The following is a 225,011-nucleotide window of genomic DNA, read 5'->3' as shown; positions in this document are numbered from 1 at the left end:
GGAGACCTTCCACGCCGTGGCCCAGGCGGCCTGGCGCTCGCTGGAGACGCGCGCCCACCTGTCGCGCAACGTGGGCCTCACCGAGGATGAGTTCCTGGCGCAGATCTTCCGCCACGTGGACCTGTCCGGCACGGCCCTGGAGGGACGCTACGGCCCCCTGCCGGGTGGCCGGGCGAGCGGGAGCCCTGCGTGAGCGGCGCGTCCTCAGGAGGCCCGCGGGACACGGCGGGCCTGACCCGCCGGGAGTCCGCGCTCCAGCGGCGGCTGTCGCTGGGGGACCTCCTGGACCTGCCCTCCTTCGCGGAGGTGGTGAAGGGCTTCAGCGACCTGTACCGCGTGGGCATCAAGGTGCTGGACGCGCGCGGCACCAAGCTGGCGGACGTGAAGGTGGGCCACGGCGACTTCTGCGCCTACGTCTTCTCCTTCCCGGAGGGCCGCCACCAGTGCACCGCGATGGTGGGCCGGGTGAAGGACGGCCCCGTGCTGCCGGAGGGGGGCGGGCGGGTGGCGGACGGCGACACCTCCGAGTCGTCGGGCCTCATCGCGCTCTCCTGCTTCACCGGCCTGCGCTACGTGGTGATGCCGGTGCGCTGGGACGGGGACCTGCTGGGCCGGGTCATCCTGGGCCCCTTCACGCCGGAGGAGCTGGCGGACTTCCCCGACACGCTCACGGGCATCCAGGGCCTGGACCTGGAGCGGGCGCACGAGCTGCTGGCGCGCGTGCGCCGCGTCCCCGAGCGCACCGCCGCGCAGGTGCTGGGGCACTTCGGCCAGGTGCTGGGGGCGCTCGTCGCCAGCGGGCAGAAGGCGTACCTGGCCACGCACCTGCACCTGGAGTCCACGCTGGAGGTGCACCGCGAGCTGGAGGCGCAGAACGCGCGGCTCATCCAGGCGAACGCGCGGCTCAAGGAGCTGGACCGGCTGAAGTCGTCCTTCCTGGGCACGGTGAGCCACGAGCTGCGCACGCCGCTGGCGTCCATCCTCGGCTATTCGGAGATGATGGCGGAGGGGCTGGCGGGGCCGCTCAACCCGGAGCAGCTCCAGTACGTGCGCACCATCGTGGAGAAGGGCGAAACGCTCCTCTCGATGATCTCCTCGCTCCTGGACCTGAGCCAGATTGAAGCGGGGCGGCTGCGCCTGTCCATGTCGCCCGTGGACCCCGGCTACATCATCCAGACGGCGGTCTCCAGCGTGCTGCCTCAGGCGCAGAGGAAGGGCCTGGAGCTGGAGGTGCGGCTGCCGCACACGCCGCAGCCCCGGCTCGCGGGCGACCTGGACAAGCTGCGCCAGGTGGTGGTGAACCTGCTGGCCAACGCGGTGAAGTTCACGCCGCCGGGGGGCCGGGTGAAGGTGACGCTGTCGGACGCGGCGATGCAGCAGGAGCTGGGCGTGCCCGGCTACCGCATCAGCGTGGAGGACACCGGCGTGGGCATCCGCACGGAGGAGTTCGACCGCATCTTCCAGAGCTTCTACCAGGTGGACGGCAGCTCCACGCGCGAGTTCGGCGGCGCGGGCCTGGGGCTGGCCATCGTGAAGAGCCTGGTGGAGGGCCACGGCGGGCGCGTGCGCGTGGAGAGCGAGTTCGGCCACGGCTCGCGCTTCATCGTCCAGCTGCCCCTGCACCCGCCCATGCACGAGCGCGGCCTGTCCGCCGCGCCGCCCCTGCCGGAGCCGGACCGCTTCTGAGCGGGCCGCGCACCCGCGCGGCCCCGCGGGCGGCGCCTCAACTGAGGGCGCGGGGCCCTTCGGGCGTGGGGTTGCTCACGACGTGCAGCCGCTCCCAGCCCCGGCGCGCGAGCAGCTGGAGGATTCGCGGGCGCAGGGCGGCCTGCAGGGCCTTCGCGCCGGTGTCGTCCGTCAGCGACAGCGCGGGCAGCGACCAGCGCTCGCGCACGCGGGCGTCCATGCCCGGCGCCTGGCCCGCGACCTCGATGAGGACGTAGTGCGACGCGGGCACGCCCCGGTCCCTCAGCGGCGCGCGGCGCAGGTGCAGGTCCTTCATCAACGCCTCCACGGCCGGCGGGGCCCCGGCTTCGCTCGCGGACGGCGGCGGCGCCGCCACCGCGCAGGCGCGCTCCGGATGGGCCAGCGTGTTGAAGAGCGCGGCGGCCAGGTGCGCGGGCCCCGGGTCCGCGCACTCGAAGACGACGGTCTCCAGCGCCGCGGGCGCGGGCCGGGGCGCGCCGCCGAGCAGCCAGCGGAAGAGGAGCACCGCCAGCGCCGCGCCCAGCAGCTGCGCCGCGACGAAGGACTCCACCTCCAGCGGGTTCATCACGCCCAGGTGGGCGCTGGCCGCGCGCGCCAGCACCAGCGCCGGGTTGGCCAGCGAGCGCGAGTCCGTGAACCACACCGTGGCGGCCACGTACCCCGCGATGGCCAGGGGCATGGCCGCCGGGCGCGTGCGCACGCAGCCGCGCACCACCACCAGCAGGCCGAACGTCGCCACCATCTCCGTGAGGAACCGGGCCCCGTCGGCCGCGGGCGGACGCGCGGCGAGCAGCAGCGGTTCGTTGCACATGCGGTGCGCGACGAGCCGCCCCACGAGGCTGCCGCAGAGCTGCGCCAGCACGTACAGCGGCACCTCGCGCCAGGGCGTGCGCTCCCCCAGCGCGTCGGCGAAGGTGAGCGCCGGGTTGAGGTGCGCGCCGGACAGCGGCCGCAGGACCCACAAGAGGCACGCCAGCAGCGCGCCGCACGACAGGGACACGAAGAGGCGCCCCTCCGTGGCGCTCGCGCCCAGGTGCTCCGCGACGTGGTGCGAGCCCTCCAGCGCCACCACCAGCAACCCACACCCCAGCGCCTCCGTCGCGAGACGGCGTCGCAGGTCCAGGGGCGCGGGCAGGGAAGACACTCCCATTGCTATGCCTCGCGGGACTGGCACGGTCAACGCCACGCGGGACGCTCTTCGTTGCGCCCGGGGGACGGGGCGTGGTCTGTGGTCACTCCATGCCCGGTGAGTTCGACCTCATCCAACGCTTCCTCGCCTGCTTTCCCAGGGCCCGCGTGCCCGTGGGACCCGGGGACGATTGCGCCGTGCTCGCGCCGTCGAAGGGCGCGCTGTGCGTCACCACCGACGCCGTGGTGGAGGACGTGCACTTCACCCGCGCGACGTTCTCTGCCGGCGACATCGGCCACAAGGCGCTCGCGGTGAACCTGTCGGACCTGGCCTCCATGGGCGCCGTGCCCCGCTGGTTCGTCTGCGCGCTCGCGCTGCCGGGGGACTTCCCCGCGCGTCACCTGTCCGCGCTCGGCCGGGGCATGGCCGCGCTCGCGAAGGCGCACCGCATCGCGCTGGTGGGCGGCAACTTCACCTCCGCGCGCGAGCTCTCCGTCACCATCACCGCCACCGGCGAGCTGTCCCATCCCCCCATCACCCGCGCGGGCGCCCGGCCCGGGGACCTGCTCTACGTCTCCGGCACCCTGGGCGACGCGCGCCTGGGCCTGGAGCAGCTCCAGGCGGGACTGCGCCGGGGTGGCGCCGTGCGCCGCCAGCGCCGCCCGGAGCCCCGCGTCGCCCTGGGCCGGCTCGCCGCCCGCTTCGCCTCCGCGGGCCTGGACGTGTCGGACGGGCTCGCCCAGGACCTGGGTCATCTGTGCGCCGCGTCGCGGGTGGGCGCGACGCTGGAGCTGGCGCGGCTGCCGCTGTCACCCGCCGTGCGCGCGGCGCTGGGGCCCGAGGGGGCCCTGCGGGGCGGCGAGGACTACGAGCTGCTGCTGGCCATCCCCCCTTCAAGGGCGCGGGCGTTCGAGCGGGCGTGCGCTCGCGCGGGGGAGGCCGTCACCCCCGTGGGCGTGCTCACCCGGGAGCGCCGGCTGGCCCTGCGCGACGCGGCGGGCCGCCTGCTGACCCCGCCCCCGGGGTTCGACCACTTCGCCCGTTCAAGCAGGCGGAAGCCGGCCGGATGATTGACCCGTACCGGACAGCAAGGCTAAACCCCTGGGCTGCTTCCTGCCCCTCCCCAGCTGAAAGCACTCCGTGCGCCGCCCCCTTCGCGACGACCCCTCCTCCGGTCTCACCCCCCGACGCGAGCCCGTGCAGCGGATGCTGCGCTTCGTCGATGGTCCCAAGGTCGTCCGCGAGCAGTCGCTGCACCGGAAGATCACCACCGGCTACATCGTCCTGGGCCTGCTGCTGGGCACGTGGCTGCTGGGCAGCGAGAGCATCTTCGACGCGTCCTGGGGCCGCTGGAGCTACGTCATCCGGGTGGGCGTGGGCGTGCTCATCACCTTCGGTGGCGCGGCGTACCTGCCCTCGCTGCTGGCGCGCGTCACCCGCGTGAAGGTGCTCAGCCGCTCCGCGTTCGAAATCTCCCAGGGTGATTTGTCCAAGCCCGTGGCCGCGGAGGTCCACAGCACGCGCGACGAAATCGACGAGCTGACGGGCGCCATCTCCCGCATGCAGGAGAACCTGCGCGAGCTGGTGGGCAAGATTCAGGACACCGCCAAGAGCGTGGCGGACACGGCCATCGACCTGCAGCGCTCGGCGGAGAACGTCAACGGGTCCACCGAGGAGGTGGGCTCGTCGATGGAGAAGATCGCCAGCGGCGCGGAGACCCAGTCGCAGCTCGTCTCCCAGGCCTCCAAGGTCATCACGGAGATGGCCGGCAGCATCCAGCGCACGGCGGCCAGCGCCCTGGACGCGGCCCGCACGTCCGCGGAGACCAGCAGCAGCGCGGAGGACGGCTCCAAGGCGGCGAAGCTCGCGGGCGACAAGGTGAAGAAGGTCTTCAACCGCATCGAGTCCGCCAGCCAGCAGGTGTTCGCCTTCGGCGAGAAGACGCAGGAGATCTCCAAGATCGTCGACGCCATCACCCAGGTGGCCCAGCAGACGAACCTCCTGGCCCTCAACGCCACCATCGAGGCGGCGCGCGCGGGCGAGTACGGCCGCGGCTTCGCGGTGGTCGCCGACGAGGTGCGCAAGCTGGCGGAGAGCGCGGGCCGCTCCGCGGAGCAGATCTCCCGTCTGGCGCGCGACATCTCCGGTCAGTCCACCTCCGTCGTGAGCGCCATGAAGGAAGGCATCGCGGAGCTGGCGGAGGGCCGTGAGGACCTCACCGACATCATGCGCTCCATGGGGGCCATCACCGACACCGCGCGCAAGGGCGCGGAGAAGGTGACGCTCATCTCCGACAGCACCCGCGAGCAGATGAAGGGCAGCGAGGAGATGGTGAAGGCCATCGAGGAAATCAAGCTCGTGGCCCGGAACAACGCCAGCTCCACGGAGGCCATCCAGGCCGTCATCCAGGAGCAGACCGCCGCGGTGTCGCGGATGACGTCGCTGGCCAGTGAGCTGACCAACCTCTCCGTGGAGCTGCAGAGCGTGGTGCGCAGCTTCCGCCTGGGGCCCTGAGGCCCCGGACGCCCCGCCGCCCCCTGCGACAAAGGCCTCCACCGTGCGGCACGTCATCTTCCGGGTAGAGAAGGAGCGCTACGGGCTGCCCTTGTCGGCGGTCCGGGAGGTCGTCGTGCCCCCGGAGCGCTACACCCGTGTGCCCCGGGCCCCTTCCGCCATCACTGGAGTGATGAACCTGCGCGGTCGCGTGGTGACGGTGGTGGAGCTGCGGCAGCTCTTGCACCTTCCAGAAGGCCCCACGCCGCTGTGCCGCGTGGTACTGCTGGACCGGGGGCGGCGCGATTTGGGCCTCCTGGTGACGGACGTGGACGGCATCGAGGCGGTGGAGCGCGTCAGCGCGGCCCCGGGTAAGGTCATGCCCGCGGTTCGCGGCGTTGCCCGCCTGGGCGGTCTGGGAGTGACCGTCCTGGATCCGGAAGGACTTGATGCGGCGGTCGTTGCCTTGTTCACTGCCTCCAAGTGAGTAGCCCCCTGGAAACGGCCGGTGATAGGGTGCGCTCCCTCTAGGCCTGAAACGGAGGCGGAGTTCTTCACATGGCTAAGCGGGTGCTGGTCGTCGACGACGCCATCTTCATGCGCAACATGATCAAGGACATCTTTGCGTCTGGAGGGTTCGAGGTCGTCGGTGAGGCGGCCAACGGCCTGGAAGCCGTGGAGAAGTTCAAGGAGTTGAAACCGGACCTCACGACGATGGACATCGTGATGCCGTTCAAGAGCGGAATCGAAGCGACGCGGGAAATCATCAAGGCCGACAGCAGCGCGGTGGTCATCATGTGCTCCGCGCTCGGCCAGGAGAGCCTGGTGATGGAGGCCATCGAGGCGGGCGCCTCGGACTTCATCGTCAAGCCCTTCCGGGCCGAGGACGTGCTGGCGGTCGTCAAGAAGGTGCTGGGCGAGGCCTGACCGACGCAGGGCCGCGCCCGCCCGGGTCGCGGCCCCGTCCGCCTGTGGGAGGTACCGGGTCATGACGATGGACATGTCCCGGTACCTGGGCCTCTTCATCTCGGAGGCCACCGAGCACCTGGAGGCGCTCGGGCGGGACCTCGTGGAGCTGGAGCGGGAGGCCACCGCCAGCACCGTGGACTCCATGTTCCGCCACGCCCATTCGGTGAAGGGCATGGCGTCCTCCATGGGCTTCGAGCCCATCGCCATGCTGGCGCACCGGGTGGAAGACCTGGTGGACGCCGTGCGCGGGGACCGGAAGCTGCTCGACCGGGACCTGGTGGACCTGCTCCTGAGCGCCGCGGACACGCTGACGGCCCAGGTGCGCGCCGTCGCGTCCAGCCGTGAGCCGGAGCAGGCGGAGTCCCTGCTGCAACAGCTGAGCGCGCGCGTGAGGTCGCTCACCGGCCACGCGCCCGCGGTGACGCGCGTGGCCCAGGTCACCGTGCTCAAGCCGGCGGACGGGCCCTCCGGGGCGGCGGCCGGGGACGGGGCGGCGGGGGCCGCTCGGGCCGGCGCGGAGGGCGGGTCGGACGCCGCCGGAGCGACGGGGGCGGGCGGTGCGGCGGGCTCGGACGCTTCGGCGTCGGGCGCGACGGACGCCGGGACTGCCTCCAGCGCGGGTGGCGCTTCGGCGTCGGACCCGGTGAACCCGGGCGGCGCGGCTGGGGCTTCGGGCTCGGACTCCGGCGTGGACCGGAGCGGTCCGGGCGCATCCGGTGCCACCGGGAGCACGGCCCTCGCGGTCCTTCCTCCCGCCAGCCTGATGCCGCCGCGCGACCTGAGCAGCCCGGAGGCGCTCTATGGCGCGCCTGGGGGGCAGTCCCTGCTGCGCGTGCCGGCGGAGGTGGACTCCGCGTCCTCCGTCTCCGCGCTGACCGCCAGCCTCAAGGCGGTCGCCAGCGTGGGCATGGACGGCCGCCCTGGCTCGCCCCGCTGGTCCGTGCGGCTGCGCATCTCGCCCACCTGCCAGGTGCCGGGCGTGCGCGCGTTCCTCGTGCACAAGCGTCTGTCCACGCTGGGCACGCTCGTGGACCTGCGGCCTCCCCTGGAGGAGCTGAAGGCCGGGCGCATCCCGGACGGCTACATCCAGGTGGAGCTGGAGTCCGCCGTGGGCGAGGCCGGCATCCAGACGGCCCTGCGCAACGTGGCGGAGGTGGAGGTCGTCTCCGTCTCCCTGGCCGTCCCCGAGCCGCCCATCATCGCCGTCGCCCCGCCGACGTCCGACAGCGCGCGCGCCAGCGCGGACGCCGGCTCCCGCACGGTGCGCGTGCGCACGGAGCTGCTCGACTACTTCCTCGACACGGTCGGGGAGCTGATGCTCGCCACCGCCCGCCTCCGGGAGGTGGGCAAGGAGCTGCCGGAGAACACGCGGCCCGCCCTGGAGGAGGGCGTCTACCGGCTGCACACGCTGGTGAAGGACCTGCACGACAAGGTGATGAGCGCGCGCATGACGCCGCTGTCGCTCATCACCGACCGGCTGCCCCGCGCCGCGCGCGACCTGGCCCGCCGCAAGGAGCGCGAGGTCGAGCTGGTCATCACCGGCGCGGAGATCGAGCTGGACCGCGCCATCCTGGACGAGCTGGCGGACCCGCTGCTGCACCTGCTGCGCAACTGCATCGACCACGGCCTGGAGACCCCCGAAGAGCGGCTGGCCGCGAAGAAGTCCGTGCGCGGCCGCGTGCTGGTGACGGTGCGCCGCGCGCGCGACCGGGTCATCATCGATATCGAGGACGACGGCCGGGGCATGGACCCCGCGCGCCTCAAGGCCGCGGCGGTGAAGCGCGGGCTCATCACGGAAGAGGCCGCCCACCGGATGGCGGACCGCGACGCCTTCCTGCTGTCGTGCCTGCCGGGCGTCTCCACCGCCAAGGACATCACGGACATCTCCGGGCGCGGCGTGGGCATGGACGCCGTCAAGCGCGTGGTGGAGAGCGTGGGCGGCACGCTCGAAATCGACAGCGAGCGCGGCCGGGGCACCGTCTTCACCCTGCGGCTGCCGCTCACCGTGGCGGTGGTGCACCTGCTCCTCGTGCAGGTGGGGGAGGAGGTCTTCGGCCTGCCCATCGCCAAGGTGGTGGGCGCCACGGAGGCGGACCCGGACGCGCTGAGCCGCAGCCGGGAGACGGCGCTCCTGCCCCACGGCAACGGCCTGCTGCCGGTGCACCTGCTGGAGGTGCTCCTGGGCGTGCCCGCGTCACCCCGGCCGGGCTTCCGGCCCTTCGTGGTGATGGAGGGGGACGCGGGCACCGGCAAGGTGGCGCTGGCGGTGGATCGCCTCCTGGGGCAGGAGGAAGTCGTCCTCAAGCCCCTGTCCCGGCCGCTGGACTTGCTGCCGGGGCTGTCCGGGGTGACCATCCTGGGCAGTGGCCGGCCCGTGTTCATCCTGGACGTCCCGAGGTTACTGACCGCGTGAGTCCGCCCCTGCCCAGCGACGCGCAGCTCGACGCCCTGCGCGAGGTGGCCAACATCGGCTGTGGCCATGGCGCCAACGCCCTGGCCCGCCTGGTGGGCGGACGCGTGGACCTGTCCGTCCCCTTGGTGCGGCTGACCAGTGCCCAGGACGGGCCGGCCCTGCTGGGCGGGGACGGCCCCGCCGTCGTCGTGCGCCTGGGCATGACGGGCGAGCTGCGCGGCGCGCTGGTGCTGCTGCTGCCCGCGCGCGACGGTGACGCGCTGGAGTCGGCGCTGGTGCGAGGCCAGCCCGCGGCCCCCGAGGAGCGCGAGAGCGCCCTGGCGGAGGCGGCCAACATCATCGCCAGCGCGTGTCTGTCCGCCATTGGACGGCTGACGGGCTGGCGGCTGCTGCCCACGGTGCCCCGGCTGGAGCGCGGCCCGGTCCGGCCGGCGCTGGCGGGCGTGCTGGGCGAGGTGGAGTCCGGCCCCGGGCCGGTGGTGGTGCTGGGCGCGGACTTCACGGCCACGGCCCCCACGGCGCTGGGGGGGCGGATGCTGCTGGTGCTGGAGCGCGGCAGCGCCCAGGCGCTGCTCAGCCGGCTGGGCCTGTAGGGGCCACCCTGCCGGAAGCAGGGCCATCCCGGGCCTTTCCGCCGCGCGCCTGGAGCACCGGGGGCGGGTGGGGTAGACGGTCGCCCATGGACGAGAAGGCACTGCGGCAACTGCTGGGACAGGTGAAGACGGGCAAGGTCACCCTGGACGACGCGGTGGGCAAGCTCAAGGACCTGCCGTTCGCGGAGCTGGGCTACGCGACGCTCGACACGCACCGCAACCTGCGCTTCGGCTTTCCGGAGGTGGTGCTGGGCGAGCCCAAGACGGTGGAGCAACTGCTGGGCATCGTGGGCGCGCTGGTGGAGCGCAAGCAGACGGTGCTGGTGACGCGGCTGCAACCGGACAAGGCGGAGGCGCTGCTCGCGCGCTTCCCCAAGGCGGAATACCACCCGGTGGCGCGCATCTTCCACCTGCGTCAGCGCAAGGTGAAGGCGGGGCGCGTCGCGGTGGTGACGGCCGGCACCAGCGACATCCCGGTGGCGGAGGAGGCGGCGCTCACCGCGGAGGCGCTGGGCGCGGAGGTGCGGCGCGTCTACGACGTGGGCGTGGCGGGCATCCACCGGCTGCTGCGCAGGCGCGAGGAGATCCAGGAGTGCCACGTCGCGGTGGTGGTGGCGGGCATGGAGGGGGCGCTCGCGAGCGCGCTGGGGGGCCTGGTCGGCATCCCGGTGGTGGCGGTGCCCACGTCGGTGGGCTACGGCGCGAACCTGAAGGGCATCTCCGCGCTGCTCGCGATGGTGAACTCGTGCGCCGCGAACGTGGCGACGGTGAACATCGACAACGGCTTTGGCGGCGGCTTCTACGCGGCCCTCATCTCCCGCACGAAGGGACGGAGCTGAAGCCATGCGACGCATCCTCTACCTGGAGCCCGTGGGCGGCATCGCCGGGGACATGTTCCTGGCGGCCGGCATCGACCTGGGCGTGTCCCCGGATGCGCTCACCCAGGCCCTGAGTGGCCTCAACGTGCCCGGCTGGAAGCTGGCGGTGTCGCGCGCGGTGCGCCACGCCATCAGCGGCACGCACCTGGACGTGGTGCTGGACGCGAAGGAAGCGCACCCGCACCGCGCCTACGCGGACATCCGCCAGCTCATCGAAGCGGCCACCACGCTGCCGGAGCGCGCGAAGGCCCGCGCCCTGGCGGTGTTCCGCGCCATCGGGGAGGCCGAGGCCAAGGTGCACGGCGTCTCCATCGACGCCATCCACTTCCATGAAGTGGGCGCGGTGGACTCCATCGTGGACATCTGCGGCGCGGCGGTGGTGCTGGAGCTGCTGGGTGACCCGGAGGTGCACGCCGCGCCGCCGCCGCTGGGCAGCGGCACCATCCGCGTGGCGCACGGGCAGATGCCCATCCCCGTGCCCGCGACGCTGGAGCTGCTGCGCGACGTGCCGGTGCGCTTCGAAGGCGTGGGCGAGCTGACGACGCCCACGGGCGCGGCGCTGCTCAAGGTGCTGACGAAGATTGGCCACCCCCCGGACTTCATCGTGGAGAGGGTGGGCTACGGCGTGGGGACGAAGGACTTCCGCGACCGGCCCAACGTGCTGCGCGCGTCGCTGGGCCGCATGGAGGCCCAGGCCTCCGAAGGGCTGTGGGTGGTGGAGGCGAACCTGGACGACGCCACCCCGCAGCTCCTGGGGCACCTGGTGGAGCGGCTCTTGGAGGTGGGCGCGAAGGACGCGTGGGTGGCCCCGGTGGTGATGAAGAAGGGGCGGCCGGCGCACCTGCTGGGCGCGCTGGTGGAGGGCGGCCTGCGCGACGCGGTGGTGGACACGGTGCTGCGCGAGTCCACGTCGCTGGGCGTGAGATACCACCGGGTGGAGCGCCACGCGCTGGAGCGCGACTGGGTGGACGTGGAGACGCCCTGGGGCAAGGTCCGCGTGAAGCGCGGCCTGCGCGACGGCCGGGTGCTCAACGCGCACCCGGAGTTCGACGACTGCGTCCGCGTGGCCCAGGCCGCCGGCGTGCCCGTGAAGCAGGTGATGGCCGCCGCGCTGGCGGCCCTCACGCCCTGAGGTCCGGACGGCGGCCCGGGCGGCGGCTCAGGCCGCGCCCATCTCCGACAGCGTGATGATGCCGAAGCTCGCGCCGCCGGGGTCGGCCACGACGCTGATGCGGCCGTAGGGCGAGTCGAACGGCGGGATGAGCACCTTGCCGCCCAGCCGGGTGACGGTCGCCGCGGCGGCGTCGGTGTCCGCCACGGAGAAGGTGGTCGTGCCGTGGGGCGGAAGGTCGGCCGGGGTGCTCGCGCCCATCTTCATCAGGCCGCCCACCTCCTTCCCGTCCTTCCTCATGACCCAGTAGTCCATCTCGTCGGTCGGCATCTTCTCCGCCGTGAAGCCGAAGAGGCCCTTGTAGAAGTCGAGCGCCTTCTCTCCCTCCCGCGTGTTCACCTCGTGCCACGCCATGGAGCCGGGCTCGTTGATCACCCCGGCCCCCTGGAACTGGTTCGGCTGCCAGAGCCCGAACGGCACCCCGGTGGAGTCCTGACAGAAGGCCATGCGCCCGGAGTCCATGACGTCCATGGGGGGCAGCAGCTCCCGGCCACCCAGCTCCTTCACGCGGGCCAGCGCGCGGTCCACGCTCTCCACGCTGAAGTAGAAGTTCCACACCGGCGGGAACGGAGCGTCCTTCGCGCGGGGCATCAGCGCCGCCACCTCGCGGCCCTGGGACCGGGCCATCGTGTAGTGGTTCGTCTCCTGCGGGCCCGTCTCGAACGTCCAGCCGAACAGCTCCCCATAGAAGGTCTTGGCCTTCTCCAGGTCCCAGGCCATCAGGTCCACCCAGCACACCGTCCCGGACTCGTGCTTCGTCACCGCGGGCATCGTTCGCTCCCTTCAAGGCGGGCCCGAATCCCTTCGGGCTACCTGAAAGGTAATATCCCGCGCGGAGCGGTGACTGAAAGGATTTTCAGTGCGGCTTCGCGTCAGCGGAGGGGCTGACGTGCGAGCCCCTGCGCGAAGGCGTCCGTGTTGCCGGCCACCACGCACACGGCGAGGCCCTCCACCCTCCCGCACCTCGCGCCCGCGTCCAGGAACGGCCGCAGGTGTTCGGGCAGCACCACGTACGCGGTGCTCGCGTCCAGGCCGTCGCGGGGCAGCCGCGCGTGGCACTCGGCCTCCAGCGCCTGCGGCGTGCGTGACGCGTAGCCGCTGTTGAAGGTGAGCTTCAGCCGGTACGCCTGATACGCCAGCGCGTTCACCAGCGGCTCGTCGTAGCGGCACACCCACTGCGCATGCGGCGGGAAGAGGGCCAGGTGCTGGTAGGGCCCCTGGAGCGCGGCCCACTCAGGGGACCGCAGGCGCTGGAAGCGCACGGGCTTGAAGAGCGCGCTCTTGTCCTCGCGGACGTCGTACGCCTGCACCGCCAGCGCCACCGCCAGCGCGGCCCCGGCCACGCCCGGGACCTGGCGCCACAGGCGCACCACCAGCAGCACCGCGCCCACCACGAACAGGTAGCTCAACGGCCAGATGAAGCGGCCGGAGGCGCGGAACGCGTTCGTCGCCTTCGTCAGCGGCGCGTACAGCGCGCCCAGGTCCGCCACCGGCTGGCCCAGCCACGTCACGCGCGAGGACAGCGCATACACGGCCATCAGCACCACCACGACCACCGCGGGCAGCACCCGGCGCCAGTCCAGCGTGCGCGCTTCGCGCAGGCGCGGAAGGACGCTCACCACCGCCAGCGCGCAGAGCAGCAGCGCGCCCGCGCCCAGGTAGCCGAAGCCTTCAGCCTGCCGGGCGTTCGCGGGCAGGTCCGGCAGCAGGCGCGACCACCCCATCGGGTTCACCAGCGTGGCCAGGTCCGAGGAGAAGTCCCCGAAGCCCTCCGCGCCCAGGCCCTGCCCGCCGAAGTAGCCGAAGACGGCGAACAGCAGCACGTCCAACCCGATGATGCCCGCGACGGCGGCCGCCACGCGCGTGAGGCCCAGCCTCCGGCTCCAGACGATGCGCACGCCCAGCGCCAGCGTCAGCGGCACCAGCATGGCCACCCAGTACGGATGGGTGCCGGAGGCGATGGCGTTGAAGAGGGCCGCGAGGCCCAGGCTGCGCGTCGCGGTGCGCGCGTCCGGCAGGTCGCGCAGGTTGAGCCACAGCAGGGCCACCAGCAGCCAGTGCGCGCACAGCGTGGGGTGGCCGAAGCGCGCCGCCATCACCGGCGACAGCGCCAGCAGCGCGCCGCCCAGCGCCACGGGCACCGCGCGCGGCGACACCGTCTCCACCAGCCTCGCGCCGAAGTACCCCATCAGCGCGTAGCACAGGCCCAGCCACGGCCCGGTGTACTGGAAGTCCGCTGGCAGCAGCGCGCTGAAGGGCCTGAGCAGCACGGCCGCCCAGGGGTTGCCGTCGGTGAGCGCCACCGACGTGCCGTAGGGGAAGAAGTGGTTGGGCGCCGCGCCCAGCGGCAGCTGCCAGTCCGCGTTGCGGAAGAAGAGCCATCCGAAGATGTGCGCGGCCCAGTCCTCGCGCATCATCCAGTCGATGTTCGTGGGCGGCAGCACCGGCCCGCCTCCCAGCCACAGGAACCAGCCCAGTCCCCCCAGCACCGCCAGCGCGCGCGCCACCAGGAGGGCGCGGCGGGACGAGGCGGGGACGGCGGCGGGAGCGCTGGGGTTCGACGACATGGGCGGTGGAGTCTCTTGGGAGGGGCGGCGACTGTAGGCGCCGGCTTCCGCACCCCGCAACCGTCGCCTCCTCGCGCGGGGACTACGGTGGGGCCGTGACCCCCGCGTCCTCCGTGCCCGCGTCCTCCGTGCCCGCGTCTTCTCCACCGTCAGCCGCGAGGCCCGCGTCGTGGCCGTCGGGCGCCTCCACGACGACGACACAGACGCCCGCGTCGTCCGTGTACGCATGGCCCTTGTCCGGCGGGGACAGGCCGGTGACGCAGAGCGGGTCGCAGCCCGCCATCAGGACCGCGGACATGGCGGTGCTCGACAGCACGACGTGCAGGAGGAACGAACGGGGCATGGAACGGGACGACCGTCAGGGGCTCGGGTGTGGGCGCGGCGTGCGCGGGCCGGCGCACGACACACGGACACGGTCGGGCCCGACGGCCCGCGTCCGCTAGCGCCGGAGGGTGACTTCCAGGCCGTACTGCGGATCCGCGCCCGTCCGCCCGTTGGCGGTGACGCGGTCCAGGCCCACCTGGGCCGACAGCCGCAACCTCATGCCCGCGAGCCGTCCGGTGACGCCCGCGGCGAGGCGCGAGGTGAGCATCGTGGGATCCGCCTGGCGGAAGCCCGGCGCCGTCAGGCCCAGCAGCCCCCAGCCCACGCCCACCTCCGCGAACAGCGGCGTGCGCGCGGGGTTCTGCAGGCCCACCAGCCCCTCCAGCGTGAAGCGGTGCAGGCGGATGCCGTCCCGGGCCGCGAGCGGCGTCACGCCGTAGGCCCCGCGCACGCCGTAGTACAGCAGGTGCACGGAGGTCGGGTTGCGCCACGACAGGCTGGGCCCGGTGGCGAAGCTCGCCAGCCCCAGCGGTGAGCGCCCCGCGCCCAGGCCCAGCTCCCACGCCGAGCCCGGGCCGGACGACGGCGCGGCCAGCCGGGGCATCAGGCCCCCCGCGACGGACGGATGGAAGTTCGTGAAGTCCACCGGCACCAGGCCCGCGGCGACCACGTACTCGTCATAGAAGGGCCGGTCCAACGGCACGGCGAACAGCCCGCGCCGGAGCGCCTCCTCCGCGGGCCCGCGCTCCTGCAGCTCCCGGGGGCGCAGCTCCGGCGTCCCGGAGCCCAGCTCCGCCAGCGTGACGCGGGCCTCCGCGTTCGGCGCGCGCACCCAGTACACGTCGCGCGGCGGCAGCAATATCTGCGTCCACTGCTGCGGCGAGCGCCGCACGTCCACCAGCCGCTTGCCGTCCGCGTCCTCCACGGACAGGCGCGCGTACTCGAAGCCCGCGGGGAAGGTGACCTGGGGCCCCTCCGGCGCGGGGCCCACCAGCGGACGGCGGGGCGAGGCCGTGGGCGCGAAGGCGTTCACCGACAGCCGCGCGGGCATGCCCTTCACCCCGTGCAGCGACGCGGCGACGAACGCGGCCAGCTCGCTGTACTCCACCTGCCCGTCGCCGTTGATGTCCGCGCCGCCCAGGAGCCCGGAGCGCGCGACGTGGCTGAAGACGCCGGCGCGGATGCGCGACCACTCGTGCGTCTCCCCGTCGTCGCTCTCCGCGAAGAGGGCGCCCACGTGGGGCCGCGACGCCAGCTGCTCCCGCGCCAGCACCCCGCGCAGCTCCGCCAGCACCGCCGCGTCCGGCGTGCCCCCCCGGCGGCCCACCACGCCCGACGCGCGGCACGCGTCCGCGATGACGTGCACGTAGTCCGCGCCCAGCGGATCCACGACCTCCGAATAGAGGTTGGTCCGGTCCAGACGCGCGTCCGCGAGCGTGAAGTAGGAGCGGCCCGCGTCGTCCGTGTTGCCGTGGCCCACGTAGACGATGAGCACGTCCGTCTGGCGCCCCGCGGCGCGGTCCGCGAGCGACGCCGCCTGGAGCCGCTTCACCGCCTGGTCCACCGCCGCGCGCGTGGGCGCCCGCGCGGACTTCAGCACCAGGCTGCCCGACAGCCGCGTGGCCTCGTCCGGATCCACCAGCAGCGTGGTCTCCACGCCCAGGCGCTTGAGCGTCTCCGCCCACAGCACGCCGTCGTCGTCCGCGTAGCGCAGGGGCGCCAGGGCCGGGTCGTCGCTGCCGTTGTGGGCGATGACGAGCGCCCGCCGCACCGTGTCCGCCAATGCCTCCGGAGCCGCCATCAGCAGGGCCGCCCCAAGGAGCATCTCCAGCTTCTTCATGGACCTTCCTCTACCCGGACCTCCTGCCTGAGCACCACCACCCCCACCGTCGTCCCGCCACGCAGGGCCGCCAGGGCGGCGTCCGGGTCGGCGGAGAACGAGGCGGTGACCTCGGGCATGTCGGACGACGTCTCGGGCAGGGCGACGGTCAGCTCCAGGGGGCGCTCCTCGCCGGCCTTGCCGCTCAGGGGGAAGGGCCCATGGATTTCTCCCCTCGGGCCGGCGCCCACCCGCACCGCGACGTGGGTGAAGGGAGGACGGGCGCTCGCGGCGAAGGCCAGCGTGGCGCCCGGCGCGCACGCCGTCCCGCCCCTCAGCTCACGCAGCGGCTGCCCGGGGATGGCGCAGAAGATGCGCAGCACGGGCTGCGCCAGGGGCGTGGTGGGCGGCGCGGGGTCGTGGACGACGCCCCGGGGGCTCCACTCGGGTTCGGTGGGTTCGGTGGCGGTGGGGCCCACGGAGGCGGGCGTCACCACCACCGCGAGGAACAGGGCCGCGAGCGTGGCGCCCAGCACCGCCAGGGTGGGCCAGCGGGCCTGGGCGGCGTCGGCGGGGACGGCGGCGCCCAGGGCGGCCTCCAGGCCCGCGACCGTGAGCGTCTCCAGCTCCACGGCGGTGGGCGTGGACGGCTGGCCGGACTCGAAGACGCGGTGGGCACTGGCCCACTTGTTGTACCGGCTGCCGCAGCGGGCGCAGGCGTGGGCGTGGCGCAGCAGGCGCGAGGATTCGGGGGCGGACAGCTCCCCCAGGGACCAGCGCGTCAGCCCCGCGTCCACATGGCGTTCGTACCACTTCATGGGAGGCTCCCGAATGGGATGGCGCACAGGGCCATCGTGGCCAGCAGGGCGCCCAGCTCCAGGCGCCCCGGCGCGACGTCACTGTCCAACCAACCCGAGTCCTTCAGGTGTTCGGTGAACTGCACCCGCAACCTGCGCTCGCGCACCCGCACCTCGCCGCGGGTGAGCTTCAACTGGTCGGCGGCGGACTCCTGGGACAGGCCGTCCATGAAACGAAGCTGGGCCAGGGCGCGGCCTTCGTCGGGCAGGGCGTCCAGGAAGCGGCGCACCAGGGTGCGGACCTCGGAGCTCAGGGCCTCCTCCTCCGGGCTGCGGCTGTCGTCGGGGGCGTGCACCAGCTCCGGCGCGTCATCCAGCGGGATGGCCTCCCGGGCGACCCGGCCGGAGGCGCGCATCAGGTCGATGGCGGTGGAGCGGGCCACCGTGAGCAGGAAGCCCAGGTAGGGGCGCACCCCGTCGTAGGCCTGGCGCATGTGGGGCCGGAAGGCCCGCACGAAGGTCTCCTGGTGGGCCGCGTCCAGGTCCAGCGGCGTCAGCGCCACCGACCGCATGCCCATCTCCGAGCGCACGGAGAAGCGGCGCGACAGGTAGCGCAGCACCTCCGGTGAGTAGGCGCGGTAGACCTGGGTGAGGACTGGGGTGTCCCCCCGCCGGAAGGCCTCCAAGACGGACCGCTCGGTTCCTGGCAACACGCGGACGCTCCGGGGTGGTGCGCGGGCCCCGGCCGGGCCCCGCGCCCGGCCACTCCTGGCCCCTCTGAAAAGGAGATACGCAAGGACCCCGGGACCCGGGTCGTCCGGGGCGCATTTTTCCCGGGCGGGCGCGTTCCGCCCCTGGCGTCACCCGGGGAGCACCCGGGCGCGGTCGTACGCCACCAGGGCCTGGACGACCTCCTCCTGGGAGTCGGTGAGCATCAGGTGGCGCGCGTACTCCTGGCCCTGGGCCAGCTGGGCCAGCAGCGGGTACACGGGCCGGGTCCGCGTCCAGAACTCGGTGCCCAGGAAGATCATCGGGCTGATGACACCCACGGAGTTGTAGTGGTTCTGGCAGGCGTCCTGGAAGATCTCCTGGATGGTGCCCGCGCTGCCGGGGGCGTAGACGATGCCGCCCCGGGCGATGGTGAGCAGGCCGTCCTCGCGCACGCTGTTGGCGAAGTACTTGGCGATGTGGGTGGCGAAGGGGTTGGGGGGCTCGTGCCCGTAGTGCCAGGTGGGGATGCCCAGGCTGTCGCACCAGGGCCGGTCCTCGTCGCGCAGGGGGAAGGCGCGGCGCACGTCGAAGGCGCGGGAGAGCCACTCGCGGTCCGTGTAGCTGGGGGCCTGGGCCAGCAGGGCGAGCCCCGCGTCCAGCTCCGCCTCGGTGCGCCGGGCGAACCACGCGCCCACGTGCGTGGCCTCCATGGCGCCGGGGCCGCCGCCGCTGACCATGAAGAAGCCCTGGCGGGACAGCTCCCGGGCCAGCATCGCCACCGAGCGGTAGTCGGGCTGCCCGCGCTTCATGGAGTGGCCGCCCATGATGGCCACCACCTTGCGCTTGCCGCCCTCCGCCAGGAGCAGGTCCTCCATGGCGTCCGTGACGGCGTGGTCGTGCAGCCGCTGCGACAGCGTCTCCAGCAGCGTGGGGGCATTGCCCCGGCCATGCGCGGCCCAGTGCGCGTAGACGCGGGCGTCCGGCGTGTCGGCGTACGTCTCCGGCCGCGAAGGGTCGAAGCCCGCGTACAGCTCCTCCGGCGAATAGAGGCTCCCCCGGTAGGGCTGGTACGGGAGCCCCGAGAGCGGCGGGAACACCAGCGCCCCGTGCGCGAGCGCCGCGCTCAGGGCCTCCTTCTCCAGCTCACAGCCCAGGAAGACGGTGCCCACCAGCTCCAGGGTGGACAGCTCGCGGGTGTAGCGCCGCAGGTCCAGCCCCTGGATGACGACGTGGGAGAGCGGGAGTCCCGCGTGGAGGTGCCGCTCGAACGCGGCGAGGGTCTCAAGTTCAATCACACGCGGAGGATTTCATGCCGTGGGGTGGGTGACGAGCACCAAGGACCTGGGAGCGGGGCGTCAGGGGAAGGCCTCCACGACGGTGACGCCGATGGTGCGCTCCACGACGGTGGCGCCGGGCTTGGAGTGGGGACTCTTCCACCAGCCCCCATCCTCCCGGTTCCCCAAGACGATGCAGACCGGGTAGGTGTGGCCATCGGGTGTCTCCGCCCGGGTGTAGTGGCCGACGACCTTCTCCCCGCCCGTCCACAGCCGCCCATAGAGCAGGGTGCCCTCAGGGAGACGCCCCAGTCGACTCTTCTGGACGCTGACGATGTCGCCGTCCTTCACGGTGAGCTCCTGGGCATCCACCCGCCAGGGGTAGCGGATGTCGAGCGTGATTCCCGCCTTGGCGTCCCTGTGCATCCTCAATTCCTTCATCGCGTCCAGGGCGGCCTGGGGACAGCGCTGGGGTTCAGGGCGCACGGGTGAGCCAGCGCAGGCCGCCAGGGTGGACGCCGCGCCGATGGCCAGCGTGCAGCCCCGGACAAGCGAGCGTGCGCGGGATGCGCGGTCCTGCTTCAAGGGGACGGTCATGGCGTTCTTCTCCGGCGGGCGCGGCGCGAGGGAAGAAGGGGCCGCCCCGGGCGCGGCAGCTTGGTCGGGCGTTGGCGACCGCGCCATCAGGGTTGATGCAGGCCGTGTGCCCGACGCGCCCTGGACGTTGACGGAGACAGGGGGTGGAACCTGCTTCCGGAAGGCACCCAGGCCCCAGGCCAGCGAGACCAGGGCCAGCAGGAAGAGGGCTCCCATCGCACTCCGTCGCCATGCCGCGCGCCATGCCTCGCGGCGCCGCACCTGATTCGCGGCGAGGATGGCGCGTGCCTCCGCCTGGGCCACCTGCGCGGGGATGCGTCGGCGCAGGTCCCGGGCTTCCCGCATCCCTTGGAGTCGGTCCCCGCGCTGGAGTCGCGCATGCTGGAGCGCCACCTCCTGGCCAGGAGCCACCGGGCCCACCGCGCGGGGCTCCTCCTGCGTCGTGCGCGACTGGGGCGAACGAGGAGGAGCCCAGTCGAACAGCGGCACATCCCAGTCCGCATCCGCCTGGACCAGCGCGCTCCGGATCTCGGAAGCCAGGGCCGAAGCGTTTGGAGGCCGTGCGTCGGGCTCGAAGGCCAGCAACCGGTGGATGAGCGAAGCGAGCGCCCGGGGCACGCGCGGATTGATCAACGAGACAGAAGGAGCCGCGCGGCCCTCTTCCAACCGGAAGCCTTCCGCGCCCAGCGCTGACGTTGGATAGGTCTCCGTCAGCAATCGGTGGAAGGCCACGCCCACCGCATACAGCTCGTCCGCCACGGAATAGAGGGGCGCATGGGAAGGGTGCGCGGAAGCCCGCCAGAGGTGCAACTGGGGGCTGTAGTAGTGCGCCGTGCCAGGGGGGAGTTGTCCCGTGCCCGTGAGAGGCATTGCCTCCGGATGCCAACCCGCCCCCCAGTCCAGGAGCTTGAGCCGCCCTCCAGGCTGGATGCGGACATTGTCGCCCTTGAAGTCGCGGTGAAGGACACCGCGTTGGTGCGCGAAGGCCAGCACGTCCGCTGCTTGCGCGAGCAACGCGGCCACTTCGCGCGCCGTGGGATTGCGAGCGCTGGACCACGCATAGAGCGACTCACCCTCGACGTGTTCCATCACCAGGAAGGGGTAGCTCCCGGCGCCGGGCCGCCATGCACCGGAGGTCATCAGGCGGGGCACGCCCGCATGCCGCAAGCGGGACAGGATCTCCGCCTCGCGTGAGAACCAGGGGCTGTCGAAGTGGCGGGCCAGCTTCAGGGCATGTTCCCGGGCGCGCGGTCTGCCTGCCCTGCGCACGGCATAGACGGTGCCATAGCCTCCCGCCGCCAGACGGCGCAGGACCTCCCAGCCACCGACCCGGGTGCCTGGAGGAAGCGCATCCACGGACAGCACGAGCAGGGGGGCCACATCCATGGGCCGCCGTTGCGCTTCTCCGGAAGAGGGCTCACCGCGCATGGGCCGCCTCCGCTGAAAGCCTGTCGTGACGGCTCATGGCGTCACCTGTTCCCAGCGAGCGCCGCGCTCACCCGTCGTGTCCAGCAGCTCCAGGGTGAAGCGCGTGCCGGCAGGCATCCCGGGAGGGATGAACCACTCCACCACCACCGGGGCCCGAGTGCCGGGCTCCAGCCGCTTCTCACGCAGCAGGAGAGGATGCTCGCGGGCCGGCAGCACGCCTCCACTAGGGGCGTGGGGAGTCACGCGTGCGATGCCCGGAACCCAGGGGCGGGCATCGTCGGAGTTGATCAGGGTGGTCGCCAGCGCGAGCGTGTCCCCGGAACGATAGAGCGCATGCGGGCCTTCGGCCTCCAGGCTCGGGCCCATGGCGGGTTTGGACAGATGTGCCACGGCAACGCCATTCGTGCTCACCGCCCCCGACAGCACCGCGCCACCCAGCCCGCTCAGCGCGCACTGCGCACGCAGCGTCGCGATGCCGGCCTCCGTGACGGCGCACCGGGCCCGCAGGTCCGCCAACTCCTTCCCCAGCTCCTGCGCGGTGGGCCCCTGCCGGAAGACCTCCACCTGCGAATCCACCTCCGCGTCCACGGTCGTGAGCACGAACCCCACCCGGGCAGGAGCCCCCTCACCCACGAAGCGCACGGTGATGACGGGCCCCTGTCCCGGGGGCAGGTCCACGGAGGGCTTGAGCACGAGCGCGTCCGCGTAGACCCCGATGCGCGAGAAGAACGGCGCGAGCGCGGCACGGTCCACGGAGTCCGCGATGATGGGCGCGTCGAACGTGACGGTGGTCACCTCCCGGGCGGCGACGCGCAGCGGATGCAGCACCGGAGGCTCCTCCGCGCGCAGCGTGAGCTGCCGTGCCCTGCGCTCGCGGGCGGGTGGAGTCCGCGTCTGTGCCACCGCCACCGAACCGACCAGGGCCACCAGCACCACGGGAATGACCGAAGAGGACAGCGACATCACGGGTCACCTCCATCCTTCAAACCTATCAGATAGGGATGACACCCATGGGCATGCCAGGGAATGGAAGTCGTTGGTTCGGCTCAGGAACTCCCATCCTCCAGCGAGAGCCCATGGCGCTCCAGCAGGCGCCGCAGCTGCGTCCGGTGCATTCCCAGGGCGCGCGCCGTGGCGGCGACGTTCCCTCCATGCTGCCGCAGCGCCTCCACCACCCGGGCCCGCTCGCCCTCTTCCAGGGGACTGACCCTGGACGGCGGGGGACTGGACGTCTTCGGCGCGGGCTCCAGCGGCGCGGAGGGAGATGGCCCGAACGCGGTCCCGGCGCTCGGGCCCAGGTGGCTCACCTCGACGCGGAGCGCACCGCGGAGCAGGGCCTCCTGCGCTGCCGCGCGTGCCTCCACCCTCAGCTCGCGGACGTTGCCCGGCCACGGCCTGAGCAGACAGGCCTCCAGGAGCGTGACGTGCGCCGACAGCTCCGGCGACAGCTCCCGCACGGACATCGCCACCAGCGCGGGAATCTCCTCCGGGCGCTGCCGCAGCGGGGGCAGCGTGACCTCCGGCCTGCCCAGGCGGAAGTACAGGTCCTCGCGCAGCTTCCCGTTCGCCACCATCGCGCGCAGGTCCCGGTTGCCCGCCGAGCACACCTGGAGGTCCACCTTCCGGGGCCGGGACCCTCCCAGGGGCAGGACCTCCCGCGTCTCCAGCGCCCGCAGCAGCTTTGCCTGGACTCCCAGGTCCAGCTCGGCCACCTCGTCCAGGAACAACGTCCCGCCGTCGGCCGCCTGAAGGTAGCCCTCCGCGTCGTCAGCCCCGGAGAAGGCGCCCCGCCGGGCCCCGAACAGCAGCCGCTCGGCGAGCCCCTGCGGAATGGCCGCGCAGTTGACCGCCACGAACGGCCCCCGGGCCCCCGGCCCCTGGGCGTGGAACGTCCGGGCCACCTCCTCCTTGCCGGTGCCGCTCTCCCCGTGGATGTGCAGCGAGAACCCGTGCCCGGCCGTGCGCGCGACCTGCTCCAGCAGCCGCTGGAACGCGGGGCCCCGCACGAAGCCCTCCACCACCCGCACGCCACACCGCATGAGCGGCCCCACGTCCGCGCTGGGAACGAAGAGCGAATCCCCCATCCGGATGACCCGCCGCGCCTCGCGAGGCGTGCCCGCCACGCAAGCCTCGCCGTCCACCCAGGTGCCGTTCTGGCTGCCCAGGTCCGTCACCCAGAACCGGCGCCCGTCATGGTGCACGCGGGCATGGCTGCGCGACATCCTCGGGTCCTGGGCCTCCCCCAGCTCCGGGGACGTGCGCCCCAGGGCCAGCTCGACCCGCAGCGGCAGGGCCTCCGCCATCACCGCACCCGCGCACGCCAGGCGCAGCAGTCCCGGCACCGGGGGCTCCTCGGAGCCGGAGCCCGCCCTGACGGATCCGCTCGGTTGCAGGGTGGAGGGGGCCTGTTCCATGTCGCGCCATCATACGCGGACGCGGGTGGCACACGGCACGGTGCCATGCGCCGTGCCACCGGGCCGCGGGCCGTGCCGCTCCCGGTGCGCGTCCACCCACCGGCACGCCTGAGCACGTCCTTCATCCCGCGCGGGGGGCGTGCTGGCATGGGGCTCGCAATGTTCTCCCGGGTCCGGTGCCCCGGCAGCGGATCCACCTTCGAGGAGACACCTTGGTGAAGCCCCTTCGTGCATGGCTTGGATGTCTGGCATTGGTGCTGGTGACGGGAGGCTGCCGCCTGCCCGCTTCGACGCGTCCCACCGCGGAGGCGAAACCCGACGGAGCCATCAGCGGCGGCTGCCCCACGGGCCAGTGCGACCCGGATCCGAACGGCCTGGGCATCTACATCGCCGAAGGACACAACTACTGTTTCGTCCACGAGAAGTCGGCGCTCTGTCCGGAGACCTTCGTCAACACGCCCGAAGGCGTCGTCATGAAGGTCCGCTCCCAGGCGGAGCCCCGCACGGTGCTCGACATCCCCGTGTGGCTCTCCTCCGAGGAGGGGGAGACGGACCGCACGTTGGCGGGCATCCACGCGTCCCCCACGGACTTCTTCGTCGCGGTCGCCGACAAGGGGCAGACGCGCAAGGTGCGTGGGGGGGGCCTGGAAGCGCTGCGCTTCACCTTCACGCTGCCCGTGGAAGTGAACGGAGACCCCACGAAACGCGACTTCGAGATGAGCTGGCAGCCCCTGCGCGACAACCGCTTTCGGGTCCTCTACCGCCAGGTCGGCACCCGGGAGTGGCGGCGCCAGTGCGACGCCCCGAAGTCCGCGGACGTCGCGTCCCTCTTCCTCCCCGCGCGGCGGGTGGATGGGCTGAACGCCGCCGTCCAGGAGCAGGGCACCGCGACCACCCTGGCCTGCGAGACGGGCGTCATCGGGGCCTGCCTGGATTGGGGCTACTCGCCGTGGGACCCCACCTCGCTCCAGGATGACCCGAACCGGGAATCCGTCTACGGCGCCTGTCTCCAGGCCAAGCGCGCCGCGTACTTCGTCGGACTTGGAGACCCCCGGGGCTACACGGTGGGCGGCACCGACGTCCTGCGGCGTGACGCGCACGGGTTCGGAGCAAACTCCAGCGACCGGCTCGACGAACTCGATTTCGTGGAGGCGCTCTGGAGCCCCCGGGGCGCGGAGTGTCTCAACCCGGCGAACCGCCGCAGCAACGTCCCGTTGCCCAGGGGGCTCCAACTGCCTCTGTGTGGCGCCTCGCCCGGCTGGAGCGCGAAGGCGACGTTCGCGACGGGCGTGGCCCGGCCCCTAAAGTTCTGAGGCGTCCCGCGTGGCGCGCAGCTCCTGCGCGTACTCGCGCGCCAGCCGGGGCTCCCGTTCGACCGCGAGGGAGAGCGCGGCGCGCGCCTGCCGGACGGCCTCCGACGCTCCGGGCCGGGCGCCCGACGCCCGCGTCCCGGCCAGCAGCAGGGCGCCCCGGAGCGCCTGGGCCTCCGCCAGCTCCGGAGCCCCCTGGAGCGCGTGCTCCACCTGCGCGAGGCCTTCCTGCACCTGGGCCTCCACGGAGGAGGAAGGCACCTCGCGCGCCAGACGCCAGCACGCGCGCGCCAGGGCCAGGTGCGTCTCCGGGTAGGGATACGCCGCCACCGCCTGTCGCGCCTGGGCGAGGGCCTCGCGCAGGTGCGGCAGGCTCGCCCGCCCCTGGTGCTTCGCGTGCTCCGCCGCCGTCAGCTCCAGCGTCGCGCCCAGGACGCGGCAGTCCGCGCAGGCCGGAGCGTGGCGGTAGGCCTCCGCCAGCGCCCCGCGTCCCCGCGCGAGCGCCTCCGTCGGGTCCCGCGCCTCCCGCATCGCCTGTCGCGCCTCCAGCAGGTGCGCGCTGGCCCGGTGCAGGTGCGCGCGGTCGGACGTGGCGTTGAGCCGCAGCGAGCGCTCCACGAACTGGAGCACCCGCGCGAGGGACGGGCCCGGGGGGCTGCCGGTCTCGAACAGGAAGCGGGCCCGCGTCAGCTCCGCCTCCGCCAGGTGGTTCAGCGCGGAGTGGAACCGGCCGTCCAGGGCGAGCGCGGCCTCGCCGGACGCCAGCGCCTGCTGGAGCTCCGCCTCCGGGGACTCTCCCCGCGACGCGCGGTAGGAGGCCATCGCGGCGTACAGCTCGGTGAGGTTCGAGTGGGCGAACAGGTACTTCGGATCCGCCCGCACCGCCTCGCGCAGGGAGCGCTCCGCCCGCGCGTAGTCCGGCATCGGGTCCCGGCCATGTTCGCGCTGGTAGTTGCCCCGCCAGCGGTGGACGAGCCCCAGGTCGTTGAGCGCCCACGGGTAGCGCGGCTGGAGTTCAATGGCGCGGGACAGCCACGTCGACGCCTCTTCCCACGAGGCCTCGGGGGCCTCCCGGGCACGGGCCTGTCGCAGCCCCTTCATGAAGAAGGCGTACCCCAGCGAGTCGTAAGCGAGCACGTCGCGAGGATCCAACTCCACGGCCCGCCGGGCGACGAGCAGCCACGCGTCGAGCAGGGCCTGGGCGCCACGGGTGTCGGGCTCCCCTTGGAAGTTCACGCGCCGGTACTGGTTCATCAGCACCTGGGCCTTGCGGGTGTGGCCGGAGGCCCGGTCCGGATCCGCGAGCAGGGCCTGGTCCGCAGCGGCCTCGGCCCGTCCGAGGGACTCGCTCCGGGAGCGCCCCTCGCGCCGGTCCAGCTCCGACACCTGGAGCCAGGCCTCCGCGAGCGCCTCGTAGCCCCTCGCGTCGCTGCGGCCCACCTCCACCGCCCGCTCGTAGCGGTCGACGGCCTCCAGCAGTCCGGCCCGCGCCAGCGCGTAGTCGCCCCGCTCCAGCAGGTCCATGGCCCGCGCGTACGCGACGTCCCCCGCGAGCCTCCGGGCCTCCGGCAGCCAGGGCGCCTGCGCCACGGCCTCCAGCGCGGCCCGCTCCGCCGCGGCGTAATCCCTGCGATAGAAGGCGATGAGCCCCTCCAGGTAGCGCGGGGATTCCAGCGCCAGACCCCGGCTGCGCTCCAGCGATTGCAGCGCGGGCCCCAGCCACGCCTGTTCAAGCTCCCCCTGCCGCTTCGCCACCCACGCCGCGCCGCCGCTGCGCCGCGCATCCTCCAGGGCCAGGTGGTAGCGCTCCCCCAGCACCCGTCCCAGCGCGTAGTGCAGCACCGGCGTGTCGACGCCCGCCTCCTTCGCGCGTGTCAGGGCGTGGTGGGCCTGCTCGAACTCGTGCATCGCCAGCAGGCCGCGCCCCAGCGCCAGCTGGACGAGCCCGTCACCCTGGGCGCCCAGGTCATGCCGCTCGGCCGCCAGGGCCGCCAGACGCTCGCGGACGCGCCGTTGTTCGGGGCGGGTGTCGTGAAGGGGCAGGGCCTGGAAGGCGCGCACGAACCACTCGAACTCCTGCACCTGCTGCCCCAGGTGCTCCGCCAGCCGGACGCGCGCGGCGGTCCGCGTCTGGAGGTCCCGCTCCGACAGCCACGACCGCGCCCCGAAGCCCGCGAGCAGCAGCATGCCCAGCAGCGACACGCTGGAGACGGCCACCAGCGCCCGGTGTCTGCGCGCGGCCCGCTTCAGCCGGTACGCCAGGCCGGGGCGCCGCCCGAGGATGGGCGTCCCCTCCAGGTAGCGTCCCAGGTCCTCCGCCAGCGCCCGCGCGGAGGCGTAGCGCTGCCCGGGCTCCTTCGCCAGGCACTTGAGGCACAGCGTCTCCAGCTCCCCGTCCAGGTGCGGCACCTTCGCGCGCAGGGGCGCCGGCTCCTCGTGGAGCACCTGCGTCAGCGTCTCCAGCGGCGTGGCGCCGGTGAAGGGCGGGGAGCCCGTGAGCAGCTCGTGGAGCGTGGCCCCCAGGCTGTAGACGTCGCTGCGCCGGTCGATGGCGCGCAGGTCGCCCCGGGCCTGCTCCGGTGACATGTACGCGGGCGTGCCCATCACCTCGCCCGTGGCGGTGAGGCCGTGGCCCAGGCCGGCTTCGTACGCCAGCCCGAAGTCCACGAGGATGGGGGTGGGGCGGCCGTCCGGGGCCTGGGTGACCAGGATGTTGGAGGGCTTGAGGTCGCGGTGGATGACGCCCAGCCGGTGGGCTTCGTGCACCGCCTCGGCGGCCTCCTTCATCACGCGGATCTTCTCGGGCAGGGACATGCTCCGGGCGGCGCGGTCCAGGTGCTCGCCGTCCACGAGCTGCATGGCGATGTATGCCTTCGCGCCCACCTCCCCGACCTCGAAGACCTTGCAGACGTTCGGATGGTCGATGCGCGCCTGGGCCCGGGCCTCCTGGAGGAAGCGCATGGCCCGCTCGGGGTCCGCGCCCTGGATGAACTTGAGCGCGACCACGCGCCCCAGCCGCCGGTCCCGCGCCCGGTGGACCTCGCCCATGCCGCCACGGCCCAGCGGCCCCAGCAACTCGTAGCGCTCCCACGCGACGGCGGAGGCCGCCTCCCGCGTGCCGCCAGCGTCGGCGTGGGCCGGTGTCTCATCCGCCAGGGTGGGCCGGTCCACCGGCGCGAGGAGGGGCTCGTCGCTTCCGGGAGGCGCCATGGGCACAGGCTATCAAACGCCCCCGCCTGTCGCCCCGGAGGTGGCACGGTGGCACGGGCCCCGGTGTGCCACGCACGGCCCTCCGGTGTGCCACGAGGCGAGCGCTTCACGGGGGCTGGGGCTCCCTCCCGAGGGAGACGCGCCGCCGCGCCCCGTCCGCCAGGTCCGGCACACGCCTTGCTCAAGCACTCCCACGCCACGGAAGAGATGCACGGTGGTCCCGACCCCGGGCGCTTCCAGGCTTCAAACCCATCTCAACACCAGGAAACCCAATCATGTCCAAGCTCCGTCATCTCGTGTTCGCCCTGTCGATGCCCGCCGTGCTGTGGGGCTGTGGCCCGGAGGACCTTCCGTCCGAGCTGTCCGAGCCGACCACCACGGCCGTCGCGGAGCAGGCGCCCGCGACGCTGGAAGACCAGACGCAGGAACTGGCGGCGACCGCCGAGTACACCTGGTCGCAGGGCAACGGCGCGACGCCGCTGGGCGCCACCGCGAACCGGGCCTGCTTCCTGACCCGCGTGGGCGGCGACTTCGAGGGCGGGGGTGAGCGGGTGGACATCTACGAGAGCGGCAGCTCCTGGTACCTGGGGGGCGGCTCCTCGCAGTCGGGCATCAACGGGGCGTCGCGCTGCGCCTCCGTGTCCAGCTATTCGCAGCAGTACGAATGGACGCAGGCGTCCAACTACCCCACGTACATGGGGACGGCGACCGGCCGCGTGTGCTTCCTGACGGGGCTCGCCGGCAAGCTCCACGGCGGAGGCGAGTGGGTCCACGCCTATGTCGAAGGCGGATCCTGGTACCTGAACGGCAACACCAACCAGACCAGCCTGCGCGCTCGTGCCCGCTGCATCAACGTGGCGTCCTACGAAAGCGAAGTCACCTGGAACCAGGGCAACTCCGCGGCCCTGCTGGGCGCGGTGACGAACCGCTCCTGCGCCCTGACGTACGTGAAGGGCAAGTTCGAGGGCGGCGGAGAGTACGTCCGCACCTTCCAGAGCAACGGCTACTGGTACCTGGGCGGCAACTCGGGCCAGGTCAGCGTGACGGGCCGGGCGCGCTGCTTCTAGGCGACCCGCCAGGGGCGCTCCTCCAGGGCCCCTGGCTGTCGGGGCGCGGGACCTACGCCCGCTGCCCCGTCTTCCGGGCGAAGTACGCGCGGTTGAACGTCCCGTGGCCCCAGACGAGCGGATTGTCCGGACGGTCTTCCTTGGCGAAGACCTCATCGCTGCGGTCCGCGAGCCAGCGGATGAACGCCTCCCGCGAAGCCAGCGTCACCGACGGCTTCGAGTCCCCCTGCGCGTACCGCAGGCCATGGGCATACGTCCCATCCCCGGACTTCCACAGCGCCCGGAGCACGCCCTCCCGGGGGTCGACGGTGATGGACAGCTCACCGCCGGCATCCAGGATTTCGGCCACGCGCTGCGCCAGCGCGCGTCCGTAGGGTCGGGTGTCGAAGGAGGCCTCGGCGCGGGCCTGCGTCTGTTCGCCGCGCTGCCGTTGCAGCTCGTCCGTCAACTGGATGCGAGGCACGGGCGTCGCGTCGCAGACCACGGACAGCTCGACGTTTCCTCGCGCGGGCTGCTCGGCATGGTGCTGACGCAGCAGGGCCTGGACCTGGGCGCGCTGTGGCTCGGGGAGGGTGCCGAAGCTCAGCGCTCCGTCCGGCGCGGTGAGGATCAACGTTTCGTCGTGGATTTCGCCCTGGTACTTCAACGCGGCGGCCAGCTCGATGCGCGCCAGGCCCCGGTTCGCGCGTTCGGCGCTCAGCCAGCGGACGACTTCGGAGGTCTCGTTCAAGGGTTCCATGTCGGCCCGTGTCTCAGAGGTCACCGCAGGCCAGGACCGCGCCGCTGTCGTCGGAGAAGTCGGTGACGCGCAGGTGGATGGCGAAGGCGTGCGAACCCTTGTACGCGTCGATTTGCTCCGCGTGGGAGTCGTGCCCGTCGACGGCGTAGTACGTCTGCCGCGCGGAGCCGTCCGGCTCGAAGCCCTCCGTGTGCTCGGACATGCCGAGCGCCGCGCACCGGCCCTCGTGCAGGAAGCCCACGGTCGGCCGTGGGGCCGCCGACGCGGCGATGGCTGTGTTGTCGATGGCGGTGAAGGAGAAGCGCGTCTCCCCCAGGCCCGACTTGCCCGGGGTCTCCGCGACGAACAGCGTCCCGGTGACGCCGGAGCCATTCACCTCCGCGAGCGCCACCTCCAGGCTCGCGTCCTCGCCACACGCCGTCAGCACCAGCAGCGTCATGCCCAGCCATCCACGTCGCATGTGAATCCTCCCTCGGGGCCTCAATGCCTGGAATTCGCCGGGACCCTCGCACGAAGCGGGCCAGCCCGGGGAATCCGTGTCTGGGCGGGCGTGGGCCTGGGGAAATGCCCTGAAAGGACTGACACGCCTGTCAGGTTCCGGGCGTGCGCGGGACAGGGGGACGCACCCGCCAGCCGTCCGGTCCTGACATGCCTGTCATGACCCAGGGAAGAGGGGGACGGGGCGGCGCATCCCTCGCGTGGGAGGAATCCTCCTCGTGGGGAGAGGCGGATGGACGATGGGAACACGCCCGGGTGCGAGACTCCGGATGCGCGGTGGCCGTGCCCTTGCAATGCGCGACGCCGCCGCACCCATCCGCCGTCGGACGACGGCCTTCTTCTCCGGTGAACGACATGACTGCTCGACCCTTCATCCCCTCGCTGGTGATGTCCCTTTCCTTGTTGGCGGCGCCCGCGCTGGCGCAGGAGGCGTCCTCGGGCTCCGGGCTGGCGCTGGGCGTGCGCGGGGCATACGGCATCCCGGTGGGCGACGCGGCGGAGGGCATGTCGCTGTCGGAGACGTTTGGCAACACGGTGGCGCCGCAGGTGGACCTCTCCTACTTCTTCAACCGGCACCTCTCGCTGGGCGGCTACTTCCAGTACGGCATCGCGAAGCCTGACGGGTGCACGGACACGACCGAGTGCTCCAGCCGGGTGCTGCGGTTTGGCGTGGACCTGGACTACCACTTCGCGCCGGAGGGGTTCGTGAGCCCCTGGCTGGGCGTGGGCGTGGGCTACGAGATGGGTTCCCTGAAGGTGGGGAATGATCCGACGCTCGCGAAGCTGGGCCTGAAGGGGTTCGACCTGGGGCACGCGCACTTCGGCGTGGACCTGCAGCTCACCCGCTCCATCGCGGTGGGGCCGTACATCTCGGCGTCGCTGGGGCAGTACTCGGACCTCACCGCCCAGGTGTTCGAGGAGCCGGAGCGCAGCATCGACATCCCGAGCGACCAGAAGTCGCTCCACGTCTGGATCCAGCCCGGCGTGCGCCTGCAGATCCGTCTGTAGTCACGTCCCGGTCCCTCACGTCTCCGATGCAGGAGGCGTGGGCGGGGGCAGGGGATAGAGGACGCGGTAGTCGATGCGGTGGTGGTAGGCGGCCAGGAACGGGGCGCCAGCAATCATGACGACGACCTGCTGCGGGGGCGTGGGTTGCTGGTGGAGCCACGTCTCCGCTTCCGCCTTGGACTCGAAGGACAGCCCCGAAGGCTTGGGGCCGTCATTCGCCATGTCCGCGAGGTAGTGCTCCGGGAGACCGCGTTGAACCAGATGGGTCCGACCGTTCTTCGGGTTGTACATGGCGGAATAATAGTCATCCGCCACCAACACATAGGCCTGGTCGAGTGGCGGACGGCGTGCGTTCAGGGCCGCCTCCGCTTCCTGTCGTGTCTCGAATCGGGCGATGACGAGGGGGGGCGCGAGGGCCTCTTCGCTCCGGATGTAGGCCTCGAAGTCGAGGGACTGCCCGGTGCTCATGATGAAGTAGAGGGAGTCCATGGCGAAGCGGAGGGCCTCCTTCTCCTTGTCCGATGCGCTGGCTTCCAGATGCCTTCCAAGGACCTCCAGCTTGTCGAAGAAGTGCATCATGGTGTGCTCTCCACGAGGTGTTCCGGAGGCATGCCAGATTCCGCGAGCAGCAGGGCCGGCGCGAGCACGATGACTCCCGCGCCCGCCGAGACCACGACGAAGCTGACTCCCGCGATCACGACCACGACTCCCACGAGGATGGCGCGCTGATTGATCTGGGCCCAGGCAGAAGCGGCCTCCACGGAAGAGATTTTTTGCGATTGGCGCTCTTCAAGTTCGGTGCAGTCCAGATAGGGCTGCTGGCATTGTTTCTCGCAGTACGCATGCTTCCCTCCGGCCCCGCGAGGGAGCCTGACATGGCCATACCCACGAGGCAGTGGGGTGCTCATGCACCGCCGGACGCATTCGATGTTCTCCGCGTCGCAATCGCGCACGGAGCGCGCGGTCCGCACGATGCGCCGTCCCTGCTCCACCTGCACGTAGCGGGCAAGCTCGGACGGCTGCGCCGGACGCCACTCCTGGGTGAAGCTCCCGTCCGGGGACTCCCGCAGCAGCAGCACGAGCTGGGGAAGCTCCTCCGGAACCGGTGCTATCGCCGCACGGGTCGTCCCACAGGCCGACAGCCACACGCACAGCGCCATGGCCGTGAGGCGCATCCCAACGGCGTCAGCTCGCATCAGAACCCTCGTCGCGAGGCGCCTCAAGAACATCCGAAGAAGGAGGCGTGGGCGGGGGCAGGGGATAGAGGACGCGGTGGTCGATGCGGTGGTGGTAGGCGGCCAGGAACGGGGCGCCGGCAATCATGACGACGACCTGCTGCGGGGGCGTGGGTTGCTGGTGGAGCCAGGCCTCCGCTTCGGCCTTGGACTGGAAGGACAGACCCGAAGGCTTGGGGCCGTCATTCGCCATGTCCGCGAGGTAGTGCTCCAGGATGACGGGAAGTGGGACCAGCCGGACCTTCCCGAGCGACGGGATGTACATGGCGGAGTGGTAGACATCCGCGATCAGCACGAAGACCACCGCAGGAGGCCGTCTCCGAGCATTCATCCCAGCCTCTGCCTCTTCCCGGGTCGCGAACCGACCCATGGCAAGAGGTGGCGCGTGGGCTTCGAGACTCTGGACATAGTCCTCGAAGTCGTAGCTCTGGCCGGTGTCCTGGATGAATTGAATGGCGGTCGCGGCTGTGCGAATCGCCTCTTCGCTTCCAGGCGTCGCGGGAACCTTGTCGAGCAGAATCTGCCCAAGCACTTCAATCTGGTCGAGGAGTCGGGTCATGGAAGAGCCTCTGCCAGGTGCAGCGCGGAGTCACCGTCGAAGCTTGCCAGGAGCAGGGCAGGGGCCAGGACGACGAGACCTGCCCCCGCGGACACGATGACGAAGACAACACCCGCGATGACGACCACGCTCCCGATGAGAAGTGACTCGCGATGACGGCTTGCCCAGCCTGAAGCCTCCGTCACGGAGGACAGCTCTTGGGGACGGAGCTTCTCCAACTCTGCGCAGTCCAAGAGGGGCTGAAGGCACTTGCCGTTGCAGTACGACTCCTTCCCTCCCCTTCCGCGCGGGCTGCGGAAATGCCCGTACCCAGCAGGAAGCGGGCGGCTCAAGCATTCCCGCATGCACTCCAGATGCTCCGCATCGCAATCGCGCACGGAGCGCGCAGTCCGCACGATGCGCCGGCCCTGCTCCGCCTGCACGTAGCGGGCAAGCTCGGACGCCAGCGCCGGACGCCACTCCTGCGTGAAGCTCCCGTCCGGCGCCTCCCGCAGCAGCAGCACCAGACGCGGAAGCTCCTCCGGAGCCGGAGCCACCGCCGCACGGGCCGTCCCACAGGCCGACAGCCACACGCACAGCGCCACGGCCGTGAGGCGCATCCACACCGGATCCACGCTCAACGCACGGGGTCGCGAAGTCATGCATCCACCCAAGCAGCTTCCCAGGTGGAAGTCGTGCCTCGCGAAACCGTCAGAACGCGCTGCCGTCCGCCCTGCGTCCTGGGGTCGCGGCGTAGGACGCCAGGTCGTAGCAGAGGCCCCAGGACCCCGTGGCACTCCTGTCAGGCTTCCGGTTGAACGACCAGCCCTGGAACACATCCATGGGCGGACTCGCATACGAATGGCTGTCCTGCACCGTGCCATCCGCGCGCACCAGGTACACCGAGTCGCCCGCGCCTTGCTGGTTGATGCCCCGGTCGAATCTCAGGCCCTGGCCCCCGTTGGACACGGTCGCGTACGTCGCCGCCTGCGGCAGCGCCGTGATGCCCGAGTACACCACGTACCCCTTGCCCGCCGGCAGCACCGTGCCCTGCGCGAACGTGTGTCGCGCCGCATCCGCGCCCGAATACGACTTCGCGTCGTGGAGCTTCCAGCCGCTCAGGTCCACCGACCCCGGCCCCGCGTTGTAGAGCTCCACGAACTGCTGATCGTAGTCCGGCGTTCCAGCCGGCCCGTTGACCGGCTGCGCCAGGTACTCGTTGATGAACACCTGCTGCGTCGGCCGCGTCATCGTGAACGCCCCGTCACTCAGGTCCGCCACGTCCGCGCGCGTCGCGTCCGCCACCCGCACCCGCGCCGTGGTGGAGGACTCGCTCGGCACCGTCCACGTGTAGCGCCCGCTCGCCGCCGCCACGCTCGTCGCCACGTCGCGCCACACCGTGCCGTCCAACGAATACTGCACGTTCACCTGCGACACGTTGCTCGACGTCCAGGTGATGGCGAACGTGCTACCCGCCGACAGCGTCTCGCCGCCGTTGGGCGCCGTGACCTTCACGCTGCGCGCCTGCGCCAGCGTGCCGAAGTCGAAGCGGCTGAAGATGGGGTAGTGGTCGGACGTGGTGTCCCGGTAGCTGGCGATGGTCGGCCTGAGCACCACCGTGGAGTCCGCGACGTGGTACGGCACCAGCTCGTTCGTCACCAGCTGATGGTCGATGAACTGGCTGTTGCTCACCGTGGAGCGCACGCCCGCCTCCGACAGCGGCTGGGTGAGGAACTTGTAGCGCGTCGGGTCGCCCACCAGGTTCTGGAAGGGCGACGTCTGGGACGCGTAGATGGACATGTCCACGTCGTCATTCCAGTCCCCCATCACCATCACCTTCTGCGTGGGCAGGGTCGTGTCCAGGTAGCTCTTGAGGCACTCCGACGCGGACTGGCGCCGCGAATACGCATCCGCGTCCGCGAACGCCTTCATGTGCAGCACCATCACCGTCAGGTCCACCTGCGTGGCACCCCGCGTCACCCGCAGGTCCACGCGCAGCGGCGGCCGCCCGGCGAAGTCACTGGAGCAGGACGCCAGCACCACGTTCGCCCCCAGCACCTGCACCGCGTCCGTCTTGAACAGCACGCCCACCTTCTGCTGCGCGGCGCCGTAGTAGTAGTACTCGCCGCCCACCCGCGCGGAGTCGTTCGCGAGGAAGCCGTCGTAGCCGGGCAGCCCCGCCTTCAGCGCGTTGAACTGGGCCACGTCGATGATCTCCGCCACGCCCATCACGTCCGGCCCCGCGTCCGCGATGACCGCCGTCGCGTTGGCCAGCTGCAGGGGCTCGTTGTCCGGACCATTGCCGGGCGTCGTGTCCCCGAACCACTCGATGTTCCAGTTGCCCACCTTCAGGGGCACGGACACCACCGGGCCACCGTCCGTCGTCGTCCCGCCGTCCGTCCTGGTCCCACCGTCCGTCACCGGCCCGCCGTCCGGCAGCTCCCCGTTCGGGGTGCGCAGGGGCAGCCGCAGCACGGACTCGGCGCGGACGCCGTTGGCGTCCTCCACCCGCAGCGTGAACTCATACAGCGCGGGTCCCTGCGGCGTGCCCGTCAGCGCCCCGTCGCCGGTCAGCGTCAGCCCCGAGGGCAGCGCGCCGCCCGTCTGCGACCAGGTCAGGGGCGGCGCCCCCCCGGTGGCCGTGAACGTGAACGTATAGGCGCTGCCTGCCGTCGCGTCCGGCAGCGGCGACACGGTCGCGATGGCCGGCACCGGCCACGCCTTCAGCGAATAGCTCCGCGTCTGCTGGGCGCCCTTCGCGTCGCGCACGCCCACCGTCAGCGTCCATTCACCCGCTTCGGTGGCGGGCCCCACCAGCCGGCCCGTGTCTCCATAGAAGGAGAAGCCCGGCGGCAGCGCGCCCACCGAATAGGTGAGGGGCGCCTTGCCCCCGGAGGCGGTCAGCACGTGCTCGAAGGGCGCGCCCACCGTCGCCGCGCGCAGCGTGACCGCCGGCAACACCGGCCCCTCCGTCCCCGGTTCCCCCGAACCACAGGCGGACAGCGACACGACGGTGGTGAGCACGACGAGCGACCAGACCGCCTGGATGGACCGCGACATGATGGAAGGCTCCAGCACCGGGCCCCGTACGAATGCGGCTTTCCGGCAGAGGGGGAGCACCTTAACGTGTCTGGCAGTGGACTGTCGTGCGGTCCCCCGCTTGCGGCGGGGGAGGGCGCCTGACGCACCGCCACAAGGCAATCGATGGCGCATCCCGCCGTCTATGTCTGGACAGGGCGGAGGGCTTTGCGCTCCTGTCGGGCGTGCAGTGGGATGGATTCAGGCAGCCAGAGCGGAGGAGACGGGTCATGGCCGAGAAGTGGGACAGGCAGTTGATGGACTTCCTCAAGCGCACCGGCGAGGACCTCAAGCGCACCACGGACGACCTCCGGGGTGAGGCCGAGCGTCTCCTCAAGGAAGTGAAGGACCCGGAGAAGCAGGCCAAGGTGAAGGAAGGCCTGGAGCAACTGCGCACCTGGGCCGCCGCCACCACCAAGACCGCCACGGAGAAGATTGAGACCGCCGTGCGCCGCGTCGAAACCACCGTGGAGGAGGCCTTCAAGCCCGGCGCCGGTGGCGCGGGGACCCCTCCACCCGCCTCCGCCGCCACGCCGGAGCCCGCCCCCGAGCCGGCCGCCGCCGCCCCCGCCCGGGCGAAGAGCGCCGACAAGGCCAAGGCGAAGGCCCCCAAGTCCATTGGCCGCAAGAAGGCCGCCGCCGCCCCGGCTCCGGCCCCCAAGGGCGCCAGGACCGCCAAGAAATCAGCTTCCAAGAAAACGTTGGGCCGCAAGAAACCCGCGCCCGGAGCGTGAAGTTCCGTTGCACGTGAAGAGCGCCTGCCCGCATGCAGGGCACGGCGTGGCCCCCCCCTCGGGTCCTGTTGGATCGCTCCCCGGCGCGTGAGATAGTGCGCGCCGTGTCGGGCACCAATGACAAGGGCAGCATCCAGACGGACATCGGGCAGGACGTGATCGACGACGCGGTTCGTAGCGTCGAGCGTCGGATGGACGAAGAAGCGGACACCGCGGGTTCGGAGACGGAGGTGGAGGTGGAGATCGCCGCCTCAGACGCCGAGGCGGCCGCACCCACCCCCGAGGTCACCCCCCCCACCGAGGACGCGGCCGCGCTCCGCCAGGAGGTGGAGTCGCTGCGCGCGCAGCTGGACTTCAGCCAGGCCAAGGCCCGCGAGACGCTGGAGCGCTTGAAGGAAGCGCACGAGCGCGCCAAGGACTTCCAGGAGCGCGCCCTGCGCGCCGCCGCGGACCTGGAGAACTACAGGAAGCGCGCCCAGAAGGAGAAGGAGGACGTCCAGAAGTTCGGCGCGGAGAAGCTCCTCAAGGACCTGCTCCCCGTCGTGGACAACATGGACCGCGCGCTCGACGCCGCCAGCAAGTCCACCGACTTCGACAGCTTCCAGAAGGGCGTGGCCATGACGCGCAAGTCCTTCGAGGACGCGCTCGGCCGCCACGGCGTGAAGGGCTTCAGCGCGAAGGGGCTGCCCTTCGACCCGCGCGTGCACGAAGCCATCCAGCAGGTGGAGACCACGGAGGTCGCCGCCGGCCACGTCGTCTATGAGGTGACGCGCGGCTTCCACCTCAATGACCGGCTGGTGCGCCCCGCGATGGTCGTCGTCGCCCGCGCGCCGGAGGCCGCCCCGCCGCCCGCGCCCGCCGCCAGCGCCGGGGATGCGCCCGCCAGCACCGAGTCTCAGTCGAGCAGCAGCGAGGCGCCGGGGGCGCCCGCGGATTCCGAGAGTTCCTCCGGGGGGAGTCAGTAGTCATGGCGAAGGTGATTGGTATCGACCTGGGCACCACCAACTCCTGCGTCGCCGTCATGGAAGGCGGCGAGCCGGTGGTCATCCCCAACAGCGAAGGCAGCCGCACCACCCCCTCCATGGTGGGCTTCACCGACTCCGGTGAGCGCCTGGTGGGGCAGATCGCCAAGCGGCAGGCCATCACCAACCCGGAGAACACGGTCTTCGCGGCCAAGCGCCTCATCGGCCGCAAGTACGACTCGCCCGAGGCGCGCAAGGCCATTGGCGTCAGCTCCTTCAAGGTGGCCGCCAGCCCCAACGGCGACGCGTGGGTGGAGATCCGCGGCAAGGGCTACAGTCCGCCGGAAGTCAGCGCCATCGTGCTGATGAAGATGAAGCAGACGGCGGAGGACTACCTGGGTGAGCCCGTCACCGAGGCCGTCATCACCGTCCCCGCCTACTTCAACGACAGCCAGCGCCAGGCCACCAAGGACGCGGGCCGCATCGCGGGCCTGAGCGTGCTGCGCATCATCAACGAGCCCACCGCCGCGGCGCTCGCGTACGGCCTGGACAAGGTGAAGGACAGCCCCACGGAGCGCATCGCCGTCTACGACCTGGGCGGCGGCACCTTCGATATCTCCATCCTGGAGCTCACCTCCGGCGTCTTCGAGGTCAAGAGCACCAACGGCGACACGTTCCTGGGCGGCGAGGACTTCGACCAGCGCCTCATCGACTACCTGGCCAAGCGCTTCGCGGAGGGCAACAACGGCCTGGACCTGCGCAAGGACCGCATGGCGCTCCAGCGCCTGAAGGAAGCGGCCGAGCGCGCCAAGCACGAGCTGTCCAGCGCCCCGGAGACGGAGGTGAACCTCCCGTTCATCACCGCGGACGCGTCCGGCCCCAAGCACCTCACGGAGACCATCGACCGGTCCACCTTCGAGGCCCTGGTCGCGGACCTCATCGACCGCTCCATTGAACCGTGCCGCATCGCGCTCAAGGACGCGGGCGTCACCGCCCAGGCCATCAACCAGGTGCTCCTGGTGGGCGGCATGACGCGCATGCCGCGCGTGCAGCAGAAGGTGAAGGAGTTCTTCGGCAAGGAGCCCCACAAGGGCATCAACCCGGACGAGGTCGTCGCCGTGGGCGCCGCCATCCAGGGCGGCGTGCTCAAGGGCGAGGTGAAGGACGTCCTCCTGCTGGACGTCACGCCGCTGTCGCTGGGCGTGGAGACCGCGGGCGGCGTGTTCACGAAGATCATCGACAAGAACACCACCATCCCCTGCAAGAAGGGCCAGGTGTTCTCCACCGCGGTGGACAACCAGCCGCTCGTGTCCGTGCACGTCCTCCAGGGCGAGCGCGAGATGGCGGCCGACAACAAGACGCTCGCGCGCTTCGAGCTGGTGGGCATCCCCCCGGCGCCCCGCGGCGTGCCGCAGATTGAAGTGTCCTTCGACATCGACGCGAACGGCATCGTGCACGTGAGCGCCCGCGACCTGGGCACCGGCAAGCAGCAGCAGGTGCGCGTGGTGGGCAACTCCGGCCTGTCGGAGGCGGAGATCCAGACGATGATCTCCGACGCCCAGTCGCACTCCGCGGACGACAAGAAGAAGAAGGAGCTGGCGGAGCTGCGCAACAACGCGGACGGGCTCATCTACACCACGGAGAAGAGCCTGGAGGAGTACGCCAGCCTCCTGTCGGAGAAGGACCGCGAGGAGATCAAGGCGGACCTGGAGCGCCTGCGCTCCATCCTCAACACCTCCGACGTCGGCGCCCTGCGCGAAGCCTTCCAGCGTCTGGAGGGCAGCGCCTACCGCATCGCCGACGCCATCTACAGCGACCAGGCCAAGTCCGGCTGAGCCGCGCCGGGGACGAAAGGCGCGCCGGGCCGCAATCGCCCGGCGCCCTCGTCCGTACCGGGGGAGCCCGCCTCCCGTTCCACCCCGGAGCCCCCGCATGTCGACTCAAGAAGCCGTCGTGGCCATCATGTTGACGGTGCTCATCGGCATTCCCTTCCTGGGACTGACGCTGCGCTTCGCCCTCAAGCCGCTGGTGGACACCTGGCTGCGCGTGCGGGAAGCCCAGGCCGGCGGCGGCGCCCGGGGCCCGGAGCTGGAGGCGCTGCGCGCCCGCGTGGCCCACCTGGAGTACATGCTGGACCTGCACGGCATGCTGGAGCGCCCCGTCACGCCGACCCTGGGGAGCCCCGAACCGCTGGAGCGGCTGGCCCCCGTGGCGCGCCTGGGCCGCGAGCGCGTCTGACACCCCACCTCCCGGGCGCTTCTCTGCGCCGGCTTTTCGGGTATTGATGGGTGCGTGGAGTTCCATTCCCCGGAAGAAGAGCTCGCCTTCCTGCGCGGCCTGACGGCCGTGCACCGGATGGCCGACGACATCCTCGAGGACTGCCTGGAGCGCGGCCTGGACCTGGACACCGGGCTGGACGTGTTCCTCACGCAGTGCGCGCGGATGGTGCACGCCCGCGCGGGCTTCGTGTCGCTCCGGGGCACGCGCGGGCCGGTGCTCACGCGGGTGCTGGGGGAGCTGGGCGCGGACGTCTTCGCGGCGGCGCACTGGAGCGGGCCGAAGCAGCTCCCCGATGGCCGCACGCTCTTCTGCCAGCAGCTCACCCTGGGGCGGTTGAACCTGGGCGGGCTGGGGCTGGTGGTGGAGGGCAACTTCGCGGACGGCGGCGGACGGGTGATGGGGCTGGTGGAGGCCATTGGCGAACAGCTGGACTCCGCGGTGCTGTCCTTCCTGGCGCTGACGGACGGCCGGGGGCCGCTGGAGCGGCTGGACGAGCTGGACCGGGAGGGCACGCCGGTGCAGCGCGGGCGCATTGGCCGCTATGAGGTCGTGAAGCCGCTGGGCACGGGCGGCATGGCGCAGGTGCTGGTGGCCCGCACGCGGGGGCCGGAGGGCCTGGGCCGGCTGGTGGCGCTCAAGCGCATCCTGCCGCACCTCACGGCGCAGCCGGAGATGGTGCAGCAGTTCCTGGACGAGGCGCGCATCGGCCTGCGGCTGTCGCACCCCAACCTCGTGCACGTCTACGACTTCGGCGAGGCGCAGGGCGCCTACTACATCGCCATGGAGCTGGTGAACGGCATCGACCTGGACCGGCTGCTGCGCGCGCTCAAGGGGCCGCTGGAGCCGGCGGTGGCGTCCGCCGTGGTGTCGCAGGCCCTGCTGGGGCTGCACGCCGCGCATGGGCTCAAGGGCGAGGACGGCGCGTCGCTGGAGCTGGTGCACCGCGACCTGTCACCGCACAACCTGATGGTCGGCTTCGACGGACAGGTGAAGGTGCTGGACTTCGGCGTGGCGAAGGTGCGCGCGCAGCGCACGGTGACGCTGCCGGGCATCGTGAAGGGCAAGCCGCTCTACATGTCCCCGGAGCAGGCGCTGGGCCAGCGGCTGGACGCGCGAAGCGACCTGTTCGCCATGGGCCTCATCCTCTACCAGGCCCTCACCGGCCGGCGCGCCTTCGACCGCGACGACGAGCTGGCCACCATGAAGGCCATCTGCCAGGACAAGCTCCTCAGGCCCCCGGAGGTGCCGGTGCACCTGTGGAACGTCCTGTCGGTGGCGCTGTCCAAGGCGCCCGAGTCCCGCTTCGACTCCGCCCACGCCATGGCGGACCGGCTGGTGACCGCGTGCCCGCCCGCGCGCGACACGGTGCTGGCGGCCCTCACGGCCCGGCTCTTCCCGGAGCGGCTGCGCGACGCGCAGCGGATGGAGACCTCCGTCAGCCCCATCCGCGAGGCCCCGACGCGCGCGACGCCGGTCGCCCGTCCCCCTCCACGCCCGCCAGGACGCGGACGTTGAGCCGCCCCCCGCGGGCCCCGGGAAGGCGGCATGCGGGGGCGACACACGGCCCGGTGGGACTTCCCTCGGCGCGCGCTAGCGACGCTTGATGGGGTCCACATCGGGCGACGCCTTGTAGCCGGCGCGGCGCTTCTCGTCGTCCAGGTCCTCGTCGGCGGTGCGCACCACGGTCACGCCCTCCACCTCCTCGTGGCGGACGCGGCCCTCCATGCTGCGGGTCTCCTCCATGGAGCGCTTGCGGATGTCGATGTCCTCATCCGCGTAGACCCGCTTCTGGAGTTCCGCGTCCTCCGCGTTCAGCGGGATGCGGATGGTCTCCTCCTGGAAGCTGGCCGTGTCGGGCGTGTTCGGGTTCGCCGCCCGGCGCACCACCTCCACCTCCTCGTGGCGCAGGGGGACCGTCACGGTCCGCATCTCCTCCACGACGACCTTGCGCACCTGGGCCTCGCCCGCGCGGTGCTGGCGCTTCACGGCCTCCAGCTCCTCGTGGTGGGTGCGCAGCGTGACGTCTTCATTCCCGATGCGCTCCTCCTTCAGGTTGGCGCGCAGGTCCCGCTCCTGGACGCCCGTCCTGGGCACGTCGCCAATCTTCTGGGTGCCCGTCTTCAGGCCCGCGCCGATGCCGCTCGCCGTGCCGGTGGCCGCCGCCCCCGTCGCGCCCAGGGCGCCGGGACCCACGCCCGCGCCACCCCCGCGGCCCGCGATGCTGCCCGCGTCGGACAGGCCGCTCAGGGCCTCGCGGCCGTGGTTGAGGTAGATCTCCCCGTTGCGGATGTCGCTCACCTCCGCGTAGCGGACCAGGTAGTCCTTCGGGAAGAACATGCCCTTCTCGATGTGGAACTCGGCGTCGCTGACGGCGAACACCTTGCCCAGCTTCTCCCCGTCGCTGCTGCGGACGGTCATGCCTTCCTTGATGTCGTTGCGCTTGATCATGGACTGGCTCCTTGTGCCTTCACATCGGGTCGTGTGGCCGGGCGGAGCGCCGGAGGTCGTCCGTCGCACTGGGTTGGGGCTCCTGGGGGGAGGGGACGCTCAAGGTGCCCGCCGGGGGTCATCAGCAGGAAGGTGGTGTCAATGACCGACAAGAAAACCCCTGCCCCGGGATGATCCGGGGGCTCGTCACCCAGCCCGCCATGGTCGCGTTGCGCAAGCCCCCTGCTGGCTCCCGTCCGCACAGCGGCCATGCAGGTCGAAGCGACCCGTCCCCCCGCTGGCCGCGCTGCCGGACGCGCCCCACCGTGTTGATGCGGGTCAGGTGTCCTGGCCCGCATTCCGGGAGCCTTCCATGCGCAGCACGAGCCTGGGCCGTGGGTTGAAGCGGTGGAGCGACATGCCGTGGAGCGGGAGTCCCGCCCGAGCCCGTGCCGCGGGCGGTCACGGAGTCCGGGCCCGGGCCGCAGGCCGGGGACTCGGGTGGATGGCGGGGCTCGTGGGGGTGGTGGTGGCCGGCGGGCTCCTGCGCCGCCGCGCCCTGTCCCCTGCCTCCAGGGGGACCTTGCGCGAAGCTCCCGGGCCGCTCGACGCCCCCTTCGGAGCACCCGCCTGGTCCACCCTGTCGCCTGCACGGCCCCTGGACGACGTGGCGTGGCGCCCCTGCGCGGACGACCTGGCGCGCGCGCTGGGGGTCGCGGGGGAGCCCGCGGAGGGAACCCCGGAGCCCTGGCCCCTGCCCCGGCGGGGGCCGTCCGGCCGGGAGCGCTCCTGGGGCGAGCCGTCGTCGTCCGCGGGGGAGTGAGCCCGGGACGACCGGGGGGGCGGGGCGCACGACAGCGCTGTTCCAGGGTGTTCGCGAGAGTCCGGTTGCAAGCTGTGCGCTTGACCCATGGGGAGGGCTCCCCTAGAAAACCGGGGCTTTGCCGTCATCTCCCCCGGAGGGAACTCCCACATGCGACGACTTGCCCCGATGCTCCTCGCCGCGCTCGCCGTCCTGGCGGTCGCCTGCGAGAAGAAGACGCAGCCCACGGGAGAGGGCGGCCAGCCCGCGGCGCAGGTCCCGGCCGTGGCGCAGGGCGGCGGCACCCCGGCGGGGAACGACGTCATCGTCCTGGGTGAAGTGGGCGCGCTGACGGGCGGCCAGGCCACCTTCGGCATCTCCAGCCGCAACGGCATCGCGCTGGCGCTCAAGGAGGCCAACGCGGCGGGCGGCGTGAAGGGCAAGAAGCTGGTGGTGCGCGTCTATGACGACCAGAGCAAGCCCGAGGAGGCGGCGCAGGCCGTCACCCGGCTGATTACCCAGGACAAGGTGGTCCTCATCCTGGGCGAGGTGGCGTCGTCCAGCTCGCTCGCCATGGCGGAGAAGGCGCAGGCGGCGGGCGTGCCGATGATCACGCCCTCGTCCACCAACCCCACCGTGACGGAGAAGGGCGACTACATCTTCCGCGTCTGCTTCATCGACCCGTTCCAGGGCTTCGTGATGGCCAAGTTCGCGCGCGAGCACCTCAAGCTCAACAAGGTCGCGGTGCTCCAGGACAACAAGAGCGCCTACTCCATTGGCCTCACGGAGGTGTTCCGCCAGAAGTTCGCGGAGCTGGGCGGGAAGATCACCGTCACGGAGAGCTACAGCCAGGGCGACACGGACTACCGCGCGCAGCTGACCGCCATCAAGAAGACGCAGCCGGAGGGCATCTACGTGCCGGGCTACTACAGCGAGGTGGGCGTCATCGCCCGGCAGGCGCGGGAGCTGGGCCTGAAGGTGCCGCTGATGGGCGGCGACGGCTGGGACTCCGAGAAGCTCTTCGAGCTGGGCGGCAGCGCCATCGACGGCAGCTACTTCTCCAACCACTACTCGCCGGACAACCCGGACGAGCGCGTGAAGAAGTTCATCGCGGACTACAAGGCGGACTACAACGGCGCGGTGCCGGACGCGCTCGCGGCGCTGGCGTACGACGCCGCGTGGGTCGCCATCGACGCGCTCAAGCGCGCCCCGGACACCAGCGGCCCGGCGCTGCGTGACGCCATCGCGCAGACGAAGAACTTCCCGGGTGTCGCGGGCGCCATCACGCTGGACGCGAAGCGCAACGCGGTGAAGTCCGCCGTGGTGCTGAAGGTCGCGGACGGCAAGTCCACCTACGTCACCACCATCGCTCCGTAGGTCAGGTCCCCCCCGGCATGTCGCAGCTTCTCCAGCACCTCATCAACGGACTGGCCTCCGGCACCATCTACGCCCTGGTCGCACTGGGCTACACGATGGTGTACGGCGTCCTCAAGCTCATCAACTTCGCCCACGGCGACGTGATGATGGTCGGCGTCTACATGGGCTACGCGACCGCCTTCGCCCTCGGGCGCGAGGCGCAGCGTTCCCTCTGGGGCGTGGTCGTCATCTTCGCGGTGGCCATGGGCGGCTGCGCGCTGCTCGGCTTCCTGATTGAGCGCTTCGCCTACCGGCCGCTGCGCGAGAAGCCGCGCCTCACCGCGCTCATCACCGCCATCGGCATCTCGTTCGCGCTGTCGTACGGCTTCCAGCTGGACATCGGCTTCCTGCCGGGCGCCTCCCCCCGGGCCTTCCCGGAGGTCATCGTCCCCACGGAGTGGTTTATCGTGGGCGACCGCGACGTGGTGGTGTGGAACTGGCAGGTCATCAGCTTCCTCATCGCGGTGACGCTGATGGGCGCGCTCCAGTTCCTCGTGTACCGGACGCGCTTCGGCATGGCGATGCGCGCGGTGTCCTGGGACCACCGCACCGCGGCGCTGATGGGCATCCCCACCGACCGCATCATCGCGCTGACGTTCATGCTCTCCAGCGGGCTGGCGGCGGGCGCGGGCCTGCTCTACGCCATCAAGGACACGTCCGTGAGCCCGCTCATGGGCCTGTACGTGGGCCTCAAGGCCTTCGTGGCGGCGGTCATCGGCGGCATCGGCAACGTGCCGGGCGCGGTGGTGGGCGCGCTGCTGCTGGGGCTGGTGGAGGAGTTCGTCGTGGGCTACGCGGCCAGCACCTGGCGTGACGCGGTGGCCTTCGGCTTCCTCATCCTGGTGTTGCTGGTGAAGCCGGGCGGCCTCTTCGGCCGGGTCGCGGCGGAGAAGGTCTGATGGCGACCCCTGGCGCGACGACCCTGCCCGACGACATGGCGGGCCCCATTCCCCCGGCGCTGCGCGGCATCCTGCCCGTGCTCCTCGCCCTGCCGGTGCTGGCGCTGGCCGAGTGGACGCTGGGCGCTTCCCCCTTCGCCACCTATCTGCTGTCCGTCGTGGGGGTGAACATCATCCTCGCGGTGAGCCTCAACATCGTGAACGGCATGACGGGCCAGTTCTCCATTGGCCACGCGGGCTTCATGGCGGTGGGCGCGTACATCGCGGGCGTCACGTCGCTGTCGTTCAAGGAGGTGGCGCTCTCCTTCCTGCCGGTGGCCGCCAGCGACCAGGTGCTCTTCGTCGTGGCGCTGCTCGCGGGCGGCGCCTGCGCGGCGCTGTGCGGCTTCCTGGTGGGGCTGCCGTCCCTGCGCCTGCGCGGGGACTACCTGGCCATCGTCACGCTGGGCTTCGGCGAAATCATCCGCGTCTTCGTGCAGAACACGGAGGCGTTCGGCCGCGCGCTGGGGCTGTCGGGCATCCCGCAGTACTCCAGCGTGGCCATGGTGTACTTCTGGGTCTTCGCGGTGGTGCTGGTGGCCCGGAGAATCGCGGGCTCCAGTCACGGCCGCAGCCTGTGGGCCATCCGCGAGGACGAGGTCGCCGCCGAAGCGATGGGCGTGGACACCACCGGCTACAAGGTCCGCGCGTTCGTCATCTCGTCGTTCTTCGCCGGCATCGCGGGCGGCCTGTTCGCCCACTTCGTGCCCATCATCAACCCGGGCTCGTTCACCTTCGTGAAGTCGATGGAGATCGTCGTCATGGTGGTGCTGGGCGGCCTGGGCTCCACCACGGGCGCCATCGTCGCGGCCATCTTCCTCACGCTGCTGCCGGAGGGCCTGCGCTCGCTGTTCGGCGCGCTGGGCGCGGAGGGCAGCCTGGCGCAGAAGGTGGATCAGATCCGCATGCCCGTGTACGGCGTCCTGCTGGTGGTGCTGATGCTGGCCCGGCCCCAGGGCCTGTTCGGCACGAAGGAGCTCTGGGACGTGCTGCCGCGCTGGCTTCCCCGCAAGAAGAAGGGGCTGACATGAGCGTCGCCGCCACTTCACAGGACGCGATGCTCCAGGCCTCGGGCGTGAGCATCCGCTTCGGGGGGCTCAAGGCCCTCACGGACTTCAACCTCACCGTGCGCCAGGGGGACCTGCTGGGCCTCATCGGGCCCAACGGCGCGGGCAAGTCCACCGCCTTCAACGTGCTCACCGGCGTGTACCAGCCCACCGAGGGTGAGGTGCGCGTGGCCGGGCAGAAGGTGAACGGCTGGGTGCCGCATCAAATCAACCACCTGGGCCTCGCGCGCACGTTCCAGAACATCCGCCTGTTCCGCGCGCTCACCGCGCTGGACAACGTGAAGGTGGCCTGCCGCGCGCAGGGGGCCCTGCACCCGGTGAGGCTGGGCCAGGCCGCCAAGGTGGGCACGGCGCTGCGCAACTACCGCGACTGGTGGCGCGCGCTGCTGCTCACCCCCGGCTTCCAGCGGGAGGAGCGGGAGCTGACGCGCCAGGCGGAGCACCTGCTGGAGGTCATGGGCCTGTCGCACCGCCGCGACGAGGAGGCGAAGAACCTGCCCTATGGCGAGCAGCGCCGGCTGGAGATCGCCCGCGCGCTGGGGACGCGGCCCAAGGTGCTGCTGCTGGACGAGCCCGCGGCCGGCATGAACACGCGGGAGAAGGCGGACCTGATGGTGCTCATCCGCCGGCTGCGCGACGAGTTCTCGCTGGGGGTGCTGGTCATCGAGCACGACATGAAGCTGGTGATGGGCATCTGCGAGACCATCACCGTGCTGGACCACGGAGAAACCATCGCGCGCGGCGCCCCGGCGGCGGTGCGCAGCGACCGCAAGGTCATTGAAGCGTACCTGGGTGACAGCTACCTGGAATCCCACGGAGGCGCGGCGTGAGCGAGCCGATGAAGGTCCTGGGCGAGCGCCGCGAGTTCGCGCCGCTGCTCACGGTGGAGGGGCTCCAGGTCCGCTACGGCGCCATCCAGGCGCTCCGGGGCGTGTCCCTGCGGGTGGGCAAGGGCGAGATGGTGGCCCTCATCGGCGCCAACGGCGCGGGCAAGACGAGCACCCTGCGCGCGGTGAGCGGCATGCTCAAGGCCGCGGCGGGCCGCATCACGCTGGAGGGCAAGGACACCACGTCCCTCAAGGCCCACCAGCTGGTGCCGCGCGGCATGGCGCACGCGCCGGAGGGCCGGGGCATCTTCCCCAACCTCACCGTGCAGGAGAACCTGGAGCTGGGCGCATACCTGCGCAAGGACACCGCCCAGGTGGCCCAGGACATGGAGCAGGGCTTCACGCTCTTCCCGGTGCTCAAGGAGCGCCGCCGCCAGCTGGCGGGCACGCTGTCCGGCGGCGAGCAGCAGATGCTGGCCATCGCCCGGGCCCTCTTGAGCAAGCCCCAGCTGCTGCTGCTGGACGAGCCGTCCCTGGGCCTCGCGCCGCAGGTGACGGAGACCATCTTCCGCACGCTGCGCGACGTGAACGCCACCGGCGTCAGCGTGCTGCTGGTGGAGCAGAACGCGCACCTGGCCCTCAACGCCGCGCACTACGGCTACGTGCTGGAGACGGGCGAGGTGGTGATGGCCGGCGCGGGCAAGGCGCTCCTGGAGAGCGCCGAGGTGCGGCGCGCGTACCTGGGCGAATAGGTGCCTGGGCGGGGCTCCCGGTCCAGGTGCGCTGTCCTCCCCCGGACGCTTGTGGGCCCGCGCCGCGGCCAGTTGCTCGCGACGCATTGAAACTCGGGTAGTCAGCAGCGGAGCACATCGTCTAGCGTCCGACCGGATATGTCGTTCTTTCCCTCTTCTTTCACATCAGGAAGCGTGCCCATGCGTCCGTCGTCCCGCCTCCTTCTTGCGTCACTCACCACCCTCGCCCTCATCGCCGGCGCCTGCGCCAGCCAGCAGAAGACCGATGACAGCTCCGGCACCGCGGGTGGCGGTGATGGCCGGTCGGCTGTCTCCACCATCGAGGACGTGCCCAACGAGGGTGACCCCGCCGCCACGGGCCCGGAGTTCAAGGCCTACGACGCGCCGGAAGGCTTCAGCATCGGCATGCCCGCGGAGCCGCAGGTGGCCCGCAAGCAGGTCCCGCTGGGCTCCGGCACCGTGAACACCGCCGCGTACTCCGCGCGCGCCATGGAGGTCCTCTACTCCGTCAGCATCGCGGACTACCCGGAGAAGCTCGTGGCGAGCCGTCCCCCCGAGGCCCTGCTGAACGAGGGCCGGGACGGTCTGGCCAAGGAGGTCCAGGGCACGCTGAAGGACGAGCAGGACTTCACCCTGGAGGGTGGCTACCCGGGCAAGTCGTACACCGTCAGCTCCCCGACGGTGGGCGAGCTCAAGGCGCGCAACATCCTGGTGGGCTCGCGGATGTACACGCTCCTGGTGCTCTTCAACCCGAACACCGGCGCGCCGGCCGCGGACGCGTTCCTCACCTCGCTGAAGCTCGTCAACCCGCCGCCGCCGGTGGCCACGGCCACGCCGGACGCGGGCATGATGGACGCGGGCACGCTCGACATGGGCGCCGACGCGGGCACGGCCACGCCGGACGCGGGCACGGGCGCGCGCCGCCGCAAGGCGAAGTAGTCGCGGCACCCGCGTGCACGCTTCCGTGAACCCGGAAGCGTCACGCGGTGGAGGGATGTCCACCACTCCCCTTCGGGAGGGGTGGACCCTGCACCCACAGCCTCCGCTGGATTGCTCCCCTGCCTCCCATCCCTACCTTGGGGGTGGATGTGGACGGGGGAGAAATCGCGATGATGGCTTGGGTGGGGGTCCTGCTGACCACGGTGGTGGCGGCGGGAGGGGTGCCCTTGGTGCCGGCGGGTGGGGGCAATGCCCTGACCCTTCCGGCGCATCGGCATGCGGTGCGGATTGAAACGGGGAACGGGCGCGCGCCCACGTGGCTCCTGGCCGTCCAGCAGCAGGGGGCGGGCGGAGAGGGCCTGAACCTGCTCCGCTCGGAGGACGGGTTCCAGGGCTTCCAGAAGCTCGCCGCCGTGCAGCCGGATGCCACGCACCATGACCGGGCGGAGCTGGTGGCCGTGGGGCGGGACGTGGCGCTCGTGTACGCGTTCGAGGCCCCCTCGCTGTCGGCCTCGTCGCGGCACGACGTCTGGTTCCAGTGGTGGCGCTACCAGGAGGGCGCGCACACCTGGACGCCGGAGCCGGCGGTGCGGGTGTTCAACGCGGACGACACGACGGCGTACTCGCGGGCGCTGCTGGCCCGGGACTCGCGCGGAAGGCTCTGGGTGCAGGCCTTCCGTCGGGAGTCGGACGGAGGCTCCACGGCGGTGGTGGCGGTGTCCACCGACGGGGGCGCGAGCTTCCAGCGGCAGCCGGACCTGGGACGGGTGCGCAAGCGCGGCGGGGGACGGATGCTGAGCGTGGGGGAGAAGCTCGTCTTCTTCTACGCCATGCACGACGGCTTCGAGCCCACGCGCCTGCGGGTGCGCGACGCGGCCGACCCGCTGGACACCTGGGGCCCGGTGCGGGAGGCGTTCTCCGACGGCATCTACCATGGCGCGGCGCTGAGCGCGGTGGAGGACGGGCGGGGCGGCATCCACCTGGTCTACAAGGACGAGACGGAGCGTCTGTATTACCGCCGCTTCGACGGGACGTCCTTCGGGCCGCGCACGCTGGTGGAGAACACGCCGGACTGGGCGTTGCAGCCCGCGGTCACCCGCGTGGGGGACGCGCTGTATGTCTTCTACAATCACATGCAGTCCGCCGCGGACTATGAAATCCGGGTCAGGGTGCTGCGCGACGGGACGTTCAGCGACCCGGTGACCCTGGACTCCCGCACGAGCTTCAAGGGCTACCTGAACGCCTTGGACGTGCTGCCGGACAGCGTCACGGAGGTGCCGTGCTTCTACGGGGACGCGCCCGACGCAAGCTCCAGCGCGAAGGTGATGCGCGTGGCGGTGCCTCGCCAGCCGGAAGGGGGCGGCTCCGGTCAGGACGGGGGGACGCCGGGGGGCGGGGGCGCGTCGGATGGCGGCGCGGGGACTCCGGATGGCGGCGCGGGGACTCCGGACGGCGGGGGCATGCCGGACGGCGGCGCGGGCACGCCGGACGGCGGCATGGACGCGGGGACGGATGGCGGAGGCGCGCCGGATGGCGGCGTGGACGCGGGGACGGATGGTGGCGCGGGGCCGGTGACGCTGGAGCCGGTGTTCACGAACACGACGCACGAGGTGCTGGCGGTGGACGGCGCGGGCACGGTGTTCGCGCTGGCGCTGGACGGGGTCCGCTCCCGGTTGTGGGCGAGCACGGACGGCGGACGCACGTTCAGCGCGCGAGGGCAGGGCGCGGGCGGGGCGTCGTTCTGGGTGATGGCGGCGCTGAAGGACGGAACGCTGCTGGCCCAGATGAGCCGCGGCGGCAGCTACCACCTGGAGCGCTCCACGGACGGAGGCCAGACGTGGGCGGACGTCGTGGCGCTGGGCACCTACCGCGCGGCCTCCCCGGCGAGCTTCGCGGAGCTGGGCAGCACGGTGTTCTTCCTCGAATATCAGACGGTGACGTCCGGGAGCACGCCCCTGCGGCTGTGGGCGAGCACGGACGGCGGGGCGACGTGGGCGGTGCGCTTCACGTTCCAGACGTCGCGCCATGGCCTAGCGCTGTTCGCGGATCCGGTGCGAAGCGTGCTGTGGGCCACGTTCGGCAGCAGCGCGGCGCAGTCGGCGGTGATGCGCTCGTCGGACGGGGGGCGCACCTGGTCGACGGTGATGGCGGGCTACGCGGCCAATGCGATGACGGGGAGGGTGCTGTCCGGGGGCGAGCTGCTGCTCGGGCAGTCCACGCTGTATGAGCCGGAGCATCCGAAGCTGCTGCGGGTGTACGCCAGCGCGCGGGTGGACGCGCTGCTGACGTTGCCGGGGCCGGCGTACTCGCTGGAGCCCTTGCCAGGAGGCGGCTGGGTGCTGGGGACGGGGCGGGCGAACGCGGGGGACGTGCAGCCCGACTCGGACGTGTACGCGCGGCTCTTCACCAGCGCGGATGGCACGACGTGGAGGGAGGCGCGGCGCTACACGCGAAGCGCGAGCACCGCCCTGGCCCGCGTGGAGGTGCGAGGCGTGCTGCCCTCCGGCGACCTGGTGGTTCGGGTGGAGAACCTGGAGGGCTTCGGCGCGGGCGGGAAGGGGTTCCAGGTCCTGCGCGTGAAGCGCTGAGCCACGGGGGACACGGTGGGGCGCGGCGCCCCACCGTGGCTCCGCGCCTACGGAGGCGTGGGAAAGGACCAGGCCGGATAATGGAAGACCTTGCCCTGGGCGCCCGCCGCCCAGATGTTGTCGGGACGGTTGCCATTGAGGGCGTGCAGGGGGGCACCCAGTTGATGCGTGTGCCAGACGCCGTCGTAATAGCGATAGAGCGTGCCTGACTCCGACGAGACGTAGATGGCATTGCTGCCAAAGGCCACGACGCCCGTGAGCTGCTCACTGTCCGAGGGCCCCGCCTGCTTGCTCCAGGTCGCTCCATCCCATTTCATGAAGGTGCCCAGGTAACCGACCGCGTAGGCGAGCCTCGGATGGACGACCCAGACGGCATTGAGTGCCTTCGCGTCCGGAGGCTCGACATGCTGTCCCCAGGACGGGAACTCGCCTGGCTGGTAGCGGAGGATGCGTCCCTGGGCGGAGGCACTGGGACTCCTGTAGGAGCCCACGGCGAACATCAGGGCCGGTGAGAGGCCATGGACGCCCCGGAGGGTCGTGTCGGTCGCCGGGAGCACGGGCACCGAGGCGGTCTGACCGTTCCACAGGAAGGTCGCCCCATCGTTTCCATTCCCACTCGTGGCGACGCCGAAGATCTGGACCTCCTCCGGATCCACGCTGTCAGCGAAACCCATCAGCCCGTGAATGACCGTCTGGGGATTGTCCGAGTCGATAGAGGGTTGGGGCCCGCAGGTGATGCTGGTCGCCTCCTGGATCGACAGGTTCTCATCCGCCCCGCCCAGGAAGGCCTTGGCTGTCCTGGGATGGGCCCAGACCGAGTAGAGAGCGGGGGGGGTGCCCGCACAGGTTCCTTCGGGGAACGTGAAGTCCACCTTGTCCGGCAGCTTCGCCCCCCGTCCGCTGTGGGTGCCCGCGAGCCAGACACCCCCATTCTGATACAGGGAGATTCCGTGCCAGATGCGGGCGGTGTTCCCTCCTACCAGCCTGGCCTCCCAGCCGGGAACCGTGGCTCCACAGACCTGGGCTTCATCCTTCTCTCCATCGCAGTCGTTGTCCTGCTCATCGCAAAGCTCGGTGGCCGCGGAATGGATGAACGGATTGCCGTCATCACAGTCTCCGTCAAGGAGGGCGTAGCCCGCGTCCGCCTGGAGGGTGCATGAGGGGGTGCCCATTCCCGAAACTCCCCGTCCATCCAGGTCCTGGTCGGGATACCAGGTGGGAACGGGGCCCGTCGCGACGCACTCCTTCTCTCCGGAGGTTCCCTTGCACTGCTGTGCGCCAGAGCACTGGGAGGTCAGCGTCGTGCAGGCCTCGAACGCGATGTTGTCCTGGGACCCGTCGCAGTTGTCGTCCAGCCCGTTGCAGGCTTCCAGGGCGGCGGGATGGATGTTCCGGTTCGTGTCGTCGCAGTCGTCGTGCCGCGCGGTGAACGGCACATAGCCCGCGTCGGGAACGGTGAGCGGGGCGCAGAAGCGGCTGGGCTCCACGTTGGCCCGTCCGACCTGGTCCCCGTCCTTGTCCACCCACGCGAGCGTCGGTGCGGGGGCCTTGCAGGTGGTCTTGAGGTTGTCGAGGTCGCACTCGAGCCTCCCGCTGCAACCCCCATCCTCGGCGCAGGCGACCCCGAGCCCGAAGAACGTCTGGTCATCATCGCCGTTGCAGTCGTCATCCCGGCCGTTGCACCTCTCCAGGGCGCCCGGATGGATGGCATCGCCGATGCCCGGCGTGTCATTGCAATCCGTGCCCCCCGACGCCTCATGGACGTAGCCGTCCCCATCCTGGTCGGTGGCGGTGAGGGCCAGCGTGAGCTCCGGGGGCCTCCCCTTCGCTGCTTCGCCTCGAACGATGGAGACCGCGCCTTCCTTGGACGTGATGACCTTCCCCGTGCAGCCCTGGTCCGCCACGAAGGGCGCCTCGTGGGCCTCCGCCGTGAGGGTGAGCCGGGTGCCCCAGCTCTCCGGGAGGACCACCCCCACCAGCACGCTGCCGCCCACGGACGGCGTGCCCTTGCCGCCGAGCATCGTGGACCGCGTCTCTCCGCTGGCCTCGTCCCGGGCCGTCACCCGCAGACAGCCCGGCACGAAGCCCGTGGCGGTGACCGTGACCTTCACCCCGTCCTGGGGGGCCTGACAGCCCGCGAGTGCGAACAGGGACAGCAGCAGAAGCAGGTGGCGCATGGGGCGAACCCTAGCGGTCCTGTTCACTCCGTGTGAGGTTTCGTCCCTTCCGGGTAGTCCGAATGCACCAGCTCCAGCCGCGCATCGGCCGCCAGGCTCGCGGGGGTCACCAGCTCCAGGTCCAGGGGAATGGGGCCCCGGTAGCGTTCGGCCATCTCCCGCTTCAGTCCCGCCACCTCCAGCGTCCCCAGCCTCTCCATCTTCCCGTACGTCACCCCCGCGCCCGCCGCGTAGGCCTTGCGCACCAGCTCCGAGCAGTACATCGCCTCATCCCCCCAGCCGAAGAGCGCGTCGTAGGGCTTGCCCAGGTGCCGCTTCGCCTCCGCCACCGCGCGCGCCTTCGCCTCGGCCTCCACCCCCGTGGGCCGCAACACCAGCAGCCGCCCCTTCACCCCGCGCGCCCTCCACCGCGCGAAGGGCGTGCGCTTCACCGGCTGCACCGCCTCCACCACGAAGACGCCCTGTGGCGTCACCTCCACCAGCCCTACGTGTGACAATGGGCTGTGGGTGGCCTCCTGGATGGCCTTGGACTGGCGTGATCCCGAGGTCTGGAACACCACGTCCCCCGTCCGCACCTTCGCCTCCACCCGCGCCCCCTCAGGGGCCCGTGGCGTCGCGGCCACGGCGCGGGCCTCCCACCACACCAGCACCATCATTCCGAGGACGCCCGCCCACGCGCTCCTCCCGCTCAATGCCATTCGCCCTGTCCTTTCAGGCGGTTGTCTTCGCCTGGACGCCTGCTTTGCAGGCACGGTGCCAGCGGTGGCTGACTTTCAGGGACACCGTCTGGAACCCCTGGTCCCTCACGACCCTGGGTCAAGATGTGGTAAAGCTGGGGAAGCTATTTATTTCAGTGATTCAGGAATTATGTGCAATGGCGTAAGGATTCAGGCAAGGTGGCGGAAGTCTTGAGCCGAGACCCGGAACAGGGGTGGTCGGCAGAGGGGGGAAACCGGAGGATTCTGCCGTGACCGCGTCGAGCGCCCCCATCCGTTGCCTGCTCTACCCATCCCTGGGAGAGATAAGGGAACACGTCCGCGTGGAGTTGTTCGCGCGTGCCCTGTCGGAGCGGCTGGGCCGGCCGGTGGTGATGTCCATGTCGCCCACCTACGAGGCGCTGGAGGCGGAGCTCGCCGCCGGCCGCGTGGACATGGCGTGGGCGACCGCCGAGCAGTGCAATGCCTTTGAGCCGCAGGCCCGGGCGGTGCTTCGCGCGGTGCGCTCAGGTAGCTGGCACTACCACTCCGCGCTGGTCTGTCGTTCGGACGCGCCGCTGACGTTGGAGACGCTCCAGGGCAAGCGCGTGGCCTGGGTGGCGCCGCGCTCCACCGGAGGCCACCTGCTGCCGGTGCGCCACCTGGAGTCGCTGGGGTTGCGCCCCGACACGCTCTTCTCCGAGCAGCGCTTCCTGGGCACCTACCGCAAGGCATTGGACGCGGTGCTGCGGGGCGAGTCGGACGTGGCCGCCATCTTCTCCAACCACACCGACGCGCTGGCCATGCGCGCCACGCTGACGTCGTACCTGGGCGCGGACGCGCCGCAGCTCACGCCCTTCCTCTTCACCACCTCCACGCTCGCCGACGGGCTCATCCTCACGAAGCGCCTGTCGGAGGCGGACTCGGAGCAGCTGCTCTCCGTCCTCACCCGGATGAACACCGACGGCGCGGGCCTGGAGATGCTCATGGGCCCCTTCCGGGTGGAGGGCTTCATCCGCTCTCCGGGCCCTGATGCGCCCGTGTCCAGCCCGCGCCCCTCGCAGGGCGCCGAGTACGTCACGGGCGAGCTGGATGCCGAGGGGCGCTGCCTGCGCCTGTGGGCTCCGTCCGGCCGCGTCTTCGGCCGCGACGTGCGGGGCAACGAGGGGCGCCGGCTGGAGGAGGTCCTGGGCGCGGAGGCGAGCGAGCCCCTCATGTCCCTGGTCCGCGCCGTCCTCCGGGGCGGCTCCGACGGACGGCTGGAGTACCGGCTCACGGTGGACGGCGAGGAGCGCGTCTACGCGGCGGAGATAACGCCCTGCGTGCCCGACCCTGGAGACACCGGCGTGCGCCTGGGCCTGCTGGCGCGTGACGTCACCGGGCTGCGCGTGCTGGAGGATCCGCTGTACCGGCTGGCGTCGTTCCCGCTGCTGCACCCGGAGCCCCTGCTGGAGCTGGGCATGGACGGGGCGCTGCGGTACGCGAACCCCGCGACCCACGTGGCCTTCCAGGACCTGGTGGAGCGCGGGCCCACGCACCCGCTGGTGCACGCGGCGCTCACCTGGGCCTGGCGCGGCGCGCCCCCGGGCGAGCCCGCGCCCACGGTGCACCTGGACGGCCGCTACTGGGAGCTCACCGTCGCGCAGCTCTGGGACCCGCCGGGCCTGCGCGTGTTCGTGCGCGACGTGACGCTGCGCAAGCAGCTGGAGGCGAAGCTGTTCCAGGCGGACCGGCTGTCCGCGCTGGGGTCGCTCGCGGCGGCGGTGGGCCATGAGATGAACAACCCGCTGGCCTTCGTGCTGGCGAACCTCTCCTTCATCCGCGAGGAGCTGGAGCGGCTGAAGCAGCCGCTGCTCACCGGCCAGCCCGTCCCGCGCTCCGACCTGGACGACATCCAGGATGCGCTGGGGGAGACGGTGGAGGGCGCCACCCGGCTCAAGCACATCGTGCAGGACCTGCGCACGCTGTCGCGCAAGCCGCCGGAGCACCGCGCCCGCGTGGCCGTGCAGCCGGTGCTGGAGAACGCGCTGAAGCTCCTGCGCGGAGAGCTTCAGCACCGCGCGCGGCTGGAGCGCGACTTCCACGACCTGCCCACGGTGGACGCGGACGAGGCGCGCCTCACCCAGTTGTTCCTGAACCTGCTGCTCAACGCGGTGCAGGCCATGGACCCACAGGAGGCGGAGCGCAACGTGCTGCGCGTCGCGGCCTACACCAGCGAGGACGGCGCGGTGGTGGTGGAGGTGCAGGACTCCGGCAAGGGCCTGTCCCCGGACCTGCTCGCGCGCATCTTCGAGCCGTTCGCCACCGCGCGTCCCAGCAGCACCGGCCTGGGCCTGTCGGTGAGCCACACCATCGTCACCGACCTGGGCGGCACGCTGCGCGCGGAGAGCCGCGAGGGCCGGGGCACGCTGCTCACCGTCACGCTGCCCGCCGCGGTGCCCGTGGCGGATCCTCAGTCATTGCGCGCCTGCTAGGCGAAGGGCGCGGCTTCAGGCCCCGCGTCCCAGGGGGACCTCCCACCGGGACGCGTAGTGGCCGCCCGCGCTTTCGAACAGCACCAGCCGGTCCACGCGGCCCTCGCCCCAGGACGCCTCCGCGAGCGCCCGCGCGCACGCGCCCAGCGCCGGGTCCCCGCGCGGCCTCTTCGCCCGGGCCAGCGTCAGGTGCGCGGTGTACTCCGGGTGCTCGGAGGTGAAGCCCAGCGGCTCCAGCGCCCGGGCCACGTCCGCCTGGAGCGCCTTGAGCGCGGCGATGTCCCCGCGCACGTCGGCCCAGAGCACGCGCGGGTGGGCCGGCGCGCCGAACGTCCCACCGCCCGCGACGGACACGACGAACGGCGCGTGGCGCTTGCCCACCGGGTCCAGCGCCTCCTGGAGCAGCGACAGGCAGGAGGGCTCCACGTCCCCCAGGAACAGCAGCGTCAGGTGCACGCCCTCCGGCCGCACCCACCTGGCCTCCGGCGCGAGGGCGCGCAGGCGCTCGATGCCCCGCTCCGCCTCGGCGGTGAGGGTGTCTCCCAGGGTCACGGCGGTGAACAGGCGCATCGCGGCGGTCCTCCTTCCCGGCTCAATCCTCCGCGCACTCCCGGCTCGGAGCATCGGGCCCGCGTCCAGTTCCAGTTCCAGGTCCAGGCGGGGCGGCTTCGCCGCTCAGGGCGAGCGGGCCCGGCGGGCCGGCCACAGGGCATAGGCCCAGGCGGGCAGGAAGAAGAGCAGCTCCACGAGGCTCACGTACAGTCCCCGCGCGGACAGCATGCCCGCGCCGATGGGCGCCACCGGCAGCGGCCGCACCGGCGCGAAGACGCGGGCGTTGGAGGCGGGCCAGAAGAGCGCCGCGCCCAGGCCGCCGTCGGTGAGCGCGTCCAGGATGCCGTGGCTGCCCACCGCCGCGAGCGCCAGGAACCCCCAGCGCATGCCCGACTCACCCTTCCACCGGGCCAGCCCCGCCACCAGGAGCGCCACCAGCGCCGCGAAGACGAACGAGTGCGACGCGCCCCGGTGCCCCCACGTCGCCGCGTAGGGGATGCGCAGCGCGAACGCCACCACGTCCGCGTCCGGCAGGAGGGCAAGCAGCGACAGGAACCCCATCACCGCCACCCGCCGGCGCCAGGGGGCCGCCCCGGTCTCGAAGCGCCCCAGCGCCATGCCCACCGCCACGTGCCCGATGCTCGCCATGCCCCGGACCCTAACGCAGGCGGTGCCTGGAGGGCGTCCCACGCGTGGAGTAGCGTCCGTGAAACATGCTGTCACTGCTCTACCGCGCCCGCGTCGAAGCCACCCTGAAGAGCCGCCTGGATGAATGGCGCGCGGACGTGGGGGCGTGGTTCAACGTGATGCGCGCGGGCGGGACGAGCGCGTGGCTGCTGCTGGCCATCCTGGACGACTGGCGCGTGTCCCGCCCGGTGCTGGGGTGCTACATCGCGCTGGCGGTGGTGCTGTGGGCCGTGGCCCGGCGGACGCCGGAGCTGCTGAAGCGGCCCGTGCTGGGCGTGGCGCTCATCGACATGCCGCTCATCTACTTCCTGCAGAGCCAGGCCATCCAGGGCTCCACCAACGGCGTGCCCACCGCGCTGCTGACCATGGGGGCCTACATGGTGCTGGTGGTCGTCGTGTCCATGGTGACGCTGTCGCGGCTCGTCGTCGTGGCGGCCACGGTGCTGGGCACGGTGGGGGCGGCGCTGCTGGCGCTGGCCGCGGGCCTGGAGGCCTCCCAGTTCCTGCCCGGCATGGTGCTGGTGATGGCGCTCGCGTCCGCGGTGGCCTTCTTCGTCAGCCGCACGGTGCTGGGGCTGGTGACGGACGTGGTGCGCGAGGAGATGCAGCGCGAACGGCTGGGCCGCTTCTTCTCCCCGGAGGTCGCCCGGCGCATCTCCGAGAAGGGCACCGACGGCGAGGCCGGTGAGCACCGCGAGGTGACGCTGCTGTTCTCCGACATCCGGGGCTTCACCACGCTGTCGGACCGGATGGACAGCCCCCAGGTGGTGGCGCTGCTCAACGAATACCTGTCCCGCATGGTGGAGGTGGTGTTCCGCCACGGCGGCACGCTGGACAAGTTCCTGGGCGACGGCATCCTCGCGTACTTCGGCGCGCCCCTGGAGCAGCCCGGGCACCCGGCCGCCGCCGTGTCGTGCGCGCTGGCCATGCTGGAGGCGCTGGAGAAGCTCAACCAGGAGCGCGCCGCGCGGGGCGAAGGCATCCTCCACATCGGTGTGGGCGTGCACACCGGCCGCGTGGTGGTGGGCGCCGTGGGCAGCGAGCAGCGCCGCGAATACACCGTCATCGGCGACGCGGTGAACCTGGCCAGCCGCATCGAGGGGCTCACGAAGAAGGTGGGCGCCCCGGTGCTCGTCTCCAACGCCACGCGCGAGCGCTGTGCGGAGGCCTTCGACTTCGAGGCCGCCGCCCCGCTGCCCGTGCAGGGCAAGCTGGAGCCGGTGGCCACCTTCCTGCCGAAGAAGCGCCCCCTGCTCGCCGCGAGCTGAAACGACGCAGGGGCCGGGAGCAAGGCCCCCAGCCCCCGTGAAGTCACACCGGACTGACGTCAGTACGCCTTGGCGAACACGATGCGGCCCGGGGACGGCTCACCCGTCATCACGCACTTGCCCGGCTCCTGCTTGAGGTCGAAGGGCCGGCACCGGGTGGTGAGGCCCGTCTCCTCCTTGATGCGCGCCTCCACCTTGGCGTCGCCGTTCCAGTGCGCCAGCAGGAAGCCGTCGTCCGCGCGCGCCTTCAGCTCCTCCAGGGAGTTCACCTCGTGGGTGTTGGCGTCGCGGAAGGACTTCGCCTTCTGGAACAGGTCCTTCTGCATCTGGTCCAGCATCGCCTGGGCCTTGGCCACGGCCTCGTCCAGCGGCACGAACTCCTTCTGCTTCAGGTCGCGGCGCACCATCACGCAGGAGTTCTTCGCCAGGTCCTTGGGCCCCAGCTCGATGCGCACGCACGTGCCGATGAGCTCGTGCTCGTTGTACTTGAAGCCCGGGCCCTTGCTGTCGTCGTCGTCCACCACCACGCCCAGGCCCGCCCTGCGCAGGTCCGCGCCCAGCGCGTGCGCCTTCTCCAGCACCTGCGTCTTCTCCGCGTCCGTCGCCTTGCCGGCGATGGGGATGATGACCACGTGCGTGGCCGCGAGCTTCGGCGGCACGATGAGGCCCGAGTCATCCGAGTGCGTGAGGATGAGCCCGCCGATGAGGCGCGTGGACACGCCCCAGGACGTCTGCCACACGAAGTGCTCACGGCCGTCGCGGCCCTGGAACTTGGTCTCGAAGGCCTTGGCGAAGTTCTGGCCCAGGTTGTGGCTGGTGCCCGCCTGGAGCGCCTTCTTGTCCTGCATCATCGCTTCGATGCTGTACGTGCGCAGCGCGCCGGCGAACCGCTCCGACTCCGTCTTGCGCCCCGTCAACACGGGCATCGCCATGTAGTCCTCGGCGAACTCGCGGTAGGCCTCCAGCATCTGGAGGGTCATCTTCTCCGCGTCGTCCTCCGTCTCATGGCAGGTGTGGCCCTCCTGCCAGAGGAACTCCGTGGTGCGCAGGAACAGGCGCGTGCGCATCTCCCAGCGCATCACGTTGGCCCACTGGTTGATGAGCAGCGGCAGGTCGCGGTAGCTCTGCACCCACTTCGCGAAGCTGCGGTTGATGATGGTCTCCGACGTGGGCCGGATGACGTAGGGCTCCTCCAGCTTCTGGCCGCCCGCGTGCGTGACGACGGCGAGCTGGGGGTTGAAGCCCTCGACGTGCTCCGCTTCCTTCTTGAGGTAGCTCTCCGGGATGAGGAGCGGGAAGTAGGCGTTCTTCACGCCCACCGCCTTGAACTTCGCGTCCAGCGTCCGCTGGATGTTCTCCCACAGCGCATAGCCGTTGGGACGGATGACCATGCAGCCCTTCACGTCCGAGTAGTCAGCGAGCTTCGCCTTCTGGACCAGATCGACGTACCACTCGGAAAAGCCCTTCTCGCGGGGCGTGAGCTTGTCGGCCATGTGCTGGGAACCTTGCTAGGAGATGGAGAGACGGGGTTGCCTACGCTGGGATGTTCCGGAAATCAACGCCGGACCGTGCTTGGATTCGTCCCGCGACGCCCCCCCTTGCTGGAAGCCAGACCCGCCATGACCACGCCCCCTGACGCAGGCCTCCGGAAGCTCGCCGACGACGTCCACGTGCTCGATGCGCCGTTCAACTTCCTGGGCATCGGCGTGGGGGGCCGGATGACGGTCCTCCGCCTGCCGGACGGCGGACTGTGGGTGCACTCGCCCGTCGCCTTCACCCCGGAGCGGCGCGCCGCGCTGGAGTCCCTGGGGCCGGTGCGCTTCCTCGTCGCTCCCAACCTGTACCACCACGTGCACCTGCCGGACTGGTCCGCCGCCTTTCCGGGCGCCAGCGTGGTGGCCCCGCCGGGCCTGCGCGCGAAGCAGCCCGCGCTGCGCATCGACCATGAGCTGGGGGACACGCCGGACGCGGGCTGGGCCTCCGTCGTGGACCAGGTGCACGTGCGCGGCATGCCCAAGCTGGGGGAGTTCCTCTTCTTCCACCGCCCCAGCCGCACGCTGCTCGTCACCGACCTGGTGTTCCACTACCAGCACGCGGACTCCTGGAAGCTGCGCCTGTACGCGCGGGTCGAACGCGTCTGGAAGCGCTTCGCGGCCCCGCTCCTCATCCGCGTGCTGACCAAGGACAGGCAGGCCGCGCGGGCCGCCCTCCAGCGCGCGCTGAAGTGGGACGTGGAGCGCGTGGTGGTGTGCCACGGCGAGGTCCTGGAGCACGGCGGCCAGAAGGCCCTGCACGACGCCTTCGCCTGGCTGTAGGTCCCAGTACACCCAGCCCCGGCGGGGGATGCAATTGTCGCCTGCTGCACTCCTCGCCGCACTGCGCTAGAAGGACACCTCCTCGTCTTCCCTGATTTCCCCCCTCAGGAGGGTTGTCCCATGCGGTCCTTTCTTTCGTCTGTTGGCGCGGTCGCGGTGTGCCTCGTCGCGGGTTCGGCGTCCGCCAACTCCACCGGCCTGGCCGGTCGCAGCGGCAAGCAGAGCGTGTCGTGCACCGCGTCCGGCTGCCACGGTGGCGGCGCCAGCACCCCCACGGTGACGCTGGAGGGGCCCACGGCGCTCTCCGCGGGACAGACGGGCAACTACTCGCTGATCATCACCGGCGGCCCCGGCGTGAAGGCGGGCATGAACGTGGCGACGGGCGGCCTGGACGGCGCGTCGCTGAACGCGGGCTCGGGTTCGAAGACGGTGCCCGGCGGCGAACTGACGCACTCGTTCCCCAAGACCTTCACCGGCGACACCGCGCGCTTCGACTTCTCGCTGGTGGCGCCCATCGTCAACGGCACGCTCAAGGTGTACGCGGCGGGCAACTCCGTGGACGGCGACAACAAGGCGACGGGTGACGCGCACGCCAACGCCACGCTGGACGTGGTCATCACGGGCGGCGCCGACCCCGTGGACCCCGTCAAGCCCGACGAGGACGAGGGCGGGGGCTGCTCCGCCACCGCCGGCGCGCCGCTGTTGGGCGCGGTGCTCGCGGTGCTGGCCGCGCGCCGTCGCCGCGCGAGCTGAGGCGCGTGCCCTGGACGCCCGGCTGCTCTCCGGCCGGGCCCGGTGGGGTGGGACGACAGCGCAAGGGCAGGCGACCTACCATCGCGCCCCTTGATGCGACCGAGCCTCCTCCTGACCCTGTTGCTCGTCGTGGGACCGCTGGCCTGTGCCACCGGTCCCGCGGTGCGTCCCACCCTCTCCTCGGGCGTCACGCCCGTCGCCGCGGCCCCGAAGCCCGCGCGTGACGCGGGGGCCCTGCGGGTGATGACCTTCAACATCCAGTCCGGCCTGCGGGGCCTGGCGCGGGTGGCGGACGTCATCCGCGCCGAAGCGCCGGACGTCGTCGCGTTGCAGGAGGTGGACGTGGGCTCCACCCGCGCGGGCGGGGAGGACCAGGTGGAGCGGCTGTCGGCGCTCACCGGCCTGAAGTACCGCGCGCACTTCGGCACCACGAAGCTGTACGGCGGCAGCTACGGCATCGCGCTCCTGTCGCGCTACCCGCTGGAGTCGCTGGCGCAGTATCCGCTGCCCACGCCCCGGGGCGCGGAGCCGCGCACGTTGGCGCACGCGGTGGTGGACGTGGACGGCCGCGCGGTGAGCGTCTACGCCACGCACCTCATCCGCCGGCCCTTCAACGGCGCCGCGCGCACCCGCCAGAGCGTCTTCATCGCGAACCTGCTGGCGAAGGACTCCCGGCCCCGGCTGCTGCTGGGGGACCTGAACGACGACCCGGATTCGCGGCCGGTGCGCCTGCTGCGCCGCCAGCTCCAGGACGTGGCGAAGGTCACGCACGCGGGCGGCACCGGCACCTACCCCATGCCGCTGTTCCTGCCGTCGCTGCGCATCGACTACGTGATGGCGTGCGGCGCGTTCACCCCGGTGTCCAGCCGCGTGCTGCGCGTGGGCGCGTCCGACCACTACCCGGTGGTGGCGGACCTGCGGCTCGCGCCCTCGGTCACGCCCGCCGTCGCGCTGGAGACCCCGGCCCCGTCGGGCGCGGCGACGACCACCGCCGCGGCCTCCGCGCCCTGAAGGGGGCCCGCGCTCACCCCGGCAGGGTGAAGCGGTAGAGGACCTCCAGGTCCCCCTTGCTGAAGCCCTTGAGGACCTCGTGGTGGATCTCCCTTCCGCCACCCAGGTACGAGAGCCCGCCCGCGGCGAAGCCCATCACGGCCAGCTCGAAGTAGACGTGCGGCCGGGGCACGCCGGTGATGCGCAGCTCGACGACGTTCTGCTGGAGCTGCGCCGTCAGCTCGCCCTCGGTGAAGTAGCCCTTCCAGATGCCGGGCGTGAACAGGGCGAAGCGGCGGAAGTCGTCCTTGCCGAACATCGTCCTGAGCTGGCCCTGGCCCAGGGCGTACTCGGCGGACTTCACGCCGTATTGCCAGTACGCCTTGGTGTCGCCCGCGTAGAAGCGCTGGGTGAACGCCTCGTTGAGGCGCAGGAACGCGTCCGCCGGGATGCGCGTCACCGGCATGATGGGCTGCCCGAAGAGGGGGTCCCGCTTCGCCTGCTCCGCGAGGAACCCCTTCCACGCCGCCTCGCCAAAGGACTGCACCGCCAGGGTCTGCCGAGCCAGGAACGCGACGCCTTTGACATCCATCCGTATGCCTCCACGTGCCCCCCGGCCGCTCCGGGTTCGCCGCGGACCCCGGCCGGGTCATTCCGCATTCTGTCCCCGCGCCCGCCCCCCGGCGATACCCCTGGCGACGATTCACCGGGTCCTCCCCGGGCCCGGACCCACCAGGGCAGGAAGGCGCCGTCGCCGTGTCGCCCGTGATGACAAGGTGGGGCATGGGGCGGGAAGGGGGAACAGGGACTAGGTTCCCCGGAGTGCGGTCCCTTGCCCTCCTTCCCAGACCCGGCCACCTGCGCCGGGGCGTGCTCGTGGTGGCCGGCGTGCTGACGGGCGGCGTCTTCGGCCTGGCGTGGTGGGTGGACCGCTTCGGTCGGCGCGAACACTCCGGCGGCGCGGACGCGCTGGTGGTGCTGGGCGCGCGGGTGCTGCCGGGCGGCGTGCCGTCCGGTGCGCTGGTGGCGCGCGTGGAGCAGGCCGCGGCGCTGTACCACCGGGGCGTGGCGCCCTGGCTGCTCCTGTCCGGTGGCGTGGGCCTGCATTCGCCGTCCGAGGCGCGCGTGATGCTGGCGCTGGCGGTCGCGGCGGGCGTGCCCGCGTCGGCGTGCGTGCTGGAGGAGGAGAGCCGCTCCACCGACGACAACGCGCGCTTCAGCGGGCGCGTGCTGCGGGAGCGGGGCGCGCGCCGGGTGCTCGTGGTCTCCGACCCGTACCACCTGCTGCGCGCGCGGCAGTGCTTCCGGCGCCAGGGGTGGGACGTGGCCACGAGCCCCGCGCCCATCGCGGGGCGGATGGGGGCGTGGGACCGGTGCTACTGGACGGTGCGCGAGGCGTTCGCGCTGCTGCTGAGCCCCGGGCTGCTGCTGGCGCGGGCGCCGGGCGGGCCGCGCGCCTGAAGGACGGGCTCGCTCAGGTGCCCGGCGTGGGGGCGTCCGGCGCGGGCTGGTCCAGCTTGAGCAGCACCTTCTCCATCACGCGGAAGAGGGCCTGACGGTCTTCGGCGTCGAGCATGCCCATCACCACGCCCATGGCGCGGTGCATGGAGCGGTCGAGCTTGGTGAAGGTCTGCCGGCCCTTGTCGGTGAGGCGGCAGCGCACGACGCGCCGGTCGGCTTCACCGCGCTCGCGCTGCAGGTGGCCCTCGCGCTCCAGGCGGTCCACCACGCCGGTGACGGTCTTCTCCGTGACGCCCAGCCGCCGGGCAAGCTCACCCATGGTGAGCGACCCGTCCAGGCCCAGCCACAGGAGCGCGTGCACCTGCGGCGGCGTGAACTGGAACTGCTCGCAGGTGCTGGCGATGGGGTCGCGCAGCGAACGGCGGCGCCCCAGCGAGAACATCAGCTCCTGCATGCGGTCGACGTCTCCCGCGAGCGATTCATCCTCCTCTTTATGGATATTCCGGGACACGGAGTATTCATTAGCGGCGCGGTGCTTGCGGGTCAACCTGTAGTCTCGGGCGTGGGCATCATGGGTGTGATGGGTGTTGTCGCCGGGAAGGCTCCTGGAGGTGCGTGTGATGCGGCTTTCGTGGCTGGGGCTCCTGGTGGCGGTGTGGGCGGGAGCGGCGCGGGCGGAGGACCCGGTGCTGGTGTTCGCGGCGTCGAGCACCACGGAGGCGCTCCAGGCGCTCGCCCCCGCGTTCCAGAGGGAGACCGGGCACCGCGTGCGGTTCGCCTTCGGTGCCTCCAGTGACCTGTCACGTCAGGTGGTGGCGGGTGCCCCAGCGGATGCGTTCCTCTCCGCGGACGAGGCGAAGCTGGAGCCGGTGGAGCGCGCGGGGCTGGCGCGGCCCGGGTCGAGGGTGGACCTGGTGTCCAACCGCCTGGTGGTCATCGTGCCGGTGGCATCCACGCTGGAGGTGAAGGGGGCGGCGGGGTTGAAGGGGCTGCGACGGGTGGTGCTGGCGGAGCCGGCGGCGGTGCCCGCGGGGGTGTACGCGAAGGCGTGGCTGACGCAGGCCGGCGTGTGGAAGGACGTGGCGCCCACCGTCGTGCCGACGGCGGACGTCCGGGCCGCGCTGGCGGCGGTGGCGGCGGGGCGGGTGGACGCGGGCGTGGTGTACGCGACGGACGCGGCGCAGTCGAAGAAGGTGCGCGTGGCGTTCACGGTGCCGGAGGGCGAGGCGCCGCGCATCGTGTACCCGGCGGTGGCGCTGACGCGGGGCAAGGCGCCGGAGGGAGGGCTCGCGTTCGTGCGCTTCCTCCAGACGGAGGGCGCGCGGGCGGAGTTCCGCCAGCGGGGCTTCCTGGACGTGAGCCCCAGGAAGGGACAGCCCTCACCGTGATGGAGGAGGGGCTGACCGGGCTGGTCCTGTTCACGCTGGCGGTGGCGGCGGCGTCCACGGCGCTCATCCTGGTGCCGGGCGTGGCGGCGGCGTACGCGCTGGCGCGCTGGAGGGGGCCGGGGCGGGGCGTGGTGGAGACGGTGCTGGCGCTGCCGCTGGTGCTGCCGCCGACGGCGGTGGGTCTGGTGCTGCTGCAACTGCTGGCGCGGGACTCGGCGCTGGGGCGGCTCCTGGACGCGGTGGGCCTGGAGGTGGCGTTCACGCCGAAGGCGGTGGTGCTGGCGAGCGCGGTGATGGCGTTCCCGCTGCTGGTGCGCTCGGCGCGCGCGGGCTTCGAGGAGGTGGATCCACGGTTGGTGGCGGTGGCGCGCACGCTGGGAGACACGCGCACGCGGGCCTTCTTCCGGGTGACGCTGCCGCTCGCCTGGCGCGGCGTGCTGACGGGCGCGCTGCTCGCGTTCTCGCGGGCGCTGGGCGAGTTCGGTGCGACGGTGCTGGTCGCGGGCAACATCCCGGGGCACACGCAGACGCTGGCGCTGGCCATCTTCCAGCGCACGCAGACGGGGCGGGAGGATGAGGCGCTGAAGCTCGCGGGCGTGGCGGTGGTGCTCGCGTTCGGGGTCATGTACGTGACGGAGGCCGTGACGCGGCGGCGTGGCGCGCGGGGGCTCGCGTGAGGGACGCGCGGGAGCTCCTCGCGGAGGCCGGGCCTGGCAGGGAAGCGCCGCGCACGCGGCTCCGGGTGTCCGGGATGTGGAAGCCCACGGAAGGTCCGCGCCCGTGATGGACCTGTCGCTGCGCCTGCCGCTGGCGCGCTTCCACCTGGCGGTCGACGCGCGGTTCGCGTCCGCGTCCGTGGCGGTGCTGGGGCGCTCGGGCTCCGGGAAGACCTCGCTGCTGGAGGTGCTCGCGGGCCTGCGGCGCGGAGCGACCGGGCGCGTGGTGGTGGGCGGACGCGTGCTGCTCGACAGCGCGGCGCGCGTGGAGGTGCCACCCGAGGCGCGGCGCATGGGCTACGTGCCGCAGGACGCGCTGCTCTTCCCGCACCTCACCGCCGGACAGAACGTACGCTTCGGCGTGCGCGCCGGACGCCCGTCGCGCGTGGACGAAGCGGTGCACCTGCTGGAGCTGGAGCCGCTGCTGCATCGCTACCCGGCCACGCTGTCGGGAGGTGAGAAGCAGCGGGTCGCCCTGGCCCGTGCGCTCGCCACGGACCCCGCGCTGCTGCTGCTGGATGAGCCGCTGGCCGCGCTGGACGTCGCGCTGAAGGAGCGGGTGCTGCCCTACCTGCTGCGGGTGCGCGACGAGGCCCGCGTGCCCTTGCTGTACGTGACGCACCAACTGGGCGAGGCCCGGGCGCTGGCCCACGAAGCCCTGCTCCTGGACGGCGGCGCGGTGCGAGCCGTGGGGCCCGCGGACGCGGTGCTGGGCACGGCCGCGCGGGGACTGCTCACCGGCGAGCCCGAGGAGAACATCCTGGAGGGCACGCTGGAGCACCCTGAAGGCGGAGGCACGCGGCTGCGCATCAACGACGCATTGGCGCTCTGGGTGCCGGAGGTGTCGGAGCCGTCGTCAGGCCTCCGGGTGGCCTACGCGGTGCCGGCCGAAGACATCCTCCTGTCCACCGGGCCGCTGACCGGCGTCTCCGCGCGCAACGTGCTGGAGGGCACGGTGGCGAAGGTGGAGGACGCGGGCGCGGGTGGGTGCGCGACCCAGGTGGACGTGGCGGGCGTGCGCTGGGTGGTGCGCCTCACGCACTCCGCCGTGCGCGAGCTGTCCATCGCGCCGGGCCTGCGCGTGTACCTCGCGGTGAAGTCCGCTGCCTGCCGCAGGCTGAAGGACTCCGGCTGAGTCAACGCTTCTTCTTCGCGCCCCCGCCACGTCCCGCTGGCTTCGCGTGGTAGCCCTCCACGAGCATCCCCATCGCATGGGCCAGGGACATGGCCGTCTCGTTGGGCACGCGGGTGTCCTTCAGCTTGTTGCGCGCGGGGTCGAGCTGGAGGCCTGTCGCGCCGGTGAAGTCGGTCCGGGTCAGCGTGCAGCCCCGGAAGTTGCTGCCGGTGAGATCCGCGCCGGTGAAGTCCGCGTCCGTGAGGTCCGTGTCGAAGAAGTTCGCCTCCCGGGCCACGCAGCGCACGAAGGACGTCTGGCGGAGGCTCAGCCCCACGAACGAGCTGTAGGGCAGGCCGCACTCCTCGAACATCACCTCGGGGTTCGCGGACACGCCCGTCCAATCAATGCCCATCAGCTTCGAGCCCTCGAAGCGCACGTCCCGCAGCCGGATGGCATTGAAGTTCGCGCGCGTGAGGTTGCAACCTTGAAAGACACACGCCTCCAGGAGGCAGTCCTTCCACCGGCCCTCCTGGAACTGGCAGTCCTGGAAGGTGCAGCGGTAGAACTCCTTGCCGCTCAGGTCCAGGCCCTGGAGGTCCAGCTCCCCGAACGTCTCCCGTTCGAACGAGTCCTCTGCCTTGAGCCGCCGCAGCAGCGCGGCCACCTTGTCCTCTTCCACGGTCACGGGGAAAGCACGGTCCTTCCTGGCGGAGATGCCGGATGCGCGGACGCTTTATACCGGGCGCCCGGCGACGTCGCAGCCCGTCTGAAGCCACCGGCGTGAAGCCTCACGGTGCTCGCGTGAGCGCTGTGTCGCTGGACTTGTCCCACGGAATGGTGACCGTCCCGACACTCGCCTGGAACCGCACCGCGAGGACCCGGGCCCGCGACAGGGGCGCCGGGTCCTCACGGCTTCAAGCTACTTCGCCACCAGCACCAGCACGCCCCGGCCGCACAGGCCATAGGTCGCGTTCTCGCCGCCCACGTCGTCCGCGGTGCCCGGGTTGAGCAGCACCTGGTTGGCGCCCCGGCTCTCGATCCACGAACAGGTGTCCGTCACGCGGTACCACTTCCGGTTCGTGCCCGGCCACGGCAGGGTGAAGTTCACGTTGCCGGACCAGCCGTTGTAGGCGACGTAGATGGCGCCCACCGACTCACCGGAGAACTCCGTGGCGTCGATGCGGTAGGCCAGCGCGTGGTTGCCCGCGTCGTTGAAGTACGCCGCGTTGGGCACGGTGCCGTCCGGCTTGAACCAGCGGTGCTGCTCCATCACGTTCCCGTTGGTGTCCGACCCGCTGTAGAAGTTGGCCGGGCGCAGCGCCGGGTGCGCCTTGCGGAACGCGATGAGGTTCTTGGTGAACAGGCGGAAGTTGGACTGCTCCGCGCTCCACGCGTAGTCCAGCCAGTTCTTGTTCGAGTCCAGGTTGTAGACGTTGTTGTTGCAGTACTGCGTGCGCAGGAACTCGTCGCCGCCCGTGAACATGGGCACGCCCGCGCTCAACATCATGAACGCCATGCCGTTGCGCGCGGCCTGCCGCTGGAGCACCGCGTTGCCATCGTGGTTCCAGCTGTGGTTGTTGTCCTCGCCGCCGTCGGACGGGCCGTAGGGCCACGGCTGGTTGTTGTTCTTGCTGTTGCACGAATACAGGTCCTTCAGGGACAGCCCGTCGTGGGCCACCACGAAGTTCACCGAGTGGAACGGCTTGCGGCCGTCATCCCCATACAGGTCCGACGAGCCCGTGAAGCGCGTGGCCAACTGCCCCGGCGTCACCGCGTCCACGCCCATCTGGTTCTGGTCCTTGCGGAAGGTGTCGCGGAAGATGCCGTTCCACTCCCGCCACTTCGCCGGGAAGTTGCCCACCTGGTAGGAGTTGCCGCCAATGGCCCAGGGCTCGGCGATGAAGTCCGTGCCCGCGCCGCCCCCGTCCGGACGCGGGTCCAGCACGGTGACGATCTTGTTGAGCGCCGTGTTCGGGTTGTCGCGGTCGTAGTTGAAGCCGCCGTGCTCCACGGTGTTGCCCAGCACCGACGCCAGGTCGAAGCGGAAGCCGTCCACGCCCAGCGTGTCCTTCCAGTACGACAGCGAATGGAGGATGAGGTTCTGGGCCGTGGGGTTGAACGTGTTGAAGTTGCCGCCCACGCCGGTGTTGTCCCAGCTGAACTGCTTGTCCGCCGTGAGGCTGTAGTACGTGGGGTTGTCCAGGCCGCGGTAGGTCATGACGTTGAACGTGCTGGAATCGCCGTTCACCCACGCGCCGCCCTCGCCGGTGTGGTTGTAGACCACGTCCACCAGCACCTTGATGCCCACGTCGTGGAAGGCCTTCACCATGGCCTTGAACTCGCGCGTGGGGCCGCCCGCGCTCTTGTCGCACGCATAGCGGCGGTCCGGCGCGAAGTAGCTGAGGTTCATGTAACCCCAGTAGTTGTCGCCGGCGGTGGTGGTGGCTGAGTAGTCGTTGTTGTCGTTGTCCGTCTCATGCAGCGGCAGGAACTCCACCGCCGTGACGCCCAGCGCCGCGAGCGCCGCGGCCTTCTGGCCCGCGGTCTTGTAGGTGCCCAGGCAGTTGGCATCCAACCCGGAGCCGGTGTCCTGCTTCGTCAGGCCGCGCACGTGCACTTCGTAGACGATGTCGTCCTTGAAGGCGCGCGTGGGCTTGGTGCCGGTGGAGGTGCTGTCCGGCGGCAGCACGATGCCCTTGGGTGCGCGCGAGCCGCTGTCCTTGTAGCGGTGCGTGGGGCCGGAGGCGAACACCGTGGCGTCCTGCGCGGTGGCGGTGGCGTTGACCGGGTCGTGGCTCAGCTCCAGCGCGTACGGGTCCCACAGCAGCTTGTTCGGGTTGAAGCGGTTGCCCTGCGCATCCACGTCGGCGATGAAGCCCGCGGACGTGTTCGTCTTCGACCAGGACGTGTTGTAGGGCCAGTTGGGGCCCCAGGCGCGGTAGCCGTAGTAGACGGGCCCGGTGATGTTGTTGGTGGCGTTCTTGAGCGTGGCGACGGAGACGGACTTGGACCAGACGTTCGTCGTGGCGTCCTTCACCATCACGTACTTCAGGACCTCCTGCGCGCCCAGCGGCGTCTTGTAGATCCACACCTCGATGCGCGTGGCACGCGAGGAGAACACGCGGAAGTCGATGTTGGCCTGCGTGGCGTCGTACTTCGCGCCCAGGTTCCAGGAGAGCAGCCCCTGCTCCAACTGGGCCATGTCCGCGATGGCGGGCGCTTCAGGGGGAGGCAACTGGTCAGGGGTGTCGGAGGCGGCGCAGGAGACCATCGCCGAGGCGAGGCCCGCGGCGAGGAGGGGCTGCCACCGCGAGAGCCAGGGGCTCCGGCGGTGACGACGAGGAGGGGTCATCATGGATGTGGCTCCAGACGCGGCAAGCGAGGTTCACGAACGCTGCAAGCCCGCCGGGCCCGCGACTGCCCGGGGCCGCTTCCGTTCACCACCGCAGCGACGTCCAAGTCAACCGCCCGCCCCCACGCGGATGTCGTCCGTGCGTCATCCGGACGCGCGCGCCCTGGCCGGGTGCGTCAGGGCGTGTGGGTGTGGCGCGGTGCTGGCCACGCGGTGTGCGTGAACCTCCGGGATTCGCCCCCGACCCTGTGGGGCGTGGAGCCGACGACGACGGGGGCTACCCGCCTTCCGCCGCCCGCTTCAGCGCGGCGATGTCCAGCTTGACCATCTTCAGCATCGCCTGGGTGACCCGGCTCGCCTTCTCCGGTGGCAGGGTCTTCAGCAGCTCCGGGAGCACCGTCGGGACGATCTGCCAGGACAGCCCGAACCGGTCCTGGAGCCAGCCACACTGCACCGGCCTGCCCCCGTTCGCCGTGAGCTTGTTCCACAACTCATCCACCTCCCCCTGCGTCTCGCAGTTCACGGTCAGGGAGATGGCCTCCGTGAACGGGAACTCCGGTCCCCCGTTGAGGGCGATGAAGCGCTGACCCGCGAGCTGGAACTCACACGTCAGCACGGACCCCGCCGGGCCTGGCCCCGCATCCGTGTAGCGCGTGACGGCCAGGACCTTCGAGTCCTTGAACAGCGACGTGTAGAAGCCCACCGCCTCCTCGGCGTTGAAGTTGAACCACAGCGTCGTGACGATCTTGGGTGCCTCGGTCATGGGGGCTCCTCCTGCGGACACCCCTACGGTGAGACCACCGCGGGAGCGGGGCAGGGCCTGACGCCAGCTCGCCCTGGTGCCATCCGGCCCGCCACGGGCTGGCTCCTCCGGACGGAGGGCTTTGTATCGAGAACACTCCGTGTACTCAGGAAAGCCTGTATCGCTTTGTGCTTTCAATATCCCCCGCTGTCATGTCCGACCTCCCGGGGCGTCCCGTGACACCCTTTGAAAGGCCATGTCGGGGTATTGCATTTGATTGGAAATCATTGGAGATTGAAGACAACCTTCTTGCCCTGAAGACCGGGACCACACGGGCGGGAAGTCCCTCCATTCTTTCCAGTGCAAGGCCCGCCATGGCGGGAGCGCGCCGTGCGGCAAGGGGGTCGAGCCGCCTTCGCGTCCCTGCGCCGGAAAGAATCTCTCTCCAGACATGACGCCCCGGTACAGGGGGAAGGCCGGGGTGTATCAGGAGCCTTTCCATTGAGAAGACAGACTGTGAAGTGGGGCCGCGCACCGCTCGGGTGGTGCGTGACGGCATTGCTTGCCCTGGGCTCGGGTTGTGGTGAGTCCCTGCTGGAAGCGGAGCCAGAGGCCCCGCTTGCGATGAAGGTCCAGCAGGACCGGGTGGTGGCGGGCCTGGAGGTCCAGGGGGTGGCCGCGGGTGCGTACCACTCGCTGGCTGTCCGAAGCGATGGCGTGGTCTGGAGCTGGGGGCAGAACACGGATGGGCAGTTGGGGCGGGGGGCCGTGAGCGCGACGCCCCAGGCGACGCCGCTGCCCATCACCCTGCCCAGGCGGATGACCGCCGTGGCGGCGGGAAGCGGGCACTCCCTGGCGCTCGACGAGACGGGCCATGTCTGGGCATGGGGTCGCAACAGCCGGGGACAGGCGGGCGGGCTGAACCCGAACACCCGGGTCCTGGCGCCGACGCAGGTTCCCGTGCTGAGCAACATCATCGCGATCTCCGCGCGCGCGGACCTGTCGCTCGCGGTGGATGCGAATGGCTCCGTGTGGGCCTGGGGTCAGAACACGGACGGAGAGCTGGGGCAGCCGCTGGCGGGGCCTGATTCCAATGCCCACCCCACGCCGGTCCAGGTGGTGATTCCCGCGCTGGCGCCGGGGGATCCGTATCTCCCGCAGGCTCCGGCGGACCTGACCGACCCCGCGGAGGTCACGAAGATCGTCTCGGTCGCGGCGGGTGGACACCACGTCCTGGCGCTGGGGCGCACGGGTCGGGTGTGGGGCTGGGGACGCAACGACTTCGCCCAGGTGGGAACGGGCGCGAGCTCCGCCCCGGTCCTGACGCCGACGTTGATCCGCACCTGGGTGACGGCGGCCATCGCGGCGGGTGAGTTCCACTCCGTCCTCTATGACAATGAGGTTCCCCGGCATGCGGTGAGCTGGGGCCTGAACGGTTCGGGGCAGGGCGGGCGGGACTTCATCGTCAGCGAGCCGCCGCTGCTGGAGCAGTTCCTCCCCAGCCCCGCGGGCGCCGTCCCGAATACCGCCGCCGGCGGTTACATCGCGGCGGGAGACCACTTCAGCCTGTTCGTCCAGGGCTACCCCTTCGGGGACCTGGTGGGCTGGGGCGCCAACGAGTCCGGGCAGCTGGGAGACGGCACGCAGCTGCTCCGGCCCACGCCCGGCTACGCGCTGCGCTGGGACAGCTATTGGGGGACCCACGTCCGGGTGGACTCCGTGGCGCTCGTCGCGGGCGGTGCGCGGCACGGCCTGTCGGCCCACTTCGAGCGGTGGGAGTACCAGGGCTGTCCCATCGTCTGGTCCTGGGGTGACAACAGTCAGGGGCAGCTGGGCACGGGCAGCCTGTCGCCCGCCCTGGTCAAGTACGTCCAGCCGGGCCTGCCCCTGCGACTCTTCTACCGGGACCAGGACGGGGACGGTCACGGCAGTCCCGCCGACTTCCTGAACGCGTGCGCGCTCCCAGACGGCTTCGTCACCACCGCCCTGGACTGCGACGACACGAACGCGGCGTTCAAGCCTGGCGCCACGGAGGTCTGCGACGGCGTGGACAACAACTGCGACGGTCAGGTGGATGAAGGCGTGTGCGCCTTCTGGTACCGCGACGCGGACGGGGATGGTTACGGCAAGGCGAGTGACGCCAAGCGGTCCTTCACCCAGCCCCAGGGCTACGTCGCGGACTCCACCGACTGCGACGACACCCGCGCCAACGTGCGGCCGGGCCAGGCCGAGACCTGCGACACCCTGGACAACGACTGCGACGGACAGGTGGACGAAGGCGTGTGCGCGTTCTGGTACCGCGACGCGGACGGAGATGGCTACGGCAAGGCGAGCGATTCCGTCCAGGCCGGGACTCAGCCCCAGGGCTACGTCGCGAACTCCACCGACTGCGACGACACCCGGGCCAACGTCTCTCCTGGGGCGTCCGAGGTTTGCGATGGCCTGGACAACAACTGCAACGGCCAGCCCGATGAAGGCGTGGGCTCGAACTGGTACCGCGACGCGGACGGGGATGGCTACGGCACGTCCAGCCAGTCGACCCAGGCGTGCTCGCAGCCCTCGGGCTACGTGGCCAACACCACGGACTGCGACGACACCCGGCCCAATGTCTCTCCTGGGGCGTCCGAGGTCTGCGATGGCCTGGACAACAACTGCAACGGCCAGAGCGACGAAGGTGTGGGAGGCCTCTGGTACCGGGATGCGGATGGAGATGGCTACGGCAATCCGGGTCTCTCCGCCGCGGCCTGCGGCCAGCCTTCGGGCTACGTCTCCAACGCCAGCGACTGCAACGACTCCAACGCGGGCATCCGGCCCGGTGCGACGGAAGTGTGCGACGGCGTGGACAACAACTGCAGCGGCGCAGTGGACGAAGGGGTGAAGCCCACCTGGTACCGCGACGCCGACGGTGACAACTACGGCGTCTCCAGCCAGTCGACCCAGGCGTGCTCACGACCGACGGGCTACGCCGCCAGCGCGGGCGACTGCAACGACTCCAACTCGGGCATCCACCCGGGCGCCTATGACTCCTGCGACGGCATTGACAACAACTGCAATGGTTCGTGGGATGAGGATGACAGCGGGTCGACCTGGTACCGCGATGCTGACGGTGACGGCTACGGCAACCCCAACAACTCGACGGATGCGTGTTCGAGGCCCTCGGGCTACGTCTCCAACGCCAGCGACTGCAACGATTCCAACTCAAGCGTCCGGCCGGGTGCGACGGAATACTGCGACGGCGTGGACAACAACTGCAACGGTTCAACGGATGAAGGGGTGAAGCCGACCTGGTACTTCGACAGTGACGGCGACGGTTATGGCGTCGGCGGCCTGTCGATTCAGGCCTGCACGCGGCCCACGCGCTATGCCTCCGTCGCTGGTGACTGCAACGACTCCAACCCGAACATCCGGCCGGGCGCCCCGGAGGTCTGCGACGGCGTGGACAACAACTGCAACTATCTGCCGGACGACGGCGTAGGCTCCATCTGGTACCGCGACGCGGACGGCGACGGCTACGGCTCCAACCCGACGACTCAGGCGTGTTCGAAGCCCTCGGGCTACGTCGCCACCTCCGGCGACTGCAACGACTCCAACGCGGCCACCCGGCCCGGAGCGCCGGAGATCTGTGACTGGCAGGACAACAACTGCAATGGCCAGTCTGACGAAGGGGTGGGCATCTGGTACCGCGATGCCGACAACGACGGCTATGGCAATGGGGGCGTGGTGGGGTACGGCTGCGTCCAGCCGGGCGGCTACGTCGCCAACGCCAGCGACTGCAACGACTCCAACGCGTCCATGAATCCCGGGCACGCGGAGATCTGCGACGGCGTGGACAACAACTGCAACGGCCAGACGAACGAAGGGGGCGTTTGTGTCCCTACCTCCTGCGACCCGGGCTACGCCCTGTGCGGTGGGACGTGCATCAACGTCATGGATGACTTCGACAACTGTGGTGGCTGCGGATTGAGGTGCCCCAACTGGAAGTTCGAATGCATCGAAGGGGACTGCATCTACATGTGAGCCAGGGTCTCCTGGCTCGGGGTTGCTGTTCCTGAGAGCACGGAAGGGGCGGTCAGGCCGAGCGGGCCTGGTCGCCCCTTCTTCCGTGTTGCTGCGAACGCACCCACCGCCTGGAGGCGTGGATTCCGCGCAGCACACCCCTCAAGGCGGGCTGCTGGCTGGCCAGCAGGAGCAGGTAGCTCCAGACCGAGCTTCCGCGACGGTTCAACAGGGCATGGGCGAACTGCAGGGTGCTCTGGTCGATGTGGTCGGGCACGCTCTCGAACCACTCGGAGCTGCTGCGCGCCGCGAGCTGGATCGCGACCAGGGCGGAGCGCCGCTCTTCGTCATACGCCTGGAGCGCGTCGGGGAGGTGGTTGTGTTCGCGCAGCCGCCGGGCCAGGGCGATGGCATCCTGGATGGCCAGCTTCGTCCCGGAGCCGATGGAGAAGTGGGTGGTGTGGGCGGCGTCGCCCATGAGCGCGACCTTGTCGTGGTACCAGCGCTCGTTGGTGATGCGCTTGAAGTGCAGCCACGGCGCCTTGCCCATTCCGCGAAGCTGATGGAACAGCGAGTGGCCCTTCAGGTGGCGCTGGAAGATGTCCTCCAGCTTCCGGAGGGTCTCCTCCGGTCCCATCGTGCCGAAGCCCAACGCCTCCCAGGTCTGTTGCTGGCACTCGACGATGCAGGTGCTGGTTTCGTTGTTGAAGCGGTACGCATGGAACCAGAGCCAGCCGGCGGGGGTCTGCGCGAAGGCGAAGGTGAAGGCGTCGAACACCTTGTTGGTGCCCAGCCAGATGTACTTGTTCTTTCCCTCCTCCACCCGGGGCTGGAAGTGCGGCGCGTGCTGTTGGCGCAGCCGGCTGTTGACGCCATCGCAGGCGACGATCAGCTCCGCGTCAGCGAACGCGGACAGGTCATGGACGTCGCACTGGTAGCGGATGTCCACCTCGAGCTCCCGGGCCCGCCGGGTGAGGATGTCCAGCAGGCGGTCGCGTCCCATGCTGAACCCGTCCGCGCCAACGCGGGTCGCAAGCTGGCCCCGCAGGTGCACTTCCTGCGTGTCCCAGCGGGCCGCGGCCTCTTCAATCTGCCGCGCGCTCACGGGGTCATTGCGGTGGAGGTCGTTGAGGAGGTCGTTCCAGAACACGACGCCCCAGCCATAGGTCACCCCGGCCGGGTTGCGTTCAATGACGGTGATGTCGTGCTGACGGTTGCTCAGCTTCGCCAGGATGGAGAAGTACAGCCCCGCCGGGCCACCGCCCACGCATACGATTCTCATTTCGTTCCCTTGACCCGCCACCGCCTCGGGGCCCGCGCCCCGGGGGCCGTGACGGGCATGGGGGCATGCTAGGGATTCGGCTGTGATTCGGATGCTGGTCGAAAGAGCGAGCAGGGATTCTGGACAGGACAGAAGGGGGAGGGCGCACGCCCCTGGATGAGGCCACGTCCGTTGCCGAATCCACACGCGCCTGCTCCTACGGGCGTTCGGATCGCAGATGCAGCGAGCGGACCTCGTGCGGCCCCTCTTGGAGCGGAAGCTGCGCACGCCAGAGCAGGAAGACGCGGCCTGCGTCGGTGTCGATGATGAGTGTGTCGAGCCTCGGCTCCAACCAGACGTCCTGGTCCGCCGTCCTGACCACCCGCACCCTGAGCGCAAGGGGGCCCGGCAGTCGGAAGCCCAGCCGGCCCGCGGGCGAGGCATTCTCCAGGGAGACAGCCTCATCACCCCTCAGGTAGCCATTCGCCACCAGCCCAGGCGAGGCTGCATTGAAGAACCGCCGGTCGAAGTCGCGGGGCAGCAGCGGGGCCCGCGCCGTCGCCCATGCTTCGTCATAGGTGCCCGCCAATCGTGCGCGGGGATGCCAGTGAGGTGAGACGAAGCCGAACCCCGCCGGTGCCACGACCTGCCCGAAGCTGCGCAGGAGCGTCTTCGGGTCTTCGAGATTGGGCAGCCGGAGTCCCTCCTCGAAATGCCTGGGATGGGCACGGAAGCCGACGCCTACGGGGTTCCGAGCCTCAAAGGCGTGCCGGGAAGCTTCCGGATGGCTGCGGTCCCACCCACCGAAGGCGCGTTCGTAGCACAAGGGTATGCGCTCGAATGGCTGTGGTCGGGTCATGGATGCCTGGCCCAGGCTCTTGAACCAGACGCGCTCTCCAAACACCTGGACCACCTTCCGCAGGGGGCCGACCTGGAGCGCCACCTTCAGCTCGCGCGTGTCCGGGGAAGGCGCCTGCGCATGGCCGACCAGCACCACGTCTGTCGCTGGCTTGAAGAAGGCGACCTCCGGCTCATATCGGTAGCTGGAGTCCTCCTGGCCTCCCTGGAGGATGCCGCCGTGGTGCAACGGCGCCTGCTCCTCGGCCAGCCTCAATCCCGAGCCGTGCAGCTCGTAGGTCGCCTTCACCACCGTCACAAGAAGGGGTTGGAGCGCTTCGTCCGTCACGTAGAGCGTTTCGAAGGTGAAGGGCGTCAGGTTTTCGAGGGCTGCGTGTCCCATGGCGTCGCCTTCCTCCTGCTGGTGGCTACGCGGGCATTCCCTGCTCCGGAATCCGCCAGGACATGGAAGGCAGGAGCGGCCCGGCCACGGGCAGTCGGGCGAAGCGGGGGATGAGCGGATATTCCGCCAGCGTTCGCATTCCCAGGAGTTCCGCCAGCCGCAGCAGGGCCAGCCCCTTCATGAAGACGAAGGCCTCTGACAGATACGGCTCACCCTCTGCTCCCCGCTCCCCGCTCCCTGCGAACGCGCTCGCACTGCCGCACGCGGTCCTCCACCAGTGATTCAAAGGCTTGGGAAAAACCAGGCTCATCCTGGCTGGACAGCGCGCGGCAGACATCGAGATAGGGCCCTTCCTCATTTTGTAGCACCGTGCTCCAGCGCTTCAGGAGTCGCGGGAGGTCAGCGTCTTGCGCTCCGCGGGCCTTGAGCAGCAGCGCGCCCATGATGCGGAACAAGAGGAAGTCGTCCTCGTACTCCACATCTGGGACGTGCCGGTCCAGCATTCCCCGGGCAGTGGCTTCGGCATGCTCAAGACAGCCCACCACCAGCGCGTTCACAGGCACTTCGCTCAGGCTGCAACTGAGGTGTGCGACCTGGATGCCCTGGCGCGTCGAGGCGAGGTGCTGGAGGTGCTGCTGGAGCAGCGCGGACTTGTACAGGAAGCCTGCGAATCGATCCTGCCGTCCCTCCAGCAACAGCTCACAGACCGCCATCCTCCGGTATCGCCACGCGGCATCGAAATAGGCATGCCCGGTCACTTCCGAAGGGGCCTGGTGCTCAATGGCGCCGAGCGCCTCCCGCAGGCAAAAGGCGCTGTTGTCGCGCAGGGCTTCCATCCACGTCGAGCGGGCCAGACTCATGGGTATTCCTCCGGGCTTCGCTGGACTCAGACCAGCATGCAATCTTCGCCCATGGCGATGTAGCTCAGCCCCGTGAGGCCCTGGGCGTCCAGTGCAGCGCGGAGATCCTCCCGGACGATGATGACCTTGGGCATCTGCTTCAAACGGAAGAGCCGCGCCTCGGGTGGGATGCGTGTTCTATCGAGCGCAAGCCGGTAGATGCCCCCAAAAGTACCCGGGGCCATCTGGGATTCATCCACATTCGAGTTGCCCAGGTCGACGCAGTCCACGATGGCGAAGGGGTTGGCGATGAAGAACTCCCCCTCCGCGCGGCGGCCCTTGTGATTGATGACGGGGACGGGCAGGTACTCGATGTCCGTGTGCGCCTCTTTTTCGAGCAGGGCTTTCAATGCCTCGGAAATCACCCAGTAACCAAAAGTATTGATGAGATTGTCGGTCAGCTTGACGCCGGGGTAGTGACCTGTCATCGCGAGGCTCGCGCTGGGGCCGTATCGCTCCCGGGCACGGATTCCCTTGACGAACATCCAACCCATCTCGCACAGCTCGCCGGACTCCCTGTCGAGGATGCAGAGGCTTTCGTCATCGGGAGTGGAGAGGACGTAGTATTCATGCATGGTGCGACCCGTAGGGGGCATCGGGTGGGGGGCAGGCTGAAGCATCCTGTGTCTCAGTGGAATGAGGGAAAGCGGAAGTCGTTGACGCTGGGACCATGTCTGAACTTGCTAAAGCCATCCAGAAGGAACTTGCGCAGTTGCTTGGCGAAGTCCTCAATGTCCGCCGTGATACCGGGCACGTTCTCTTTCGGCAACTCCGGATGGTCGGTCCGCTGGGGGTCTTTCGCCTCCTTGATGTTCTGGTGGATGCTCCTGAGCCTCGTCTCGATCTGTCGGTCATACGCGGGGTGCCCGCCACGGTGGACCGGCAGGCGCATGGCCTGTCCAAAGGCGTGGGAATAGGGCAGCAGGACGATGTTGACGCCCCGGTTGACGTTGTACTTCGCCTGCAAGAGGAGGTTGAGGTCACTCGATTCCGTGAAGACTCTCCCGATGGCGTTGATGGGCACGACGTGATGTCCAACATTGGGCCAGGGCGCCCTGGCGTGACAGAAGTTGGCTTCGTCGCCCATGTGCCACGCCTCCGCGCGGAGGCGTGGATCGCCTCCCACGCACTCCGGTCCTCTTTCACCGAAGATGCGTTCCAGCAGATGCCTGTTCTCCCCTGTCGTGAAGTCCAGGTTGTAGTGGCTGCTCTCGGCCTGCTCCTGATAGATGCGCCCGTTGACGCGGTGGGAGTGGCCTTTCGTCCCCTTGGGGTCATCCTTGCCGTATTTGAAACAGCGCAGAAGGCACCCGTTCGCCTCCCCTTCGACGTGGAGTTCGTGGCTTCGAGTCGCTTCCAGATGATCATCGACGCTCACGCGTGGCCTCTCCTTCTGCTGCTGTCTTCTCGTGAAGGCACGTCACCCAGGAAGAATGCACCCCGGTCGCCTCCGTCCGATTCGAGCCAGACGAGGACATGAGGGGCGTTGGCATAGCCTCTCACGAATGCGCGGACCCCCAGGCAGGTGGCCACGGCGCCCGTCGCGGCCCCCAGTTCGCCGAAGCTCGTCGCAGTGGACCATTGCCTGAAGTCCCTGGGGAGGCCCGCCTGGCCTAGCCTCACGAGCGTGTTGGCGAAGTCGTTGGCGCGATGGCTGCTCCCATTCAGGTTGCCAATGGCCAGGTTGACGGTGGGGGCAGGGGGGCCCAGTCGCCTGTAGGCCGCATGGATGGCTTGAAAGAGCCCTGCGCCCGTAGGGGGCCTTCCGGAGAATCGGGATGCTTCTTCTCGCGCATGGGCGGCGGCACCTACCCATGCCTCGACCCTGGCGCCACGAGCGCGAGCTGTCTCGAATCGCTCGATGCAGAGAAAGGCCGCGCCCTCTCCGGGGAAGAACCCATCCGGGTTGTGCCCATGCTGCAACAGCCCGAGTTCTTGAAGTGTTCTCAGGGTGTCTCCGGCGACGAGACTGTCAATGCCACCGAGCACACAGCACTTCGTGGCGCGCGAGCGCAGGAGACGCTCGGCTTCCAGGAGGCAGGTCGCGAATCCAGCGGGTCCACCGAACGAGCAGTGATGCGCCGCGGCGGAGGTGCGAATGCCGTGAAGGGCAAGGAGTTCGGGGAGCAGTCGCCGCGCCAGTTTGCCCCGAAAGGCAGCACGCTCTTCGCTCCGCAGCCGCCGCGCTTTGTCTCTTTCTCCGGCGCTGTAGAAGGGCTGCTCCATGCGCTCGAAGTGGGCTTCGTCGTAGGTGTCATCCGGCAGGTGCAGGAGGAAGTGGGCGCCGGAGAGGAAGTCAGGGGCGGACGCCCCATAAGCGAGCATGTCCAGGAGCGCCGCGTCTCCCAGGCGCAGGAAACGCGCCATGCCCGCGAACCCATTGGTGAGGCCTTGGATGGCATGTCCCCGGAGCGGGACGGAGCGCAGCTCGTCGTCGTCCATGGCGTCGACGTCAAGCTCCGCCCAACGGGTGAGCCCGCCGCGAGCCGCCGCGCAACCCTGTACGACCCCTGGCCCCAGGGAGGACACCATCCCCATGGCGGTGATGACCAGATCGTCAGGCGAGAGGGCTGGCTCCCGCGCGGCCTGTGGGAACTGGAGCACGCGCTCAATACTCCTTCACGCAGATGCCGCAGACATGGGGGGCGGGTGCCCCTTCTTTTGCGATGACCGGCCCCTGGAGCAGGGGGGCCGGCGGCGTGTTCTTGTCGTTGTGAAGCATCGGGTCCAGGGCGCGCGCGACGCCCTTTCCTTCGAACTTCACGTTGAAGGAGTAGTTGACGAACTCCGCCTTGCCTTTGGTCTTGCTGGACGCCACGCCACCGCCCGCCGTACCTGCCTCGTCACCGGTGCTGGTGCTGAAGTTGGAGTCCTGCAAACAGGCCGGGTTTCCCTCGACGGAAACCTTCTTGCTGCCTTTGGCGGTGTCCGCGGAGCGAGCGATGTTGGGATAGGGGAGGGGGATGGGGCCCCCGGGGCTGGGCGTCTTGCAGACGTCCGGGAAGGCGATGGTAACGCCCTTGCTGTCCTTCGTGACGACGGACATCTTGTTGGCACCCACTGAATTCGCCATGACAAACCCCCGGGCTGTGCTCGGACTGGGAGTGTGGCTTGAAGAGGGCCCGTCGGGAAGATGGTTGGCAGCTCGAATGGGAAGGGTCCTATTCGACTCAATGTGGTGGTGTGTGAGGGCCAACGGAAGCTTGAGCGGGCGCCGACCTGAATGGCAGTGATTGAGGTGGTTCCTTCATCCGCTCGCAGGACTTCACCTGAGCAGGGCGGATGGTGTAGCAATCGGGCTCAAGGGCCATATGCGCTCTTCAGGGGGAACGGCTGCATGCGGCTTGGGGTGATTGTCGTGATGGCGGTGGTGCTGGTGGGCTGTCCCTCCCGCGATGTGGACGATGATGCCGATGACGGCGGCGATGTCATCGTCGATGCAGGTGTCGATGCAGGCCTTGATGCGGGTATCGATGTCATCGTCGATGGAGGCCTCGATGCGGGCATGTGCACACGGGATGTGGACTGTAGCCCCGGGCAGCAGTGCGACAACGCGACCGGACAGTGCATGCCCCCAGAAGCGCGGGACCAGCTGTGCACGACCTCCGCGGACTGCCTTGCCACAGAACTCTGTCACCCCACGGCGAAGGTCTGCGTCCAGACCTGCGTGAGCGGCGCGGACTGTCCGGACTCGGCGAAGAGCTGCGATGAGCTGAGCCCCACCGATTCCCGGCGGGTCTGCAAGTGCTCCACGGACGTGTTGTGCAACGAGGGGCTGAGCACCTTCGAGCGGGTGTGCTCGGTCGCGGATGCCGTGTGCACGCCGAAGTGCACGGCGGATGATGCGTGCGGTGTGGGGCGGCGCTGCGATACCGCGACAGGGCATTGCCAGGTGTGGGGAGGCACCGGTGCTCCCTGCTCGGGAGAGGGACAGTCGACCTGCGACTACGGCACCCACTTCTGCAGTTCGAACGTGTGCACTCCGCTCTGGGAGCCCAGCTGCGCCAACTACACGAACTTCCCGAACAAGGAGCTGCTGGGCACCACCGGCCCCATCCTCCATGGCGCCCGGCAGGTGAGCACATCGACGGATGCTGCCGTCTGCGGAGCGGCGACTCCCAAGCGCGTGGATGTCGCCCTCTTCGCGTACTCCAGCTGGGGCTTTCCGGCGTCCCGGTCGGCTCTGTCTGGCTTCTTCGGGGTGCGGGTCGATGGGGCGGCCAGGAATGGCCTTGATTACATCTTCCCAGGGAACAACTACACCGTGTTGGGCGCGGACCAGAAACGCGCGGAGATCATCGTCAGCTTCTGCGCCCTACCGTCGAGCACCACCATCTCAGGTGGCTTCTACTTCACGGCCGGCAACTTCCTCTGCTTCCAGGCCAACTTCTGACCTTCTGGCCCAGGACGGGCTCGGACCTTGTCGGGTCCGGGCCCGTCTCAAGCCCTGGCGCCCCACGCCGTGGCTAAGGAGGGGGCAGGGGCTGCCAGTTCGGATCAGGCCAGACAAAGGGGTTTCCACCCGGGCCCGGAGCCGGGTTGCTGAAGTAGCGCTGGCAGCCCTCGACGTTCTGGGAACTCCCCAGGATTTCCCAGAAGCCAGGGCAGACATCCCGGGGGATTCGCGTGCGGCAGTCCGCCATTGCCCGCTCGCCCGCGCCGGGCTGCGCGACATAGGCGCTCACGAAGTCCCACGCGATGCGCTGCAGGGCCTGGACGGTCGCCGCGTTCTCCCCAGGAGGCACCAGGGCCCCTTCGGGCGACTCCCGGAACACGGCCGCATGGTGGACCGCGGCCATGTAGTACGCCCCCAGGGATGTGAGGTGGACGTTGTCGCTGAAGAGCACGTTGAGCTTCTGCGAGGTCGAACCGCTGATGCCGGGCACCTCGTTCGCGATGACGCGCTCCACCAGATGGACCAGCGCCGTGCTCCCGGGGAGCGCCAGCACGCGAGCCGCCCGTCCATCGGCCTGCAACGTGAGGTTCACCTTGGAAGACACACACTCCCAGGCGACCCGAGCGTTCTTCTCATAGGCAATCCACCGGGCCGGGTTGGTTTTGTCGATGTCCAGCCACGTATGATAGAAATATGTAACGGCTTGCGGATTTCCAGCAATCAAGCGGTCATGGAAGTGCCGCAGGTAGCCGACGGTGTTCTCCCATTCGATGGTGCCCAGGAGGTCATGCCGCTCGGTGATGAGGAGGGTGTCGTATCGCTCTCCCTGGCCCAGCGTCTGGGGAGACAACAGCTCCTGGACCACGTTCATGTTGCTGCCCACGCGGTTCTTGCCCGAGCGGTAGCCTTCCCATCCGCCATTGCCCCAGGTCCTCACCCGGAGGGGCGAGCCAATCACATTCTGCTGGTTCCAGTTGAAGTCCTTGCCTTGACTCGTCGCGATGTCATCGAAATGGTCGGGCATGGGGTTGTCGAGCAGGCTGTGTCCGGAGAAGAAGACCCGGGCGCTCGTGATGGGGGGCGCCCCCGCGTCCGGGCTGCCAGCATCCGAACTGCCTGCATCCGGGACGCCCGCGTCATCGTCATGAGGCCCGGCGTCTGGTTTCACTCCGCCGTCGTCACCGGGAGGACGCACGCCCGAATCAGGAGTGGCAGGAGGACCTTCCACGGGAACGTCCTGGCCCAGCTGTCCAGTGCAGGCCAGCCAGAGGGAAACCACCAGGAATGCGCACGGCCTCGGTCTTGATGCGTTCACGGTCCAGATCCTCTTCGCGGAGATGACGGCGCCCTTCCTCCACCAGACAGCCTTGCCTGGCAGCGGGTGCGGCCCCAGCTACCTGATTCCAGAATAGGCCGGAGGGCGTCGTTTCAGACATCCCGTGACCTGCTCGATCAGCTCCGCCCTCCGGCTTCTTCGCCTTGACAGGCTGCGGGCTCGCGTTGATATTAAACCCAGAGGTTGAATGATGCGCACCCTGGCGATTCCGAACCACCTGGACCAGACGCTGCTGGCGCTGGCCGACCCGACGCGGCGGGCCATCCTCCAGCGCCTGTCCGCGGGGGAGCTGCGCGTGACGGAGCTGGCGCGGCCCTTCGACATGTCGCTCAACGCGGTGTCCAAGCACATCCGCGTGCTGGAGCGCGCGAACCTGGTGCGCCGCCGCCGCGAGGGTCGCGAACACCTCCTGTCCTTCACCCCGAAGCCCATGGATGAAGCCGCGCGCTGGATGGAGGCGCAGCGCGCGACCTGGACGTCCCGCCTCCAGGCGCTCGACGACCTCCTCCAGGAGGAGGACCGCGTGAAGCCCTCCACGTCTCCCGACCCGAAAGGACGAACCCGATGAGCGACTCGCACCCGGTGAAGCTGACCGTCACCCACCGCTTCAAGGCCTCCGCCGAGCGGGTCTTCGACGCCTGGCTCGACCCCCAGAAGGCCCGCCATTGGTTCTTCGTCACGAATGAGGACACGCCGCTGGTCCGCTCGGAGGTGGATGCGCGCGTAGGCGGCCGGTTCTGCTTCTCGGACCTGCGCGATGGAGCAGAGGTGGAGCACATGGGCGAGTACCTGGAGATCGACCGCCCGCGCCGGCTGGTGTTCCTGCTGACCGTGCCCCAGTACTCGACGGACAGCGACCGGGTGACGGTGGAGATCATTCCCCAGGGGACGGGCTGTGAGCTCACCCTCACCGCGGAGATGATGCCGGCGTGGGCGGAGTACAAGGACCGCACGGCCAAGGGGTGGTCCGGGCTGCTGAAGGGACTGGACGCGCTGCTGGAGCGGACGGCCGAGCGCGGCTGACCTTGCCAGTGCGTGGGATGGACCTCCGACGGACTGGAAGCCGACATCGATTGCGAAGGGCCCTCCGCGCGGGCGCCGTGATTCACCAGGGCAAGATTCTCCAAGTGCGTGGGGCCGGGCGTGACTACGCTCGCGCCGCGTCACGACGGCCCGGGGTGGATGCCCTCCTGGATGCGGCGACGGTCGGAGGGAACGAACGATGGCGGCCACGACGGTCATGCGGTGTGATTCGCTCTCGGTGTTCGACTACCGGTGCCACGCGGGGCCCGGCGACACGCCGTTCACGGAGCTGCACACGGGCTTCTCCATCGCCTATGTCCGCAAGGGGAGCTTCGGCTACCAGACGCGAGGAAACGCGTTCGAGCTGGTGGCGGGCTCGTTGCTGATTGGCCACCCCGGTGACGAATACCGGTGCACGCACGAGCACGTGGTGGGCGGTGACGAGTGTCTGTCCTTCCGACTCTCGGAGACGTTGGTGGACGCCCTCGGCGGGCGGAGGGAGGTCTGGCGGACCGGCGCCATGCCGCCGCTGCCCGAATTGATGGTGTTCGCCGAACTCGCGCAGGCGACAGCGGAAGGCAGGCGCGACCTTGGACTGGATGAGCTGGGGGTCCTGCTGGCGGCCCGCTTCGTGGACCTGGCTTCCGGAAGGAAGCGCAAGCCGCTCGATGCCGGGCCCCGGCATCGCCGTTGCGCGGTGGAGGCGGCGCTGTGGTTGGACGCGCACTCGCACGAACCCGTCGTGCTCGAACGCGTGGCCCGGGAGTTCGGGCTCAGCCCGTTCCATTTCCTGCGGCTCTTCTCGAAGGTCCTGGGCGTGACGCCGCACCAGTACCTGGTCCGCTCGCGGCTGCGCCACGCGGCACGGCTGCTGGCCGGGGACAACCGCTCCATCACGGACATCGCCTTCGACGTCGGCTTCGGTGACCTCTCCAACTTCGTGCGCACGTTCCACCGCGCCGCGGGCATCCCTCCTGGCGGCTTCCGTCAGGCCGCGCGCAAGGAGCGCAAGTTCCTCCAAGTCGGGCGCGGGGTGCCCTCCCTAGGATGACGGTCATCACCCAAGGAGAGCAGCGTGTACGACCACATCGGATTGAAGGTGAAGGACCTGGACGCGAGCGTGCGCTTCTACGAGAAGGCGCTCGCCTCGCTGGGACACGTGCTGTGCACCCGTGACGCGTCGAGCGCGGGCTTCGGCCCGCCGGGCGAGCCGGCCCTGTGGCTCTATCACTCCACGGATGCCGTCGGCCCCGGGGCGCACGTGGCGCTGAGGGCTTCCGAGCGGGCCGCCGTCGACGGCTTCCATGAAGGCGGGCTCGGGGCGGGTGGCCGCGACCACGGCCGTCCTGGCGTGCGCGCCGACTACGGCCCGACGTACTACGCCGCGTTCCTGCTGGACCCGGACGGCAACAACGTCGAAGCGGTCTGCATGCGCTGAGGCCTTCCGGGCCGCGTGCGTCAGCTCAAGTGGAAGGGAACCTGCCGCTCGAACTCGCGACTGGGCACTCCGATGATGGAGTACGCGGGCGACTGGATGGGCGGCATGGTGCGCAGGATGCGGCGGTGGAACGTCTGGTAGCCGTTGCGGAACTTCCCGCCGTTCCACACCCGCAGCAGGTTGGACGTGAAGAGGCCGTTGAAGGCGCCGTCGCTGGAGAGCTGGTTGTCCTGGCAGCCGGAGATGAGCAGCACGGTGGCCTTGAGCGTGAGGCGCGGGTCGTCCTTGGGCAGCCGCTTCATGATGTCGTCGTACATCGCCTTGTTGTCGCGGTAGGTTCGGTGCTCGATGCCCAGGGGCATCTCCTTGAACCGCCGCTCGGACGGCTCGCTGCTCTGTACCGTGTCCGCGAGCAGCTGCAGGCTGCCGCTGGAGCGCAGGGCCGCGTAGGCCACCTTGCTCACCGAGCCGCTGTGGCAGCTGTCGGAGAGCATGAAGACGCGCACCCCCGGCTTCAGCTTCGACATCGCGACGTAGAGCTCATCGTCGATGATCTCTCCGTCGTAGAGGCACCACGTCTCGTCCAGCCCATCGGACTCATCCCCGGTGGCGTCCGGGAGCTGGCCGCCGTGCCCCGAGTAGCTGAGCAGCAACAGGTCCCCGGCCTGGAGCACCTTCACCGCCTCGTCCATCTCTCCCAGCACGCGCGAGCGCGTGGCCTCCTTCGTGAGGAGCGGGGTCACCCGACCGAAGCCCTGCGTCTTCGCGATGCTGACCATGTCCTCCGCGTCCGCCTCGCACGCAATGAGCTGGCCGTCCCAGCCCGCGTAGTGGTGGGGGTCCACCGCGTTCAGACCGATGTTGATGGAATATCCCTGAGCCATGACTGGTACTCCTCCCTGTCCCGCAAGGTGGGCTCCGCCCCCGTGGGATGTCACCGGGGAGGCAGGGCGCGCCGTGCGTCTCCGGCCACCCCACCACCCGACCCTCCGCGCGCTGGTGCGCACCCCGTGCAGCGGCCGGCCTTCGCCGGGCTCCAGCGGCAGGACGGCGCTGTCAGGGGCGGGCAGCGGCGAACCGCGGTTGATCCGCGAGCCGCGCGGCATGGCGACGAAGGCCGCGTCCGCGAAGTGCGGCCGGGTGAGGCCCGGTGTCACGCGGGTCGCTACAGCGTGGGGGCCGGCAGGTCGAGCCCCAGCAGCAGGCCACCGATGAGCTCCAGGGTAGGGGGCGCCACCATGGCGTGTTGGGTGGCGACGTGGACGTCCCGGAAGCATCGCTGGAGGGGGCTTGTGCGGAAGACAGCGCTGCCGCCCGCGGCCTCGTACAGGCCATCCACGGCGCGCGCGGCGCAGCGGGTCGCGTGGGTCATCGCCAATCGCAGCTCGGCGCGGGAGCGCAGGGAGACGGTGCCCCGCGTGGACTCGTCGTAGAGGGCATTGAGGGCCTCCAGGACGAAGGCGCGTGCGGAGCGGACGGTGGCCTCGGCGACGGAGACGGCTTCCTGCGCCGCGGGGCGCGCGGCCAACTGGCGGCGCTCCAGCACCAGCGTCTTCTGGTTCGACAGCGCGATGAACTCGTCGATGGCGCGGCGGGCGATGCCCAGCGCCACCGCCGGGATTCCCATCCCCAGGAGGCCGAAGGGGAAGCCATAGAGGGGCGCGGTGACGCGCCGCGGGCCCAGGAACGAGACGGCATACGCCTCCGGCACGAAGAGGTCCTTCACCTCCATGTCCAGGCTGCCCGTACCGCACAGGCCGGACGCGAACCAGGTGTCGTGCAGCACCACGCTCTGGGCCGGGAAGAAGCACAGGCGCGTCTCGGGGATGCCCTCGGCCACCATGCGGGGCTTGCCCTCCTCCGTCACCACCGCGCCTCCCACCAGCCATTGGCAGTGCTGACCGCCGCTCACCCAGGACCAGCGCCCGGTGACGCGGTAGCCGCCCTCGACACGCTCGGCGCGGCCGATGGGCGCCGCCATGCCGCCAGTGATGGCGTCCGGCGCGCCGTAAACGGTCTGGGCCGAGGGTTCGGGCAGCCACGCGGACGCCAGCGCGGTGGAGGCGCCAATCATCACGCACCAGCCCGTGGCGCCGTCCGCCTTCGCCAGCGCTTCGATGATCTGGAAGAACAGGGCCGGGTGCAGCTCCAGGCCGCCCAGCGACCGCGGAATCATCATCCGGAAGAAGCCTTCCCGGGCCAGCTCCGCGGACAGGTCTGGTGGCAGCCGGCGGGCGCTCTCGATTTCGTTGGAGCGCGCGGACAAGCGGGGGAACAGCGCCTGCGCGGTGGCGAGCAGCGGGTGCATGGAGGGCGTGAGGTCCGTCATGCAGGGAGCTTAGACGGACTTCGCCGCGCGCTTGACAACCAATAAGCCGAGGCTTATTGGTCGTGCATGCAGAGAGCGGTCGCGGCCGAAGACAAGATCTTCCAGGCGCTGGCGGACCCCAGTCGCCGGGCCATCTTCGAGTCGCTCACGCGTGGCGAAGCGGCGGTGAAGGACCTCACGGCGCGCTTCGACATCTCCCAGCCGGCGGTCTCGCAGCACCTCGCCGCATTGAAAGACGCCGGCCTGGTGAACGGCCGGCGCGAAGGGCGCTGTGTCTACTACCGGGTGGAGCCGCGCGGGATGAAGCCGCTCATCGACTGGATCGCGCACTACCGCGCCTTCTGGACGGAGCACGTTGATCGCCTTGAGGAACTGCTGGAGAAAATGGACGAATGAAGCCCCTCGACAAGACCGCCCCATCGCAAACCGAAGCCATTTCATTTGAATTCGATTTGCATCATTCGCCGAAGAAGGTGTGGCGCGCGCTCACCGACCCCGAGCTGCTCACCGAGTGGCTCCTCCCTGTCGTCGGGTTCAAGCTCGAGCCGGGGGCCGCGTTCGCGTTCAAGACGCAGCCGTATCCCGGCTGGGACGGCACCGTGAACTGCCGGATCCTGGAGAGCGAACCGCAGCAGAAGCTCAGCTACACGTGGGTGGTCGGGGACATGGTCCTGGACACCGTCGTGACCTTCACGCTCACGCCCACGGCGTCGGGCACGCGCCTGTCCCTCGTGCAGTCGGGCTTCAAGCCGGACCAGAAGCAGAACTTCGGCGGCGCGCGTTACGGCTGGAACATGATGGGCGGGAAGCTCGTGGACCTGCTCGCGAGGATCCCATGACCACGCGCATTCCCACCGCTTCGGATGCGTCCACAGCACAGGCCCCAAGGACCTGGAACCATTGGATCCGGCTGTTCCATCGCTGGCTGTCCATTGCCTTCACGGTGGCCGTCATCGCCAACGTCGTCGCGATGGCAAGGGGTTCGACTGTCGTCTGGGTGGGATTCCTGGCGCTGATCCCGCTCGCCATGCTCCTGTTCTCCGGTCTGTATTTGTTCGTGCTGCCCTATGCCCACAAGTGGCGCAGCGGGCGACGCACCGACTGAACGGTGGCGCAGGATGTCCAGCTCTGGAGGCCGCATGACGAAGGGCACGTCGCACGCAAGCAAGCCACGCAAGGTGGCCACCAGGTCCCCTGCGAAGGCAGGCACGAAGGCCAGGCCCGGTGCGAGCAAGGACAAGCCGATGGAGCCTGCTTCCCGGCTCATCGACCAGCGCATCCTCGACCTGGGGGGTTGGCGAGGGGAGACCCTGGCCCGCATGCGGGCGTTGATCCTGGAAGCCGATCCCGAGATGACCGAGGAGTGGAAGTGGATGGGCACTCCGGTCTGGTCCCACCACGGGATTGTCTGCACCGGAGAATCCTATAAGGCGGTCGTGAAGCTCACGTTCGCCAAGGGGGCCAGGGTCCTAGACCCCTCGGGCCTCTTCAATTCCAGCCTGGAAGGCAACACGCGGAGGGCCATCGACATCCGCGAAGGGGAGAAGGTCGCCGCGCGCTCGTTCAAGGCGCTCGTGAAGGCCGCGGTGGCCCAGAATGCTCCAGCGGCGAAGGCCAGACCCGTTGCGAACAAGGCCAGGCCGGTGAAGCTCCTCTCAGGCGGCAATCCGCAGATCGCGAAGGGCGACGGCGACGCCCCGGTGCAGGCGTACATCGCCGCGTTGCCGGGCTGGAAGCGCGACGTCGGGAGCTGGCTCGACGCGCTCATCGTGCGGAGCGTGCCCGGCGTGCAGAAGGCCGTGAAGTGGAACTCGCCGTTGTATGGCGTTGAAGGCCAGGGCTGGTTCCTGGGGATCCACGCCTTCACGCACTACCTGAAGGTGAGCTTCTTCCGCGGCACGTCGCTGCGACCGGTCCCTCCCGGTCCGAGCAAGAGCGAGGGCACGCGTTACTTGGACATCCGCGAAGGCGACCCGCTCGACGCGGCGCAGATGGCGAAGTGGGTGAAGCAGGCGGCTGCGTTGCCTGGCTGGGTCCCGTAGCGGCTCGAAGCCCATGGGCGAGAAGCCGCAGGAGCGCGAGCCCGGGCCGTGCTGGCCCTGGTCGCGTCAGCCCTTCGTGGAGGCTTCCAGGAGGGTGTCCTCCACCGAGCGCGACAGCTCACGCCACTTCAGCATCGAGCGGCGGAAGTGTTCCTCCGGTGGCGCTTCGATGCCGAAGGTGTGGAGCAGCATGGGGCCCTCGTAACCGGCGCGGCGCAAGGGGCGCAGGTACCGGGTCCCCACGTCGAGGTCGCCCTGGTCGAGCGGCTGGATGACTTCGGACCAGCCGGGAGCGTGCGGATCAAACTCGCGTGCAGCGCCGTGGATGCTCACGAGCGCGAGCTGGGGCGCGGCGGCCTCGATGACCTCCTCCAGCCGGTCCCGGTTCCCCGCTCGGAGCTCGTGACACAGATGGAGCGAGGTCTTCAACCGGGGACGGTCGACCGCGGCGAGCAGGGCAAGCGACTCCTCGACGTTCTCGATGGCCTCGCCGTCATGTGGGTACAGGACGACGTCCACTCCGCGCGCGGTGGCCAGGTCCACCACGTCGCGGACCGAGGCGACCATGGCCGCCTTCGCATCCGGAGGACCGCTCAGGATGAGCCAGAGCGCCGTCCTCCGTGGGGCGAGCGCCGCCAGCATCCCGTCCAGCGCCTCACGGTCCCAGTCCGTGTCGAAGGGCAGGACGAAGAGGACGGCGGGAAGGCGGACCCGTCCCGCCAGAACCGCGGGCTGGGTGGCGTAGGTGTCGAAGGCTTCACGGCCCGGCCAGAACAGCGTCACCCCGGCGTAGCCGAGCGAGTCGAGCAATTGCACCTGAGCGGCGACCGGCCGCGACTCCAGCGTGAAGTTGAACGCGCCGAGCGGAGCGTCGGGTGGAGCAGGATGCCGTGGCTCGCTGCATCCCACGGCGGCCAGGAGCAGCACGGGCGCGAACCATTTCGGCCACGGGCCCCCAGCACCGCTCGGGCTTTCTTGCAGAGCACCTGGGGATGCTCTTCCGCGCTTCCTCGCGTACCTGTCCACCTACAGCCCCGACTTCACGTGGGAGGACCGCGAAGCCGACGGCGCGTTGATGACGTCGGTGATGCGCAGGTGGCGGGGCTGGGCCTGCACCCGCTCGAACCAGGCGCGGATGGCGGGATGGCGGCCCAGGTCGAAGCGGCCCTCTTCCGCTACGTGCGTGTACGCATACAGCGCGATGTCCGCGAGGCTGTAGTGCTCGCCCGCGAAGAAGGGCCGCTTGCTCAGCTCGCCCTCCATGACGTCGAGCGCGGCGTAGCCTTTCTGGATGCGCTCCTCCAGCTCCTTCTCCTTGCCGGGAGGGACACCGAAGTAGGCGAGCCAGGCCCGAGCCACGGCGATGTAGGGCTCGTGGCTGTACTGTTCGAAGAACATCCACTGGAGCATCCGCGCCCGCTCCAGCCGGTCTGTGGGAATGAAGGGCGTGCCCTCGGCGAAATACCAGAGGATGGCGTTGGACTCGGCGAGGAAGACACCTGGCTCCAGCTCCACGGTGGGGGTCCGGGCAATGGGGTTCATCGCCTTGAACTCCGGCGTGCGCGTCTCTCCCGCGGAGAGATCCACCTCCCGCGTTTCAAACGGAATCGCGAGCTGATGCAGCAGCAGGCGGACCTTGTAGCAATTCCCAGAAGGGTTGAACTGGTGGAGCTTGATCATGGGCGGAAGTTCTACTCCCAGACGCGCCCTCGCGCGGACCGAAGCCCTCATGTCGGTGTGCTGCACGAACGCTTCGACCTGCCGGGTTCCAAGCGCAGCTCAGCGTTCGGCCCCGCTGCGGACACCCGGCGTCGGGCCCGGAGGTCTCGCCCCGCCTGGGCTCAGTCCCGGCCTCAGTTGCAGGAGGTCAGGAGCGGACCGAGGACGATGCAGCTTCGCGAGGCCCGGTCATTGACCGGGTTGGGGTCCGTCGGGGTGCTGGCCGTGCGGCGGGCCGTGACGGTGTAGGGCAGGCCGAAGGTGAACAGGTTCAGGCGGACGGTGAAGGACCGGCTCTGCGTGGCCCCCGGAGCGATGGCGCTGAAGCCGCAGATGGCGCTCCTCGCGCCCGGCGTGCACTGGCCGGACGAGGCGGTCAGCGGGGCGGGCAGCGACGCGGTGACGGTGGCCATGTCGAGCGGCTCGGGGCCGTTGTTCGTCACGGACACGTCATAGCGGATGTACGGATTGAAGAGGTCGAAGACGGGCCGGGCCACGAGGCGCACGGCGACGTCCGCGACGACCCCGGTCGTGTTGAGGAACACGACGGCGGTGTTGGCCTGCTCCTGGGTCACGACGATGTCCGGCCTGCCATCCCCGTTCCAGTCCGCGACGTCGATGTCGGAGGCCGGGCTGTTGGTGGAGAGGACGGTGGGCTGGGCGAAGGTGCCATCGCCCTGGTTGATGAGCACGGTGACGTCCGGTCCGGTAACAGAGGCCACGGCCACGTCGAGCAGGCCGTCCAGGTTGAAGTCCGCGAGGGCGATATCCCTGGCGTTGACGGTGGTGTTGGACCGGATGAACGAGCCGTAGGTGTTGTCGCCCATGCTGGGCGTGACGGACACGTACTGGTTGCCCGCCACGATGAGGTCCCTGAGGCCGTCGCCGGTGGCGTCCCCCAACGCGAGTCGTGCGGCGAAGTTGGGCGCGGTGGAGTTCACGAGCGAGGGAAACTTCCCGGTGCCATTGTTGCTGAGCGAAGTGGTTGATGGAGATCTTGGTCGCGACGAGCGCGCTGGTTGCCGGGAAGGGATGTTGCAGGCCGCGCGGAGTCCAGCAGCGAGCCGGATTCTGGCGTGCCACGCTGCGTGAGGTAGTCCGCGGGGCTCTGAGAGGACGGGGCGCGGCGGTGTTCGCCAGCTCGCGTGCGAGAAAGGTGACCTGGAGCGTGCGCCAACACGCTCACAGGTCGAGCGCCCCGCTTGACGTGTGAGAGAGAAGCGAGGCACCCAAGGAGTCGTACGGACGCGCGTCGGCGTCAAGTCCTGGGCGGCACAGATGCCGTCCGTGTCGGCGGTACGCCCGGCGAGCTGCGCCGCTTGCGGCGCGGCGAGCCGCCCTGTGGGAGGGCCGCTGGGGCTTCATGGGCATGGCAGCCGGAGCCGCCAGGTGCGCGGGCCGCTGGACTCTGGCGCGTCGCCCGTGCTCGTAGAGCTGCGCGTGCGACGCTACCGCTGCCGTGCGTGCGGCGTGTCGCAGACGGTAGTGCCCGCGGAGGTGCTGGCCAGGAAGCTGTATTCGCTCGCGGCCATCGCCTGGGCGCTCGCCCTGTGGGGCCTTGAGTCGCTGACGGCTGCGGCGGTGCGCGGGCGCGTGAGTCCGTGGGACGTGGTGGGGCCAGGGAGCGCCGGGCGCTGGGATGCCCTCTGCCGCTGGGCCAGGGAGGCCAGGCGCGGGACGCTCCTGTGCTGCGTGCGGCCGGCGCCCGCGGACTGGACGGCGCGAGCGGTGGCCGCACGAGCGGCGTCGACAGTCGCCGCCTTTGCGCTCCCGGCGACGGGACCGCCATCTCTGTCCGCCTGTGCCTTCCGGGGAGCCGAGCGCGCTCGCTGAGGGACTCGCTTCGCAGCCAGCGGCTCGCCCCGCTTTAGAAGTCCGTCCCACCCGACAAGCCCCGTCCTCGAAGACCTGCCTCCGGCGGGACGGTAGGCGTCTGCTCTCCCAAGAGGCCCATGCCGGGATGTGGGGGCGGTACGGGAAGTCCGCGCAAAATGAAGAGCCTCACCCCGAAGTCCCACGCCGAGGCGGTGGCGGTGTTTCGCCACGGAGTCATCGGCGTCCTCACCCAGGCTCAGATGGACCGAGGCCAGCTCGCCTCGGCGCTCGAGTCCCTCGCCCAGCAGCGCTTCGTGCCGCCGGGCGCCAAGGCGAGCCACTGCTACTCGGCGGCCACGCTCGAGCGCTGGTACTACGCGTACAAGAAGCGCGGCCTCTCAGGCCTCGCCCCGCGCGGCCGCAGCGACAAGGGCCGCGCCCAGCAACTCTCGGCGGCCCAGCGCGAGTTGCTGCTCGACATCCGGCGGGAGTACCCGTCCGCGTCCGTGACGCTCATCCTGCGCACGCTCGTCACCGATGGCCGGCTCGAGAAGGACGCCGTCTCGGCGACGACGGTGCGCCGCCTCTTCTCGGAAGCAGGACTTGACCGCGTCGGGATGCGCGATGGCAGCGGCACGAAGACGCGCCTGCGCTGGCAGGCCGAGCGCCCCATGGCCTTGTGGCACGCGGACGTGTGTCACGGGCCTGGACTCACCGTCGGGGGCAAGTCGCTGCCCTTGCGCATCCACGCGCTGCTGGACGACGCGAGTCGGTACGTCGTGGCGTTGGAGGCCCACCACACTGAGCGCGAGGTGGACATGCTTGGCCTCATGGTGCGTGCCCTGCGCAAGCACGGTCCGCCGGACGCTCTCTACCTGGACAATGGCGCCACGTACCGGGGCGAGACGCTCGCCACCGCGTGCGCTCGCATCGGCACGTCGCTTTTGCACGCTCGGCCCTACGACGCCCCCGCCCGCGGGAAGATGGAGCGCTTCTGGCGCACGCTGCGCGAGGGCTGTCTCGACTTCCTCGGGCCCGTCGCCTCGCTGCACGACGTCAATGTCCGCCTCTGCGCCTTCCTCGACGCGCACTACCACGTCACGTCGCACGCTGCCCTCATGGGTGCGACACCGAAAACCGTCTTCGAGGCCGCTCCCCGGGCGCCCGATGGCTTCGACGAGGCGAAGCTGCGCGAGGCCCTCACCACCCGCATCCGCCGACGCGTGCGGCGCGACACCACCGTCGCTGTCGATGGTGCCGACTACGAGCTCGACGCAGGCCACCTCGCCGGACGCCTCGTGCACCTGTGCCGCTGCCTTGTCGACCTGGGCGAGACTCCCTGGGCCGAATTCGAGGGCAAGCGCTACACCCTCCACCCAGTCGACGCGGTGAAGAACGCGCGCCGCAAGAGGCCGCTGCGTCGGCCTCCCCTCCACGACGAGACGTACCGGCCACACCCCGCGTTTGACCCGCCCCGCGCGCTCCTCGACCGCGCCGTCGGGCGTCCTCCTCGGCATCGCGATGGAGGTGCTTCATGACGCCCGCCTACGTCACCCACTTCGGCTTCTCCGAGGCGCCCTTCTCCAAGGAGATTGCCGACGCGGACCTCTGGCTGCCGGCCTCCAAGACGGACCTCGTCGAGGAACTCTGCGAGGCCGTACGCGAGCGGCAGAGCGTCATGCTGGTGGGCGAGCCCGGCGTCGGCAAGACGTGCGTCCTGCGCGCGCTCCGCCACCGGCTACCCCTGGCGGGCTTCCGCCTCACCTACTGTCACAACGCCACGCTGGGCCGCCGCGACTTCTACCGCCAGCTGTGTCTTGCCCTCGGGCTCACGCCCTCCGCCACCGCGGCCTCTGTCTTCTACGCCGTGTCCAGCCACGTGGAGGACCTCGGTCGCGAGCGCGTCCACCCCGTCTTCCTCCTCGACGAGGCGCACCTGCTCCACCAGGACGTGCTCGACCACCTCCACATCCTCCTCAACTACCAGTGGGACTCCAAGGCGCTCCTCTCCCTCCTCCTCGTCGGCCTGCCCGAGCTCGACTCGCGGCTCGCGATGCGCCGTAACCGCAGCCTCGCCTCCCGCCTCGCACGCCGGCTCACCATCGACGCGCTTGGGCCCGATGACACCGCGGAGTATCTCCGCCTGCGCCTGAAGAACGCGGGCTGCGAGCGAGAGCTCTTCGCCTCCGACGCGATGGCGATGCTCCACGAGGCAGCCTCCGGCGCTCACCGCGACATCGACCGGCTCGCGACCACTGCGCTTCGCGAGGCCGCGCGTCGCAAGAAAAAGCTCGTCGAGCGCGACGTACTCGCACGCGTCCTCGATACCGACGCCGCCGCTCTGTAGGCCGGTCCCATCACCGAGCGCGCTCGCTGACGCTCGCGCTCGGTGATGCCCATCAACCAAGCGGATCGCTCGTCCATCAACCAGCTCGCCTCGCAACAGCCATCACCGGCCTGGATGGCCATGACGCCAGCGGCATTCACGCCGACGATGTCGACGTGGCCGTCTCCGGTGACGTCCGCCACGGCGATGTCCAGGGTGTTGGGAGACAGGAGCACCGGGCGTTCGGTAGGGAAGGGAGCGCCGGGAGCGGTGACGATGAAGACGAACTGGTTCGTGGGGGAAAAGGTCAGCAGCTCCGGGGACGCCGTGTTCTCGACGAGGTTGGCGACGGCGAGTCCGCGAAAGGCCGCCGGCTCGCTCGGGAGTTGGGCCAGGCCGGGCGGCGTGGACAGGAAGCCGCCCGCGCCGTCGCCGTAGAACGCGGCGACGACGTTGTTGCCCACGACGGCGACGTCCGGATTGCCATCCCCGTTGAAGTCCGAGACACCGGCGACGGAGACGGGCGGGGTGAGACTGGTGGGCAGGGCCACCGTCCGCGGGGTGGCGAGCATCCCCGTCGTGGAGCCGAGCTGGATGGCGAGGGGGCGGTTTGGGATGTTCGCGATGGCGACGTCAGGGACGCCGTCCTTGTTGAAGTCGGCGGCTGCCACGTAGCGCGGGCCCGGGCCCGTGGAGGATTCCACGGGGGCCGCGAAGGTGGCGGGAGTCGCGGCCCACGCGGGCCCGGAGAGACCCAGCAGTCCAAGGGACAGCAGGGCTGGAGTGCTACGACGGGAGGAGCGGGTACGCTTCGGGTTTCGGACCGTCATGGCACGCCCTGGAACGTTGGAGTCACAGCGGGAACCCAACGTGCGTCTCGCGTCTCACGGGGGCGCCTGCCCTGAGCGCGAGCCGCCACGTCCTCGGGTACGAGGACCATGACCGTTATTGCCTGGGACGCTGGTCCAAAAGTCTGGCATCCACGGGAAGCTCAGCGGCAAAGGAGATGAGCCCGTCGATGCGGCGCCGGGCAGGGCAGGCAGACGTTCATCACGGGAGTGGCCCTCTGGGCATCCTCATCCGGGCGCGCCAGTGACACGGCGAATCCGGCCCATGTCGTCTCCGATAGGGACGGGTCTGGTGAGGAGGCGCGTACTTCGTAGGAGTGCGCCTTCAGGTCGAGGGCGAACCAGTCACGGCACATGGACAGGGCCCTGGATGCCACCATGTTCAACCGCGTCAGGAGCAATACCGCCCGGAGGGCTCAGCCCACTCGGACAATGTCAGGCATCAATGGGTATTCCGCCTCCGGGTCGATCGACAAGCCGTGGAGCAGGGCGAGGTGCAGCAAGGCCAGCCCCTCCACGCAAACGGAACGTTCCAACCCGAATGCGGGTTCGCGGGATTGCAGGGTACCCGCCCTGGCTCGGAACCAGGCGCCATGCTGCTCCAGGAGTTCCAACAGGGCGTCGAGAAATGCGCCGGACTCGTGGGTCAACAGGGCCCGGCACACGCGGACCCGAGGCGCGCCCTCATCCCCGATGACGCGGACGAGACCGGACAGCAGGCCATCCGCTGCGGTTTCCCACCCAGGCTCTCGAAGGGCGAACCCGCCCAGCAGCCGCCCATAGTAGAAATCGTCCTCGAACTCCTTGCGTGTCAGCCACCCGGACGCGGACATGCGCGCGATGTCTTGAGCGACCGTGTCCGCACCGGCAGCGAGGGCATCACAGAGTGGAGCGATCTGGGCAGCCCCCGTGAACCGGTTGAAGGGCCTCTCCTGTGTGGCGCGGTCACTCAGGAGGTTCAGTCGCCACGTTCCAGACATCCGGAGGCGCTCGCGGAAGGACACGACATCCGCCCGGGCCAGCAGCGCGCTGAGCGCGGCGATGCGGCAATGCCGCGACAGGTGGAAGAGGATGCGCTCGCGCTCCTCTACGGGGAGCGGCCCGCTTTCGACCTCAAGCGTCAGGACCCGGATGGCTTCGAGCGCGTTGGTTTCGTGATGGATCATGCTCCCGGGTCTCTCACGCTCAGGTCCGTCCCCATTCCCTGCCGTACTCCTCCAAGTCCAGGAACATCATGCCCGTGTAGTCCTCATTGACGAGCACCTGGGCGAGGTCCTCTCGAATCAGGATGAGGTTGGGCTTCTCCTTGAGCCGGAAGAGCTTCGCTTCCGGGGGAATCCGTGCCGGATCCACGACCAGGAGCGAGAACCAGGCAATGAATGAGGGAATTATCGCTGAGCGTTCGTACTGCGACTTCTCAAGATCGACGCACTCCACGACTTCCAGCAGGTTCAGGATGAAGTAGGGCTCCGGAACGAGCCGGTCCTTTTGATCGAGAAGACGGGCAGGGAGGAACTCCATGTGGGCTCCTGCGTTCGCCTCCAGGAACCGTTTCAGTCGCTCCGACACGATGATGAGGCCGAGGGTGTTGGGGATGGAGTCCGTGAGTTCAAGACCTCGGTCCTCCGCCAGCGGGAAGGTCACATTCGCTGGATACCAGTGCTGCACTGTAATGCCCTTGTGCAGTTCGTACTCCTTGGGCTCTTTCCTCAACGCGCTGGGCGCATAGGTGATCCATGCATACGCGTCATTCTCGTCGTCCGAAAGCCAGGGTCGAAAGCTCATGAGGTTGGGCCTGAGGTGTGTCAGGTTGTCTTGCCCAGTCTGGGCCGGGACTTCGTCTTTTTTGTCAGCTCGGCGACCAGCTCCTTGCGGAACGTGTTGATGTGCGAACCCCTCGTGTTTTCGCCGAACGTTACAATCCAATTCCAGTATTTCTTCTCGTATTTCTTGATCTCGGCCGGAATGCTCTCGGGTGGCTTCCAGTCCTCGCAGGGTTCATTGAGGCTCTCCTTGAGGAGCAGGTTGATCTGCTCGACGTCGAATGACACTTCCGCGGTGTAGCCGGGGTGACTGCCAACGTGGCAAGGTAGTTGGTGGACGCCACAATGGCTGTTATTGATGGCGGGTAGGAAGATAAGGTTCTCTCCGTTGTTGATGTCGTACTTCACCCGACGGAGGATCTTGAACTCCTCTTCCTCGAACACGCCCCCCTGTTTGCTCCCCTCGCTTTTGACGGTGAACAGCTCGCAAGGCAGGATGTGATGGCCCGCGTTTGGATAGGGCGTGCCTGCTTTTTCGGTGAAATGATTGAAGTGATAGCCGGCGGCGTGCGAGTCGTCACCCGCGGTTGCGCCTGGAGTCCGGGTCCCGATGGCGTTCTCGATCAAGTACTTCTTGATCTTGCTGTTGTTGTTGTAGACGCGGGCGAGCTTGCCTGGGTCTCCGCGGATACAGTTGATGCCGTTCTTTCGATACTCCTTGGAACGGCAAAGCACCGCCTGCATCGGGTATGTCGAGAGGATGTGGTCCTTCGCGGCAGTGAACGCCATGACAACCTCCTTGTGAGCTACCGCTCAAGAGTTCGCTGGAGCAGGATGACCCCGGAGTCGCCGTGGTCGGAAAGAGAGCAAACGATAGCGCTCTCGTCGTGGGAGGAGCGCAGCTCGGAGATGGCCACTCCAGCCCCCACGACCGCGCTCGACGCTCCGGTTTCACCCAGCGATTCAGCGGGAACCCGAACCCGGCAGTTCTCGAAGTCGACGTGCTCCGTCAGGTGCAACTGGGCATGGGCCCAGGCGGCTGACTTCCACTCCTCGCCATTCAGGTCCAGGACCAGACATCCCTGATACGGCAGGGGCACCCGCGCGTCACGAAGCACGAGGAGGATTGACGCGGCCAGCTCACGGCCCAGCACATGTGGCATTCGCCGCTCACCCGGCCCGGCGGCGAAGGACGCTCCCTGGACGCAGATACCCAGGGGCGCTCCGCGCGCCCTGGCCGCTCCTTCTCCCTCGATCAGGAGGCACGCTCCTGCCTGCCCGGGCATCAGGCCCACCGGCATCCGGGGCTGCTTGAGTCGCCCCTGCCCGTCAATCCACTCCAGACTTGGGACATCGGCATAGGAGTCCGCCGCGACGATGATGACCCGCTCCAGCCTTCGTTCCTCCAGCAGGTGACGGGCTTGCTGGAGGGCCGCCACCAACCCGCAGTGCCCAAGGGCCAGTGGGCGACTGCGCTCAATCGATACGGGAAGGTGTTGGAGCGTGAGCAACGGCTGGACGAAGTCCTCCACGAGGGCATGAGGGCGTTGGCCCAGGGACCAGCCGAACCGGGCCTCGTCGATGAAGGGCGTCAGGGCCAAGAGTCCGGTCCTTCCCCAGAAGGACACGTCGGAGGGCGAAGGCCACTCCATCCCATGACGCAAATCATCCAGGCTGCCCGCCGCCAGTCTGAGCCACGCGCCCACCAGGAAGAACCCCTCCGCATAGCCCGATACAGGAAAGCCGGTGACGGGCTGCGAGCCCCCCTCGCCATCCTCCACGACCAGTCCATCCAGGGCCTGTGGACGTGACAGGCCCGCCCGGATGGCCGCGCAACTTCCCGTCGCGCCGTATCCCAGTGCGGTCACCATGCCAATCCCTGTCACGACGAGCCTCACCGTACGCGCTCCAGCAGACTAGAGGGTCTTCTTGCAGCAGAGACACTTCGAGTCGTCCGGTCCTTTTCCCAGGGCGATGACCGGAGGCTGGATGAGGGGGAAGGGTGGCGTGTTCTTGTCGTTGTGGGTCATCAGGTCCATGGCCCTGGCCACGTTCTTCCCCTCGAATTTCACATCGAAGGAGTAGTTGACGAACTCCGCCTTGCCCTTCGTCTTGTTGGAGGCGACACCGCCTCCCGCTGTCCCGGCCTCGTCGCCGGTGCTGGTGCTGAAGTTCGAGTCCTTGACGCACACGGGCTTGCCCTCGGCCAGCACCGTCTCGCTCCCCTTCGCCGTGTCCGCCGAGCGCGCGATGTTGGGGTAGGGGATGGGGACCGGGCCTGCTGGGCTGGGCGTCTTGCAGACGTCCGGCATGGCCATCGTCACGCCGTTGGAGTCCTTGTGGACGATCGACATCTTGTTCACGCCGACTGTCGTTCCCATGCCGCTCCCTTGGAGTCCAGACCAGGCTTCAGTGACGCGTGACGGAGTTCATCCGTTCATTGCCGTGGCGAATGGCTGGGCCTTCAGACGTCCCGACTCACCCTTCGCAGCATGCAATTGCTCCCATTGTAAGCGAGCCCATGCCCGGACTTCCACCCCGATGCGGCCCTGGCTTCGGATCAACAGCTCAAGTGCCAGGGGAGGCCGACGGCGCATGGGGGCGCCCAGGAGCACCGTGCTCAGGTCCCGTGCGCTCGTGGGCGCGCCATTGCGATACCGCTCGGTTGGATCGAATCCTCTTCGAGCCCTGGCCCACCATGACGTGACGGCTTCGGGAGCGGGTGCGATGAGTGCAGCTGCGCCTCCAGGGCGCGGCTCGCCGTCAAGGTCTTCCTCGAGTGGCCCAGGTTCCTCGTCCTCTGGATCCTGTTCTTTCGCCAGGGGACCCTCCAGCTTCAGGCCAACGATCGAGCAGAACGCCTCCGCCGCGATGTTGGCGAAGGCCTTGTCATGCATCCAGGGCAGACAGGCTTCGGCTGCGGCCGGTCGCCCACTGAAGCCGAGTGCCCAGAGCACATCGGCTCTGAGTTCGGGCACCTGGAGCAGGCTTTTCAGCCGTTCGATGTCCTTGTCCTCTCCTCCGATTGCGAGCAGAAGCCGCGCCATGCTTCCGGCCCCATCTCTGGCGTCCAGCTGTTGCTGGCAGGCTTGCCACGCGATGCGTTGGCCACGCACGAGGCCCAGCACCAGGGCCGCCTCGCGAATCGCTGGATCCAGGGCTTGGAGGGCTGTTCGAAGCTCGGCGGGCCGGACCTCCTGTTGCGGGGCGAAACACGCTCCACGTAGGAGCGCGGACTGAAGGTCGGGTGCCTCCACGCGTGCCAATGACTCCTTCCATGATGCTTCCAGGGGGATCCGACGGAAGCGGAGCACCTCAAGCACGGCAGCCAGTATGCGTGGCTCCGCGTGCGAGAGGAGGAGATGAAGGCAACGTGGAAGCCCTTCGCCGCCTTCCAGTTCCAGTGCGCGCTGTGCTTCCTTGCGCATGTCCGGTTCGCCTTCAAGGAAGGTCTGGAGCACGGAGTCCAACCCCCTGGGTGTGCCTGACCGCAGGAGTGCCATGCACGCGGCTCGGATGTACTCAGGGTCCTCGTGCGAGCGGGCGGGCCGCAGCATGCGTTCCGCTACCTTGGAGCCAGCGACCACGAGTGCATCCAGATGGGAATGCAGGCGTTGCTCGACGCTTTCCTTCACGCGCTGGAGGTTTCGGTTCGAGCATTCCAGGGCCCGGTCCCACTGCGTGGACAGAAAGGCCGCATCGTCCAGATGCACCTCCAGGACATCCCAACGCGGAATCCTATCGGGTTGTTCTAGAAGAGAACGGGCCTGATGACGGCGGCTCGCTGATTCGGTGCGTTCCATGGGGAGTTTGGTTTGACGGTGAGCCAATCCCTCATGAAGGTAGCACGAAGCCAGGTCTTGGATTGGTGGGCGACAAAGGGCCAAGCTGTATGCCCAGCGATCACTCCAAGGGACTCAACACCGAGGCTGCGAAGGACGTCAGGAGGAGGAGGTGCTGATGACCCCCTCGGCTCCGAACGCATTCGTGGACGGAGGGCCGGTTGGAGGGGGGAACAGGTGCCTGTGGACGGAGGGGGGCAGCGCACCGAGGCCAGGGAGAGACCGCAGCGCGTCGCGTGCGCAACAGTGGAAACGCCCTGGGACGTTCAGGCGTATGCACCTCGACGGTAGGCCATCGCATCTGGGCCGTTCGCCGGTTAAGCGTGGGAACTCGACTTCCAGGGTGGGACCCTCCAGGGACTACATGCTCAGCTCGACCCGTCACGACACCGTGCCTTCGCCCTCCTTGAGCGCGGTGGGCCGCGCGCTTCCGCCGCACTACGCCAGCCAGGAACAGCTCATCGCGGCGCTGCGCGACCTGTGGGCGACGAAGCACTTCAACCTGGAGCGTCTGGAGGACCTGCACCGCAACGTCCAGGTCGGCGGCCGGCACCTGGCGCTGCCGCTGGCGGAGTACCCGGCGCTCGCGACCTTCCAGCAGCGCAACGACGCGTGGATCCGCGTGGCCACGGAGCTGTCGGAGACCGTGGCGCGCCAGGCCCTGGAGCGCGCGGGCCTGACCCCGAAGGACGTGGACCATGTCTTCTTCGTCACAGTGACGGGCATCGCCACCCCCAGCGTGGACGCGCGGCTGGTCAACCGGATGGGCTTTCGCGAGGACGTGAAGCGCACGCCCATCTTCGGCCTGGGATGCGTGGCGGGCGCCGCCGGACTGGCCCGGGCGTCGGACTACCTGCGCGCGTTCCCGAAGCAGACGGCGCTGCTCATCGCCGCGGAGCTGTGCTCGCTGACGTTGCAGCGCGAGGACCTGTCCATCCCCAACATCATCGCCTCCGGCCTCTTCGGCGACGGCGCGGCGTGCGTGGTGCTGCGGGGCGCGGAGGCTCCCGGCGCGACGGGGCCTCGCGTGGTGGGCTCGCGGTCCGTGTTCTATCCGGACACCGAACGGGTGATGGGCTGGGACGTGGTGGACACGGGCTTCAAGGTGGTGCTGTCCGCCAAGGTGCCGCAGCTCGTGAAGGACCACATCCGCGGCAACGTGGACGGCTTCCTCGCCGAGCACGGCCTCACCCGCCAGGACGTGCGGCACTGGGTGGCGCACACCGGCGGGCCCAAGGTGCTGGAGGGCTTCGAGTCCGCGCTGGAACTGGAGGCGGGCGCGCTGGAGCGCTCGTGGAGGTCGCTGCGCCAGGTGGGCAACCTGTCCAGCGCGTCGGTGCTCTTCGTGCTGGGCGAGACGCTGGAGGAGGCGGGCGCGAAGCCGGGTGAATGGGGCGTGGTGATGGCGATGGGGCCGGGCTTCTGCGCGGAGATGGTCCTGGTGCGCTGGTGACCGGCACACAGATGCTGTTCGCGGGCTTCATGGTGCTGCTCATCGCGGAGCGGCTGCTGGAGCTGGTGCTCTCCAAGCGCAACGCGGCGCGGGCCTTCGAGCGCGGCGGGGTGGAGACGGGGCAGGGGCACTACCGCTTCATGGTGGTGTTCCACACGCTCTTCCTGGTGGCGTGCGTGGCGGAGGTGTTCGGCCTGCACCGGCCCTTCTGGGGCACGTGGAGCGTGGTGGCGCTGGTGGGCGCGGTGGTGGCGCAGGGCTTGAGGTACTGGGCCATCGGGACGCTGGGCGACCGGTGGAACTCACGCATCATCGTGGTGCCGGGGCTGGCGCCGGTGACGGGCGGCCCGTACCGGTTCCTGCGGCATCCGAACTACGTGGCGGTGGTGCTGGAGCTGTTGTGCGTGCCGCTCATCCACGGGGCGTGGGTGACGGCGGTGGTCTTCACGGTGGGCAACGCGGCCCTGCTCTTCGTGCGCATCCGCGCGGAGGAGGCGGCGCTCGGCGCGATGTATTCCGAGGCGTTCGCCCACCGTCCCCGCTTCATTCCGGAGGTTCGCCGTGGCTGACACCGTGACGGAGGTGATGACGGAGATCCGCCGCATCGCCCGCGAGGAGCTGGAGTTCGAGGGCGTGGTGGAGCCCTCGCACGACCTGTTGCGCGACCTGCAACTGGACAGCCTGGGGCTGACGGTGCTGGCGGTGGGGTTGGAGAACCGCTTCCGGGTGATGCTGTCGGAGGAGGACGCGCAGGGCGTGCGCACGGTGGAGGACCTGTCGCGGCTGGTGGCCATGCGGGTCGCCGAAGCGCACTCGGAAGTGGGGGCCCAGCCATGAAGGGACCGCCCCTGCCCGCGCTGAAGCACGCCACGGTGAACGCGATGTTGAGGGCGACGTCGCACACGTCGCTGGGGCTCGTGTTCGTGGACGCCTCCGAGCGCGAGACGTCCCTGCCGTGGGCCCACGTCTACCGGCGCGCGAAGCGGGCGGCGGCGGGGCTCGCGCGGCTGGGCGTGAAGCCGGGGGAGCGGGTGGCGCTCTTGCTGCCCACGTCGCCCGCGTTCATGGATGCCTACTTCGGCACGCTGCTGGCGGGCGCGGTGCCGGTGCCCCTGTATCCGCCGGTGCGGCTGGGACGGCTGGACGAGTACCACCGGGCGACGTCGCGCATGCTCCAGGTGACGGGCGCGGTCGCGGTGCTGACGGACATGCGCGTGCGGCTGCTGCTGGGCCCCAGCGTGGAGGCCGCGCGGCCCCGGCTGGGCTGCCACACGGTGGACGCGGTGATGCACGGCGACGAGGACCTGGAGGTGGAGGTGGGGCCTGAAGCGCTGGGGCTCATCCAGTTCTCGTCCGGCTCCACGGTGGCGCCGAAGCCGGTGGCGCTGACGCACGGGGCGCTCGTGGCGCAGGTGGCGGCGCTGGAGGCGGCGATGCCGGTGGCGGCCGGCGTGACGCCGGTGGGCGTGAGCTGGCTGCCGCTGTACCACGACATGGGACTCATCGGCTGCGTGCTCTCCGCGCTGTACTACCCGGGCAGCCTGGTGCTGATTCCGCCGGAGACGTTCCTGGTGAAGCCGGCGCTGTGGCTGCGGGCGCTGTCGCGGCACCGGGGCTTCGTGTCCCCGGCGCCGAACTTCGCCTACGGGCTGTGTCTGAAGCGCGTGAAGGACGCGGAGCTCCAGGGCGTGGACCTGTCCGGGTGGCACCACGCGCTCAACGGCGCGGAGCCGGTGTCCGCGGACACGCTGCGCCGGTTCGCGGAGCGGTTCGAGAAGTGGGGCTTCTCCGCGCGGGCGCTGCGGCCGGTGTATGGCTTGTCCGAAGCCTCGCTGGCGGTGACGTTCCCCCCGGCGGGACGAGGGCCGCGCGAGCTGGGCGTGGAGCCCAACGTTCTCGCGCGCGAAGGACTGGCGCGCGAAGGGACGCGGACGCTGGTGAGCGTGGGCGCGCCGATCGCGGGCTTCGAGGTGCAGGTGCGCGGCGAGGACGGCGCGGAGCTGCCGGAGCGCAGGGTGGGGCGCGTGTTCGCGAAGGGACCGTCGGTGATGCGCGGCTACTTCGAGGACGCGGAGGCGACGGAGCGCGCGCTCACGGGCGACGGCTGGTTGGACACGGGGGACCTGGGCTTTGGCGTGGACGGGGAGCTGTACCTGACGGGCCGCGCGAAGGACCTGGTCATCATCCGGGGCGCGAACCACGCGCCGCAGGCCTTCGAGGAGCCGCTGGGCGCGGTGGAGGGCGTGCGCACGGGCTGCGCGGTGGCGCTGGGCTTCACGCCCGAGGACAGTCAGGACGAAGCGCTGTTGATCCTCGCGGAGCGCGCGGCGCCAGGCAATGAGGCGTCGGTGGAGGCGGACATCCGCTCCGCAGTGGTGGCGGCGACGGGCGTGCAGCCGCACACGGTGCGCATCCTGGAGCCGGGCACGCTGCCGCGCACGTCCAGCGGCAAGCTGCGCCGGGGTGAAGCGCTGCGGCGCTATCTGACCGGCGAGCTGACGGCGCCGAAGAAGATGGGCGCGGTGGGGATGGCGGTGGAGATGGCGAAGAGCGCGCTGGCGATGGTGCGCGCCGAGCATGACTCGTGACGGGGCGGGGCGGGTGAAACGCCACGACGTCGTCGTGGTCGGAGGCGGTCCGGCGGGGCTCGCGGTGGCCATCGCCGCGGCCCAGCGCGGGTTGGACACGGTGGTGCTGGAGCGCTCCTCCACGCCCGTGGACAAGGCCTGTGGTGAGGGCCTGATGCCTTCGGGGCTCGCGGCGTTGGAGCGGCTGGGCGTGCTGGCGCACCTGGACCGGCGCGAGAGCTCGCCCTTCGTCGGCATCCGCTACGTGCAGGAGGATGGCACCACGGCGGAAGGCCTGCTGCCGGCCCCCGGTGGGCTGGGGGTGCGCAGGCTGGCGCTGTCCACGGCGCTCGTGACGCGCGCGCGCGAGGTGGGCGTGGACCTGCGGGAGTACTCGCAGGTCGTGGCGCACCAGCGCACGGAGGAGGGGGTGCTGCTGGAGACGCCCACGGGGTCGGTGCAGGCCCGGTTCCTGGTGGCGGCGGACGGACTGGCTTCGCCGCTGCGCCGCGCGGAGGGGCTGGACGTGGTGCAGGAAGGCCCGCGCCGCTTCGGGCTGCGGCGGCACTTCCGCCGCGTGCCGTGGACGCCCTACGTGGAGGTGCACTTCGCCTCCGGCGTCGAGGCGTACGTGACGCCCGCCGGAGCGGAGCGCGTGGGCATCGCCTTCCTGTGGGAGGCGGGCACCGTGGCGGAGCGCGTGGGCTTCGAGGCGTTGCTGGCCCACTTCCCGAGGCTGGCGGAGAGGCTCGCGGGCGTGGAGCCGGACTCGCAGGTGCGCGGCGCGGGCCCGCTGGCGCGCGTGGCCCGGACGCGGGTGGCGGACCGCTTCGCGCTGGTGGGAGACGCGGCGGGCTATGTGGACGCGGTGACGGGCGAAGGCCTCACCCTGGCCTTCGCCTGCGCGGAGTCCCTGGGCGCGCTGCTCCCGGACGCACTGGCGAAGGGCGCGGGCCGCGACACGCTGCTGCCCTACGAGCGCACCTTCCAGCGCGTGTTCCGCAAGTACTCCTGGACGACGCATGGCCTGCTGATGCTCGCGCGGCGTCCGCGCCTGCGCAGGCCCGTGGTGCGCCTGCTGGGTCACTGCCCCTGGCTCTTCGAGCGCATCCTCGCCGCCGTGGTGACGTGACCCGGACCCGTGGTCGCGAATCCCGCCGCGTCCGGAAGGGTCCGCGCCTGCCCGGCGCCCACCCTCGCGGATCCGCACCGCCTGCCCCTTGTCCGCCCGCCGCACGCCGGGGACACTCGGGTCCATGGCATCTGGCCCCGCGGCTTCGCGTCCCTGGTTCGCGTTCTCCCTCGACCTGGCTCCGGCCGCGGCGAGCCGGCACCTGCACGGCCTGCCCCCCGTGCCCGACTTCCCCGAAGGCGAGCTCGCCGAAGCCCTGGACGTGGACGTCGTCTATGACGTCCACGTGCCCAACTGGGGCGGCCGGGTCGCGCGCCTCGTGGACGCCCCCGGACACCACGTCACCGGCCGGCTGCGTGCCGTGGACGCCGAGTCCTGGTCCGTCCTGGCCCGCCTGGAGACCGCCCTCGCCCTGGCCAATGAAGAGCGTCCGGTGCGGGTGCGCACCGCGTCAGGCGACGTGGTGGAGGCCCACGCCTTCACCCCCTCCGCCCGGAACACCTCCACCCAGGGGCCCGTCAGCGAGGCCTTCCTGATCACCCTCGCCGTCGCCGCCGAGCGCGCCCGCCTGCCTGCCGCTGTCGTCGAAAAGCTCCAGGCCGAAGCCCGCATCGTCCATGCCGTCCAGCACGCCCGACCCGACGGCCACCTCCCGCAGGCGCCCCACAAGCCCGGCATAAAGTGACAGCCGGGTTGATCCTGACCGAAAAAAGCCCTGGCACCTGAGAAAAAGGGAGGCGCGACGCAACCGGGTGCCGCGTCGCGCCGACGATGGGTGGAGGGGCCCCTCTCCCGGACTGTTCCCCCACCGGCCCCGAGGACGTTCACCGCATGTCGCTGCGAATCCCGACGCGAGCCGCTCCCCCGCGCCCTGCGCCCGCGAATGCGTCCGACACCGCCGCCGCGCCCGCGAACACCGCGGTGCCTGCCGCGCCCGTGCCGGGCAACGCCGCTCCCGCCGGCGCCCTTCCTTCCAACACGGTGGCGGCCCCTTCGGGGGGAAGCTGGAAGCGCTCCGCGACCAAGGAGGTGGCCATCTCCGACCTCCAGCAGAAGTTCGGCTGGACGGATGAGAGCTGGCAGGGCCGGCTGCTGAAGGCGGCGGACGAGGGCGGCGTGGGCGGCCGGGGTGAGAACGGCCAGGTGTCCGCGGCGGAGCTGGAGGCGTACCTCTCCGCGCCCACGGACGCGCAGTTCCTCACGTCCACAGCCATCCAGCAGCAGCGCGCGGCGCTCGACGCGAAGCTCGCGGGGGGCGCGCAGTCGGTGTCGGTGGACGCGTTCGACAGCCCCTGGCAGGCGTCGGTGGCGAAGCGCGCGGACCTGCTGGGCGGCAACGCGGACGGCCAGCTGTCCGCGGAAGAGCTGACGGCCTACGTGAACGCGTCCAAGGCGAACCAGGCCAAGGGCACGGGCACGGCGGCGGACACGCAGTGGGTGCCCGACCAGCAGATGGCCACCTTCCAGAGCCGCGTGGCGGAGGTCGCGGGCGAGATGGATCCGCTCCGGCCGGTGGGCGGCGAGGGCGCGACGCCCGGGCTGAACCTGGTGAAGGAGTACTCGCGCACGCTGCTGGACACGGACAAGAACGTGCCCACGTTCGTCAGCTACATGCTGTCCGCGGCGGACGTGAAGGAGACGCCCGCGGACGTCAGCCGGCTCAAGAGCACCTTCGTGCGCGACCCGGAAGTGGGCGTCGGGGGCGTGACGGACTCCGACTACAACAACACCGGCTTCGACCGGGGACACATGAAGGCGGCCGAGGATTCGCCCACGCAGGCGGCGATGAACGAAGGCCACTACATGAGCAACATCGCCCCGCAGCACGGCAATCACAACCAGCAGGTGTGGCGCACGCTGGAGCGCGGCGTGTCGGAGCTGGTGAAGGAGACGGGCGGCAAGGCCTACATCGTCACGGGCAACCTGTACCTGGACGACAAGGGCAAGCCGCTGCCGCCCGAGTCCATCGACACGATGGGCGCGAAGGACCGCAAGATGGCGGTGCCCACGCACAACTTCAAGACGGTGCTGCTGGAGCTGCCCAACGGCAACCTGTCGATGTTCGCGTACATGGTGCCGAACGCGAAGGAAGGCCCGTCCAAGAAGGACGACATCGTCCCCATGCTGGAGGCCTCGCGCGTGCCGGTGGACCAGCTGGAGGGGCTGCTGGGCCAGGACCTCTACGCGCAGCTGCCCAAGGGCGTGCAGGAGAAGCTGGAGACGGACGCGTCCGCGGCCGGCATCTTCCAGCAGCAGAGCCTCTACGAGTCCGCGACGCTGCTGCGCGGCTGATGGGGCTCAGCGAGCCTCGTTGCGCACGCGGTACTTGAGCCACACGACGCCCCCGTCCCGCTTCTCCACTGCCCGGCAGCCTGTCGAACCGCTTCAGCGGGACGGGGCCCGCATTACCGCGGGGTGCCGGGTGAAGCGGTGGATGCCGTCCGTTCCGGCACCCGGGTGAACTCCATCACCCAGTTGGTCTCCCACGTCTCTCCGTCGAGCGAGAAGGCCTGCTCCCACCGCGCGCGATCCGTCCCCTGTCGCGTCCACCGGAACTGGACCTGGACCGGACGGCCGTCGTCGGTGTCCTCGCCGTAGAAGATGCCGTGATCTCCCGTGAAGCCTCCGTGCACGGGGGGCAGGAGCACGCCTCCGCGACTGTCGACCCAGTAGATGGACCAGCGCCGCTGCTGGAGGTCGAACAGCCGCAGCGCCATTCCGGAGAAGCCTCGCTCGAACTCGGCCTCTTCGACGTTGGCCACGCCGCCCAGGTGTGTCCGACAGCGCGCTCTCGACGCGAAGGTGTCCCAGTCGTCACTGCCCGCAAGTCGCTTCTTGAGGCGCCGGTTGTGGCAGGTCCATTCGCCCAGGAAGAAGTCGAAGTCGTGCACGTCGCCAGTGGGGAGCGGGGGAAGAGGCTTCATGGTGGGAGTCCTTTTCGGGAAGCGGATCAGCGCAACCGGGAACGGAGGGTGGGCGCCAACGTCAGATGTTCGAGTGGCCCGCTCAGCGCCGGATGCAGACCGTGCAGAAGGCGGTAGGAGCGGACGACATGGGGGCTTCCGGAGTTCGGGTGCGGGAGCCATCCTTGTCAGCAAGCTGGTAGGGTCATGAAGACCACTTTCGAGCGAACCGGCCCTACCAGTTGAAGACCCCTCCCGGCGCCGTCACCTCCCTGCTTCTCCGCCTGGACCCGCGAACGTCCACGCCGCTCCACGAGCAGATCTTCGAGGGTGTCCGCGCGCGCATCCTCTCCGGAGCGCTGGCGCCGGGATGGCGGATCCCTTCATCCCGCCAGCTCGCCGCGGAGCTGGAGGTGGCCCGCAGCACGGTCCTCCAGGCGCTGGATGCACTCGCCGCCGAGGGTTACGTCGTGGCCCGCGCTGGCGCCTCCACCCGCGTCGCTCCCGAACTGCCCATCGCCCCCGAGGACCGGCCCCGGAGCGCCCCTTTCCGTGCGTCCCGGGGCCCCCGGCTCGCCGCCTCGGCCCGGATCCGGAAGTCTTCACCGGTGGGGGCGCCCCGGTTGGGCGCGGCGCCCCGTGCCTTCCGTCCTGGCGTCCCTGCGCTCGACCTGTTTCCGACCGCGCTGTGGGGGCGCACGGTGACGCGCGTCCATGCGCGCGCGAGCACCGGGCTGCTCGATGGGGGTGACCCGCTGGGCCATGCACCCCTTCGCGAAGCCATCGCTGTCCATGTGTCCGCGTCGCGCGGGGTGCGGTGTGTGGCCGAACAGATCTTCGTGACCGCAGGGACGCAGCAGGCGTTCGATGAGGTCCTCCGGCTCGCGCTCGACCCGGGAGACGCGGTCTGGGTGGAAGACCCGGGCTACCCCGGTGTCCGTCGCGCGGTGCTCGCCGCGGGTGGCCGGACGGTTCCCGTGCCCGTGGATCCGGAAGGGCTGGACGTGGGCGCTGGCATGGCTCGGGCGCCCCGGGCCCGCGTCGCGGTGGTGGCGCCCTCGCACCAGTATCCGCTGGGCGCCACGCTGAGCCTGGCGCGACGGATGGCGCTGCTGCGCTGGGCGGCACGCACGCGGGCCGTGATCATCGAGGACGACTACGACAGTGAGTTCCGTCACCGGGGCCGTCCCCTCACCGCGCTCCAGGGGCTGGATGAGACCGGCTGCGTCGTCTACGTGGGCACCTTCAGCAAGTCGATGTTCCCCGGCCTGCGCCTGGGCTTCTTCGTCGCGCCGCCGTCCCTGGTGGACGCCTTCGCCTCGGCCCGTGCCTCCGCCCCCGCGCCCGCCTCATCGCTGGAGCAGGCGGCCCTGGCGGTGTTCCTCGCGGAAGGTCACTTCGCGCGCCACCTGCGCCGGATGCGGGTGGCCTACCGGGAGCGCGGCGAAGCACTGCTGGATGCGCTGCGCGCCGACTGCGCTGGAGCCCTGACGCCCCGGCCCTGTGACACCGGCATGCAGGTGTCCGCGTCGCTCGCGGCGCCCCTGTCCGACCTGCGCGTCCGCGAGGAAGCGGCCCGGCGGGGCGTGGAGGTGGCTGCCCTGTCCGACTATTTCCTCGGGCGGAGTCGTGAGGCCGGCCTCGTCCTCGGTTTCGGCGGCGTACGCCCGGACGCCCTCCGCGCGGGGACACGGACGCTGGCCCGTGCGCTGGAGGCCCTGCGCGGGCGCTGAAGCCGACATCCTCCGGACACATTCACTCCACGGCCCCGCGTGGAGATTCAGCCCAGGGGCCGACCCTTCCCCGGCCCGGGCCGTCTACGATGGCGCCATGTCCTGGCGTCCGTCCCTCCCCCTGCTGGCCCTGCTGTGCGCCGCGTCCGCGTGCGGCCCGCGCAAGAGCGACCCGGCGCGCGTGGCGGAGGACCTGATGCGCCCCGCGCCCGTCGGGGCCTTCGCCGCGGGCACGCCCCCGGTGACCACCGACGCCTGCACGGTGCGCACGGCGAAGGACTGCTTCGACCAGGCCCTCACGCTCCTGGCCACGGACGCGCGGGGCCCGGAGCGCCTGCGCGCGCTGTCCCTGATGGGCAAGGCCTGCGACGGACAGGTGAAGGACGCCTGCTCCTGGCTGTCCCAGCACGTGAAGGAGCCCCGGCGCGTGCGCGGCGGCCCACCGGACGACCCGGTGTTCCAGGAGGCCTTCCAGCGCTGGCGCGAGGGGCGCAAGCACCACGTCCGCGTGACGTGCCGGCTGGTGCGGGGCGGCGTGCCCCAACAGTGTGAAGTGCGCGAAGCGATGCTGCCCCCGGAGCTGCTGGCGCAGGCGCTCGCCAGCATCCAGGCCTCGCGCTACGTGTTGCCATCCCTCGACGGAGAGCCCTTCGAATGCGACTGGACCATCGTCATCAAGTGACCCGGCTGTGGCCCGTGCTGGCCCTGTCGCTGTGGACGGGCTGTTTCGCCGGCACCGTGCACCGGGGCCCGGCGACCGACCACTTCGACGGCGAGACGTTCCGCAACCTGGGCGACGCCCCGAAGCTGCCCGCCCTGAAGCTCATCGGGGCCGCGCTGAAGGAGGAGCGCGGCGCGTGGCGCCCGTACGAGGCGCTGCCCTTCGGGCCGAAGCCCCCCACCCGCGTGGGCCCGGGCCAGCTGCGCGTGACGTTCATCAACCACGCCACGGTGCTGCTCCAGGCGGACGGGGTGAACGTGCTGACGGACCCCATCTATTCGGACCGGGCCAGCCCCGTGTCCTTCGTGGGCCCCCAGCGCGTGCGGCCCCCCGGCATCCGCTTCGAGGACCTGCCGCCCATCGACGTCGTGGTGGTGAGCCACAACCACTACGACCACATGGACCTGCCCACGCTGCGCATGCTGGAGGCCGCGCACCACCCGCTGTTCCTCGTGGGCCTGGGCAACCGGGAGCTCTTGAAGGCCGAGGGCTTCCAGCACGTCGAGGAGCTGGACTGGTGGCAGTCCGCGCAGGGCGGGCCGCCGGGCCTGAAGGTCACGGCGGTGCCCGCGCAGCACCGCTCGAACCGGGGGCTGACAGACCAGGAGGAGACGCTGTGGGCGGGCTACGTGCTGGAGACCTCCGGCGGCCCGGTGCTCTTCGCGGGGGACACCGGCCTGGGGCCGCACTTCCAGCGCATCACGGAGCGCTTCGGGCCCATGCGCCTGTCGGTGCTGCCCATCGGGGCATTCCGTCCGCGCATCATCCACCCGGTGCACATGGGCCCGGAGCAGGCGCTGGAGGCGCACCGCGTGCTGCGCTCGGCCACGTCGGTGGCGATGCACTACGGCACCTTCCCCATGGCCTTCGACGGCCAGGACGAGGCGAAGTACCTGCTCCTGCGGCTGCTGTTGAAGGAGCAGGTGCGGCCGCGCTTCTGGGCGCTCGGCTTCGGCGAGGGCCGGGACGTGCCGCCGCTGGCGCCCGGGGACGCGGGGCGGGCTGATGCCGGACGCTGACGGCGCCACGCCCCCTGTCTCACCGGAGGAGGAGGCGAAGGCGCTGATGGACCGGGCGCGCCTGCTCATCCGCGCGGGGCAGGTCCTGGAGGTGATCCCGCTCTGTGACACGGTGTACCGGCGCCACACGGCGTCGCGGGTGCCCGCGCTCCAGCTCCAGGTGGCGCGAGCGCTGGGGCACCGGGGCGCGGCGCTGTCGGAGCAGGGCCAGGTGGTGGAGGCCCTCATCCACTTCGACGAGGTGGAGCGCCGCTTCTGGAGCCCGCGAAAGCCCGCGCTGTGGGAGGGCGTGGCCTGGGCCATGGTGTACCGGACCAGTCTCCTGATGGAGCAGGACAGGCCCCAGCAGGCCCTCCAGTGCGTGGGGGAGGTGCTGCGCCGCTTCGGTTCGTCGGAGCCTCCGCCCGGGGGCCTGCGCAACGCGGTGGGGGTGGCCCGGTTGCTGCTGCCGAACGTGTACAACCAACTGGAGGAGCACGAGGAAGCGCTGCGCCTGAGCGAAGCCCTGCTGGAGGCGTGCGACGGGGACCCGGAGCCCCTCAAGGTCGACATGGCGTCGGGGGCGCTCCTCCAACGGGCCCATGCCCTCCAGGGGCTGGGACACTGGGAAGAGGCCCTTGAATGCTTCGACACGGTGGACGTGCGCTACTGCGAGGATCCGGATCCCCGGATGCGGTCCGTGGTGTCCGCGGCGCTCCTGGGACGGGCCCTGGTGCTCATCAAGCAGGAGCTGGTTCCGGAGGCGCTCTCCGCGCTGAACGCCGTCCTCGAACACGCCGGCCCCCACCCCTCCCCGAGGCAGCGGCCCATGGTGGACTTCGCGCAGTTCCAGCGGGAGGTCTTTGAGCGGCAGCTCGAGGAGGAGCGCGAGCTGGCCGCCCGTCAGAAGGCGAAGCGGCGGAAGTGAACCCTAGCGGATGGACTTCCAGAGCCAGCCCAGGCGCAGGTCCCGCTCGTCGAACGGTGGCGCCCGGATGAGGTCATCCTCCTCGGCGTAGACGCCCATCTCCACCCAGCGTCCCTCCCGCAGCTCGCTCACGGTGAGCGTGCGCACCTCCAGGTCCACGAACCACAGGTGCCGGATGCCGATGCGCGCGTAGAACGGCCGCTTGATGCGCTGGTCGTAGCCGCGCGTGGAGGGAGAGAGGATTTCACACGCCCAGTCGGGCACGTCGGTCCATTGCCCCTGGGGCAGCGCTGGAACCCGTTCGCGCCGCCAGCCCGCGAGGTCCGGGCTGAACTCCGGGGAGCCGCCCACCCGGATGCCCGGCTCGGCCATGATCCACCAGCCGCCGGGTTGTTCCCCGCCCAGTTGGAAGGACTCGTCCAACTCGCGGAAGAGCCTCAATCCGAAGTAGCCATGCTCGGCCCGGGGCCTCGCATGTGTGTACAACGTTCCGTCGATGATCTCGCCCACCACGCCCTCGGGCAGGGCCTCGATGTCAGCGAGGGTCGCGGGACCCTCGAGCGTCTTCGCGCCATAGGCCATGCCTGGAGTGTGGAGATAGCAGCGCCGTCTGACAAGCGAGCGGCCGGGCCGCTACTCCGGCTGCGCGATGATCAACGTCTGCAAGGGCAGGTGGCGGATGGGCCGGGTGCTCTGCACGCGGAAGCCCGCGTCGTCCAGGAACCCCTCCACCTCCGCGGGCGTGTACGCCGCCGCCCCCGACGTGAGGAAGTAGTGCAGCCCGATGAGCGGCGCGGACGTGCCCTGCGTGTCGCGCTCCTCGCGCAGGTACTCCAGCACCGCGAGCGTCCCCTTGGACGCCATGGCCCCGCGCACGCGCCGCAGGAGCGCCACGTTCTGCGCGGGCGTCAGGTGGTGCATCACCTGGAACAGCAGCACGCCGTCATACGGCCCGCCCAGGTCCGCGTGCAGCACGTCGCCTTCCCGGTGCGTCACCCGGTGCGACAGCCCCGCCTGGGCGATGATCTCCCGCCCCACGCGCACGCTGCCCTCCAGGTCCACCACCGTGGCCTTCAGGCCCCGGTGCACCCGGCACAGCTCCGCCGCGTACCAGCCATGCGCGCCGCCCAGGTCCAGCAGCTGCTTGGCGCCCCGGGGCAGGGGGATGGCCCCCGCCACCTCCGGCGAGGCCAGCCGCGCCAATTGGTACATGGCCTGGATGTAGTCGCGCCAGCGCGGGTCGTCCGGAGCGAACTGGTGGATGTCCACCGACTGCCCGCTCTTCACCGCGTTCTCCAGCTGCCCCCACCAGTCCCACTGCGCGTAGTTGAACTCCAGGAACGCGGTGATGGCCTGCGGCGAGCGCGGGTCCAGCCAGCGCCGGGCCCTGGGGGCCAGCCGGAAGCGGCCGCGCTGCAGCTCCACCACCTCGCAGGCGATGAGCGCCTCCAGCAGCGCGCGCATGCCCTCGGTGCTCGTCTTGAGCCGGGCCGCCAGCGCCTCGGCGGTCGCCGCGCCGTCCGCCAGCGCCGCGTAGACGCCCAGGCGCGCGCCGGCCATCAGCGTGCGCGACGCCATCATCCCGAAGAAGGCGTGCGCCAGGGGCTGGGGCGCCAGGTTGAGGAAGTCCGCCACCCGCTCCAGGAGGTTGTCCGCCTTGAGGCCCAGCCGCATCGCGCGTCGCTCCTTGGGTGAGGGGGCTGCTACCTACCGACGGCGCCGGGAGCCGGCCACCGCGGCCGCGCCCAGCACCAGCAGGGCCGCTTCAGGACCCAGCAGACAGCCCTGGGTCTGGGCCTTGCGGATCCCGGTGTACTTGCACTTGCCGCCCTCGTCACAGCTGAAGCGCGGCGCGCAGTCGCTGCTGCTGCGGCAGTTGGTGGGCACCCGCCCCACGCTGTCCTCGCCCTCCTCGCCGCCCGGGTCTTCTTCGCCGGCATCCGTCTGGGTCTGGGCGACGGTCGCCAGGGGCGACAGCAGCAGGAGGCCGGCCAGGGTCAGGAACCCCGCCGGACGGAGGCGCGAGAAGAAGGAGGACATGAGGCGGGCGCCACCCTAACGCCCCGGCGGCACGCTTGCATCTTTCCGCTGAAGGGGACGGCCTTCCGGGCTTCCCGGAATCGCTGGCCGACAGGGCGTCCGAATCTGCTACGGTCCCCCCGCGATGGCGCCTCGAATCCTCGTCGTGGACGACAACCTGGAGCTCCTCTCCCTCCTCACCCAGCTCTTCGAGGACGCCGGGTATGAGGTGGTGGGCGCCAGCCGTGGCAAGCAGGGCATCGAAGCCGCGCGCGCCTCGCCGCCCGGGTGTGCCGTCCTGGACATCCTTCTGCCCGACATGATGGGCTACCACCTGGCGGACACGCTCCGGAAGGACAACCCCCAGCTCCCGCTGCTCTTCATCACGGGTGTCTTCAAGGGCGGCAAGCACGCCACCGAAGCGCGCCAGAAGTACCAGGCCGCCGGCTACTTCGAGAAACCCTTCGAGGCCCAGAAGCTGCTCGAAGCGGTGGCCAAGGTGCTGCCCGCGGAGAAGAAGGCCCCCGCCGCCTCGATGCAGGACGCCTTCGAGGTGGAGCTGGACATCGACGTGGAGGAGGAGGGCCCGCAGGACGCCATGGAGCTGACCGGCCGCATCAAGGTCACGGGCGGCGGCAACCTCACGGCCGAAATCCGGGGCGCGAACCTCACCGCCACGCCCATGCAGAAGGTGCCCTCCACCCAGGTGCGGGCCCCCACGCCGGGCCGCCCGCCGGATCCGCTGCCGGTGGGCGCGGGCGCGCCGGGCAGCCGCCGGGGCGAGCTGCGCGACAACCTGCCGTCGCTGCTCACCGCCTTCTACCTGTCGCGCGAGACGGGCGAACTGGGCATCCAGCGCGGCAAGGTGAAGAAGGTCGTCTACTTCGAGAACGGCACCCCGGTGTTCGCGCTCTCCAACCTGCTGGCGGACCGCTTCGGGCAGTTCCTGGTGCGCGTGGGGAAGATCAAACCCGAGCAGCTCCAGGACGCGTCCGCCGTCGCCGCGCTGAGCCAGCGCCGCACCGGGGACGTGCTGGTGGAGCGCGCCCTGCTCAAGGACACGGAGCGGCTGTACTACGTGGGCCAGCAGGTGAAGGCCATCATCTACTCGCTCTTCTCCTGGGAGGAGGGCACGTACGTGATGAGCTTCAAGGAGAAGGCCTCCGCGGAGTCCATCAAGCTGGACGTGCACCCGGCCAACCTCATCGTCCGGGGCATCAAGAAGCTCTACAAGCCGGAGCGCCTGCGCCGCCTGCTCCAGCCCGAGGACCGGCTCATCCCCGCGGTCGCCCCCGCCTACGGCCTCAACGAGGTGGAGCTGGAGCGCTGGGAGGCGGAGCTGCTGCCCAAGATCGACGGCAACCGCGTGGTGGCGGAGCTGCTCGCGTTCGCCAACCGCCCGGAGCACGTCGTCTACGGCTTCCTGGTGTCGATGATGGCGCTGGGCATCCTGGACAAGCGGTAGCCGCGGGAAGCGCCTCCCGCGCTGCTACACCAGCCGGGAGCCGATCCAGAACAGGCCCAGCGCGCCGGAGCCCACCGCGACCCCGCGCTGGATCCACAGGTTGATGCGCGCGCTGGCGCGGGACAGCCCCTCGGCGAAGAGCAGGCCCACGGCGCCCATGCCGATGAGGATGCCCAGCGCGAAGCCCGGCAGGTACGTCCACGCGGCCAGGCTCATGCTGCCGCCCACCAGCAGCGGGGGCAGGGCGATGAGCAGCGAGCGCACGCCGCTGACGGCCATGAAGGCGCCCGCGGCGGTGCTCACCGTGTGCACGTGCTCGTGGGGCTTGCGATCATGGCCGGGCAGGTGCGGGTGCCCGTGGTCCAGGCTCTGCGGGAAGAGGAGCGCGGTGACGGCCAGCGCCACCAGCACGGCGCCGCCGAACACCTCCGCCCAGCGCTCGAAGGTCTCCGACAGGCCCACGCCCGCCAGGAGGCAGACGGCGGCGATGCCGCCCAGCATGGCCGCGTGGCCCAGGGCGAAGCGCAGCGCGGTCATCACCGCGACGCGGCGCCGGCCGCCGCCCAGGGTACCGAGGGTGGCCATGGCGGCGCAGTGGTCCGGCCCCAGGGCATGGAGCAGACCTTGGGTCAGGCCGAGCAGGAAGGCGAGCAGGATGGGAGCCACGACGGCGCACCCTAGCCGTGGTTTAACCGGGTGGCCAGCAGGAGGAAGCACCACACCATGCGCATTGCCCACCCACGACACTCCACCGCGCTGCTGTTGATGGGCCTGCTCGTGCTGTCGGGTTGCTCCAAGGATCCCGGTCCGGAGCAACTCGCCAAGGCCGAGGGGCGCTATCAGGCGTTGATCGACCAGAAAGTGGCCCCGCAGGACCCGGCCTGGGCGGAGGTCGTCGCCCAGTTCGAGGCCGTCCCCAAGGACTCCAAGAGCCGCCCTGAAGCGGAGAAGCGGCTGGCCGCGCTGAAGGCCGCCCGCGAGAAGCTCCCGCCGCGCCCCCTGGCCCGCCCCGGCGCGACGGGCCCTGGCGCCAGCGAGGCGGACGCGAAGCGCGCCGCCTGTGAGAGCCTCGCCAAGAAGATGGGCGAGGCGTCGACGGACACGACCCGCGAGATGCTGCGCAAGGTGTTGCAGCGCTGCCAGGCGGACCTGGTCCAACTGGAGGCCAGCAGTCACCCGCCGGGCGAGGGCAGCGCGGACCATCACTGAGGCGCGCGCGGGGTTGAGAAGCCGCCGGGGGCTGGGTAAGGAGCCGTCACATGCCCATGCCCCAAGCAGGTGACAAGGCCCCCGGCTTCTCGCTCCCCGACCAGAGCGGCGCCACCGTCTCCCTCTCGCAGCTCAAGGGGCGGCACGTCGTCCTCTACTTCTACCCGAAGGACGCGACCCCGGGCTGCACCACGGAGGCGTGTGACTTCCGCGACGAACACTCCGCGCTGGTGAAGGCCGGCGCGGTGGTGCTGGGCGTGTCGCCGGACAGCACCGCGAGCCACCAGAAGTTCGCCACGAAACAGGGCCTGCCCTTCTCGCTCCTGGCGGATCCGGACCACGCGGTGGCGGACGCCTACGGGGTGTGGGGGGAGAAGTCCCTCTATGGCCGCAAGTTCATGGGCCTCATCCGCGCGACCTTCCTCATCGGACCGGACGGCAAGGTGCTGCGCGTGTGGCCCAAGGTGAAGGTCGCAGGACACGTGGCGGAGGTCCTGGCCTCGCTCCAGCAACCTGCCGGCGCGGCCCCCCAGGTCTCCTCGGGCAGGGCTCCCTCGCCGGCGGTGTCGGCGCCTGCCGCGAAGAAGGCCCCGGCGGTGAAGGCCCCCGCCGCGAAGAAGGCCCCGGCCGCCGTGGCGAAGCCGGCCACTGTCAAGAAACCGGCGGCGAAGAAGGCCCCGGCGGCGAAGGCTCCGGCCCGGAAGGGTGCCCGCGCCTGACGGGGGAGGGCGGGGGCCTGCCGGTGCACTCCTGGCGGGACAGGGAGGCCGGGACCGTGTATTCCTCCGCCCCGTGGTGGGTCTCCTTCTTCCTGGGAGACTGGCCGTTCATGACCCAGCCCCGCCGTGGCCTCCAGGCCCTGGCAGTGGGCGACCTGCAAGGCGAGCCGTCGGGCGGATGCCCGGTGGCTGGCGCGGGCAGCATGACCATTCCTCGGGGATGGCGGAGACGATGAACATGCGCGAGCGAGGCATTCAGCGGTGGATGGGGACGGCGGCGCTGGTGACGGGCGTGCTGCTGGGCACGGCCTGCGGCGGCCTCCCGGAGACGGGCGGCAAGCAGCCGGATGAGCCCCGGGGCAATGCCTTCGCCCAGCGCGGCAAGCAGGGCGAGGCCCTGTACAACGTGGCCGAGCAGCAGGGGAACGAAGCCCCTGGCGCCGCCCACCAGGGCGACGCGGCCGCGAAGCTGCCGCAGTACATGCTGACGGTGGACCGGGGCTACAACGAATCCATCGGGAAGATTGGCTCCAGCATCGACCCGCGCACGCCGGCGAAGAACGGGAAGGAGAACAACTCCCTCTGGGACAACGCGGGCGGGATGATGGCGCACCGCTATGGCGCGCTGGGTGGGGCGACCTACTCGCCCACCGCGTGGGGCCTGGGCGGCTGGAACATCTCCACGGCGAATGAGAGCGCGCGCGGCTTCGACGCGCCCTACAGCTACGTCAGCCAGCCCATCTACCTGCAGCGCTAGCAGTCCTGAAGTCCCAGGGCGTCCTGCCGGTCAGCGTGCCGGCGGGCGCCCGTGCTCCGCCCCCGCAACCGACTTCCGGCGGGGGGCTGGGATGGCCACTCCTTCCTTGTCGAGGCCGTCATGCCTCCAGGAGGAGCAGGTCATGCATTCCCGAACCCTCTGCCGCTGGACGATGCTGGGGACCTTCGCCGCCGCGGTGGCGCTCATTGGACCGGGCTGCAATCGCGACAGGCCGCTGATGCCCCAGGGTGGGAGCCGCTACGAGGGCATCGCCAACACCCAGCAACGCGGGACGCCGATGACGCCGATGGAGCCCGGCACCGGAGGCGCCGGAAACGCGGGCACCACGGCCGCGGAGGATGGCGCGGGCGCCCAGGGCCACACCAACAAGATTGGCGCGCCGGGCTACACCGCGCCCAATGAGAACACCCAGGACCCCGGCGGGACGCAGCAGTTCATCCAGGGGCACGAACAGAGGCGTTCGCGGGGACACCCGACCGAGGAGTGACGCGCTCGCTCCAGGGCCGGAGCGCGCCGAAGCCTGTGCCGGAAGGGCCGTTCGCGCGGGAGCGCGGCTACCCGCGCTCAGCGCGACGCGAGCATGACCTCCGTCGGGTCCTTGCCGGTGAACGCGCTGGCGAGGCCCTCCGCGAGCGCTCGGTGGTCCGCATCGCCGAGCGTGGCGAGCCGGTCCTCGGCGGGGTGCGCGAAGCGGGCAGCGAGCGCGTCCAGGCGTCGGTGGGCCTCGGTGATGCGCTCGCGCGGTACGCGGCCGGACTCCACCGCCTTCACCAGCGCTTCAATGGCACCGCGCTGCACGTCCGCGCGGTGGCACACGAGGAACAGGTCCACGCCCGCGAGCGTGCCCTGCACCGCGGCCTCCTCCACCGAGTAGTGCCCCGCGATGGCCTTCATCTCCAGGTCGTCGCTGACGAGCACCCCGTCGAAGCCCAGCTCCTGGCGCAGGATGCCGTGCAGCGCGCGGTGGCTCATGGTCGCCGGCACGCCGGGCTCCAGCGCGTCGAACAGGACGTGCGCCGTCATCAACGACGCGAGCCCCGCCTTCGCGAAGGCCTGGAAGGGCACCAGCTCCACGCGGCGCAGTCGCTCCAGGTCGTGCGGCAGCCGGGGCAGGGTGAGGTGGCTGTCCGTCGTCGTGTCGCCGTGTCCCGGGAAGTGCTTCCCGCACGACGCCACGCCGCCGGCCTCCATCCCCCGCGCGAGCGCCACGCCCAGCCGGCCCACCTCCGCCGGGTCGCGGCTGAAGCTGCGGTCCCCAATCACCGGGTTGGCCGGGTTGGTGTCCACGTCCAGCACCGGCGCGAAGTCCCAGTCGAAGCCCACCGCGCGCAGCTCGTGCGCGAGCAGCCGGCCCACGCGTTCGGCCAGCGCTTCATCGCCGCGCTGTCCCAGCTCCCGCATGGGCGGCAGTGCCGTGAACGGCGCGCCGCGAAGCCGCGCCACGCGGCCGCCCTCCTGGTCCACGGAGAGGATGAAGGGCCTGCCCGCGCGCACCTTCAGCTCGTGGCACAGCGCCGCGGTCTCCTTCGCGGTGCCCACGTTTCGCTTGAAGAGGATGGCGCCGTAGATGCCGTCATCCATCAGCGCCGCGAGGTCGGCGTCGATGCGGGTGCCAGGGAAGCCCACCATGAAGAGGCGGGCGCAGTCGCGATAGAGGGCGGAAGCAGGGCTCACGGCCACGCAGTGTGGCAGAGCCCGCCGCCGGTGGGGCAGCGGATGCGCTCCCGAGCGTCGGCTGCCTGTCAGGGCGCGGAGCAGCCGGCTACTTGCGCAGCAGCGTGCCTTCGAAGAAGAACGCCAGGCACGCGGCCAGGATGAGCCACGTCCACAGCGGCACGGCGGGCTTGTCCGCGTCCCCGGTGGACGCCTTCACCGTGTCCTCGCCGAAGTAGGCCGTCAGCGTGTCCTGCGGCACCCGGGACAGGTCGCTCTCCGCCGGGTCCAGGGTCGCGGCGAAGCCCAGCGCGGCCACGGGCTTGCCGTCCGCGCCCAGCACCGTGTGCACGCCCGGCTCCACCGTGGGGCCCGCGACGAACGAGCCGTCCGGCTGGGCCTTCACCGGCACCTCGCCGCCGTCCGGCGCGCGCACCGCGGTCACCTTCTGCGTGCCCTCCGGGCGCAGCGTCACCGTCTCGCCCACGCGCACGCGCACCTCCTCGCGCTCCTCCAGCGAGCCCGTGAGGTACGCCGCGAAGCGCTGCATCAGCGGCAGGAAGCTGGTCCGGATGGCGAAGTCGCTCCAGTCGCGGTCCACCGTGCTGGTGAACAGCGCCACGCGTCCCTTGCCCCGGCGCGCCACCGCCACCGCCGGTGCTCCGTCCTCGTACGTGGCCAGCACCTGGCTGGTCCCCGGCGCGGACGGGCTGTCCGCCTCCAGCAGCATGTACTTGTAGAAGCGCGCGCCGATGAGGCCCTCCTCCGCCCGGCCCGTGAAGGGCGCGAACAGCGGGTGCTCCACCTGCACCTGCGCCAGCTTCGCCGTCTTCGTCTCCGCGTCGGGGTCCTCGCGCTCGGCGCTCGTGCGCACCAGGCGCAGGGGCCGGGGCAGCAGCGCGCCCAGCCGCTGGTTGTACGTGTCCGGGTTCACGTGGTCGCCCACGCTCACGAAGAGGCCGCCGCCGTTCTCCACGAAGGTCCTGAGCTTCGCCGCCTCGTCCTCCGAGGGCGCGGGCGCGTTGAGCAGCAGCACCAGGTCATACGCGCTGAAGTCCTCGCGCAGGCCCACCTCCGCGTCGCGCACCGCCACGTCCACCGGCGAGCCCGGCGACGTGAGCGCCGCGTCCACGAAGAAGGCCTCATCCCGGTAGCGCGTCGCGTGCGGCGAGCCGTTCACCACCAGCGCCTTCAGCCCGCGCGGCACCGGCAGCACGAAAGGCCGCCGGTCGTCCTCCGCCAGCGCGTCCGGCGCCAGCGTCACCGCGCCCACCACCGTGCCGCCCTGGGGGAAGCGCACCGTCAGCGTCTTCTGCGTGGTGCCTCCCGCCGGCACGTCCACGAAGCCCTTGGCCAGCGTGGACTCGCCCACACGCACCGCGGCCTCCAGGTCCTTCACCGGCTTCGCGCCGAAGTTCCGCACCGTGAACGTGAACTGGTACGAGCGCGGCCCCGCCTGGAGCGCGGGCTCCACCCGCAGGTCCACCAGCGCGTGGTTGTCCAGGGTGTCGCGGCCCTCCGCCACGTCGCGCAGCACCACCTCCGGCTTCACCAGCGCGCCCGTGGGGCCCTTCACCGTGGGCGGCGGCGCTTCCAGCCGGAAGCCGGAGGCCGTCATGTCGGAGACCACCACCAGGCGCTTGCCCGGCATCGGGTTCTCCTCCAGCGCGCGCGCGGCCAGGTCCAGGCAGCGCGACAGGTCCGCCGTGCCGTAGGTGGGCTTCGCCTCGTCCACGAGCGCCCGCAGCCGGGCCCGGTCGAAGCCCGGCGGGGGCGGTGCGTCCGGCGCGCCCGTGCACACCAGCACCGTCGCGGGCTCCTCCGGCAGCAGGTCCTTGAGCGCGTCGCGCGCCTCGTCGCGGCCCTCCTCGAACAGCGCCGTGCCGTCCGACCAGCGCATGGACAGCGACGCGTCCAGGATGATGGCCGTGGCCGCCGGTCCGCGCGTCACCGTGGCCGCCTGCGCGTCGCGGCTGAACTCCGGCCGCGCCAGCGCCAGCGGGATGGCCAGCAGGATGAGCGTGCGCAGCGTGTAGAGCAGCAGCCGCTTCAGCTTGAGCCGGCTCGCCGTGCGCTTCTGGCTGCGCAGCACGAAGGCCATGGGCCCGAACGGATGCGCCCGGGGCCGCCTGCGGTCGAACAGGTGCACCAGCACGGGGATGAGCGCACCCAGCGCGCCCAGCAGGAACCACGGGTTGCCGAACGTCACCTGCGCCTCCCGCGACGCCCCAGGAAGCGCAGCAGCACTTCATCCAGCCGCTCGTCCGTGCGCACCAGCTCGTAGTCCACGTCCGCCTCGGCGCACTTCGCCTTCACGTCCGCGAGGAACGCGCCGAACTCCTCCAGGTAGCTCTGCTTGATTTCGCGCGGGTTCACTTCGATGCGGCCCTCGCCCTCCATGTCCAGGAAGAGCGTGGGGTCATCGAACGGGAACGTCAGCTCCGCGGGGTCCACCAGGTGGAACACCGCCACGTCGTTCTTGCGCTGGCGCAGCGAGAGCACCCGCTTGAGCGCCTCCTGCCGTTCATCCAGCAGGTCCGACAGCACGATGACCGTCGAGCGCCGGGGCAGCACCTCCGCCAGGTGGTCCGCCGCGCTGCCCAGGTCCGTGGGGCCCTTGGCCTCCGTGTGCTCCAGCGCGTCCAGCAGCACGTTGAGGTGGCCCGCCGACGCGCGCGGGGGCACGTCCCGGAACGCCCCGCCCACCATCAGCGACAGGCCCGCCGCGTCCTGCTGGCGCACCAGCAGGTAGCTGAGCGCGCCCGCCAGCGTCTTCGCCACCTCCAGCTTGGACAGGGCGCCGCTCTGGTAGCCCATGGACGCGGACGCATCCACGACCATCACCGAGCGCAGGTTCGTCTCATGCTCGTAGCGCTTGACGTAGTACTTGTCGAACTTGCCGTAGGCCTTCCAGTCCAGGTGGCGCAGCTCGTCGCCGGGGGCGTACTCCTTGTGCTCCGCGAACTCCACGCTCTGGCCCTGATGCGGGCTCTTGTGGAGGCCGGACAGCACGCCCTCCATCACCGCGCGGGCGCGCAGCTTCACGCCCTGGAGGCGGGACAGCGTCTGGGCGTCGAGCAGCGCCATGGGGTGTGGGCCGGACTAGCCCTTCACCACCGTGAGGAGCTGATCAATCAACTTCACGGACGTGATGCCTTCGCTCTCCGCGGTGAAGTTCGGCAGCACGCGGTGGCGCAGCACCGGACGCGCCAGCGCGCGCACGTCCTCCACCGTGGCCACGAAGCGGCCGTTGAGGATGGCGCGCGCCTTGGCCGCGAGCACCAGGTACTGGCTCGCGCGGGGGCCCGCGCCCCAGGACACGTTCTTCGCCACGAAGTCCGGCGCTCCCGCTTCCTTGGGGCGCGTGTGGCGCACCAGCTCCACCGCGTAGCGCACGACGTGGTCCGGCACCGGCACGCGGCGCACCAGCTCCTGGAGCGCGAGGATGCGCTCCGGGGAGAGGATCTTCTCCAGCTTCGGCGGCGCGCCGGCGGTGGTGCTCTTGACGATCTGCACCTCCTCTTCGGCGCTGGGGTAGCCCACGTCCACCAGGAACATGAAGCGGTCCAACTGCGCCTCGGGGAGCGGGTAGGTGCCCTCCTGCTCGATGGGGTTCTGCGTGGCGAAGACGAGGAAGGGCAGCTCCAGCGGGTAGGTCCGGCCGCCGGCGGTGATGCGGTACTCCTGCATCGCCTGGAGGAGCGCGGCCTGCGTCTTGGGCGGCGTGCGGTTCACCTCGTCCGCGAGGATGATGTTCGCGAACAGGGGCCCGTGCATGAAGCGGAAGGAGCGCCGGCCCGTCGTCTTGTCCTCTTCCAGGATGTCCGTGCCGGTGATGTCCGACGGCATCAGGTCCGGCGTGAACTGGATGCGGTTGAAGGACAGGTTGAGCACGTCCGCCAGCGTGGAGATGAGCAGCGTCTTCGCGAGGCCCGGGACGCCCACGAACAGGCAGTGGCCGCGGCTGAAGAGCGAAATCAGCAGGTGCTCCACCACGTCGCGCTGGCCGACGACGCGCTTTTCAATCTGCTCGACGATGGCGTTGCGGGCCTGGGCAAGCTCCTCGACGGCGCGCAGGTCCTCGCCAGTGGCGTCGGACGGGGGGAGTGGGGCGGGGGCGGCGCTTTCCATGGAAGGGTTCTCTTAATCGGCGCGCGGGGGGCGGACCAACGGTTTCCGTCGCCCAGGGGCCCCGGCCGTGTGGTGGCAACCGTTCCAGGCCCTCCCTATTCCGCGTGCCTACACACGGGTCCGCCCGGCCTCACGCCCGACCCCCCGGTCGCCCCCCGGCCGGTTTCAAGTCCCTCCTGGGAGGGGGGAATGCCGCTTCGTGGACACACTGCTTACGTTCCCAAGGCGCCTGCATTCGGGCAGGGCAGGCATGGGAGCACGGCATGCGTTCAGCACGACGGGTCATCTGGGGCGGGTGGGCACTTCTGGGCGCGGGGCTGCTGGGGCTGGGTGGGACCGCCTGTGGAGAGGGCTCGGTCGGAGAAGCTGAGGATGTGGGCAACCCCAGGGAAGCCCGGGGCCCCGTTCCCACGCCGGCACCCGAAGCGGCCGCCCCCTCGCCTGGTGCGCAGGCGCCGACGGAGGCTCCCGCAGCGGAAGCCCCTGCTCCGGCGGCCCCGGCGGTGAGCCCCTGGTCGGAGACCCTGGGCGGCCCGCAGGACGACACGGGCTCCGGGCTGGCGGTGGGGCGGGGCGGGGACGTGCTGTGGGTGACGTCGGGCACGCCGCGCTCGGACGAGGACCGTGAGCCGGTGGATGGCGAGCGGCTGGTGCTGACGCTGTCGCGCTACGCGGCGGACGGGACGCGGACGTGGGCGAAGGAGTTCGAGCGCAACCGCCTGTCGGACCTGCGCGTGGCGGGCTCCACGGGCGCGGACGGCGCGGTGTTCCTGTCCGGCAACGCGTTCCTGTATTCGGCGGACTTCGGGCTGGGCGAGGCGCAGGACGGCTTCCTGGTGAAGTTCTCCGACGACGGCGCGCCCGAGTGGCAGCGCCGCGTGGGCCAGAAGGTGTACGCGACGGCGGCGGACGCGGCCGGTGGCGCGGTGGCCCTGGGCGAGGAGTGGACGACGGAGGCCCACACGCCCCAGCTGGTGCGCTACGCGGCGGACGGCGCGGTGCGCTGGACGCGGACGTTCGACGGCGCGGCGGAGGGCACGCTGCTTTCGGCGGTGGCGCTGTCGGCCACGGGCACGTCGGTGGTCGCCGGCAGGCTGGTGGGCCCGGTGACGCTGGATGGGCGCACGTTCGACGCGGAGGGCACGGGCGGCTTCGTGGTGCTCGCGTTCGGCGCGGACGGGGCGCTGACGTGGGGGCGGGAGGTGCCGGGCGTGAACGGGCGCGTCGGCTCCGTGTCGGTGGGCGCGGACGGCACCGTGGCGGTGGCCGGTGAGGCGGTGGGCCTGCTGGTGTGGAACGAGACGACGCTGGATGAGGGTGGGCCGTTCGTGCTTACCGCGAGCGCGGATGGGCAGGAGCAGTGGGCGAAGCGGCCCACGTGCGGTTCGGCGTCGGTGGGCACTGTCGCCGCGGTGGAGTCCACGGGGCCTGTGGCGGTGGCGTGCGGCAACAGGCTGACGCGCTACGCGGCGGACGGGGCGCTGCTGGGCGCGAGCACGCTGGCGCCGGAGACCTGCTCCAGCGGGACGTGCTCGCTGGCGACGACGACGCTGGTCGCGCTGCCGGACGCGGGGCTGGTGGCGTCGGGCTGGCAGCGCGATGGCGCGGGCGCCGCGTGGAACCAGGATGCGTTCCTGCGGCTCGTGACGCCGTGAAGTGATTCGCCGGCGTGGGAGGACACCTGGCATCCGCGGGTGTCCCCTCCCTTCATGAGGGGTTGACTCACAGGAGGCATCGGGACCGCGTCACCACGCGACCTCGATGCCTCCCGTGCTCTGGGCCCAGTCGGTGATGGCGCTGTCGCGCGTGAGCAGGGGCAGCCCGAGTCTGCGGGCCACGGCCACGATGAGTCGGTCGAAGGGGGCCCGGTGCTCCCAGTCGAGCCGGGCCGCCTCCCGGACATCTGCTTCGCTCATGGGCTCGTGGACCAGCTCCGGGCGGGCGATGTCCGCCCACCATGCATCCAGGGTGGTGGGGAAGCGCAGCCTGCCGCCCTGCGCGAGCAGCCATGTCTCCATGACGACGGGCGCGGGCACCATCAGATAGCCGCGGCCCTGCTCGAACGCGGTGAAGGCGCGCTTCGCCTTCGGTCCGAGTTTCTGGAGCTGGTCCCCCGCGTAGAAGAGCAGGGCGTTCGTGTCGAGCACGTAGCCCTCACTCAAGGTCCAACCCCTCCGCCGAGGCCAACGCCGAACGCTGGAGTCGTTCGCCAGGGCCTTCACCCGGCGCCTCCAGGTCGCCCACGATGCGCAGGGAGCCTCGCAGCTTCGGCTTCCGTTTTCCCGAGGGGCGTGACTGCCGCTCCGCCTTCAGCAGGGCCTCCAGCCGCGCGGGCGCGATGAGGTACGCCTTCAGCTCATCGTGCACGGTGATGGCGGTCAGGTGTCGCTGGGAAGCGGCTCGCTGCACGATGGCGCTGAGCTGGCTGCGCGCCTCGCTCAGCGGAATGCGCTGGATGGGCAGCGTTGCATCCAGCCCCGTCACGGGGACGGCCAGCGGAAGGGCCCGCTTGTGAGAGGCGGATTGCCTTGCGCTCGCGGGGCGGGGCGAAGTGCGCCGTCGATGTTTGCTGGCCATGGTGTACAGATAATATGGACAGCTCTGACACGCCATGCGGCCCGGGTGTCAGGTCGTCGCCGTGCCCAGCTTGAGGTCCTGGTTCAGCCCCGCGTCCTTGCGCACGCGCCAGATGTACTGGTCCAGGAAGTAGTGGTGCAGGGCGAAGCCCCAGATGAACCCCTCCATGAAGTCGCGCAGCGTGAGCCCTGACCCGCCGAACGCCACCTTCGTGTCGAACGCGCCGCAGCCCGGATGCACGCCCATGCCGCAGCCCAGCGCCCGGTACGCCACCGTGAACGCGAGCCCGCACAGCGCGTAGAGGATGAACCGCTGGCTCACCCGGGGCGCCCAGCCGAACGCCGCGCGGTCCACGCCGGCCGCGTGGTAGCGGTTGCGGTGAAAGAACCAGACGATGCCGTGGTACTGCACGTTGTGGAACGCCGTCACCGCCACGGTGAACATCAGGAAGTCCATCCGCCGCGACACCGACGGCCAGAACACCAGCGACGTCAGCCCCAGCGCCGCGCCCAGCATCAACAGCTTCGGCCCGTTCACCCCGCGCCCCGTGCGCCAGCGCCACACCTGCCGGGCCGCGAGCACGCCCACCACCGTCAGCACCAGCGCGAAGCACGCGTGCGCCGCCGCGGTCTCCCAGGTCGGTTCGGCGGGCAGGCCCAGCCGCCGCCGCGCTCCCGGATGCGTCAGCGCGAACGCCACGAACGGCGCGAGCAGCCCCACGTACAGCGTCAGGCTGTCCAGCCGCCGGTCCCACGCGTCCTTCTCGCCGGCCTTGCGCTGGTAGAGCACCATGATGCCGTAGTGCTGCCGCACGACGTGCCAGTACGCCCAGAGCGCCGCCAGCGTCACGAACACCGCGAACGGCCAGCGCTGGTCCAGCAGCACGGAAATTCCGAACACCGTCGGCCCCGCCGCGAACCAGCCCAGGCTGCCCCACAGCAGGCGCGAGCGCGCCTTCCGCTCGCGCGCGTCCAGGTACGTGCGCGACACCGTCGCGAACAGGTGCGGCCCATCCAACAGCAGCACCCACGCCCACCACAGGGGCGGCCCGCTCACGCCCCCCAGGACGTGCAACGCCATCAGCGCCAGGCTCGCGCCCAGCCCTCCCACCGTGGAGAGCAGGTCATGCCGTCGGTCCACCAACCACCGCGCCTGCAGGGGAACCGGGGCGAACTGGGGAACCGCATGCATCGGAGGACTCCCGTCCGGCGGAACCGGACTCCCTCGTTCAGGAAACGAAGTCCCAGGATAGCCGGGACATACAGGTAAGTTGCAGGCGCACCTGGGGTCCCGCGGGGATGCCGGACGGGCGACCGAGGAACCAGAAGCCCCTTGAGGGAAAGGCCCCGGGCCGCGACAGTGCCGACCCATGGATCAAGGTCGGCGTACCACGGACCGCAAGTCGGTCGGTCTGTTGGTGAAGCTCAAGCATGAGTCCGTGGGGAGCTTCACCGAGGAGTTCGCCACCAACCTCAGCCCGGGCGGCATGTTCATCCGTTCGCGCACGCCGCAGCCGGTGGGCACGCCCGTGCGCTTCGAGGTGCAGATCGCCAACGGCGTGCGCGTGCTCCAGGGCAGCGCCACCGTGCGCTGGGTGCGCGAGGTGAACGACCCCGCCGGTCCTCCGGGCATGGGGTTGCAGTTCCTGGAACTGGACACGGCGAGCCGCGCGCTCGTGGAGCTGATGCTCCAGCGCAAGCCGGGCGCCGGGGCTCCGGCCCCCGTGGCCCCCGTGTCGGCGCTGCCGTCCATCGCGCCCGTCGTCGCGCCCCTGGCCGCCGCGCCGCAGCGCCCCGTCGCCGCGCCGCCGCAGCGGTCCGCCCCGGTCGCGCCCCCTGTCGCCGCACCGCCGCGTCCCGCGCCGCAGGCTCCGGGAGGTGTCGCGCTCGATTCGCTCTTCGACGACATCGAAGCGCCCGCGAGCCCTCCTCCCGAGGCGGATGAGCCGTTCTCCTTCGGGACCCCGGACGAGCCGTTCTCGCTGGGGTCTCCCGAGGACGAGGACAGCCTGCCGCTGGCGGACACGTCCAACGACGTGGACATCCCGTTGGATGAGCTCATCGCGGGCACGCCTCCGCCCACCGTGCAGGGCGTGCTGGCGGATGGTGACGAGCCGCTGCCCGGACTCGACTTCGAGTTCGAGGTCCCGATGGGGGATGCACCCATCGCGATGGGGGAGCCGCTCGATGAGGCGCCCATCGACATGGGCTTCTCGGTGGAGGATGACGGATCATCCCCGGCCTCCGGTGATGCCGGTGGGTTCGAGCTGGACATGTCGGATGCCTTCGAGCCCGCGCCGCCTCGCGTCGCGCCCGTCGCACCGCCGCCCGCGGTGAAGCCCGCGCCGCCGCCCGTGGCCCCGCTCCAGACGTCCGGTGGCAGCACCGAGTTCGAACTGGACATGTCCATGGACGACGGCCCGCTGGAGCTGGCGCGCGAGCCCGCGTCCTCGCCCGGACGTCACCGGCCCATGCCGCTGGGGCGCGAGCCCGCGTCCTCGCCCGGACGTACGGCTCCCGGGCTGTCGCGTGAGCCGGGGTCCTCGGCGGGACGTCCCGGTGCTCCGGGATTGGGGCGTGAGCCCGTGTCCTCCACGGGACGTCCCGGTGCGCCGGGGCTGGGGCGCGAGCCCGTGTCCTCCACGGGCCGTCCCGGTGCGCCGGGGCTGGGACGCGAGCCCGTGTCCTCGACGGGGCGTCCTGGTGCTCCGGGGCTGGGACGCGAGCCCGTGTCCTCGACGGGACGTCCTGGTGCTCCGGGGCTGGGACGTGAGCCCGGTTCCGCCGCTGGACGCCCGGTGGCTCCGGAGATGCCCCTTGAGCCCGGATCCTTCAGTGGGCGTCCTGCCGCCCCGGGTCTGTCGCGTGAGCCGGTGTCCACCACGTCGCGCTCGGCTGCTCCGGGATTGGGGCGCGAGCCCGGCTCCGCCGCCGGTCGTCCCGGTGCGCCGGAGCTGCCTCGCGAACCCGGCTCCGTCGCGGGACGCGCGGCGCCAGGGCTGTCGCGTGAGCCTGCGTCCTCGGCCAGTCGCACCGCCGCGCCAGGACTGGGGCGTGAGCCCGGCTCCGCTGCCGGTCGTCCGGGTGCACCGGAGCTGTCACGGGAGCCCGCGTCCGCGACGGGGCGCTCCATCGCGCCGCCCATCCAGCCGCTGACGCCGCCAACGCCCACGCAGGGCTCCGGTGGCAGCACCGAGTTCGACTTCGACTTCTCCATGGACGAAGGCCCGCTGGAGCTGGCGCGCGAGCCCACCTCCTCCGTGGGGCGTCCCCCCGCGCGCCCCGTCGCCCCGCCTCCGCAGGCGCGCCCCGAGGTGCTTCCTCCCTCCGTGCGCCAGGCGCCTCCCGCCCCCGTCGCCCCGAGCGCCCCCGCGATGCTGGCGCCCGCCGCCGCGCCGACGGCTCCCGCGCCCCCGCCGGCCCTGGACGCCAATGGCCAGCCGCGCCCCATCTACCTCACGCCGCCGCAGACGCTGGCGGGCACGGGTCCGGTCATCGGCATCGACCTGGGCACCACCAACTCCTGCGTGGCGCTGCTGTCCAACGGTCGGCCCATCGTGCTGCGCTCGCGCGAGGGCTACAACACCATCCCCTCCGTCATCTCGCTGAGCGCGCAGAACAAGCTGCTCGTCAGTCACCGCGCGAAGAACCAGCTGGTCCTGCGGCCCGCTCACACCATCTACGGGGCCAAGCGCCTCGTGGGCCGTCCCTACGACAGCGCCGTGGTGAAGCAGGTGCGCGAGCGCTTCCACTACGAAATCACCCCCGACGCCGCCGGCCGCGCCGCCGTGCGCCTTGGCAACGACGTGCTGTCGCTGGAAGAGGTGCAGGGCATCATCCTGCGCGAGTGCAAGGAGATGGCCGAAACCCACCTCAACCAGAAGGTGGAGCGCGCCGTGGTGACGGTGCCGGCCTACTACTCCGAGCCCCAGCGTGAAGCGGTCCGCAAGTCCGGCACCATGGCGGGCCTCAAGGTGGAGCGCATCCTCAACGAGCCCACGTCCGCGGCGCTCGCGTATGGCCTCAACCGCGAGCTGAACAAGAAGGTCCTCGTCTACGACCTGGGCGGCGGCACCTTCGACGCGACCATCCTGCGCATCGAGAAGAACGTCTTCGAGGTGCTGGGCACCGGCGGCGACATCTTCCTGGGCGGCATCGACTTCGACAACCTCATCGTCGACTTCCTCCTGGAGCGCTTCCAGGAGAAGGAGGGCATCGCGTTCAACGGGGACGGCATCGCCCTGTCGCGCGTGGGCGACGCCGCCGAGCGCGCCAAGATGGGCCTGTCCGAGCGCAGCACCTTCGAGGTCCACATCCCCATGCTGATGATGGACGACGCGGGCAAGCCCCGGGACCTGCGCGTGATGATGACGCGGCAGGACCTGGAGAAGATCTGCGACCCGCTGCTCAACCGCACCATCGACGTGGTGCGCGACGTGCTCCTGGACTCGAAGCTGCGCGCCGCGGACGTGGACGACATCATCCTCGTGGGTGGCATGAGCCGCATGCCGCTGGTGCGAGATAAGCTCAAGGGCCTCTTCGGCAAGAACGCCCAGGCGAGCGTCAACGCGGACGAAGCGGTGGCGCTGGGCGCGGCGCTGTACTCGGGCTCCGTGGACAAGGTGAGCAGCGTGGTGCTCATCGACGTGCTGCCCATGACCATTGGCGTGGCCATGCCCGGTGGCGCCTTCAAGCGCGTCATCGAACGCAACAGCCCGCTGCCCTCGCAGCGCTCGTTCGCCATCAGCACGTCGCAGGACAACGAAGAGCGGATGGAGCTGTCCATCTTCCAGGGCGAGGACAACCACATCTCCGCCAACGAGTACCTGGGCACCGTGCGCGTGGAGGGACTTCCGCGCGGCCCCAAGGGCTCCGTGCGCGTGGCCGTCACGCTCAAGCTGGACTCCGAATGCGTGCTGCACGTGGAGGCGCGCGAGTACTCGTCGCGCAAGGAAGTGAAGGCGACGCTCGCCACGCGCTACTCGCCGGAGGAGCTCCAGAAGCAGCTCCAGGTGAGCAAGGAGGCCGTGAATGCCGCCGAGGAGCGCCGGGGCGCCGACCTCAAGGACCGCGCGGGCCGCTTCTGGGGGTTCGTGAAGAAGGCCCTGGGTCGCAAGTAGACTCCCAGCCATGACCGCCTCCGCCCCCCGCTACATGGCGCGCTTCCGTTGCATCGCGGAGGCGTGCGAGGACACCTGCTGCGCGGGGCTGACGGTGCCCATCAGTGAGTCCCGCTGGAGCCTGCTGCGCCAGAAGGTGGCGGGGAGCCCGGACGAGGCGAGGGTCGCGGCGCTCATCACGCCCAACCCGGACGGCGCCACGGGCCAGCAGGCGGGCCTCCTGGGCAAGCGCGCGGACGGACACTGCGCCTTCCTGGATGAGACGAAGCTGTGCTCGCTCCAGCGCCGGTACGGCGAAGCGGTGCTGCCGGATGGCTGCTCTGTCTTTCCGCGCGTGCTGACGCGCTGGGGCGCGCAGGTGGAGATGGCCGGATCGCTCGCGTGTCCGGAGACGGCGCGCCTGTGCCTGCTGGCGGAAGACGCGCTGGTGCGCGAGCCCGTGTCCGAAGCGCAGGCCCTGCGCCCCCAACTGGCGCGCCAGGTGGCCTCCGGTGACGACGCCTGGACGGCCCACGCGGACGTCATGCGCGAAGCGATGCTGCGGCTGCTCGCGCGCAGGGAGGTGCCCTTCTCCGCGCGCCTGTATGCGCTGGGCCGCATGGCGCTGGACCTGGGTGACTTCTACTTCCCGGGCACGGCGGCGTTCGCTCCCAATGGGGCGGAAGCGCTTCCAGGCGATGGGGATGCGCCCCGGAACGCCGACACATCAGTCGCTACCAGGCACGCGGTGACCGCCGCCTCGGGTGATGCCATCGAGGAGCGCTCGCGCTCCGCCGCCGCACGGCTCGCGGACGTCCTGCGCACCTACGACGCCGAGGACACGCTGCACGCCCTGCGCGCCCAGCTCGAAGCGCTGGAGCTGCCCGGAGGCCCGTGGGCCGGCATCTGCGCCGCCGTGCTCCGCTCGCGCGAGGCCCACGTCGGAAGCCAGCGCTACCTCTCGCTCGTGCGCGCCGTGCGCGCGTCCTACGGAGGCGCGGACTCGACCCCGGACGACGCGTGGCGACTGCACGTCACCCGGCGCGACGCCCTGACGTCCCTGCACGGGGCGCGCGTGGACCAGTACTTCCTGAACCACGCGCTCAACCACGTCCTGCGCCACCCGTTCACCGAGGCTCCCAGCCTCCTGAACGCCGTGTTCCTCCTCGTGCTGCGCGCCTCCGTCGTGCGCTACGTCCTGCTCGGGCACCCGGCGGTGGCCGCGCTGCTCGACACCCCCGGCACCCCGGCCGCGACCCTGGACGCCGCCGCCGTCGAGTCCTTCCAGCTCGTCGCCAAGCACGTCGAACAGGCGCCCCAGTTCCTGGACTTCGCACAGGGACTGGCCGGCGAGGGTCCGGAGACCTTCGCGCGGCTGCTCATCCTGGTGAAGGGCCTGTAGCCGCCGTCAGCCCTGGTCCTTCGGCTTCGCGCCCAGCTGCTCCATGGCCCGCTGGAACGCTGGGTACTCCTGGGCGCCCTGGATGGCCAGCTTCTCCCCCAGGATGAACGTGGGCACCGCGCGGATGCCCATCTCCTGCGCCTCGCGCACCGACGCCTCCACCACCGCCCGGTAGTGGCCCGCATCCACGGCGTGCTGCAGCTCGTCCGGATCCAACCCCGCGTCCACGCCCGCGCCCCGCAGCGTGTCCCACTGCCAGAGGTCCTGGCCCTCGCTCCAGTACCGGCGCAGCACCGCCGCGTGGAACTCGGCCAGTCTGCCCTTCGCCTTCGCGAACTCCGTCGCCTCGTGCGCCCGGCGCGTGGACGGGATGATGTCCCGGTGCACCATCTTCAGCCCGGCCCGGGCCGCGCGCAGCTTGAGCGGGTTGTTGGGGTCCTTCATCCCCTCGCGCACGTACTCCGGCAGCGGCAGCCCCTCCGGCGGCGTCTCCGGCCTCAGGAAGTACGGGTGCCACTCCACCTGGATGTCGTAGTGCTGCTTGAGCTTCTCGACCTCGGCGAGGCCGACGTAGCACCAGGGACAGACGAAGTCGGACCAGACATGGATGACGACGGGCGTGGGCATGGGCCCACCCCTAACATCGCCGCACCGCGCCAGCCACCCGGAGCGACCCGACCGCGCCTCCCACCCTTCGTGGGTGGACAGCGGCCCCTCCCCCGGGCACGGTCCCGTTTCCTTTTTCCCAGGAGGAACCTCCGTGCCCCTGTCGCTCCTCGCGGCCCTGGCCCTCGGCGCCGCTCCGACGCCTGCCCCCCGGCCGCTCAATCCACAGGACCTGGTCACGCTGCGGCGGCTCAGCGCCCCGCGCGTGTCCCCCGACGGCCGTCAGATTGCCTTCGTCCTGCGCTCCACCGACCTGGAGGCGAACCGCGGTCGCACCGACCTGTGGCTCGTCAACCTGGACGGCACGAACCTGCGCCAGCTCACCGCCCACCCGGACAACGACGGGGAGCCGGTGTGGGCCCCCGACGGCAAGAGCCTCTTCTTCCTGTCCTCGCGCGGTGGCTCCTCCCAGGTGTGGCGCCTGCCCGTGGACGGCGGCGAACCCCTGCCCGTGACGAAGCTGCAGCTCGACGTGAACAGCTTCGCGCTGTCCCGCGACGGCCGGCAGCTCGCCGTGGCGCTGGAGGTGTTCCCCGACTGCGGCACGCTCGACTGCAACACCCAGCGAGTCGCGGCGGCGCAGAAGAAGAAGAACACCGGCCGCGTGTATGATCAGCTCTTCTTCCGCCACTGGGACACGTGGAAGGACGGCACCCGCTCCCACCTGTTCGTCGTCCCCGTGGCCGGCGGCACGCCCGTGGACGTGATGAAGGGCATGGACGCGGACGCGCCCAGCAAGCCCTTTGGCGGCGCGGAGGAGTTCACCTTCACGCCGGACGGCAAGTCCGTCGTCTTCGCCGCGCGCGACGTGGGCCGCACCGAGGCGTGGTCCACCGACCTGGACCTCTTCGTGTCCCCCGTCGACGGCAAGTCCAAGCCGCGCAAGCTCACGGAGAAGAACCGCGCCACGGACACCAGCCCGGTGTTCAGCCCGGACGGCAAGACGCTCGCGTACGCGGCCATGTCGCGCCCCGGCTACGAGGCGGACCGCTTCCGCGTCATCCTGCGCGCGTGGCCGGGCGGCCAGGAGCGCGTGCTCGCCCCGGACTGGGACCACTCCGCCAGCTCGCTCGCGTGGAGCGCGGACGGCGCCACGCTCTACACCACCACCAACGACGTGGGGCAGAACCCCGTGTACGCGTTGGACGTGGCCACCGGCAAGGCGCGCCGCCTCACGCAGGCGGGCTACGCGGAGGGCGCCCAGCCCGCGGCGGACGGCCACATCGTCTACGCGATGGATGATCTGGACTCGCCCGCGGACCTGTTCGCGGCGAAGGCGGACGGCACCGGCGCGCGGCAGCTCACGCAGATGAACAAGGACGCGCTCGCGGGCATCAAGTTCGGCGCCTTCGAGCAGTTCGAGTTCAAGGGCTGGAACGACGAGACGGTGCGCGCCTTCGTGGTGAAGCCCGTGGACTTCGACCCCAAGCGCCAGTACCCGCTGGCCTACCTCATCCACGGCGGCCCGCAGGGCAGCTTCGGCAACCACTTCCACTACCGGTGGAACCCCCAGGTGTACGCAGGGAGGGGCTACGTGGCGGTGATGGTCGACTTCCACGGCTCCACCGGCTACGGCCAGGCCTTCACGGACTCCATCCGCGGGGACTGGGGCGGCAAGCCGCTGGTGGACCTGCAGAAGGGCCTGGACGCCGCGCTCCAGCGCTACCCCTTCATCCACAAGCAGAAGCGGTGCGCGCTGGGCGCAAGCTACGGCGGGTACATGATCAACTGGATCGCCGGCAACTGGCCGGACGGCTTCCAGTGCCTCGTGAACCACGACGGCAACCTGGACACGCGCATGGCCTACTTCGACACGGAGGAGATCTGGTTCCCGGAGTGGGAGCACGAAGGCACGCCGTGGCAGAACCCCCAGGCCTACGCGAAGCACAACCCGGTGGACCACGTGGCGAAGTGGAAGACGCCCATGCTCGTCATCCACGGCGGCAAGGACTACCGCGTGGTGGACACGCATGGCATGTCCACCTTCACCGTGCTCCAGCGCCGAGGCATCCCGTCCCGCTTCCTCTACTTCCCGGACGAGAACCACTGGGTGCTCAAGCCGCAGAACAGCATCCAGTGGCACGACGAGGTGCTGGGCTGGCTGGACCGCTGGACGCGCAAGTAGCGCGGACCCAGGCGTCCCCCGGGCTCCACCCGGGGCTCAGGGGATGCCGAAGCAGGAGTCGATGCAGTTGGAGAGCACTTCGGCGCACGTGCGGTCCACGACGCACTCCGCGCAGTTCGCGGTGCGCGCCCGCCGCGTGTCGATTTCGCTCTCCTTCTCCTCTTCCCAGGCCGTGACCTTGTCGGCGCACTTGCTGGTGTCCAGGTCGGCTTCGAAGCACTCCTTGCGACGGTCGCAGAGGGTGTCGGCGTCGTTGGCGCAGCCGACAAGCAGGACAGCGAGGCAGGAGGTCAGGGCAATCAGTCGTGACATGGCGCGCGACTATGCATGGAACAGGCGCCTCCCGGAACGCGCTTCGGGAGGCGCCCGACGTTCGCCAACATTCCCGGTGCCGTGAGCACGGAAAATTGGCGGGACGGCCCACTACTTCGTCTTCGTGCCACCGCCCGTGGCGCCACCCGGCGTGGCGCCGTGGTTCATGGAGCCGTGGTCCATGGAGCCGCCCTGCATGTCGGCGCCGGAGCCGCCCACGCCCATGGCGTTGCCCAGCTTGCCGAGCGCGGTGTAGGCCATCTGGCGGTGCTGCGGCAGCTCCTTGCTGAGCGTGTCGAGCATGGTGGCCATCTCACCCGTGGCGCCCATGCCCTGCTTCGCGGCCATCACCTTGCCGATGGCCATGTCATGCGCGGACACCTGGCCGGCCATGTAACAGGAGTCGAACGGCGGGCCCTTGAGAACTTCGAGCTTCGCCGTGTCGGCCTTGGTCGCCGCCATGGCCTTGCGCTCCATCTCGTCCATGGGCTTGGGCTCCGCCAGCTTCAGCTTCTTGCCCGTGGCGTAGGTCATGAGCTTCTGGTCGGCGTCCGTGTGCATCTTGATCATGTTGTCCGCGTAGCTCTTCACGTCCGGATTCTGCGAGTTCTTCTGGGCCAGCTGCGCCTGGAGGATCTCCGTCTGGTTGATGTGGTGGAGGCGCTCCAGGAGGGCCTTCTCGTCCGCAGGCGCCATGAAGCCCTTGTATTCGACCATGCCGCCCTTGGCGGCCATGGGCTTCGTCGCGGGCATGGTGCTGGGGGACGTGGCGCTCTGGGCCAGTGAGACGCCGCCGGTGAAGAGGACCGCGGCCAGGGTGACGCCGTGCAGGGTGCGCTTCATGGTGCTGCTCCTTGTGTGGGCCTCGGAAGCGAGGCGTGAAGGGTCGGTGGACCTGGGTCAGCCGGGTCGCGCGGCGCACGTTGGGGCAGGGCGCGACCAGGGACCCAGTGGGTGGGAAGACGGACGTGAGGCAACGCACGTTGCGCGCAGGGGCGGGTGCGGCAGTGGACATCGCCACTGTCCCCAGGCTCGGGTGGAGGCGTTCAGTGCTGCACGGAACGCGCTCGACACGCGGGCGGGCCCTGCTCAAAAACGCTGGACTGGAACGCCATCCCGTCCTCCTCGTGCCTGGAAAGCTAGGCATCCCGAAGTGACGGGAAGTGGGAAGGGCACAAACCCTGGCCGGCAGGCTGCCGGGGAGGGGGCCTACTTCCCGACGGGCTTCGGCGCGGGCGCGGGCGCGGGCGTCGCGGCCGGCTTCGGCGTGTCAGGGGAGGACGCGGGGACGTTCGTCTCCGACAGCTCTCCCTCGGCACGCAGGAACGCCTGGGCGGCGCGGTCCACGTCCTCGGGCTTGAGGCCGGTGAGGCTGGCGGCGGCCCCGCGCGTGCGCATGGCGAGCGTCGTCTCTCCCAGCGCCCCGTGGATGCGGGTGAGGGCCAGGTGGATCTCCGGGTCGAACGGGTCGGAGGCCAGCGCCTCCAGGTACGCCGTCTTCGCCTTCGGGTAGTCCTTGCGGAACAGCAGGATGCGGCCCAGGTGCACGTTGGTGGAGGGCGAGCCCGGGTGCATGCGCAGCGAGCCGCGCAGCACGGACTCCGCTTCGTCCAGCCGGCGCAGCTCCAGCAGCGCGAGCGCGAACTTGTTGGACACCGACTCGTACTTGTCGCCCACCAGCTTGTGCGCCCGCGCGTACTCCTCCGCGGCGGCCTTCACGCGGTTGCGCTCGCGCAGGAGCTCCCCCAGGTGCGCGAACTTGCGCGCGGGGACCTCGGAGACCTCCGCGAAGTCGCCGAAGGAGATTTCACGGCCCTTCTTCTCGCCGTCCTTCTGTGTGCCCTTGGCGTCCTCCTTGAGCACCACGCGGTCGTCGCGCGGCACCAGCTCCTGGGGGAAGGGCTGCTTCTTCACGTACGACAGCCAGGTCTTCTCGAAGAGGGGGAAGGGCATGCCCGTGGCCGCCTCCACCGCCTTCTTGTCGGACTGGCCCGCCTTCAGCTCCTGGAGCACCGTACGCAGGCCGCCCGTGCCATGGGTGCCGTGGATGTAGTCGATGGCGTAGAACACCTCCGCGAACGCGGTGGCCGCGTCCTCCGCCGTGGGCAGCATGGCGATGGAGGGGTGCATCTTGTCGAAGGGGATGAGCTTGTCCTCCTTCACGCGCTTGCCCAGCAGGGCCTGCGTGGAGGGCGTCATCGCGAGGCCGCCCTTGCCGCGCCAGCGCGACTCCAGGAACTTGGCCAGGCCTTCGTGCAGCCAGATGGGCACGGTGTTGTGGCTCATCTGGCTGACGACCAGGTGCACGTATTCGTGCGCCAGCGTGTCCTGCCAGTCGTAGCCCCGCGCCACGGCCTTGGGGCTCGTCACCATCAGCTTGTTGAACTTGCAGATGGCGATGGTGCCCGTGGTGCGGATCTGCTTCTCGGTGAGGGTGCTCACCTTGGACAGCTCGCGCGCGTTGTTCACCACCTCCACGCGCACCTTGCCCGGCGGCGTCCAGCCCAGGTCCTCCTTGAGGGCGCGGTGGATGGCCTCCAGCGTCTCCAGCGCGTAGGGGACCAGGACCTCGTCCTTGCCCTTCGGGTAGAAGAAGATGAAGTGGTCGCTCTCCGCGCGCAGGTGGTCCTTGGTGATGGCGCGCGTGTCCTTGGCCAGCCGCAGGTAGCTGCCCGGCTTGTCCTCGATGTTCGCGCCCTCCAGCAGCGTCACCGCGTCGCCGTACTGGCCCTCCTCGAAGGCGACGCGGCCCTGGAAGTACTTCAGGGGCTCCAGCTCCGAAGGCACGCGCTTCTCGACCTCGGACAGCTCGCGCCGGGCGCCGCCCACGTCCCAGTCGTCCAGCGACTGCTCCACCTTGCCCAGCCGCTGCTTCACCTCCTCCTTGAGGGAGGCGTCGGGCGGCTGCGCGAAGGCGGTGGGGATGGCCAGGAGCAGGGCGCAGAGGACGCCCAGGCCCGGGACTGCCGCGTGCGTGCGGTGGCTCACTTCACCAGCTCCTCGTAGTAGCGCTTCACCTGCTCGCGGTACTTCTCCGGCGCGCCCTGCTTCATCGCGTCCAGCAGGTCCTTGCGGAACTCGCGCGGCGCCTGGAACGCGTCCTCGTCCGGCAGCTCCACCTTGTCCTGGGGGTTGCGGCCGTTGCCTTCCTGGCGGCGTCCGGAGCCCATGGGCATGGGCAGGCCCCGGCCTCCCTTGCGGCCCTGCTGGCTCTGCTGCATCTGCTGCTGGAAGCGCTTGAGGCCCTCCATCGCCGCCTGCTGTTCGCCGTAGCCGCGGCCCGGGTCCTTGCCCTGCATGCGCTGCGAGGCTTCGCCCATGCGCTGGCCCACCTCGTCCATCTGCTGGCCGGCCTCTTCTCCAAACAGCGGCGCCGTCTGCTCCATGTCCTCCATCTGCTGGCGCAGGCCCTGCGCGCGCTGCTCCAGCTGCTGCTGGCGCTGGCCCAGTTGCTGGAGCTGCTGCTTCTCGGCCTGCGACAGCTGCGAGCCCGGGGGCGGGAAGAGGGACTGGAGCTGCTGGCTCACGTCCGACACGTCGCGCGCGTCCTTCTTCAGCCGCTCCGCGAGCTGCGCGGACTGCTGCCGCACCTCCGGCGGGTTGCCGAACATCTCATCCAACTGGCGCTGCTGCTCGCCCATGCTGGACAGCTGGCGGGCGGCGTCCTCGGCGCGGGCGGCGGCTTCGGCGGCCAGGTCGTAGTCGTCCACCTTGAGGGCGTTCTCCACGTTGCGCAGCTCCGACTGGGCCTCTTCCAGGGGGCGGGCCGCGCGGCTGTTGAGCCGGGCGGGGTCCAGCTTCTGGTAGTTCTCCTGGACCTGCTTCACCTTGCGCGCCAGCTCGTCCTTGAGGGCCTGGCCCTTCTCCTTGAGCCGGTCGCGGTTCTGGTTGCGGGCCTGGTCGCGCAGGGCGCGCGTCTGTTCGGCGACCTTCTGCTGTTCGTCCATGGTGCCCTGCAGGTCGTCCATGAACTTGCCGAACTTCTCCGCGAGCTCCGGGTACTGCTCCGCGCCGAACTCCTCCTGGGACTTGTCCATGGACTCCAGCATCTCGTCCATCTGCATGCCCAGCTCCTGGAGCTTCGCCAGGGCCTCGTCAGCCTTGCCCTCCTGCATCAGGCGCTCCACTTCATCCATGGCGCCCTGCATGTCCTCCTGCTGCATCATCTCCGCCAGCGCCTCGGCGTTGAGGTGCTCGTCGCGGATGCCCTTGCGCAGCTCGGCCATGCGCTGCATCAGCTCCTGGATGCGCGACTTGAGCTGTTGGATCTGCTGCATCACCTGCTCGCGCGCGGACTCGTCCGGGTTGGCCTTGTACTGTTCGATGAGGCGCGACAGGTCACGGCGGTCGTTGGCCAGCTGCTTCGTCAGCTCCTGGAGCGCCTCCAGCTTCTGCCGGTCCAGGAGCGACTCCAGGTAGAGGATGTCGCGCTCCAGCCCCTCGATTTCGTCGTCCACCACGGCGGTGAGCCGGGTGCCGGTGCCCCAGTCCTCGCCGCGCGCGCGCTGGGTGCGCAGGTACAGGCGGCGGAAGTCGGAGGTGGTGCTCACGCTGCGCTTGAGCTCCCCGCCGATGTTCGACAGCGCGGAGACGATCTCCTTCGGCACGTCCTTCTCGCGCGACAGCTCCGCGCCCTGCATGCGGAAGTCCTCCGCCAACGCCGTGCCGCTGGCGTCCACGGTGCGCGCGGCCTCCACCGCCTGCGCGTCCTTCTGCTTCACGCGGTCGGGGCCCTCCAGCCGGTCCGCCAGGTGGTCCACGAGCCGGCCCCACAGCGCTTCGGCCTTCTCCAGGGCGGCGCGGCGGTGCTCGGCGGCGCTGTAGACGCGCAGGGTCTGCGTGCGGCTGACGCCCTTCTTGGGGCCCTCCACCGCGTCGTTGTCCCTCGCCTCCACGTAGTAGGTGATGCGGTCGCCGGGGGCGGGCTTGAGCGGGCCCAGGTCCCAGGTGTACGTGCCCCGGCTGCGGCGGCTGTCCTCGCGCGGCAGGTTCACGCGCGTCTCCTGCTTCGCGCCGGGCATGCGGAACACCAGCGACAGGCCGGACAGGCCGTAGTCGTCCTGGGCCTCGTACTTGAGCGTCACCCTCTGGCCGGGGTCCACCTCCACCTCGGCGGCGGGCGTGAGCAGCGTCACCTGGGGCGCCTTGTCCGCCTCCACGGTGAGCGGGATGTCCGGGCCCACCGCGAGCGGCTTCGCGCGCGAGCCGTAGAAGACGAAGTGGTAGTGGCCGCCCTGCTTCGCGACGAAGCTGCCGGCGAGCTCGCGTCCGCCCGTCACGGTGAGCGGGAGCACCTGGCCGTTGACGACGACCTCCGCGCGCTCGATGGGGCGGTCCGAGCGCGTCTTCAGCGCGACCTCGGTGCCGGACGGCGCGCTCACCTCGCCGTTGGTGCCCGGCACGGTGCGCGGCGCGAGGCCGGTGTACGCGGGGTAGCGGTACGTCAGCTCGATGTCGCCGGTGATGGGCTCCGCCTGCGCGGCGGTCTCCGGACGCGCGGCCTGCGCGCGCAGGTGCTTCCAGCCCGCGGTCCACCGGTCGCCCACGAAGAACATCAGCACCGCGAGCGCCAGCACCGCGCCCCCGGCCGCCAGGGCCACGCGGCGCAGCGGCTGGCCGTCCACCACGAGCCGCGGGTCCACCGTGCGGGCGCGGGCATCCATCTGCTCCAGGAACGCGTCCGCGAGCTGGGGGGACCAGCCGGCCTCCTCCCGGCGCGCGTGTGACAGCTCCACCGCCGCGAGCACGTCCAGCGACAGCTCCGGCCGGCGCTGGCCCACGAGCCGGGCGGTGCGCAGGTCGTCGCCCACCTGCCGGCGCGCGAGCACGACGCCGAAGAAGCACGCCACCGCGGCGCCCCCCGGCACGGCGAGCCACAGCAGGGCCTGGGCGAGCCCTGGCGCCCCCCGGCCGAGCAGGCCCGTGGCGGCGAGGAGCACGAGGGTGGTGACGGCGCCCAGCAGGGCGCCTTGAATCCACAGGTGCCGGCGCTGACGGGCGCGGACGCTGGCGAGCAGGTCCGCCACGCCGCGCGAGCGCGCTTCGCGCCGGGCCGGGGGAGGCGGGGCCGGGGGAGGCGGCGGGGGCGGCAGCTCGGGGCCTGGGCTCTGCGGTGTCTCGAGGTTCACGCTGTCTCGTCCGCTCGTCGGTCGCCAGCCAACCCCGGGCGGGGCCGGCTATTTCCCATTGTGTCGCAGTCCCGCTGACTTCGCGCGGGCATCCACCGGGGGGCGTCAGACGGGACCGGGCTCTGTCCGCCGCAGGAAGGAGGGTCGGAGGACAGGGTCCGGGAGGCAACGCGGGACACGACCCCGGCCCTCCCCGTCCCGTTGGGACGACAGGAGGGCAGGGGAGCTTCAGCCCTCGGCGGTGGGGTTGCCGTTGGGAATCGTGGGGATTCCGCCCTCGGCCATGGGGATGCCCCCCAATTCCTCGGCGAGCGCGGTGAGCACTTCCTGGGTGAAGACGATGCGGTCGCGCGGCATGCGCGCGAGCACGCGCTGCACCGCGGACTCCACGGTGCCTTCGGAGGGCACGTCCAGGGACCGGCCGGCGTCGGTGAGCGCGAAGAGGGCCTTGCGGCCGTCGAGCGGATCCGACTTGCGCTCCAGCAGACCGCGCTTCTCCAGCCGCTTGAGCACCCCGGTGAGGGTGCTGGGGTGGACGTGGAGGATCTGCGCGAGCGTGCCGGCGGTGATGCCCGGGAAGCGTCCGACCAGCCGGATGACGAGCCGCTGTGGGCCCGTGAGGCCCAGCGTGGACTCCATCCGCTTGGAGGTGGACTGGAGGCCGTGATCCACCGCCCACAGCAGGCGCATGAACTCCAGCACCTCGCCGAGTTGTGGCACCCGGGACCTGCCGCCATCCGGACCTGCTGACTCCGGGGCTTGTGCGTCCTTCATGGATGCGTCCTCCTTCACCTACTGCCTCCCTGTCTTTCCAACATGTCCGCGTGTCCTAGCGCGTCGGCCTGCCAGTTCCACCAAAATCCGGAAGCACTGCCCGGCGCAAGACGGGCCGCTCGCCTGGACAGCAGGGCTGGCGGCGGTGGTGTGGGCAGACCGTCCGGGCCGTCCGGGTGTGTCATCCCGGGGTTTTCCGGGTGATTCCAGGGTGGGCAGGGCCATGAAACAGGGGCCGCCACCCCCAGGCATGCCGGTGCCTGGGAGGGGCGGCCCCTACCGAGCCTGAATCAACCGAGGGTTGTGTTTGTCATGGGTTCGTGGCGGGTCCCTCCCTTCCCGGCGACGGGGGGACGGGGACCTTCTCCACCTTGAGCGTCGTGGGGCCGCTGAGCGCCAGGTGCGCGCGCAGCTTGAGGAACTTCTTCTTGCCGAAGCCCTTGACCCGCACCAGCTCCTCGACGCGCCCGAAGGGCCGCTTCTTGCGGTGCTCGAGGATGCGCTGCGCCGCCTTCTCTCCCACGCCCGGCAGCAGGTCCAACTCCGCCGCCGTGGCCTCGTTCAGGTTCACCACCCCCACGTATTGCGTGCGGGAGCTGGCGGCTTCGGACAGCCCCGGCCCCATCAGCACGCAGCCCAACACCCACGCCCAGGCCCACTTCACGAGTGGCCCCCCACGCCCGCCTCCAGCCCCGACTCGCCCGCGAAGCGCCCCGCCGCCGCCGTGTCGCGCTTCTCCGCCGCCTCGCGCACGTGCAGCTTCCCGTCCAGGGGCAGCACGTCCAACAGCACGTTGAGCGAACCGTCCTTGTTCACGAACGCGCTGCCGGCGCGCACCCAGATGCTCCCGCCCTTGCCCTCGCGGATGGAGAACACCGCCAACCGCTTCCCCGCCGTCAGCATCTTCTTCAACCCTTCCCCTTCACGCCCGCGCCACCACGGCCCGGGTCCCTCGCTGGCTTCGACCGCCTGAGGTCGCGTCGGGGCATGAGCAGTCCGCGTGCCAGCGGCTTGCTCCTCGGAGGGCGCACGCCGCGCACCGTGCGGGACCGCACGCGGCGTCCACGCGGAAGGATGGGCGTGGATGCTCCAGCGGTGCTCTTGTCGGGTGAGAGACCTGCCGGGTCGGATGGCGGGGGCAGCGCGCCTTGACGCGCCAGGGGTGACCTCCTAGAACGGCCGGGCCCTTGGGTGCCCATGTCGGGCTTTCAAGAGGGAAGCCGGTGCGAGTCCGGCGCGGTCCCGCCACTGTGTACGGGTCGCCCTGAGGTCCAGGGCCGGAAGCCTCGGCTGTCACCACTTTCGCGTCACCGGACGCGGAGGGAAGGTGGAGGGTTCCTTCCAGAAGGGCGCGGTGTGCGCCCAGGTCTGGAGTCCGTCAGCCAGGAGACCTGCCCAGGGGTGCGGCCGTGTCCCGAACGGACACTCCGCGAGGCCTTCTCTCTTCGATGGAGGGAGCGGAAGGCGGAGCATGTTGCGCTCGCTTCTCGCCCGGGCCTCGTTGGGTCTGGTGCTCAGCTTCCAGGGACTCGCTCACGCCGGGCAGGAACCTCCTGCGCCCGAGCCCGTGCGCCCGGTCGCTGACCCCGCTCCGACTTCCACCGACGCCGAGCCGGACCTGCCTGAGTTCGTCCTCCCCACCGTGGACGTCATCGGCAAGGCGATCCCCGAAGCGCCCCCGGACTCCGTGCAGCGGCGGGACCCCACCGGCGCCATCACCGTCATCGATGCGCGCGAGCGCGCGGGGCAAGCGCGTGACACCGCGGAGCTGCTGGGCGGATCCGCGAGCCTCGTCGTGCAGGACTCCGGCGGGTATGGGCAGAGCAAGAGCCTCGTGGTGCGCGGCGCGTCCGCCAATGGGGTGCTCGTGTTCCTGGATGGGATTCCGCTCAACGGCGCGGGCGGCATCGCGGACCTGTCGCTCGTCCCCGTCGCGCTGGTGGAGCGGCTGGAGATCCTTCGCGGCGCGGCGGGGGCCCGCTACGGCGCGGGCGGCCTGGGCGGCGCGGTCAACATCGTCACCCGCGCTCCGTCCTCGCGCCTGGTGTCCAGCGGCGAGGTCACCTACGGCAGCTTCGACACCGTGACGGGCCACGTCGCCGCGTCGGGCGCGCTGCTCGACGGACGGGCGCTGGTGCTGGTGCACGGCGGGCGCTCGCAGGGGGACTTCCGCTTCCGCGTCGATGAGCTGCCCGCGCTGGATGACAACCCGCTCATGGAGGAGGTGCGCACCCGCAACGACGCGCGCGGCGGTGGCGCGCTCGTGAAGTATCAGCGCGGCCTGGACGGCGGCGGGCGCGTGGACCTGCTCGCACAGCTGTCCCTGGAGGACCGGGCGCTCGCGGGCACGGTGCAGAACCCGCAGCTCTCCCGCCGTCAGGACCAGACCCGGTTGTCGCTGGGCGGTCGCTGGGGCCGGCCCTTCGGGGACACGGGCGAGGCCAGCGCTCGCGGCTTCTTCCGGTGCGACTGGGTGGACGTCCTCGGCGGGACGACGGGCGTGGATGCGGGCGCGCAGCGCTACACCGTGGGCGGCGTGGAGGTGGAGGGGCGCGCGGTGGTGGGCGGTCGCCACGCGCTCGCTGTCACGCTGGCCACCTCCTCCGAGGCCGTCACGCAGGCGACGGGCGCGCAGTCCGCGTCGTGGTGGCGCGCGAGCGTCATGGTCATGGACGAGCTGTCCCTGCTCTCCGAGCGCGTGACGCTGGTGCCGTCGCTGCGTGTGGAGCGCGTGGGGGACTACTCGCTGCTGTCGCCCAAGCTGGGCGCGAGCGTGGACCTGGGCCGTGGCTTCGGCGTGCGCGCCAACGCGGGCCAGTCCCACCGCGCGCCTTCGTTCCTGGAGCTGTACATCCGGCAGGGGCTGCTGCTTCCCAACCCGGACCTCAAGCCCGAGCGCGCCCTGTCCGTGGATGCCGCGGGCCTGTGGCGCGACGCCGCGTGGAGCGTCACCGCGGGCGGCTTCGCGGCGGTGTACGAGAACCTCATCGCCTACGAGATGTATCCTCCGATGCTCGCGAAGCCCTACAACTTCGCCGCCGCGCGCGTGTGGGGCGCGGAGGTGGAGGTGGAGGCCCGTCCGCGCGCGTGGCTCACCGCCACCACAAGCTACGCGTGGACCCGCACGCAGAACCGCTACGGCGACCCCCGCTACTTCGGCAAGGAGCTGCCCTACCGACCGCGCCACAAGTGGGTGGGGCGCGTGCGCGCGGGGCCGGACTGGCTCAACGCCCGCACCGAGGTCCTGGTCCAATCCGCGCAGCTCATCAACCGCGTGGGCGAAGCGCGCCTGTCCCTGCCGTCGCGCACCTGGGTGAGCGTGGGCGCGTCCAGCACCTTCCTGCGCCGGCCGGACCTCACCGTGTCGTTCGACCTCAAGAACCTGCTGGACGCGCGAACCGCCGACTTCACCGGCATGCCGCTGCCCGGCCGCGCCGCCTACGTGACCTTCTCCGTGGCGCTCGAACCCCTGCGCTCCGCTTCCTCCGAGGACTCCCATGTCGCGTCCCCTCCCTGATGCGCGGTCGCGGTGGCTCACGCTGCTGGTGTCCGCCCTGGTCGCTTCGGTCCTCACCGGCTGTCCGGAGGAGAAGGTCCTGTGCACGTCCGGACTCGACGTCTGCGGCTCCGAGTGCGCGGACCTGCAAGGCGACCCCTTCAACTGCGGCGGCTGTGGCGTCCGGTGCGGGGAAGGGGAGACGTGTCAGGCGGGCGCGTGTGAATGCCGCACCGGCGCACCGGCCTGCGGCGAGGCGTGCCTCGACCTGTCGTCCGATGCGCGCAACTGCGGCGCCTGCGGCAACGCGTGCCCCGCGGATCAGGTGTGCAGCGCGGGCGCCTGCGCGGAGGCCTGTCCCCCGGGTTCCGAGCGGTGCAATGGCGGCTGCGCCGTGCTCGCGAGCGACCCGCTGAACTGCGGCGCCTGCGGCACGGTGTGTCCGGACGTGCAGTCCTGCCACGCGGGCCGGTGCATGTATGACGTGGTGGCGGCCTGCTACACCAACGGGCAGCTCGTCGGCATCCAGGCGGGCACGGACCGGATGGGGCCCCGGCGGCAGTTCGGCTCGGGCGTGCAGTCGCTGGCGGCGTGGGACGGCGTGGTGCTGGCGGCGGACGCGGCGCGCTCGGTGCTGTCGCAGGCGCTGGCGGGCGCGCTGGGGGCCGTGGTGGAGGAGGACTCGCTGGGCGCGGTGGCTTCGTCGCCCAATGACATCCTCGTGGACCCTCCGTATGTGTATGTCCTCGACTCCGTGAACAACACGCTCCAGGTGCTCAAGCGGGATGGGCCCGCGCAGGGCGGTGGACTGGGATTGCGCACGGTGGGGCAGGTGAACCTGGGCGCGAACACCAGCCCGCAGGTCATCGCGAAGCGCGGTGACACGTTCTACATCCCGCTGTTCGGCACCGCCGGCTCCGACTTCCGGCAGGGCAACGCCGTGGCGCGCGTCAACGTGAGCGACCCGGAGCGTCCCCGGCTCGTGGACTCCATTCCGCTCACCGGCCTGGACCTCAAGTCCTTCGACGGCGGCACGACGATGGCGCTGCCGTACGCGGCGGTGTCCACGGACGCGGGCGTCTATGTCGCGCTCACCAACCTGAACCCCGCGAACGACTACCTGCCCAACGGCCCCGGGATGCTCGCGCGCATCGACCCGGCGGATGGGGGCGTGCGCGCCATCGACCTGGGGGCCCAGGACTGTCTCAACGCGGGCGACGTGCAGGCGGTGGGCGAGCACCTGGTGGTGAGCTGCCTGGGCGAGGCGCGGTTCGACACCGCGGGCGGCTATCAAGCGAAGGACGTGCGCGCCACGGGGCTGGTGCTGGTGAAGGACGACCGGCCAGTGGCGTCCTACGCGCTGTCTCCGGGCTGCGCGGGCGGGCCGGAGCAGGGCTGCGACCTCGCGGTGGGCGGACGGCTCGCGGTGGTGGGCAACGCCGTGTACGTGACGGACGTGAACGCGGGCCGCGTGTTCGTGGTGGAGGTGCGCGACGGGAAGTTCGTGGAGCGGCGCGGCAACTCCACACCGGAGGCGAAGGGCGCGGCGCTGGATGCGTGTCCGGTGGACCCACGGCGCGTGGTGTCCAATGCCATCGACATCGTCGCGGTGCCGTGAGGCGTTGCCCGCGCTTGTATTGACAAGCCTTGCCTTCCGCCATACGTCACCGCGCGTCGTCGGTACTCCTCATCACGCAGATGAGGGGTTTAAAGGGAACCCGGTGTGAATCCGGGACTGCCCCGCAGCGGTAAGCAGGAACGAACGCCGTCCCCGCAAGCACTGGCCCCCTGAGGGGGTTGGGAAGCGACGGTCAGTAGAGGGGTGGATCCGATGAGGACCCTCCCGCGCCTGCGAGTCCGAAGACCTGCCACGACCCATGCCTCCGGGCATGGCCACACCGGAGCCTCCGAGGGGAGGTGACGGGGGTCTTCCGCTCGCGCGGCGTGTCGTGTCTGACGTGTCCTCCGTTCGCGGTCCGCCCTCCGTCCGCCCTCCCTTGGAATCACCTCGCCCGTGGGGGCGATGCAAGGGAGCAGTCGCGGATGAAGACAGAGCGGATGATTTCGGGGCGGAAGCTCGCGCTGGTGCTGACGACCTTCGCGATGGCGTTGACTGGCACGGGGTGCGGCGATGAGTGCGCCGATGACTTCGACTGTCGGGACCAGGGCGCCCCTCCCGAGGGCCAGCGCTACGCGTGTGTCGAGCAGCGCTGTGAGCTGACGCCCATCCCGGTCCCTGACGCGGGCACGGGGGGCGACGCGGGCACGCAGACGGACGCGGGCACGACGGTGGATGCGGGAACCGACGCGGGCACCAGCACCGACGCCGGCACGCAGACGGATGCGGGCACCGACGCCGGCACGCAGACGGACGCGGGCACCGACGCTGGCACGCAGACGGACGCGGGCACGACGGTGGACGCGGGAACCGATGCAGGCACGGAGACGGATGCCGGCACGGAGCCCGACGCGGGGACGGATGCCGGCACGGAGCCCGACGCGGGCCCTGTCGACCCCTGCCTGAGCGCCACGTATGACCCGAAGCTGGGCACGCTCCATCTCGCGGCGGAGTTCGTGGCCGGTGAGTCGGCCGCGCTGCCGGCCGCGGCGGGTCCGGTGGGTGTCACGCCGGGGCCTGCGTATTCGCTCTTCACGGTGGTGTCGGGTGGCTCCTCCGGCCCGCACGCGCTGTACTCGCTGGGCACGTGGCCCCAGGTGTCGCTGGGCACGGCCCCGCTCTACGACGTGGCCGCTCCCGGCGACCGCGCCCCCTCCGCCATGCTCTTCCTCAACGGCTTCGTGGAGTCGGATGGTCAGCGCGTGCTCACCGGCTACACGAAGTCCGGCACGGGCTATCCGGGCTCGCTGGCGGTCTACGACAGCGTCACGCCGGCTTCCTCCACCTACGTCCCCGCGCCGAGCAACTTCACGGCGGGCGTCGTGCCGGGTGCGTTCCTCATCAACGGCGGCGGGCTCGACACGGTGTCGGCGGGGCTGGCCATCTACGCGCTGCGGACGGACACCACCCCGTTCACGTCGCTGAAGGTCGGCACGCTCCCCTCGATTACGGGCGGCAGCGGCTTCACCGCCGTGGCCACCAACGGCGTCGCGATGCTCGGCTACTTCTCCGACGACACCTTCACCAACGTGGGCCACGCGGTGGCTCCGGCGAAGATCGACGCGGCCCTCCGGACGGGCTCGCCGTTCATCGTGGCGGATGAGCCCGCGCTCGACGTGGGCTCCAACTTCGTCGCCGCCGCGGGCCAGGGCACGGGCGTGGCGGTGCTTCGCGGCGACTACGTTCCGCCCAACTACAACTTCGCTGGCACCGACGTGTCGCGCTTCGCCTTCACGGTGACGAACGAGGGGGGCGCTGTCACCGTCGGCTCGCGCCAGCCGGTCCTCACCTACGTGAACCAGTGCACGCGCGTGACGGGGATGACCGCCATCGGTGCGGACCTGCTCGTCAGCCTGGACGACAAGAACGGGCCGCGTCTGGTCCGCATCCAGCAGGTGCAGTGATGATGCGCTCCCTGCTTTCGAAGTCGTGCACCCTGGGCTTCGCCGTGCTCCTGTCCGTGGCGTGCGGTGGAGATGAAGCGATGGAGCCCACCCTGGAGCAGACGTTGGTGGGGGATCCCTTCGCCGACCACATCGTCTCCTTCGCACCTGGCGCCGCCGCCGGGTTCGGGCAGGGCCAGCTGCCGAACATCGTGCTGGGCGCTCCACAGGGCTCGGGCGCGGGTTCGGGTTCGCTGGACGTGCTGTCGCTGGGACAGAACGGCGTCATCGTCCTGGAGTTCACCGACATCGCGGTGACGGACGGGCCGGGCGTGGACCTGCTCGTCTTCGAAAACCCGTTCCTGCGGCCCAGTGGCCGGCCGTTCGCGGAGACGGGCGTGGTGGCCGTCAGCGACGACGGCGTCACCTGGTTCGAGTTCCCGTGCGCGTCCGGAAACGCCGCAGGCAACTTCCCCGGCTGCGCGGGCGTCACGCCCGTGTACTCCAGCCCCGGCAACGGCATCTCCCCCACCGACCCGGCCGTGGCGGGCGGGGACGGCTTCGACCTGGCCGCCGTGGGCCTCACCCGCGCGCGCTTCGTGCGCATCCGCGACTCCGGCGCCAACGGGTACGCGGGCACCAGCGGCGGCTTCGACCTGGATGCCGTCGCGGTGGTGAACGGCGTGCAACTGCCGTAGCGCGTGGCTCGCGCGGGCCCCGGGCCGTCCTCCAGCGGACGGTCCGGGGAGCCTCGTGGCCCCGTGGGAGCTCCCGCGCCCCGGTGAGGCTTCCGGCCAGGAGGGCTCGGGACTACATGCCTGGGATCCTCCCCCGGAGTCCGCATCCATGAACCGTCGTCTCGCTTCGCTCCTCGTGTTGGTGGGCGTCCTCCCCGGTGTGTCCGCCGTCTCCCTCTTCCCCACCGTCGCCCGAGCCCAGACGACGCGCGCGCGCACGTCCACGAAGGCCGCGCCCGTCGCCGCGCCCACGCCGCCCGCCGCGCCCACGCCGCCTCCGGCGTACGAGTACACCTTCGTGACCCGCCAGGGCCCGGAGGAGGACCTCGTTGAGCTCCAGCGCCTGGGGGAGGAGGGCTGGCAGGTGGTGTCCACCGTCGTCGTGGACGGCAGCACGCGGCGCTACGTCCTGATGCGCTGCAAGCAGCCCGAACCCACGCCGCATTGACATTGCACCGGGGTCGCCGTAGTCCCGCCCCGTCATCGATGCCTTCCCACCATGGGGTGTGCAGGCTTCCAGGGAACCCGGTGTGAGTCCGGGACTGCCCCGCAGCGGTGAGCAGGAATGGCGCCCGCATCCGAAGCCCCGTTCCCGCGAGTCCGAAGACCTGGCGATGAGCCGGTGTCCCTCTTCACGGAGGGCCCGGAAGACAGACCGGAACCTCCGAGGGGAGCTGACGGCGTAGGCAGGTCCTCCTGGTGCGTTGCACGCGGGAGCTCCGGTTGCCTTTCGCCCGTGCCGCCTCCCGTCAGGAATTCTTCCGCCTCCGGGCGGAGGGGAACGAGGACGCGATGCGGAGCGACATGAAGCGGATGGGAACGAAGGGCCAGCGCGCGGCGCTGATGGGCGGCCTGCTGGCGGTGGTGCTGGGCGGGACGGGCTGCGGTTCGGAGTGCGTGGACGCCTTCGACTGCCGCGAAAAGGGCACGCCCCCCCAGGGACAGAGCTGGGCCTGCGTGGAGGAGAAGTGCACCCAGGTCGACTCCAACACCGGCGGTGACGACGCGGGCACCGACGCGGGCACGCAGACGGACGCGGGCACCGACGCGGGCACGCAGACGGACGCGGGCACCGGCACCGACGGCGGCACGGATGGCGGCACCGGCGGGCTGTGCGACACCGTGCCCCGGGACGAGAAGCTGGGCACGCTCCAGCTCCAGCCGGGCTTCAGCGTCGCGGAAGCGGCGCCCCTGTCCACGGAGGTGGTCGCGGTGGTGTCCACGCCCGGCCCCGCCTATTCGCTCTTCGCGCTGCGCACGACGGCCACGGGCCGTGACTTCTTCGCGCTGGGCACCTGGCCGGACGTGAAGCTGGGCGAGGCGGCGCTCGACACCGTGCTGGCTCCCGAGGACCGCGCCGCCGGTACGAGCACCTTCCCGTCCTACACCCTGGCCTACGACGGCACGCGGCTGCTCGCCGGCTACACGAAGTCGGATGGCTCGGGGAAGGTCGCGGTGCTCGACCCGGTCGCGCGCGACGCGACGACCTACGTCAGCGCGCCGTCCAACTTCACGGCCGCGGGCACCACCGACACGTTCTTCATCAACGGCGGCGGCCTGGACACCGTGTCGGACGGCCTGGGCGTCTACGCGCTGGTGACCTCCACCAAGCCCTTCAGCGCGGTGAAGGCGGTGAGCTTCCCGGCGCAGGTGGGCGGCAGCGGCTTCTCCGCCATCGCGGACAACGGCATCGCGGTGTTCGGCTACTCGGTGCCGCAGACGTACGTGAACGTGGCCCACGCCGTGGCGGCCGCCAAGCTGGCGACGGCGGTGTCCTCGCGCACGCCGGTAGTGCTCACGGACGAGCCCGAAGTCGACGTGGATAGCAACTTCAACAACGTCACGGGCTTTGGCGCTGGCGTGGCGGTGGTGCGTGGCGCCTTCGACGCGAGCTTCACCTTCGTCGTCAGCGACGTGTCGCGCTTCCCGCTCACGCCCGGCCTGGGCGGCGGACAGCCCCCGAGCGTGGGCGCCCGGGAGCCCGTCCTGACGGCCTCCGACGCGTGCACGTCCGTGGACCTGCTGGCGTCGCTGGGCTCCGACCTGCTCGTGGGCGTGACGGACGTCAACGGCCGCCGCCTCGTGCGCATCCGGCAGGGGCCGTGAGCATGCGCTCGCTGCTCGCGCTCAGCGCGCTGCTCGCCCTGTGCGCTTGCGCGGGCGACGGTGAGAACCTGCCCTTGCCCCAGGAGGACGCGGGTGCCTCCGTCGATGCCGGCACCGGCTCCGACGCGGGGCCGGACGATGCCGGCACGCAGGTCGATGCCGGCACGGACGATGCCGGCGTCGACGCGGGTGTGCGTCCGGTGGATCCGTTCGCGGACCGGGTGACGGCGTACGAGTTCGGCGACCAGGCCGGCTTCGGGCAGGACCGCTTCCCGGACGTCGTGCTCGGGCCTCCGGTGGGCGCGGGGCAGAACACGGGTTCGCTCGACGTGCTGTCGCTGGGACGGGGTGGCTTCATCACCCTGGAGTTCACCGACCTGCTCGCGGTGGACGGGCCGGGCGTGGACCTGCTCGTCTTCGAGAACGCGTTCCAGAAGTACGGCGGCGACATCTTCGCGGAGACGGCCCGCGTGTCCGTCAGCGACGACGGCGCCACCTGGTACGACTTCGCCTGCGACCCGTCCGACAAGGATGGGGGCTTTCCGGGCTGCGCCGGCACGCACCCGGTGCACTCCGCCCCGGACAACGGCATCTCCCCCACCGACCCGACGGTGGCGGGCGGGGACGGCTTCGACCTGGCGGACGTGGGCCTCTCCCGCGCGCGCTTCGTGCGGCTCACCGACACGGGGCTCAACAGCTACGGCGGTACTTCCGGGGGCTTCGACCTGGACGCCGTCGCCGTGGTGAACGGCCAGCTCCCCGACGGGGGCCTGCCGTGAGCGCGGGTCCACCCCGCGCACCTCCGGAGGCCCCGGAGGCGGGTGGGGTGGACCACCGTGTGGCACTGGCGATGAAGACTCCGGAGGCGGGTGGGGTGGACCACCACTTGGCTCCGGAGCTGACGGAAGTGGCTGGGGTGGACCGCCGCGCCGCGCTCCGGACGCTGCTGCGTGGCACCTGTGCCCTGGCCGCGCTGGGGTGCGGGACGGACTGGCGCGACGCGGTGGTGCTGCCCGGCCCCGACCCGGAAACGGCTCCCGACGCGGGGGCGTCCCCGGCGGTCTGCGGCGACGCGGGGCCTCCCGGCACGCCCGGCGAGGGCTGGGTGGAAGTCCCCCTCTCCGAGCACCCGGCCCTGCGGGAGCCGGGCGGTCATGGCCACGTCCGGGTCCCTTCCGCGCTCCTGGACGTGGTGGTGGTGCACTCGGCGGACGGCTGCTACCGGGCCGTGTGGCGCACCTGCACGCATGGCGACTGCGCGGTGGACTGGGACGGCGCCCTGGGCGTGGTGGAGTGCCCCTGCCATGGCTCCCGCTTCGGCCTGGACGGTCAGGTCGTGCGGGGCCCGGCCTCCCGACCGCTCGCCGCGTTCCGCACCCTGCGCGTGGGTGATTCGCTCTTCCTCCTCCGGCCCCGGTGAGGCACCTCCCAGGTGAAGCCGGACCCCGGGTCCGGCCGACTCGGGGGCTTTGGGGGCATGACGCGACGCGAGAGGCCCCCGGAACGGCGGCCGGCCGCCCGGCCTGTCACAGGAATGCGTCTCGGACTCTCGGAAGATTGGGAGGTCGTGTAATGTCATGCCCCCGATGTGGCAGATCATCATCAACGGGCCCGGCTACTTCGACACGTCGTACGATCTGCCCGAGGGCGTCACCAGCCTCGGCCGAGCGGACGAGAACGATATCGTGCTGGGCGGTGACCTGGTGTCGCGCCGACACGCGCGCCTCTATGTCGAAGGCGACGCGCTGCGGATCGAGGACCTGGGCAGCCGCAACGGCAGCCGGGTGAACGGCGCGCCCCTCCAGGGCAGCAAGCACCTGAGCGCGGGCGACACGTTGGCGCTGGGGGAGAACACCCTGGCGGTGCGCCAGCCGCACAGGGTGGAGAACGCCGCCACGGAGATGATGGACCTGGGCGCGGGCGGCGTCGTGCGCTTCGGGCACGGCACGGACGTGGGCCCGTCGGTGCTGCTGGCCAAGAACGTGAAGGATGCGGACGTGCTGCGCCTGCTGGACAACGTGGGCCCGCTGCCGTTCGACGACGCGTTCTCCGGCGCCTCGCCCGTGGCCCCCTCCACGCCCGTGGCCAGCCCGCGCGTCTCCTACGAGACGCTGGTGCTGCTGGTGCAGGCCGCGGAGGCGCTGGCCACCGCGCGCACGCTGACGGCGTTCCTGGAGTCCGCGATGGACCGGCTCCTGGAGCGCACCGACGCGACGACCGCGGTGGTGCTGCTCAAGCACGCCGCGGGGCCGCTGGTGCCCGCCGCCGTGCGCCACCGGGGACGGCTCGCCAAGGGCGAGGTGCCCGTGTCGGACGCCATCGTGGAGGAGGCCCTCCGCCAGGGCCGCGCGCTCGCGGTGGGCGACGTTCGCGATGACCGCCGCTTCGCCGGACGCGAGAGCGTCATCATGTACGGCGTGGACCGCGTGCTGTGCATCCCCATTGGCACCGAGCCCCCCTTCGCGGGCGTGCTCTACGTCAACGTGCCCGGCGAGGGGGACACCAGCCTGGAGCTGATGCTGGACACCTGCACCGCGGTGTCCCACCTGGTGGCCAGCGGCGTGCAGCGCTTCGCCGTGCGCGACGGCTCCGGCACGGACCGGCTGCGGCGCAACCTGGAGCGCTTCCACTCGCCGGAGGTGGCCGAGCGCCGCGCCGCCGAGGCCCAGCGCGTGGGCGGCAAGCTGCCGGGGCTGGAGGAGCGCAACGTCACCGTGCTGCACGCGGAGCTGGCGGACTTCGGCGCCGTGGCCGGCCGGCTGGGCGCGGCGCGGGCCACGCAATTGCTCAACGACTTCCACGCGCGCATGAGCGGCATCGTCTTCAGCTTCGAGGCGACCGTGGAGGGCTTCATGGGCGAGTCCATGCGCGCCCTCTTCGGCGTGCCCTATGCCAAGGGCGACGACGCGGTGAGGGCGGTGCGCGCCGCCCTGGCCCTGCGCGCGGACTGGGAGCGGGGCATGGCACGGCGTCCCCAGGACGAGCGCTGTGACCTGCGCATCGCGCTGCACTCCACCAAGGCGCTGGTGGGGATGATCGGCACGGACGCCCGCACGGAGTACACCGCCGTGGGAGAGGGCATGGGCGTGGCTGGCTGGCTGGCGTCCACGGCCGGCCCTGGTCAGGTGCTCATGACGGGCAAGCTGCTGGCGGCGACGGGCGCCCGCTTCGACGTGATGCCGCTCGGGGAGCGGGTGGTGCGGCCCCCCCGGGACAAGGTGGCGGTTTTCGAGGTGATTGAAGAGGACATGGGCATGCTGACCAACCCTGGTATCCGGTGAGGCCGCCCAGGCGTCCGGTTGACGGGTTGAAGATGGAGCCCGGCTCGGGGTTCAATGGGCTTCCCGTGGTGGACCCCCGCACCGCATGAGTTCTTCGACCCAGCCCGCCCGACTGCGTCCCTTCCGGCCGCAGCCCTTCGGCCGGTACACGCTCCTTTCGCACCTGGCCACTGGCGGCATGGGGGAGATCTACCTCGCGCGCCTGGAAGGGGCGCAGGGCTTCGAGAAGCTCTGCGTCATCAAGAAGATCCTCCCGCAGCTCGCGGCGGATCAGGAGTTCGTCGAGCGCTTCGTCGGTGAGGCGCGCACGCTGGTGCGGCTGGGGCACGGCTCCATCGCGCAGGTGCTGGACATGGGCCTGCACGAGGACGAGGCCTACATGGCCTTGGAGTACGTGGACGGCAAGGACCTGCGCAAGGTGGCCGCGCGCGTGCGCGACCGCCAGACGCCGCTGCCGCTCACGTTCGTCCTCTACGTCATGGGCCGCGTGCTGGACGCGCTGGCGTACGCGCACCGCAAGCGGGACGAGGACGAGAAGGAGCTGAAGCTCGTCCACCGGGACATCTCCCCGCAGAACATCCTCATCTCCTACGAAGGGGAGGTGAAGGTCATCGACTTCGGGCTCGCCAAGAGCCGGCTGTCGGCGGCCAAGACGAACCCCAGCATCATCCTGGGCAAGTTCCTCTACATGTCGCCCGAGCAGGCCCGGCACCAGCCGGTGGACCGCCGCAGCGACCTGTACGCGGTGGGCCTGTGCCTCTACGAGCTCATCTCCGGGCAGAACCCCTTCGACGCGATGCCGCCCGGCGAACTGATGTCCGCGGTGGCGAACCCGAAGGTGCCCGCGCTCAATGAAGTGGAGCCGCTGACGCCGCCGTCGGTGTCGCAGTTGGTGGCCAAGGCGCTGGCGGTGGAGCCCGGGCAGCGCTTCCAGACGGCGGAGGAGTTCCGGGGGCGCCTGCAGGCGTGCCTGATGGAGATCGACACCAGCGCGGGCCCGGAGAGCGTCAGCCGCTTCATGCGCGACCTCTTCTCCTCGGACTACCAGTCCGAACGGCGCCTGCTGGCCAGCCTGCGCGAGGTGCCGCGCGAGACCCGGGCCAGCGGCACCTACGAGGCCCAGGGCGCGCCGCTCCGGCCGACGATGCCGTCGCTGCCGCCGAAGACCATCCGCCTGGACGGCCCGTTGGAGCCGCTGTCCTTCCACCCCACGCCGCGCAGCCGCGAGGACGGCGGTGGGGCGCGCGACGACGGAGAGACGCGCCCGGGCGTGGTGATGGACGAGTCCACCCGCCCCGCCTTCCCGGTGGAGGCGCTGGAGGAGGCGGCCCGTGCCCGCGCGCGGCCGAACCCGGCGTCGTCGGAGCCCTCGCCCACGGTGGAGGTCCGCGCGGAAGCGATGGAGCGCCCCACCATCCTGGAGGGCCTCCCCGCCATCCGCCTCCCCTCGGACCGGCCCTCACCGGACGAGCCCCGGGCGCCGGCGTACTTCGAGTCCCTGTCGCCGGAGTCGCCCCCGGGCGAGCCCACCGCGCCCCGCGCGGAGGCGCTGTCGCCCGTGGAGGCCAGCGTCGCGGAGCCCACCGCGCCGCGCGCCGCGTCGCTGCCGCCTTCGGACGTGTCGCTGGAGCCCGCCTCGCGCCCGTTCGCGGACTCCGGGGCGTCGCTGCCCTTCTCGGATGGCCTGTCGCCGCGCGCCGCGCAGCCGGTGGAGGCCCGTCCTCCGCCGCGCCCGTTCGCGCCGCCGCCGCCTCCGCCCGCGACGCCGATTCCGGCCTTCCGCCCGTCCGAGCCCGGTGCTTCGGGCCGGCCGTCCCTGGATGGCCCCGTGCCCATCGTTCCGGCGGATGCCTCGCGCCCGGTGACGCCGCCGCCCCCGCCGTCCGCGGACTTCGGCGCGGCGCAGTTCGACTCCGAATCAGGGGGCTCGCTGCCGTTCATGGAGCCGCCTCCGCCGCCGGACGGGCCGTTCCTCGACGACGAGGAGCTTCCTCCCAGCCCGTATCCCTGGCCGGAGCCCCGCGCGGAGGCCGGTTGGACCCCGGGCTCCGAGCCGCGCGCCACGGATCCGCTGCCGCGCTCCTACGAGCCGATTCGCGTCGCCGAGCCGCGCATCCCGGAAGGCCTGCGTCCCACCGCCGCGGCCATCCCGTCCGTGTCGTCCTCGCGCCCCGGGGTGACGACGCCCTCGAATGGCAGCCGGCCGGCGCCCTCGGGCGCTGCGGCCACTCCGTCCATGTCGTCCTCGCGCCCGGGTGTGACGACGCCCTCGAACGGCAGCCGGCCGGTGCCTTCGCACGCCGCGCCCACCATCCAGGTGCCGTCCATCCAAACCGGAGGGCCGTCGTACGCCCCGCCCTCCCGGCCCATGGCGCCCGTGGAGATGGAGGCGCTGGGCTCCGGCCCGGCCCCCCGTCCCACGATGCAGGACACCCGGCCGTCGGGCGAGTCGGTCTCGGTGGATCCGCACGCCCTGGAGCCCGACGCCGGCCTGCCCTACATCACCGCCGAGCCGGAAGAGGATCCGGCCTCACGCGAGGCCCACGCGGACACGCATCCGCGCATCACCCTGCCGCGCGCTCCTCGCCGCGAGGACGCCCAGCCCCGCGTGGTGCTGGACGAAGCGCTGCTGGGGGAGGCCAGCGTGTCTTCTGGCCGCCGGGAGACCGACACCGGCGCCAGCAAGGGCCGCACGGGTTCGCGCCGGGCGCGGGGTTCGTCGCCGGGCACGCCCGCGCGTTCGAGCACCGCGTCGGGCATGCGCGCCGTCGCCGCCAGCCGCACGACGCCCGCCGTGGAGCCGGACGAGTCCTCCACCTCGCGCACGTCGCGCGACGAGACCCGGCGCAAGGCCATGCCCGTGCGGCCGGAGCCCGCGGAGCCGCTCCGTCCCGCGCGCCGCGAGAAGGCGCCTGCATCCGGCGGCGTCCTGCGCTCCATCCTGGTGCTCATCGCGCTGCTGGCGGTGGTGGCCCTCATCGCGGGCGCGGGGCTCTACTTCGTCCCCGAGCTGCGCGTGGCCGCGGGCCTGGAGAAGTCCAGGACGTTCACGCCGCCGCCGCCCATGCGGGTCCAGGACCCCACGCAGCCCGCGGTCCCCGCGGCGCGGCCCATCGCGCCGCCCGTCAAGGACGGGGCTCCGGCCGAGGTGCCCCCGACGCCCGAACCGGTCGCGCCCGCGAACGACGTCGCCCCCAGGCCCGCCATCGAGGGCGATGACCTGATTGACCCGAACGAGACCGACGCCGTCGCGCCGTCGCCCGCCCCGTCAGCGAAGAAGCCGGCCCCTTCCCGCGCCGCCGCCAAGCGCGCCGCCACGACGCGCGCTCCCGCGAAGGAAGCCGCGGCCAAGAGGGCATCCACCGAGTTGGAGAAGGAGTGGGCCGAGACAAAGGCGCTCTACATCGAACTCAATCAGAAGCACGGCTGCGAAATCATGCAGATGCCCTGCAGCCTCTTCCCGGGCCTGTTGGATGACATCAACAACAACGACGGTAGCAGCGAGGCCAACCTCCTCAAGCGCGTGAAGGCCATGCACGAGGCGCTGAAGAAAGCGCGGCGCAGCCAGAACTAGGCCGCGCCCGCTGCCCCCGTCGCGCCCCTAGCGTCGGCTGCCCGCGTCCATCCGGTCCCCGCTGCCCGCGTCCGGCGCCCCGGGGTTCATGCCGGAGCGCGGGGCCATCCCCGCCGTGCCCGCGTCCGTGCCGGCATCCAGGCCCGCGCCGCCGGTGCCCCGGTAGCTGTCCGCGAGGCCCGTGCCCAGCGCCGCGCCCCCGCCGACCTGACGTCCGGAGCCGCCCGTCCCCGCGCGGTCGCTGTCATAGGGCCTGCCGCCGCGGCTCATCTCCGCCGTGTCGCGGACGTGGTTGTTCACCGTCGTCGAGGCCCGGTCATCCTTCTCCCGGTGCTGCATCTGCACCGGGTCCTGGAAGCCGCTCTGCGCCTGGGGGGGCTGTTCGCCACCGCAGCCCCAGAGCCCCAGCACCCCGCCCACGAGCACCGCCACCGCACCGCGCCCGAATCCCCGCATGGTCATCCCCTCTGGCGCAAGCCACGTCCGCGCCGTTCCCGTCCGGGAATGTAGGGCTGAAGTCCGGGTCGGCCACCCGCGCCGACGGATGCCTGCCTGGTCGTCCGCCGGGCTTTGACGGGGCGGGCGTTGACAGGGGTGCGCTCCTGGCGGGAAACACTGTGCGCGCGGGTCCCTTCCGCTGCGCCTCCCCCTCGCTCCAAGGCCGCATGGTCCGCTACGCCCTCGCCATCTTCACCAGCGCCTTCCTGCTCTTCGGCATCCAGCCGCTGGCGGGCCGCTACGCCCTGCCGTGGTACGGCGGCACGCCGTCGGTGTGGACCGCGTGCATGCTCTTCTTCCAGGCCGCGCTGCTCGCGGGGTACGCGTATGCGCACGCGGTGGCGTCGCGGCTGCGCCCGCGCACGCAGGCCCTGCTGCACCTGGGCCTGCTGGCGGTGGCGGTGGCGGCGCTCGCGGCGCGGGCCGTCTTGACGGGCTCGCCGCTGACGCCCGGGGACGGGTGGCGCCCGGTGGACGACCACCTGCCCGTGCTCCGGTTGATGGGGATGCTGGCCGTCACGCTGGGCCTGCCCTTCTTCGTGCTGAGCACCACCGGCCCGCTGCTCCAGTCGTGGTTCGCCCGCGCGCGGCCGGGCCGCTCGCCGTACGCGCTGTACGCGCTGTCCAACGTCGGCTCGCTGCTGGCGCTGCTGGGCTACCCCTTCCTGGTGGAGCCCTTCGTGGGCCGCGGCGCGCAGGCGTGGGGGTGGACCGCGGGCTTCGGCCTCTTCGTCCTCTTCGCCATCGCCTGCGCCGGGGACCTGATTCGCCGCACGGCGGCGGGGACGTTGCCCGAGCCTGCTCGGGAGGCCGTTGCCGAACCCGCGCCCGACGCGCCGCGCCCGGGCGTGAAGCGCACGCTGATGTGGCTGGGGCTGAGCATGTGCGCGTCGGTGCTGCTGCTGGCCACGACGAACAAGCTCTCCCAGGACGTGGCGGCGGGCCCCTTCCTGTGGGTGATGCCGCTGGCCGTGTACCTGGTCACCTTCATCCTGGCCTTCTCGCGCGAGTCCTTCTACGCGCGCGGCCCGTACTCGGTGGCCCTCATCGCCGCGCTGGCCCTGGTGTCGTACGCGCAGAAGGAGGGCCCCTCGCTGCACCTGGGGTGGCAGGTGCTCTTCCACGCCTCCGCGCTCTTCACGGGCGCCATGGTGTGCCACGGCGAGCTGTACCGCTACCGCCCGGCCCCGCGCTACCTGAGCGCCTTCTACCTGTGGGTGTCCGTCGGCGGGGTGCTGGGCGGCGTGTTCGTCAGCCTGATCGCCCCCGCCATCTTCAACGTCTACTGGGAGCACCCGCTGGCGCTGGGCGCCTGCTGCCTGGTGGCGCTGGCGGGCATGCTGCAACGGCCCCCCCATGAGAAGACGACGGCCCGCGTGCAGCGCGTGCTGCGCGGGGCCATGCTGGTGATGGTGGCGTTGAACCTGTCGCTCCTCGTCTCCGGCGCCCAGGGCCGCGTGCGCTTCTCCGAGCGCAACTTCTTCGGCGTGGTGCAGGTGCTGGAGCAGGACCCGGACGACCCGCGCGAACACCAGTTCACCCTGCGCCACGGCGCCATCACCCACGGCTGGCAGTACGTCGACGCGAAGCGACGGCGCGCCCCCACGTCCTACTACTCGCGCGACAGCGGCCTGGGCCTGGCGCTCACGGAGCAGCGCCGGTGGCGCGACGCGCTGGGGCTGCCCACCTCCCTGCGCGTGGGCATGCTGGGGCTGGGCGTGGGCGGCAGCGCCGCGCTGCTGGAGGCCGGGGACGCGGTGCGCTTCTACGAAATCAACCCCGTCATCATCGCGCTCGCGCAAGGGGAGGGCGGCTACTTCAGCTACCTGGGGGACTCGCCCGCGAAGATGGAGGTGGTGGAGGGCGACGCGCGCATCTCCCTGGAGCAGGAGCTGGCGCACGGGCCGAAGAACCTGTTCGACGTGCTGGCGCTGGACGTCTTCAGCTCGGACGCCATCCCCATGCACCTGGTGACGCACGAGGCGCTGGCGCTCTACCGCCAGCACCTGGCGCCGCACGGCGTGCTGGCGCTGCACATCAGCAACCAGTACCTGGACCTGGTGCCCATCAGCCTGGCGCACGCGAAGTCGCTGGGGCTGTTCGCCACGCTCGTCGTCAGCGAGACGACGGAGGACACGCTGTCCAGCAGCTGGGTCCTGCTGAGCCCCGACAAGGAGTTCGCCTGGGGCTCCACCTTCCGCAACACGGGGTCGCGCGTGCGGCGCATGTCGCTGCGCGGAGAGCCCGACTACGTCTGGACGGACGAGCGCAGCAGCGTGCTCCAGGCGGTGCGCCGCTCCAGGGCCCCGGAGGAGATGGGCATCCAGAAGAACGACGACCCGCCCCCGGCGCCGCCGGTGGCCTCGCCCGAGTCCCCCTGAGTTCCCCTGAGCCGCGCGGCCCTTCAGCGGCCTGGGGCGGTGGCGGACGCGGAGGGCACCGCGGACAGGCGCACGTCCAGCGCCGCCAGCACGCCCAGCACCGCGCACGGCAGCGCCAGCGTCACGGCCCCGTGGCGCAGGAACAGGAAGGCGCCCAGCGTGGAGCCGGCGAGGAACGCCAACGCCAGGCCCAGGTGCAGCCGCGTGCGCTCGAACTGCACGGCGGATGGCAGGTCACGCAGGCGGTGCCACAGGCCCGGCGCGCCCTCGCCCCGCAGGCCGTCGCGCACCCACGCCATCATGTGCACCAACTGGATGCCGATGTCCGTGAGCAGCCCCGTGACGTGCGTGGTGCGCACCACCGCGCCGGACAGCCGGGTGACGAGCGCATTCTGCAACCCCATGGCGAACGCCAGCGCCCACAGGAACACCGGCGCGCGCACGCCCACGTGGCCCGCCATCCCCACGCCGATGCCGGCCAGCACCACCGCCTCCAGCAGCAGCGCGGAGACGTGCCGGCCCCGCGCGCGGTGCCGCGAGGCATCCAGCAGCGCCGCCGCGCTCGTGGCCCCGGCGACGAACGAGGCCATCAGCTGCGCGGACAGCCAGCCCGTGCCCGGTTGCCCCAGAGCCAGCGACTCGCCCAGCGTCGCCATGTGCCCCGACATGTGGGAGCTGTGCGCGCCCAGCGCCACGAACCCCACGGCGTTGACAGCCCCGGCCACGGCGGCCAGCAGCAGGGCGAGGCGTGAGTAGGCGCGGCGTGTCTTGGGCGACGACTGGGCACTGAACATGGAAGGCTGGCACGCCCTGGGAAGAAGGGGGCCACGCGCTCCCGGACGCTAGACCCGCCGCGCGGCCCTGTCACGGGCCGCGCGGGGGACAGGCGTGCTCGCGCGGGCGCGCTAGCCCGGCGGCCAGTGGAGGGGACGGCCCGCGAGCAGGTGCAGGTGGATGTGGAACACCGTCTGCCCCGCGTCGCGCTGGGTGTTCATCACCACCCGGTAGCCCGTGTCCGCGTGGCCCCGCTCGCGCGCCACCTTCGCCGCGCCCAGGTAGAGGCTGCCCACCAGCTCGCGGTCCTCGTGGGTGAGGTCGTTCACCGTGGCGATGTGCTTGCGCGGGATGAACAGCACGTGCGTGGGGGCCTGGGGGTTGATGTCCTCGAAGGCCAGGCAGTGCTCGTCCTGGTAGACGATCTTCGCCGGGATGGCACCTTCGCGAATCTTGCAGAAGAGGCAGGTGGCTTCGGACATGGCCGTGGCTTAGCAACCCGCCGGGTGGGGCGGAAAGGGCCTTGCCGTCCCATTCGTTGCCCTCAAGGCAACCGCCACGAATAGCCGGGGTCCGGCACGCAGTCCCCCACGGGCAGCTTCACCAGCGCCAGCGGGCCATCCCGGGCCACCGTCACGCCCGCGCCCCCCAGGTCCGGCCGGGTGATGACGTGGCTGAACTGGCGCGTGCCCCGGGACGGGCCGTTGTGGGGGTAGAGCGGCACCTTCCGGTGGAAGTAGCTGTAGCCCCCCGTCCACGCCAGGTGCACGGCCTCCACCTTCAGGCCGCACACGTCGTCCTGCCGGCCCGCCGCCTCCAGCAGCCGGTTGACGGAGCCCTGGTCGTCCCACGCGCTGTCCTTGGGCCGCACGCGCTCGTACTGGCCCACCTCCCCGAAGGTCAGCGCCCCCGCGCCCGCGCCGGACACCAGCGCCCCTCCCACCACCGCCACCGTGGCCGTGGCCCGCGCGGGGAAGCCGCGAAGCACGCCCAGCAGCGAATCCAGCCCCACGCCCGCGAGCGCCGCGAACAGCGGCAGCACCGGCACCAGGAAGCGCAGCTCCTTGTGCGGCTGGTGCGCGTGCAGCAGGACGAACCCCGCCGTCAGCGCGGCCAGCCCCCACGCCCGGGGCAGCGCCACGAGCGCCAGCACGCCCACGAGCATGGACACCCCCGGCATCGCCCGGCGCAGGATGCGCGGGTAGTAGTCGAAGTCCTCCGTGCCCCACTGGGCCGCCTTGCCCTGCACCACGTTGAAGTCCAGGTAGACGATGGCGGAGTGGAACCAGCGCCCCCAGGTGAGCCGGTCCAGCAGGCCGAAAACCAGCGCCCACCCGGCCAGCACCGCCAGCGCCACGCCCGCGTCGCGCCACTGGCGCCGCGCGGCCAGCACCCCCAGCAGCCCCACGCAGAAGATGCCGTTCTGCAGCCGCAGCAGCACCGCCAGCCCCAGCAGGGACGCCCCCGCCACCACGGCCCGCCGGGACGCCCCCGGCGCCAGGGCCAGGGCCAGTCCCAGCGTCACCGGCAGCACGGAGGCGTTCTCGCTCATGGCCCGGGGCGCGAAGTAGAGGGGCACCGACGCCAGGGCGAACAGGGCCGCCCCCGCGGAGGCCCCCAGGGAGGACGCCCCGGCCGCGCGGGCCAGCCGCCACGTGGCCCACGCCGTCGCCGTGCCCACGAGCGCGAAGAAGCCCTTCACCAGCCCCAGGTAGCCCGCCGGTTCATTGAGGCCGACCAGCCGACCGAGCCCCAGCACCCCCGCCACCAGCCCCGGGAGCGCCCAGTTCCGGGCGCCCTTGACGAACTCCCAGGCGACCAGCCCGTAGCCGTAGACCAGCCGGTGGGCGGGCTCCAGGCTCTGGTAGACCTCGTCCGGCCAGTAGATGCCGTCGTCGTGGAGCGCCCAGTACAGCCGGAAGGCGGCGCCCAGCACCAGCACCACCCCCAGGAGCACGCCTCCCAGGCGGCGCTCGGCCAAGGCTTCGACCGGGGCGGCCGGCGGCGGGACCGGAGCGGTGGGGGGCGCGGCGGGGACGGGCGGCACGGCGGGGTTCACCTCCGGGGGCCGGTGGGTGATATCCACGTCCCGACGATGAAATCCATTCGCATCTCCCAGCTCCTCGAGGACGAGGGCCACGACCTGCGCCTCACCCTGATGGCGGGCGCCCAGGGCCTGAAGCGCACCGTGGACTCCTCGCGCATCCAGAAGCCGGGCCTGGCGCTGGCGGGCTTCACCGAACACCTGCACCCGCACCGCGTCCAGGTGTTCGGCAACACGGAGATTTCGTACCTGGCCACCCTGCCGGAAGAGGGGCAGCGCGCGTCGCTGGCCAAGCTCTTCGGCGAGGAGGACCTGGCCTGCGTGGTGGTGACCAAGGCGCTGGACGCCCCCAAGGCCCTGGTGGACGCGTGCGAGGCCACGGGCCTGGCGCTGATGAAGACGCCGCTGCTCTCCAGCGAGTTCATCCAGCGGGTGCAGATGTTCCTGGAGGACGCGCTCACGGAGTCCAGCAGCCTCCACGGCGTGCTGATGGACGTGTTCGGCGTGGGCATCCTGCTTCTGGGCAAGAGCGGCATCGGCAAGAGCGAAATCGCCCTGGACCTGGTGATGCGGGGCCACCGGCTGGTGGCGGACGACATCGTGGACGTCACCCGGAGGAAGGGGGCCGTCTACGGCGCGGGCAACCCGGTCATCAAGCACCACATGGAGATTCGCGGCCTGGGCATCATCAACATCAAGGACCTGTTCGGAGTGTCCGCCGTCCGGGAACAGAAGAAGATAGAGCTTGTCATCGAGTTGCAGGAGTGGGATCCGCACCAGGAGTACGACCGTCTGGGCGTAGAGGACAAGCACCTGCAAATCGTCGGCGTGGACATCCCTTTGTCGGTCGTCCCCGTGCGTCCCGGACGCAACATGGCCACCATTGTCGAAGTGGCCGCGCGCAACCAGTTGTTGAAGCTTCAGGGCCACCACTCGGCGAGGGAATTCGCCGAACGACTCAATCGAGCCATCGCCCAGGGGGCGATGCGCCGCAATCTGGGAGAAGAGGTCGAGTGACCGCCCCCGCGAAGCAGATCATCGTCATCACCGGCATGTCCGGATCCGGAAAATCCACCGCCATCCGTGCGCTGGAGGACGCCGGGTTCTTCTGCATCGACAACCTGCCGGTGCTCCTCCTACCCAAGCTCACGGAGCTCGCGGGCGGGGGCCACATCGAGCGCATGGCGCTGGTGATGGACGTCCGTGAGGGCGTCTTCCTCAAGGATGCGCCCCGCGTGCTGGCCGACGTGCGCCGCGCCGGCCACCAGGTGGACGTGCTCTTCCTGGACTCCAGCGACGACAGCCTCCTGCGCCGCTTCAGCGAGACGCGCCGGCGCCACCCGCTGGCCCCGGACGGCACGGTGGCGGAGGGCATCCGCGCCGAACGCGAGGCCCTCAAGGACCTGCGCGAGCTGGCGGATCAGGTCATCGACTCGTCGGCGCTCAACGTGCACGACCTGAAGCGCATGGTGCAGGGCCGCTTCAGCCCGGAGCCCACGACGGGGCCCAGCCTGTCCATCATGTCCTTCGGCTACCGGTACGGTGTGCCGCCGCAGGCGGACCTGGTGTTCGACGTGCGCTTCCTGCCCAACCCCTACTTCGTGCCGGAGCTGAAGGGGCTCACGGGCAAGGTGCCCAAGGTGTCCGCGTACGTGCTGGACCGGGACGAGACGCAGCAGTTCCTGGACAAGGTCGTGGACCTCTGCCGGTTCCTGTTCCCCCGCTACCAGAAGGAGGGCAAGGCGTACCTCACGGTGGCGCTGGGGTGCACGGGCGGCAAGCACCGCTCGGTGGCGCTGGCGGCGGAGATGGTGCGCCGGCTGTCGGAGGACTACGGCCGCGTGCAGCTCTGGGACCGGGACATCGAGAAGGAGTAGGGCGGTCCCCGCGGTGGCAGGGCCCCGGCGCCTTCTCAGTGCCGGGTGTCCGTCACGGGGGTGAAGCGCGCGCCGGTGACGCGCTCCTGCTCGAAGGCGTTCTTCACGACCTCGGAGACGACGAGGGTGACGGGCCAGCCCCAGGGGCGGAACACGCGGGCGCGGCCCACCTGGGTCGGGTCGATGCGCAGGCCTCGCACGGAGCGGTACTGGCCCACGCGCTCGGGCAGGCCATCCGAGGGCTCGTAGCGGTGGGCCTCCCCGCAGGCGGCCTCGTCGACGCAGCGGATGAGGCGCGTGGCGACGAGGAGGAAGTACGGCTCCGGCTGGCCCTCGATGTCCACGGGGAGCAGCTGCACGTCGCCGGGGGCGAGGCGCGCGAAGAGGGCGGCCACACGAGGGTGCACCACGGGCGTGAGGCCCGCGCCGGCCAGGGAGAAGTCCAGCGGGGAGTGGCGCTCCTCGTTGGGGATGCGCATGGGGCCGTCGACGGCGACGGGGTGCCCGGCGGTGAACATCCACACGCCGCCCACGACCTTGTCGTCCAGGCCCCGGGGGTCGCCGGGTTCCCAGCGGCCGGGGGCGCGGAAGTCGTCATGCAGGTCGTAGAAGAGGGCGGGCAGGCTGCGGCGCACCGTCTTGCGGCCGCTGGCCTGGGACAGGCTGCCCTGCGCGACGATGCGCACGGCGGGGCGGCGGGGACGGCTGGTGCCGTGCCGGGCCTGGGGAGAAGGCTCCTCCGCGACCGACGCGCGTGAGCGCCGGGGCGGGACGGAGGGCTCGGTACCGCCAGGCGGTTCCTTCCGGTCCGGAGGGCTGCTGTCGGTGGGCCTCCGCCACAGCCGTCGCAGCGCGTTGGTGAGACGCCTGAACATCAAGCGATGTTACCCAAGCGCCCGCCGGAGGGGATCCCCATCGTGGGCCCAACTCGCTCGGCCATGCGGCAGGCTTGCAGCCGGGACGGACGGGCGCGTCCCGGGTGGGCAGGGGCGCACCTTCTGTCGTGGCTGGGGTGGAACGGGCCGTGTCATCGTCCGCGGCCCATGAAGACCCCGAGCCCGAAGTCCCCGCCGCCCTCCACGCCGCAGGCCGTGTTCGCCAGCCTGCTGACGCAGTTGGGGGAGGCGGGCCGGAAGCCGGCGCACGTCCCCGCGTCCCCGGCGACGCCGGAGGCCCTGGCGGCGGCCCTCTTCGACGTCGCGGCGGGCACGGGCGCGGCGCTGTTCTCCGTCTGGGCGGCGGAGGACGACGACGCGGCCGGGGAAGACGCGGGCGAGGCCGAGGCCGAGGCCGAGGCCGAGGCCGATGGCGCGGGTGAGGGGGACGACCGCGAGGAGGCTGACGAAGCGGGCGCGGTGACGGCGCGGAAGCTCCGGATCAACGCGGGCATCACGTTCTTCTTCATCGGGGAGGACTCGCCGGACCGGGTCGGGCTGCTGGGGTCGGAGCGGGTGCCGGTGCGGCAGCCCATCGATGACGCCCTGTACCGTCCGCTGGGGCAGGCGCTGGTGAGCTGCGCGAAGCGCGGCGCGGACCCAAGGTTGCCCGACCGTGGCAGCGTGTCCATCCCAGCGGGCTCGGCGGATCCGGACCTGATGTTCCGGGTGTCCTTCCGCGAAGACGCGCTGGGCACATGGACCACGGCGCTGGCCAGGAGCCGCGAGACGCGTCAGGCGTTCCCGAGCATCACGAGCCTGCCGCTGGCGAAGGACGCGGGCATGTTCCTGGAGGCGTACTTCCGGGAGGTGAACAAGGCGCTCTTCAGCGGCCAGGTGGTGCTGCTCACGGGAGCCTCCGGGACGGGGCGCAGCACGACCCTGCGTGCCCTGATGGACGCGCTGCCCGACAACGTGCACGCGCTGGCGGCGGTGGAGGAGCCGAAGGGTGGGGCAGGGGGCGCCATCGGCATGGTGCGGGTGGGGCCGGAGCTGACGGTGGCGCGGGCGGTGCGGTCGTTCCTGAGGCAGGACCCGGACCTGCTCTTCGCGGACGAGGTGCGCACGCTGGAGGACCTGCAAATGCTCTGCAACGGAGCGCTCACGGGCCACGGCACGGCGTGCGTGCTGGAGGCGAAGACACCCGAGGACGGCTGCGCCTGGATGACGGAGGCGATGCCGGGAACCCCCATCGTGTCGCTCATCGTGCACCACACGCGCGACGCGGCGACGGGCGCCTTCTCGATGACGCTCCATGAAGCGAAGCCCACGGAAGACGGCGGTGCATTGCGCATCGTCCCGTGGACGCCGCCCGGGTAGGTCAGGCTGAGGCAGGAACAGCGATCCCCTTGCCTCAAGGACGCCGTGATGTGGCCGTCAACTGCCGCATGCCCCAACGGCAGGACACGGTGCCATCCGCGCGCCGCAGGGGCTCCACGGCCTGGAGGAACGTGGCTTCGAGCGAAGCCCGTGCCGGTGGAGACAACCGGTCCGCGTCATACGTCGTGCGGAGGGAGTCCCAGACCGAGTGGGGTTCTCCATCACCTTGCACTGCGAGGTCCTGGAGCGCGACGTCCACGAAACCGTCCTGGAAGAGCACCTTCAGTCCCTCGGCCGAGCGCACCCGTGGGTCGCCCAGCGGCAGCCACGGCCGCGCCTCCGCGGCCAACAAGGGCTTCAAGAGCCCTGCGAACACCTCCACCGCATCGCCGCGCACGAGGTCGCCGCCGATGACCACGGACACCGTCCCACCGGGCTTCAGCACGCGTCGGAGCTCCGCGAGGACGGTCTCCACGTCATCCATCAACATGAGCGCCAGGTGGCTCAGCACGACGTCGACGCTGGCATCCGCGAACGGGAGTGCCTGTGCCCGTCCCAGGTGCAGTGTCGCCGCGCCCTTCAACCGGGCCCGCGCGGCCGCCAGCTCATGCTCGCTCATGTCCAGCCCGAGCAACGACAGCCCCGGCTGCTCCCTCTTCGCGAGCAGTTCCAGCAGATGCCCATCGCCACAGGCGAGATCGAGCACGACCCGAGGCTGTGCATCCCCAGGCACCACCGCTTCCAGCAGCGAATAGGTGGACGGAAATACTTCGCCCTCCCGCTGCACGGGCGCGGTCGCGAACCAGCGCGCGGTCACCCCCGCGAGGCGAGCATGGAAGTCGAGCAGGTAGGACTCGGAGGGGGAGAGGGAAGGCATGGGGCCTCAGCGCTTGGGCTTCTTCTTCTGTCCCGCGTTCGTGGCATCGGCGGTGAGGCACAGCACGGAGTACAGGTTCATCGTGTAGACGCTGTTCTCCGGCTCCAGGTCCGCGGCCTTCTGGAAGAACGCGGAGGCGCGGGTGTAGTCGCGCTGGTGGTTGAGGACGATCATCCCCATGCGGTTGTAGAGCGGCGCGGGCTGGGGCAGCAGCGCGATGCTGCGCTCCAGCAGGTCCAGTGCCTCCGCCATCTTCCCCGCGCGCTCCAGCCGGACCACCCGCTGGAGCACCTCCTCACGGGGGTCCTCCGCACGGGGCGCCGCGGGCTTCGCCGCCAGCGCCCCCGCCAACGACACGGACGGCAAGGACCCCTGTGTCCGCGTCGCCGCCACGCTGGCGCCAGGTGCCGCGCTTCGAGCAGCCGCTGCCGGCGCTGACGCCGCTGCCAGTGCCGTGGACGTTGACGCCGCTGCCGGAGCCGTCCGTGCCGGCACCGCCGCGACCTCACCCCGGACCTCCGCCTCCGCGGACGCCAGCGTGCCCACCAGCTTCGTCACCCCACGCTCCGACAGGGACTCGAACAGCGCGCGCAGCTCCACCTCCGTGACCTGCGTGATGAGCGCCATCTCGGAGAGCGCCGTGCGTCCGTCCACCAGCGACAGCACGTACGCCTCGAACGGACTGAGGTTCATGCGCGCGATGTCCAGGCCGCCGACGATCACCGGCCGCACCGGCGGTCCCCCGGCCTTCGCCTTCGCCTGGAAGGACACCACCCGCGTCGCCTCCGCCTGCGGAGGCCGGGGCGTGCCGCGTGCCCCCGTCTGCTCCGGCTGCGTCAGCAGCGCCCGCACCAGTGACACGTTGTCCCGGGGCGGCAGCTCCTCCACGCTCCGCACGAGCAGCAATTCACAGCGCGCGCACTGGAAGTCCCCTGGCTTGCTCGGCGCGCCGCAGTGCGGACACACCAGGTCCTCCGGCGGGTGCTCGAAGGCGTGCGCGTCCGCGTAGTAGTGCTTGCGGATGGCCGCGCGGATGGACCTGCGCAGCGCCACGAAGGGCAGCACCTGCGCGACGCCCACCGTCTTCGCGACCTCCTCCAGCGCCCGCGCCCGCTGCGGCTCGGAGATGGCCACGTACAGCACGTCCTGCACCAGCCGCAGCGGCATGAAGTCGAAGCCCTCCGCCAGCCGCACCGGCACCCGCTCCAGCAGCGCCGCGTCCACCTTCGCCTGCGCCAGCTTCTCCGTGGACACGAAGCGCGTCTTCAACTCCTGCGCGAGCAGCCGCAACACCGGCGTCTCGTCCACGCCCAGCCGCACCAGGCACTCGCCCAGCTTCTGTCCCGTCTCCTGCTGCCGCGCGAGCGCCCGGGACAACAGCTCCGGCGTCAGCACCCCGGCCAGGACCAGCTGCTCCCCGAGTTTGCGCGTCATGCCCCGATTCAAGGACGCCCTGGCGCCCCCGTCCACCGGCATCCACCCCGGCCTCACATTCCGTGTTGCGAAGGTGTAGAAGTGACACTAAGATGGTGTCGGAAATACACGATTGGAACGCAGTGAGGGGGAGCACCGATGTTCTTCGGGTACATGAAGTCCACGCCGACCACGTACGTGATGCAGTACCGGGATGGGGAGGTGGTCCGCGAGGGGGCGGGCCTGTCCTTCCTGTACTGGAAGCCGGCGACGACGCTGGTGTCGGTGCCGCTGTCGAGCGCGGACGTGCCGTTCGCGTTCAACGAAGTCACCCGTGACTTCCAGCCGGTGACGATTCAGGGGCAGCTGACCTACCGGGTAGAGGAGCCGCGCCGGCTGGCGGGGCTCCTGGATTACTCGGTGACGCCGGGGGGGCGCTACCGCTCGGACGACCCGGAGAAGCTGGCGGACCGTCTGGTGCAGGCCGCGCAGGTGCGGGCCCGCGCGGTGGTGCAGTCGCTGGGGCTGCGTGAGGTGCTGGTGCACTCGGACGCGCTGGAGTCCAAGGTGCTGGCGGGCCTGGCGGAAGCGGAGGCCGTGAAGGCGCTGGGCGTGCAGGTGATGGCCTTCTCGGTGCTCTCCATCCAGCCCACGCCGGAGATGGCGCGCGCCCTGGAGGCCGCCGCGCGCGAGGGGCTCCAGCGTGAAGCGGACGAGGCCATCTACGCCCGGCGCAACGCGGCCGTGGAGCAGGAGCGGCGCATCAAGGAGAGCGAGCTGGCCACGGAGCTGGTGGTGGAGGAGCGCCAGCGCCAGATTCGCGAGGCGAAGATGGCCGCGGACATCGCGGTGGAGGAGCAGCGCTCGGCCCTCATGGAGCGCTGGGTCCAGAACGAGCGCCAGTCCGCGGACGCCCGCGCGTACTCGCTGGAGCAGACGCTGGCGCCCGTGCGCGGCATGGACTGGAGGACGCTGATGGCCACGTCGTCCAACGGCGGCGACCCGGCCCTCAACATCGCCCTGGCCTTCCGCGAGATGGGTGAGAACGCCCAGCGCATCGGGGAGCTCAACGTGTCGCCGGACCTGCTGCGCTCGCTCATGTCGAACACGCCCCCGCACGGGAAGGACCCGGAGCCGACCCCGAACCCCAAGCCCCCGAAGCCCGGCCGAGCGGCCGTGCAGGCCTTCGACCCGCGCGACCGCTGAACCCCTGAACCCAGGAGAGGCACGCCATGTTCGAGAAGGTGGTGCTGGTCACGCGCAAGACGCGGCTGTCGGACCTGGTGGTGCGCTTCAACACGAAGAAGCAGGCGAAGTTCTACGTGGAGCGCGCCGGCCAGGACTTCACGGGCTTTGAGGAAGAGGACGACACCTACCGCCGCGCGGTGGACGCCCTGCGCGCGCAACTGGACGTGGGGCTGCCGGTGCAGCAGGTGGACCGCTCGCTCGTGCCCACCTTCCTCTTCACCGGCAAGGAGCTGGTGGTGGCGGTGGGGCAGGACGGGCTGGTGGCCAACGTGGCCAAGTACGTGGGCGACCAGCCGCTGCTGGGCGTCAACCCGGACCCCGAGCGCTTCGACGGGGTGCTCCTGCCCTTCCTCCCCCACAAGGCCCGGGGCGCCGTGCAGCGGGTGCTGGAGGGCAGGGGGCACTTCCGGCAGGTGCAGCTCGCGGAGGCGAGGCTGGGGGATGGCCAGCGCCTGCTCGCCTTCAACGACCTGTTCATCGGGGCTCGCACGCACGTCTCCGCCCGCTACCAGGTGCGCTTCGGCGGCAGGCAGGAGTCGCAGTCGTCCAGCGGCGTGCTCGTGTCCACGGGCGCGGGCTCCAGCGGGTGGCTGTCGTCCGTGTTCGCCCTGGCGAGCGGCCTCACCCGCCAGACGGGGGGCACGCCGGGCCAGCCCTGGAAGCTCGGGTGGGAGGACGCGCGGCTCGCGTTCGTCGTGCGCGAGCCCTTCGTCAGCCGCCACTCCAGCGCGGACATCGTCGGCGGCTTCGTCACCGCGCAGGAGGAGCTGGTGCTCGAATCGCGGATGCCCCAGGGCGGCGTCATCTTCAGCGACGGCATGGAGGAGGACTTCCTCACCTTCGGCGCGGGCGCCACCGCGCGCATCCGGCCGTCCGAACAGCGCGCCCGCCTGGTCGTGCCGTGAAACACACCCGACGTGACAGGTCCCCGTCGTCCTGCCTCCCGAGTATCGCTGGACCCCCGCACCCACGCCGCCGCACTGCTCGGCCGCCCTCCTACCCACCGAGCGGGGACGGTGTCCTCGTCCCTGGGGGCACGCACCGTCCGCGGCCTCCGCGCATCTCTTCGGGTGTGGGGAGAGCGCGCCCGTCTCCCCGTCCGGCAGACGACATCCCGTCCCTTCCCCGGGCCTGAAATTCCAGGCATGGTGAGCGCAGTCGCCTTACCTTCGAGTCGAAGCGGTTGGGGTGTAGCGGTCCCAGGTGCAGGCGAAAAACTCACCGGAGTTGCGTCACGTCGTTGATGGGCGTAGGAACGCAAAATCTCCGGGGGGTTGGTCAGGGGTGATCATGGTCGGCCTCGTCATCGCATCGCATGGACGTCTGGCGGATGAGCTGGTCTCAACCGCGGAGCAGATCGTGGGCAAGCTGCCCGCGGTGGCGACTTGCAGCATCGAGCCGGGGGGCCCTGTCGAGGACCTCCGCGCCAAGATGAAGCAGGCCGTCAAGGCCGTGGACGAAGGGGACGGCGTCATCATCATGGCCGACCTGTTCGGAGGTACCCCCTGTAAGGAATCGCTGATGATGTGTCAGCGGATGAATCTGGAAGTCCTGGCCGGCGTCAATCTGCCAATGCTGCTGAAGGCCAACTCGCTCCGTTCGGAGCAGATGGCCCTTTCGGAGATGGCCAACCAGCTGGCGTCGTACGGCCAGCGCAACATCACCTGTGCATCCGCCCTGCTTCGCGAGGCCCAGCAGCCGCGAACTTGACGGACCCGCGCGGGTCGGCGATTCGAGACTGCCGTGATCACCCTGGTCCGCGTCGACAACCGCCTCATCCACGGCCAGGTCGTTGAGGCCTGGCTTCCCCACCTCAAGGTGTCCCGCGTGGTGGTGGCGGATGATGAGGCGGCCTCCAGTCCCCTCATTCGCGCCGCGATGGCGCTCGCCGTGCAAAGCGCCATCGAGGTGCAGATCCTCCCCCTGGCCCAGGTGGACTTCGCCGCCCTGTCGAAGGACGGCGTCCGCACCCTGGTGCTCCTGAGGGACGTCACCTCCGTGCCGTTCGCCTTCCAGCATGGGCTGGTGATGGACCAGCTCAACCTGGGCAACGTGCACTTCGGCACCGGCCGCCGTCAGGTGTCGCCGTCCGTCTTCCTGGCGGAAGGCGAGCTGCAGGCCCTCCAGCAGCTCTCCGAACAGGGCGTGCGCGTGGAGGCGCGCGCGGTGCCCGCGGAGAAGTCGGTGGACCTGCCCGACCTGACCGAGCGCTGGTCGAAGGCCGGGTGAGCCGGTGAACGTCGGCTGGACCCAGGTGGCGCTCGCGTGTCTCTGGGGCGGACTGGTGGCCGTGGAGCGCAAGGCGTTCCTGCAGGCCATGCTGTCCCGGCCCCTGGTGGCCGCCACGTTCATGGGCGCGCTGCTGGGCGACGTGGGCAGCGGCCTGTCCGTGGGCATGCTCCTGGAGCTGTTCTACCTGGGCACCGCCAACCTGGGCGCCTCGCTGCCGGAGAACGACACCCTGGCGGCCACCGGCACCGCCGCCGCCGCCGCCACGCTGACGGCCGCCACCGGCGCGGGCTCCACGCCGGCCATCTGGTCGCTGGCGGTGCTGCTCTTCATCGGGCTGGGGCGGGTGGGGCGCCGGTTGGACCGGCTGCTGGAGGGCTACTCGGCGCGGCTCGCGCGCGTGGCCCTGTCGTCCGCGGAGGCCGGCAACCTCACGCGCGCCATGCGCCAGAACCTGTGGGGCATGTGGCCGCACTTCGCGGGCTACGGCGCCATCACCGGCGCGTGCGCCCTGGCGGGCTTCTTCCTGGAGCCCGTGCTGGCGGTGCTGCCGCAGGGGCTGGTGCGGGGGCTCGCGTGGGCGTACCCGGCCATGGCCTGCGTGGCGGCCGCCATCGCGGCGCAGAGCAGCCACGCGAAGCGCGCGCCGCTGTTCGCCGGGCTGGCGGCGGCCGGTGTCACGGTGGCGGTGGTCCTCTCCCAGCTCCAGGAGCGGCCATGAGCACCCCGGTGCCCGTCGCGCCCTCGGCCAGCGCGCCCTCGCACCCGCCCGCGCGGCTGGGTCGCGGCACGGTGCTGCGCGTCTTCCTGCGCTCGCTCTTCCTCCAGGCGTCGTGGAACCCCAAGGGGATGCAGAACCTGGGGCTGGCCTACGCGGTGTACCCGGCGCTGGAGCGGCTGTACCCGCCGGGGCCCCTGCGCGAGGCGGCGGTGCGCCGGCACCTGGTCTTCTTCAATACGCACCCATACGTGGCGGCGGCCATCGTGGGCGGCGTCGTCAACCACGAGCAGAAGATTGCCCGGGGCGAGGAGACGCCGGACCGGGTGGTGAGCTTCAAGGCGGCGCTGATGGGGCCGCTGGCGGCGCTGGGGGACGGGTTCTTCTGGCTGTCGCTCAAGCCCGCGGTGGGGGGCCTGTGCGCGGCGATGGTGCCGCTGCTGGGCGTGTGGGCGGTGGCGCTCTTCCTGGTGCTCTACAACCTGGTGCACCTGCTCTTGCGCATCCGGCTGTACTGGCTGGGGCTGAGCCTGGGGGACCGGTTGGTGGAGGCGGTGGCGCGGGTGAATCTTCCCGCCAAGGGCGCGCGCCTGAGGGGCGTTGCGGCCGCCAGCGCGGGCGGGCTGGCGGCGTGGCTGGCGGTGAGCTTCGGGGCGACGGCGGGCGGCACCTGGGCGGTGTTCCTGTCAGTGGGTTGCCTGGCGGTGGGGGTGCTGGCCTACGTGGCCGTCAGCCGCCGGGTCCCCACGTACTTGGTCCTCTATGCCGCGGCGGGATTGGCCTGCGCGGCGGGGGCCTTTCTTTGAGTGGACGAACCACAGCAGCAGCAGGAGTCGCGATGCCGAGCGAGGCCCAGGGAACATTCGAGATCGTCAACGCGCTGGGGCTGCATGCCCGGGCCGCGGCGCAGATGGTCAAGGTGGCCAACCGCTTCAAGAGTGAGGTCTCCATCGCGTCGGAAGGCAACCGCGCGAACGCCAAGTCCATCATGGGCGTGCTGATGCTCGCGGCGGGGCAGGGCGTGAAGGTGACCATCACCTGCAAGGGCGAGGACGCGGAGGCCTGCCTGTCCGAATTGAAGAAGCTCATCGCGGACCGCTTTGGCGAAGCGCAGTGAGCGTGGAAGATAGACCCCCTCCCAGGGCAGGGAACGAACCGTGAGCAGCCAGGCCACCCCTACACTCAGGTTGACGGGCATCGGCGCCTCCCCGGGCGTGGCGGTGGGCCACGCCTTCATCCTGGACCGCAAGCGCATCCGCACGCCCAAGCTGCGCCTGGCCGACGCCGAGGTGGAGCCGGAGCGGATGCGGATGAAGACGGCCATCGACCTATCCGACCGCCAGCTCGCGGAGCTGAAGGATCAGATCACGCGCACGGAGGGCAGCGACCACGCCCTCATCCTGGAAGCGCACCGGCTGATGCTCCACGACCCCATGCTCGTGGATGAGGTCAACCGCCTCATCGTGGAGGACCGCATCAACGCGGAGTGGGCGGTGCGCCGCACGGCCCGGAAGATAAAACACCTGTTCGACAACATCCCGGACGAGTACTTCCGCGAGCGCCGCTCGGACGTGGACTACGTGGCCGACCGCATCATCCGCAACCTGATGGGCCAGGTGGTGGATGAAGAGGTGGAGGTCCCCGCGGAGGCCATCGTGGTGGCGCACGACCTGCCGCCCGCGGACGCGGCGATGATGGCGCGCAGCGGCCGCGTCGCGGGCTTCGTCACCGACCTGGGCGGCCAGACGAGCCACACGGCCATCGTGGCCCGCGCCCGGGAGACGCCCGCGGTGGTGGGCGCGGGGCGCGCGAGCGAGCAGATTTCTCCGGGCGACCTCATCGCGATGGACGGCACGCGCGGCGTGGTGCTGGTGAACCCGTCGGAGGACCAGCTGGCGCTCTTCCGCGAGGAGCAGCGCCGCTACCAGGAGAGCGAGCAGCTGGCGCTCAGCACCAAGGACCAGCCGGCGGTGAGCACGGACGGCTTCCGCATCCGGCTCAACGGGAACATGGAGTTCCTGGAGGAGATCCCCTCGCTCCTGGCGCACGGCGCGGAGGGCATCGGCCTGTACCGCACGGAGTTCATGTTCCTGGACCGCAAGACGGCGCCCACGGAGGAGGAGCACTACCGCGCCTACAAGCAGGTGCTGGAGGCGATGGGCGGCCGGCCCGTCACCATCCGCACGCTGGACCTGGGCGGCGACAAGGTGCCAGGCAAGACGAAGCACGAGAAGGAGCCCAACCCGGCCATGGGCCTGAGGGCCATCCGCTACTGCCTGTCCAACCGGGAGCTGTTCCGGGTGCAGCTGAGGGCGCTGCTGCGCGCGAGCGTGCACGGCAACATGCGGCTGATGTTCCCCCTCATCTGCGGGGTGAGCGAGCTGCGCGAGGCCCGCAGCGAGCTGGAGGCGTGCCGCACGGCGCTGGGGCGTGCCGGGGTGCCGGTGGGCAAGCGCTTCCCCGTGGGCATCATGGTGGAGACGCCGAGCGCGGCGACCATCGCGGACCGGCTGGCGCAGGAAGCGGACTTCTTCTCCATCGGGACGAACGACCTCATCCAGTACTCGCTCGCCATCGACCGCCAGAACCGCGAGGTGGCGTACCTGTACCGGCCGCTGCACCTGTCGGTGCTGCGCATGCTCCGGGGCATCGTGGACGCGGCGAAGGGCGCCAACATCCCGGTGTCCATGTGCGGCGAAATGGCCGGCGACCCGCTCTTCACGCTGGTGCTGCTGGCGCTGGGCTTCGACGAGCTGTCGATGACGTCCGGGCAGATTCCGGTGGTGAAGCGGCTGATGCGCCGGGTGAGCCGCCACGAGGCGCTGGAGATGCTCCAGGCCGCCATGGAGCTGACCACGGCGGAGGAGATTGAGCGCTACGTGCGCACGGAGATGGACCGGCGCTTCGGCGGCCCGGAGGGCTCGCTGCTGACCTCGCTGCGCGACGTGGAACCGGAGTCCCTGTAGGCCCTGTTCCCCCCTGTTTCAGCAGCGCGTGGGGGGTCGCGGTTTCCAGGGGGAATGCACACTTTGACCGGACACGGAGGCAGGAGGCAGCAGCGTGTTCAAGTCAACGGACATTCAGCGGGGCATGACGGTGCGGGACCGGGACGGAGAGGCCCTGGGCGGCATCGTCGCGGTGGATCCGCGAGGCTTCACCATCGGGAAGGGGCGGGCCTTCGAAACGGAATACCCGGTGCGCTTCTCGGACGTGGCGGAGCTGGACGGGGACGACGTCTACCTGCGCCGGGACCTGGCGCACCTTCCGGGCGCCGTGCTGGCCGAGCGTGGGGCGGATGACGCCCCGGCGCCGCACCGCCCGGTGGCCTACACCCACGACCTGACGGGCGCGCTGGTGCCCATGGAGTAGCGGGCACTGGCCTTTCTTTGGACCGGGCCGTGAGGAAGCGAGCGCTTCCTCGCGGCTCATTCGCGTTTGAGGATGACCCCGTCGTCGCTGACGGCGTAGCTCGCACCGGCGTCCATGACCTCGGACCTGAGGCCGCAACGCTCGTCTTCCAGGGGCGTGAAGTGGATGAAGGTCATCTTGTCGCCAGGCTGGACCCAGGCGTCGTAGGTCGTGAGCTGGAACAGGCACCGCGTCATCGGGTCCGCGTCGCCAGGGGCGCCCCGTCCCGGAGGCATGAAGTCGTCCAGCGCGATCTGGAGGGCCTTCAGTTGGGGGCCCTGCAAGGTGGTGGATGCCGCCTTGCTCCACTCTGGAAACTGGATGCCCTGAGCGACTTCTGGAGGCGCCACCGGGGCCGGACGGTGCAGGTGCAGGCAGCCTGTCGTCGTGAACAGCAGCACCACTGCCAGTCCCATGTGCTTCATGTGTCGTCGCTCCTGGGGGCTTCGTCCTTGGACTGTACGGTCACTCACCACGCAGGTCGTCCGTGATTCGCTTCACGGGGACGAATTGACCACCTTCAAGGATGAAGACAGTGCGGCCCTGGAAGTCATAGAGGCGGATCTCACACACGGGATTGAACATCATCCGGAAGTAGTAGCGCTGCGTGCGCAACTGGAGATCCTCAGGAGAGAACCCGGTGATGGCGGGATGGCTGTGGTAGTCCGCGTAGATATTGATCGTTTGCGCGTCAGGGTCGGAGACGAACTCTGGCGGCTTGCAGGACTTCCTTCTGCCGGCCATGGGCAGCGGATGGCTGAGCGTCGAGGGATGGCTGGCATAGAACGCCGACTCGAAGTTTCGCTGGTAGATGACCCCGCAGTACTCCTGTCCCTCACGTGTGTTGCCCGCCGTGGCTCCCGGCATTTGCTTCACCACGGTGCAGAGTTCGGGAGCCAGGGTCATCAGGCTGTCGAAGGGGCCCACCATGGGACCGGCAACGACGAGGCGGCGCTGGGCGTTTAGCCAGAATCGGGCCGGACTTCCCACTGCACACCCCGTCAGCAGAAGCACGATGACAGGGGCGAAGGCCCAGGCTCGCAAAGTGACACTGCGTCGCGGATGAGCGCGTCCGGGCTTCGTCGTCATCCGAAGACGCTAGCCACGGAGTCTGACGCCCAGGACGGCGCTTCACTACGGACGGGGCTCCTCGCCATTGGCGGGGGCCCCGTCTTCTTCTTGCTTCCGGTGGCCGTGGCGTCCGGGCTGCGGCGTCAGGGCCCGGGCCACGGGGCGCAGCACCACCAGGGACAGCAGCGCCAGCCCCACCGTGACGCCCGCCGCCAGGTACATCCCCAGCCCGCAGGCCAGGCCCACCGCCGCGGTGACCCAGAGGTTGGCCGCGGTGGTGAGCCCCTTCACCGCGCCGCCTTCGCGCAGGATGACGCCCGCGCCCAGGAAGCCGATGCCCACGACAATCTGACTGGCGATGCGGCTGATGTCCGTCTCGGAGCCATCCGGGGACTTCCCTGGCTGGATCACCCACTCCGTGTACACGCTGGAGAGCGTGAAGCAGCACGACCCCAGCGCCACCAGCGTGTGCGTGCGCAGCCCGGCGGCCTGGTTGCGCGCCTCGCGCTCCATGCCCAGGACGCCCCCCAGGAGCGTGGCCAGCACCAAACGACCGATGAGTACGAGGGAGTCCACCTGGGACGCGAGCCTACTCGCCCAGATCGATCTTCTCGTCCTTGTCCGCTTCGTTCAGTTCGGGATTGGGCAGCGTGTCCAGCGTCGCCACCAGCAGCTTGTACGAGGGCACGACGAAGGGCGCCACGTCCGGCCCCAGCTCCTTCTCGTACTGCTCCGCGCGCGCGGTGTACTTCTCGTCCTTCGAATCCCAGCTCCCCGCCGACTCCGCCGCCCACACCTCCTCGCCGTCGCGGCAGCGGATGAGCTGCGCCTTCAGCGCCACCTCCGCCCCGTCCCCTACCTGCTTCACCTGCGGATCCAACCAGAGCACGCCCTCAATCCCCTCCACGCACTGGTCCTTGAAGGCCAGGTCCGTGGGCCGCTCCGGCAGGGACGTGTTCTCCTTCACCAGGAAGTCCCGGTTCTGGTTCAGCCACTGCCGCGCGATGAGGCTCCACAGGTCGCCCACGTACTGCTTGCCCGGGGGGAAGGGCTGCGTCACCACCGCCAGCCGCTTCACCTGCAGCCGGTCCACCGTCGCGTAGTCCGCGCGCAGCCGCTGGCTCTTCACCGCGCTCGCACAGCCCGCCAGCATCATCAGGCCCAGCACCGGCCCCAGTCGCTTGAACGTCCCCATGGCTTGAAGCTCCTCAAGAAGAAGCCCCGCGCTTCCCCTTGGCAGAGGAAGGCGGGGCCGAAGTCCGCGGGGGATATTAAGCGCTTCTTCCGCGCTGTCAGGCCGCGCGTGTGGAGGACGCGTCGCCGCCCGCCGAACCGTTCGACGGTGAGCTGCCCGCGTCACGCTGCCGCTTGTCGTGCATGAGCTGCATCACCGCCGCCAGCACCGTGAAGGACACCAGCAGCGTGGTGATGAGGCCGATGCAGGCGATGATGCCCATGGAGCGCACGCCGTTGTGGCCGGCCACCAGCAGCGCCGCGAAGCCCGCGACCGCCGTGAGGGTGGAGGACGCGACCGCCGCGCCCACGCTGCGCAGCGCCACCAGCGGGGACGTCCCCTCCAGGAAGCGGTGCAGCAGGTACAGGCCGTGGCTCACGCCGAAGCCCAGCAGGATGGGCAGGATGATGACGTTCATGAAGTTCAGGCGGATGTCGAACAGCGCCATGAAGCCCAGCATCATCGCCAGGCCCACCGTCAGCGGAATCACGGACGCCAGCGCCAGCTTCGCGTTGCGGAAGTCCGCGAAGTGCATCGCGAGGATCCACAGCGCGGTGAGGATGATGGTGAGCTTCGCGTCCTTGAGCACCATGCGCGCCAGCGACGCGTACAGCTGCGTGGCGCCCGCGGCGCGGAACTCCTTCTCCACCGGCGTGCCCTGGGGCCCGTCCGTGAACTTGCCCGGCGTCACCATGCCCTTGATGGAGCGCGTCTGGTCCGCGAACTGGAGCATCTGCTTGCCGTCCCACAGGTCCACGCTCGGGTAGATGAACGTGAGGTAGCCGTGGTTCTCCGGGCGGGTGCTGGGCAGGTGGCGGAACTGCGTGGCGTAGATCTCCGGCACCTGGTGCACGTCGAAGGGACGCGCCTCCAGCATCTTCAGGAACAGCTGCGCCTTCTCCTGCGTCTCCGGCGGCAGCGACGACACCTCGATGTCCTTCAGCTCCGCCTGCCACTCCTCCAGGATCTTCGTGTTCGCCTGCGCGATGCCCTCCGGCGGTACGAAGGTGAAGAGGCTCATCACCTGGGAGATGGTGGGGCGCTTCTTCGGGTCGGCCGTCAGCTCCTTGTAGAGGGCCTCCGTCTCCGCCAGGTCCTTGGTGTAGATGGCGAGCGGGTCGCTGGCGATCTTGAAGCGGTCGTTGATTTCGTCCTGCAGCACCACCGACGGCTGGTTGGCCGGCATCAGCGCGCGGGTGTTGTAGTTGAAGCGCACGCCGTACGGCAGGCGCGTGAAGAAGTCCGCGCCCGCGGGGGGCTCGCCGTCCTTCCACGGGATGGCCGCGCCGCACACCACCGCCACCACCACGCAGCCCACCGCCAGCACCAGGCCCGGACGCGGGATGCGCAGCTCCTTGCCGGAGGCGTTGTTCACCGACGGCGGCTTCATCACGCCAATCAGCTTCTGCGGCAGCTCCGGGTTCCTGCGGCCCGCCAGCGCCAGCAGCGCCGGGCACCAGGAGAACAGCGTCACCCCGAGCAGCAGCGTGCCCGTGCCGGCCAGGAAGCCGAACTGGGAGAAGCCCTGGAAGTCGCTCACCATCAGCACGAAGAAGGAGCCCGCCACCACCACCGCGGACACCAGCGCCGGACGGCCCGCGTTGATGACCGCGTCGCGGATGGCCACGTCGTAGCGCTTGCCCGCGCCCAGCTCCAGGCGCGTGCGGAAGATGAAGTGGATGCCGTAGTCGATGCCGAACCCCATCAGGATGCCGCCCAGGATGGAGGTGATCATGTTGAGGTTGCCCACCGCCACGTAGGTGAAGCCCAGCGTGTACAGCGTGCCCGCCACCGTGCCGCTCACCACGATGAGCGTGGGCGCCCACTTGCGGAAGAACGCGATGGTGATGCCGAAGATGGCGACCAGCGCCAGGATGGTCACCGGCTGGAGCGACTCCTCGATGGCGTACGAGTCGTCCACCGCCGTCTTGTAGGAGCCCGTGAAGCCGTAGGCGACCGTCTTCTTGTCGCCCATCTTGTAGTAGTCCTCCACCAGCTGCACGCCCGCGGCGTTGGACTTGGAGTAGTCCGCCAGGTCCTTGCGCAGCTTCTCCACGTACTCCTTCGTCTGGCCAATCTGGTTCGTGTCCCACATCGGCTTGATGAGGAGCAGCAGCAGCTTGCGGTCCTGGGAGATGTAGTAGTCGTCCGCGATGCTCTTGTTGCCAACGCTGGCGTACTTGTCGACCAGGTCCTGCAGGTCCAGCTTCACCGGCTCCGTCTTCTTGATCTCGATGTAGAACGGGTTGCTGCGGCGGATCTGATCCTTGAGGAACGCCATGATGCGGCGCTTGCCCTCGGCCAGGTCCTCCGTCTTCACGAACAGCACCATGTTCTGCTGCACGAACTCGACGGGGATCTTGTACGTGAGCGAGCGAGCGTTCTCCTTGTCCTTGCCCACCATCACGGCCAGGTCGTCCGCGACGCGCTTGAGCGTGGCCTCGTCATCGCCGCGCAGCGCGACCATGAAGAAGCCGCTGCCGCCCACCATGTCGATGACGCGCTTGACGTCCTTCACCTCCTGGAGGTCCTGGGAGATGAGGTCCAGCTGGTTCGAGTTGATGGTGAGCTTCGACGTGCCCCACACGGCCAGGCCGAGCAGCAACAGCAGCACGGCCATCACGGTGCCGGGACGACGGACCATCAGCTCGGCGTAGGCGACCGCGAAGCGAGGCGGGGGATGCGAGGAGGGATTGCCGCTCATGGGCGCGGGACCCTATCGACAAAACATCCCGCCCGGAAGCAATGCCGGGCATGCCTGTCCGCCCTGCCTCCGCGCGAGTCAGGGCCTCTTGAAGCCTGGGAATAACCGCCCCTGGCGGGCCTGATGCACCGGGTCAGTGCCCCGGGGGGCCGGCCAGGGGGATGGCCAGGACGTCCGGGTTGGCGGGGGCCTCTCGGGGGGGAACCAGGAAGGGGCCGGGCTGGCGCAGGAAGCGCAGGGCCATGGCGCCCACGAAGCGCACGCCCTCGCGCAGGGGGACGTCCCGGGCGCGCAGGGCCAGCCCCAGGGCCAGCGTGAAGGACACGCCGAAGTTGAGGATGCCGATGACGACCACCCCCAGCAGGGCGGCCAGGAAGCCGGGCTCCATCACCGCCGAGGGGCCCAGCGAGCAGCCGGCGAAGGCCAGCGAGCCGAACGACAGCGTGACGTGCCGGATGTCCAGCGGCAGCCCGAAGAAGTTGCCGATGCCGGGCGCCACCACCAGCAGCACGCCCAGGGTGACGCTGCCGCCCACGCCCGCCGCGTGGTGCATCAGCGCGTCCGCCACGCGGCGCGCGTTGCGCTCGCCCAGCACGGCGCGCAGGGCGCGGTGGTGGGCCAGCGCCTCCGGCAGGCGCCGGTAGACGACGAAGTTCTCGAACCAGCCCGCGGCCACGCTGGACATCCAGAGCAGCACGCCGGTGAAGGCGGCCCACAGGAGCGTGGCGCTGTGCCAGGGGTGCAGCGACGCCACCACCTGCTCGGCCTGCGCCACCGACAGGAGCGCGTGGCCCCGGAGCCACTGGAAGCCCAGCGCCAGCGCCACCGCCGCGGGCAGCACGCAGCCCAGGTTGCCCAGGGCCGCCGCCAACTGCGAGCGGGTGATGCGCGGCACCAGCGCGGCCAGCCGCTCCATGCGCCCGTCGGTGGTGGCTTCGTCCTCGACGGTCTCCTCGCCGATGGCCGCCGCCAGGGTGGAGGCCGTCATGGACGGCTGCCGGGTGGCCAGCGTGAAGCCCATCAACTGCATCACCACGAAGCTGCCGGCGTAGTTGAGCGCGGCGAAGAAGCCCGCGAAGAAGGGCGCCAGCGACAGCCCGGCCAGGAAGAACTTCAGCGCGGCGGTGAACGCGGTGAGCAGCCCGCCCCCCGCCGCGGAGTGCACCATGCGGTGGAACTCGTCCGGCGTCGCGGTGATGTAGTGCTCGCCGGTGTTGCCGGTGCGCTCGATGCTCTTGCGCGCCAGCAGCCGCGCGTTGCGCCGGACCAGCGCGAGCACGGAGCGGTCCGCGTGCGCGTACCGCAAGAGGTCCGACAAGAGCGCCAGCGCCTCCTTCCAGCGCGCCTCACCCCGGGCCGCGCCCAGCACGCGCGCGATGGCCCCCATCCGGTCCAGGCCGCGGCGGATGCGCTCCAGCCGGTACACCAGGTCCACGCTGACGCCCGAGTGCTCCAGGTGCCGCGTGACGGACGCCACCACCCGCCGGCAGTCCGCCTTCACCTGCTCCAGGTCGCGCAGCGCGTCCGGGGCCCCGTCGCGCGCCAGCACCACGTCGCACACCATCCGCAGTCGCAGGAAGGGCGAGGCGCGGAAGGCGATGTCCGGGCTGCGGTCGCGCACGTCCTCCGCCAGCCCCAGGTTCGTCACCTGCACGCCCAAGAGCAGCAGCGCGTCCATCAGGTCGCCGCGCACGCGCGCCGTGGGGGACGGATCCGGCGGCGGCGGGTCACCCACCGACATCGTCAGCCGCGCCAGCAGGGCAGGGGACAGCGCGGACAGCCACTGCGCGTCCTCCGGCACCGGGAACAGGCGCAGCAGCAGCTCTGACAGCTTGCCGGGCTCCGGCGGCGCGGGCAGCACGCCGCGCACGAAGCGGTCCGTCAGTTCGGAGAAGAAGCCGTTGCCACCGCTCAGCCCCACCTGGGCGAAGAGCTTCAGGCCCCGGCTGCCCGCGCACACCCCCGACACCAGCTTCGTGACGGACGCGCGCAGCGGCGCCTCCCCCTCCAGCACGCGCACCAGCAGCAGGAGCCGCGAGTTCGCCGGGGACAGCGTGGTGTCCTCGTCGTCCAGCAGGCCCTGGGCGGGGATGCGCTCGCGCATCCAGTGGATCCACCGCTCCACCCACGCAAGCCGCGCCTCCAGGCCGTCCTCGGGGACCTCCACGAGCAGCCGGAACAGGTCGCGCACGGCGGGGTGGCCCGGGGCCCGGGGCGCGTACTGGACGCAGAACGCATCCACCTCACGGGCGGACGGCAGGCTGCGGACCAGGGGTTGCGGGGCGGGGGAAGAGACGGTCATTCGCCAGACGCTGGGGGGGACGCGGAGCCTACCCGGCCCGTGCCTCCCCCGGAACCCGGGGGGAGGCAGGAGGCCTGGTTGCCTGGCTGCTCAACGCGGCCCGTGACTGGATTACTTCAGCTTCACCGCAGCGAGCTCGTTGTTCTTCGCGCGCATGGCGCCGAGCAGGCCGTCCCAGCCGCCTTCCTTGAAGAGGGGGCCCACCTGGTCGTCACGGATGCCGGTGAGCATGGAGTCACCCAGCACGGACACGTCCACGACCTTCCACGCGGCGCCCACCTTCTCCACGGAGTACTTCAGCTTCATCTCCTGCTTCTTCAGCGGGTGGTTGATGAAGATGGTGGAGCCCACCAGCGCCTTGTCGCCCGTCACCTGCGGCTCGTCGTAGGTGATGGAGTCCAGGTTCTTGAAGTTCTCGCGCACCTTGGGGAAGGCGAGCTTCGCGAAGAGGCTGTGGAAGAGCTGCAGGAATTCCTTCCTCTGGGCGTCGGTGCCCTTGGTCCAGTTGTCGCCCAGGAGGAAGGCGCCCTGCTGGTCGCCGCCCAGGTTCTCCAGGGCCTTGAGGTCCTTCTCGTAGCGCACGGACTGCACCACGGTCTTCACCGGCTTGGTGATGGCGTCATTCGCCTTGTTGGGCGCGGCGAACGCGGGCACGGCGAGGGTGACGGCGACCAGCACGGAGAGGGAGCGGAAGTGGGCGTTCAGGTTCATATGGGTGGTGACCTCCTGAAGAACGGCGCGAGTCCTGTAGCCCAGGGAAACGCGCCGCGACGGACTAAATTCAACCGGCTGGCGGCCTCACCTGCCACGTTGGGGCCGGCTGCCCGGGTGGGCTCCCAGACGAATAAATGTCCCTGCCGTCAGGTTTGACTCTGTTGGGACTGGACGTTTACTGTCCGCCGCCTGCGCTGCATCACTGGAATAGCGCGAAGCCCGAGAAGACATGCCTACCGACTTCCTGTTCACGTCTGAATCCGTCACCGAAGGCCACCCGGACAAGATCGCCGACCAGATCTCCGACGGTGTGCTCGATGCCATCATCGCCAAGGATCCGCAGGCGCGCGTCGCCGTGGAGACGCTCGTGAAGACGGGCCTCGCCATCGTCGCGGGCGAGGTGACGACGAACTGTTACGTGGACATCCCGAAGATCGTCCGGTCGACCATCACGCGCATCGGCTACACCGATAGCTCCATGGGCTACGACGGCAACACCTGCGGCGTCATGGTGGCCATCGAAGGCCAGAGCCAGGACATCGCGCGCGGCGTGGACAACAAGAAGGACCAGGGCGCCGGCGACCAGGGCATGATGTTCGGCTTCGCGTGCGACGAGACGCCGGAGCTGATGCCCGCGCCCATCCACTACGCGCACCAGCTCACCCGCCGGCTGGCGGAGGTGCGCCGCAAGAACCACACGTGGATCCGCCCGGACGGCAAGAGCCAGGTCACGGTGGAGTACAAGGACGGCCGCCCGGTCCGCATCGACGCGGTGGTGGTGTCCACGCAGCACGCGGACGACGTCTCCAACAAGAAGATCCAGGAGGCCATCCGCGAGGACGTCATCCTCAAGGTCCTGCCGAAGAAGCTCATCGACAACAAGACCAAGTTCTTCATCAACCCCACGGGCCGCTTCGTCATCGGCGGCCCCATGGGCGACTCGGGCGTCACCGGCCGGAAGATCATCGTCGACACCTACGGCGGCATGGGCCGTCACGGTGGCGGCGCGTTCAGCGGCAAGGACCCGTCCAAGGTGGACCGCTCGGCCGCGTACATGGGCCGCTACATCGCCAAGAACGTCGTCGCCGCGGGGCTGGCCAGCCGCTGCGAGGTGCAGGTGTCCTACGCCATCGGCGTGGCGGAGCCCGTCAGCGTGATGGTGGAGACCTTCGGCACGGCCACCGTGCCCGAGGAGCAGATCGCCCGCGCCGTGCGCCAGACCTTCGGGCTGCGTCCGCGTGAAATCACGGAGCACCTGGACCTGCTGCGGCCCATCTACCAGAAGACCGCCGCGTACGGTCACTTCGGCCGCTCCGACAAGGACTTCACCTGGGAGCGCACCGACAAGAAGGACGCGCTGCGCGAGGCCGCTGCCTCCGCCGCCCCCAAGACGCGCACGCCCCGCCTCAAGGCCGTCTGACGTCTGGCGGAGTCCGCCTGAACCCACGCGCCCGCTCCCTCAAGGGGGGCGGGCGCGTCTTCATTTTCAGGGTGGAGCGGCGCACACGGGCCGGGCGCACACGGGGTGTGAGCTGCTAGGAGACGGCCATGCCGACTTCCGGTGGCGCGTCTGGCTGGCGCATCGTGTTGCTGACCGTGGCGCCGTCGGTGGCGCACGACTTCACGTTGGCGCTGCGGGCCCAGGGGCATGAGGTGGTGGCGCTGGTGGTGCCCGCGGGCGTGCGCGGCCCGCGTCCCCTGGACATGGAGGGGTGGGCGGAGCTGGGGCGGCTGTTCGAGTCCGCGCCGCCGTCGCTGGACGTGCTGCTGGTGAGCGAGCGCGCGCACCTGGCGGCGCGGCTCCTGGCGCTGAAGCCGGACCTCATCCTGTCCTTCTTCTTCCCGTGGAAGCTGACGCCGGAGGCGCTGGCGCTGGCGCCCCGGGGGGCCATCAACGTGCACCCCTCGCTGCTGCCAAAGTACCGGGGCCCGTGTCCCGTGGGCTGGGCGCTGCGCGACGACGCGCGGGAGCTGGGGCTGACGTTCCACAGGATGGACGCGACGTTCGACACCGGGCCGGTGCTGGTGCAGGGCACGCTGCCCGTCATCGACGAGGACACGGAGGAGACCCTCTTCGAGAAGCTGATGCGCGCGTCGCGCCGGTTGCTGCCCAGGACGCTGGAGCGCGTGGCCCGGGGAGACGCGGGCGAGCCGCAGGTGGACGCGGGGGCGACGCCCGCGCCCTTCTTCGAGCTGGCGTACCGGGACATCGACTGGCGGGACACCGCGCGCTCCGTGCACCTGAAGGTGCGCGCGTGCCGCTTCGCCGTGTGGCGCGAGGGCCAGGGGGATGCGCGCGCGCCGTTGCAGGGCCGGTGGGTGCGGGTGCAGCGCACGCGCGCGTGGCGGGGAGAGGACCCCCGGGCGGCGCCGGGCACGCTCCTGGCGCGGCAGGGGGACGAGTGCCTGGTGCAGTGCGGGGACTCGCCGTTGTGGCTGGTGGCGTACACCCCGGAAGAGCCCTGAGCGGCGCAAGGCGCTCCTCCGGGGCCGGGGCCGGGGCGTGCGCGGCCGCGGGCAATGTGGAGCACTGCGCGCGCTGCGTGGGGGCGGAGGTGGCGGAGGCGATGTGGAAGGGCACGCCCGTCATCGGTGGGAACGTGGGCGGCATCCGCCATCAGATCCAAGACGTGCACAACGGCTTCCTGGTGGACACGGTGGCGGCAAGGCGCGCCGTCCTCCTGTCAGAAAGACAGACATGCATCCTCCCTCCACCGTCGGCGGTGGGGCGTGGCGTGCGGCGGCCCTCCCCGGCGCGCTGATTGCAAACACGCTCCCCCGGGTGGGACGCGGTGCCTGACGGAAGGCGCCGCCCCGCCTGGGACCGGCGCGTGGGGCGCCGTGTCGGAAGGACAGACATGGACAAGAGCAGGCGACGGGGGCCGCGTCAGCGCGGCATGACACTGATTGAAATCATGGTGGTCATCACCATCCTGGGGTTGATCGCCGCCGCGGTGGGCGTGGCGGTGATGGGCCAGTTCGGGACGGCGAAGGAGAAGCGCGTGTCGCTGGATTTCGGGGGGCTCGAGCAGGGACTGCAGCTGTACGCGGTGAAGAAGGGCCGGTTGCCGGACACGGCCACGGGGCTGCGCGCGCTGGTGGACGAGGGCATCCTCACGAAGCTCCCCCAGGACCCGTGGGGCCAGGACTACGTGTACACGCTGGACCGGAGCAGGCCGGTCATCGTGTCACTGGGGGCGGACGGAGCGCCGGGCGGTGAGGGCGACGACCGGGACCTCTCCTCGCGCGACCTGGACACGGTGTCCGCGCGCTGAGGGAGGGATGAAAGGGTGCTGCCCGAGTGGAGAAGCCGCGATTGGGTGGCGTTTCAGGCCAGAGCGGATTCGAACCGCAAGCCCCCCGTGAAGGGGGCCGTACCAGTGCGTGTAGGGCCTCTCCGGCCGGGCAGCACCCAGAAGGACGCGGGAGCGCGAAGATCCTGACAGGGGATTTTCGCGCCCTTTCACGTCAGTCCGTGGGGAAGGTGTCGAGCGTGAGGGACTCGGGCGGCACGGGCAGTTCGCGCGGCAGCTTGAGGACGCCGTCCAGGTAGCGCCAGCCGGCGCCGTCGTGACGGAAGTCGGAGCGCTCCACGAAGGACTGGTCCTTGCCCTTCTCGAACACCCTGGCGAAGAAGAGGACGCGGGCGAGCCCGGAGGCGTCCGGGGGCTGGTGGCCCAGCACCGTGAGCCCCGGGTACTGGTGGCCCTGGGCGAAGGCGCGCAGCTCGCGCAGGACGTCCGCCTCCGGGCGGGCGCGCATCGGGTGGTCGGGGTGGAGGGTCTTCCACAGGTAGGCCGCGTCGCGCTGGGCGAAGGCGCTGTAGCGGCTGCGCATGAGGCGCTCGGCGTCGGGCGCTTCGGCTTCGCCGCGGTGGAAGGGGGCGCAGCACTGTCGGTAGCGCTGGCCGGAGGAGCAGGGGCACAGGGGGACGGGCGGCATGGAGGCGTGAAGCCTACCCGGCTTTGTCCGGTGGACGGTCGGGTGGCGAACCGGGAGGACGGGAGGGGAACCTTCGCGCTTGCGGGCCAGGAGGGCAGGGCATATCCCTGGCGCACCGCCCCTATGAGCCTTCTAGAAGCCATCGTCCTGGGTCTGGTCCAGGGTCTCACGGAGTTCCTGCCCATCAGCTCCACCGCGCACCTGCGCATCGCGCCGGAGCTGTTCGGCTGGGCCGACCCGGGGGCCGCGTACTCGGCCATCATCCAGCTGGGCACGGTGGCCGCGGTGCTCATCTACTTCCGCAAGGACATCGTCTCGCTGGTGACGGCGTTCTTCCAGGGCCTGGTGAAGCGCGACCCGTTCGGCACGCTGGAGTCGCGGCTCGCGTGGTTCGTGGGGGTGGGCACGCTGCCCATCGGCCTCTGCGGGCTGGCGTTCAAGAAGCTCATCGAGACGCAGTTCCGGTCGCTCTACGTCATCGCGGGCAGCCTCATCGTGCTGGCGGTGGTGCTGTTCATCGTGGAGAAGCGCGCGTCGCACACGCGCACGGTGGCGGACATGACGTGGCGGGACGGCATCATCATCGGCCTGTGGCAGGCGCTGGCGCTGGTGCCGGGCTCGTCGCGGTCCGGCACGACGCTGACGGGCGGCCTGTCACTGGGGCTCAAGCGCGAGGACGCGGCGCGCTATTCGTTCCTGCTGTCCATTCCGGCGACGACGCTGGCGGGCATCTTCGAGCTGAAGCACCTGCTGGAGGCGACGACGCGGCCGTCCACGATGGCGCTGGTGGTGGGCACGCTGGTGGCGTTCGCGTCCGGCATGGGCGCCATCGCGTGGCTCTTGAACTTCCTGAAGCGCCGCACCACGTTGGTGTTCGTGGTGTACCGCATCGCGCTGGGCGTGCTGCTGCTGGGGCTGTTGCAGGCGAACGTGCTCAAGCCGATGTCGGGCGTGGAGAACCTGTCGACGCCGGATGCGCCGACGAAGGCGCCGGTCGAAAAGCAAGTCACGGACTGATGGGGACGGAAGCCGTGCGCGTGGAGGCCCTGTTCGATGCGTTGGAGTCGCGGCTCAAGGCGCGCCCACCGCGGACGTTCGACCTGCCGGGCCGGGTGTTGCGCGAGGCGGCGGTGCTGGTGCCGCTGTTCGAACGGGACGGTGTGCCCTGCATGGTCTTCACCCGGCGGCCCGCGCACCTGCGCACGCACGCGGGGCAGTACGCGTTTCCGGGCGGCGGTCAGGACGCGGTTGACGCCACGCCGCTGGAGACCGCGCTGCGCGAGACAGAGGAAGAGCTGGGCATCGCACGCGGCGGCGTGCGCATCCTGGGCCAGTTGGATGAGGCGCCGACGACGTCCGCGTACCGCATCCACCCCTACGTGGGCGTGATTCCGGGGGACGGCAAGTACGTGCCGAGCCCGGCGGAGGTGGACCTGGTGCTGGAGGTGCCGCTGGTGCGGCTGATGGACCCGGCCATCCTCCGCGTGGAGCGCCACGCGTGGGAGGGACAGGAGCACGACGTGCATTTCTACACGCACGGCGAGCACGTCATCTGGGGCGCCACGGCGCGCATCCTGCGCGACTTCCTGTTGCTCGTGGCCGACGTGCCGGGCGTGCAGGACGTGTTGGATGCTCCCCTGCCTGCCGGGCGTTGAGGCGCCCCTTCGCGGGCGGGCACCCCGGGCCGCGAGGCTGCTTGTCGGACGCAAGGGCACGTCCAACACTGGATGGAGGGCTCCTGCGAAGGGGCGGTGGGCACGAAGCAGGGGGCCGCGTGGGCGGCGGGCATGCGTCCGAGGCCCGGCCTTTTGTCAGGAGGCGTGGGGATGGTCACGCGGATGCCAAGGCGGGCTCCAGGCTGGAGTGGCGTCCAGGTGTTCGCCCTGGGCCACTCCACGCGCCCGGTGGAGGAACTGGTGGGGATGCTGTGGGCGAACGGGGTGCGGACGCTCGTGGACATCCGCACCGTGCCGCGCTCGCGCCACAACCCGCAGTTCAACGTGGACGTGCTCGGGCCGTTGCTCGCGCGAGCAGGCGTGGGGCACCTGCACCTGGCGGCGCTCGGTGGCCTGCGGCGTGCGCGCAAGGATTCACCCAACGGGGCGTGGCGCAACGCGAGCTTTCGTGGCTACGCGGACTACATGTTGACGGAGGACTTCGCGCGGGGACTTGAGGCGCTGCGCGAGGTCGCGCTGCGCGGGCCCGTGGCCGTCATGTGCGCGGAGGCGCTGCGGTGGCGGTGCCATCGCTCGCTCCTGGCAGACGCGCTCTGGGCCCGGGGAGTCCAGGTGATGCACATCACGGGGCCCACCCGCCTGGAGCCGCATCAGCTCACGGCCTTCGCCAGACTCCACGGCCGGCAGGTGCTCTACCCGAAGGAAGCGGAGGCCGTGTCCGAGGCGAGTGCCTGGTGAGCTTCCAGGGAGGCCGTGCGTCCTCGCGAGGGGGGCACGTTCACAGTGATGACGAGTACGGCCTCCAGCGCGCCGCAGCGTGGTGAAGGCGCGGGAACACGGACGCCGTCAGGTGAACCCTTGCCTGTCGGGCGCTGGGTTCGGCGGGTGCAGAGGAGGCTGGGGGCGGCAGGCTCCTTGTCGGACGTCAGGGCATGTCCAACATTGGGTGGACGGATCCTGCGAGGGGGGTGATGTGGACGGTGGGCATGAGGCAGGTGGCGCCAGGGAGGCCGCGCTGGTCGCGTTGGGGAGCGCCCTGCGGGCGGAGGGCTATGCCTTCACGACGGTGACGCCGGAGACGCACCGGCGGGTGAATGCCCGCTCCGAGGCGCGTGAGGCCCGCTCGCTGCGGGACGTGTTCGGGTGGAGCCGGCCCTTCGCGCCCGGCGTGCTGAGCTCGCGGGTGGAGTCCGCGCTGGAGCAGGCGGGGGCGCTGGAGGATTGTGGAGACGGGAAGCGGCGCAGCCAGGTGCGGTTCTCCACGCTGGGGTCGGGGCTGTACGTCCATTCGGCGTGGCCCACGTCGCAGAAGGACGCGGTGTTCTTCGGTCCGGACACCTACCGGTTCTGTTCGCTGTTGCAGCGGACGCCGGGCACGTTCCGGCGCGTGGTGGACCTGGGGTGTGGTTCGGGCGCGGGGGCCCTGTCGGTGGCGGGGCGGAGCACGGAGGTGGTGCTCGCGGACCTGAATCCGGAGGCGCTGGTGTTCTCGCGGGTGAACGCGCGGCTGAATGGTGCGCACGGGGTCCAGGTGGTGTGCTCCGACCTGCTCCAGGAGGTCGCGGGTTCCTTCGACCTGATCATGGCGAACCCGCCGTATCTGGCGGACACGGATGGACGCACGTACCGGGATGGGGGCGGCACGCACGGCACGGAGCTGTCGGTGCGCATCGTGCGCGAGGGCGCGGAGCGGCTGGTGCCGGGTGGGACGCTGGTGCTCTACACAGGCGCGCCGGTGGTGGAGGGCGAGGACCTGCTGCGCACCGCGCTGGAGCGGGTGTGGCGGAGCGCGCCGCTCACGGACGTGTCCTACGAAGAGTTGGATCCGGACGTGTTCGGTGAGGAACTGGAGAAGGAGCCGTACGCCGGCGTGGAGCGCATCGCGCTGGTGGCGCTGACGGCCCGGCGGGCTTGAGCGGGGCGGTGCTTGCTTCGAGAAAGGAGCAAGGAGGTCCGCATCATGTCTGGGCGACGAGCGGGCCTTGCACGGATGAGGTGCAGCTTGGGATGACGGTCTGTCGCTAGAGTGTGGGAATCGACGTGGAGATTCCCATGCTGAAGCCCCATCACCTGCTCCTCGTCGTTTCACTTCTTCAGGACGGTGGCGTCGACACGTCAGTGACGGCCTCTTCCCCGTCGGCTGCCCGTGCCCCTGAATTCCGGGCGGATGCGGGAGGCGTGGATGCTGGGAATCCTGGCCGTGCGGTTGTCGATGGCGGAAGCGCCAGGAAGCCGATCATCGCGGAAGGAATCCAATGGCCCGAGGACCTTCAGCCGTTGGCCACCCTGGACGGACCTGCTGTTCTTGCAGCGCATGCCGTGATGCAGCGGGTCCTTTCCGGGTACCCCAAGCAGTACGCCACGAGCTGTGCGTTCTCCGCGAAGGGACTGGAGGTCATCGTGGGTGAGGAGCGCGGGATGTACTTCGTCCGCATCCAGCGGGGGCCCGACAAGTGCGGATGGGCTCTGGGCACCGTGCTCGGGTTCGATGAGTTCGAGCTGTATGCGGTCTCGCCCGAAGGAAAGATACTGGCGCGCTACCCCTACCACCCTTGAGCCTGTTGGGCCTGGCAGTGGCCCGGATGGGTGGATCAGGGATGATACGGATACCGCTGGATTGATCCATCAGGTGAGACTGCGAACAATTCGAACCAGTCGGTCTCAAGGCCAGTGACGCCTGGACCGAAGCCTGGGCATCGGTCGACGCGGCGGTTGACGCGTACGAAGTACCAGCCTGCTTCCCGCCCGATGACGGTTTCCAGGGACTTGGCGGAGAAGGCGCACTGGTCCTTCGACTCTTTGGGGAATCGCTTCAGCGCTTCTTCCAATGCCGCATGTGCTGCCTGGATGGCGGGGCCTTCCAGGGTGGCGAGTGGCGTCAGATCTTGTTTCGGCCAGGGAATGGGCGACTCGGGGGGCGATGCGGAGAGGTTCACGCCCGCGTCAGATGGCGCGGGGGGGGGCACCGGGCTCGCGTCCAGCCTCTTATTGCAGAGGGGCATCCCAAGGAGGCCCAGCTCCATCAGCAGTGATGCCATCAGCATGAACTGGGGCGCCTTCAGCATGGGAGCACCTGGGTGGGCCGTAAGCCCCTAGGGGTGAAGGGCCGCGGAGCAGTCGGGTGGGACGCCCTCGGGCCTGAGCATGCTGGACGGCCTCGGCTTGCAGCGTGCCTGGAAGTTCCATCGCTTCCTATCGCCATCCCACCGGAAGACATCGCCCTCCTGATTCCACTTGTAGAGCCGTGGGTCATTCCGTTGCCCGGTGGCGAGCCATCCCCAAGCGGGAACCACCTGCCCACGTTCGTCTCGCGCGAGCCGTCCGCCAGGGGTCGTGCCATAGGCGACGACCACCCACGCACCTTCCGATTTGGCCATCGGCCAGGTCGTCAGGTCCCGATTGCTCACGTCCGAGCCGCACGGGTGATTGTGGGCATAGCCAAAGACGGGCAGGTCGTTGCCATGGTCCGCGTCGTCGACTCCTCCGAACGGAGGCTGGCACGAGCCACCCGACTTCACGGTGTTCCGAACCGGCCAGGACACCCGCCAGTCCGAGGGCGTTCGGTAGATGGCGACGCAGTACTCGGACGCCTCCGGGCGGGGGCGCCCCGTGCTCGCGTCACATGCGTCGATCGCGCCGGGTAGATCGAACAACGCTTGAAGCGTTGGAATCACGAGGTCGTCGGGAACGCTCATCGCGTGCGTGAGGACCGCGGGGATTTCCGGCCATGGTCCCGGAGCCACGTTCAGCCCCTCGATGCCGTCCTGCCTGGGCAGCTCCGAAGAAACATAGAACCGCCGGGCACCCGCGCTCGCGCAAGCGATGCCCATGCACGCCGCGACCCACCAGAGCTGTCGCCGGACGAACCCCATCCGGTGAGCCTACTCAGAACTGCAGGTACACGTACGGCCGCGCTTCCAGCGAGGCCAGCTGCCGGATGCCCAGGCCGATGAGCACCAGCACCACCGCTCGCGCGGGCGGTGGCAGCTTGAGGAACGCGAGCGCCGTCACGTCGTAGACCTTCATCGGCAGCGTGTGCGCGATGATGGCCACCGCCAGCATGGCCCACACCAGCGGGCCCACGTTCGCGAGGCCCGGGATGCCCGCCAGCATGCGCTGGTAGAACTCCGCCGCGTGCGTCATGTCCGGCGCCCGGAACACCACGCGCGTCAACACCACCAGCGTGAACGTGGCCAGGATGCCCAGGCCCACGCGCACCGGGCCGGGCTCCTGCTGCTTGCCCCGGAACCACCACCAGCAGCGCACCGCGCACAGCGCCACGCCGTGCACCGCGCCCCACACGGCGAAGCGCCAGTCCGCCCCGTGCCACAGGCCGCCCAGCACCATCACCATCATCAGGTTGAAGAGCACCCTCGGCTTCGAGCACCGGTTGCCGCCCAGCGGGATGTACAGGTAGTCCCGCAGCCACGACGACAGGCTCATGTGCCAGCGGTTCCAGAACTCGAACAGGTTCTTCGCCAGGTACGGCCGCGCGAAGTTCTCCGGGAACCGGAAGCCGAACAACGCCGCCACGCCAATGGCGATGTCCGAGTACCCCGAGAAGTCGTAGTACAGCTCCAGCGTGTACGCGACCGCCGCCACCGCGCACTCCGCCGACGAGTACGCGTCCGGGCTGCCGAACACCGGATCCACGATGCCGCTGCCCAGCACGTCCGCGATGACCAGCTTCTTCACCAGCCCCACGGCGATGCGGAACATCGCCTTGCCGCCGTCATCCGGCGACAGCGTGGGCACCTCGCGGAAGTGCGCCATCAGCTCCGACGCGCGGACGATGGGCCCGCTCACCACGCGCGGGAAGAACAGCATGTAGAGCAGGTGCTCGATGAACGAGTGCCCGGAGCTCGCCTTCCCCCGGTACACGTCCACCGTGTAGCTGATGGACTGGAAGACGAAGAACGACAGCCCCACCGGCAACAGCAGGTGGAGGGGCTCCGGGCGGACGTCCACGCCCCACGGCCCCAGCAGCGCCAGCGCCGTCTTGCGCAGCAGCTCCAGGTACTTGAAGCCCGCCAGCATCCCCAGGTTGGAGACGATGGACAGCACCACCAGCAGCTTGCGCACGCCGGGCCTGGCCGTGCGGCCCAGCCCCTTCACCAGCAGGTGGTCCACCGTCACGCCCGCCAGGAAGATGAGCAGCGGCATCCCCGCCAGCAGCAGGGCCTCCGCCGTCGCGTTCCCCTGCTCGATGAGCTGCGGGACCTTCGTGAACCCCGTGTAGAGCACCAGGCTGGCCACCAGCAGCACCAGCATCCGGGGCCAGAAGTGCCGGTGCACCGCCCAGTAGAGCGCGAACACCGCGATGACGAAGATGACGTAGTGGAGGCTGTGGGACAGCACGGCTCAGGGCGCTCCCGCGGCGGAGGCCGTCGGCGCGCCGCCCTTCTTCGTGGACTCGTACGCCGCCATCAGGTCCTTCACGAACGCGTTCGCGAGCACCGTGTAGCCCGCCTGCGTCAGGTGCACCCCGTCCGCGTGCCCCAGCGCTTCCGGCCGCCGCTGCCAGCGCTGCATGGAACGCTCGCCGCCCATGGCCGCCCGCGCGGACCAGTACGCGCACCCCGCGTCCTTCGCCACCTGGGGCAGCGTCGCGAGCACCTTGCTCAGCGCGGGCGCCTCCGCCCACCGGCCGTCCGCGTCCTGCTGGAGCCGGTCCGTGGGCCCGATGAGCAGGCACTCCGCGCCCGTCGCCTTGCGCAGCCGCGTCACCAGCGCCGCGTAGTCCTGGCGCAGCCCTTGCGCGTCCAGCCCCGGCAGCTCCGCCTCGTTGGTGCCGTACCAGAACACCAGCAGGTCCGGCCGCCGCGCCTTGAACTGTTCGTCCATCGCCGCCGCGTCCATGTCCCGCGCGGTGAAGGCCGTGGCGCCGGGCAGCCCCAGCGCGTCGTACACCAGCCCCGGCGTGTCGTACTCCAGCGACGCGCCCAGCACCGTCGCGGACCCTCCACCCTCCGGCACCGTCACCTGCACCGTGTGCGCGGCGCCCGTCACCGGGAAGGAGCGGATGCGCACCGTGGGCTTCGTCAGCGGTTCGGGCGGCGGGGCTTCCGGCGGGATGGCCTCTCCGTCCACGCGGATCACCGGCGCGGCGGCGTCCGGCGCGTCCAGCGCGTACAGGTCCAGCCGGCCCGGGGTGTCCTTGCGGTCCTCGCAGCCCTCGCAGAAGGAGATGCCCAGGCTGGCGCCGGGCGCTCCCACCGCGCGGATGCCGGTGAGCCCCCACGCCCCGCCGGGCGTGGCGCCCTTCGCGTCCTCCACCGTCCACGGGCCGTCCAGCGTGCGCGACACGCGCGCCGCCTCCAACCGCGACGACGGCTTGCCCGCCGCGATGAAGCCCCGCCCCGCGTCACCGAAGCGCTTCGCCAGCGCCGCGCGCACGGTGTCGGAGAAGAAGTGCGCCGCCGTGTGGGATGCGCCGACCTGCGCGATGCCCACGCGCAGCTTCGCGCCGGCCTCGCGGCGGGCCAGGGCCTCGAACGTCCGGTTCAGCGCCGGGGTCGCGTCCCGCAGGCCCGTCGGGTCCGTGCCCGGCAGGCGCGGCGGATGCGTGCGCGCGAAGGCCCGCTGCAACGCCAGGTCGAACAGGTGGCCCAGCAGGTTGGAGCCGCGCACGCGCGGGTGCACCAGGTCCTCCAGCATCAGGCCGGACTCCAGCCACTTGAGCGCGGAGCCCTCGCCGCCCATCGCCGCCAGCGTGTCGTAGAAGGCGCAGCCGCCCCGGCGCGCCTCTTCCCGGAACACCTCCGACACCTGCGCCGAGTGCCGGCGCGTGACGGGCTCGCCGCTCATCGTGCGCACGCCCGCGTCGATGGGCGACATCACGAGGCACGCCGCGTCCGGCACCGCCGTGCGCACGCGCGACACCAGCTCCTTCATCTGCGAGCGCACCGCGTCCAGGGTGGTGCGCTCCCGCGACAGGAAGAACGCCTCGTTGCCGCCCACCATCAGCACCACCAGCGACGGCTTGCGGTGCCGCAGCTGCGCGCGGAAGGCCGCGGGCTGCGCGCGCAGGTACACCTCCGCCATGCCGCCCAGCAGGCCCACCGTGTCGTAGACGACGCCCGGCGTGCCGGACTCCAGCGCGACACCGTGAAGCTCCGTCTTGCCCGTGGCGGTGAGCGTCAGCGTCTTCGCGCCCTCGGGGAGCCTCAGCCTCGCGAACGCGGCCTCCGCCTTGGGGCCGAACGCGCGCGTCTGGATGCGCTGCGTGTTCTTGCCATCCACCGACACCTGCACGGAGCCGCTGGCCGGCTGGGCCAGGAAGAACAGCTCCGCCTGGCGCGTGCCCTCCAGCGAGTAGCGCGTCGCCTGCGAGGGCCCGTGGGTGGAGAAGGCCACGCCCGTCCAGCCCACGCGGTCCTTGGGCCAGTGCGTGTCCACCAGCCGCTCCATCTTCCAGCCGTCCGTGCTCGCGGTGCCCGCGCGCGTGGCGCGGCCGGCGCTCGCCAGCCGGTGGATGTAGAGGAAGCCCGGGCCGCCCGAACCGAAGCGCTCCTGGAGCCGGTCGCGCACCACGTCGGTGATGTAGTCGGAGGCGATCAACGAATCGCCCAGGTGCACCACCCGCACCGGCGTGCGCCGCGCGTCCGCGCGCAGGTCGCCCAGCGCGCGCATGAGCGGCGCCAGGCCGTCCTCCTCGCACGCGCCATCCGCGCGCGACTTGCGGCAGTTGAGCTCGATGTCCACGTGCTTCGCGCCCATGCGCTCGCGCAGCGCCTCCAGCTCCCGCGCGGTCGCGAGCGTGGGGGCGCTCAGCTCCTCCAGGCCGATGCCGGGCACCGCGGGCGCTTCACCCACGTCGGGGCCGGCCTTCGCGTCCGTGTCGGTGGCCGCGGCGTCGGCCTCCGCGAGCGCCGGGGTCGGCACGTCGGGCACCATCGTGTCGGCGGGCGGACGCGGGGCCTTCACGCCGCGCAGCGAGGCCGGCAGCGCGAGCGCCACCAGCTTGGGCTTGAGCGGACCTTCCTGCCGGAGGGTGGGCAGGGGGCGGAACTTCTCCGGCAGTGGGGCCAGGGACAACCCCACCGTCAGCAGCACGGTGCAGGCCAGCGTCCACCCGGTGGATGTGGGCTTGAGACTCAACGGTGGGGCATGAGACTGGCTTTTCGGGGGCGGGTCAAAACTCTGCCCACCTCCGCGCGCCCCACCGCCCGGGCAGCAGACAGCCGGGCCCCCTTCCTCCCCGGGCGCGAAGCGCTATGGTGCGCCGCCGTCAGCGTCAGGCGTGGCCTGGCGCCCTCCAGGAGCTCAGACCCGCGTATGGCCCTCTATCCCGTCATCATGGCCGGTGGCTCCGGCACCCGCTTCTGGCCGCTGTCCCGCCAGGCCCGTCCGAAGCAGTTCCTCCCGCTCGCCTCCAAGCACCCGCTGCTCACCGACACCGCCCTGCGCCTGAAGGGCCTGGCGCCGGTGAAGAACACCTTCATCGTCTGCGGCCCCGTGCACGCGAAGACGGCCTTGAAGCTGGTCAAGGGCCTGCCCAAGGGCAACCTCCTGGTGGAGCCCGTGGCGCGCAACACCGCGCCCGCCATCGCGCTGGCCGCCCTCCAGGTGGCCGCGCGCGACCCGCGGGGCATCCTCGCGGTGCTGCCGTCGGATCACCACGTCGCGGACGTGAAGGGCTTCCAGCGCACGCTCGCGGAGGCCGCGCGCATCGCGGAGGGCGGCCACATCGTCACGCTGGGCATCAAGCCCGCGCGCCCGGAGACGGGCTATGGCTACATCCAGGTGGGTGACGCGCTGGAGGGCGGCGGCCGCGGCGTGAAGGCTTTCAAGGAGAAGCCCGACCTCAAGACGGCGCAGGCGTACCTGGCCGGCGGCGACTACCTGTGGAACGGCGGCATCTTCGTCTTCCGCGCGGACGTGATGCTGGAGGCCTTCCAGAAGCACATGCCGGAGATGCGCAAGGGCCTGGACGCGCTCCAGAAGGCCGCGGGCAAGCGCACCTTCTCCGCCGTGCTCAAGCGCGTGTTCCCCAAGCTGCCCTCCATCTCCATCGACTACGGCGTGATGGAGAAGGCGGAGAACATCGCGGTGCTGGACGGCGACTTCGGCTGGTCCGACGTGGGCTCCTTCGCCGCCATCCCCGAAGTGCGCCCCGCCGACGCGCAGGGCAACGTCGTCTCCGGCGACGCGGTGCTGGTGGACTGCACCAACTGCGTGGTGCTGGGGGACAAGCGGACCCTCTCCGTCGTCGGCATGCACGACGTGGTGGTGGTGGACTCCGGCGACGCCGTCCTCGTCGTCCCCAAGGACAAGAGCCAGGACGTCCGCAAGGTCGTCGAAGCCCTCAAGGCGAAGAAGCGCCTGAAGCTGCTGTAGGAGCGTCTGTAGGCCCGGGGGATACCCCGCCCCCTGTTTCCCCTCACACGTTTCTTCCCGGGGTGCCCTGTCATTTCTACAGGGTGCCCCGAGCCATTTCAGGCGGTTGCCGGCACCTTCGGGCGGTTGGAGTGTCGGAAGGTGGATGGAAGGGCTCCCCGGGCACGGGGCGCGGAGGTTGCAAGTCCAACCCGGGTCCGCCCCATTCAGGGGGCGTCAGGCGGGGATGGCGATGGGCTGCAAGCGCTGCGTGGTGGATCACCAGAACGGGGAGGCCTGCCCCGTGGAAGCGCCGTCGGTGGCCGGGGACTCGCTGGAGGGCCAGCGGCACGGGCCCCTGCTCTTGAAGCGCCGGCTGGAGTCAGGCGCGGTGGCGGCGGTGTACCTGGCGGAGTACGTGCCCACGGGGCACCGCTTCGCCGTGAAGGTGCTGCATGCGCACCTGGCGGCGCGGCCGGCGGTGCGTGCGCGCTTCATCGCGGAGGCGCTCGCGCAGCGCAACGTCGTGCACCGTCACGTGGCGCGCGTGCTGGACGTGCGCCCCGGTCCCCAGGGGCTGCCCTGTGTGTTGATGGAGGCGCCGGAGGGCGAGTCGCTGAGCGCGATGCCGCTGCCGCTGTCCCCGGTGGAGGCGGGCGAGGTGCTGGCGCAGGCGCTCGTGGGGCTGGAGGCGGCGCATGCGCGCGGGCTGGTGCATGGGGACCTCACGCTGGACTCGCTGGTCGTCACGCGCGACGCGAAGGGGGCGCGGCGGGTGCTGGTGCGCGACTTCGGCGCGGGCATCGTGCGGGACGCGGCGCTGTCGCGGGAGGAGCGCGCCCGGGGCATGACGGTGGGCTCGCCCACGTTCATGGCGCCCGAGCAGTGCGCCGGGGTCTCCGGTGGGCCTCGCGCGGACGTGCACGCGCTGGGCGTCGCGGGCTACCTGCTCGTCACCGGGCGGCTGCCGTTCGGGCTGGGGCGCTCCGCGGACGTGGTGCTGTTCCCGCCGCATGCGCTCAACGCGAGCGTGCCTCCGGCGCTGTCCACCGTGCTGCTGCGGGCGCTGGCCGCGCGTCCGGAGGACCGCTTCGACAGCGCGCGGGCCTTCCGCGTCGCGCTCGCGCAAGCGCTGGGCATGGAGGTCGGTGTCCGGGATGCGTCGGCGGATGCGCGCGAGGACGTCTCGTCGGAGGTCGTGACGGAGCGTGACGCGCTGGACGACATCGACATCGTGGAGGACGTGCCGGAGTGGGGCGGCGCGGCTTCGAGCATGGAGGACGCGGCGCTGCGCGCGTCGGACGGCCTCCTCTCCAATGCGCGCGCGGGCGAGGTGGCCATGCGCGCGGAGGTGGCCGCGTTCTGGGCGTCGGCCGTGGCGCTGCTGGGGCCCTCGGAGCCGGAGGGCGCCGTGGGGGCCGCCGCCGCGTCCCGGGCCGGTTCCCCGGGCGCCGCCGACGCCGCGTCCGCCGCGCAGGGGGCCATCACCCCGGGGGCTGCGTCCGCCGACGGCGCGAGCGCGGCCCCCATCCTGCTGGTGAACCCGGCGTCTTCCGCGCAAGGGGGCGCGCCCATCCTGCTAGTGGACCCGGCCTCGCCGCTGGACGTCGCCCCGGTGGCGGCGCCGCACGCGACATCCACCCTGGGCGCCGCCGCCATCCCCTTCATGCACCTGGCGCCCTCCGTGGAGGCCGCCCCGATTCCGTTGATCCAGCCGGCGTCCTCGCAGCCGCCCACGGTGCCCATCGCGCTGGTGGACCGCGTGTCGGGCGACGCTGGCGTGCCCGCCGCGCTGGAGAGCCCGGTGCCGCCGCTGGAGGCCTCCGCGCCCCGCACGGACGCGCCGTCGGACCTGCGCGTGCGCCTGGGTCTCACGCCGGGCGAGGTGCTCCAGCCGGTGTCCGTGAGCGACGTCGCCCCGGAGGGCCTCTTCGCCGAGTGCCAGGGCGCGTCGCTGCCGCCGCTCGCCGCGCGCCTGCCGGTGGAGGTGTCCTTCCGCGGTGAGACGGCCGTGGGCGCGTGCGACGTCGTCCGCCACGTCACCTTCGACGAGGCGCGCACCTGGAACGTGCCCGCCGGCGTCTTCGTCCACTTCTCCGACGAGTACCCGGCGCTGGTCCGGCTCCTCACGCGCGCCCTCCTTGAGGACCTGGAGCCCGCGCCCGACGCGGGGCTGGCCCGGATGCTGTCGCGCGCGGAGGCCGTCGCCCGGGACCCGTACACCCTGCTGGGCGCGAAGCCCGACGCGGACTTCGCCGACGTGCGCCGCCGCGCCCAGGCCGCGCTGCGCCGCCTGGATGCGTTCCAGGACCGCGTGCTGCCCACCTCCCAGCGTCAGGCGCTGGAGGCCCTGCGCATCCGGGTGCTGGCCGCGCAGCGGATGCTGGGCGAGCCCCTGTCCCGCGTGGGCTACGACGCCACCCGGGGCAACGTCGCGGGCCTCGCCCGGTGTGTCGCGGCCGGCGTCCCCGAGCCGACGATGGAGGCCCTGCGCAGCGCCTTCCTCGCGGCCCGCCCGGAGGTGGAGACGAAGGCCCGCGCCCTGTTCACCCGGGGACATGCCTTGGAGGCCCAACGGTCCCTGCCGGCGGCCCTGGAATGCTACGCGGAGGCCCTGAAGCTGGACCCGCTGAACACGTCGTGGCTGAAGCACTACCAGTCCCTGCGGCAGCAGGTGCCCATGGGGGCCGGGGCGCGAATGACCGGGGCCATGGCCTGATGGGGTCCATTACCCGTCAACGGGGGGAGGGCAGGGGAGGTGACGCCCACCCCAGGAGCAGCCGGGCGTTCAGCAGTGGGAGCGCGGCGTTCGGGTGTGTGCAGCCCCCGGGGCCGCTCGTGTAGTGTTCGCCGCCCTCCGCCGAGCCCTCACGGCCGGGACAGGGGTGGGGACACTGCCATGAACGCGCACATCTTTCGCGAGTACGACATCCGGGGTCTGGTGGACAAGGACCTCACCATCGAGGTGGTGGAGCTGCTGGGCCTGGGCCTGGGCACCATGATCCGCCGCAAGGCCGGGACCTCCATCGCGGTGGGCCGCGACTGCCGCGAATCCTCCACGCGCTTCCGCGACGCGCTCGCGAAGGGCCTCACCGCCACCGGCCTGGACGTCTACGACGTGGGCGTGGTGCCGACGCCGCTGACGTACTTCGCGGCGAACACGCTGCCCGTGGATGGCCTGGCCATGATCACGGGCAGCCACAACCCGCCCGAGTACAACGGCTTCAAGATTGGCGCGGGCAAGACGACCTTCCACGGCCACGAAATCCAGGAGCTGCGCCGCATCATCGAGGCGAAGGACTTCGCCACCGCCTCCAAGCCCGGCAAGGTCACGCCCTACGACATCGTCACGCCCTACAACCACTTCGTCCGCCAGACGGTGAAGGTGGGCCGCCAGGGGATGAAGATCGTCATCGACGCGGGCAACGGCACGGGCGGTGAGATCGCCGTCCCGCTGTTCCGCAGCATGGGCTTCGACGTGGTGCCCCTGTTCTGTGAGATGGACGCGAACTTCCCCAACCACCACCCGGACCCCACGGTGGTGGAGAACCTCCAGGACCTCATCAAGGCGGTGAAGTCGGAGAAGGCGGAGGTGGGCATCGCGTACGACGGCGACAGCGACCGCATCGGCGTCATCGACGACCAGGGCAACGTGCTCTGGGGTGATCAGATCATGGTGCTCTTCAGCCGCTACGTGCTGAAGGAGGCCCCGGGCGCGGCCATCGTCGGCGAGGTGAAGTGCAGCTACACGATGTACGACGACATCGCGAAGCACGGCGGCAAGCCGGTGATGTGGAAGGCGGGGCACTCCCTCATCAAGGCGAAGATGAAGGAAGAGCACGCGGAGCTGGCCGGCGAGATGAGCGGCCACATCTTCTTCAAGCACCGCTACTACGGCTTCGACGACGCGGTGTACGCGTCCGCGCGCCTGCTGGAGATCCTGACCCACGAGAAGAAGACGCTGTCGCAGCTCCTGTCGGACGTGCCGAAGACCTACGCCAGCCCGGAGCTGCGCTTCGACACGAAGGAGGAGAAGAAGTTCGCGATGGTGAAGCGTGCCACGGAGATCCTCCGCGACGCGGGCCACGAGATCATCGACGTGGACGGTGTGCGCGTGACGTTCCCGGACGGCTGGGGCCTCATCCGCGCGTCGAACACGCAGCCCATCCTGGTGCTGCGCTTCGAGGCGAACACCGAGGCGCGCCTGAAGGAGATCCAGGCGCTCATCGACAGCACGGTCGCCCAGGCGCAGAAGGACGTCGGCGCCTGAGGCGCGGCGTTCCACGCGAAGCACCGCACACGCAACCGTAGGGAGGGAGTTGGCCATGCCGACGCTGGGAATCGACCTGGGCGGGACGTCCGTCCGGGCCGCGGTGGTGGACGCGAAGGGCAAGGTGCTTTCGAGCGCCAAGGTGGCGGTGACGGACCGCAAGCCACAGGGCGTGGTGGAGACCATCGCCCAGGCGGCGGACGAAGCGCTGAAGCGCTCCGGCGTGAAGGTGGACGGCTGCGGCGTGGGCGCGGCCGGGCAGATCCACAAGGACTCCGGCGTCATCTCCGTGGCGCCCAACCTGGGCTGGCGCAACGTTCCCCTGGGCGACCTGCTCCAGAAGCGGCTGGGCTTCGGGGTGAAGGTGGTGAACGACCTGTCCGCCGCGGCGTGGGGTGAGCTGCAAGCGGGCGCGGGTCGCGGGGCGCAGGACATGCTGGTGGTGTTCGTGGGCTCCGGCGTGGGCAGCGCCATCATCGCGGACGGGCGGCTGGTGCAGGGCGGCGGCGGCGTGGCCGGTGAGCTGGGCCACATCAAGGTGGTGCCCGGCGGCCGGCTGTGCGGCTGCGGCGAGCACGGCTGCCTGGAGGCGTACGTGGGCGGCCACAACCTCATCGCACAGACGAAGGAGCTGCTGGCGTCGGGGCGCTCGCGCATCCTGGAGTCGCTCGTCGCGGACAGCGACCCGGACAGCATTACGCCGGTGACGCTGGAGAAGGCGGCGGACGCGGGCGACGCGGAGGCGAAGGAACTCCACGAGCGCGCCTCCCGCTTCCTGGCCATCGCGGTGGCCAACCAGGTGACGGTGCTGAATCCGTCGCGGCTGCTGCTGGGCGGCGGCGTGCTGACGTACTGCCCGGGCATCCGGCAGCGCGTGCTGGACGGCGTGCAGATGTGGGCGTCGCAGACGTCGCGCGAGGGCCTGCTCGTCGCCGACGCGGAGCTGGGCGACGACAGCGGCATCATCGGAGCGGCGCTGCTGGTCGCGTGAGGTCTCCCGGGCGCGGGGGCTTCCCCCGCGCCGGGCGCTACGGCTTCTTCGGAGCCTGCTTCGGCTCCACCGGGGATGCCGGCACCAGCCGGGCGATGCGGCCCTCTTCACCTACCGCATAGGCCGTGTCCTGCTTGCGCCGCGGTGAGGACACGGCATGGAAGCCGGTGGCGTCCAGCGGCTCCCACGTCCTGCCTCCATTCACCGAAATGTCCGAACCCGTGGGGCCCACGGCCACGAACGTCGGCCGCCTGGCGTGCATCAACGACGCCACGCAGGAGCGGTAGCCCTTCAGTGAAGTCCCCGAAGGCCCGCTCCAGCTCTTCCCGCCGTCGAACGTGACGGCCGCGGTGCCCGCGGTCTCCTCTGGCTTCTTGTGGTTGCCGCCCACCGCCATGCCCGCCTTCGGGCTCCAGAAGAGGAGCGAGAAGACGCCCGCGCCTTCCCCGGTGGCCAGCGGCGTCGTGGCGATGTTCCAGTTCTGGCCCCGGTCCGCTGAATACAGCACGCGCGCCGCGGAGCCCCCCAGCCCGAACCAGACGTGGGACGTGCCCTGCACCGCGATGCTCGTGCCGCTGGCGGCGAAGCCCGCCTCCCCCGGGAGCGCGGGCGGCAGCGCTTCCTTCCTCACGGGCTTCCACGTCGCGCCGCCATCCTCGGTGGTGATGACGACGAAGTGTCCGTCCACCGGGTCGCTGAACGCGATGCCGTGCTGCTCATCCCAGAAGGCCATGCCGTCGAAGAACGCGCCCGGCACGGCGTTGGTGAACTGGAGCTTCCACGTCGCGCCCCCGTCCGTCGTCTTGTAGATGCGCGACTTGTCGCCCGTGCCAATGGAAAGCAGGTACGCGGTGCGCTCGCTGAAGGCATCCACGTCTCGGAAGTCGAGCCCCTCCGCGCCCGGCACGGTGGCCGCCTTCCACGTCTTCCCGCCGTCCGTGGTGCGCACGAAGGTGCCCTTGTCCCCGCTGGCCCAGGCCACGCGCGCATCCACCGCGCTGACCCCGCGCAGCCGCACCGTCGTCCCGCTCACCTGGGGCTCCCACCGCATGTCCGCGCTGCCCAGCGCCAGCCACGTCGCCAACCACACCGCTGCTGCTGTCGTCATGTCCCCGCGCCTCCCAGGGGGCCCGGCACGTCGGACCCGGGCGGATGCAAACACAGGTGCCGGGCCTCGTGCGCGGCCGCGGCGTCAGGCGAGCGGGCCGCACCGGAGCGTCTGCTCCAGCGCCGTCTTGAGCCGCGTCTTGAACTGGGTGACGCCCATGGGGGTGCTCAGGCCGTTCATCGTGTTCCAGACCTCCACCAGGTTCGCGGCCGAGGCTCCCCCGGCGGACGCGGTCGTATAGGTGACGCCCTGCACCCGCGTCGGGTCGAGGAGCGACTGCCGGCTGTGGGGCTCGACCAGGGCCGCGGGGACCGCGTTGTGCTTGCCGCCGTACCACGTCAGCCAATCACCGAAGGACAGGTTGGGCGCCTGGGCATCCGTCGGAAGGGTTCCTTCGAGGAGCATCCTCACGCCTTCGACGTGCAGGCCGCACATCACGGTCGTGCTGAGCAGGACCCGTGCGGCGGGCTTGACCGCGTAGGCCTGGGCGATCCACCGATGGACGTGCCCGAGGCGCAGGGCGATGCGGTCCACCTCCTCGCGGATGCCATGCAGGAGGACGTTCGGGTACGTGCGCCCGCTGACCCACGCGCCCCCCAGGGCCGTGGCCTTGAAGCCCGCGTTGAGCTCCTGGGCGTCGTAGGGGGCGGACAGCTTGTTGATCTCCCAGGCGTTGTTTTCGTACCGGGCCGTGAAGACGCCCCCGACGTTGCTGAACTCCTCCGGAGTGATGTGGAGCACCCGTTGCAGCGCGCAGTGGTTGATCAGGTTCGTGTTCACGCCCGGGTAGCAGAACGCCATCTCCGCATCGATGAGGTAGGGGCCATCCGCCGTGGCCATCACGTTCTCCTCGTGGAGGTCCGTGATGCCGAACAGCGCCGCCACCGCGACGAGCCGGCCCAGCTTCCGGAAGTACATCCCCTGGTCGGCGTCCGGAATCACGGGGGTCTTCTCGATGCGCTGCATGTAGCCGTATTCGCCCCGGCTGTGCGGGAACGCGATGATGCGGATGGCCGGGAGGTCCGGGTCGAGCGCCGCGAAGAGGCTGTCGGTGTAGGGCGATAGCGCTGGGTGGTGCGTGCGAGACAGCTCATAGGAGCGACGGTCCCCCATGAGCATGAGCTGGAAGGTGAGGTCCGACGGCTTGTAGACGACGCCCCGTCCGTCCGAGTACCGCAGCAGGACGACGCGGTGCCCACCCCGGTGGGGGTCGCTTCCCGTGACGTGCAGGGTGCTCAAGGTCCCCGTGATGCCAAAAGCCCGTCTCAACAGGTCGCGGTCCCAGGCGAGCCGGCTGAGCAGGTCCGCCCCGAACGTCACGTGCGCCTGCACGACCTGATCAATCAACCGCCAGACGCGCTCCGCGCGCGTGACCGTGAGCGTCTTCACCGTGCCCACCAGGCCGCGGCCCAGGCCCCATGCGGCCCGGCTCAACCGGTAGGCGCGGAGGTTCGCCAGCACGCTCGTGTCTCCGTCCACCGTCGCCAGGAGGTGCGCGCACGTGCAGGGACCGAACAGGTCCACCGCCGCCCGGGTGAGGAAGTTCGAGGACAGCAGCAGCGGCAGGAGGCTGCTGCCGAAATAGGGGCCGTACTGGTAGCCGGTGATCCGGTCCACCAGCATGCGGAGCGCCGCGCGCATCCACGGATGCGGCGGCACCGGGTCCGGCACGAAGAGTCCACCATGCCTCGCGCGCCTCAGGGCAACGGCAGCCTGGGTCAGGGCCTGGTCGATCTCGGTGTCGTACATGGTGGGACTCAGGGTCCCACTGTCTTTCACCCGACGTCAAACCCTAGCGGGGCGGAGGCACCGCGGCGTCGGGCAGGGTGAGGTCCTCGGGCATGAACGTGACGTGGCACCTGTCCAATTGGGGCCCGCAGGCGCGGTCCAGGTCGCCGCGCGTGTCACAGCCCGGGCGCTCCTCGCAGGTGTCCGGCAGGAAGGCCCAGACGAACTGGAGCACGTTGCCGCCCCGGCCCTCCGGCAGCGCGGCAAGGAAGTCCTGCTGGTGCGCTTCAAACAGGCGCGCCAGGTGCACGGTGTCACCCGCCAGCCGCACGTGGCGCGGGTTGCCCATGAAGCGGCGGCTGGCGTCGTTGAGCTGCGCGTCCAGGAACTCCGGCTGGTAGGGCGCGCCGTCCAGCGAGGGCCCGCCGCGCGTCCCCTGGAAGAGGGCGAAGTGCACGCGCGGGTCGGCGTACTCATCCAGGATGCGCTGCTCCAGCGCCCACAACGTCAGCCGCTCGCCGCCCACCGGCCACGCGCGGCCCCAGTAGAAGCGCCCGAACCCCATGGACGAGACGCCCTCCGGATGCCGCTCCACGAGCTGCAGGAGCACCAGGGCGTTGTACGCGTTGAGCCAGTACGCGAGCCCGTCCTCCTGCGTGGGGAACAGCTCCGGCCGCAGGCGCGGCGACACCGACGCGAGCGACGCCACGAATTGCTCCAGCGCCGCGCGGTCCTGCTGGAGCCCGGCGAAGTCCAGGTCCCCGCTGGGACGCACGCGGTCCAGGGCGCTCGCGTAGGGGGTGTAGGTGAAGGGCCCGGCCGCCACGGGCACGGCCGCCGGGAGTGCGCCGCGCACGTACAACACCGCCCCCGCGACGAGCACCGCCAGCACGGCCAGGGCCACGCCGAAGAGACCGATGGCCCGGCGGCGGAAGGGAACGGGAGCGCTCACGGCGCGGCAGTCTATGACAGCCACCGGGGACAGCCCCCAGGGACAGCCTCCCAGCCGCTTCCGGACAGCGGCGGGTTTCCAGGGGCCGCGCCCGGGGTCATCCCCGACAGCCCGCTATACTGCCACCGCCATGGAGCCTACCCCCGACGTTGTCCGGCACTTCCATCCGGTGCTCCCCTCCCGTCTGCTCCGCCAGCACCCCGTGCGGGTGGAGCTGGCGGGCCATGCCTATGCGCTCTTCCGGGATGCCACGGGCCAGGCCGCGGCGCTGTCCGACGCGTGTCCCCACCGCTTCGCGCCGCTGTCGAAGGGGACGGTGACGAAGGAGGGCCAGCTCCAGTGCCCGTACCACGGCTGGCGCTTCGACGCGCGCGGCCACGGCACCAACCCCAGCCAGCCGGAGCTGCGCCACTGCGAGGCGCGCAGCTTCCAGGTGGTGGAGCGCCATGGATACCTGTGGCTCGCGCACGCGAACACGCCCGTGTCCGCGATGCCGCGGCTGGCGGGCGACGACTACGTCTTCGGGGGGACCTTCTCCACGCTGTTCCAGGCGCCGCTGCACGTGACGCTCGACAACTTCAGCGAGGACGAACACACGCCCTACGTCCACACGCGGCTGGGGTGGAACGGCGCGCAGGCCGGCGCGGTGGAGTTCGAGGCGCACAACCACGAGGACCACACGGAGGTGCACTACCGCGCCCCGCAGCGGCCCGCGCCCATCATGCGCCTGCTCCTGGTGGGCCCCGGGGACTTCTTCCACAACGACTGGGTGACGCGCTTCGACCCGGTGCGCAGCATCTACACCATCCACTGGAAGTCCGCGGACGGCGCGCCACGTCCCTTCATCACGCAGGCGCACATCTTCTTCGTGCCGGAGACGGCGCGCACCACGCGCCTGCACGTCTTCTCCTTCCTGCGCACGTCCATGCCGCTGCTGAAGCCGCTGCTGCCCCTGGCGGCGAAGGCCGCGCTGGGCCTCACCTGGTGGGAGGTGCGCGATGACGCGCGCTTCATCCCCACCGTGGCGGACACGCCCTACAGCCACAAGGGCATGCGGTTGGACCGGTACGACAAGCCGCTGGTGCACCAGCGCAAGCTCATGGAGCGCATCTACTACGCGCGCGAGCCGGAGGCCGTGCCCCGGGTCATCCATGAGGCCACGGGCACGTAGTGTTCGGCCCCCTCGCGGCGAAGCACCGCGAGGGATTGCACCGTGTCGTCAGTGCATGGACGGAGCGGGCTCTGCTTCCCCGTAGATGGGAACCGCTTCCCCGGTGACCGCCTCGTGGGCGTTGCAGCCGCTGTCGCTGGAGACCAGCAGCGCGAACTGCTTCAGCTGGGGTTGGTTGCAGCTCTGGACCTCGCCGTCGCTGGGCTCATCGCTGTTGCCAGCGAAGAAGCGACAGTCCTTGCAGTTGCCCCAGGATGCGTCCGCCATGATTCCCTCCTCGTGGAAGCGGGTCCTGTCTGGAGGGTGGGGCTGATGACGGGCCACCACAACGCGGGACCTGCCTCCCACCCGGGAGGGCGGGGGACCCGGCGCCCCAGGAGGGCGCCGGGAATTTCCTTCCACGCCTACGGCTGGGGCGCGGGCTGCTGCTGCACCGGGGCCGGCTGCTGCTCCGGCTGCTGCTGCGCCGGGGCCTGCTGCTGCCCGGGCTGCGCCGACACGCCGGGCTGGGCGCCCAGGGCCGCCGCGTCCTTGCGCACCGAACCGGACTCGAACGAGCCCATGGCGTTGAGCAGGCGCAGCGCGGCCAGGGACGCCTGGAGGCGCTCGGACACGAAGCCGACCTCCGCGTTGGTGAGCGACGTGTTGGCGTCCGCGACCTCCAGGTACGTGGCCATGCCCGCCTGGAAGCTCACGTCGGTGAGGCGGTTGGACTCGCGCGCCAGACCCAGGGCCTCCTCGGCCTTGGAGCGGTTGGCGAGCGCGTTCTCCAGGTCCAGCTTGGAGCGACGCACCTCCTCCTTCACGCGGGCCTGGGCCAGCTGCTGGCTCACCGTGGCCTCACGCACGCGCGACGACGCCTCGGAGAGGTTCGCCTCGCGCAGGCCGCCGTCGAACAGCGTCCAGCTGGCGCCGAAGGTGATGGCCCACGTCTCGTTCTGGCCCGTGAAGCCCGCCGCGTTCGCGATGCGGTACGCGCCCGTGACGCCCAGCGTGGGCAGGTAGCTCAGGATGACGCCCGTCTTGTTGATGCGCGTCAGCTTCAGGCCCACTTCAGCGGCCTGCACGTCCGAGCGCTCCTGGAGCGCCTGGTTCACCAGGTCGTCCGGCGACGCCTGCGCGGGCACCTGCGGCTCCGGCGGCGGGGCCAGGTCGAAGTCCGGGTCGCGCTGGATGAGCGTGCCCAGCGCCAGCTTCAGGCCCGCGAGCGCGTTCTTCGCGCGCACCAGGTCCTGCTCCGCGCGCGAGCGATCCAGCTGCGCACGCAAGAGCGCCACGCGCGTCACCGTGCCCGCGTCGAACCGGGCCTGGGTGTCCTTCTCCCGCGCCTGGGTCAGCTCCAGCAGGCGCTCCTGGGCCCGCAGCGCTTCCTGCTGCGCGGCGGCGCCGTAGTAGGCCTGCGCCACGCCGAAGAGCACCTGCCGGCGCGCCGTCTGCGTGTTGAGCTCCGCCAGCTTCACCGCCTTGTACGAGGCCGCGATACCCGCCCACAGCTGGGGCGCGATGATGGCCTGGCGCACCTCCGCCTGCGCGCCCTGCTGGATGAGCGGCTGGATGACGATGTCCACCGGGGCGATGGGGCCCGCCGGGATGACGGCCGCCACGTTGTTGCGCGTGATGGACGCACCCACGCTGATGTTGGGCAGGTAGCCGGCCCAGGCCCTGCGCGTCGCGAGCGAGGCCTGCTCGAAGCGCTCCTGGGCGATCTTCAAATCGAGGTTCTGCTGACGGGCGGACTCCAATGCCTCGTCCAGCGACAGTACAGGCGCCGCGGCCAGGGCCGCCGACAGGGAAAGCGCCAGAAGGGTACTCATACCGCCTTGACCTCCTCACCGTCCCGCGGGAGCGCGAGGCGGATCCGTCCGGTGGACGACTGCGTTGCGTCCTCTACCCGACCCCGGAGCCTCGTGAAAGTACTCCGCACTGTCGGATGTTGGAATATCCGGAATGTAGTAGCCCTCAAAGGTTGAGGGTGTCAATTGTTTAGGCGACCCGTGTGAATTAGTGTGAAGGAACCATGAACGGTCTTGGCGAAGGTCACAGCGAGCAGGCAGGGCGTCCGCCGGAGGCCCGCACCCCGGTGTCGGAAGAAGGGGAGGTGAGGCTGGCGCAGCAGGCGTGGACGCTGCTGTTCGAGCTGCTCCACACGCACATGCGCAACTTCCCCGCGTTGGCGGCGGAGTTCGACCTGTCCCCGGTGCAGGCCCACGTCCTGCGGCAGCTGGGGGAAGGCGCGCTCGCGATGAGCACGCTCGCCACCTACCTGTCGTGTGACGCGTCCAACGTGACGGGGCTGGTGGACCGGCTGGAGGCGCGCAAGCTGGTGGAGCGGCGCAGCAGCGAACAGGACCGGCGGGTGAAGATGCTGGTGCTGACGGAGGCCGGCGCGGAGCTGCGCGGTCGGCTGATGGCGCGGATGATGTCGCCGCCGCCCTTCATCGCCGCCATGCCGGAAGAGGACCTGGCGGCGCTGGGCGACATCATGCGCCGCGCGCTCAAGACGCAGTAGGCGCCCGGTCAGTCCAGCAGGAACGTGTACGAGTACTTCATCTCCGTGGCCACGGCCTCGCCGCCCTTGATGGCGGGCTTGAAGCGGAAGCGCCGGATGGCATCGCGCGCTGCTTCATTGAGGCCATAGCCGGGCCCGGAGATGACCTTCACGGTGCCCACCTTGCCGTCCGCGTCGATGGTGATGGACAGCGTCACCGTGCCCTCGACGCCGGCGCGGCGCGCCTCGTCCGGGTAGGGGATCTTCACCTCGGACGCGACGGTGGGCTCGGAGTCCACCTGGTACACGGGCACGTACTTCGGCGCCGAGTAGCCCTTCACTTCCTTGGGGTCCTTCGCGGGGCCGTTGGCCTTGCCGTAGGCGGTGTTGCCCACGGGCGCGGCGAAGGAGCCCGCGCTGGTGGTGGACGACATGGTCATGCCCACGACGAGCGGCGGCGGCTTCGCCTGCGGCTCCGGCGGCGGCGTGTCGTTGGGCGGCGGCGGCGCTTCGGTCTGGGGCGGGGGCTTGGGCGCCTGCGCGACCTTGATGGGCGGCGGCTTCACCGGCTTCACCTTGGGCGGCGGTGGCGGCTCCTCCTTCTTCTCCTCCGGCGGGGGCGGCGGGGGAGGCTTCTGCACCTCCACCATGACCAGCTCCACCGGACGTTGGACGACCACCTGCTTGCGGCCCTCCATCCTGGACAGCAGCCAGAAGCCGCTCGCGTGCAGCGCGAGCGACACGAGGAGGAAGCCGAGCACGAACCGCGTGGAGCGGTCCCGCTGGGGCGACAGGGAGGAAGGGTCGAGGACCGCCTGGCTCATGGTGACTTCGCGTGCCTCTAGGGAGCGGCGGGCGTGGCCGCGGGGGACACGTCCTTCTCGATGTTGAGGGCGAACTTGGCGATGCCCTGGCCCTTCACCACGTCGATGAGGCGCATCACGCGGCCGTAGGCGATGGTCTGGTCCGCGCTGATGATGGCGCGCGTGTCCTTGTCCTTGCTGACGGCCTCCACCACGCGGCGGGACAGGTCCGCTTCGGTGACCTCCGCGCCGTCGAAGTAGAGCTTGCCCTCCTTGTCCAGCACGACGTTCACCAGGCCCTGCACCGTCTCACCGCCGTTGGCGGCGCGGGGCAGGTCCACCTCCACCGTCTCGCGGACGATGAAGTTCGCGGTGACCATGAAGATGATGAGCAGCACCAGCACCACGTCCACCAGCGGCGTGACGTTGATGCCGGTGATTTCCTCGTCGTTGTCGCCCGCGCTCCCGGCCATGACCTAGTTCCCCCCCGCCGCGCCCGGCTTGCGCGCCTTCATGGCGCCCACGAGCGCGTGGCCCAGGGAGGTGGTGCGGCTGGTGAGCGTCTTGAGCTGGCGGCTGAAGATGTTGAAGGCGACGACGGCGGGGATGGCGACCGCGAGGCCCACGGCGGTGGCGACGAGCGCTTCGGAGATGCCCGCCATCACCGTCTGCTGCATGGCGCCGCCCTTGGCGCTCATGGCGCCCAGGTCGTTGAAGGCCTTGATGATGCCGAGCACCGTGCCGAACAGGCCGATGAACGGGGCGTTGTTGCCCAGGGTGCCCAGGAGCGACAGGAAGCGCTCGTACTGGGGGCGCTCGCGGGCGACGGTGGACGCGATGACCTGCTCCACGGTGTCCGGGCCCTGCGACGCGGAGGCCAGGGCCTCGCGGATGACGGCGGCCTCCATGCCCTTCTGGTTCTTCACCTCGGCGCTCACGGCGTCGAACTCGCCGCGCGCCAGCCGCACCGCCAGCGCCTCCGAGTTGGGCAGCCGGTGGCGCGAGAAGTACACGGCGCGCTCCAGCATCACGGCGATGGAGAGCACGGAGAGGATGACCAGCAGCCAGAGCACCCACTCGGCGCTGCCCAGCGTCACCCCGAGCAGCTTGCTGCTCAACCATCCGAGTTCGGGGTGGGCCGCCTGGGCCAGGAGGAAGAAGGACGTCATGGAGGAGATGCCTGGGGGGTGAAGAGTGAGGACTGCCAACGCGCGGGGCAGTCTCTTGTTCCCCTCGACTCAAAAGTCAAATGGATCGGCGGAGGTGTCACGAAGGCGTGGCGAACCATTTGACGGGGAATGGCGGGTCAAGGGCGTGGATGTCGGATGCCCCCTGTCATCGCAGGGGGCGACCGCTGGAGGGCCTGCCGGCACAGGCTCCCGGACATACGTACGCCTGGGGGGATTCGGGCGTTTCCGACTTTCAGGGCCGGCGTTCGGGGCTGGTGGTCTGGGCGGGGTCGCGCTCCACGGCGGGGCCGAGGACGGCGTCGATGCGGCGCAGGAGGTCGGCGTCGAGCTTCACGCCGGTGGCCTTCACGTTGTCGAGCACCTGCTCCGGCTTCGTGGCGCCGATGATGGCGGAGGCGACGCTCTTGTTCTGGAGCACCCAGGCGATGGACAGCTGCGCGAGCGACAGGCCGGCCTCCTGCGCCAGGGGCTTGAGCTGCTGGACGCGGGTGAGCACGTCGTCCGTCATGAAGTTGGTCATGAAGCTGGCGCCCTGCTGGTTGGCGGCGCGGGTGTCTGCCGGCGGGGGCTGGCCGGGCAGGTACTTGCCGGTGAGCACGCCCTTGGCGAGCGGGGACCAGACAATCTGGCCCAGGCCCGCCGCGTCGGAGGCGGGGACGACCTTGGATTCGATGACCCGCCACAGCATGGAGTACTGGGGCTGGTTGGAGATGAAGGGGACGTGCAGCTCGCGGGCGAGCTTCGCGCCGGCGGTGATCTGCTCGGCGGTCCATTCGGAGACGCCGATGTAGAGGGCCTTGCCCTGGCGCACGATGTCCGCGAAGGCGAGCATCGTCTCCTCCAGGGGCGTCTGCGCGTCGTAGCGGTGGGCCTGGTAGAGGTCCACGTAGTCCGTCTGGAGGCGGCGCAGCGAGCCGTGGATGGACTCGATGATGTGCTTGCGCGACAGGCCGCGGTCGTTCTGGCCGGGGCCGGTGGGCCAGTAGACCTTGGTGAAGAGCTCGTAGCCTTCGCGGCGCTGGCCCTTGAGGGCGCGGCCGAGCACGGCCTCGGCCTTGGTGCCGGCGTACACGTCGGCGGTGTCGAAGGTGGTGATGCCCGTGTCGAGCGCCGCCTTCACGCAGGACAGCGCGGCGTCCTCTTCCACCTGGGAGCCGTGCGTGAGCCAGTTGCCGAATGAAATCTCGCTGACCTTCAGACCGCTGCGACCGAGGAACCGGAAGTTCATGCGCGGAAGACTAGCCGCCGGGTCCCGGGGTTCGCACGGATTCGCGTCTTCTCGACGTCTGGAGTTGGGAGGGCGACCGTCCGCGCCGGGATTCGACCGTTCCGGGGCGTCGCTTGTGAACGGAGGGGCGGGTGTCCGACACTGCCTCCCGTCCATGGCCGCCAGCGAAGAACGCCGCTTCCAGTCCCTCGTGCTCGCGCCCATCCGGCGCGTGCGGCGGCGCCTCAACGCCGTGGCCTGGCTGGGCGCGGGACTGGTTCCCGTCTGGGCCACCGCCACCGCGTGCGTGCTGTGCCGGATGCTGCTGCGCAACGCCGCTGTCTGGGCCGTGCCCCCGCTCGTCGTCGCGGGCCTCGCGTGGTGGTTCGTGCGGGCCCGCTCCCGGGGCGTGTCGCTGGAGTACGCGGCGGTGCTCGCGGACCGCTCGGCCGGGGCCGGGGGCCTGCTGCTCACGCGCCTGGAGCGCACCGTCGGTGACTGGGAGCTCTCCCTCAACCAGCTCGCCCAGCAGGTGAAGCTCCCGGAGGTGCCGTGGCGCCGGCCCGTGGGGACGCTGCTGGGCGCGCTCCTGTTCCTCGCCGTGGGGTTCCTCGTTCCGCTGCCCGCCCTTCGCGCGTCGAACATCAACGCCGCCGCCGCGACCCAGGTCGCCGCCGTGCAGGCCCAGGCGGAGGCCCTGGCCCGCGAGGAGCCGCTGGGCCAGGACGTCGAGGAGGAGCTGCGCCGGCTGTCCGACGAAGTGGCCCAGGGCCGCTTCGACTCCGCGGACTGGGAGGCCTCCGATGCCCTGGAGCAGCGGCTCGCCGAACGCGCCTCCGAGGCCGCCGCCGAACTGAACCGCGCCTCCGAGGCCGCCGCCGAACTCGAGGACGCGCTCGCCGCCGCCGGGGGGGCCGAGTCCGCCACCCGTGAGCGCGAGTCCCTGGAGCAGGCCCTCATGGCGCTCGATGCGCGCTCCAACGGAGGGCAGGAACAGGACGGAGCCTCCGAGGACGGCGAACCGCGGGCGGCGTCCGGGCAGGGCTCGCAGGGGCAGGGCGCTGGAGAACAGGGCGGCGACACCCAGGACTCCCAGGCGCGTGAGCAGGGCGGCGACCCGCAGGGCGCTCAGCAGGGCTCGGGCGACCCCTCCCGTGAGGCCCAGGCCCGCGCTTCGGCCCGGGCCCAGGCCTCCGGCTCTCCGGATCAGGTCGCGGACCTGCGCCGCACGCTGGAGCGCCGACAGCAGGCCCTGGCCCAGCGCTTCGGCGAGGAAAACAACGCGGCGGGGAACCGCGGGGCCCAGGCGAGGCGTCCCACCCGGCGGCAGCAGTCCGGCCAGGGACAAGGCCCGCAGGGCCAGGGACAGCGTGGCCAGGGTCAGGGACAGCAGGGCGGGGACGGTGACGGGGAGGGTGAGGGCCAGGGGCAGGGCGGTCAGCACGCGAGCCGGGGCGTGAGGCCGGGCAGGGGCGCGGGCGTGGGGCGGGGCGGCGAGAGCAGCCCGCTCGTCTTCGGCGGCGAGGCGGAGATGGATCCGGACCGGCTCGCCTTCCAGCCGCTGCCGGAGGGGCA

203 protein-coding genes and 3 riboswitches (1 of these 206 running past the window's edge) are annotated in these 225,011 nt (G+C 70.8%); of the genes, 106 read left to right on the top strand and 97 right to left on the bottom strand.

Annotation, left to right across the window (positions count from 1 at the left end; all coding sequences use genetic code 11):
* Together OV207_RS11000 and OV207_RS10995 are read left to right on the top strand one after the other, a co-directional pair.
* A protein-coding gene (locus OV207_RS11000) for a GTP-binding protein (protein ID WP_193428066.1) crosses the window boundary here: on the top strand, nucleotides 1-193 show its end. 527 nt of this gene lie to the left of the window's left edge; 193 of the gene's 720 nt are visible here — the last part of the coding sequence; the start codon falls outside the window, past its left edge; its stop codon occupies nucleotides 191-193.
* A complete protein-coding gene (locus tag OV207_RS10995) occupies nucleotides 190-1,686 on the top strand; it encodes an ATP-binding protein (protein WP_267554803.1) in 1,497 nt (498 codons plus the stop codon). Before OV207_RS11000 ends, OV207_RS10995 begins: the two co-directional genes overlap by 4 nt.
* A 37-nt stretch (nucleotides 1,687-1,723) precedes the next feature.
* Here the strand turns inward: OV207_RS10995 and OV207_RS10990 are convergent, their stop codons facing one another.
* The gene (locus OV207_RS10990; protein WP_267554802.1) at nucleotides 1,724-2,857 is read right to left on the bottom strand and encodes an aquaporin; all 1,134 of its coding nucleotides are present in this window, start codon (nucleotides 2,855-2,857) and stop codon (nucleotides 1,724-1,726) included.
* Nucleotides 2,858-2,946: 89 nt separating this feature from the next.
* Between OV207_RS10990 and thiL the strand changes: the two genes are divergently transcribed.
* The 8 genes from thiL (at nucleotide 2,947) to larC (ending at nucleotide 11,314) form a co-directional block, all read left to right on the top strand.
* Complete coding sequence (thiL, locus tag OV207_RS10985) at nucleotides 2,947-3,906, top strand: thiamine-phosphate kinase (RefSeq protein ID WP_267554801.1); 960 nt, start codon at nucleotides 2,947-2,949, stop codon at nucleotides 3,904-3,906.
* 70 nt (nucleotides 3,907-3,976) lie between these two features.
* A complete protein-coding gene (locus OV207_RS10980; RefSeq protein ID WP_193428063.1) occupies nucleotides 3,977-5,350 on the top strand; it encodes a methyl-accepting chemotaxis protein in 1,374 nt (457 codons plus the stop codon).
* Nucleotides 5,351-5,393: 43 nt separating this feature from the next.
* Nucleotides 5,394-5,816 (top strand): chemotaxis protein CheW, encoded by a 423-nt coding sequence (locus OV207_RS10975; RefSeq protein WP_193428062.1) that lies wholly within the window; start codon nucleotides 5,394-5,396, stop codon nucleotides 5,814-5,816.
* A gap of 71 nt (nucleotides 5,817-5,887) precedes the next feature.
* On the top strand, nucleotides 5,888-6,256 hold the full coding sequence (locus OV207_RS10970) for a response regulator (protein WP_014400067.1): 369 nt from the start codon (nucleotides 5,888-5,890) through the stop codon (nucleotides 6,254-6,256).
* A gap of 61 nt (nucleotides 6,257-6,317) precedes the next feature.
* On the top strand, nucleotides 6,318-8,711 hold the full coding sequence (locus OV207_RS10965; RefSeq protein WP_267554800.1) for a chemotaxis protein CheA: 2,394 nt from the start codon (nucleotides 6,318-6,320) through the stop codon (nucleotides 8,709-8,711).
* Complete coding sequence (locus tag OV207_RS10960) at nucleotides 8,708-9,304, top strand: chemotaxis protein CheC (RefSeq protein WP_267554799.1); 597 nt, start codon at nucleotides 8,708-8,710, stop codon at nucleotides 9,302-9,304. The genes OV207_RS10965 and OV207_RS10960 overlap by 4 nt, the downstream gene beginning before the upstream one ends.
* An 86-nt stretch (nucleotides 9,305-9,390) precedes the next feature.
* Entirely contained in the window at nucleotides 9,391-10,143 is a 753-nt protein-coding gene (gene larB / locus OV207_RS10955; RefSeq protein ID WP_267554798.1) for a nickel pincer cofactor biosynthesis protein LarB, read from the top strand.
* A gap of 4 nt (nucleotides 10,144-10,147) precedes the next feature.
* Entirely contained in the window at nucleotides 10,148-11,314 is a 1,167-nt protein-coding gene (larC, locus tag OV207_RS10950; protein WP_267554797.1) for a nickel pincer cofactor biosynthesis protein LarC, read from the top strand.
* A 27-nt stretch (nucleotides 11,315-11,341) separates the two neighbouring features.
* Here larC and OV207_RS10945 read toward each other — a convergent pair whose 3' ends face one another.
* The 10 genes from OV207_RS10945 to OV207_RS10900 all read right to left on the bottom strand — a co-directional run bounded on the left by OV207_RS10945 (nucleotide 11,342) and on the right by OV207_RS10900 (nucleotide 23,284).
* Nucleotides 11,342-12,124, bottom strand: a complete 783-nt coding sequence (locus tag OV207_RS10945; protein WP_267554796.1) for a VOC family protein — start codon at nucleotides 12,122-12,124, stop codon at nucleotides 11,342-11,344.
* Between the two features lie 101 nt (nucleotides 12,125-12,225).
* A complete protein-coding gene (locus OV207_RS10940) occupies nucleotides 12,226-13,920 on the bottom strand; it encodes a DUF6311 domain-containing protein (protein ID WP_267554795.1) in 1,695 nt (564 codons plus the stop codon).
* Between the two features lie 82 nt (nucleotides 13,921-14,002).
* Nucleotides 14,003-14,263: a hypothetical protein gene (locus OV207_RS10935; RefSeq protein ID WP_267554794.1), complete on the bottom strand. Its 261-nt coding sequence runs from the start codon at nucleotides 14,261-14,263 to the stop codon at nucleotides 14,003-14,005.
* 96 nt (nucleotides 14,264-14,359) lie between these two features.
* Nucleotides 14,360-16,084, bottom strand: coding sequence for a caspase family protein (locus tag OV207_RS10930; RefSeq protein ID WP_267554793.1), 1,725 nt, complete (start codon nucleotides 16,082-16,084; stop codon nucleotides 14,360-14,362).
* A complete protein-coding gene (locus OV207_RS10925; RefSeq protein WP_267554792.1) occupies nucleotides 16,081-16,881 on the bottom strand; it encodes a hypothetical protein in 801 nt (266 codons plus the stop codon). The genes OV207_RS10930 and OV207_RS10925 overlap by 4 nt, the downstream gene beginning before the upstream one ends.
* A complete protein-coding gene (locus OV207_RS10920; RefSeq protein ID WP_267554791.1) occupies nucleotides 16,878-17,573 on the bottom strand; it encodes an RNA polymerase sigma factor in 696 nt (231 codons plus the stop codon). Before OV207_RS10920 ends, OV207_RS10925 begins: the two co-directional genes overlap by 4 nt.
* Before the next feature lie 147 nt (nucleotides 17,574-17,720).
* Complete coding sequence (locus OV207_RS10915; protein ID WP_267554790.1) at nucleotides 17,721-18,866, bottom strand: LOG family protein; 1,146 nt, start codon at nucleotides 18,864-18,866, stop codon at nucleotides 17,721-17,723.
* Between the two features lie 60 nt (nucleotides 18,867-18,926).
* Nucleotides 18,927-20,828 (bottom strand): serine/threonine protein kinase, encoded by a 1,902-nt coding sequence (locus tag OV207_RS10910; protein ID WP_267554789.1) that lies wholly within the window; start codon nucleotides 20,826-20,828, stop codon nucleotides 18,927-18,929.
* Nucleotides 20,829-20,903: 75 nt separating this feature from the next.
* Complete coding sequence (locus OV207_RS10905) at nucleotides 20,904-21,833, bottom strand: DUF2381 family protein (RefSeq protein WP_267554788.1); 930 nt, start codon at nucleotides 21,831-21,833, stop codon at nucleotides 20,904-20,906.
* A gap of 83 nt (nucleotides 21,834-21,916) precedes the next feature.
* Entirely contained in the window at nucleotides 21,917-23,284 is a 1,368-nt protein-coding gene (locus tag OV207_RS10900; RefSeq protein WP_267554787.1) for a sigma 54-interacting transcriptional regulator, read from the bottom strand.
* A gap of 215 nt (nucleotides 23,285-23,499) precedes the next feature.
* On the opposite strand from OV207_RS10900, the gene OV207_RS10895 reads away from it, so the two are divergent.
* The gene (locus OV207_RS10895; protein WP_267554786.1) at nucleotides 23,500-24,597 is read left to right on the top strand and encodes an ADYC domain-containing protein; all 1,098 of its coding nucleotides are present in this window, start codon (nucleotides 23,500-23,502) and stop codon (nucleotides 24,595-24,597) included.
* On the opposite strand, the gene OV207_RS10890 is transcribed toward OV207_RS10895, so the two are convergent.
* Nucleotides 24,586-27,804, bottom strand: a complete 3,219-nt coding sequence (locus tag OV207_RS10890; protein ID WP_267554785.1) for a serine/threonine-protein kinase — start codon at nucleotides 27,802-27,804, stop codon at nucleotides 24,586-24,588. The genes OV207_RS10895 and OV207_RS10890 overlap by 12 nt on opposite strands.
* Nucleotides 27,805-28,079: 275 nt before the next feature.
* Here OV207_RS10890 and OV207_RS10885 point away from each other — a divergent pair, with 275 nt between their 5' ends.
* Entirely contained in the window at nucleotides 28,080-28,871 is a 792-nt protein-coding gene (locus OV207_RS10885) for a hypothetical protein (protein WP_267554784.1), read from the top strand.
* A 52-nt stretch (nucleotides 28,872-28,923) separates the two neighbouring features.
* On the opposite strand, the gene OV207_RS10880 is transcribed toward OV207_RS10885, so the two are convergent.
* Both OV207_RS10880 and OV207_RS10875 read right to left on the bottom strand, forming a co-directional pair.
* Complete coding sequence (locus tag OV207_RS10880; protein ID WP_267554783.1) at nucleotides 28,924-29,610, bottom strand: hypothetical protein; 687 nt, start codon at nucleotides 29,608-29,610, stop codon at nucleotides 28,924-28,926.
* A 13-nt stretch (nucleotides 29,611-29,623) separates the two neighbouring features.
* Entirely contained in the window at nucleotides 29,624-30,070 is a 447-nt protein-coding gene (locus OV207_RS10875; protein WP_267554782.1) for a hypothetical protein, read from the bottom strand.
* Between the two features lie 392 nt (nucleotides 30,071-30,462).
* Between OV207_RS10875 and OV207_RS10870 the strand changes: the two genes are divergently transcribed.
* Nucleotides 30,463-31,116 carry an outer membrane beta-barrel protein gene (locus OV207_RS10870; RefSeq protein ID WP_267554781.1) on the top strand — a complete coding sequence of 218 codons (654 nt, stop codon included), beginning with the start codon at nucleotides 30,463-30,465 and terminating at the stop codon, nucleotides 31,114-31,116.
* Between the two features lie 15 nt (nucleotides 31,117-31,131).
* On the opposite strand, the gene OV207_RS10865 is transcribed toward OV207_RS10870, so the two are convergent.
* From OV207_RS10865 to OV207_RS10845, 5 genes are all read right to left on the bottom strand, one after another.
* Nucleotides 31,132-31,695 (bottom strand): head protein, encoded by a 564-nt coding sequence (locus tag OV207_RS10865; protein ID WP_267554780.1) that lies wholly within the window; start codon nucleotides 31,693-31,695, stop codon nucleotides 31,132-31,134.
* Nucleotides 31,692-32,195, bottom strand: coding sequence for a hypothetical protein (locus tag OV207_RS10860; protein WP_267554779.1), 504 nt, complete (start codon nucleotides 32,193-32,195; stop codon nucleotides 31,692-31,694). Before OV207_RS10860 ends, OV207_RS10865 begins: the two co-directional genes overlap by 4 nt.
* Before the next feature lie 106 nt (nucleotides 32,196-32,301).
* Complete coding sequence (locus tag OV207_RS10855) at nucleotides 32,302-32,910, bottom strand: head protein (protein WP_267554778.1); 609 nt, start codon at nucleotides 32,908-32,910, stop codon at nucleotides 32,302-32,304.
* On the bottom strand, nucleotides 32,907-33,551 hold the full coding sequence (locus OV207_RS10850) for a hypothetical protein (RefSeq protein WP_267554777.1): 645 nt from the start codon (nucleotides 33,549-33,551) through the stop codon (nucleotides 32,907-32,909). Before OV207_RS10850 ends, OV207_RS10855 begins: the two co-directional genes overlap by 4 nt.
* Before the next feature lie 49 nt (nucleotides 33,552-33,600).
* Nucleotides 33,601-35,949 (bottom strand): putative Ig domain-containing protein, encoded by a 2,349-nt coding sequence (locus tag OV207_RS10845; RefSeq protein WP_267554776.1) that lies wholly within the window; start codon nucleotides 35,947-35,949, stop codon nucleotides 33,601-33,603.
* Between the two features lie 248 nt (nucleotides 35,950-36,197).
* On the opposite strand from OV207_RS10845, the gene OV207_RS10840 reads away from it, so the two are divergent.
* From OV207_RS10840 to OV207_RS10820, 5 genes are all read left to right on the top strand, one after another.
* Complete coding sequence (locus tag OV207_RS10840; RefSeq protein WP_267554775.1) at nucleotides 36,198-36,701, top strand: transcriptional regulator; 504 nt, start codon at nucleotides 36,198-36,200, stop codon at nucleotides 36,699-36,701.
* 95 nt (nucleotides 36,702-36,796) lie between these two features.
* Complete coding sequence (grpE, locus tag OV207_RS10835; RefSeq protein ID WP_420715200.1) at nucleotides 36,797-37,666, top strand: nucleotide exchange factor GrpE; 870 nt, start codon at nucleotides 36,797-36,799, stop codon at nucleotides 37,664-37,666.
* Between the two features lie 2 nt (nucleotides 37,667-37,668).
* Nucleotides 37,669-39,498, top strand: coding sequence for a molecular chaperone DnaK (gene dnaK, locus OV207_RS10830; protein WP_267554772.1), 1,830 nt, complete (start codon nucleotides 37,669-37,671; stop codon nucleotides 39,496-39,498).
* A 97-nt stretch (nucleotides 39,499-39,595) separates the two neighbouring features.
* Nucleotides 39,596-39,901: a hypothetical protein gene (locus OV207_RS10825; RefSeq protein WP_267554770.1), complete on the top strand. Its 306-nt coding sequence runs from the start codon at nucleotides 39,596-39,598 to the stop codon at nucleotides 39,899-39,901.
* A 54-nt stretch (nucleotides 39,902-39,955) separates the two neighbouring features.
* On the top strand, nucleotides 39,956-41,458 hold the full coding sequence (locus OV207_RS10820) for a serine/threonine-protein kinase (protein ID WP_267554768.1): 1,503 nt from the start codon (nucleotides 39,956-39,958) through the stop codon (nucleotides 41,456-41,458).
* Between the two features lie 75 nt (nucleotides 41,459-41,533).
* On the opposite strand, the gene OV207_RS10815 is transcribed toward OV207_RS10820, so the two are convergent.
* Nucleotides 41,534-42,391 (bottom strand): YsnF/AvaK domain-containing protein, encoded by an 858-nt coding sequence (locus tag OV207_RS10815; RefSeq protein WP_267554767.1) that lies wholly within the window; start codon nucleotides 42,389-42,391, stop codon nucleotides 41,534-41,536.
* 484 nt (nucleotides 42,392-42,875) lie between these two features.
* On the opposite strand from OV207_RS10815, the gene OV207_RS10810 reads away from it, so the two are divergent.
* From OV207_RS10810 to OV207_RS10775, 8 genes are all read left to right on the top strand, one after another.
* Nucleotides 42,876-43,193, top strand: a complete 318-nt coding sequence (locus tag OV207_RS10810; RefSeq protein ID WP_267554765.1) for a hypothetical protein — start codon at nucleotides 42,876-42,878, stop codon at nucleotides 43,191-43,193.
* A 150-nt stretch (nucleotides 43,194-43,343) separates the two neighbouring features.
* On the top strand, nucleotides 43,344-44,549 hold the full coding sequence (locus tag OV207_RS10805; RefSeq protein WP_267554763.1) for an ABC transporter substrate-binding protein: 1,206 nt from the start codon (nucleotides 43,344-43,346) through the stop codon (nucleotides 44,547-44,549).
* A gap of 17 nt (nucleotides 44,550-44,566) precedes the next feature.
* A complete protein-coding gene (locus tag OV207_RS10800; RefSeq protein WP_193428024.1) occupies nucleotides 44,567-45,487 on the top strand; it encodes a branched-chain amino acid ABC transporter permease in 921 nt (306 codons plus the stop codon).
* Entirely contained in the window at nucleotides 45,487-46,557 is a 1,071-nt protein-coding gene (locus OV207_RS10795) for a branched-chain amino acid ABC transporter permease (protein ID WP_193428023.1), read from the top strand. Before OV207_RS10800 ends, OV207_RS10795 begins: the two co-directional genes overlap by 1 nt.
* On the top strand, nucleotides 46,554-47,423 hold the full coding sequence (locus OV207_RS10790) for an ABC transporter ATP-binding protein (RefSeq protein WP_193428022.1): 870 nt from the start codon (nucleotides 46,554-46,556) through the stop codon (nucleotides 47,421-47,423). Before OV207_RS10795 ends, OV207_RS10790 begins: the two co-directional genes overlap by 4 nt.
* An 8-nt stretch (nucleotides 47,424-47,431) precedes the next feature.
* A complete protein-coding gene (locus OV207_RS10785) occupies nucleotides 47,432-48,172 on the top strand; it encodes an ABC transporter ATP-binding protein (RefSeq protein WP_227027592.1) in 741 nt (246 codons plus the stop codon).
* A gap of 180 nt (nucleotides 48,173-48,352) precedes the next feature.
* A complete protein-coding gene (locus OV207_RS10780; RefSeq protein ID WP_267554759.1) occupies nucleotides 48,353-49,111 on the top strand; it encodes a hypothetical protein in 759 nt (252 codons plus the stop codon).
* A gap of 170 nt (nucleotides 49,112-49,281) precedes the next feature.
* On the top strand, nucleotides 49,282-51,699 hold the full coding sequence (locus OV207_RS10775; RefSeq protein WP_267554756.1) for a WD40/YVTN/BNR-like repeat-containing protein: 2,418 nt from the start codon (nucleotides 49,282-49,284) through the stop codon (nucleotides 51,697-51,699).
* 47 nt (nucleotides 51,700-51,746) lie between these two features.
* Here the strand turns inward: OV207_RS10775 and OV207_RS10770 are convergent, their stop codons facing one another.
* The gene (locus OV207_RS10770; protein ID WP_267554755.1) at nucleotides 51,747-53,876 is read right to left on the bottom strand and encodes a putative metal-binding motif-containing protein; all 2,130 of its coding nucleotides are present in this window, start codon (nucleotides 53,874-53,876) and stop codon (nucleotides 51,747-51,749) included.
* A gap of 23 nt (nucleotides 53,877-53,899) precedes the next feature.
* On the bottom strand, nucleotides 53,900-54,532 hold the full coding sequence (locus OV207_RS10765; RefSeq protein WP_267554753.1) for a YiiX/YebB-like N1pC/P60 family cysteine hydrolase: 633 nt from the start codon (nucleotides 54,530-54,532) through the stop codon (nucleotides 53,900-53,902).
* Nucleotides 54,533-54,843: 311 nt separating this feature from the next.
* On the opposite strand from OV207_RS10765, the gene OV207_RS10760 reads away from it, so the two are divergent.
* Nucleotides 54,844-57,045: a PhnD/SsuA/transferrin family substrate-binding protein gene (locus OV207_RS10760; protein ID WP_267554750.1), complete on the top strand. Its 2,202-nt coding sequence runs from the start codon at nucleotides 54,844-54,846 to the stop codon at nucleotides 57,043-57,045.
* 15 nt (nucleotides 57,046-57,060) lie between these two features.
* Here OV207_RS10760 and thpR read toward each other — a convergent pair whose 3' ends face one another.
* Both thpR and OV207_RS10750 read right to left on the bottom strand, forming a co-directional pair.
* A complete protein-coding gene (thpR, locus tag OV207_RS10755) occupies nucleotides 57,061-57,615 on the bottom strand; it encodes an RNA 2',3'-cyclic phosphodiesterase (RefSeq protein WP_267554748.1) in 555 nt (184 codons plus the stop codon).
* A 105-nt stretch (nucleotides 57,616-57,720) separates the two neighbouring features.
* On the bottom strand, nucleotides 57,721-58,245 hold the full coding sequence (locus OV207_RS10750; RefSeq protein ID WP_267554746.1) for a metal-dependent hydrolase: 525 nt from the start codon (nucleotides 58,243-58,245) through the stop codon (nucleotides 57,721-57,723).
* A gap of 65 nt (nucleotides 58,246-58,310) precedes the next feature.
* On the opposite strand from OV207_RS10750, the gene OV207_RS10745 reads away from it, so the two are divergent.
* Nucleotides 58,311-59,552 carry an adenylate/guanylate cyclase domain-containing protein gene (locus OV207_RS10745; protein ID WP_267554745.1) on the top strand — a complete coding sequence of 414 codons (1,242 nt, stop codon included), beginning with the start codon at nucleotides 58,311-58,313 and terminating at the stop codon, nucleotides 59,550-59,552.
* 59 nt (nucleotides 59,553-59,611) lie between these two features.
* On the opposite strand, the gene proS is transcribed toward OV207_RS10745, so the two are convergent.
* Nucleotides 59,612-61,045, bottom strand: coding sequence for a proline--tRNA ligase (proS, locus tag OV207_RS10740; RefSeq protein ID WP_267554743.1), 1,434 nt, complete (start codon nucleotides 61,043-61,045; stop codon nucleotides 59,612-59,614).
* A 126-nt stretch (nucleotides 61,046-61,171) separates the two neighbouring features.
* Between proS and OV207_RS10735 the strand changes: the two genes are divergently transcribed.
* The 3 genes from OV207_RS10735 (at nucleotide 61,172) to OV207_RS10725 (ending at nucleotide 63,631) form a co-directional block, all read left to right on the top strand.
* The gene (locus tag OV207_RS10735) at nucleotides 61,172-61,867 is read left to right on the top strand and encodes a DUF4336 domain-containing protein (protein ID WP_267554742.1); all 696 of its coding nucleotides are present in this window, start codon (nucleotides 61,172-61,174) and stop codon (nucleotides 61,865-61,867) included.
* Between the two features lie 120 nt (nucleotides 61,868-61,987).
* Complete coding sequence (locus OV207_RS10730; protein ID WP_267554740.1) at nucleotides 61,988-62,620, top strand: MXAN_6652 family MXYO-CTERM-anchored protein; 633 nt, start codon at nucleotides 61,988-61,990, stop codon at nucleotides 62,618-62,620.
* A 93-nt stretch (nucleotides 62,621-62,713) separates the two neighbouring features.
* Nucleotides 62,714-63,631, top strand: a complete 918-nt coding sequence (locus OV207_RS10725; RefSeq protein ID WP_267554738.1) for an endonuclease/exonuclease/phosphatase family protein — start codon at nucleotides 62,714-62,716, stop codon at nucleotides 63,629-63,631.
* Between the two features lie 13 nt (nucleotides 63,632-63,644).
* Here OV207_RS10725 and OV207_RS10720 read toward each other — a convergent pair whose 3' ends face one another.
* Nucleotides 63,645-64,202: a hypothetical protein gene (locus OV207_RS10720; RefSeq protein ID WP_193428010.1), complete on the bottom strand. Its 558-nt coding sequence runs from the start codon at nucleotides 64,200-64,202 to the stop codon at nucleotides 63,645-63,647.
* Nucleotides 64,203-64,432: 230 nt separating this feature from the next.
* Here OV207_RS10720 and OV207_RS10715 point away from each other — a divergent pair, with 230 nt between their 5' ends.
* Entirely contained in the window at nucleotides 64,433-65,071 is a 639-nt protein-coding gene (locus OV207_RS10715) for a YdcF family protein (protein ID WP_267554735.1), read from the top strand.
* Between the two features lie 13 nt (nucleotides 65,072-65,084).
* Here the strand turns inward: OV207_RS10715 and OV207_RS10710 are convergent, their stop codons facing one another.
* On the bottom strand, nucleotides 65,085-65,582 hold the full coding sequence (locus tag OV207_RS10710) for a MarR family winged helix-turn-helix transcriptional regulator (protein WP_267554734.1): 498 nt from the start codon (nucleotides 65,580-65,582) through the stop codon (nucleotides 65,085-65,087).
* Nucleotides 65,583-65,691: 109 nt separating this feature from the next.
* On the opposite strand from OV207_RS10710, the gene modA reads away from it, so the two are divergent.
* The 3 genes from modA (at nucleotide 65,692) to modC (ending at nucleotide 68,310) form a co-directional block, all read left to right on the top strand.
* Nucleotides 65,692-66,459 carry a molybdate ABC transporter substrate-binding protein gene (gene modA / locus OV207_RS10705; RefSeq protein ID WP_267554733.1) on the top strand — a complete coding sequence of 256 codons (768 nt, stop codon included), beginning with the start codon at nucleotides 65,692-65,694 and terminating at the stop codon, nucleotides 66,457-66,459.
* Nucleotides 66,459-67,136 carry a molybdate ABC transporter permease subunit gene (modB, locus tag OV207_RS10700; RefSeq protein ID WP_267554868.1) on the top strand — a complete coding sequence of 226 codons (678 nt, stop codon included), beginning with the start codon at nucleotides 66,459-66,461 and terminating at the stop codon, nucleotides 67,134-67,136. Before modA ends, modB begins: the two co-directional genes overlap by 1 nt.
* Nucleotides 67,137-67,242: 106 nt before the next feature.
* Nucleotides 67,243-68,310 (top strand): molybdenum ABC transporter ATP-binding protein, encoded by a 1,068-nt coding sequence (modC, locus tag OV207_RS10695; RefSeq protein ID WP_267554867.1) that lies wholly within the window; start codon nucleotides 67,243-67,245, stop codon nucleotides 68,308-68,310.
* Nucleotide 68,311: 1 nt separating this feature from the next.
* Here modC and OV207_RS10690 read toward each other — a convergent pair whose 3' ends face one another.
* The 3 genes from OV207_RS10690 to OV207_RS10680 all read right to left on the bottom strand — a co-directional run bounded on the left by OV207_RS10690 (nucleotide 68,312) and on the right by OV207_RS10680 (nucleotide 72,407).
* Entirely contained in the window at nucleotides 68,312-68,977 is a 666-nt protein-coding gene (locus OV207_RS10690) for a pentapeptide repeat-containing protein (protein ID WP_267554731.1), read from the bottom strand.
* 234 nt (nucleotides 68,978-69,211) lie between these two features.
* Nucleotides 69,212-71,647: an isoamylase gene (locus tag OV207_RS10685; protein WP_267554730.1), complete on the bottom strand. Its 2,436-nt coding sequence runs from the start codon at nucleotides 71,645-71,647 to the stop codon at nucleotides 69,212-69,214.
* Between the two features lie 274 nt (nucleotides 71,648-71,921).
* The gene (locus tag OV207_RS10680) at nucleotides 71,922-72,407 is read right to left on the bottom strand and encodes a VOC family protein (protein ID WP_267554729.1); all 486 of its coding nucleotides are present in this window, start codon (nucleotides 72,405-72,407) and stop codon (nucleotides 71,922-71,924) included.
* Between the two features lie 480 nt (nucleotides 72,408-72,887).
* Between OV207_RS10680 and OV207_RS10675 the strand changes: the two genes are divergently transcribed.
* Nucleotides 72,888-76,403 (top strand): MopE-related protein, encoded by a 3,516-nt coding sequence (locus tag OV207_RS10675; protein ID WP_267554727.1) that lies wholly within the window; start codon nucleotides 72,888-72,890, stop codon nucleotides 76,401-76,403.
* A gap of 52 nt (nucleotides 76,404-76,455) precedes the next feature.
* Here the strand turns inward: OV207_RS10675 and OV207_RS10670 are convergent, their stop codons facing one another.
* From OV207_RS10670 to OV207_RS10635, 8 genes are all read right to left on the bottom strand, one after another.
* The gene (locus OV207_RS10670) at nucleotides 76,456-77,664 is read right to left on the bottom strand and encodes an FAD-dependent monooxygenase (RefSeq protein WP_267554726.1); all 1,209 of its coding nucleotides are present in this window, start codon (nucleotides 77,662-77,664) and stop codon (nucleotides 76,456-76,458) included.
* Between the two features lie 196 nt (nucleotides 77,665-77,860).
* Nucleotides 77,861-78,883: a DUF2169 family type VI secretion system accessory protein gene (locus OV207_RS10665; protein WP_267554724.1), complete on the bottom strand. Its 1,023-nt coding sequence runs from the start codon at nucleotides 78,881-78,883 to the stop codon at nucleotides 77,861-77,863.
* A gap of 25 nt (nucleotides 78,884-78,908) precedes the next feature.
* Nucleotides 78,909-79,064 (bottom strand): hypothetical protein, encoded by a 156-nt coding sequence (locus tag OV207_RS10660; RefSeq protein WP_267554723.1) that lies wholly within the window; start codon nucleotides 79,062-79,064, stop codon nucleotides 78,909-78,911.
* Nucleotides 79,065-79,092: 28 nt separating this feature from the next.
* Complete coding sequence (locus tag OV207_RS10655; RefSeq protein WP_267554721.1) at nucleotides 79,093-79,743, bottom strand: hypothetical protein; 651 nt, start codon at nucleotides 79,741-79,743, stop codon at nucleotides 79,093-79,095.
* Nucleotides 79,744-79,769: 26 nt separating this feature from the next.
* Nucleotides 79,770-80,357, bottom strand: a complete 588-nt coding sequence (locus OV207_RS10650) for an imm11 family protein (protein WP_267554720.1) — start codon at nucleotides 80,355-80,357, stop codon at nucleotides 79,770-79,772.
* A 53-nt stretch (nucleotides 80,358-80,410) separates the two neighbouring features.
* Nucleotides 80,411-81,160, bottom strand: coding sequence for an AHH domain-containing protein (locus OV207_RS10645; protein WP_267554718.1), 750 nt, complete (start codon nucleotides 81,158-81,160; stop codon nucleotides 80,411-80,413).
* Nucleotides 81,157-82,386 carry a hypothetical protein gene (locus OV207_RS10640; protein WP_267554715.1) on the bottom strand — a complete coding sequence of 410 codons (1,230 nt, stop codon included), beginning with the start codon at nucleotides 82,384-82,386 and terminating at the stop codon, nucleotides 81,157-81,159. The genes OV207_RS10645 and OV207_RS10640 overlap by 4 nt, the downstream gene beginning before the upstream one ends.
* A gap of 4 nt (nucleotides 82,387-82,390) precedes the next feature.
* Entirely contained in the window at nucleotides 82,391-82,855 is a 465-nt protein-coding gene (locus OV207_RS10635) for a DUF4150 domain-containing protein (RefSeq protein ID WP_267554713.1), read from the bottom strand.
* Between the two features lie 264 nt (nucleotides 82,856-83,119).
* On the opposite strand from OV207_RS10635, the gene OV207_RS10630 reads away from it, so the two are divergent.
* On the top strand, nucleotides 83,120-84,175 hold the full coding sequence (locus OV207_RS10630) for a hypothetical protein (RefSeq protein ID WP_267554711.1): 1,056 nt from the start codon (nucleotides 83,120-83,122) through the stop codon (nucleotides 84,173-84,175).
* Between the two features lie 73 nt (nucleotides 84,176-84,248).
* Here the strand turns inward: OV207_RS10630 and OV207_RS10625 are convergent, their stop codons facing one another.
* Nucleotides 84,249-85,346, bottom strand: a complete 1,098-nt coding sequence (locus OV207_RS10625; protein ID WP_267554710.1) for a hypothetical protein — start codon at nucleotides 85,344-85,346, stop codon at nucleotides 84,249-84,251.
* A gap of 355 nt (nucleotides 85,347-85,701) precedes the next feature.
* Between OV207_RS10625 and OV207_RS10620 the strand changes: the two genes are divergently transcribed.
* The 4 genes from OV207_RS10620 to OV207_RS10605 all read left to right on the top strand — a co-directional run bounded on the left by OV207_RS10620 (nucleotide 85,702) and on the right by OV207_RS10605 (nucleotide 87,975).
* Nucleotides 85,702-86,082: a metalloregulator ArsR/SmtB family transcription factor gene (locus OV207_RS10620; RefSeq protein WP_324291513.1), complete on the top strand. Its 381-nt coding sequence runs from the start codon at nucleotides 85,702-85,704 to the stop codon at nucleotides 86,080-86,082.
* Nucleotides 86,079-86,537, top strand: a complete 459-nt coding sequence (locus OV207_RS10615; RefSeq protein WP_267554708.1) for an SRPBCC family protein — start codon at nucleotides 86,079-86,081, stop codon at nucleotides 86,535-86,537. Before OV207_RS10620 ends, OV207_RS10615 begins: the two co-directional genes overlap by 4 nt.
* 199 nt (nucleotides 86,538-86,736) lie before the next feature.
* Entirely contained in the window at nucleotides 86,737-87,588 is an 852-nt protein-coding gene (locus OV207_RS10610; protein WP_267554707.1) for an AraC family transcriptional regulator, read from the top strand.
* A 24-nt stretch (nucleotides 87,589-87,612) separates the two neighbouring features.
* Entirely contained in the window at nucleotides 87,613-87,975 is a 363-nt protein-coding gene (locus tag OV207_RS10605; protein ID WP_267554705.1) for a VOC family protein, read from the top strand.
* Nucleotides 87,976-87,995: 20 nt separating this feature from the next.
* On the opposite strand, the gene OV207_RS10600 is transcribed toward OV207_RS10605, so the two are convergent.
* Nucleotides 87,996-88,859: a caspase family protein gene (locus OV207_RS10600; protein WP_267554703.1), complete on the bottom strand. Its 864-nt coding sequence runs from the start codon at nucleotides 88,857-88,859 to the stop codon at nucleotides 87,996-87,998.
* A 281-nt stretch (nucleotides 88,860-89,140) separates the two neighbouring features.
* A complete protein-coding gene (locus OV207_RS10595; protein ID WP_267554702.1) occupies nucleotides 89,141-90,304 on the bottom strand; it encodes an acyl-CoA dehydrogenase family protein in 1,164 nt (387 codons plus the stop codon).
* Between the two features lie 66 nt (nucleotides 90,305-90,370).
* Here OV207_RS10595 and OV207_RS10590 point away from each other — a divergent pair, with 66 nt between their 5' ends.
* From OV207_RS10590 to OV207_RS37770, 4 genes are read left to right on the top strand one after another with little or no spacing between them, the layout of a single operon-like run.
* The gene (locus OV207_RS10590; RefSeq protein ID WP_193427993.1) at nucleotides 90,371-90,700 is read left to right on the top strand and encodes an ArsR/SmtB family transcription factor; all 330 of its coding nucleotides are present in this window, start codon (nucleotides 90,371-90,373) and stop codon (nucleotides 90,698-90,700) included.
* Entirely contained in the window at nucleotides 90,697-91,143 is a 447-nt protein-coding gene (locus tag OV207_RS10585) for an SRPBCC family protein (RefSeq protein ID WP_193427992.1), read from the top strand. The genes OV207_RS10590 and OV207_RS10585 overlap by 4 nt, the downstream gene beginning before the upstream one ends.
* Nucleotides 91,140-91,409: a hypothetical protein gene (locus tag OV207_RS10580; RefSeq protein ID WP_267554699.1), complete on the top strand. Its 270-nt coding sequence runs from the start codon at nucleotides 91,140-91,142 to the stop codon at nucleotides 91,407-91,409. Before OV207_RS10585 ends, OV207_RS10580 begins: the two co-directional genes overlap by 4 nt.
* Nucleotides 91,410-91,443: 34 nt before the next feature.
* Nucleotides 91,444-92,346: a DUF1801 domain-containing protein gene (locus OV207_RS37770; RefSeq protein WP_420715199.1), complete on the top strand. Its 903-nt coding sequence runs from the start codon at nucleotides 91,444-91,446 to the stop codon at nucleotides 92,344-92,346.
* A gap of 66 nt (nucleotides 92,347-92,412) precedes the next feature.
* Here OV207_RS37770 and OV207_RS10565 read toward each other — a convergent pair whose 3' ends face one another.
* From OV207_RS10565 to OV207_RS10555, 3 genes are all read right to left on the bottom strand, one after another.
* Nucleotides 92,413-93,273 carry a sugar phosphate isomerase/epimerase family protein gene (locus OV207_RS10565; protein ID WP_267554698.1) on the bottom strand — a complete coding sequence of 287 codons (861 nt, stop codon included), beginning with the start codon at nucleotides 93,271-93,273 and terminating at the stop codon, nucleotides 92,413-92,415.
* Nucleotides 93,274-93,372: 99 nt separating this feature from the next.
* On the bottom strand, nucleotides 93,373-94,026 hold the full coding sequence (locus tag OV207_RS10560) for a glutathione S-transferase family protein (RefSeq protein ID WP_267554696.1): 654 nt from the start codon (nucleotides 94,024-94,026) through the stop codon (nucleotides 93,373-93,375).
* A 173-nt stretch (nucleotides 94,027-94,199) separates the two neighbouring features.
* Nucleotides 94,200-95,006, bottom strand: coding sequence for an FG-GAP-like repeat-containing protein (locus tag OV207_RS10555; RefSeq protein WP_267554695.1), 807 nt, complete (start codon nucleotides 95,004-95,006; stop codon nucleotides 94,200-94,202).
* Between the two features lie 337 nt (nucleotides 95,007-95,343).
* Here OV207_RS10555 and OV207_RS37765 point away from each other — a divergent pair, with 337 nt between their 5' ends.
* The 3 genes from OV207_RS37765 (at nucleotide 95,344) to OV207_RS10545 (ending at nucleotide 98,227) form a co-directional block, all read left to right on the top strand.
* On the top strand, nucleotides 95,344-95,898 hold the full coding sequence (locus tag OV207_RS37765; RefSeq protein ID WP_420715198.1) for a transposase family protein: 555 nt from the start codon (nucleotides 95,344-95,346) through the stop codon (nucleotides 95,896-95,898).
* Between the two features lie 158 nt (nucleotides 95,899-96,056).
* Complete coding sequence (locus tag OV207_RS10550; RefSeq protein WP_267554693.1) at nucleotides 96,057-97,418, top strand: DDE-type integrase/transposase/recombinase; 1,362 nt, start codon at nucleotides 96,057-96,059, stop codon at nucleotides 97,416-97,418.
* A complete protein-coding gene (locus tag OV207_RS10545; RefSeq protein WP_267554692.1) occupies nucleotides 97,415-98,227 on the top strand; it encodes an ExeA family protein in 813 nt (270 codons plus the stop codon). Before OV207_RS10550 ends, OV207_RS10545 begins: the two co-directional genes overlap by 4 nt.
* Nucleotides 98,228-99,470: 1,243 nt before the next feature.
* On the opposite strand, the gene OV207_RS10540 is transcribed toward OV207_RS10545, so the two are convergent.
* The 6 genes from OV207_RS10540 to OV207_RS10515 are packed head-to-tail and all read right to left on the bottom strand — an operon-like array spanning nucleotide 99,471 to nucleotide 104,620.
* Nucleotides 99,471-100,220: an immunity 49 family protein gene (locus OV207_RS10540; protein ID WP_193427986.1), complete on the bottom strand. Its 750-nt coding sequence runs from the start codon at nucleotides 100,218-100,220 to the stop codon at nucleotides 99,471-99,473.
* Nucleotides 100,221-100,239: 19 nt separating this feature from the next.
* Nucleotides 100,240-100,839 carry an imm11 family protein gene (locus tag OV207_RS10535; protein ID WP_267554690.1) on the bottom strand — a complete coding sequence of 200 codons (600 nt, stop codon included), beginning with the start codon at nucleotides 100,837-100,839 and terminating at the stop codon, nucleotides 100,240-100,242.
* Between the two features lie 20 nt (nucleotides 100,840-100,859).
* Entirely contained in the window at nucleotides 100,860-101,606 is a 747-nt protein-coding gene (locus OV207_RS10530; RefSeq protein WP_267554689.1) for an AHH domain-containing protein, read from the bottom strand.
* A 17-nt stretch (nucleotides 101,607-101,623) separates the two neighbouring features.
* Nucleotides 101,624-102,688: a hypothetical protein gene (locus tag OV207_RS10525; protein WP_267554687.1), complete on the bottom strand. Its 1,065-nt coding sequence runs from the start codon at nucleotides 102,686-102,688 to the stop codon at nucleotides 101,624-101,626.
* A gap of 45 nt (nucleotides 102,689-102,733) precedes the next feature.
* Entirely contained in the window at nucleotides 102,734-103,198 is a 465-nt protein-coding gene (locus OV207_RS10520; protein WP_267554686.1) for a DUF4150 domain-containing protein, read from the bottom strand.
* A gap of 48 nt (nucleotides 103,199-103,246) precedes the next feature.
* Complete coding sequence (locus OV207_RS10515) at nucleotides 103,247-104,620, bottom strand: TIGR02270 family protein (protein ID WP_267554684.1); 1,374 nt, start codon at nucleotides 104,618-104,620, stop codon at nucleotides 103,247-103,249.
* Nucleotides 104,621-105,023: 403 nt separating this feature from the next.
* Here OV207_RS10515 and OV207_RS10510 point away from each other — a divergent pair, with 403 nt between their 5' ends.
* From OV207_RS10510 to OV207_RS10480, 7 genes are all read left to right on the top strand, one after another.
* Nucleotides 105,024-106,112, top strand: coding sequence for a type III polyketide synthase (locus OV207_RS10510; RefSeq protein ID WP_267554682.1), 1,089 nt, complete (start codon nucleotides 105,024-105,026; stop codon nucleotides 106,110-106,112).
* Nucleotides 106,106-106,681, top strand: coding sequence for an isoprenylcysteine carboxyl methyltransferase family protein (locus OV207_RS10505; protein WP_193428142.1), 576 nt, complete (start codon nucleotides 106,106-106,108; stop codon nucleotides 106,679-106,681). The genes OV207_RS10510 and OV207_RS10505 overlap by 7 nt, the downstream gene beginning before the upstream one ends.
* 16 nt (nucleotides 106,682-106,697) lie before the next feature.
* Nucleotides 106,698-106,949 (top strand): acyl carrier protein, encoded by a 252-nt coding sequence (locus OV207_RS10500; protein WP_420715203.1) that lies wholly within the window; start codon nucleotides 106,698-106,700, stop codon nucleotides 106,947-106,949.
* Entirely contained in the window at nucleotides 106,946-108,700 is a 1,755-nt protein-coding gene (locus tag OV207_RS10495) for a fatty acyl-AMP ligase (RefSeq protein ID WP_267554679.1), read from the top strand. The genes OV207_RS10500 and OV207_RS10495 overlap by 4 nt, the downstream gene beginning before the upstream one ends.
* Before the next feature lie 13 nt (nucleotides 108,701-108,713).
* Nucleotides 108,714-109,811 (top strand): NAD(P)/FAD-dependent oxidoreductase, encoded by a 1,098-nt coding sequence (locus tag OV207_RS10490; RefSeq protein WP_267554861.1) that lies wholly within the window; start codon nucleotides 108,714-108,716, stop codon nucleotides 109,809-109,811.
* Between the two features lie 124 nt (nucleotides 109,812-109,935).
* Nucleotides 109,936-110,496, top strand: coding sequence for a gamma-glutamylcyclotransferase family protein (locus OV207_RS10485; RefSeq protein WP_267554677.1), 561 nt, complete (start codon nucleotides 109,936-109,938; stop codon nucleotides 110,494-110,496).
* A gap of 146 nt (nucleotides 110,497-110,642) precedes the next feature.
* Nucleotides 110,643-112,103: a DNA/RNA non-specific endonuclease gene (locus OV207_RS10480; protein WP_267554676.1), complete on the top strand. Its 1,461-nt coding sequence runs from the start codon at nucleotides 110,643-110,645 to the stop codon at nucleotides 112,101-112,103.
* Between the two features lie 113 nt (nucleotides 112,104-112,216).
* Here OV207_RS10480 and OV207_RS10475 read toward each other — a convergent pair whose 3' ends face one another.
* Entirely contained in the window at nucleotides 112,217-112,735 is a 519-nt protein-coding gene (locus tag OV207_RS10475; RefSeq protein WP_267554674.1) for a hypothetical protein, read from the bottom strand.
* Between the two features lie 221 nt (nucleotides 112,736-112,956).
* On the opposite strand from OV207_RS10475, the gene OV207_RS10470 reads away from it, so the two are divergent.
* The 4 genes from OV207_RS10470 (at nucleotide 112,957) to OV207_RS10455 (ending at nucleotide 117,094) form a co-directional block, all read left to right on the top strand.
* The gene (locus OV207_RS10470; protein ID WP_267554672.1) at nucleotides 112,957-114,447 is read left to right on the top strand and encodes a PLP-dependent aminotransferase family protein; all 1,491 of its coding nucleotides are present in this window, start codon (nucleotides 112,957-112,959) and stop codon (nucleotides 114,445-114,447) included.
* 97 nt (nucleotides 114,448-114,544) lie between these two features.
* Complete coding sequence (locus tag OV207_RS10465; RefSeq protein ID WP_267554671.1) at nucleotides 114,545-115,129, top strand: hypothetical protein; 585 nt, start codon at nucleotides 114,545-114,547, stop codon at nucleotides 115,127-115,129.
* Nucleotides 115,102-116,187: an MBL fold metallo-hydrolase gene (locus tag OV207_RS10460; RefSeq protein ID WP_267554670.1), complete on the top strand. Its 1,086-nt coding sequence runs from the start codon at nucleotides 115,102-115,104 to the stop codon at nucleotides 116,185-116,187. The genes OV207_RS10465 and OV207_RS10460 overlap by 28 nt, the downstream gene beginning before the upstream one ends.
* Complete coding sequence (locus tag OV207_RS10455; RefSeq protein ID WP_267554668.1) at nucleotides 116,174-117,094, top strand: tetratricopeptide repeat protein; 921 nt, start codon at nucleotides 116,174-116,176, stop codon at nucleotides 117,092-117,094. The genes OV207_RS10460 and OV207_RS10455 overlap by 14 nt, the downstream gene beginning before the upstream one ends.
* 3 nt (nucleotides 117,095-117,097) lie before the next feature.
* Here the strand turns inward: OV207_RS10455 and OV207_RS10450 are convergent, their stop codons facing one another.
* The 3 genes from OV207_RS10450 to OV207_RS10440 are packed head-to-tail and all read right to left on the bottom strand — an operon-like array spanning nucleotide 117,098 to nucleotide 119,134.
* A complete protein-coding gene (locus tag OV207_RS10450) occupies nucleotides 117,098-117,676 on the bottom strand; it encodes a Uma2 family endonuclease (RefSeq protein WP_267554666.1) in 579 nt (192 codons plus the stop codon).
* A gap of 51 nt (nucleotides 117,677-117,727) precedes the next feature.
* Nucleotides 117,728-118,768 carry a class I SAM-dependent methyltransferase gene (locus OV207_RS10445; protein ID WP_193427967.1) on the bottom strand — a complete coding sequence of 347 codons (1,041 nt, stop codon included), beginning with the start codon at nucleotides 118,766-118,768 and terminating at the stop codon, nucleotides 117,728-117,730.
* 33 nt (nucleotides 118,769-118,801) lie between these two features.
* Nucleotides 118,802-119,134 (bottom strand): MXAN_6627.5 family MYXO-CTERM protein, encoded by a 333-nt coding sequence (locus tag OV207_RS10440; RefSeq protein ID WP_193427966.1) that lies wholly within the window; start codon nucleotides 119,132-119,134, stop codon nucleotides 118,802-118,804.
* Nucleotides 119,135-119,258: 124 nt separating this feature from the next.
* Here OV207_RS10440 and OV207_RS10435 point away from each other — a divergent pair, with 124 nt between their 5' ends.
* Entirely contained in the window at nucleotides 119,259-120,578 is a 1,320-nt protein-coding gene (locus OV207_RS10435) for a response regulator (protein ID WP_193427965.1), read from the top strand.
* A 24-nt stretch (nucleotides 120,579-120,602) separates the two neighbouring features.
* On the opposite strand, the gene OV207_RS10430 is transcribed toward OV207_RS10435, so the two are convergent.
* Nucleotides 120,603-121,244, bottom strand: coding sequence for a hypothetical protein (locus OV207_RS10430; RefSeq protein ID WP_193427964.1), 642 nt, complete (start codon nucleotides 121,242-121,244; stop codon nucleotides 120,603-120,605).
* A gap of 57 nt (nucleotides 121,245-121,301) precedes the next feature.
* Here OV207_RS10430 and OV207_RS10425 point away from each other — a divergent pair, with 57 nt between their 5' ends.
* From OV207_RS10425 to OV207_RS10410, 4 genes are all read left to right on the top strand, one after another.
* Nucleotides 121,302-121,787, top strand: a complete 486-nt coding sequence (locus tag OV207_RS10425) for a hypothetical protein (protein WP_267554662.1) — start codon at nucleotides 121,302-121,304, stop codon at nucleotides 121,785-121,787.
* A 50-nt stretch (nucleotides 121,788-121,837) separates the two neighbouring features.
* Nucleotides 121,838-122,506, top strand: a complete 669-nt coding sequence (gene bcp / locus OV207_RS10420) for a thioredoxin-dependent thiol peroxidase (protein ID WP_267554661.1) — start codon at nucleotides 121,838-121,840, stop codon at nucleotides 122,504-122,506.
* A gap of 238 nt (nucleotides 122,507-122,744) precedes the next feature.
* Nucleotides 122,745-123,263 (top strand): hypothetical protein, encoded by a 519-nt coding sequence (locus OV207_RS10415; protein ID WP_267554659.1) that lies wholly within the window; start codon nucleotides 122,745-122,747, stop codon nucleotides 123,261-123,263.
* Nucleotides 123,264-123,405: 142 nt separating this feature from the next.
* Complete coding sequence (locus OV207_RS10410) at nucleotides 123,406-123,771, top strand: hypothetical protein (RefSeq protein WP_193427960.1); 366 nt, start codon at nucleotides 123,406-123,408, stop codon at nucleotides 123,769-123,771.
* A 77-nt stretch (nucleotides 123,772-123,848) separates the two neighbouring features.
* On the opposite strand, the gene nagZ is transcribed toward OV207_RS10410, so the two are convergent.
* From nagZ to OV207_RS10390, 4 genes are all read right to left on the bottom strand, one after another.
* A complete protein-coding gene (gene nagZ, locus OV207_RS10405) occupies nucleotides 123,849-124,913 on the bottom strand; it encodes a beta-N-acetylhexosaminidase (protein WP_420715202.1) in 1,065 nt (354 codons plus the stop codon).
* 133 nt (nucleotides 124,914-125,046) lie between these two features.
* Entirely contained in the window at nucleotides 125,047-127,146 is a 2,100-nt protein-coding gene (locus tag OV207_RS10400) for a BatA domain-containing protein (RefSeq protein WP_267554654.1), read from the bottom strand.
* Entirely contained in the window at nucleotides 127,143-128,024 is an 882-nt protein-coding gene (locus OV207_RS10395) for a DUF58 domain-containing protein (RefSeq protein WP_193427957.1), read from the bottom strand. The genes OV207_RS10400 and OV207_RS10395 overlap by 4 nt, the downstream gene beginning before the upstream one ends.
* A 15-nt stretch (nucleotides 128,025-128,039) precedes the next feature.
* The gene (locus OV207_RS10390) at nucleotides 128,040-129,068 is read right to left on the bottom strand and encodes an AAA family ATPase (protein ID WP_193427956.1); all 1,029 of its coding nucleotides are present in this window, start codon (nucleotides 129,066-129,068) and stop codon (nucleotides 128,040-128,042) included.
* Nucleotides 129,069-129,571: 503 nt separating this feature from the next.
* On the opposite strand from OV207_RS10390, the gene OV207_RS10385 reads away from it, so the two are divergent.
* Entirely contained in the window at nucleotides 129,572-130,723 is a 1,152-nt protein-coding gene (locus OV207_RS10385) for a hypothetical protein (protein ID WP_267554652.1), read from the top strand.
* Between the two features lie 90 nt (nucleotides 130,724-130,813).
* Here OV207_RS10385 and OV207_RS10380 read toward each other — a convergent pair whose 3' ends face one another.
* The 3 genes from OV207_RS10380 to OV207_RS10370 form a co-directional block, all read right to left on the bottom strand.
* Nucleotides 130,814-131,230 (bottom strand): type II toxin-antitoxin system VapC family toxin, encoded by a 417-nt coding sequence (locus tag OV207_RS10380; RefSeq protein WP_267554650.1) that lies wholly within the window; start codon nucleotides 131,228-131,230, stop codon nucleotides 130,814-130,816.
* Entirely contained in the window at nucleotides 131,223-131,552 is a 330-nt protein-coding gene (locus OV207_RS10375) for a hypothetical protein (protein ID WP_267554649.1), read from the bottom strand. The genes OV207_RS10380 and OV207_RS10375 overlap by 8 nt, the downstream gene beginning before the upstream one ends.
* Before the next feature lie 141 nt (nucleotides 131,553-131,693).
* The gene (locus OV207_RS10370) at nucleotides 131,694-132,836 is read right to left on the bottom strand and encodes a hypothetical protein (protein WP_267554647.1); all 1,143 of its coding nucleotides are present in this window, start codon (nucleotides 132,834-132,836) and stop codon (nucleotides 131,694-131,696) included.
* Nucleotides 132,837-133,014: 178 nt separating this feature from the next.
* On the opposite strand from OV207_RS10370, the gene OV207_RS10365 reads away from it, so the two are divergent.
* Together OV207_RS10365 and fliB are read left to right on the top strand one after the other, a co-directional pair.
* A complete protein-coding gene (locus OV207_RS10365; RefSeq protein ID WP_267554645.1) occupies nucleotides 133,015-136,764 on the top strand; it encodes a TIGR02266 family protein in 3,750 nt (1,249 codons plus the stop codon).
* A gap of 10 nt (nucleotides 136,765-136,774) precedes the next feature.
* Nucleotides 136,775-138,145, top strand: a complete 1,371-nt coding sequence (gene fliB, locus OV207_RS10360; RefSeq protein ID WP_267554643.1) for a flagellin lysine-N-methylase — start codon at nucleotides 136,775-136,777, stop codon at nucleotides 138,143-138,145.
* Between the two features lie 6 nt (nucleotides 138,146-138,151).
* Here fliB and OV207_RS10355 read toward each other — a convergent pair whose 3' ends face one another.
* Nucleotides 138,152-138,772, bottom strand: coding sequence for a DsbA family oxidoreductase (locus tag OV207_RS10355; protein WP_193427950.1), 621 nt, complete (start codon nucleotides 138,770-138,772; stop codon nucleotides 138,152-138,154).
* Between the two features lie 133 nt (nucleotides 138,773-138,905).
* Between OV207_RS10355 and OV207_RS10350 the strand changes: the two genes are divergently transcribed.
* Nucleotides 138,906-140,936: an alpha/beta hydrolase family protein gene (locus tag OV207_RS10350; RefSeq protein ID WP_267554642.1), complete on the top strand. Its 2,031-nt coding sequence runs from the start codon at nucleotides 138,906-138,908 to the stop codon at nucleotides 140,934-140,936.
* A 36-nt stretch (nucleotides 140,937-140,972) separates the two neighbouring features.
* Here OV207_RS10350 and OV207_RS10345 read toward each other — a convergent pair whose 3' ends face one another.
* The 7 genes from OV207_RS10345 to OV207_RS10315 all read right to left on the bottom strand — a co-directional run bounded on the left by OV207_RS10345 (nucleotide 140,973) and on the right by OV207_RS10315 (nucleotide 149,053).
* Nucleotides 140,973-141,248: a hypothetical protein gene (locus OV207_RS10345; protein ID WP_193427948.1), complete on the bottom strand. Its 276-nt coding sequence runs from the start codon at nucleotides 141,246-141,248 to the stop codon at nucleotides 140,973-140,975.
* Nucleotides 141,249-141,359: 111 nt separating this feature from the next.
* Nucleotides 141,360-142,091 (bottom strand): DUF4142 domain-containing protein, encoded by a 732-nt coding sequence (locus OV207_RS10340; protein ID WP_267554640.1) that lies wholly within the window; start codon nucleotides 142,089-142,091, stop codon nucleotides 141,360-141,362.
* Nucleotides 142,092-142,457: 366 nt separating this feature from the next.
* The gene (locus OV207_RS10335) at nucleotides 142,458-144,236 is read right to left on the bottom strand and encodes a peptidase MA family metallohydrolase (protein ID WP_420715197.1); all 1,779 of its coding nucleotides are present in this window, start codon (nucleotides 144,234-144,236) and stop codon (nucleotides 142,458-142,460) included.
* Complete coding sequence (locus OV207_RS10330) at nucleotides 144,233-147,376, bottom strand: DUF4175 family protein (RefSeq protein ID WP_267554638.1); 3,144 nt, start codon at nucleotides 147,374-147,376, stop codon at nucleotides 144,233-144,235. The genes OV207_RS10335 and OV207_RS10330 overlap by 4 nt, the downstream gene beginning before the upstream one ends.
* A 228-nt stretch (nucleotides 147,377-147,604) precedes the next feature.
* Nucleotides 147,605-148,150 (bottom strand): MarR family winged helix-turn-helix transcriptional regulator, encoded by a 546-nt coding sequence (locus OV207_RS10325; RefSeq protein WP_267554637.1) that lies wholly within the window; start codon nucleotides 148,148-148,150, stop codon nucleotides 147,605-147,607.
* A gap of 310 nt (nucleotides 148,151-148,460) precedes the next feature.
* On the bottom strand, nucleotides 148,461-148,775 hold the full coding sequence (locus OV207_RS10320; RefSeq protein WP_227027570.1) for a helix-hairpin-helix domain-containing protein: 315 nt from the start codon (nucleotides 148,773-148,775) through the stop codon (nucleotides 148,461-148,463).
* A 35-nt stretch (nucleotides 148,776-148,810) separates the two neighbouring features.
* Nucleotides 148,811-149,053: a hypothetical protein gene (locus tag OV207_RS10315; protein ID WP_193428140.1), complete on the bottom strand. Its 243-nt coding sequence runs from the start codon at nucleotides 149,051-149,053 to the stop codon at nucleotides 148,811-148,813.
* Nucleotides 149,054-149,322: 269 nt separating this feature from the next.
* A riboswitch (cobalamin riboswitch) is annotated at nucleotides 149,323-149,564 on the top strand.
* Between the two features lie 57 nt (nucleotides 149,565-149,621).
* Here OV207_RS10315 and OV207_RS10310 point away from each other — a divergent pair.
* The 10 genes from OV207_RS10310 (at nucleotide 149,622) to OV207_RS10265 (ending at nucleotide 164,845) form a co-directional block, all read left to right on the top strand.
* Nucleotides 149,622-151,667 carry a TonB-dependent receptor plug domain-containing protein gene (locus OV207_RS10310; protein WP_267554634.1) on the top strand — a complete coding sequence of 682 codons (2,046 nt, stop codon included), beginning with the start codon at nucleotides 149,622-149,624 and terminating at the stop codon, nucleotides 151,665-151,667.
* Nucleotides 151,648-153,264 carry an MXAN_6577-like cysteine-rich protein gene (locus tag OV207_RS10305; protein WP_267554633.1) on the top strand — a complete coding sequence of 539 codons (1,617 nt, stop codon included), beginning with the start codon at nucleotides 151,648-151,650 and terminating at the stop codon, nucleotides 153,262-153,264. The genes OV207_RS10310 and OV207_RS10305 overlap by 20 nt, the downstream gene beginning before the upstream one ends.
* 43 nt (nucleotides 153,265-153,307) lie before the next feature.
* Nucleotides 153,308-153,534: riboswitch (cobalamin riboswitch) on the top strand.
* A 155-nt stretch (nucleotides 153,535-153,689) separates the two neighbouring features.
* A complete protein-coding gene (locus tag OV207_RS10300) occupies nucleotides 153,690-155,168 on the top strand; it encodes a hypothetical protein (protein ID WP_267554632.1) in 1,479 nt (492 codons plus the stop codon).
* Nucleotides 155,168-155,845 carry a cell surface protein gene (locus OV207_RS10295; RefSeq protein WP_267554630.1) on the top strand — a complete coding sequence of 226 codons (678 nt, stop codon included), beginning with the start codon at nucleotides 155,168-155,170 and terminating at the stop codon, nucleotides 155,843-155,845. Before OV207_RS10300 ends, OV207_RS10295 begins: the two co-directional genes overlap by 1 nt.
* Nucleotides 155,846-155,993: 148 nt before the next feature.
* Nucleotides 155,994-156,332, top strand: a complete 339-nt coding sequence (locus OV207_RS10290; protein ID WP_267554629.1) for a hypothetical protein — start codon at nucleotides 155,994-155,996, stop codon at nucleotides 156,330-156,332.
* A 19-nt stretch (nucleotides 156,333-156,351) separates the two neighbouring features.
* Nucleotides 156,352-156,515: riboswitch (cobalamin riboswitch) on the top strand.
* Between the two features lie 173 nt (nucleotides 156,516-156,688).
* On the top strand, nucleotides 156,689-157,990 hold the full coding sequence (locus tag OV207_RS10285) for a hypothetical protein (protein WP_267554627.1): 1,302 nt from the start codon (nucleotides 156,689-156,691) through the stop codon (nucleotides 157,988-157,990).
* A 2-nt stretch (nucleotides 157,991-157,992) separates the two neighbouring features.
* Nucleotides 157,993-158,769 carry a cell surface protein gene (locus OV207_RS10280; protein WP_267554625.1) on the top strand — a complete coding sequence of 259 codons (777 nt, stop codon included), beginning with the start codon at nucleotides 157,993-157,995 and terminating at the stop codon, nucleotides 158,767-158,769.
* A gap of 71 nt (nucleotides 158,770-158,840) precedes the next feature.
* Nucleotides 158,841-159,410 (top strand): ubiquinol-cytochrome c reductase iron-sulfur subunit, encoded by a 570-nt coding sequence (locus OV207_RS10275; protein WP_267554623.1) that lies wholly within the window; start codon nucleotides 158,841-158,843, stop codon nucleotides 159,408-159,410.
* A 166-nt stretch (nucleotides 159,411-159,576) separates the two neighbouring features.
* The gene (locus tag OV207_RS10270; RefSeq protein WP_267554857.1) at nucleotides 159,577-161,271 is read left to right on the top strand and encodes an FHA domain-containing protein; all 1,695 of its coding nucleotides are present in this window, start codon (nucleotides 159,577-159,579) and stop codon (nucleotides 161,269-161,271) included.
* A gap of 85 nt (nucleotides 161,272-161,356) precedes the next feature.
* Nucleotides 161,357-164,845, top strand: coding sequence for a serine/threonine-protein kinase (locus OV207_RS10265; protein ID WP_267554621.1), 3,489 nt, complete (start codon nucleotides 161,357-161,359; stop codon nucleotides 164,843-164,845).
* A 27-nt stretch (nucleotides 164,846-164,872) separates the two neighbouring features.
* Here OV207_RS10265 and OV207_RS10260 read toward each other — a convergent pair whose 3' ends face one another.
* Nucleotides 164,873-165,301 carry a hypothetical protein gene (locus tag OV207_RS10260; protein WP_267554620.1) on the bottom strand — a complete coding sequence of 143 codons (429 nt, stop codon included), beginning with the start codon at nucleotides 165,299-165,301 and terminating at the stop codon, nucleotides 164,873-164,875.
* 209 nt (nucleotides 165,302-165,510) lie between these two features.
* Between OV207_RS10260 and OV207_RS10255 the strand changes: the two genes are divergently transcribed.
* The gene (locus OV207_RS10255) at nucleotides 165,511-167,724 is read left to right on the top strand and encodes a fused MFS/spermidine synthase (protein ID WP_267554618.1); all 2,214 of its coding nucleotides are present in this window, start codon (nucleotides 165,511-165,513) and stop codon (nucleotides 167,722-167,724) included.
* Between the two features lie 23 nt (nucleotides 167,725-167,747).
* Here OV207_RS10255 and OV207_RS10250 read toward each other — a convergent pair whose 3' ends face one another.
* The 3 genes from OV207_RS10250 to OV207_RS10240 all read right to left on the bottom strand — a co-directional run bounded on the left by OV207_RS10250 (nucleotide 167,748) and on the right by OV207_RS10240 (nucleotide 170,584).
* Nucleotides 167,748-168,518 (bottom strand): YoaK family protein, encoded by a 771-nt coding sequence (locus tag OV207_RS10250; RefSeq protein ID WP_267554616.1) that lies wholly within the window; start codon nucleotides 168,516-168,518, stop codon nucleotides 167,748-167,750.
* A 111-nt stretch (nucleotides 168,519-168,629) separates the two neighbouring features.
* On the bottom strand, nucleotides 168,630-168,980 hold the full coding sequence (locus OV207_RS10245) for a histidine triad nucleotide-binding protein (protein ID WP_193427928.1): 351 nt from the start codon (nucleotides 168,978-168,980) through the stop codon (nucleotides 168,630-168,632).
* A 62-nt stretch (nucleotides 168,981-169,042) separates the two neighbouring features.
* Nucleotides 169,043-170,584 (bottom strand): hypothetical protein, encoded by a 1,542-nt coding sequence (locus OV207_RS10240; protein ID WP_267554615.1) that lies wholly within the window; start codon nucleotides 170,582-170,584, stop codon nucleotides 169,043-169,045.
* Between the two features lie 9 nt (nucleotides 170,585-170,593).
* Here OV207_RS10240 and hprK point away from each other — a divergent pair, with 9 nt between their 5' ends.
* Together hprK and rapZ are read left to right on the top strand one after the other, a co-directional pair.
* Nucleotides 170,594-171,559, top strand: coding sequence for an HPr(Ser) kinase/phosphatase (gene hprK / locus OV207_RS10235; protein ID WP_267554614.1), 966 nt, complete (start codon nucleotides 170,594-170,596; stop codon nucleotides 171,557-171,559).
* A complete protein-coding gene (rapZ, locus tag OV207_RS10230) occupies nucleotides 171,556-172,419 on the top strand; it encodes an RNase adapter RapZ (RefSeq protein ID WP_193427925.1) in 864 nt (287 codons plus the stop codon). The genes hprK and rapZ overlap by 4 nt, the downstream gene beginning before the upstream one ends.
* Nucleotides 172,420-172,454: 35 nt before the next feature.
* Here the strand turns inward: rapZ and OV207_RS10225 are convergent, their stop codons facing one another.
* On the bottom strand, nucleotides 172,455-173,294 hold the full coding sequence (locus OV207_RS10225; protein ID WP_267554611.1) for an imm11 family protein: 840 nt from the start codon (nucleotides 173,292-173,294) through the stop codon (nucleotides 172,455-172,457).
* Nucleotides 173,295-173,462: 168 nt separating this feature from the next.
* On the opposite strand from OV207_RS10225, the gene OV207_RS10220 reads away from it, so the two are divergent.
* Nucleotides 173,463-174,674 carry an ATPase, T2SS/T4P/T4SS family gene (locus tag OV207_RS10220; RefSeq protein ID WP_267554609.1) on the top strand — a complete coding sequence of 404 codons (1,212 nt, stop codon included), beginning with the start codon at nucleotides 173,463-173,465 and terminating at the stop codon, nucleotides 174,672-174,674.
* Between the two features lie 34 nt (nucleotides 174,675-174,708).
* Here OV207_RS10220 and OV207_RS10215 read toward each other — a convergent pair whose 3' ends face one another.
* Nucleotides 174,709-175,551: a class I SAM-dependent methyltransferase gene (locus OV207_RS10215; protein ID WP_267554607.1), complete on the bottom strand. Its 843-nt coding sequence runs from the start codon at nucleotides 175,549-175,551 to the stop codon at nucleotides 174,709-174,711.
* 6 nt (nucleotides 175,552-175,557) lie between these two features.
* Nucleotides 175,558-176,985 carry a general secretion pathway protein GspE gene (locus tag OV207_RS10210; protein WP_267554605.1) on the bottom strand — a complete coding sequence of 476 codons (1,428 nt, stop codon included), beginning with the start codon at nucleotides 176,983-176,985 and terminating at the stop codon, nucleotides 175,558-175,560.
* A 138-nt stretch (nucleotides 176,986-177,123) separates the two neighbouring features.
* Here OV207_RS10210 and OV207_RS10205 point away from each other — a divergent pair, with 138 nt between their 5' ends.
* From OV207_RS10205 to OV207_RS10165, 9 genes are all read left to right on the top strand, one after another.
* Nucleotides 177,124-178,170, top strand: coding sequence for an SPFH domain-containing protein (locus tag OV207_RS10205; RefSeq protein WP_267554603.1), 1,047 nt, complete (start codon nucleotides 177,124-177,126; stop codon nucleotides 178,168-178,170).
* Between the two features lie 26 nt (nucleotides 178,171-178,196).
* A complete protein-coding gene (locus OV207_RS10200) occupies nucleotides 178,197-179,117 on the top strand; it encodes an NAD+ kinase (protein ID WP_193427920.1) in 921 nt (306 codons plus the stop codon).
* A gap of 385 nt (nucleotides 179,118-179,502) precedes the next feature.
* Nucleotides 179,503-179,922, top strand: coding sequence for a PTS sugar transporter subunit IIA (locus OV207_RS10195; RefSeq protein WP_193427919.1), 420 nt, complete (start codon nucleotides 179,503-179,505; stop codon nucleotides 179,920-179,922).
* Between the two features lie 33 nt (nucleotides 179,923-179,955).
* On the top strand, nucleotides 179,956-180,441 hold the full coding sequence (locus OV207_RS10190) for a PTS sugar transporter subunit IIB (protein ID WP_193427918.1): 486 nt from the start codon (nucleotides 179,956-179,958) through the stop codon (nucleotides 180,439-180,441).
* A gap of 4 nt (nucleotides 180,442-180,445) precedes the next feature.
* Nucleotides 180,446-181,162, top strand: coding sequence for a PTS sugar transporter subunit IIC (locus OV207_RS10185; protein ID WP_267554600.1), 717 nt, complete (start codon nucleotides 180,446-180,448; stop codon nucleotides 181,160-181,162).
* A complete protein-coding gene (locus OV207_RS10180) occupies nucleotides 181,159-181,965 on the top strand; it encodes a PTS system mannose/fructose/sorbose family transporter subunit IID (protein WP_267554598.1) in 807 nt (268 codons plus the stop codon). Before OV207_RS10185 ends, OV207_RS10180 begins: the two co-directional genes overlap by 4 nt.
* 32 nt (nucleotides 181,966-181,997) lie before the next feature.
* Nucleotides 181,998-182,276, top strand: coding sequence for an HPr family phosphocarrier protein (locus OV207_RS10175; RefSeq protein WP_193427915.1), 279 nt, complete (start codon nucleotides 181,998-182,000; stop codon nucleotides 182,274-182,276).
* A 40-nt stretch (nucleotides 182,277-182,316) separates the two neighbouring features.
* The gene (gene ptsP, locus OV207_RS10170; protein ID WP_193427914.1) at nucleotides 182,317-184,125 is read left to right on the top strand and encodes a phosphoenolpyruvate--protein phosphotransferase; all 1,809 of its coding nucleotides are present in this window, start codon (nucleotides 182,317-182,319) and stop codon (nucleotides 184,123-184,125) included.
* A 94-nt stretch (nucleotides 184,126-184,219) separates the two neighbouring features.
* A complete protein-coding gene (locus OV207_RS10165; protein ID WP_193350330.1) occupies nucleotides 184,220-184,528 on the top strand; it encodes a hypothetical protein in 309 nt (102 codons plus the stop codon).
* A gap of 56 nt (nucleotides 184,529-184,584) precedes the next feature.
* Here OV207_RS10165 and OV207_RS10160 read toward each other — a convergent pair whose 3' ends face one another.
* The 7 genes from OV207_RS10160 to OV207_RS10130 form a co-directional block, all read right to left on the bottom strand.
* On the bottom strand, nucleotides 184,585-184,992 hold the full coding sequence (locus tag OV207_RS10160) for a hypothetical protein (protein WP_267554594.1): 408 nt from the start codon (nucleotides 184,990-184,992) through the stop codon (nucleotides 184,585-184,587).
* Nucleotides 184,993-185,032: 40 nt separating this feature from the next.
* Nucleotides 185,033-185,656: a hypothetical protein gene (locus OV207_RS10155; RefSeq protein WP_267554592.1), complete on the bottom strand. Its 624-nt coding sequence runs from the start codon at nucleotides 185,654-185,656 to the stop codon at nucleotides 185,033-185,035.
* A 45-nt stretch (nucleotides 185,657-185,701) separates the two neighbouring features.
* Nucleotides 185,702-186,214, bottom strand: coding sequence for an MgtC/SapB family protein (locus tag OV207_RS10150; protein ID WP_267554590.1), 513 nt, complete (start codon nucleotides 186,212-186,214; stop codon nucleotides 185,702-185,704).
* Nucleotides 186,215-186,227: 13 nt separating this feature from the next.
* Nucleotides 186,228-186,833 (bottom strand): MXAN_6521/LA_1396 family lipoprotein, encoded by a 606-nt coding sequence (locus tag OV207_RS10145; protein WP_193350326.1) that lies wholly within the window; start codon nucleotides 186,831-186,833, stop codon nucleotides 186,228-186,230.
* Nucleotides 186,834-186,930: 97 nt separating this feature from the next.
* Entirely contained in the window at nucleotides 186,931-189,576 is a 2,646-nt protein-coding gene (locus OV207_RS10140) for an efflux RND transporter permease subunit (protein ID WP_267554587.1), read from the bottom strand.
* A gap of 133 nt (nucleotides 189,577-189,709) precedes the next feature.
* Entirely contained in the window at nucleotides 189,710-191,878 is a 2,169-nt protein-coding gene (locus OV207_RS10135) for a site-specific recombinase (RefSeq protein ID WP_267554585.1), read from the bottom strand.
* Nucleotides 191,879-191,989: 111 nt separating this feature from the next.
* Nucleotides 191,990-192,583, bottom strand: a complete 594-nt coding sequence (locus OV207_RS10130) for an ABC transporter substrate-binding protein (protein ID WP_267554855.1) — start codon at nucleotides 192,581-192,583, stop codon at nucleotides 191,990-191,992.
* A gap of 238 nt (nucleotides 192,584-192,821) precedes the next feature.
* On the opposite strand from OV207_RS10130, the gene metK reads away from it, so the two are divergent.
* The 3 genes from metK (at nucleotide 192,822) to OV207_RS10115 (ending at nucleotide 195,867) form a co-directional block, all read left to right on the top strand.
* Nucleotides 192,822-194,012, top strand: coding sequence for a methionine adenosyltransferase (metK, locus tag OV207_RS10125; RefSeq protein WP_193350320.1), 1,191 nt, complete (start codon nucleotides 192,822-192,824; stop codon nucleotides 194,010-194,012).
* Between the two features lie 128 nt (nucleotides 194,013-194,140).
* On the top strand, nucleotides 194,141-195,058 hold the full coding sequence (locus tag OV207_RS10120; RefSeq protein ID WP_267554582.1) for a methionyl-tRNA formyltransferase: 918 nt from the start codon (nucleotides 194,141-194,143) through the stop codon (nucleotides 195,056-195,058).
* 392 nt (nucleotides 195,059-195,450) lie between these two features.
* Complete coding sequence (locus OV207_RS10115; RefSeq protein ID WP_267554580.1) at nucleotides 195,451-195,867, top strand: type II secretion system protein GspG; 417 nt, start codon at nucleotides 195,451-195,453, stop codon at nucleotides 195,865-195,867.
* Nucleotides 195,868-196,060: 193 nt separating this feature from the next.
* Here the strand turns inward: OV207_RS10115 and OV207_RS10110 are convergent, their stop codons facing one another.
* Nucleotides 196,061-196,534, bottom strand: a complete 474-nt coding sequence (locus OV207_RS10110; protein WP_267554578.1) for a YchJ family protein — start codon at nucleotides 196,532-196,534, stop codon at nucleotides 196,061-196,063.
* Nucleotides 196,535-196,657: 123 nt separating this feature from the next.
* Between OV207_RS10110 and OV207_RS10105 the strand changes: the two genes are divergently transcribed.
* The 5 genes from OV207_RS10105 (at nucleotide 196,658) to OV207_RS10085 (ending at nucleotide 200,766) form a co-directional block, all read left to right on the top strand.
* Entirely contained in the window at nucleotides 196,658-197,551 is an 894-nt protein-coding gene (locus OV207_RS10105; RefSeq protein ID WP_267554576.1) for an undecaprenyl-diphosphate phosphatase, read from the top strand.
* Nucleotides 197,552-197,565: 14 nt separating this feature from the next.
* Nucleotides 197,566-198,189: a CoA pyrophosphatase gene (locus OV207_RS10100; protein WP_267554853.1), complete on the top strand. Its 624-nt coding sequence runs from the start codon at nucleotides 197,566-197,568 to the stop codon at nucleotides 198,187-198,189.
* A gap of 171 nt (nucleotides 198,190-198,360) precedes the next feature.
* Complete coding sequence (locus OV207_RS10095; RefSeq protein WP_267554574.1) at nucleotides 198,361-198,948, top strand: DUF488 family protein; 588 nt, start codon at nucleotides 198,361-198,363, stop codon at nucleotides 198,946-198,948.
* A 235-nt stretch (nucleotides 198,949-199,183) separates the two neighbouring features.
* The gene (locus OV207_RS10090; RefSeq protein WP_267554572.1) at nucleotides 199,184-200,125 is read left to right on the top strand and encodes a N5-glutamine methyltransferase family protein; all 942 of its coding nucleotides are present in this window, start codon (nucleotides 199,184-199,186) and stop codon (nucleotides 200,123-200,125) included.
* Nucleotides 200,126-200,262: 137 nt separating this feature from the next.
* A complete protein-coding gene (locus OV207_RS10085; RefSeq protein WP_267554571.1) occupies nucleotides 200,263-200,766 on the top strand; it encodes a hypothetical protein in 504 nt (167 codons plus the stop codon).
* A 35-nt stretch (nucleotides 200,767-200,801) separates the two neighbouring features.
* Here OV207_RS10085 and OV207_RS10080 read toward each other — a convergent pair whose 3' ends face one another.
* From OV207_RS10080 to OV207_RS10070, 3 genes are all read right to left on the bottom strand, one after another.
* Nucleotides 200,802-201,275 (bottom strand): hypothetical protein, encoded by a 474-nt coding sequence (locus OV207_RS10080; RefSeq protein WP_267554569.1) that lies wholly within the window; start codon nucleotides 201,273-201,275, stop codon nucleotides 200,802-200,804.
* A gap of 820 nt (nucleotides 201,276-202,095) precedes the next feature.
* Complete coding sequence (locus tag OV207_RS10075; protein ID WP_193350304.1) at nucleotides 202,096-203,568, bottom strand: MBOAT family O-acyltransferase; 1,473 nt, start codon at nucleotides 203,566-203,568, stop codon at nucleotides 202,096-202,098.
* 3 nt (nucleotides 203,569-203,571) lie between these two features.
* A complete protein-coding gene (locus OV207_RS10070; protein WP_267554567.1) occupies nucleotides 203,572-206,310 on the bottom strand; it encodes a GDSL-type esterase/lipase family protein in 2,739 nt (912 codons plus the stop codon).
* Between the two features lie 177 nt (nucleotides 206,311-206,487).
* Between OV207_RS10070 and OV207_RS10065 the strand changes: the two genes are divergently transcribed.
* From OV207_RS10065 to OV207_RS10050, 4 genes are all read left to right on the top strand, one after another.
* Nucleotides 206,488-207,549 (top strand): mannose-1-phosphate guanylyltransferase, encoded by a 1,062-nt coding sequence (locus OV207_RS10065; protein WP_193350300.1) that lies wholly within the window; start codon nucleotides 206,488-206,490, stop codon nucleotides 207,547-207,549.
* Between the two features lie 226 nt (nucleotides 207,550-207,775).
* Complete coding sequence (locus OV207_RS10060) at nucleotides 207,776-210,247, top strand: protein kinase domain-containing protein (RefSeq protein ID WP_267554565.1); 2,472 nt, start codon at nucleotides 207,776-207,778, stop codon at nucleotides 210,245-210,247.
* 180 nt (nucleotides 210,248-210,427) lie between these two features.
* Nucleotides 210,428-211,798 (top strand): phosphomannomutase/phosphoglucomutase, encoded by a 1,371-nt coding sequence (locus OV207_RS10055; RefSeq protein ID WP_267554563.1) that lies wholly within the window; start codon nucleotides 210,428-210,430, stop codon nucleotides 211,796-211,798.
* A 55-nt stretch (nucleotides 211,799-211,853) separates the two neighbouring features.
* On the top strand, nucleotides 211,854-212,789 hold the full coding sequence (locus OV207_RS10050; protein WP_267554561.1) for an ROK family protein: 936 nt from the start codon (nucleotides 211,854-211,856) through the stop codon (nucleotides 212,787-212,789).
* 37 nt (nucleotides 212,790-212,826) lie between these two features.
* On the opposite strand, the gene OV207_RS10045 is transcribed toward OV207_RS10050, so the two are convergent.
* From OV207_RS10045 to OV207_RS10035, 3 genes are all read right to left on the bottom strand, one after another.
* Entirely contained in the window at nucleotides 212,827-213,897 is a 1,071-nt protein-coding gene (locus tag OV207_RS10045) for a WD40/YVTN/BNR-like repeat-containing protein (protein ID WP_267554559.1), read from the bottom strand.
* Between the two features lie 84 nt (nucleotides 213,898-213,981).
* Entirely contained in the window at nucleotides 213,982-215,646 is a 1,665-nt protein-coding gene (locus OV207_RS10040; RefSeq protein ID WP_267554558.1) for a DUF4135 domain-containing protein, read from the bottom strand.
* 43 nt (nucleotides 215,647-215,689) lie between these two features.
* On the bottom strand, nucleotides 215,690-216,577 hold the full coding sequence (locus tag OV207_RS10035) for a DUF547 domain-containing protein (RefSeq protein WP_267554555.1): 888 nt from the start codon (nucleotides 216,575-216,577) through the stop codon (nucleotides 215,690-215,692).
* Between the two features lie 169 nt (nucleotides 216,578-216,746).
* Between OV207_RS10035 and OV207_RS10030 the strand changes: the two genes are divergently transcribed.
* Nucleotides 216,747-217,748, top strand: coding sequence for a Rieske 2Fe-2S domain-containing protein (locus tag OV207_RS10030; protein ID WP_267554553.1), 1,002 nt, complete (start codon nucleotides 216,747-216,749; stop codon nucleotides 217,746-217,748).
* 48 nt (nucleotides 217,749-217,796) lie between these two features.
* On the opposite strand, the gene OV207_RS10025 is transcribed toward OV207_RS10030, so the two are convergent.
* Nucleotides 217,797-218,015 (bottom strand): hypothetical protein, encoded by a 219-nt coding sequence (locus tag OV207_RS10025; RefSeq protein ID WP_193350286.1) that lies wholly within the window; start codon nucleotides 218,013-218,015, stop codon nucleotides 217,797-217,799.
* Between the two features lie 137 nt (nucleotides 218,016-218,152).
* Complete coding sequence (locus OV207_RS10020; RefSeq protein ID WP_267554550.1) at nucleotides 218,153-219,562, bottom strand: TolC family protein; 1,410 nt, start codon at nucleotides 219,560-219,562, stop codon at nucleotides 218,153-218,155.
* A 203-nt stretch (nucleotides 219,563-219,765) separates the two neighbouring features.
* Between OV207_RS10020 and OV207_RS10015 the strand changes: the two genes are divergently transcribed.
* Nucleotides 219,766-220,257, top strand: a complete 492-nt coding sequence (locus OV207_RS10015) for a MarR family winged helix-turn-helix transcriptional regulator (RefSeq protein ID WP_267554548.1) — start codon at nucleotides 219,766-219,768, stop codon at nucleotides 220,255-220,257.
* Between the two features lie 8 nt (nucleotides 220,258-220,265).
* On the opposite strand, the gene OV207_RS10010 is transcribed toward OV207_RS10015, so the two are convergent.
* The 4 genes from OV207_RS10010 to OV207_RS09995 form a co-directional block, all read right to left on the bottom strand.
* A complete protein-coding gene (locus OV207_RS10010) occupies nucleotides 220,266-221,060 on the bottom strand; it encodes an energy transducer TonB (protein ID WP_267554546.1) in 795 nt (264 codons plus the stop codon).
* Nucleotides 221,061-221,077: 17 nt separating this feature from the next.
* Nucleotides 221,078-221,512, bottom strand: a complete 435-nt coding sequence (locus OV207_RS10005; protein WP_193350278.1) for an ExbD/TolR family protein — start codon at nucleotides 221,510-221,512, stop codon at nucleotides 221,078-221,080.
* Between the two features lie 3 nt (nucleotides 221,513-221,515).
* On the bottom strand, nucleotides 221,516-222,208 hold the full coding sequence (locus OV207_RS10000; protein ID WP_193350276.1) for a MotA/TolQ/ExbB proton channel family protein: 693 nt from the start codon (nucleotides 222,206-222,208) through the stop codon (nucleotides 221,516-221,518).
* A gap of 253 nt (nucleotides 222,209-222,461) precedes the next feature.
* Nucleotides 222,462-223,457 carry an aldo/keto reductase family protein gene (locus tag OV207_RS09995; protein ID WP_267554543.1) on the bottom strand — a complete coding sequence of 332 codons (996 nt, stop codon included), beginning with the start codon at nucleotides 223,455-223,457 and terminating at the stop codon, nucleotides 222,462-222,464.
* 154 nt (nucleotides 223,458-223,611) lie between these two features.
* Here OV207_RS09995 and OV207_RS09990 point away from each other — a divergent pair.
* Nucleotides 223,612-225,011 (top strand): hypothetical protein (locus OV207_RS09990; protein ID WP_267554542.1); only part of this gene is annotated, 1,400 nt, incomplete at its 3' end.

The sequence above is a fragment of the Corallococcus sp. BB11-1 genome, from assembly GCF_026626625.1.
Classification (GTDB): Bacteria; Myxococcota; Myxococcia; order Myxococcales; family Myxococcaceae; genus Corallococcus; species Corallococcus soli.
The sequence above is the reverse complement of the archived record's forward strand: the minus strand, read 5'-3'. Positions and strand labels throughout refer to the sequence as shown.

Bases quoted from the DNA above. Each gene is read 5' to 3' on its own strand.
- OV207_RS10450 (WP_267554666.1), bottom strand. From the start codon at position 117,676: ATGGCCTATGGCGCGAAGACGCTCGAGGGTCCCGCGACCCTCGCTGAC.
- OV207_RS10590 (WP_193427993.1), top strand. From the start codon at position 90,371: ATGCAGAGAGCGGTCGCGGCCGAAGACAAGATCTTCCAGGCGCTGGCG.
- OV207_RS10175 (WP_193427915.1), top strand. From the start codon at position 181,998: ATGCCGAGCGAGGCCCAGGGAACATTCGAGATCGTCAACGCGCTGGGG.
- OV207_RS10095 (WP_267554574.1), top strand. From the start codon at position 198,361: ATGGTCACGCGGATGCCAAGGCGGGCTCCAGGCTGGAGTGGCGTCCAG.
- OV207_RS10495 (WP_267554679.1), top strand. From the start codon at position 106,946: ATGAAGGGACCGCCCCTGCCCGCGCTGAAGCACGCCACGGTGAACGCG.
- OV207_RS10000 (WP_193350276.1), bottom strand. From the start codon at position 222,208: ATGACGTCCTTCTTCCTCCTGGCCCAGGCGGCCCACCCCGAACTCGGA.
- OV207_RS10050 (WP_267554561.1), top strand. From the start codon at position 211,854: ATGCCGACGCTGGGAATCGACCTGGGCGGGACGTCCGTCCGGGCCGCG.
- OV207_RS10615 (WP_267554708.1), top strand. From the start codon at position 86,079: ATGAGCGACTCGCACCCGGTGAAGCTGACCGTCACCCACCGCTTCAAG.
- OV207_RS10650 (WP_267554720.1), bottom strand. From the start codon at position 80,357: ATGCATGAATACTACGTCCTCTCCACTCCCGATGACGAAAGCCTCTGC.
- OV207_RS10445 (WP_193427967.1), bottom strand. From the start codon at position 118,768: ATGCGGCTGGGCCTCAAGGCGGACAACCTCCTGGAGCGGGTGGCGGAC.
- OV207_RS10785 (WP_227027592.1), top strand. From the start codon at position 47,432: ATGAAGGTCCTGGGCGAGCGCCGCGAGTTCGCGCCGCTGCTCACGGTG.
- OV207_RS10345 (WP_193427948.1), bottom strand. From the start codon at position 141,248: ATGTCACGACTGATTGCCCTGACCTCCTGCCTCGCTGTCCTGCTTGTC.
- OV207_RS10300 (WP_267554632.1), top strand. From the start codon at position 153,690: ATGAAGACAGAGCGGATGATTTCGGGGCGGAAGCTCGCGCTGGTGCTG.
- OV207_RS10790 (WP_193428022.1), top strand. From the start codon at position 46,554: ATGAGCGTCGCCGCCACTTCACAGGACGCGATGCTCCAGGCCTCGGGC.
- OV207_RS10310 (WP_267554634.1), top strand. From the start codon at position 149,622: ATGTTGCGCTCGCTTCTCGCCCGGGCCTCGTTGGGTCTGGTGCTCAGC.
- OV207_RS09995 (WP_267554543.1), bottom strand. From the start codon at position 223,457: ATGAACTTCCGGTTCCTCGGTCGCAGCGGTCTGAAGGTCAGCGAGATT.
- OV207_RS10155 (WP_267554592.1), bottom strand. From the start codon at position 185,656: ATGACGACGAAGCCCGGACGCGCTCATCCGCGACGCAGTGTCACTTTG.
- OV207_RS10735 (WP_267554742.1), top strand. From the start codon at position 61,172: ATGACCACGCCCCCTGACGCAGGCCTCCGGAAGCTCGCCGACGACGTC.
- OV207_RS10875 (WP_267554782.1), bottom strand. From the start codon at position 30,070: ATGCGACGTGGATGGCTGGGCATGACGCTGCTGGTGCTGACGGCGTGT.
- OV207_RS10595 (WP_267554702.1), bottom strand. From the start codon at position 90,304: ATGACGGACCTCACGCCCTCCATGCACCCGCTGCTCGCCACCGCGCAG.
- OV207_RS10295 (WP_267554630.1), top strand. From the start codon at position 155,168: ATGATGCGCTCCCTGCTTTCGAAGTCGTGCACCCTGGGCTTCGCCGTG.
- OV207_RS10275 (WP_267554623.1), top strand. From the start codon at position 158,841: ATGAAGACTCCGGAGGCGGGTGGGGTGGACCACCACTTGGCTCCGGAG.
- OV207_RS10670 (WP_267554726.1), bottom strand. From the start codon at position 77,664: ATGAGAATCGTATGCGTGGGCGGTGGCCCGGCGGGGCTGTACTTCTCC.
- OV207_RS10970 (WP_014400067.1), top strand. From the start codon at position 5,888: ATGGCTAAGCGGGTGCTGGTCGTCGACGACGCCATCTTCATGCGCAAC.
- OV207_RS10205 (WP_267554603.1), top strand. From the start codon at position 177,124: ATGTTCTTCGGGTACATGAAGTCCACGCCGACCACGTACGTGATGCAG.
- OV207_RS10005 (WP_193350278.1), bottom strand. From the start codon at position 221,512: ATGGCCGGGAGCGCGGGCGACAACGACGAGGAAATCACCGGCATCAAC.
- OV207_RS10870 (WP_267554781.1), top strand. From the start codon at position 30,463: ATGACTGCTCGACCCTTCATCCCCTCGCTGGTGATGTCCCTTTCCTTG.
- OV207_RS10485 (WP_267554677.1), top strand. From the start codon at position 109,936: ATGGCATCTGGCCCCGCGGCTTCGCGTCCCTGGTTCGCGTTCTCCCTC.
- OV207_RS10720 (WP_193428010.1), bottom strand. From the start codon at position 64,202: ATGGATGTCAAAGGCGTCGCGTTCCTGGCTCGGCAGACCCTGGCGGTG.
- OV207_RS10810 (WP_267554765.1), top strand. From the start codon at position 42,876: ATGGCGGGGCTCGTGGGGGTGGTGGTGGCCGGCGGGCTCCTGCGCCGC.
- OV207_RS10105 (WP_267554576.1), top strand. From the start codon at position 196,658: ATGAGCCTTCTAGAAGCCATCGTCCTGGGTCTGGTCCAGGGTCTCACG.
- OV207_RS10560 (WP_267554696.1), bottom strand. From the start codon at position 94,026: ATGATCAAGCTCCACCAGTTCAACCCTTCTGGGAATTGCTACAAGGTC.
- OV207_RS10680 (WP_267554729.1), bottom strand. From the start codon at position 72,407: ATGACCGAGGCACCCAAGATCGTCACGACGCTGTGGTTCAACTTCAAC.
- OV207_RS10530 (WP_267554689.1), bottom strand. From the start codon at position 101,606: ATGGCGTTCACTGCCGCGAAGGACCACATCCTCTCGACATACCCGATG.
- OV207_RS10010 (WP_267554546.1), bottom strand. From the start codon at position 221,060: ATGAGCCAGGCGGTCCTCGACCCTTCCTCCCTGTCGCCCCAGCGGGAC.
- OV207_RS10815 (WP_267554767.1), bottom strand. From the start codon at position 42,391: ATGATCAAGCGCAACGACATCAAGGAAGGCATGACCGTCCGCAGCAGC.
- OV207_RS10600 (WP_267554703.1), bottom strand. From the start codon at position 88,859: ATGGCTCAGGGATATTCCATCAACATCGGTCTGAACGCGGTGGACCCC.
- OV207_RS10285 (WP_267554627.1), top strand. From the start codon at position 156,689: ATGAAGCGGATGGGAACGAAGGGCCAGCGCGCGGCGCTGATGGGCGGC.
- OV207_RS10305 (WP_267554633.1), top strand. From the start codon at position 151,648: ATGTCGCGTCCCCTCCCTGATGCGCGGTCGCGGTGGCTCACGCTGCTG.
- OV207_RS10195 (WP_193427919.1), top strand. From the start codon at position 179,503: ATGGTCGGCCTCGTCATCGCATCGCATGGACGTCTGGCGGATGAGCTG.
- OV207_RS10620 (WP_324291513.1), top strand. From the start codon at position 85,702: ATGATGCGCACCCTGGCGATTCCGAACCACCTGGACCAGACGCTGCTG.
- OV207_RS10145 (WP_193350326.1), bottom strand. From the start codon at position 186,833: ATGGGGACGTTCAAGCGACTGGGGCCGGTGCTGGGCCTGATGATGCTG.
- OV207_RS37765 (WP_420715198.1), top strand. From the start codon at position 95,344: ATGCCGTCCGTGTCGGCGGTACGCCCGGCGAGCTGCGCCGCTTGCGGC.
- OV207_RS10415 (WP_267554659.1), top strand. From the start codon at position 122,745: ATGCGCGAGCGAGGCATTCAGCGGTGGATGGGGACGGCGGCGCTGGTG.
- bcp (WP_267554661.1), top strand. From the start codon at position 121,838: ATGCCCATGCCCCAAGCAGGTGACAAGGCCCCCGGCTTCTCGCTCCCC.
- thpR (WP_267554748.1), bottom strand. From the start codon at position 57,615: ATGCGCCTGTTCACCGCCGTGACCCTGGGAGACACCCTCACCGCCGAG.
- OV207_RS10020 (WP_267554550.1), bottom strand. From the start codon at position 219,562: ATGAGTACCCTTCTGGCGCTTTCCCTGTCGGCGGCCCTGGCCGCGGCG.
- OV207_RS10180 (WP_267554598.1), top strand. From the start codon at position 181,159: ATGAGCACCCCGGTGCCCGTCGCGCCCTCGGCCAGCGCGCCCTCGCAC.
- OV207_RS10435 (WP_193427965.1), top strand. From the start codon at position 119,259: ATGGCGCCTCGAATCCTCGTCGTGGACGACAACCTGGAGCTCCTCTCC.
- OV207_RS10935 (WP_267554794.1), bottom strand. From the start codon at position 14,263: ATGCCCCGTTCGTTCCTCCTGCACGTCGTGCTGTCGAGCACCGCCATG.
- OV207_RS10045 (WP_267554559.1), bottom strand. From the start codon at position 213,897: ATGACGACAGCAGCAGCGGTGTGGTTGGCGACGTGGCTGGCGCTGGGC.
- OV207_RS10730 (WP_267554740.1), top strand. From the start codon at position 61,988: ATGCGGTCCTTTCTTTCGTCTGTTGGCGCGGTCGCGGTGTGCCTCGTC.
- OV207_RS10065 (WP_193350300.1), top strand. From the start codon at position 206,488: ATGGCCCTCTATCCCGTCATCATGGCCGGTGGCTCCGGCACCCGCTTC.
- OV207_RS10525 (WP_267554687.1), bottom strand. From the start codon at position 102,688: ATGGTGACCGCACTGGGATACGGCGCGACGGGAAGTTGCGCGGCCATC.
- OV207_RS10940 (WP_267554795.1), bottom strand. From the start codon at position 13,920: ATGTCGTCGAACCCCAGCGCTCCCGCCGCCGTCCCCGCCTCGTCCCGC.
- OV207_RS37770 (WP_420715199.1), top strand. From the start codon at position 91,444: ATGACGAAGGGCACGTCGCACGCAAGCAAGCCACGCAAGGTGGCCACC.
- OV207_RS10745 (WP_267554745.1), top strand. From the start codon at position 58,311: ATGCTGTCACTGCTCTACCGCGCCCGCGTCGAAGCCACCCTGAAGAGC.
- OV207_RS10890 (WP_267554785.1), bottom strand. From the start codon at position 27,804: ATGGCGCCTCCCGGAAGCGACGAGCCCCTCCTCGCGCCGGTGGACCGG.
- OV207_RS10245 (WP_193427928.1), bottom strand. From the start codon at position 168,980: ATGTCCGAAGCCACCTGCCTCTTCTGCAAGATTCGCGAAGGTGCCATC.
- modC (WP_267554867.1), top strand. From the start codon at position 67,243: ATGGACCTGTCGCTGCGCCTGCCGCTGGCGCGCTTCCACCTGGCGGTC.
- OV207_RS10900 (WP_267554787.1), bottom strand. From the start codon at position 23,284: ATGGAACAGGCCCCCTCCACCCTGCAACCGAGCGGATCCGTCAGGGCG.
- OV207_RS10255 (WP_267554618.1), top strand. From the start codon at position 165,511: ATGGTCCGCTACGCCCTCGCCATCTTCACCAGCGCCTTCCTGCTCTTC.
- OV207_RS10905 (WP_267554788.1), bottom strand. From the start codon at position 21,833: ATGTCGCTGTCCTCTTCGGTCATTCCCGTGGTGCTGGTGGCCCTGGTC.
- OV207_RS10795 (WP_193428023.1), top strand. From the start codon at position 45,487: ATGGCGACCCCTGGCGCGACGACCCTGCCCGACGACATGGCGGGCCCC.
- OV207_RS10515 (WP_267554684.1), bottom strand. From the start codon at position 104,620: ATGGAACGCACCGAATCAGCGAGCCGCCGTCATCAGGCCCGTTCTCTT.
- OV207_RS10865 (WP_267554780.1), bottom strand. From the start codon at position 31,695: ATGATGCACTTCTTCGACAAGCTGGAGGTCCTTGGAAGGCATCTGGAA.
- OV207_RS10630 (WP_267554711.1), top strand. From the start codon at position 83,120: ATGCGGCTTGGGGTGATTGTCGTGATGGCGGTGGTGCTGGTGGGCTGT.
- OV207_RS10280 (WP_267554625.1), top strand. From the start codon at position 157,993: ATGCGCTCGCTGCTCGCGCTCAGCGCGCTGCTCGCCCTGTGCGCTTGC.
- modB (WP_267554868.1), top strand. From the start codon at position 66,459: ATGGAGGAGGGGCTGACCGGGCTGGTCCTGTTCACGCTGGCGGTGGCG.
- OV207_RS10545 (WP_267554692.1), top strand. From the start codon at position 97,415: ATGACGCCCGCCTACGTCACCCACTTCGGCTTCTCCGAGGCGCCCTTC.
- OV207_RS10840 (WP_267554775.1), top strand. From the start codon at position 36,198: ATGGCCGAGAAGTGGGACAGGCAGTTGATGGACTTCCTCAAGCGCACC.
- OV207_RS10535 (WP_267554690.1), bottom strand. From the start codon at position 100,839: ATGAGCTTTCGACCCTGGCTTTCGGACGACGAGAATGACGCGTATGCA.
- OV207_RS10225 (WP_267554611.1), bottom strand. From the start codon at position 173,294: ATGTTCAGGCGTCTCACCAACGCGCTGCGACGGCTGTGGCGGAGGCCC.
- OV207_RS10460 (WP_267554670.1), top strand. From the start codon at position 115,102: ATGCGACTGGACCATCGTCATCAAGTGACCCGGCTGTGGCCCGTGCTG.
- OV207_RS10910 (WP_267554789.1), bottom strand. From the start codon at position 20,828: ATGGATGTGGCCCCCCTGCTCGTGCTGTCCGTGGATGCGCTTCCTCCA.
- OV207_RS10655 (WP_267554721.1), bottom strand. From the start codon at position 79,743: ATGAGTCTGGCCCGCTCGACGTGGATGGAAGCCCTGCGCGACAACAGC.
- OV207_RS10340 (WP_267554640.1), bottom strand. From the start codon at position 142,091: ATGAAGCGCACCCTGCACGGCGTCACCCTGGCCGCGGTCCTCTTCACC.
- OV207_RS10210 (WP_267554605.1), bottom strand. From the start codon at position 176,985: ATGACGCGCAAACTCGGGGAGCAGCTGGTCCTGGCCGGGGTGCTGACG.
- OV207_RS10685 (WP_267554730.1), bottom strand. From the start codon at position 71,647: ATGATGACCCCTCCTCGTCGTCACCGCCGGAGCCCCTGGCTCTCGCGG.
- OV207_RS10085 (WP_267554571.1), top strand. From the start codon at position 200,263: ATGCTGAAGCCCCATCACCTGCTCCTCGTCGTTTCACTTCTTCAGGAC.
- OV207_RS10780 (WP_267554759.1), top strand. From the start codon at position 48,353: ATGCGTCCGTCGTCCCGCCTCCTTCTTGCGTCACTCACCACCCTCGCC.
- proS (WP_267554743.1), bottom strand. From the start codon at position 61,045: ATGGCCGACAAGCTCACGCCCCGCGAGAAGGGCTTTTCCGAGTGGTAC.
- OV207_RS10395 (WP_193427957.1), bottom strand. From the start codon at position 128,024: ATGGCGCTGCTCGACGCCCAGACGCTGTCCCGCCTCCAGGGCGTGAAG.
- OV207_RS10115 (WP_267554580.1), top strand. From the start codon at position 195,451: ATGGACAAGAGCAGGCGACGGGGGCCGCGTCAGCGCGGCATGACACTG.
- OV207_RS10480 (WP_267554676.1), top strand. From the start codon at position 110,643: ATGTCGCTGCGAATCCCGACGCGAGCCGCTCCCCCGCGCCCTGCGCCC.
- OV207_RS10260 (WP_267554620.1), bottom strand. From the start codon at position 165,301: ATGCGGGGATTCGGGCGCGGTGCGGTGGCGGTGCTCGTGGGCGGGGTG.
- OV207_RS10665 (WP_267554724.1), bottom strand. From the start codon at position 78,883: ATGGGACACGCAGCCCTCGAAAACCTGACGCCCTTCACCTTCGAAACG.
- OV207_RS10855 (WP_267554778.1), bottom strand. From the start codon at position 32,910: ATGACCCGACTCCTCGACCAGATTGAAGTGCTTGGGCAGATTCTGCTC.
- OV207_RS10965 (WP_267554800.1), top strand. From the start codon at position 6,318: ATGACGATGGACATGTCCCGGTACCTGGGCCTCTTCATCTCGGAGGCC.
- OV207_RS10215 (WP_267554607.1), bottom strand. From the start codon at position 175,551: ATGCCTTCCCTCTCCCCCTCCGAGTCCTACCTGCTCGACTTCCATGCT.
- OV207_RS10765 (WP_267554753.1), bottom strand. From the start codon at position 54,532: ATGATGGTGCTGGTGTGGTGGGAGGCCCGCGCCGTGGCCGCGACGCCA.
- OV207_RS10750 (WP_267554746.1), bottom strand. From the start codon at position 58,245: ATGGCGAGCATCGGGCACGTGGCGGTGGGCATGGCGCTGGGGCGCTTC.
- OV207_RS10135 (WP_267554585.1), bottom strand. From the start codon at position 191,878: ATGACCGTCTCTTCCCCCGCCCCGCAACCCCTGGTCCGCAGCCTGCCG.
- OV207_RS10015 (WP_267554548.1), top strand. From the start codon at position 219,766: ATGAACGGTCTTGGCGAAGGTCACAGCGAGCAGGCAGGGCGTCCGCCG.
- OV207_RS10990 (WP_267554802.1), bottom strand. From the start codon at position 2,857: ATGGGAGTGTCTTCCCTGCCCGCGCCCCTGGACCTGCGACGCCGTCTC.
- OV207_RS10425 (WP_267554662.1), top strand. From the start codon at position 121,302: ATGCGCATTGCCCACCCACGACACTCCACCGCGCTGCTGTTGATGGGC.
- nagZ (WP_420715202.1), bottom strand. From the start codon at position 124,913: ATGGTGGGCTTCCCTGGCACCCGCATCGACGCCGACCTCGCGGCGCTG.
- OV207_RS10325 (WP_267554637.1), bottom strand. From the start codon at position 148,150: ATGAAGGACGCACAAGCCCCGGAGTCAGCAGGTCCGGATGGCGGCAGG.
- OV207_RS10770 (WP_267554755.1), bottom strand. From the start codon at position 53,876: ATGCGCCACCTGCTTCTGCTGCTGTCCCTGTTCGCACTCGCGGGCTGT.
- OV207_RS10725 (WP_267554738.1), top strand. From the start codon at position 62,714: ATGCGACCGAGCCTCCTCCTGACCCTGTTGCTCGTCGTGGGACCGCTG.
- OV207_RS10520 (WP_267554686.1), bottom strand. From the start codon at position 103,198: ATGGGAACGACAGTCGGCGTGAACAAGATGTCGATCGTCCACAAGGAC.
- dnaK (WP_267554772.1), top strand. From the start codon at position 37,669: ATGGCGAAGGTGATTGGTATCGACCTGGGCACCACCAACTCCTGCGTC.
- metK (WP_193350320.1), top strand. From the start codon at position 192,822: ATGCCTACCGACTTCCTGTTCACGTCTGAATCCGTCACCGAAGGCCAC.
- OV207_RS10660 (WP_267554723.1), bottom strand. From the start codon at position 79,064: ATGAAGGGGCTGGCCCTGCTGCGGCTGGCGGAACTCCTGGGAATGCGA.
- OV207_RS10390 (WP_193427956.1), bottom strand. From the start codon at position 129,068: ATGGAAAGCGCCGCCCCCGCCCCACTCCCCCCGTCCGACGCCACTGGC.
- OV207_RS10475 (WP_267554674.1), bottom strand. From the start codon at position 112,735: ATGAAGCCTCTTCCCCCGCTCCCCACTGGCGACGTGCACGACTTCGAC.
- OV207_RS10270 (WP_267554857.1), top strand. From the start codon at position 159,577: ATGTGGCAGATCATCATCAACGGGCCCGGCTACTTCGACACGTCGTAC.
- OV207_RS10465 (WP_267554671.1), top strand. From the start codon at position 114,545: ATGTCCTGGCGTCCGTCCCTCCCCCTGCTGGCCCTGCTGTGCGCCGCG.
- OV207_RS10805 (WP_267554763.1), top strand. From the start codon at position 43,344: ATGCGACGACTTGCCCCGATGCTCCTCGCCGCGCTCGCCGTCCTGGCG.
- OV207_RS10635 (WP_267554713.1), bottom strand. From the start codon at position 82,855: ATGGCGAATTCAGTGGGTGCCAACAAGATGTCCGTCGTCACGAAGGAC.
- OV207_RS10320 (WP_227027570.1), bottom strand. From the start codon at position 148,775: ATGGGGCCGGGGCTGTCCGAAGCCGCCAGCTCCCGCACGCAATACGTG.
- OV207_RS10845 (WP_267554776.1), bottom strand. From the start codon at position 35,949: ATGTCGCGGTCCATCCAGGCGGTCTGGTCGCTCGTCGTGCTCACCACC.
- OV207_RS10080 (WP_267554569.1), bottom strand. From the start codon at position 201,275: ATGCTGAAGGCGCCCCAGTTCATGCTGATGGCATCACTGCTGATGGAG.
- OV207_RS10880 (WP_267554783.1), bottom strand. From the start codon at position 29,610: ATGGAACCCTTGAACGAGACCTCCGAAGTCGTCCGCTGGCTGAGCGCC.
- OV207_RS10110 (WP_267554578.1), bottom strand. From the start codon at position 196,534: ATGCCGCCCGTCCCCCTGTGCCCCTGCTCCTCCGGCCAGCGCTACCGA.
- OV207_RS10540 (WP_193427986.1), bottom strand. From the start codon at position 100,220: ATGATCCATCACGAAACCAACGCGCTCGAAGCCATCCGGGTCCTGACG.
- OV207_RS10040 (WP_267554558.1), bottom strand. From the start codon at position 215,646: ATGTACGACACCGAGATCGACCAGGCCCTGACCCAGGCTGCCGTTGCC.
- OV207_RS10055 (WP_267554563.1), top strand. From the start codon at position 210,428: ATGAACGCGCACATCTTTCGCGAGTACGACATCCGGGGTCTGGTGGAC.
- OV207_RS10455 (WP_267554668.1), top strand. From the start codon at position 116,174: ATGCCGGACGCTGACGGCGCCACGCCCCCTGTCTCACCGGAGGAGGAG.
- OV207_RS10850 (WP_267554777.1), bottom strand. From the start codon at position 33,551: ATGACTTCGCGACCCCGTGCGTTGAGCGTGGATCCGGTGTGGATGCGC.
- OV207_RS10060 (WP_267554565.1), top strand. From the start codon at position 207,776: ATGGCGATGGGCTGCAAGCGCTGCGTGGTGGATCACCAGAACGGGGAG.
- OV207_RS10610 (WP_267554707.1), top strand. From the start codon at position 86,737: ATGGCGGCCACGACGGTCATGCGGTGTGATTCGCTCTCGGTGTTCGAC.
- OV207_RS10200 (WP_193427920.1), top strand. From the start codon at position 178,197: ATGTTCGAGAAGGTGGTGCTGGTCACGCGCAAGACGCGGCTGTCGGAC.
- OV207_RS10800 (WP_193428024.1), top strand. From the start codon at position 44,567: ATGTCGCAGCTTCTCCAGCACCTCATCAACGGACTGGCCTCCGGCACC.
- OV207_RS10025 (WP_193350286.1), bottom strand. From the start codon at position 218,015: ATGGCGGACGCATCCTGGGGCAACTGCAAGGACTGTCGCTTCTTCGCT.
- OV207_RS10440 (WP_193427966.1), bottom strand. From the start codon at position 119,134: ATGTCCTCCTTCTTCTCGCGCCTCCGTCCGGCGGGGTTCCTGACCCTG.
- hprK (WP_267554614.1), top strand. From the start codon at position 170,594: ATGAAATCCATTCGCATCTCCCAGCTCCTCGAGGACGAGGGCCACGAC.
- OV207_RS10580 (WP_267554699.1), top strand. From the start codon at position 91,140: ATGACCACGCGCATTCCCACCGCTTCGGATGCGTCCACAGCACAGGCC.
- larB (WP_267554798.1), top strand. From the start codon at position 9,391: ATGGACGAGAAGGCACTGCGGCAACTGCTGGGACAGGTGAAGACGGGC.
- OV207_RS10500 (WP_420715203.1), top strand. From the start codon at position 106,698: ATGACGGAGATCCGCCGCATCGCCCGCGAGGAGCTGGAGTTCGAGGGC.
- OV207_RS10410 (WP_193427960.1), top strand. From the start codon at position 123,406: ATGCATTCCCGAACCCTCTGCCGCTGGACGATGCTGGGGACCTTCGCC.
- OV207_RS10930 (WP_267554793.1), bottom strand. From the start codon at position 16,084: ATGAAGAAGCTGGAGATGCTCCTTGGGGCGGCCCTGCTGATGGCGGCT.
- OV207_RS10775 (WP_267554756.1), top strand. From the start codon at position 49,282: ATGATGGCTTGGGTGGGGGTCCTGCTGACCACGGTGGTGGCGGCGGGA.
- OV207_RS10885 (WP_267554784.1), top strand. From the start codon at position 28,080: ATGTCCAAGCTCCGTCATCTCGTGTTCGCCCTGTCGATGCCCGCCGTG.
- OV207_RS10825 (WP_267554770.1), top strand. From the start codon at position 39,596: ATGTCGACTCAAGAAGCCGTCGTGGCCATCATGTTGACGGTGCTCATC.
- OV207_RS10510 (WP_267554682.1), top strand. From the start codon at position 105,024: ATGCTCAGCTCGACCCGTCACGACACCGTGCCTTCGCCCTCCTTGAGC.
- OV207_RS10370 (WP_267554647.1), bottom strand. From the start codon at position 132,836: ATGCATGCGGTTCCCCAGTTCGCCCCGGTTCCCCTGCAGGCGCGGTGG.
- OV207_RS10945 (WP_267554796.1), bottom strand. From the start codon at position 12,124: ATGCCCGCGGTGACGAAGCACGAGTCCGGGACGGTGTGCTGGGTGGAC.
- OV207_RS10250 (WP_267554616.1), bottom strand. From the start codon at position 168,518: ATGTTCAGTGCCCAGTCGTCGCCCAAGACACGCCGCGCCTACTCACGC.
- larC (WP_267554797.1), top strand. From the start codon at position 10,148: ATGCGACGCATCCTCTACCTGGAGCCCGTGGGCGGCATCGCCGGGGAC.
- OV207_RS10925 (WP_267554792.1), bottom strand. From the start codon at position 16,881: ATGAAGTGGTACGAACGCCATGTGGACGCGGGGCTGACGCGCTGGTCC.
- OV207_RS10355 (WP_193427950.1), bottom strand. From the start codon at position 138,772: ATGCCCACGCCCGTCGTCATCCATGTCTGGTCCGACTTCGTCTGTCCC.
- OV207_RS10265 (WP_267554621.1), top strand. From the start codon at position 161,357: ATGAGTTCTTCGACCCAGCCCGCCCGACTGCGTCCCTTCCGGCCGCAG.
- OV207_RS10315 (WP_193428140.1), bottom strand. From the start codon at position 149,053: ATGCTGACGGCGGGGAAGCGGTTGGCGGTGTTCTCCATCCGCGAGGGC.
- OV207_RS10290 (WP_267554629.1), top strand. From the start codon at position 155,994: ATGAACCGTCGTCTCGCTTCGCTCCTCGTGTTGGTGGGCGTCCTCCCC.
- OV207_RS10585 (WP_193427992.1), top strand. From the start codon at position 90,697: ATGAAGCCCCTCGACAAGACCGCCCCATCGCAAACCGAAGCCATTTCA.
- OV207_RS10365 (WP_267554645.1), top strand. From the start codon at position 133,015: ATGGATCAAGGTCGGCGTACCACGGACCGCAAGTCGGTCGGTCTGTTG.
- fliB (WP_267554643.1), top strand. From the start codon at position 136,775: ATGACCGCCTCCGCCCCCCGCTACATGGCGCGCTTCCGTTGCATCGCG.
- OV207_RS10140 (WP_267554587.1), bottom strand. From the start codon at position 189,576: ATGAGCGGCAATCCCTCCTCGCATCCCCCGCCTCGCTTCGCGGTCGCC.
- OV207_RS10160 (WP_267554594.1), bottom strand. From the start codon at position 184,992: ATGAAGCACATGGGACTGGCAGTGGTGCTGCTGTTCACGACGACAGGC.
- OV207_RS10120 (WP_267554582.1), top strand. From the start codon at position 194,141: ATGCCGACTTCCGGTGGCGCGTCTGGCTGGCGCATCGTGTTGCTGACC.
- modA (WP_267554733.1), top strand. From the start codon at position 65,692: ATGCGGCTTTCGTGGCTGGGGCTCCTGGTGGCGGTGTGGGCGGGAGCG.
- OV207_RS10550 (WP_267554693.1), top strand. From the start codon at position 96,057: ATGAAGAGCCTCACCCCGAAGTCCCACGCCGAGGCGGTGGCGGTGTTT.
- OV207_RS10220 (WP_267554609.1), top strand. From the start codon at position 173,463: ATGAAGACCCCGAGCCCGAAGTCCCCGCCGCCCTCCACGCCGCAGGCC.
- thiL (WP_267554801.1), top strand. From the start codon at position 2,947: ATGCCCGGTGAGTTCGACCTCATCCAACGCTTCCTCGCCTGCTTTCCC.